Here is a 225415-nt window from a genome sequence, read left to right as displayed (position 1 = left end):
TCGATGCATTGATGATCGAGTCGAACCATTGTCGCGACATGCTGGCCCGTGGTCACTACCCGTACTTTCTCAAGCAGCGGGTAGGCGGCGAACGCGGACATCTGAACAACCATCAGGCGGCATTCCTGGTGGCCGAGTTGGGCTGGCAGGGTTTGCAACACCTGGTGCTGGCCCATCTGAGCAGCAAGAACAACCTGCCGCAGCTGGCCCGGCAATGTTTTGTCGACACCCTCGGGTGCGACCCGGACTGGCTGCAACTGGCCGATCAAGATTCAGGGCTCGACTGGCGCCACATCGCCTAGCCCACCTACTTAGCAAGCGGAGCCCATCATGGAAAAACGTGAAGAACTCTACCGCGGCAAAGCCAAATCGGTTTACAAGACCGACGACGCTGACCGCTTGATCCTGCTGTTTCGCAACGACACTTCGGCGTTCGACGGCAAGCGCATCGAACAGCTCGATCGCAAAGGTATGGTGAACAACAAGTTCAACGCTTTCATCATGCAGAAGCTCGAAGCGGCCGGCGTGCCGACCCAGTTCGACAAACTGCTGGGCGACAACGAATGCCTGGTGAAGAAGCTCGACATGATCCCGGTCGAATGCGTCGTGCGTAACTATGCCGCCGGCAGCCTGGTCAAGCGTCTGGGCGTCGAGGAGGGCATGAAGCTCAACCCGTACACCTTCGAACTGTTCTTGAAGGACGACGCCAAGGGCGACCCGTTCATCAACGAATCCCACGTTGTGGCGTTCGGTTGGGGCACCGCTGAGCAACTGGCGCGCATGAAGGAACTGTCGCTCAAGGTCAACGAAGTCCTGAGCAAACTGTTCGACGACGCCGGCCTGCTGCTGGTCGACTTCAAGCTTGAATTCGGCGTGTTCAGCGACGGCTCGATCGTCCTCGGCGACGAGTTCAGCCCGGACGGCTGCCGTCTGTGGGACAAGGACACCAAGAAGAAGATGGACAAGGACCGCTTCCGGCAAGGCCTCGGTGACGTCATCGAAGCCTACGAAGAAGTCGCCGCTCGTCTGGGCGTACCGCTTTAATCGACGCAAGCATCTGATAGCACGGAAAAAATTTCGTTTGGGGGGTTCGCAACCAACGAAAGTGTTGTTATGATGCGCGCCGTTGGAGAGATGCCAGAGTGGCCGAATGGGACGGATTCGAAATCCGTTGTACCTTCACCGGTACCTAGGGTTCGAATCCCTATCTCTCCGCCATTATTGAACAAGACGAAGCCCCCGTAATCATTGATGATTACGGGGGCTTTTTCGTTTCCGTTGTTCTGATTAGGGCATTTTTAGGGCAAAGTGCATGCCTCTGAGGCTCTAATTCATCGCTCTGAGCCGTTTAATACCCACACAGTGCTCTTGTGTGTCTCATCACCGATCGCCACCTAAAGGCGCGCCGCCTTTCCTTCAGGCACGGACGGTGAGCATTCCAGCAGATGATTGAGTATCCGATCTGAACCTTGTCAAAAGACGTCCGGGCTGAATAGGAGGTGTCTACTGGACAGAATGATGGCGAATCAGTAGCTTTCAGTAATCTGAATGCTATGGTCTCAAAGCCATTTCTTAATCGGGTCCTGGCATGCTCGAAGGTGTCGTCATAGCGCCACGCTTGCTAGAGGTCGACCATTTCTATATTGATGGAGCTCCACACTTGTCAGATCAGCTTAGGAGAGCAAATGTTACTGACACAGTTAAGATGAGCTTGCTTTGCGAAGTCCAAGGACTTTGCCCGCTCTGCAGGCGAGCGCTAATGGTTAAGAAAGGCTCAAAACGTGTGCGGGTTTTCGACATAGCACATATCTATCCGCTAAATGCGACAGAACATGAAAAACATATACTAATCGCTGAAGAAGTGCTTTCAGCTGATATCGATTGTGAAGAGAACTTTATCGCACTGTGTAAAGAATGTCATAAAATTTATGATACTAAGAAAACAGTGCAGGAATACAGACAACTGGTTGAGATAAAAAAGACAATCAACAAAATTAAAGCACTTTCCCAAACTTGGGACAGGCAAACTCTTCATAAGGATATAGCGGTTGTAGCTAGGGATTTGGAAACTCTTAGTGAGTTGGATATTAAAAATACAACTCTGTCATTTGCTGCCTTAAAGCTTTCGCAGAAGAAAGATGAAACCCTAGGCATCATGAATGAAATGAAGATTGGGCAGTACATTCTGAGTTTTTTTGCTCCTATTAGGGAGTCCTTGAGAAAGCTAGAGTTAGAGGAAAAGGCCAAGTCTTTATTTATCTGTTCTCAAGTTAAAAGCTATTACACGCTGTTGTTAATGCAGGGTTTTGATCAGAGTCAAATATTTGAAGAGATGTGCGTATGGTTTATGACTAACACTGGGATCAAGGAGCGATCTAAATCTGAAGTGTTGGTTTCTTATTTTATTCAGAATTGTGAGATTTTTTCTGATGATACTGCCTAATAAAATAATATCACTAGAGGATAGTTGTCTCCCTACGGCAGCTAAGTTGTTAGAAGTCTTGAAGGGTAATGATACTGTTCAAGCGGTGTACCTGAATCATAAGGATTTATTTTCCGATGTGTCGGAGTTCATAGATGCTCTCGACTTGCTGTTTGTTTTAAAAAAAATAAACGTAAACTTTACCTCTGGGGTCATTCAGCTTGCTTAAATCTATTACATGCGAGAAATTGATCCAGTCCTCTATTCATTTCAAGTTGGGGCTGAATGCAGTTGTGGGTGCGGATGATGCGCATAACTCAATCGGTAAGTCATCAGTTTTGATGTTGATTGACTTTGCATTTGGTGGGAGCGACTTTCCGACAAAATGCGATGATGTAATTAAAAATGTTGGCCATCTAGAAGTAGTGATGGAATTTCAATTCAATAAAAGCTATCTCTTTATTCGAAATACCGAAACACCTGAGTCAGTTTATTGCTTTGAACAAGGGCGGATGCTCACACTTCGAGAGTTTACTAGCTTTCTTAAAGATAACTACCTCACCAGTGAAAGCGAAATTTCATTTCGTGATTGTGTTAGCGGTTTCTTTAGGATTTATCAAAGAAATAACTACAACCACAAACGTCCTTTGGACCTAACCATGCGGGAAAAATGGGAGGTTGTCAGAAAGCGTGTTCTCAAAATGTTTAATATGTACTGGCTGATTTCTCAGCTGGAGCAGGAACGTGCCGGAGCTCAGAAAGCGCTAAAGGATATTAATGGTACTTTTAACTCTGGTGCAGTAAAGAAAATCACAAAAGCGCAGGTATCTAAAAACGATTCAGTAATCAGTGAGCTTTTTTCTGAGGTTGAGAAGATAAAGCAGGCACTGAAGAAAAATGTTACGGATATACGCTCTATTATCAATGAGCAAAGTCTTGAGTTGAAGCTTCAAAAAGACGCCTTGGTAGAGTATAAGCTTGATATCCAGACGCAGTTGAGCAGAGTGGAGTCAAACTTAGGTAATGCGAAAATAGTAAGTAGTAAGGATTTTCAATCGGTACTCACTTTTTTTCCTGAAGTCGATTCGAAGAAACTGTTAGAGGTAGAATCCTTTCATTCAGGTATTACAAATATCCTGAAGGATCAGCTGAAAGCAGAAAAAATTGTTCTAATAGAAGCTTTAGGCGCTGCCCAAGCCGATATAGCCGAAGTTGATAACTCGCTCTTAAATCTCGTGGATTCCCGTGAGGATTCGGTTCATTTGTTAGAGCGCTTGATAGATCTCGATCGTCAGCAAAATGCTCTGATTCAGCAGAATCAATACTGGACGATGAGCGCAGAGGCAAAAAATGAAATCAAGAGATTGAAGGCTGATATTGACTCGGCGCTGGAGAGTTCGGTTGCAGTGATAGAAGTCGGACTTAATGCAGGAATCGAAGAAGAAATAACGAAAATTTATAGCAATAAAGCTATTTCACCGGTTCTTACGCTAGGTGAGAAAGATTATAAATTTGATCATGGCGATGATCGGGGAACCGGGAAAGGTTTTGCAAACATGATCGCCCTAGATCTGACGTTCCTCAGGCTAACTGTGCTTCCGGTAATTATTCATGATAGTTTGTTATTCAAAAATATGGATACACCTGCAATAGAGCATTTGGTGGAGATCTACAGCTCTTTTAGTAAGCAGGTTTTTATTTCGATTGACGAAGTTAGCAAGTATCAGGCGGGTGTACGGAAAATAATCTCTGAAGCAATGTTTCTTAAGCTGGATAAAGATCGTATGGCATTCAATGTTAAATGGAAGAACGCGAAGTGAAAGCCGTTCTTCATAATGCTTAATTGTCGATTTTTTGAGCTTAATCTTGGCGAAAACCCAACATTTTCGAGACTATACCCGCCATGCTTTTAGTGTCCTTCGGTATCCATCTACCGTAGTGTTTTCTCACCATTGTTGTGTCGGCGTGCCCAAGTTGCCTGGCCACCCATTCGACTGGCACATAGCTCGACAGCATTTGGCTGGCAAACGTGTGGCGACACTGATTGGCACCTCTGTGGCGGACTTCGGCCTTTTTCAGGTGGGCGGTAAACCAGTTGCTCAATGTTTTACCACTCCAGAGTAAGCCGCTGGTGGAGCTGCGAAAAAGGAATGTCACTCTCATTTTTTTGGAAGTTATGTTGTCGCGTTGGATAACGGTGATCTCTTCGGCTGGTGCGTCCTTGGCGGCGGCGACAATCTCCCTCATGAGTTTGAGGGCAGGGTCTATCAACTCAACGACTCGTACCCTTGAGCGTTCCTTAGGGACTTTGAATTCTCCTACGACCAATGCCCGCCGGACGTGTACCAGGCCGGCTTGAAGGTCGACGTCTTCGGCAGCAAGTCCGATAAGCTCGGACAGAGACAGCCCTGTCCAGCAGTTGAACTCGATCATTCGGGCATCAGCTCGCCGGCTAGGGTCCGCTCTACCAATCATCTCGATCTCGGTGCGGCTGAAGGGGTCAGCATGCTCGAGGTCGACGTCCGCCCCGACGTTGCTTATCCGGTCGAGCGGGTTCGCTTTCAGTATTCCGTCACCGAATGCGTCGGCCCAGACTCCGCGAACGACAGTGAAAATGTCGTTCACTGTTTTCGGGGCCAGGCCTTGCTTCAGCAACTGAGCTTGAAACAGCTCGATGTCGCTCTTGCTGATGTCTACAATTCGACGCTTACCGAATTTCTTTTCAACGTGTACTGCTTTGCTCACGTAATTGACGACGGTGCTTGAAGCTTTGAGCGCGCGCTGAACCTCTAGCCAGCGATCAATACCTTCCTTCACTGTACGCTTCAGCGAAGGGCCGCCAGTGCCTGTGAACATTGCAGCCCTGGGTGATTTCGGAAAGTGTGCCGCGTAGTCGAAGCGACCTTCTTTGATTTCGGTGAGGATGGTCCGACGCTTGTTATCCGCATACGCAATAGCGGCCTTGTTTACTTTCGAGATCCCTTCCAGTGGCTCCCGGCACCGTTGGCCATTGAAGATGAACCAGATACGCAACTGCTTGCCATTCATCTCAACGCCGGTCGGCATCTTTTCGATCATGGCTTTCCTTCCATCCAACGCTCAATGGCTGCGCGGTTGTAGACGATTACGTTAGCCGGGTCATACCGCCAGTGTTTGCCCTCAAGCCACAGGCCGCGGGTGCGGTACTTGCGGACTGCTTCGGTGCTCAGGCCGAAAACCGGGTACAGCAAATCTTGGCGAAACCAGGCGCCCGGTGTGATATGGAAGTCGATTTTCTCTGCTGCACTCATTGTGATTTCTCCGCTGCTCGCCGGGCGATGCCTTCGGCTTGGCGCTGCTTGCTGCATTGTTGATGGTTGCCATGTGCTCGCGAGGTGCCGCACTTGTCGCAGATGGTCTGTAAATCGAGAGGTGGCATTTGCCCTCGGCGAATTCGAACCGTTCGGCGTAGCGCTGTCATGGGGTCACCGGAGCAAGAAGGGCTGCCATAGCAAGCGCCTTATCACGCAGCTCAATCGTGTCTCTTTCTAGTTTTTTACCAGTGCGGAAGGCGGCGAACGTCTCGGCGGCAATCCGAAGCTTCTCGGCGATATTGAGTAGCGTCTGGCGTTCGGTTTCGCCGAGTGACAGTCCTTCTTGAAGACGCTTGCTGAATCGCGCCAGTCGGGCATGGTCAGCCTTAACGAAGTCGAGGGAAGCCTTCAATTCGCGAATGGTTTTTGCGCTTTCGGCGCGTTGGATCGCATCGCTTTCTTTCATGCCTGCGGACATACCGTCGTTATGCCCTATGAAATAACCGGCCCAGACAAGTAGTCCGGCCAAGACGATCAGGGCGATGAGTGCGCAGATTTGAATTGCAGTCATGTGCTGTGTACCTCAGTAGATCCCTCCGCAGGGATACTGAGAGGCCGGCGGAGGTGTGTTGGATGGGTGGGTTAGCCCAAGTTGAAATTGCCGATAGTCAATTGCGCGCCGCCCGCGACTTCGAGCTGCACGACTTCCTTGAATTCTTGTGCCAAGTCTTCGCGAAGCTGTTCTTCTCCAATCCAGCGCAGGCGCAGCAGGGGTTTGTCCCCGCCGGTGAGAACGGCTACACGCAGGCGGATGATCTGGACTTTCAGCCCTTCATATGGCTCGACGGTGAACAGGAATTCAGCAGGCAACCCTTCTGAGGACTTGGCCTCAATCTGGTCCATCGCTGACCGAGAGGCGCTTAGGTCACCGACGATATGTTCGCTCTTGCGTGCTTGCTCGATGCTGATGGAGCGGATGGCGCTCGCGGCTTTACGCAAATCGATGGGGCTGTCATCGGCCGCGAGGGCTTGGAGATTCGATGCCCAATCCTCGATCCAGTCGCTGAGTTCTTTCTGCGCGAACTGAATGGAGGCTGCACGTTCCAGCGCCCGGAAGGCAGCGGTTTTTCTCAAGTTCAGGGTGGCGGTGAAGTCGCCGTGCCCTGGCGACTTGGTGTCGCCCAAGTTGAAAATGACTGTGCACGACATTGCTTCGGCGTCCACAAAACCAGACGCTACAACCTCGGCACTTTGCGTCATTACGTAATTGCCGAAGTCCAGCAGCGAGTGAGTAGTGAGCGCGCCGCGGAACCGGCTACGAACGGCTTGAAATTTCTCGATGCTGTGGATCTTCTGGTCAGACGGCAATACCAACGTTGGGGTGAAAGTATCCAGCGGCTTGGCATAGGCCAGAACGGCGGTGTCCTGAATCAATTGAATTGCTTTAGCTTCCATTGAATCGACTTCCTTTGGTGAGAGGTTTGGAATCGAAGGTTTAGGACTTCGCGTGAATCGGTGCGTCGTCGCGGTTGAATAGCTGACCGGCGCGGGGGGCTTCGGCGAACAAAGTCAGGCGACCTCCCTCATTGACGTGCATCGGGGTATCGAGGGTGGTGTCCTCGGTACGGCTGCCGCGTTTGGTAGGCACCTTGTAGGCGAGCTTGTGATTGACGGTGACTTGATGACTGTTGGCGATCTGCTTCAAGGTGAAGGTCAGGGTGACCGAGCCGACCTTGCCGTTGTCAACAACTCCCGATGCCACTTCAGAAAGGGCGTGACCGATCTGATTGGCGAAGACGCCTGCGTTGAGTTCGCCGATGAATTCGGCCGTATCCGTAGGTTTCATGTGCTGTGCCTATTGATGTGCGATTTGTTTGCCTCTGGACGGCAGAGGCGACCGTTGAAATCAAGCGGCTTGCATCGCCGCTTGGGCGTCGAGGAACTCGGCTAAGTCGTGCAGGTAAACCACTCGTTGAGCGCGAGCCGACCCGTGCAGACGCTTCACGACCAGCGCGATACGACCTGCCTTGATCTCGGCCAGTAGGTAGCGGTCGGTGCGAATGTGCGCGAAATACTGCTCCCGAACAGCGGCCAGGGTCGGGCATGGAGTAGCGAACTGACGTCGCAATTGTTCAAGTGTGTTGCTCACGCTGCGTCCTCCCCGAACCCCTCCGACGGGGGCAGCAACTTGAGGCGAATCAGCTCGGCGAGGCCTTCCTTACTTTTGCCCATTGCAGCCGCACAAATGTTGCCCTTGGCGTCAGCCACTACCGCGCCGAATGGGTACTCAGGCGAGTTGGTCGGCGTAACGTAGGCGACTTGCCCGTCAAGGATCACGTTGTTGACGCAGCGGAATACCTCGGCCAGCTCGGTGCTTAGTACGGGCATGTTTTCCAGTAATTGGATGGCTTCCGTCGAGGCACCAACGAGCGTTGCGCGGCTGATTACCCCCGGGCAGTTCAAGTAGATCGGGATCAGCTTCAGGGCGCCGAGGGCTTGCGTGTAGGCATTCAGGTTGTTGGTTTTCATGCCGCGGCGTCCTTTTTAGTAATGATGATTCCTAGCTTCTTGGCCAGCCATTCGATCCCTTCTTCCCTCACCATCACCACGGAGTAATGACGGCACTTGTTGAGGGACGGAATCACGGTGCTGCGTGGATCCGAATACAGATAGCCGCGATCACGGTGCTGGCTGGCTAGATCGCCACTGCTGTTGAGAATGCCCAGCTCGCGCAACCTGGTGCGGAAGGCGCGGGGCTTGAGTCCGAGCAATGCGGCGGATTCGTCCAGGGTGCGGTTTGTCATAACGCTGCCTCAGGCCGCCGCAGCACGGGTGTGCAGGGTGTCCACAATATGGTTTAGGTTGGTGAACAACTCTTCGAATGGCCCATCATTCGGTAGCCAGATATCTCCCGGCGCGCGCACGACACCGTTTTCACTGCTGTGCTGGTTGACGGTGAGAGCAGCTATCCGCTCCATGTGAATCACCACGCCGCCACGTTTACGGATGAAGTCCGCTTCGTTTTCGAACCGCACGTCGCTAACGACAAAGCCGCGTGTTTCGTCGTGGGTGCGAGCGAGTAAGTCGAGATTCTGTTCCGCAAGCAGCAGCCAGAGTTCGGGATGCACGATGTTGCGGCCCCACTCGGTGCCAAGTGATTGCATTAACTGGCGAGGGGATCGGCCGAGCCATGGAAGCGGCAGTTCCTTCTGGGCACCGTCGAAGTCGCAAGGGCTCAAGTTGAGGATGTGCATCAGACCGTCACGCAGTGGGTCAGCGAACGCGTAAGCCTGGAATCCATAGTGGCTTACCAGATGCTGCGCGGCGGTGTCTTTACCGGAGCGGGCGACGCCAGCGATGCCAATTAATAGAGGCTTCATGCTGCATCACCCCCGAACGGTCCGCATCCGTGGGTGATGACATTTACTTTTGCCGGTGCTAAGCGAGTGCCAGGCGCGACGATAACCAGTAGGCCGGTGCGTTTTTGAATCTCTTTTACGGCTTCTGGGTTGGTACAAGCTGATGGGTGTAGGTACACCGGGCAACGAGTGTTGCTGTGCTGTGTTGTTTGCATGTTCGTACTCTTTGGTGAGAGATTTACGATGCAAACGATACAAATACGTATTGATTCAGTCAATACGTATTTGAATTGATTTTTTCACGGTGCAAAAAAAGCCCACATCGCTGTGGGCTTGTTTTGGGTTATGTATTAGAAAATTTCTAGTTTCGAAAATACTACGCCACAAATGATTGCGTCGGCCCCTAACTCAATGATCGGCTCTGGCCATGCTGGATTCAGCGGTTTCAGAAACCGGCGGCTGCCCTCCATCACCAATTGCTTGAAAGTTGCTTCTTGGCTATCCACGAGCTTGGCAATTACAAGAGAACCATTCTCCGCATCTTTCGCGGGATCAACAAATATGATGTCTCCGTCTCGAAAGGATCTACGTTCATGTTGATTGAACATGGATAGTCCGCGTACTCGCAAGGCATAGCTTTGGCTGCTATGGGATGCGGCGCATGGCAGCCATATCTCCGCATCATCAAGGGTCCTAACGTCTTCAATCTCACACCATGCGCCGGCCTGAACCCAAGAGATGAGGGGGACATATCCTTTAATAGCTGGCCCAGGTTCAACGTTGGTCTCATTCGCAGATGGCGCGCCCTGATCAATCATCGGGTCTTTGTGCTCGCCTCCCTTCCAAAGCCAGTTGCTGCTGACCTTCAAAGCTTTGCTGATCTTTTCGATATTTTCATGGCGTGGGCTGGTTACCGCGTTCGTCACAATTCTATGAATCGTCGGTTGCGGAACGCCGGAGCGTCGGCCGAGTTCGCCTTCTGACAGCCCCAATTCCTGCATGCGTTGGGCGATGCGGTCTCCGATCACTTTTTCTCTGCCTTGATTCAAAAACGTATCGCCGAGTGTATTGAATCGTTCAATACGTTTGTGTATTGTGGCGACCAATGCGAAAGCGCATCGGTGAACGATATGACTATCCAAGAAATGCTTGCGGAGCTGCTTCGGTCTGGTTTGTCCCAGAGAGTTATTGCAGATCGTGTAGGAACAACACAGCCGACAATCAATCGCGCCGCGAAAGGTGCAGATGTTCGGTACGTAACGGGTAAGGCAATCGAATGCCTATACACCCAAGAGAAAGAAACGGCCGATTTTAAGTCGGCAGCTTAAAAGGTGCTGAGCTGGGGCCTCTCACCAAAGAATCCCCCAGCCCAGCTACGACGATACACAGCACATGCACATCGGTCGTGGTCGTAGGATAGGGTTTACCCTGGGCTATGGCTACACCGTAAATAGGGGATTTACGGTTATGAGTCGCACAGATCTTTTGCCGGACGCTGGTCCGGTCCTGCCACTACGCCAAGCGATTTATCGCGCTGGTCGTGACTACAAGGGCGGAATCACTGCCCTTGCCTTTGAAATGGTGTTGGACAACGACACCCTCCAGAAGAAACTCAAGCTCGATGAAGAACGCCGCTGGCTGAATCCAGATGAGCTTGAGGAAGTGATCAGGCTGACCGCTGATCCACGCTTGCTGGATGCATTGATGCGTCCAGCAGGTGCGGTTTGGTACCGGCCCGTGGCCGTACCGGCAACCCGTGATGCCTTGAAAGCGGTTGGTAAGCTACTCGGGGAAACCGGTGAATTCGTGGCCAAGATGCACGACGGCGCGGCGGACAACGTCTGGGAGCTTCATGAGGTCGTGGATCTCGAAAAGCACGGAATGGATGTGATCCGCGAAGTCCTTGGAATCATGGCGGGCGCTCGTCAGGCGATGGAGGATCGCATCAATGGCTGATGATATCGACCGCGCAAACGAGCAGGCGCAATACCTGCTTGATGTTGCTATTCATCGCAGTCGCCGCGTGCCATCGAGCCGCGTTAGCGCGCAGTTCTGTGACGACTGCGACGAACCAATCCCGTTGCTTCGACAGCAGAAGGTTGAAGGTTGCGAGACCTGCGTCTCTTGTCAGGAGTTGCGAGAGGCCCGGCGATGAGTGAATCGGGCAAAGGAACAGCCATCGCTACATGGGCAAAGCGTTACATCAGTACTTTTGACTTGGCACTCGTACCGATTGATCCAGGTGAAAAGGCTCCGAAAGGCCTAGGGTGGAATAAGCCCGGAGGCTATATCACTGACGCCGACACGGCCGAGGCGTTCTGGCAACGAAACCCAAATCACAACCTTGGCGTCGTGCTGGGGCCGAGCCGCGTTTGTTCATTGGATGTTGATGACGTTCAATGGACGCGACATGTTCTGTATGAACTGTTGGGCCTTGACCTTGATGCGATGGCAGTAGTGTTCCCGACTATCGTCGGGAATCCGCTGCGATTCCGGGTGGTGTTCAAGGTGCCGGAAGGCATCGAACTCACGCGTCATTCACTTTCATGGCCGAATGAAAAAGACCCGGACGGTTCGATTTTCAAAGGGTTTATGGACAAGGCCAAGGCTGCGAAAGAGCAGGGTGATCTTGCCGCAGAAGCTGCTGCACGAACCGAAGCCGAGCCGTTCAAACGCTTCACGGTCTTTGAACTACGTGCGGGATTGGTGCAAGACGTTTTTCCACCATCAATTCATCCCGGTACCGGCAAACCTTACATCTGGAAAACCGCTCCAAGTGCTACTGACGGGCTGCCGACGCTGACCAACGAGCTGCTTACCATTTGGCAGAATTGGGAGTTTTTTAAGCGAGATGCTGAAGCCGCGTGTCCATGGGCGGTTGCGCCACCGGAGGCACCGGTCAAAGCCAAAAAGCGTCCTGCACTCGGTGGCGGCAAACGGCCCTCAGTAATTGATGAATTCAACCGTTGTCACGATGTTGCGGAGCTTCTTCGTGCCCATGGATACATCAAGCGAGGCAATAAGTGGCTGTACCCTCAAAGCAGCACCGGTCTGCCAGGGGTGACGATCAGTGAGGACAAGGTTTATTCGCACCACGGTGCTGACCCTCTCGCGAACGGGCATCAGAACGACGCCTTTGAAGTGTTCTGCTTACTCGAGCACGGTGGCGACCAGTCGAAGGCTGTGAAGGATGCTGCGCGAATGTTGGGCATGCAACACGCCGCCCGTCCAGATCCGAATGATCTTCCCCCCACCCCATCCGGTGAATTGAGCGGGCCGATCTCCGACGAAACATGCCCGTCCAGCGAGGCCGCTCCTGCTGCTGACGGGGGGGCGGGGGAGGTCATAACGTTGGACCACATTCTGCGTCGTTTCGCGTTGGTCGAGGGCACCACGCACGTGTGGGATTGCGACCAATCGAAGGTAATGAAGAAGTCCGCCTTCGAAGCTCGTGTGGGCAAGCCACTGGCCAAAGCCTGGTTGGACGACACCGGAAAGAGGCTGATTTCTGACGATCATGTTCGCGAGATCGAGCAGGCGCGCCGTATGGCTGGGAAGAAAGGCGGTGCATTCGGGATGTCTCCAACCGATCGCTACGTTTATATCGATGGCACCAAAGACGTTTGGGATCGCGAAAAGAAGCGGCGCATAGCCGAGGGCGCGGTGAAGATGGCGCTGGGTGACACTTACCCGCTGTGGCTGAACAGCAGCGAGCGCCGCACCGTCGATGTTGAACACATCGTGTTTGATCCGACCATGACGAAGGATCCTGCGGTGTACATCAACACCTTTGACGGGTTGCCGCTTGAGCCAGTCAGGGATGATGCAGCGTGTGCCAACCTGCGTTGGCTGATCTCATTTCTTTGTAACCATGATGAAGCTGCAACCGATTGGCTAACTCGCTGGCTGGCGTATCCGCTGCAGCACTTGGGCGCCAAGATGGACACCGCTGTGTTGATGCATTCGATTATGGAAGGTTCGGGCAAGAGCCTGTTGTTTGCTGACGCGCTCGGCATGCTTTATGGCCAATACGCGGCGACTGTTGGTCAGACGCAGTTGGAAAGCAGTTTCAACGCGTGGCAAAGCCGCAAATTGTGGTCGGTCTTTGAAGAGGTCGTCAGTCGCGATCAACGTTACAACCAGGTGGGCAAGATCAAGCACTTGATCACTGGTAAAACGGTGCGGATGGAGTCGAAATTCATTAATGGCTGGGAAGAAGCCAACCATATGAATGCGGTGTTTCTCAGCAACGAGATTCTTCCCTGGCCAATCAGCGACAGTGATCGTCGAATGCTAGTCATGTGGCCTATGGAGACTCTGCCAGTCGCACGGCAAAAGGCGATTGGTCGTGAACTGGAGCAGGGTGGGGTGGCGGCGCTCTACGGTTGGTTACTGTCGGTCGATCTAGGGGACTTCAACCAGCGCACGCGGCCGCCATCGACAGAGGCGCGTGAGCGTTTGGTGGCCTTGAGTCGGGCCGGCTGGCAAACATTCTTGCATCTGTGGAAGTACAGCGAGCTGGGGCATGGGCTTTGGGGACCGTGTCTATCGACCGACCTCTATTCGTTGTTTCTCGAATGGTGCCAGCGTAACAAAGAGCACGTGATGAGTCAGACCAAGTTCTCTCTATTTATCAGTTCCGAGGTGGATAAAACGCGGGCGATACCCTGGACAGACGGCAATAACCGTCGCTTCGGCGCGTTTTTCTTTCCTGTGGATCTGGAGGCTTCCCCGCCCCCATCACTCAAGGCGGCAGAGCTGGGCAAGCAGGTGGAGAACTGGCGGGCGAAGGCCAAGCTGGCGGGCTGGCACGTGGACAGCTGGGATCACATCAAGGCGCTTGCAGCATGACTATTTTCAAAAGTGTGTTGGGTGTGTTGAGTGCGTGTCGGGTTGATTTTGAATACCCCACACAATTTGAGTGCCCGAATTACATGCCTTCGCGGGTGTTGTGTGGGGTGTGTTGGGTTTTGTGTCGCGCACGCGCATGCGTGACGTTCTTTGCAACGAATTCAACGGAACGAATTTTTTCTTATGCGAAGACTGATAATCCCAACAAACCCAACACACTCAACTCAAGTTTGATTGAAGCATTGAATTTAAAGGGATTTATCTGTGTTGGGTTTGTGTCGGGTTGCGGTTTTTCTGTGTTGGGTTGGGTTTTACGGGGGCAGGGCAATGATTGAGGCGATGGAGTTGTTGCTGAAACATTGGGGCGAGCAATGCCGACACGCCGGTGAAGCGGGAGGCATGGGTAGCCCGATGGCGACGATCATGGAGTGGGGCGGTTGTGCGCCGCGGGGCACCCCCGGTTCTCGGATCCTTCTCGGCGGTGGTGCGGGTCCAGATGCAATTGCGCAGGAAATTGGTGCCGCCCTTTCCGAGATTGCCCGGCAAGATGGTCGGGGTGAAAGGCTGCAACAGTTGGCAGTTATGCGTTACGGCTTTGACCCTGCACCGACATGGGCGGCGCAGATGCACGAACTGGGCTACGTCTCAAAGGCGAAGCAAACCTACTACGATCTTGTGCACCGTCTTCATGTCCGACTCTTTGAGGTGCTGGCCGAGCGCAGGGACGCACGTAAGTGGCTTACCGTTGGTCGGGGCGCTTTACCTCAAAGTCTCCTCAAAGTTGCGTCAAAGTTGCGTCAAGTTGGATAACCGAAAATGCCCCCTTTTCGGTTCCGTACTCAGGGGGTAAAAAGTCCCCACGATATGGATTCTGCGCCTTGGCGCTTCCCCGAGCACGTGCTGTGCACTTCGTCCTGGCGTATGCCGCGACATTGAAAACCCTGCCCTCCGGCGGGGTTTTCTTTTTTGTGTTCGGCATGCTCCTTCACTTGAGGCACAACATGACAAATGAGCAGCAAGCGCTGGCAGAAATGCCGATCTGGTTGGTGATCGTCCTGGCTCTGGTCGGCGGCGTATCCGGTGAGATGTGGCGAGCAGACAAGGATGGTGCCCGTGGCTGGGCGCTGATGCGTCGGCTTGCGCTTCGATCCGGTGCCTGCATTGTCTGCGGAGTCTCGGCAATGATGCTGATGATCGCGGCGGGCATGTCGCTCTGGACGGCGGGCGCCTTGGGTTGTCTCACGGCAATGGCCGGTGCAGATGTTGCCATCGGCTTGTACGAACGCTGGGCCGCCAAGCGGCTTGGGGTGTGCGATGTCCCGCCGAATGGCGGCGGACCAGCCTGAAACCGCCGGGGACCCTGGGGTTATTCGGAGGGTACGGGGTCGGAAACCCGCGGGATCTTGCGACTGGCCGGTTTTTTCACGTTGGTTGACAGAGGTTGACAGAGGTTGACGGCCCTAGGTTGACAGGAGGTTTACATGACCGTTTTGAGCCGAACGGAATACGCGGCCAGCAAAGGTTGGTCCCGCCAGTACGTCGGCAAACTGGCCAAGCAAGGCCGATTGATTTACGCCTCGGATGGCAAGATCGATGTCGAAGCCACCGATCAGTATTTAGAAATGACGGGCGATCCAGCACGCAGCAATTCGGGTACCCGAATCGCACCGGTCGCCACTACATCGGTCCAGCAGCCATGGATCGCTCCCGCGCTTCCCACTTCTGCCCCTCAAGCTGCGCCGGACTATCACCAGGCTAAAACACGATTGGCTCTTGCGCAGGCTGAGAGGGCCGAAGCTGATCTTCAAAAGATCACCGGTGAGTTGGTTGATAGAGAAGTCGTCGACGAAGCTGCTTTTGCTACTGGGCGCATGACTCGTGATTTGCTTTTGAGCTTGCCACCCAAACTCGCCCCCGTGTTGTCGGCTATGACCAGCGCCTGGGACATTGAAAAGCACTTGCTTGGTGAGATTCGACAAGCACTTGAAGAGGCTGAGCGCCTGTCTGCCGAAGACTTCAGCCACGCCTTGACCCTCGGGAACTGATCCTATGGATGCCAAACTTGCAGACGGTGCCGAGGTTTACCGGGCGGCTTACTTCCGTGGCCTGCGCCCAGAGCCTGAGCTGTGGGTCGATCAATGGGCTGACGAATACATGCGTATTCCGCGCGACACAGGTGCTGCTGAACCTGGACGTTATCGCACCTCCCGGACCCCATATGCTCGGGAGCCAATGCGTTGCCTATCACCGGCACATCGCAGCAAACGTGTAGTCACTATGGTGGCTTCGCAGTTAATGAAGACCCAGATTGCGCTTAATTGGATCGGTGGGCTGATCCACATGGCGCCGTCAAATATCCTGACCTTGCTGCCAAGCTTAGGTCTGGCCAAGCGGGTATCGTCTCGGATCGGAAAGACCATCAAAGCCACACCTGTTTTACGTGAGCGAATCGCGACCGGTCGTGATGCAGTCAACACGATGGACACCAAGGAGTTTGAGGGCGGATCGCTGTATGTCACCACAGCCGGCTCTGCCGCAAACTTGTCAGAGTTGTCGGCGCGCTACATTTACGGCGATGAAATTGACCGCTGGGAAGTCGACATCGGTGAAGAGGGGGACCCCATCGAATTGGCGGAGACGCGAGCGAGTACTTTCGGTCGCAACGCTAAGTTTTATTTCTCCAGTTCGCCAACGATCAAAGGCGCTTCGCGGATTGCGGATCTCTTTGAAGGTAGCGACCAACGTCACTACTACGTGCCATGCCCAGACTGCGGTCATATGCAGATACTCGAGTGGGAACGTCTGCACTACAGCGACGATTTCAGCACCGTGCATTACGAGTGCGCTGGAGCCGAATGTGATGTGCTGATTGAGGAACACCATAAAGGTGAAATGCTCGCCAAAGGTGAATGGCGTGCGCACGCTGAGGGCGATGGCGAGACGGTAGGGTTCCACCTTAACGCACTCTATTCACCGCCCGGCTGGATGGACTGGCGCACCTTGGCCATGCAGTTTGAGAAGGCAAAAATCGCTCAAAATAAAGGCGATCTCGAACCCATGCAGGTGTTCTACAACACTAGATTGGCCAAGGTTTGGGACAGTGCGCAAGAGCAAACCAAGGCCGAAGTGCTGATCGCGCGGGCGCGTCTCGAAACCTACACTCTCGGTACGATGCCGGTCGGTGTGCTAATGCTGACCGGCGCTGTTGACGTTCAGGCTAACCGTCTGGAACTGATGGTGATGGGCTTCGGCGTCGGCATGGAACGCTGGGTTGTGGATCACCAGATCATCTGGGGCGACCCGGCCGACGAGCGCACCTGGGCCGTGTTGGACGAGAAACTCAAGGCCCGATATCGGCATCCCTGCGGCGTCGGTTTGGCGATTCTCGCCACTGGCGTTGACTCCGGCGGTCACCACACCGACGAGGTTTACCAGTTCTGCCGCGTCCGTCGCTGGCGCAATATCTTCGCTATCAAGGGCGCGAGCAAGCCGGGCAGACCGGTGATCGCTCAGCGACCGTCCATGGTTGATGTGACCTGGAAGGGGCAAACCGAACGCAACGGCGCAGAGCTTTGGTTTGTGGGCACAGATACAGCCAAAGACTGGATCTACAATCGCTATCCGTTCCCGGATGGGCCTGGATCGTTGCACTTTGCCAACGACTTACCCGATGAGTTTTTCGCCCAGTGCGTTGCGGAGCGCAAGGTCGCTCGTTACGTGCGCGGCCATAAACGCATCGAGTGGATCAAGGGTAAAGCAGAGCGTAACGAAGCCCTCGATCTTATGGTGTATTGCTTGGCGATGGCGCATTACATGGGCATCAACCGTTATCAAGAAAATGACTGGCAACGCGTGCGACATTCCTTGGCGCAATCCGGTTTGTTTGATGACACACCGGTTCCCAAGCCTGTTCAAGACGGACGTGTTACCACGGCAGCTTCACCAGCGACAGTTGTCGCTTCCGCGAGATCCGCACCTCAACCGGCTGCACCGGTCGCGACACCGCGACCAGTAGCGGCATCCCCTCAACGCCGCAGCTCTACCAGCGGCTACCTGAAGAGACGCTGATATGTCCTTTACGAAAAAGCACCTCGACGCGGTTGAGGCAGCCATTGCTCGCGGTGAAAAAACTGTGCGCTACACCGACCGTACCGTGGAATACCGCACGGTCGATGAACTGCTCAAGGCGCGCGAAGAAATACGCACGTCACTTGCCAGTGCCGCCGGACCACGCTCACGTGTGGTCCGGCTGTACCACGCAGGGAAGGGGGTCTGATGGCCCGGCACTTCCCCACGCTGACCCGTAACGGATTTGTCCTGCCATCCAACATCAAGGCCAGTTACGAAGGCGCTGGAGAAGGGCGTCGCGCCACTGGCTGGGACGCTCCCGACAACGGGATCAACAGCATCAACACTCCGGCCCTGCGCAATCTCCGGTCGCGCTCGCGGGCGGCGGTTCGCAACGACCCTTACGCCTTTAACGTCATCGACAAGCGCGTCAGCAACCTGATCGGCACGGGCATCACACCTCGGCCGACAACCGACGATGATGCTTTGCGCAAGCTGCTGCAGGAACTCTGGTGCGATTGGGTCGATGAGTCTGATGCGGATGATCGCACCGACTTTTACGGCCAGCAGGCGCTGGTGGCGCGCACGGTGGAAACATCGGGCGAATGCTTCGTTCGGTTGCGTCCACGCGGTCTGGATGAAGGCTTGGCCGTTCCGCTGCAGCTGCAGATCCTCGCACCGGAATTTGTGCCGCACGACAAATTCGAGACCACCAAAAACGGCAACGTCATCCGCGCTGGCATCGAGTTCACTCCCGGCGGCAAGCGGGTGGCGTACTGGATGTACCTGTCGCATCCGCGCGATGCAGCCTCGCTGAACGCCGGCTACAACCAGTTGGTCCGCGTGCCGGCGACTCAGGTGCTGCACATCTTCGAACCGGTCGAGCCGGGCCAGTTGCGCGGAGTGCCGCGATTGTCGCCGGTGCTCAAGCGCCTGCGCAGTCTGGACAACTACGACGACGCGGTGCTGTTTCGTCAGGAAGTGGCCAACCTGTTCGCCGGTTTCATCAAACGTCCGGCGCCGGACTCAGGACCGCTTCCCAGAGATCCTGTGACCGGTCAGCCGCTCGATCTGGATCGCGATGGCTTTACGCCGATGGTCGCGCTCGAACCCGGCACCATGCAGGAACTGGGGGCGGGTGAGGAGGTTGAGTTCTCCAAACCGCCAGACGCCGGCAACAACTACCCGGACTTCATGCGGCAACAACTGATGGCTGCTGCAGCAGGGTCGGGCACGCCTTACGAGATCCTCACGGGCGACATGCGCGGCATCAACGACCGAGCGTTGCGGGTGGTACTCAACGAGTTTCGGCGCCGGCTGGAACAACTGCAATTTAGTGTCTACGTGCATCAGCTCTGCCGTCCCGTGCGAGCGGCGTGGATGGACATGGCGGTGCTGTCTGGCGTCCTGGTGCTGGACGATTACGCACAGAAACGCCGCCAGTACCTGCGCACTCGCTGGGTGCCTCAAGGTTGGGCCTACATCCAGCCAGTACAGGACGTGCAGGCACGCCGGATGGAAGTACAGGCCGGCTTTTCTTCTCGCAGTGAGATGGTGCTGCGCACCGGCTACGACGCTGAAACGGTCGATCTTGAAAACGCCGCCGATCTGGCACGGGCCACAAAACTGGGCCTCAACTACAACACCCTTGATGCCGTCGAAGACACCGACGACAAGGAGCAACCATGAGCAAGAAAGCGCGACCGCGCATTTACAACCGCGCAGGCAAGCGTATCGAAGTTCAGGACAAGACCTGGTACGCCCTGCAGTCCAGCGGAGAGGCCACCGAGCGAGTGATCGAGGTTTTCGTTTATGGCGAGATCGGCGCGTGGGGCATCACTGCCAACCAGTTCGTGCAGGATCTGCGCGCCATGGATGATGGTGTGTCTCCGGTAATCGCAGCGTTCAACAGTATCGGCGGCGACCTGTTCGACGGACTGGCCATGCACAATGCGCTGTCGCGTCTGGGCGAGCGCTGCACCGGACGTATCGATGCGCTCGCCGCCAGTGCCGCCAGTGTCGCTGTGTGCGGTGCGCACCGGGTGGTGATCGCTTCCAACGCGATGTTGATGATTCACAACCCGTGGACCTACGCCGCCGGTGATGCGGAAGACTTCCGCAAGGTCGCCGACGTCCTCGACCAGACCATGGAAGCGATCATCGCCGCGTACAAGGCCAAGGCGCCCGACATTGATGAGGTGGAGCTGCGGCGTTTGGTGGCGGCTGAAACCTGGCTGACCGCCAACGAAGCGGTGGCTTTGGGTTTGGCTGACGAAGTGGGTGACGGGGTGAAGGTCAAAGCCTGTCTTGGTCAAGGCGCGGTACTGCAACGATTTCAGAACGCGCCGCCTGAATTGCTGGCCCAGCTCGACGAGCCACCTGAACCGGATCCCGAACTCGAACCTGTCGATCCGCCGCAGGTGCCGCCTGTAGTGGACTCGGCCAAGTTGGCATTGATGATTACTCAGCGCTGCACGGCGGCGGGTATCAGCAACCTGATCGAGCCGCTGCTCAATTCAACCCAGCTCGAAAGCGAGGAAATCGTTCTCGCCGGCCTGGCACGCGCCAAAGCGGTGAACGACCTCTGCGTGGCCGCGCGTCTGCCGGAATTCAGCGCCGAGTATGTCGCGGCCGGTCTGAATGCAGCGGCGGTGCGTGCGCGTCTGTTCGACAAGATTGTCACCAGCGGCAAAGGCTTTGAAATCGACAATAGTCTGCCGCTGGCGGACGACCCGGCGCCCAAGGTGCTGGCCAAACAACCTGACCCCAACTCGATTTGGGCTGCTCGCCAAGCGGCTCAAATTGGAACCGCGCGCGGCGCGAAAGGAGCACGAGCATGACCATCAAACAGGAACCGATGCACGCAGGTGAATTCCTGCTGTCCGAGGGCGCCGGCACGATCTCGCGCGAAGCGATCAATGTCGCGGCGGGTCCAGCATTGTGGCCCGGACAAATTCTCGGGCTGGTGACTGCCAGCGGCGAATTCGCACCGTACAACCCAACGGCAGAGGACGGCACAGAAAACGCTGTCGCCATTCTGTACGGCCCGCTCGGCGAATCCGACGTGGTGCGTCGCGGTCGCGCCGTGGTGCGGCTGGCCGAGGTCAGCGAAGCGCACTTGACCGGACTCGATCTGGCCGCTGAGAAAGCCTTGGCCGCACATTCGCTGATCGTCCGCTAAAACATTTTCCTCTTTATTTTGCATCCCGCCGCGTGCGGGATTTTTCGTTTCTGGAGAGTACCCATGGCCGATATCGCCATTTTTGACGACGAAGCGTTTACCGTTACCTCGCTGACCGCTGCACTCAATGATCAACCCTACCTGCCAGGGCGCATCAGCGCACTGGGTCTGTTTCGCGAGGAAGGCATTACCACCCTGACCGTGCAGATTGAAAAGGACGGCGACACCCTGGCACTCGTGCCCGCTGGTGAACGTGGTGGTTCAAGCCTGGTAGTTGCGGCCAGCAAGCGCAACCTGATCCCGTTCAACACCGTGCACCTGCCTGAGCGCTTCACGATCAAAGCGGATGAGATCCAAGGCATTCGCGCCTTCGGTACTCGTACCGAACTTCAAGCGGTGCAGGATGTGGTCAATGCGCGTCTGGCCAAGGCGCGGCGCCAGTTGGACGCCACGCACGAATTCCAGCGTATGGGCGCACTGAATGGCCAGATCCTCGACGCCGATGGCAAAACCGTACTGCTGGATCTCTATGAACGCTTCGGTGTGCAGCGCCAAAAGCTGTCCATGGGGCTGGCGGATGCGGGCACGGAGCTGCGGGTCAAATGCGGTGAAGCGCTGGACATGCAGGAAGACGCGCTCGGCAGTGTGACCAGCACCGGTTCCCGCGCCTTCTGCGGTAAGAACTTCTGGAACAAGCTGATCGTTCACAAGTCGGTCAAAGAGACCTACCTCAACAGTCAGCAAGCGGCCGCGCTGCGCGGTGATGCCCGGGAAAGTTTCGAATTCGGCGGCATCACCTGGGAGCGCTACCGTGGCAAGGTGGCGGGCGTGTCTTTCGTCCACGACGATCAGGCGCTACTGGTTCCGGAAGGTGTGCCCGATCTGTACATCTCGGTGTTCGCGCCGGCTGACTACATGGAAACGGTCAACACCCAAGGCATCCCGTACTACAGCATGATCGAGCCGCTGCCCTTCAACAAAGGCATGGCCGGTGAAGCCCAGTCCAACCCGCTGCACCTGTGCACCCGACCGCGCGCCCAGATCCTGCTGGAGCTCTGACCGTGGGGTTTCGCGATCTGATCGCCGAGGTCGACGCGGTGGTGTTCGAAACGCTGGGCGATACCGCGCGGATCGAGGGTCGCAAAGAGCCGGTGTTCGGCATGTTCGCCGCGCCCTGGCTGCAACCTAAGTTCGGCAAGCTCAACACCGGGTTGCGGGAGCCGCGTTTGGAGATCCGTGTCAGCGATTCGCAAGGTCTGCAGCAGGGCATGCTGGTCAGCGTTGACCTGCCTGCCCTGGATGGCGGCGGTGACTACGACCTGATCCAGCTTGAACCGAGCGGTGACGGCCTAGTCGCCCTGATTCTGAGGTTGCGGCCATGAGTGTCGGCAGCTATTTCAAACCCTCGGCCGGGGGCGGGATGATCTCCATCCAGTCCTCGGCCGCAGACTTTCAGGCGTTCCAGGACTTTGCCAAGGTGGTACCGAAAGCGGCCGCTGCGGCGCATCGGCGCGCGATCAACAAGACGTTGGGCTGGTTGCGCACGCACATCGCCCGAGCGGTCAGTCGGTCAGAGCGCATCGCTGTTGCGGCGGTGCGTCAGCGGTTGCGCAGCTACCCGGTTTCCGGCGGTGCCGCGAGCGGCAAACTGTGGTTCGGTTTGAACGCCATCGAATCCAGCCGGATCGGCCGGGCGCGGCAGACCGGCACCGGCGTGTCAGTAGCGGGGCGGCGTTACCAAGGGGCTTTCCTCAAGAAGGTCTACGGCAACAAGCCCGACATCTGGATCCGAACGGCCAGCAAGCATTTCAACGCGGACGACTACCCCGACAGCACGGTGTCACCTGGTCGCGGGCCGAGCTCGGGTTGGGTCGCCGAAAACGGCAGTCGTTTCCCGCTGGCCAAGGCCAAGGTGTCGCTGGAACAAGCCCGACCGCACTTCGAAAGCTGGGTAAAAAAAGCGGACGAGCGCCTGCTGGAGATCCTAAAGCAGGAGTTCAACTTTGAGCTGCAAAAATACCTCAAGAGGATCGGCAATGTCTGACGAACCCTTCAGCCTGGACCAGCTTTATCGGGCGGTAGAACAGCATCTGCGCATCCACTTGCCTGGCGTGCAGGACGTCACAGCTTGGCCAGACATTAAGGATCGCGTATTGCTGCCAGCGGTGTTTTTGGAGGTGTCCGAGATCGAACCGGGCACCGATATCGGTACCGGCGAAACCTCGCTGGTCTGCAAGTTCGAGGCTCGGATCATTGTTGACCCGATCAAGCCGCACCATCATCAACAGGCCGTGCAATTGGCGACTCAGTTGGCGGTGCTGCTGCGCGCGCAGACGTGGGGGTTGGCAGTTGAACCCGCCGAGTTTGTGCAATCGCTGCAGGACTGGACCCAGCCGCACTTGGATGGATACACGGTGTGGCTGGTGGAGTGGACTCAGCAGGTTTATCTCGGCGTTGAGGAATGGCCGTGGTTGGACGAACCGCCGGGTACGTTGGTGCTGGACGTTGATCCGGGTGATGGTCCATTTCAGCCCGAGGATCTGCCATGAGTTATGCCAGCGCCCAGCATGACCGCATGATCGCGGGGGCGGTAAAGGCTTGCTACGTGGTCGCGGTGGATCTGTCCGCTTCACCGCCGGTCTGTCGCGTGTCGGATGGCAGTGAATGGGTCAGCGCTTGGGTGCGCTGGCACAGCATTGCCGCCGGCAAGGCCAGGCACTGGCGGGCTCCGTCGTTGGGGGAGCAGGGCAGTTTGATCAGTCCCAGCGGTGACGTGTCGCAAGGCACGTTTGTCCCGGGCCTGTATGGCAATGCTGGACCGCCGCCAGATAACCGCGACCATGTCGAGGTCTGGCGCTTTGATGACGGCGGCTCGCTGATCTACGACTGGCAGGCCAAGAGCTACAGCATCACGCTCCCGAGCGGTACGGTCACCATCAAAGTGGCCAGCACCGAAGCGGTCGTGACCGATGCTGCCGTGAGCGTGAACACCGGCAACATCAATTTGAAAGCGGCGGTGATGATCGACGGTGCGCTACACGTTACCAAGGGCATCACCAGCGCCGGCGCGATCATTGACGCCACTGGCAACAGTAATCACCACACGCATTAATTCATTCACGACAGCCCGCCAAGTGCGGGCTTTTTCATGCCTGGAGAAACACATGGCCAAGATCGATACGACCTCAACCGAGGTGCAAACGTCCTCGGAACCGGCATTGTCATCCCCGACTTACTCATCGCCTGAGTCCTTGAAATTCCGCGACAAGCTCTACACGTCGCGACTGTTGATCGTACCGGGCACAGACCGTTCCTATCCGGTCGACAAGGCGACGGTCGTGGTGCCGCCTTCCGACGTCGAAGCGGTCAAGTTCCTGAAGGCCAGCGAAGAGTACGAGCCGTTCAAGGAGTGATATCGATGATCGGAATGGATCGCCACACCGGCCTACCCATATCCGGCATCGAGCACCTGCGCCAATCCATTGCCGACATCTTGAGCACGCCGCTGGGCAGTCGCCGGCACCGCATGGAGTACGGCAGCAAGCTGCGGCGGTTTGTCGATTTGCCCATTAACGAGGGCTGGAAAAGCGCCGTACAGGCTGAGGTTGCCCGTTCTCTGGGGCGCTGGGAGCCGCGTTTGAAGTTGGATCAGGTGCGCGTCATTTCCGTCATTGGCGGGCAAATCAATTTGCAAATCGTCGGGAAGTACCTGGGCGACAGCGTCACGTTGGAGGTGGCCGCATGAGTACCGTAGATCTGTCGTCGCTGCCGGCGCCGACTGTGCTGGAGCCTCTGGACTTTGAAGAGGTTTACCAGGACGGGCTGAGCGTGTTTCGCGGGTACATGGGCGGCAACTGGTCGGCTGCGCTGGAAAGCGATCCCGTGGTCAAAGTGCTTGAGGTCGGGGCTTACAACAAGGTCGGCAATCGCGCCCGAGTTAACGACGCCGGCAAGGCGCTGTTACTGGCGCACGCCATTCGTGGCGACCTCGATCACTTGGGGGCCAATGTCAATCTGACGCGCCTGGTCATTCAGGTCGAGGATCTGCTGGCGGTGCCACCGGTGCCCAAGGTCATGGAAGACGACGACCCGTTTCGCGAACGCATCCAGTTGGCCTATGAAGGTTTGACCACGGCCGGCCCGCGTAACAGCTACATCCTGCATGCACGCAATGCCTCAGGGTTGGTCGCAGATGCTACGGCCGAGAGCCCGGCGCCTTGTTACGTCACGGTCACGGTGCTGGGTCTGGACGGGGAAGGTGAAGCGCCGCCGGAGCTGCTGGCGACTGTGGCCGCTGCGCTGAATGACGATGACGTACGGCCGGTGGGTGATCGGGTGACTGTGCAAGGCGCAGAGGTTATCCGTTACGGGATTGACGCCATCTTGCACATGGCCAGCGCCGGCCCGGAAGCGGATGCCAGTTTGGCTGAGGCGAAAAGTCGCTTGGCAGCCTGGGTCAACCCACGCAAGCGGCTGGGCGTCGAGGTCGCACGGTCGGCTGTTGACGCCCAGCTGCACGTTGCCGGCGTTGCCCGGGTTGAGTTGGTCGGATGGCAGGACCTGGCCCCGACCAAGGCGCAAGCGGCGTTCTGTACACGCTACAACGTGAGGCTGGCGGGCTGATATGAAAAGTCTACTGCCGCTCAACAGCACGCAACTGGAACGGGCCATGGAGGCCGCGTTTTTCGATAAGACGATTGTCCCTCTGCGCGACCTCTACAACGCTGATACCTGCCCGGTGCATCTACTGCCGCACCTGGCATGGGCGTGGTCGGTGGATCGCTGGGATTACCGGTGGAGCGAAGCGACCAAGCGCGCGGCCATCAAGGCGTCGTACTACATCCATAAGCACAAGGGCACCATCGGCGCGTTGCGCCGCGTGGTCGAGCCGCTGGGCTACCTGATCGAAATTGTCGAGTGGTTCCAGACCATGCCCGAGGGGGTGCCGGGCACCTTCGCGCTCAAGGTCGGGGTGCTGGATACCGGCATTACCGAAGAAATGTATCAGGAGCTTGAACGCCTGATCGACGATGCCAAACCCGTTACCCGGCAACTGACCGGGCTGGCCATCAGCCTGGAAACTCAAGGCAATTTGAACATCGGCGTGTCCCTCTACGAAGGCGACGAAATCGACGTTTACCCGCCCGTCATGCGTGACATCGAGGTCACTGGCAGCTTCGGCGTAGTCGGCCGCGAACACACCATAGACACCTTGGACATTTATTATGATTGATGCGAATTCGCAGTTTTTCGCGATCCTTACGAATGTGGGGATGGCCAAGCAGGCGAACGCCGACGCGCTCGGCATTCCCTGGCTGCTTACCCAAATGGGCGTGGGGGACGCCAACCCGAACGGGCTGGCGGATCCGCCCAACCCGGTGCCGTCTGCCGGGCAAACCAAACTGCTCAACGAGTGGCGCCGTCAGCCGCTGAATCAACTGCTGGTCGACCCTAAAAACCCGGCAGTGATCATCGCCGAGCAGATCATCCCGGCCGACGAGGGCGGTAAGTGGATCCGCGAAATCGGCCTCTACGATGCCGACGGCGATCTGGTAGCGGTTGCCAACTGCGCGCCAAGCTTCAAGCCGCTGCTGTCACAAGGCTCGGGTCGTACACAAATCGTGCGGATGAACTTCATCGTCACCAGCACCGGCAACATTCAGCTCAAGATTGACCCAGCCGTGGTGCTGGCCACGCGGTCCTACGTCGACACGGCGATCCTGGAAGTGCTGCTGAAGAACAAAACGCCGGGCCAGTGGACGCGGGTCAAGACTAACGACCGTGGGATCGTGGTGTCGGGAGACAACCCCGAAACGCTTGCCGGCATGGGCATCACCGACAGCTATACGTCGGCACAGGTCGACGCGCTGATTGCCAAGGCCACGGCAATGCCGGTCGGCGCCATCGTGTCGTTCCCGGTCAACAAGCAGCCGGCCGGGTTTCTGGAGCTGGACGGCAGCGTCAAGAGTGTCGCCGCTTACCCGGATCTGTCGGCCTTCCTCGGGACGGCCTTCAACAAGGGCAACGAGGGCGCCGGCAACTTCCGTCTGCCGGATATGCGCGCCGAATTTCTGCGCGGCTGGGATCATGGCCGGGGAATTGATACGGGGCGAGCCATTGGCAGCGCGCAGCTCGGCACGCTTGTGGTGTTTGACAGCAACTATGGCGGCGGCGCATCGGTTGATATCGCACGCGCTACGGCGGTCGAGGCTCAGGCGGATACCTACAAAGATTCGGATTATCCCGGTGTCGGAATCTCTTACACGACCTCGGGCGTGACCGCCGGTGCGTACCCTTCGGGCGGCGGCGTCACCCGGCCGCGTAACGTGGCGGTGATGTGGTGTATCAAGGCTTGGAGTGCGCCGGTTAATCAGGGCGTGATTGACGTCGGTATTTTGGCCGATGAAGTGCGCAAGGCGACCGGGCGTTTTCTCGGCCTGCGTCGAATTAGGGCGACTCAGATTTACTGGTCGACGCCTGGAACCAACAAAATTCGGGTGAAGGGACAGGGGGCAGGCGCTGCTGGCGGCGGTGCAGCATCCACCGCGACTGGGCAGGTTTCCGCCGGCTGCGGCGGCGGTGCAGGGGCGCCATTCGATACGTGGATTTATAGCGGCTTTGACGGTGTGATGGCCACGATCGGCAAGGGCGGCACCGGTGTGCTGGTGGGTCCGGGTAATAACGGCGGGGCCACTTCGTTCGGGTCGCATGTCACCGCGCCGGGCGGTATCGGTGGCGGGTTGTCGGCGAACGTGGTACCGCCGCTATACCTCGGCCAGACCCCGAACTCACAGCCGGCGGTGGGCGCGACCGTGAATAATGGATCGGGCAAAGGGGGCGGTGGCGTCATTGGGTCAAAAGCGGACTTTGTCGTATCTGGTGAGGGCGGCGCGAGCGAAATGGGGCCGGGTGGTAACTCCATCTCAACCAGCGCGCCGGGTGCTGATGCGGTCAACCCAGGTTCAGGTGGCGGCGGTGCCGTTGCGCTTCCTTCCTACCCTGCGCATTTGCGCGGCGGTCACGGTGCTGATGGTTGGATCGATGTTGAGGAGTGGACATGAGTATTTATGCGCGGGTCTACGGCGAGCAGGTGTTTGAGCTGATCGAAACTGACGGCGATATCACGGCGCTGTATCACCCTTCCATGGTGTGGGTGTGTGTTGACGGCATCGAGCCGATGCCAGCGGCGGGTTGGAAGGCGGTAGAGGTCGACGGCGCTTGGCAGTTCTCGCCGCCGGGCTTGCCGGTAGTAACCCCTGTGTCGCTCGCCGAAGTGATTGCCGCCGAACGCTTCCGCCGAGAGGGCGCGGGCGTGGTGGTCGAGGGGTTGGCCATCGAGACGACACGCGACAGCCAGGCGCTGATTGCCAGTACCGGGTTAGCGGCCATCTATGATCCTGACTATCGCTGCAATTTCAAAACGGTGACGGGGTTTGTCGAAATCGGCGCCGAGCAAATCGCGGTTATCGCCAAGGCTGTGCGGGCGCATGTGCAGGCCTGTTTCGACCGTGAGCTGGCTTTGCTGCGAGCTGTGGAGACAGGTGATTACACCGAGCAAATGCTGACCGAGGGTTGGCCTGACTCCCCATCACCCGAGGTCACTGACCTGCAATAGACGCCTCGCACTGTCGGGGCGTTTTCTTATCCGTTACGCGTAACACCAACACCTTCACAGCCTCGCTTATGCGGGGCTTTTTCGTTTCTGGAGACTGACCCCTATGAGTTTTTTCCACGGCGTCACGACCACGTCGGTCGACACTGGCGCGCGCACGATCTCGTTGCCGTCGTCCTCGATCATCGGTCTGTGCGATACCTTCACACCTGGCGTTCTGGGCGGTGGTACGGCCAAGGCGGGCGAGTTGAAATTGATCACCACCGAGCGCGAAGCCATCGCCGCTTTCGGTCCTGACTCGGCGATCACGAAGGCCTGTCAGGCCATTTACGTCAAGGCCAAAGCGGTGATCGTCGCCATCGGCGTGGCCAAGCTGGAAGACGCCGCGCTGCAGACGTCGGCGATCATCGGTGGCGTTCTGGCCTCGGGTCAGCGCACTGGTTTGCAGGCGCTGCTCGACGGTAAAAGTCTGTTCAATGCGCAACCGCGGCTGTTGATTGCGCCGGGTCACACCGCGACTCAATCGGTGGCCACGGCGCTGGATAGCTTGGCGCAAAAACTGCGTGCAGTCGGCATCATCGACGGCCCTGGCACCACCGACGAGGCCGCCATGGCCTATGCCGATAACTTCGGCAGTCGCAACCTGTTCATGGTCGACCCGGGCGTCAAGTATTGGGACACCATCACCAGCAAGACTGTCGACGCACCCGGATCGGCTTGGGCGGCGGGCCTGTTTGCCTGGACGGATGCTGAATACGGCTTCTGGGCTTCGCCATCGAACAAGGAGTTGACCGGCATCACCGGTACCGGCCGCGCGGTCGAGTACCTGGACGGCGACGAAACCTGTCGGGCCAACCTGCTCAACAACGCCAATATCACCACGATCATTCGCGATGACGGTTACCGCCTGTGGGGCAACCGCACGTTGTCGAGCGATCCGAAGTGGGCGTTTGTTACCCGCGTTCGCACGCTGTTCATCCTCATGGACGCGGTGCAGGCCGGGCACAAATGGGCGGTCGACCGCTCGATCACCAAAACCTACGTGACCGATGTCACCAACGGTCTCAACGCGTTCATGGCCGACCTGAAAGCTCAGGGCGCGATCATCAATTTTGAAGTGTTCCCCGACACCGAACTGAACACGGCCAGCCAGATCGCCCAAGGCAAGGTGTATTGGCGCATCCGTTTCACCGACGTGCCGCCGGCAGAAAACCCGAATTTCCTTTTCGAAGTCACCGATCAGTGGATGACCGAAGTGATTGAAGCAGCCTAAGGGGGCGTAACCAATGATTCCTCAGACTTTGTACAACACAAACCTGTTCGTCGACGGCGTGAACTTCTCCGGCGACGTGCCGAGCCTGACGCTGCCCAAGCTGACCACCAAGACCGACGAATATCGTGGGGGCGGCATGGCCGGTCCCATCGAGATGGATCAGGGACTGGAAAAAATGGAAGCCTCATTTGTCACCAAGGGCGTGCGCCGCGAGTCGCTGAAGTACTTCGGCCTGGCTGACGGCACGGCGTTCAACGCCACGTTCCGTGGTGCCTTCAAGGGCCAGAAGGGCGCGGTAACGGCAGTCGTTGCCACCCTGCGCGGTCGGCTCAAAGAGGTCGATCTGGGTGATTGGAAAGCCGGTGATGCGGCCGAGATCAAACACGCCGTTGCGGTCACGTATTACAAGCTCGAAATCGACGGGCGCCTGATGTACGAGATCGACATGGTCGCCGGCATCCAGGTGATCGACGGCAAAGACCAACTGCTCGAAGTGCGCAACGCGCTCGGCTTGTAAGGAATAGATCCAGATGACTCAAGCAATCGCTCAAAACCTGCCCGCCTGGCTGTCGCTCAGCGCGCACGGCGCGGTCGTGACGCTGACCCGCCCGACCAAAGCCAACAGCATCGACGTCGAGACGCTGAACCTGCGCAATCCGACCGTGCGTGAAGTGCGCGCGGCTGATCGTGCTGCCAACGGCGATGATGAACAGCGCGAACTGATGCTGTTCGCCGGTCTCGCCGAAGTCGGACTGAAGGATCTGGAAGGCCTCAAGCTGACGGATTATCGCCGTGTGCAAACGGCGTATTCGCACCTGGTACCGAAAACCGATTATTCGGACTCGATGCCGGCATGGCTGTCGCTGACCACCGATCAGGTGCTGGTAACGCTGTCGTGCCCGAGCGAAATCAACGGCGTGACCGTCGACAAGCTGGCCTTGCGTTCACCGACCGTGGGCGACGTGCGAGCGGCCAATCGTGAGGTGGGTGGCGATGATGAGCAGCGCGAGCTGGTGTTGTTTGCTGCGTTGTCCGGTGCGCCTGTCGCGGATCTGGAGGGGCTGAAGCTGGTGGATTTTAACCGCTTGCAGGCCGGCTATTTTCGCATGGACAACGACGACGGGCTTTAACCCTAGCGTGATCAAGGCGGCGGCGAAACGTCTGGCGGCGGAAACCGGATTTTCCGCCGCCGAGATCCAGTCGATGCCGTTCGCGGATATGGTCTGGTGGCTCACGGATTGAGCCGCCATCGGTAGTGCTGGGCACATGGGGGCCATGACATGGCAAACAAACTCGCCCTCGGGCTAGTGATCGGCGGCGCCGTCAGTTCCACGGTCGGCGCTGCGTTCAAGGACGTGACCGGGCGCATCAAGCGCCTCGAGGCAGAAGGCAACAAAGCGCGGGTTCTGCAGCGCACGATTGGCGACACCATCCGCCTGCGCGAAGAATGGAAAAAGGCTCACGATACCGGCGCTGCCGGTGCGTCCAAATTACTCAACCGTCTGAACTCGAACCTCGACAGCCTGAAAAAGCAGGGGGTCGAGGTCGGTCGACTGGAAAAAGCCTATCGCTCGATGGGGCAGACGGCCAACAAGGCCGAGCTGAAAGCCAAAGGTCATCAGCAGATTGATTCTGGTGTAAAGGGCATGAAGGGCGCTGTCGGTGCGGCGGTGATCGGTGTCGGCGCCATGGCGGTACCGACCAAGGTCAGCGCGGATTTTGGCGCGATTGTGCGGGATATCGCGATCAAGGCCGGCATTGCCAACAAGCCGCAAGAGCAGGAGATGTCGCGCAAGATCATCGACACCTCACGCGACACCGGCATGGCGCGCAACGATGTGGCCGACGTGGTCAATCAGTTGGTCGGTGCCGGTATGGAACTGAGCAAGGCGCTGGAGTATGCGCCTGTCGCGGCCAAGTTTGTCGTGGGGCAGGGATCCAGCGGCGTCGACACGGCGAAAATGATCAACGCCCTGGGACAGAACGCCAAGATCACCGACCCCAAGCAGATGCAGCAGGCGCTGGAAGCGATCGCTTACCAAGGGCAGGCGGGCAGCTTTGAAGCGGCCGATATGGCCAAGTGGTTCCCGGAGCTGTTGGCCAACATGGCCAGCAACGGCATCACCGGCTTGGATGCGGTGACGCAATTGGGCGCCATGTTGCAGGTCCAGATGAAGCAGGCCGGCAGTTCGGACGAAGCGGCCAACAACCTGAAAAACTGGATGGGCAAAATCGGTTCCACCGATACGGTCAAGGCTTACGAAAAAGCTGGGATCGATTACAAGGGATCGATGCAGACCGGTTTGCAGAACGGTATGTCGACGCTTGAGACCAGCATGGCGCTGGCTCAGAAATACATTCAGGCGACCGATCCGGCGCGTGCGGCGAAAATGGCCGAGGCCACGGCAAAAATCAGCGAGCAAGCCGATCCTGAAAAGGCCAAGGCCATGATGGCCTCGCTGGAAGAATCCCTGCGCACCGGCGACCTGTTCGCCGACATGCAGGTCAAGGCCGCACTGTCGGCCTACATGCAGAACAAGGCGCTGTACAGCCAGCTCAAAAACGATTCGCGTGACGCGACCGGAATCCTCGACAAGAACCTCGCCGAGCGGCGTGAGTCGTCATCGCAGAAATGGGCGGAAATGGCCCAGTCGATGGACGACGCCATGCGCAGCATCGGCGATGCGCTGCGCCCGGTGACGGACACCGTGGCCGAGTCGTTGACCAAGGTCACTAAAGGTATTACGTCACTGACGGATAGCGCGCCCGGGGTAGTAGCCGGTATGGCCACGGTCGGGGCGGGGCTGATCGCCTTAAAAGGTATCTTCAGCACGATCAAGATCAGCAAGGGGCTGCTAAACCTTGCGCGTGGGTCGCACGGTGGTCGGGGTGGGAGCGAAACCCGCAATAAAAATCCCGGTGAGCTTGATCTGGTAGCGACTGGCCTGGATGTTGTTTCGCGGGTCAAGGATGCGGCTACAGTCGGTGGCCTTGGTGCTGCAAATGATGCAGGTAACGACGGCGTCCAAAAGGTTTTCGTCATCAATGCCGGCGCTATGGGTGGCGGGGTGGATGCGCCGGGCGAATCGCGTCGACGCGGACGTGGATCAAGGCGCAGCGTTCGGCGCCGGTCGTTGCCGAGTTCGAGAGGTCCTCGCCCGTCTGTGTCTCGTCCACCTGTTCCGGTTTCACGTCCATCTGTTCCGCCTCCGCGTCCCCCTGTTTCGATCCCATCGCCATCGGTCCCTTCCGTTCCAAGTGGGGCATTGTCCAAGCTCGGCGTCGTCGCAGGAGCCGTCGGTAAGGTGGGCAAGGTGGCCAAGGTTATTCCTGGCGGCACGCTGCTGGAGTCCGGCGCGATGGCTTTTGAAACCTTTCAAAACGCCAAGACCAAGGACGAAAAAGCCGAAGGTTACGGTTCGGCCGCTGGCAACTTGGCCGGCACCATGGCCGGTGCAGCAGCAGGCGCCGCCATCGGTTCGGTTGTGCCGATCATCGGCACCGCTATCGGCGGGATGATCGGTGCCTATCTGGGCAGTCAGGGCGGTGCGGTCCTGGGCGGGTCGTTGGGTAAGTCGTTGTTCGGCGGTGAGGATGAAAAGCCCGAACAAGCGGCAAAGGCGCCGGTGCCGACCACGCCGCTCATGATGGCGTCAGCGGCCCAGCAAGGCCCGGTGCTGGGGGATGTTGCGCGCTCGATGGCAGTGACGGCGCCGCTCAAGTCGGCGGCGCTGGCCATTCAGCCCAAGGAGGCGGCGAAGGCGGAGCCGGCCAAGGTGGATCAAAAGTTTGAGTATTCGCTGAGTATGCCGGTGACCGTACAGGGCGATGTCAAAGACCCGCAAACCTTGGCGCAGGATCTGATGCCGCACATGCAGCGAATGATGGCGGACGCGGCGAGGAGTAATGCCGCCAAGCTGTACGACGAACCCCATGTTTAAGGAGGTTTCATGGCTTACATGGAGCAGATGCAATCAAGTCTGAAGTATCTGGTGGATGCGGCGGAAACCGGGCGGCGTAGCGCGGATGGCATGCTGTCCCCGGTCAATGGCGCGATCCGCGAACTGACCGGTGCCGCGTCCGAGCTGGAAAACATCCCGTTTGTAGGTCCGGCCATCGGCGCCAAACTTCAGCGAGTGATGCGCGGCGTCGACGCGGCTCAGGCCAAGGTCGGTCAGGTGGCGGCGGTGTACGGCCGCGCCACTCGGGCGGCGGCCGAAGTGCAGGAGAGGCTGGGCACATTGAAGGAACAGGCGGGCAAGGCGGCCACGGCGATCAACAACGTCGCCGGCAAGGTCAGTCCGTCGCTCGCTAACATCGTGCCCACCAGTTCCTTTGCTGGGGAAGCCACGCCGGCGCCGGAGGCGGTGAAGCCGTTCCCGCACCTGATGATCATTCAGCCGCGCGATCCGAAAATTGAGCCGTACTACTTCAACCTGGACACGGCAGCCTTTGATGAGCTGAGCCGTTCAACCGAATTCCGCTGGGCTTCGCAGGAGCGGCTGACGCGCCGGCCGGCGAAGCAAGCCATCGGCATGGGTGATGAAAAACTGACGCTCAAGGGCACGATCTACCCGGGCTTCAAGGGTGGATTGAAGCAACTCGACACCCTGCGCTCCATTGGGGCCAGGCTACAACCGCTGACGTTGACCACGGGCTATGGCGAGGTGATCGGGACGTGGTGCCTGAAAAACATCAACGAGGAACAGTCCGCGCTGCTGCATGGTGGGATTGCTCGCAAACAGGGTTTTACTTTGGAGTTTGAGCGTTATGGCGACGACATGCAGGACGTCTGAGGGGGACATGCTCGATGTCATTTGCAACAACGTTTACGGCCATCTTAATGGCAGCGTCGAGGCCGTGCTCGATGCCAATCAAGGGCTTGCCGATGAGCCTCAGCCGTTCCGGTCGGGCGTGATTATCGTCCTGCCGGATCTGCCCGGCCCGACAAGTGAAGGCGTCAGCTTGTGGGATTGACCCGGGGCGATGCCTTCGCCGGCGCCGCGCCGCGTCGCGTTACGCGTAACGACACCTTGTTTTTCTGGCCCGCCTTGTGCGGGTTTTTTATTGGAAAAAACCATGACTCCGATGTTTCGAATTGTCGCCGATGGGGCCGACGTCACGGCCAAGATCAATGATCGGCTGTTATTGCTGCGCACTTCTGACAAGCCGGGCATGGAGTCCGACGAGTTTGAGTTGCGCATCGACGACCGTGGCGGACAAGTGCAATTGCCACGGCGTGGCAGCTCAATCGAGATCTACCTGGGCTATGCCGAAACGACGTTAGCACGCATGGGCAGTTACACCGTCGACACGGTCGAGGTGTCAGGGCCGCCGGATACCATCGTGATCAAGGGCAAGGCCAGCGACATGCGTGGCAGCGGCAAAACCATCCGTAGCGGAAGCTGGGAAGACGTGCCTCTGTCGAAGATCGTGGCTGACGTCGCCGCGCGCAATGGCTGGACGCCGGTGTGTCCGGTGTCGACCAAGGTCGCTCGGGTCGACCAGCTCAATGAGTCCGATTTCAATTTCATCACGCGTCTGGCCAAGCAGTACGACTGCACGGCCAAGGTCGCTGACGGCAAGCTTTTGGTGATGCCGCGCCAAGGTGGTCAGACTGCCAGCGGCAAAGCATTTGGCGCTATCGCGCTGACCCGCAGTGACCTTAGCCGCTGGCAATTCAGTCTCGGTGATCGCAACTCACACAAGGCGGTGGCGACTAAGCATCAGGACAAAAAGAACGGCAAATTGGCGGTGGTCACCATCGAAAACGACGATGCTCCGGACGGGCTGCCGGCAGTGCATACCGACCGCCATATCTATCCAAACAAGACGGCTGCTGAAGCGGCCGCCAAGGCCCGTCTCTCAGCGTTCAACCGCTCGACCGCCGATGTGCGGCTTGAGATGCCCGGTCGCACGGACATCTTCGCCGAGCGTCCCATCATCGCTCAGGGGTTCAAGGTAGGGCTTGATGGTGAATACTTGGCGGCTTCGGTCGAGCAGGTGTTCACCCAGTCCGGCTGGTCGACCACGGTCGAATGCAATGCCGGCAAAGCCGGCAAATCCAAGGGCAAGAAAAAGAAAGGGCCGAAACCACCGCTCAAGGTGGTGAACATCAAGAAGCAATAACCGCATCCCATCGCCGCCTGAGTGCGGTTTTTTTACGTCTGGAGTTTGTATGTCCATCACTGAGCAACAGCTGCAAAGCATCATGCCCAACGCCCGCCGCCAAGCGGGCGTTTTTGTATCCGCCCTCAACGCAGCCATGGTCCACCGGCAGATCAATACGTCGAAACGCCAAGCCGCTTTTCTGGCGCAAGTCGGTCACGAGTCGGGTCAGCTGCAGTACGTCCGGGAACTGGGCGGCGATCAGTACCTGAGCAAATACGACACAGGCGACCTGGCTGCGAAACTGGGCAATACGCCGGAAGCGGATGGTGATGGTCAGCGCTATCGCGGTCGCGGCCTGATTCAGGTCACTGGCCACGACAATTACCTGCGCTGCAGCTTGGCGTTGTTCGGTGACGAGCGATTACTACGCATGCCTCAACTGCTGGAGCTGCCGCAGTGGGCCGCCGAGTCGGCTGCATGGTTCTGGTCCGTGAATGGGCTGAACGCGCTGGCCGATCAAAACGAGTTCAACACGATCACCCGCAGGATCAACGGCGGCCTCAACGGCCTGCAGGATCGGCTGGAGTTGTGGGGGCGGGCGAGGGCGGTGCTATGCGTTTCGGCGAACTGATCCCGGCGCCGTATCGGCTGCTGGCAAAAGGCGTGCTGCTGGTCGCCTTGGTCGGTGGTTCTGCGGCCATCACCTGGCAAGTCCAAGATTGGCGCTACGGCAAACAGCTCGCAGAGCAAGCCCGACTCCACACCGAAACCATTAACCAGTTGGCCCTGGCCACGGTTGCGCAGCAGCGTGCCGAACAGGACAAACGCCTTGCGCTCGAGCAGCGCTTGGCTACCAGCGAACAAACCCATTACCGAGCCTTGAGTGATGCCCAACGTGATCAAGGTCGCCTGCGCGACCGCCTTGCCACTGCTGATCTGCGCTTGTCAGTCCTACTCGACGCCACCACCGGCGCCGGCACCGGATCGGTGCCAGCCTCCACCGCCACCGGCGGCGTGGTTCATGGCCCCACAAGAGCCGAACTTGACCCAGCGCATGCTCAACGAATTATCGGCGTCACCGATGACGGCGACCGGGGGCTGATTGCCCTCGAGGCCTGTCAGGCATACGCCAAAGAAGTCTCATCACCGAAGTGAAAAAGAGCGGTCGATCCGGATGCGTCAACATCCGGATCGACCGCCGTCCCTGCAGATGGTCCCTGCAAGTCCAGCCAAGGCTCTTGCTCCGTGCACAAAGCGCGGCGAGCCTAGCACCTGTTTATCCATACAGTAAAGGTCTTGCTTTTTATGTCTACACCCATCATTCCTTGGATGGGCGGCAAACGCCGCCTGGCCGACCGCCTCATTCCGCTTTTTCCGCCACACGAATGCTACGTTGAAGTCTTTGCCGGCGGTGCCGCGCTCTACTTCATGAAGCCCCAGCCATCGCCGGTCGAAGTCCTGAACGACATCAACGGCGACCTGGTCACGCTTTACCGCGTCGTGCAGAACCACCTTGAAGAGTTCGTGCGCCAGTTCAAATGGGCGCTCAGCTCGCGACAGGTGTTCGAGTGGCAGAAGATGACCCGCCCTGAAACTCTCACCGACATCCAGCGCGCCGCCCGGTTCTTCTACCTGCAGCACCATGCCTTTGCCGGCAAGGTTTCGGGGCAGACGTTCGGCACGGCGACGACTGCCCCGGCTATCAATCTGCTACGCATCGAGGAAAACCTCTCGGCCGCGTGGCAGCGCCTGTCCGGCACCTACGTCGAAAACCTTCCCTGGCTTGAATGCGCTGAACGCTATGACCGCGCTCACACCTTCCACTACATGGATCCGCCTTACTGGCAGACCGCGGGCTATGGCGTGGACTTTCCGTTTGAGAACTACGAACGGATGGCCGACTTCATGCGCCGCTGCAAAGGCAAAGTCATGGTCAGCATCAACGACCATCCGGATATCCGCCGTGTGTTCGACGGTTTCCACTTCGAAACCTTAGACATCCGCTACACCACAACCAACCAGCGGCAAGGCAAAGCCGAGGTCAGCGGTGAGCTGGTAATCATGAACTGGGCGCCAGAATCGTTGGGCGGCTTGTTTTGAGGCGTCTCGGGCTTACTTACTCCGTCCGGAGCGGGGTGGCGCACTCCGCTCCGATAGCGAAGCGCCACGATAGTGCTGCTGGCTCAATTGCGTTAAAACTCGAAGGCATTGATCAGTGGCAAAGGGTTCGACAGATGTCCCATGGCTTAGACGTTCCCATCACGCATGAATATCGCGGCCATAAGCTGGTCGTAAAATTTGATTGGAACAGGCCAAACGATCCATCGCCGACAGCGGCGCATGTGCTGGCGGAGAGCGGGGTACATGGTCTCGCCGACACGGTCGCCGAGCTGCCAGGACCATGGCCGGATTATCCCTGTGCGCTTGCTGACGCGATGGCGGCCGCAGAACGCTGGATTGACAGTCAGTTACCCTAGCAACCGGTTGTCGGTCCGAGCAGTCGTATATTTTGAATAGTGTCATAATGATGTCATGTGGGAGCAGAGATGTGTGCTTCCTCCATCCATACAGTGTGACTCCATGCTCTCGACTGATGATTTTCGATTCAATGCCCATCACTTGTTGCTCGACCTCGATGCAACCACCAATCACCTCATGATGCTGGTCGTATCGCACGAAGTCAGTGGCAGTCGATGGGAAGAAGCGTTGGTTCGACAGCAGCGAGCCTATGCCGCGTGGGTCTCCATCCTTCCAGGCATTCAGATCGACCCGATGCCTGTGCTCGACGGCCGAGCGGTTGACGGGATCACCACCGTAGCTGAGTGACAAACTCAACTTCGATCATTTACGCATGATCTTCCTCCCAGACGACTGTGACCGACGCCCGCCATTTCACGTCGGTCACGCCGAAACGCTCCGCCATCGGTTTAGAAAAACGCTTCAGTGGTGGACGCCCCGGCTTGGGTATCGGAGCAAGGCCCGCATCACAGCTCGCCCACTGCCAGGCCTCCGCGTTGTTCATCAGCTTCGTTCTGATGACGAAGCTTTTTGGCTCACCGTGGAGTTGATAATCGATGACGTACAAATCAGCTGGCTTCACGAGACCTCCTATTGCTCATGAATAAGTGATTTTGCGCGCTGAAGAAAATTCAGAGAAATTGTCCGACGATCATTAACGCCATCGGTAGGTCAGTTGTGTTCGCGGTGAGCAAGATAGCGACCAGTCAGCGGTCGACAGACGAAGTTCTATCACCCGCGGCCGTTCGCTCCAGTTCGAGAGGCGTGACGCAATGGATCAGTGCTTCCCGTAGCGCGTCGGTGCGAACCAAGCTGTTCGGATGATCTTTCTCAATTGCCCTGATCGGCATGCTGGACACCAGCGCATCGCCGGGGTCTTGCACCAGGCTGACCCCACCGGCCGCCCGCACAGCGGCCGCCCCGGCGGCGCCGTCTCCGTCATTACCGGAAAGGATCATGCTGATGACTCTTCTTCCAAACACCGCCGCGGCAGTGCCAAACAACCGATCCACGGCAGGCTTGGAGAAATGCAGTTTCGGTCCATCGCTGAGATGCATAAGCCCCGGTTCAACCACTTCAAGATGTCGTCCTGGCGGGGCCACGTAGACACGACCCGCTTCGACGCGGACGCCTTCGTCTGCATAGGCAACGGGCAAGGTTGACCAAGAATCGAATATCGATGCAAGCAGTCTGGGGCTCGAGGAGCCTGTGTGCACAACGATCAATACGGCGGCAGGGAAGTCTGCAGGCAATCCTGAAAGGATTTGACGAAGAGGGCCGAAGCTGCCCTCCGATCCACCGATCACTACGATATCTCTCACGGTATCCATGTCACTCGTACGCTCTGTCTTTATAAGTGGATCAAAAGCGTCGGCCAAATGTTCCAGACTGCGGCGAGAATTTGCGGATGAAAGAATTGCAAGACAGCAGGGTGACGATGCCTCAGATCATAGGGGAGTGATTCTCGGTGTCCGCTTTGCCGCCACCGATGGGCCGATTACACAGCCAAAAACCGCTCATAACTCCACGGTGAAACCCTTGAGACCGATGCTGTCGGCGAAACGGCCCACCGCCGTCAGGCTGGCCCAGGTGCGCAGCCGCTCACGCCGCGAGCGCACCGGCACCCAGCGTGCGCCGCTGCCGCCCAGGCGCATCGACAGCCCCCAGTCGGAGCCGCCATCGATCCTGGTCACAAGGCATTCGCGCACCGCATGTTGTTCAACCAAGGCGCGCAGCACCTCTTCATGAATGCCGTCACCGATCATTCGTTCAGTTCCTGTTGACGCGCTTGTGAGGCGTGATCAAACGCCACGTAGAGGCTTTCGATCACCCCAGGGTTAAGTGCCTTCACGGTTTCGATGCCCAAGGTGAAACCCTCGGCACGGTCGGCCGCGTGCAGTGTGTCAGCCACGGTGCTGGCGTTGGCGATGGCCGTGAGCAGTTTCAGTGCCTGCGCATGAACCGAGCGTGGCAGGTTGAGTGCGGCCAGCACCTCATGCTTGATCATTGCCATTGCCATCCCTTCGAAGCGCCCGGTGGCTCAAATGCCAAGTCGTACTGCTCGACATTGATCAGCAGCCAGCCGCCGGTAGGTTCGTTGCTGCCGTCGACGATTGGCCCTTGCACCATCATCCCGTGCGGCAGCATGACCCGCACTGTGTTGGCCCGCGCGGGGCCTTGCAGATAATGTTGCAGTTCAACGCGCACGCGGCCCGGGCCAGCGTTGAGCAGGCGCACCGCACACTCAAGGGTGGTCAGCTCGGCGGGTTCCAGGCCGAGATAGCGGGCCATCACGGTGACGGTGGCCGAACCTTCGTAGACGTACGGCATAAGCATCCTTTCCTGGAGGAGGGTGACGGTAACAAACCAGACGGTGGGACTATGGTAGTCCAGCCTAGGGAGAAGTGGTTTTCATTGCCCCACGAAAAGGTCCCCGAACCTGGCAAGAGTGTGGGGGCCTGTTGAACATAAACGGCGTTCTATCCACTAGTGGCCAATAGCCGCAATAGGTCATAATTAGTGTCTCGCGCATTTGCGCACTTCAACCCGACCGACGGTCATTCCAGTCGCCCCTCTGAATTGAACCAGCCTTTTTCTGGCGCAATCCATTGGTCACGGAGGGCAATTTATGAAATGTATGTGCTGGATTTGTTGGGAAAACGCGGAGCGTCGATCTCTGGTAGGCGACTGGGTGAATATTGAATGTGATGCCTGTGGCCGCTATTTCATTAGCCGCGAGTTCATGCGCGAGAACAAAGGAAAGACGCTCGACGTGAAGGCTACCCGACAGCTCATCGTTGACGCAGTGTTCGCTGGGGTCATCCCGGCGATCAGCGATGGAACGGCTTATTTCACGTCGTCACGTAAGCACGTAGTGTGACTCTAAGGCCAGAGAAAGCTGGCCAGCCGGATTCATGTCTAGATTGCGACGGTGTACGCTGAGCTGCGCTACTGAAGCTCGTGGGACTGAACTTGCATTTAGCCCGCGTGCCGCCAGCCAAGACCTCCCCTTAAGACTTCCGTAGCCGCATGATCGCGTCTGTGATCGCTGCTGCGTTAGTGTCCAGCGTTGCCAAGGCCACGATTGCGTTATCGGCAACATCATCTGCACCAGCTCCCGATATCCACTGGGTAATCTCTTCTATCGCCGCACCCAGCGCATGCTGGTTGTGCAACAACAGTGTCAGCGCATCGGCAGTGGTGATATTGGAATCTGCATTACTTGGCATGCTGATCGTCCTTGGATCAAAGATTCGGAAAGACTGATTTGCGCCCCTAATACAGCGTAGCTCAGCCACTCAATCCTAGAGGCTCATTTCCGCACCGAAATGGCGCATCTGTCCCAGATCTGTCCCATATGCCCATTTTTTGGACACCAAAAACCACAAACTCCCGACTTTCTCTAGGAAAATCAGGGGCTTGCGTTTACTGAATATGGCGGTGAAGGAGAGTTTCGAACTCACAACACTATGAGCCTAAACCAACCCCTTCTAACAACCTCAAATGCCTTACGCCAATGGCCGCTTTCGGCCAAAAGCGGACGTTTGGGTGAGGCTGCGCGTGTTCAATAGATGCTTCTAGTAGCGCAACAATACGCATTGAAGGGTGTAGACGTGTGCAGCACGTTTCGCCAGATTATTATCAGAACCGGTGAAGGTCCTAAGGAGCGCCGTACTGCAGCGTGTTGCGCTACATTGATTTCTTAAGGAGACGTCTAGAAACGTGTCAAGGGATCTTCAATAAGCTTGCCGAGGATCAGATGAAACAATTTCTCACGATGGCTATGATGCTCCAGCGGAGAATACCAAAGCTTAGGATCAGACTAAGACGATCTACAGCGAAAGGGTTCTTCCGACCGAAACTATAGCGTAAGGAAACCAATGCAAAAGCTAAAAGACATACTTATAAGAATAATGGAAATAGAACCGTCAAAGTTAAGCAACACAGATTTGCTAAACTTATTGGTATCCATTTCATCACTTGCTATTGCAGTTCTTTCCTTTGTAGTAGCTATGATCGCACTGATATATACCGGATACCAATTTTTTCTGAAAAAAGGTACGAAATTCTATGGCGTATATTCAACGTCCAGCAGTGTATGGAGCAAGCAGAGATATGTTTCTGAAATAATTATTGAAAATAAAAAAGATAAAGCTGCCGCTATTAGCTATATATACCTTAGAGTTGGTAGCAACATTTACCTTGAGCTCGTTGATTACTACAGCTCCCCAAGAATAATTGCTCCTTTTGAAACTATTAAAATAGAATTAAGGGAGGGCGTTTCTGGCTATATTTCGTCAACCTTTAAAGTCGACTTGGATTCTCTGTTGGGTGATAGAAGAATTTGTAAAACACTTGTAATAGCTACACCCCAGGGACTTTCAAAGGTCAGAAATTACAAGAAGTTCTGGAATGTCTATATTGAGTCGCTGAGAAACAATTTTATCATTCCTGTACGGCCAGTACGTAAATACTACAAGGGTAAAGAATACAGCGACGCGCTACAATTTGTAGTAATTGATGGAAATAATAAGGAAAGCCCCGGGGAGCATTTCCTTTATCGTGGAAATACCTACTCAATAAACGACAAGTCGGTGAAGGTCGATAATTTTCTTTCTGTAGACGAACTAGAAAAATTTCTTGGGTGCGTAACGGACTCCACTGACAACACCTTGATAGTAGAGCGCGTCGGCTACACATATGGAGATTACGAGAATTATAAAAATGTCGATATATTTCACAGCGGGATTATTGGAACTCATGTGGTCGGAAAGGCTTACACAAAATTACATAATTGGACCTTCAGGTTAAAGAACAAGCTAAAGACTTTCAGGAAAGGGTGATTTACAAGATTTCACCTATGCTAAAGCCCCCAAGTCGAGTTATGGTCCCAGCTAAACCAGATTTCCCAAGCGGCCCTTAGATCGCCAGTAGACACGTTAGCTACTAAACAGTAGCCTGAGGTGAAATTTCAGTGTTTTTTGACAGCATCCGGTTTCAAAATATTCTCACTTCAGAAAAGGCGAGTTTCAGTGTTTGCAAAATCAGAATTGAAAGACATCGCTTTAGAATATGGCAAGAAATTCCTGTTTCCCGACTTCACGAATAAGCTCACGTGGTTTGTGGCTGGGATAGGTGGAGCGGTCATACTGACCCCGACCCCATTGAAACTTATAATTTATAATTGGTTGATTGACTCGGCAAACCTAAACTCAGGAAGCCGATTTACTCTAGCTGAGCTGAAACCAGACGCCGCCGACTATTGGGTTGGAGTAGCACTTATAATAGGTGCATTGTTGCACAATATCGCTAATCGTTATCTAGTCTACAAAGAGCAACGATCTTCTTTGCCCCGTGCCAACGGACAATCAAACCAGATTGATAAAGAATTATTTAAAAAATTTCTTGAAGATTTTCCCAGTAATTCTGGTTCAATAGATATGCTGCGACAGCAAGATTTTTCAAATTCTTTCAATATAACCAGGCTGGCAAACCTTGAAAAATTTGTCGACGAGTGGGATACGGTCGAGCGTGAGTTCTTGAATACTGACCTGGAGCGTATGAGAAGAGAGCTATGGGAGGTTTGTTATACTTTTAACTACAAGCTATCTATGGGTGCATACGATTTAAATGGTGGTCCGGTTTTTAGTTGTATTCCAGATGCGTATCGAGGAACAGACAACTGGCCTAAGCATGTGGACGAAAAAATTGATGAATTGAATGGGCTTTCAACGACCTGTTTCAAATTGTATGAAGAATTTGTACGTTTCGGAAGGAAATCTCTCGCAGAGAATATTTGAAAGCCGACCGACGTACTGCCTATATGCGGCATCCAGACCGAATGGTGTATACCTTTTGTGCATGTGGTCGGTCAGGCCGATTGCTTTAGCGATCGACTGCTTTGGAGCGAGAGTCCGACCAGGCTGAAAGTCCGCTTTTGGCCGAAAGCCGTCATACCTGTTTAGGGCAAAATTAGGGCATATGGGAGGCCGCTTAGGCCCGCCCCACGCCTGCGGTAAAGAACGAAAGCGCCGTTTTTGGTGGGCTGCAGCGGCCTATAGAGAGTCCAGAGGGGGTTCGAATCCCTATCTCTCCGCCATTATTGAACAAGACGAAGCCCCCGTAATCATTGATGATTACGGGGGCTTTTTCGTTTCTGGCGTTTTGTTCGTTACGCTTTTCGGGTACAACCTGCCGACTGCATAAAAGGAACAGCTCGATGAGTGAAGTTCAGCCGTTGGCGGGGGATGACGATGTGAAGCCGCAGGCCGTGAGTCTGCGCGTGGCGTTCTGGTTCTGGTTGAAGCTGGGCTTTATCAGTTTCGGCGGGCCGGCCGGGCAGATTTCGATCATGCACCAGGAGTTGGTCGAGCGGCGACGCTGGATTTCCGAGCGGCGTTTTCTGCATGCCTTGAACTATTGCATGTTGCTGCCCGGGCCTGAGGCGCAGCAGTTGGCGACTTACATTGGCTGGCTGATGCATCGGAGCTGGGGCGGGATTGTGGCCGGGGCGTTGTTCGTGTTGCCTTCGCTGTTCATCCTGATTTTCCTGTCGTGGCTCTATATCGCCTTCGGTGAAGTGCCGGTGGTCGCCGGGCTGTTTTACGGGATCAAGCCTGCGGTGACGGCCATTGTCGTGCAGGCGGCGCATCGCATCGGTTCGCGGGCGCTGAAGAACAATTGGCTGTGGGCGATTGCGGCGGCGTCGTTTACCGCAATTTTTGCGTTCAATGTGCCGTTCCCGTTGATCGTGCTGGGCGCGGCGGTGATTGGCTATTTCGGCGGTCGCCTGGCGCCGGAGAAATTCAGGGCCGGCGGGCATAGCGCAGCGAAGAAGTCTTTCGGCACGGCGTTGATCGACGACGACACGCCAACCCCAGCCCATGCCCGTTTCAGCTGGACGAAACTGGCCACGCTCGCCGTGATTGGCGCCGCGCTGTGGGCGTTGCCGATGGGGGTATTGACCGCGCTATTCGGCTGGCAGGGCACGTTGACGCAAATGAGCTGGTTCTTCACCAAGGCAGCGCTGCTCACCTTCGGTGGAGCTTATGCGGTGCTGCCCTATGTCTATCAAGGTGCGGTCGGTCACTACGGCTGGCTGACCCCGACGCAGATGATCGACGGCTTGGCGCTGGGCGAAACCACGCCCGGGCCGCTGATCATGGTGGTGGCGTTTGTCGGTTTTGTCGGCGCTTATGTGACGCAGGTGTTCGGCGCCGATCAGGTGTTTCTCGCCGGAGCGGTCGCTGCCGCACTGGTGACGTGGTTCACCTTTCTGCCTTCCTTCCTGTTCATCCTCGCCGGCGGCCCGCTGGTGGAGTCAACGCACGACGAACTCAAATTCACCGCCCCACTGACCGCGATTACCGCTGCGGTGGTCGGGGTGATTCTCAATCTGGCGTGTTTCTTCGGCTACCACGTGCTCTGGCCGCAAGGCTTCAGCGGCAGCCTGGACTGGCCCTCGGCGTTGATCGCCATTGCGGCGGCCATTGCGCTGTTTCGCTTCAAACGCGGAGTGATTCAGGTGTTGCTGGGCTGTGCGTTGGTTGGGTTGGTGGTGCATTTGCTGCGTTAGTGATCGCGGCGCTGGAAATCGAATCGCGCGCTGGAGACTCGATTCCGGCCATAAGTTCCGGTCATTCCAGTGCGAATATCCCCAGCGGTATAGCCCCGTTTCGCTTGTTCGCGCGGTTCAAACCATTTGTCCTGTCACCGCAAATTTTTTGAAATTTCCGCAACGACAATGCTTCACAAAAGGGTAGGCAAACTTTTACCCAGAACTTGCCACGCTTACCCGACTGAGGAGATTTGTCATGTTTCTACATAACAAGCGACTTCAATACACCGTTCGTGTCGCCGAGCCCAATCCGGGGCTGGCCAATCTGTTGCTCGAGCAGTTTGGCGGCGCACAAGGTGAACTGGCGGCGGCTTCGCGCTATTTCACTCAAGCCTTGGCCGAGGACGATCCGGGACGCAAAGACCTGCTGATGGATATCGCCACTGAAGAACTCAGCCACCTGGAAATCATTGGCTCGATCATCGTCATGCTCAACAAGGGCGCGAAAGGCCGGATGGCCGAAGGCGTCGAGCAGGAGGGCGAGTTGTATCGTTCGCTCAATGGCAACGGCAATGACTCGCACATCACCAGCCTGCTCTACGGTGCCGGTTCGCCGCTGACCAACTCTGCCGGTGTGCCATGGACGGCGGCGTACGTCGATACCATCGGTGAGCCGACCGCCGACATGCGTTCCAACATCGCTGCTGAGGCACGGGCGAAGATTGTTTATGAGCGCTTGATGAACGTGACCGATGACCCCGGCGTGAAAGAGGCACTGGGCTTTCTGATGACCCGTGAGATCGCCCACCAGTTGTCGTTCGAAAAAGCCCTGCATTCGATTCAGCCAAACTTCCCGCAAGGCAAGCTGCCCGGCATGCCTGAGTTCACCAACGTCTACTTCAACATGTCACAAGGCACTGAAAGCATGCGCGGCCCGTGGAATCAGGGCGACGATTGGGAGTTCGTCGAAAGCCCAACGCCGGCGGTCGACGGCGGCGATGGCCTGGCCACCGTGCAACTGGACAGCGCCGACGAAACGCTGCTGGAAAACATGAAAATGCGCACCATGTCCGACCCCAACAGCGAGCCGGTCACCGGTGCGGATCTGGGCTCCGGCGTGCAGGCCAAGCCTGGTTTGTAAGGCACGCGGGGCGCGCCGGACATCAGGCGGCGCGCCCCGGTTGATCACTGTGAAATCATCCAGAAGAGGACTCGACAATGGCTACTCCACAGGAAAACCTGCTCGACTGGCTGCGTGACGCCCATGCCATGGAGCAACAGGCCGAGCAAATGCTCAAGGCACAATCCAAGCGTCTGGAACATTACCCGCAGCTCAAGGCGCGCATCGATCAGCACATCGAAGAAACCCTTGGCCAGCAGAAACTCATCGACGAATGCCTGCAACGTCTGGGCGGTGAATCCTCGACGATGAAAGACCTGGGCGGCAAATTGATGGCGTTCGGTCAGGCTGTTGGCGGCTCCTTGATGAGCGATGAAGTGATCAAGGGCGCCATGGCCGGCTACGTTTTCGAAAACATGGAGGTCGCCAGCTATACCGTGCTGATCGCAGCGGCGAAAGCGGCGGGGGACACGCAGACGCAGAAGGCCTGCGAACAGATTCTGCCGCAGGAAGTGGCCATGGCTGAATGGCTGCTCAAGCATTTGCCGCAACTGACCGACGCGTTTCTCGAACGCTCGGCGGATCCGGACAAAGAAGCCAAGAAGTAACCATGCCCTCCGGCGTCCGCCTGCCAGACGGGCGGACGCGCTATCAAATTACGGTGCGACCTGCAGCGGCTTGCGCTCGATCTCCACCGGTTGCAAATGACCCAGCCGGTCCAAGTGATAGCGCTGCAGATCCCGCGCCAGAATCAGTTGGCCGTTATACAGCGCCGCCGCTTCACTGCGCACATCTTCGATCGACGGACTCACCGCCGGGTTGGCCTGATAGCGTGCGCTGAAGTGCGTCAGCACCAGGTTGCGCACCCCAGCGGATTCGGCGAAACCGGCGACAGCGGCGGCGCTACTGTGGCCGTAACTGGCTCGAGCGCGGTCGATTGCTGCCTGCACGAATGTCGCTTCATGCACCAGCACGTCCGCCGATTGCGCCACTTCTGCCAGCAGTGCCGGCCGATCGTTGTCGCCGCAGACGATGATGCGCCGATCAGGTCGCGCGCTCAGCAGATAATCGCGAGCGTGCAGCATCCGCCCGTCAACCTCCACGTCCTGACCATGGGCCAACTGACCCCAGAGCGGGCCGCGTTCGATGCCTTCAGCGTCGAGTCGCTGCACGTCGAGACGTGGTTCCGGGTCGGACTCGGTGAAGACATAACCATGACACGGCACACGGTGGGACAACTCGACGGTCTGCACCTGAACGTTGAGGTTGCGCCATTCGGTAAGCGTTTCCACAGCGTGCAGGTTGATCTCGAAAGGCAGATGCGATTGCGTCACCTCCAGGCTCATTCTCAGCCACGGCTGCAGCGCCGCCGGCAGAATTATGTCCAGCGGCCGCGTGCGTCCGGACATGCCGGTGCTCGCCAGCAGACCCGGCAAGCCCAGGCAGTGATCGGCGTGCACATGAGTGATGAAAATCGCCCGCAATTCACTCAGTGACAGCGGCGTGCGCAGCACCTGATGCTGAGTGCCTTCACCGCAATCGATCAGGTACCAGCCCTTGCCGGCAGAGGCGATCAATGCTGTTGCGCTGACGTTGCGCTGGCGGGTCGGCACGCCGGCAGACGTGCCCAGAAACAACAAATCCACGGTGGTTCTCCCTGGCGGATCGGATTTCAGATATTGCGTGCAGTTCTCGGTGAGCTTTCGACAATCAGCGAGGCGATTCGGATCCATCGAAGTACCGGGACAATTCATCGGACACCCGCCGTTGCGGTGTGCGGCCTTGGCACTTCGCTCGCTGATGATGGTCACAGCGAAACGGAGTCACTTAGCGGAGGCCAACTTGCCCAGAAAATCCAGGCCGATCGTCGACCGCGCCGATGCGGCGACCCTTTCGCAAGAACGCAAAGATGTGTTTTTCGCGGCGGTGCAGGTCAGCCGTATGGCCATGATTGTCACCGATCCAGCGCAGCCCGACGATCCCATCATTTTTGCCAACAATGCGTTTCTTGAACTCAGCGGCTACGAGCTGGAAGAAGTGCTCGGGCGCAACTGCAGGTTTCTGCAAGGCGAGCAGACTGATCGTTCCGTCTTGCAACAGGTCAAGCAAGCGCTCAAACATCAACACGAAACCTGCGTGGAGGTACTCAACTATCGCAAGGATGGCTCGTCGTTCTGGAACGAGCTGTTTATCGCGCCACTATTCAACGAGCGCGGGCAACTGGTGTATTTCTTCGCCTCGCAAATGGACGTCAGCCGCCGACGCGACGCCGAGGACGGTTTGCGCTACAGCGAGAACATGGAAGCGCTGGGCCAGTTGACCGGTGGCATCGCTCACGATTTCAACAATCTGTTGCAAGTGATGATCGGCTACATCGAGCTGATCCAGCACACCGCCAAGCGGCCGAGCATTGATCCGCAACGCATCGTGGTCGGCGCCGGCCACGCTCGCGCGGCGGCGGAAAAAGCACGTTTGCTGACCCAGCATCTGCTGGCATTCTCCCGCCGACAACGGCTCGAAGGCCGGGTGATCAATCTCAATGCCTTGCTTGAGCGCTCTACGCTGCCGACGCATGAATCCGCCGATCTGGAACCGCGATTCGAACTGGCCGAGGACTTGTGGAACTGCCGGCTCGACCCGGCGCAGGCCGAGATGGCGCTGAATCATCTGCTGTCCAATGCCCGCGATGCGTTGGGGCAGCAGCAACAGCCGGTGATCACCGTGCAGACCCGCAACGTCGTTGCCCCGGACGCGACCGATCCACATCAGGGCGGACTGGCGGCGGGGCGTTACGTCTGCATCGCGATCGCCGATAACGGCGTGGGCATTGCCGCCGACGATCTCGACAAGGTCATGGAGCCGTTCTACACCACGAAAGAGGAAGGTAGCGGCGCTGGCCTCGGGCTATCGATGGTCTATGGCTTCGTCAAGCAATCCGGCGGCGTGGTCAAAATCGAATCGACGCCGGGGCTCGGTACCACGGTGCGCCTGTTCTTCCCGGCGGATGACAGTCAGCTATCGACACCTGGCTCCGCTGAAACCGCAGAAAACCTCAAGGGCACGGAGCGCATCCTGATCGTCGAGGATCGCGCCGAAGTCGCTGAACTGGCGCGCTTCGTACTGTCCGAACAGGGTTACCGGACCACCATCGCTGCAGACGCGAACGAGGCACTGGCGATGTTGCAGACTAGCGATTATGAGCTGGTCTTCACCGATCTGGTCATGCCCGGTGAGATGAACGGGCTGGCACTGGCGCGGGAAATCAGCCAGCGCTATCCGGCCATGCAGATCCTGCTGACGACCGGCTACTGCGCGGACGAGTCGACGCCCAATGAGCTGGCTGACAATGAGTTCGAATTGATCGCCAAGCCCTACGCGCCGGTGGATCTGTTGCGCAAGCTGCGCTCGATGCTCGGCTGAAAAAACGAACTGTCAGTGAACGTTCGGCGTCCATCCTTAAGACCACATTGAGCAACCAGTGAGGGGACGATCCCCGAGGAGATGTTTGCTATGAGTGATTATCCGATGGACGAAACCGATTCCGATCACCGCAACCGCCAGTTCGGCCAGGCGCTGGGACTGGACGCTGACGAGGTGGAGTCGTGGGTCAGTGCAATCGAAGAGGACGGCAGCGGCATGGGCTATGTTGTGCATTTTTCCAGCGAAACGCCGGTGGACGTACTGGCCAAGGTGCAAGGACTGGGCGATGACCTGATGATCAACATCGGGCCGATCGACTGAGCATCAGGGAGAACGGTTCATGCAGGAGCAACCTTTGGTGGTGATAAGCGGCGCCAGTGCTGGCGTGGGTCGCGCGGTGGCTCATCGATTTGCCGCTGGGGGCTACCGCATCGGCCTGTTGGCGCGTGATCCGGCGGGACTGGCCACCACGCAAGCAGAGCTGCAAGCGTATGGCGTTCAGGTCGAAACGGTTAGCGTCGATGTCGCCGATGCGCTCGCCGTGCAAGAGGCCGCGCAGCAACTGGAAGCCACGCTTGGGCCGCTGGCGGTGTGGGTCAACGCGGCGATGGTCACGGTGCTCTCGCCGATAGAACAATTGTCCGCCGCCGAGATCGAGCGCGTCACTCAGGTGACCTATCTCGGTACGGTTCATGGCACCTTGGCGGCGCTGTCGTTGATGCGTCCGCGCAACAAGGGCCTGATCATCCAGGTCGGCTCGGCACTGGCCTATCGCGCCATTCCGTTGCAGGCCGCCTATTGCGGGGCGAAGTTCGCTGTGCGCGGTTTTACTGATTCATTGCGCTGTGAGTTGCTGCATGAACGCAGCCATATTCGCGTGTGCATGGTGCAATTACCGGCGATCAATACCCCGCAGTTCGATTGGGCACGCAACAAATTGCCCAAGCGTCCACAACCGGTGCCACCGATTCACGACCCCGATGTGGCAGCACGGGCAATTTTCAGTGTGGCAAAGCATCCGCCGCGAGAGTTGTGGCTGGGGTGGTCGACGATCAAAGCGATTGTCGGCCAGTCGGTTATGCCCGGCCTGCTCGACCGTTTGATGGCGCGAAGTGCATGGTCCGGTCAGCAGACCAATGAGCCTGAAGACAACGAGCACCCGGACAACCTGTTCGAAGCGCAGCCGGATCGGCATCAGACCCGTGGCCGCTTTATCGGCCGCTCAAAGGACGCGGCGCTGGCCTTGACTTCGACCCAAGTGCTGGCGGTATCGGCAGTAATTGCCGTACTGGTGGCCGTGGTTCTATTACAGCTTTGATTGTTCCCCCGGTTGGTCAGGGGTTGACGGATTTCAGTGCGCCAGCGGAGGGCTTGAGTTTTTCCTGCAGGTCGCGGGCAGCTTTTGCCTGTTTCTCGATGTCCGGCAACGCGGATTGGGCGAAAGCCTTGAGCTGCGGATTTTGTGATGACAGCGCTTCTTTCTTGAACAGCATCAGCTTTTGCTCAAGGGTTTCGGCTTGGCTGTCGATGTAAATGCGGTCGAAGGAGTCATCCCTTGATTCAAGGCGTAGCTGCTTGGCTTTGGATGCCACGGAGGGTTCGGCGGGAACCGCCATCTGCTGGCTTTGCCCCAGCTGCCTGATTTGTTTATCGAAACGCTCATGGTCGGCGATCATTTGTCTGGCGAACGCTTTGACTTCGGGCAAGGCTGCCTTTTCCAAGGCGATGCGCGAACTGTTGTGCTGGAACAGGCTTTGCTGTGCCGCCTCTTCGATGAAGGCGTCGATGGTGTCTGCATGGCCTGGCTGGACGCTCATAGCCAAAACCGCAAGGCAGATCGCGGCGAGTGATTTCATGGCGCGTAACCTCCGCAGCATCGATGGATGGTGGCGGCCCGGGATCGGCTCATGGCTGCTGATAGTGGCCGGGGACGTTGTCGCCTTCGTCGGGCCTGGTGCGTTTCTGCACCTGGACGTCGCTCAGTGAAGCGGTCTTCAATTCGGCGAAAGCGGTCTTGACCAGGGTTTCAGCGAGACCCGGATCAAGGGTCTCGCCATCGTGGATCAGCGTGCGGCTTTGCGGCTGGTTGTCGACGATGAAACTGACGAGGTAGCGGTGCTCATGGGACATGGCTGAAATCCTTGGGTGCATGGCAGCAAAAATTGCAGTACATGCACCTTTGATGAACACCGCTGACAAGCATTCAAATAAACCCTTTGAAGGGCGACAGACGGTGCCGCTTTGCAGATGAAAAGGGCGTCGCTCAAATTTCCTTGATCGGCGTCTCGCCCTGTACGGCTTTGATCAGATTGATCACATGCAGGCAATCAGCCTTGTTCACATACGATTCGCCACTGGCCACGGTCTCGTGGTTGCGCGCGCGTAGACGCCAGCGCCATTGGCCTTTGCCAGTGCTCGAGGTGCCTCGGGTTTGTCGGTAGATTTCGAAATACATGGGGTTCGCTCCCTGCGATGGATGTGCGCGCCAACCTGTGTGGCGCATCGACGCAAGCCTAGCGCAGCGGGTTTTTTTGGCTATCGGGGATTTGTTTCCAATCGTTCGCGAATGTTTCTGCAAAAGCCGCTGCATAAACGTTTATGGACGGCATCCCCAACGCCTTTCTACACTGCCGCTATTCCAGGAGCAGGGGCAATGGATGAACCGCAATGAACTACGCAAGGCCGACATCAATCTGATGGTGGTGTTCGAGACCCTGATGCTCGAACGCAACGTGACCCGCGCGGCGGAGAAGCTGTTTCTTGGCCAGCCGACCATCAGTTCGGCACTCAACCGTTTGCGCACGATGCTCAATGATCCGCTGTTCATCCGCGTCGGCCATCGCATGGAACCGACGGCCCGCGCCGAAGACATTTACCGCCATCTCAAACCGGCACTGGATTCACTGTCGGCGGCGCTGAGCCTGACCCGCGATTTCGATCCCGCCACCAGCACCATGACCTTTCGCATCGGCCTGTCCGACGACGTCGAATTCGGCCTGCTGCCGCCGCTGTTGCGCGCGCTGCGCCAGGAAGCACCGAGCGTGGTGTTCGTGGTGCAGCATGTCGATTACTGGCGCATTCCCGACCTGTTGGCGGCCGGCGATATCACCGTCGGCATCAGCCAGACCCGCGGCCTGCCGGCCAACGCCAAACGCAAACTGCTGCGGCACATCCAGCCGAGCATCCTGCGTGCCGATGCTTCTGCTACACCGCTGACCCTCGACGAATATTGCGCTCGCCCGCATGTGCTGGTGTCGCACACGGCCAATGTCAGTGGCTACGCCGATGAGTGGCTGGCGGAACTGGGCCGCACGCGGCAGGTGGTGTTGTCGGTGCCGCAGTACAGCGCACTGCCGGCGTTGCTGGCCGGCACCGACCTGATCGCCAGCCTGCCGGATTACACCGCAGCGGCGATGGCGGCGTCCGGGGCGCTGTTCCAGGAACCGTTTCCGTTCAAGACGCCGACACTGGACCTGTCGATGGTCTGGCTCAGCCACGTCGACAGCGACCCGGCCGAACGCTGGCTGCGCTCGCGGCTCGAAGCATTCATGAGTGAACGGCCAGCTGAGCACTACGGTCCCTTGTAGGAGCTGCCGCAGGCTGCGATCTTTTGATCTTGATTGTGAAAAACACAAAATCAAAAGCTCGCAGCCTCGTTTCACTCGACAGCTCCTACAGGGAATGCGTTGAGCCGACTGTGGTATATGTACGCCCCCCGCACCCACCGACTGGAGATCCGCAATGCCACACCTGCACATGGAATACACCGCCAACCTGACGCAGTTGAACGCTGACATCGCCCTGATCCGGCTCAACAACACGCTGGTCGGTTCCGGTCAGTTCGGCGCGGAGTTCGACATCAAGAGCCGCGCGATCAAGATCGACAACTTCAAGGTCGGCACGGCGCAGGGTGAGCGCGCCTTCGTCCATGTGAAACTGGCCTTGCTCAGCGGGCGCTCGGCGGAGATCAAGAAGCAGCTCTCGCAAAGCCTGCTGGCGGTGTTGCAGGAGCTCTGCGAATGGCCGGCCGGGCTCGAAGTGCAACTGTGTGTCGAACTGCTCGACATCGATCGCGAGTCCTACAGCAAAGCCGCGATCGGCGTCTGACGCTCAGGCGTTTTCCAGCTCGCTGCACACCTGAATCACCTGCTCGCGCAGCCAGACGTTGGCGCTGTCCTGATCGGCGTTCTGGCTCCACTGCATGTCGAGGGTGAAACCCGGCAAGCCATTGGGCGCCTCGCAGTGGTTGAACACCGCGTCGTTGGTCAGCAAACGCTGGATACGCCGGGGCAGGGTGAGGATGAAGTCGGTGCCGGTGATCATCTTCAACGCGGCGCTGTAGCTGTTCGATCGCGCGACAATCTGACGTTTTTGCGCTTGCCGCGCCAGCCAGCCGTCGACCATGTTGGTGCTCGAGGTCCACGGCGTCGGGAACACATGCCGACGTTCGGTGAATGCTTGCAGGCTCAGGCGCGGCTCCAGTGGCGTGGCGCGTTTGTCGAAGACGCAGACCAGGTCATCTTCAAGCAACATCCGTGATTTCAGATCCGCATGCTGGCGGTGAAAGTGCGGGCCGAAACTGATCACCAGATCGAGGCTGCCGTCGCGCAACTCTTCGGCCGGCACATCGGTTTCAAACTTGTGCATGTTGACCATCACCGGCAAGTCATCGAAGTCGAAGCGCTTCAACAGTCGCGGCAGAATCAGTTGTTCGAAGTATTCCGGTGCGCAAATGTTGAAAGTCACCGCCTGCCGGCTCGGGTCGAAGGCCGGGGCACCGGCGTGGCAGAGGTTGATGCTTTCGAGGATTTTCTGCACATGGCCATACATGCTGCAGGCCTTGTAGGTCGGGCGCATGCCGGTGCGGGTGTTGATGAACAGTTCGTCTTCGAAACTGGTGCGCAGTTTCTTCAGGCAATAACTGACGGTGGACTGGCTGACGAACAGGGTTTCCGAGACATCGGTGACACTGCTTTGCTCGTACACGGCGACGAATACCATCAAGTCCTGCATGTCGAGCTTGCGAAGCAAATTACTGTTCAGCATGAGTTCCGTCTCGCTGTGCCCCCTTGCGCAGAATTCGCGCAAACGTGTGCGTACGATCCTAACGGAACGATGGTGCCAGGAGAAACCCTTGTAGGACATTTCACGGACACATGTGGGACAGAAACTTCTAGCAACACGACGTTGCCAATCTCGTGCGCAAAAGATGGCCAGAGGCCTCTAGCTCGGGCGAGGCAAGTAGCGCGCATAGTGGCGAGGGTCGAAGCGCGTCACCATCAGCAGCATGATCAACATCACCGCCGTCAACGCCCACCACGCGCCTTCGAAATTGCCCAGCCGATCGCGAATCATCCCTGCCAACAGCGGCGACAGTCCTGCGATCAGATAACCGATCCCCTGCACAAACGCAGTGAGGCCACCGGCACGCTGCGGCTCGTCGCAGTGATCCAGCGCGACGATCAGGCTCATCGGAAACAGACCGCCAATCCCCAGCCCCAACAGACAGGGCCACAGCAGGGCCAAATACTGCGGGACGAGTATCAGCCCGCAGAAACCGCCGATGATCAGCAACAGCAGAACCGCCACTATCCCGCGTCGATCACGGCTGCGATTGGCGATCGCAGGCACTGCCAGGCCGGAAATGACCTCCATCGCTGTAAGAAAACCCAACAGCAGCCCGGCGTTCTGTTCACTCCAGCCCTTTTCCATGTAGTACGGGGCGAGCCAGGCGAGGACGCAGGTGTAGGACGCCGTACCGAGGCCAAAGAACATCGCCAGCAACCAGGCGCGCGGGCGGGTGATGAAAGACTCCCGCCGGGTCCCCCTTGATATGGCTTGCGCTGGCTGCAAGCACCAGACCAGCAACGCGACCAATGCCAACGCCGCCCAGATGGCCAGCCCGACGCGCCAACTGCCGGTCTGCACCATCACCAGCGGCGCGAAAGATGCGGCAATCGCGGCGCCGCCCATGATCGAAGTCACGTAGATGCCCATGCACAACGCCACGTTGTCAGCAAAGCGCGATTTGATCAGCGCCGGCATCAATGCCTGAATCAGGGCTATGCCAACGCCGGCCAGTATCGCGCTGACGATCAGCTCGGCCGCCGAATCGATAAACAGCCGTGACAGGCTCGCCAGTCCGATGACCAACAGCGACAGCAGCACCGTGCGTTGTTCGCCCAGGCGCCGGCTGATGCCCAGGCCGAAGAACATAGCCAGCCCCATGGCCATCACCGGCAGCACCGTCAGCAGAGAGGCAAGCGTGAAGCTCAACGGTATATCGCCATGGATCGCCGACAGCAGCGGCCCGATGGCTGCCATTGATGGGCGCAGATTAAGTGCGACAAGGATGATCGCGAGCATCAGCCAAGCGGCGGGGCGGGTGTGATTCATCAGCGGGCCTTCGAATGCAGGGGCTGATGATTAGGCGTCGCGATGCGCGCATCGGCAAATCAGAAAACCCCGGGCCAGACCTAAAAACTCGATAACACCCTGTCCCGATCTGGGAGCGAGCCTGCTCGCGAATGCGTCACTCCAGACAAACAGTTATTGACACTGCGCTTTCGCGAGCAGGCTCGCTCCCACAGAGGACATTGCGAAGTGCCTGAAACTGAATAAACCCTGAACCATTCTCAAATACTCGCAAAGTTTCACGTTCGTACTCCAAGGCAACTAATCATTAGCATCTTTTTCACGAAAAATTGATCCATGGCTGCCTAAAGTTTGGCATGCCTCGGTGAATGAAATTTTCACACTTGACGAGGCTCTTCTTTCAGGAACAGTCACTCATCATGTTGAAGTTAAAAGCCGTGCGCCCGGAATGGGTGACGTTGTTTGCCAGCGCCTTTTTGTTGCTCGGTTTCAATCTGGTGCTTTGGCAACATCTGTTCGAGATCACCGCCGCCGATGGCAAGGGCATCGCCATGCGCGTGGCGTTCGGCATGATGATCTTTGCCGCGTTCAACATAGTCCTGACGTTATTCGCGTTCCGGCCGCTGCTTAAACCACTGTTGACCCTGTTGTTTTTAGTCAGCGCCGGCGTGGCTTATTTCATGAGCCAATATGGCGTGATGATTGATGCGGGCATGTTGCGCAACTTTGCCGAAACCAACGTCACGGAAGTGCGCGATCTGCTCTCGTTGAAGTTGTTTGCTTATATTCTCTTGCTGGGTATTTTGCCGTGTTTGGTGTTGTGGAAAGTACCGGTCAATTATCGCCGCTGGCATCGTGAGTTGTTCAGCAAAGTTATTGTCAGTGTTGCCTCGGCGGCGGTGATCGGTGTTGTCGCACTGGCCAACTACCAAGGCTTGTCGTCACTGTTTCGCAATCACCACGAAATTCGCCTGATGTTGGTGCCGAGCAATTACATCGGCGCATCCATTGGCTATCTGCAAGAGCAAGTGGTCTCGGCGCAGCAGCCGTTCATCAAGATCGGCGAAGATGCCCAGCGCAATCCCGACCTGCAGCTACAGCCACGCAAATCCCTCACGGTGCTGGTGGTGGGGGAGAGTGCGCGGGCGCAGAACTTCGGCATTCTCGGTTATGACCGCGACACCACCCCGCAACTGGACAAGGAGGCTGGCCTGATCGCTTTTACTGACGTGCATTCCTGCGGCACGGAAACCGCAGTCTCGGTACCGTGCATGTTCTCCAACATGGGCCGCAAGGATTACAACGCCAGCAAGGCCAAGAATGAAGAAGGCTTGCTCGATGTGCTCAAGCGTGCCGGCATCGATGTGATCTGGCGCGATAACCAGTCCGGCTGCAAAGGCACTTGCGACCGCGTCACGGTGCAGGATGTCAGCAAGTTGCAGGACCCGGCGCTGTGCGCCAACAGCGAATGTCGCGATGAAATTCTCCTGCAAGGCCTGCAAAGTTTCATCGATCATCTGGACAAGGACACCGTGCTGGTTCTGCATCAGATGGGCAGTCATGGCCCGGACTACTTCAAGCGTTATCCCAAGGAGTACGAACACTTCACTCCGGTCTGTGAAAGTAACGCGCTGAACAATTGCAGCCGCGAAAGTATCGTCAACGGTTACGACAACACCTTGGTCTACACCGACCATGTGCTGGCGAGCCTGATTGATGTGCTGCGCAGCAATCAGGACAAAGTCGACACCGCCATGCTCTATCTGTCGGACCACGGCGAGTCGTTGGGCGAGTACAACCTGTTTCTGCACGGCACGCCGTACATGCTGGCGCCCGAGCAACAGAAGCATGTAGCGATGCTGGCGTGGTTCTCCGACAGCTATCAGAAGGCCTATTCGGTCGACACCCATTGCCTGCAACTGAGCCGGGACAAACCGCTGAGCCAGGACAATCTGTTCCACTCGATGCTCGGCCTGCTGGAAGTGCGCAGCAGCGTGTATCAGCCGGCGCTGGACATGTTTGCCGGTTGTCGCGGCGCGGTGATCGACGGCGTGCTGGCCAAGCAGTGAAGCGTTTCCTGCCCGTCGGGCCAATGCGACGGGCCTTTCTGTTTCTGCTGTCAGACTATTCTTGCTGACAGGCAAGACATTTCCTTACAGCTCTTGCCCTTCAAAGGCGCGTAAATCGTCGGTGGCGATATATACTGCGCGCCATTCTTCAAGGGAGAGCCGTGTGGCTATCGATATTCACTGGATTCGCGACAACGAAAGCCTCGCGCAGTTTTGCGCCGAGTGGCAGCAGCTGCCGTTCGTTGCCCTCGACACCGAATTCATGCGGGTCGACACCTTCTACCCGATTGCCGGCCTGTTGCAGATCGGCGACGGCAAACGCGCCTACCTGATCGATCCGCTGACCATCAACGCCTGGCAACCGCTGGCTGCGTTGCTGGAAAACCCGGCGGTGCTGAAAGTCCTGCACGCCTGCAGCGAAGACCTCGAAGTGCTGTTGCGCCTGACCGGCAGCCTGCCGGCGCCGCTGTTCGACACGCAACTGGCCGCCGCTTACCTGAACCTCGGCTTCTCGATGGGCTATTCGCGTCTGGTGCAGGAAGTGCTCGGCATCGACCTGCCCAAGGGCGAAACCCGCTCCGACTGGTTGCAGCGCCCGCTGTCGGAAACCCAGATCAGCTACGCCGCCGAAGACGCGGTACATCTGGCCGAGGTGTTCGTCGAGTTGCGGCCAAGGCTGTCCGACGACAAATTCGCCTGGGTGCTGGAGGATGGCGCCGAACTGGTCGCCAACCTGCGCCGCGAGACCGATCCGTACGAGGTCTATCGCGAGGCGAAACTGGCTTGGAAGCTGTCCCGTGCGCAACTCGCCGTGCTGCGTGAGCTGTGCGCCTGGCGCGAAAAAGAAGCCCGCGCCCGCGACCTGCCGCGCAACCGCATCGTCCGGGAACACTCGCTCTGGCCCCTGGCCCGCACGCAGCCGGATAACCTCGCGGCGCTGGGCAAGATCGAAGACATGCACCCGCGTACCGTACGTCAGGACGGCCAGTTTCTGCTTGATCTGATCAAGCGCTCTGGCAGTGTGGGGCCGGATCAATGGCCGCCGGCAGTGCCCGAGCCGTTGCCCATCGAAGCCGCTGCGTTGATCAAACAACTGCGCGCGCTGGGTCAGGCCGAGGCCGAACGCCTGGGTATTGCCCCGGAACTGATGCTGCGCAAGAAAACCCTCGAAGCCCTGGTCAAAAGCGGCTTCCCCGAGGGTCCTTACCAATTGCCCGATTCGCTGCGTGGCTGGCGCCGCGAATTGCTCGGCCAGAAGCTGCTCGACAGCCTGGCCACCGCCGGAGAACAGCCTTGAAACGTATTTGCTCCATCTACCAAAGCTCCAAGCGCAGTGGCATGTATCTCTACGTGCTCAAGAGCGATGCGCTCGAGCGCGTGCCGGATGCGCTGATGACGGCTTTCGGCAAAGCGAAGCATTCCTTCGATCTGGTGCTGTCGCCCGAGCGCAAGCTGGCCAGCGAAGACATCACCGTGGTTCTGGAAAACCTCGACAAGCAGGGCTATCACCTGCAGATGCCACCGGCCGAGGACGAGTACATCGAGCACTTGCCCGAAGAGTTGCTGCGACGCAACGACCCGGTCTGACCCGCGAGGCCCTGTCCTGGGCCTCGGTTAACCCTGGAACTGTTTTTACCGCGATGGCCGGCCCAAACCCGGCGGCTGTCTGCACGGTTTGCGAAAGGTTTGAAGATGCGCGTTCTGATTGCTGAACACGACCACGCGATATACGCCCGCCTGCTGCGTCAGGCACTGCCCGAACTCGAAGTCCTGACCAGCGGCGACTCCGCCGAACTGGCGCGGCAGGCCGCCGATTGCCCGGTGTGGCTGGGCCAGCCGGATCTGCTCGCGACCCTGCTGCGCCAGGGCCATCAACCGCAATGGCTGCAATCGACCTGGGCCGGCATTACGCCGCTGCTGGCCGACGGCTTGCGCCGCGATTATCGCCTGACCCGCGCCGTGGGGATTTTCGGTCAGGTCATGGCCGAATACGTGCTGACCTACATCCTCGGCCACGAACGCGAAGTGCTGGCGCGGCTGGTCAGCCAGGTCGAGCGCAAGTGGGACAACCGCAGCGGCCAGAGTCTGGTCGGGCGCAAGGTGCTGATCGTCGGCACCGGTGACATCGGCCAGAGCGTTGCGCAGTTTCTCCTGCCGTTCGGCGTCGAGCTTTATGGCATCGCCAGCAGCGCCCGCGAACAGGCGCCGTTTGTCGAAGTCGCCGCGCTGGCCGATCTTCCGCGATTGGTGGGGGAGGTGGATTACGTGGTCAATCTGCTGCCGAACACCGAACACACCCACGATATCTACGACGCGGCGCTGTTCAAGCAATTCAAACCGACCGGACTGTTCATCAACGCTGGACGCGGTGTCGCGGTGGTCGATGCCGATCTGGTTGAAGCTTTGAAGGAAGGGCATCTGGCCGGCGCGGTGATCGACGTCTGCCGTCAGGAACCATTGCCGCAACGCCATCCATTCTGGACCGCGTGGGGCTTGCTCCTGACCGGGCACAGCTCGGCACCGACCTCGCCGGCGCTGATGGTGGATTTGTTTGTGCAGAACCTGAAGGCGTACGAGGCGGGTGAGGCGTTGCGTGGGGAAGTGGATTTCACCCGCGGTTATTGATCCAGCGCCGATCATCGTGGGAGCGAGCCCGCTCGCGAAGAGGGCGTGTCAGTCGACAACAGCGTGCCTGACACAGCGCTTTCGCGAGCAGGCTCGCTCCCACATTGGTTTCAAAGGGTAGTCACCAGGTTGCTCAGTGGGCGGCGCTGGCGCTGACAAGCGGATTTACCGACAGTCGCCAGCGCTTGGCCCTTGCGCTCGCTGGCACTAGACTGGCGGCCTTTTCACCACCTTGATGTTGATGCTTGAGCCATGGCCGCCATAGTCGAACCGTTCTGGAAACGCAAAACCCTCGATCAGCTCGATCACGAGGAGTGGGAATCGCTGTGCGACGGCTGCGGCCTGTGCTGCCTGCAAAAGCTCGAGGACGAAGAAGACAACAGCGTCTATTACACGCGCATCGCCTGCAAACTGCTGGATCTTAAAACCTGCCAGTGCAGCGATTATCCGAACCGGATCAAGTTTGTCCCTGACTGCATCCAGCTCACGCCGGGTCAGGCGGAAGAATTCAAATGGCTGCCGCCGACCTGCGGTTATCGGCTGGTCAGCGAGGGCAAGGATCTGCCGTTATGGCATCACCTGGTGTGTGGCGACCGCGATGCGGTGCACCATGAGCGGATTTCCCAGTCCGGGCGCATGCTCGCCGAAGGCAGCGTGCCGGAAGATGACTGGGAAGATCATCTGATTTTTCGCGCGGGCTGATGAGGTGGTGGTGGGTTTTTGAACCCGTAAAGATCAAAAGATCGCAGCCTTCGTCAGTTCCTACAATGGAAAACGTGATTCCGTGTAGGAGCTGCCGGAGGCTGCGATCTTTTGCTTTAAAGCCTCAGACGCCGGCTTTCGGCGAGGTCAGCGAATCATTGCCGGTCACAGTGGCTGTTTCAGTAGCCACTTCGGCATTGGTCTTCAGCTTGCTCAGCTCTTCCCCAGCGCGTTCGATCTTCGCCCGCACATTGCTCATGTCCTGACGGCCTTTTTCCAGCAGACTTTTCGCCGAGCAGTGCCCGGTAATGCCACGGGCCACGGCCATGCCGCCGAGCGCCACTTGAATCAGGCCGAACACGCCGCCACGGCGCAGGCCCTTGCCGACCATCAGCACGCCGCCGGTCAACGAGCCGACGCGCTCCCAGCCATGCACATTCTTGTGCGAAGGCGACTGGAACGGGGTGGATTCGATGCGTTCTACGCGTTTGAGCTCGCTCATGGTCTATCTCCAGGCAGGGTGCGATTGATAGATAAGCTGACTGCCAGGGCGGTCAGCTTGTTCCATCGAATGTGCGACGCTTCAGCGGAATTTCGGCCCGGAGCGGGTGTTCAGGCCTTTGGCCATGCGGTCGTAGAGCACGACGTTGACCGTGGCGGCGAGGTTCATGCAGCCGGTGGTCGGGATGTACACGACGTCTTCGCACCAGTCGCGAATCTCTTTATCCAGCGAGCCGTCTTCGGGGCCGAAGATGTACAGGGCGCGGTCGGGGTGGGTGTATTCCGGCAGCGGCCGGGCGCCTTCGACCAGCTCCACGGCGACCGGCACGCAGTTGAGCGGGAGGATCTTTTTCAGATCATCGATGCCGATCAGCGGGATGTCGTAGTGCACGCGTTTGGTGTCGGTGACGAAATCGGCGGCGCGTTCATAACGCTTGCCGGTGTAGAACACCGACGCTACGCCGTAACAGCCTGCGGCGCGCATCACCGAACCGACGTTCTCCGGAGATTTTGGGTTATACAAACCAATGCAGCTGTACCTTTTGTCTGCCACGAGCGGGGTGCCTTCGGGAAAAAGAGGGCGATTATACGGGGATAAGATCAAAAGATCGCAGCCTTCGGCAGCTCCTACAATTGCATGGCGTACACCCTGTAGGAGCTGCCGAAGGCTGCGATCTTTTGCTTTTAATCTTCTTTTTTCATCAGGCCAGCGAGGGCCGCAAACGGGTTATGCGTGGCCTTGGCGATCTTCGGTGTGCTCAGCGAGCCGTCGCCGAAATACTGCTGATCGGTATAACGCGAGTGTTCGTTGTCGTGGCAATACAGGCACAACAGCTCCCAGTTCGAGCCGTCCTGCGGGTTGTTGTCGTGGTTGTGGTCGCGGTGGTGCACGGTCAATTCGCTCAGGCGCTTGCCGGAAAATTCACGGGCGCAGCGGCCGCAGACGTGCGGGTACATCTTCAGGGCCTTGTCGCGGTAGCCCATTTCCTTGTCGCGCTGGTTGTCGGCGAGGATGCGGTCCAGCTTCGACGTGTTGGTGGGGGTGGACGAACTCATGGGTTCACCTTTGCAGAAAGACTGATGACGGTTATGCGCAGAGTTTAGCTCAGCCCTTGAGCTTCTCGGCAATCCAGATCGTGTGACGGGTGCCCTTGTTGCCGTGGGCGAAGACCTGGACTTCTTCGGCCTTGAAGCCGGCCTTCTTCAATTTGTCGGAAAACTGCCGGTCGGCGCTGGCCGACCACACCGCGAGCACGCCTTTGGGGCGCAGGGCCTTGGCGCAGGCATTCAGACCAGCGGCGGAGTACAGCCAGCTGTTGGCCTTCTGGGTCAGGCCTTCGGGGCCGTTGTCGACGTCGAGCATGATCGCGTCGAAACCGTTCGGCTCGCTTTGCAGCACATTGGCCACATCTTCCTGACGGATCACCGTGCGCGGGTCGAGCAATGGCCGACCGGATTTCTCCCCGAGCGGGCCGCGATTCCACTCGACCACGCCGGGCACCAGCTCAGCCACTACCACTTCGGCGGACTTGCCCAGGTTCTTGAGTGCCGAGGCGAGGGTGAAACCCATGCCCAGGCCGCCGATCAACACCCGCGAATTCGGCCGGCCGGCGACCTTGCGGCAGGGAATCTCGGCCAGCGCATCTTCAGAACCGTGCATGCGCGTGTTCATCAACTGCCCGCCGTCGCCGCCCTGGATCTTGATGACGAAATCCTCGCCATACTCGAACAGGCACAGGGCACCGCCGTTTTCAGGGATCGGGGTGGTGTCGAGCAGAACGAAACGTTTCATGGAAATCTCTACAAGGGGGAAGGCAAGCAGGCGCGTTGGGAGTAGCCTGAGCACAGACTAGAGGCCAAACGGAGCCCTTGATGAAGCGCACCATTCTAACGGTCATTACCCTGGCCGCGCTCGCGATTACTGCAGTGCAGGCCCAGCAGAGCGTTCCGGTCAGCCCGACGCCGCAACCCGGTTCGCCCGGCACCGCGACGCCGACGCCGTATCCGCAGATCACCCCGATCACCCTGCCCAAGTCGGGCGCCGGCAGCGGCAGCCCACCGCTGGTACCGATCGAAATGCCCAGCCCGCCGAGCAAGGATCAACCGGTGCCGGGCATCGAGCCGAACGGCAACAAGGTCAAATCCCCCGGCGGTTAAACCTGTTGCGCGGCGAGTTGGCCGTCGGCCATGCGCAGGCGTTTGGACAGCGAGACGGCGAGGGCGCGGATGATCTTTGCGGCGATTTTTGGTGCGTCGTTGAGCATTTTTTCCAGCGAATCCTTGCCCAGGTTGAGCAACTGACAGTTGCTCGCCGCGATGCAGGTAGCCGAACGGCGCTCGCCATCAAGCACGGCCATTTCACCGAAGGCACGGCCGCTGCGCAGGGTGGCCATGGTGATGACCTGGCCGTCGGCGCCGGTTTTCTGCACGGCGACCTGGCCGGTATGGATGATGCACATGAAACTGCCGGCATCGCCCTCGCGAAAAATCGCCTCGCCCTCAGCAACGGTGCTGATGCTGAAGTAACCGGAAGCGGCCGCAAAGTCGGCCAGCTGTAATTGATCGAACAGGCCACAGTCCATCAGCCAGTCGCGGATTTCGTTGTTCAGGAAGGTCGGTTCTGACATGTCGGTGCGGTCTTTATTGTTTTCACATTTCAAGGCTATACACGGATCCCGTAGGAACGGGCTTTTGTGGCGAGGGGATTTATCCCCGCTCGGCTGCGCAGCAGTCGCAAGTCCTGCCAACTCGGTGCTTCAGAAATACTGAGTTTGCAGGTTTTGGGGCCGCTTCGCAGCCCAACGGGGATAAATCCCCTCGCCACAATGGGTCTGGAATTAAGACCCAAGTGACCGACGGAGTTCCTCAGGCCAGGCCCAAAACCTTGAACACAAATGCATATTCGAGCGCTACGTCACGTAATCCCTGATAGCGCCCGCTCATGCCGCCATGCCCGGCGCCCAGTTCGGTCTTGAGCAGCAGCACGTTGTCATCGGTCTTGGTCGCGCGCAATTTCGCCACCCACTTGGCCGCTTCCCAATACTGCACGCGGCTGTCGTTGTAACCGGCGATCACCAGCAGTGGCGGATATGCCTGCGCGGTGACGTTTTCGTACGGCGCGTACGCCTTGATCCGATCATAGACGTCCGGTTCTTCCGGGTTGCCCCATTCGTCGTATTCGGTGACGGTCAGCGGTAGCTCGGGGTCGAGCATGGTGTTGAGCACGTCGACGAACGGCACTTCGGCAATCGCTACGCCGAACAGATCCGGGCGTTGATTGAGCACCGCGCCGATCAGCAAACCACCGGCGCTGCCGCCGCTGATCGCCAGTTTCTCCGCCGAGGTGATGCCGTTGAGGATCAGAAACTCGGCGCAGGCGATAAAGTCGCTGAAGGTGTTGTGTTTGTGTTCCTGCTTGCCGGCGCGATACCAGGCTTCGCCCAGCTCACCACCACCGCGTACGTGAGCGATGGCGAAGGCCATGCCGCGATCGAGCAGGCTCAGGCGCGCGTGGGAAAACCACGGATCGAGGCTGGAACCGTAAGCGCCGTAACCATACAGGTACAGCGGCACCGGTTTACCGACCATCTCGCGCTTCATCACCAGACTGATCGGCACCTGCGTGCCGTCCGGGGCGGTGGCCCATAGACGTTGGCTGACATAGGCGTCGGCATCAAATTGGCCGAGTACCGGAGTTTCCTTGAGCACCGTTTGCTCGCCGCTGGCGAGGATCAACTGGCGCACCTGGGCCGGGCGATTCAACGCTTCGTAGCGCAAGCGAATGCGATCGCTCTCGAACTCCAGGCTGTTTTGCACATGCAGACTGTAGGCCGCATCGGGCAACTCCACGCGATAGGACGCCTGGTCCTGCGGGTGAACCTCAATGATCGGCAGGCCACCTTCGCGCAGGCTCAAGGTCATCGCCTCTGCGTTGAGGCTGACGCCGTCGAGCATCACATCATCGTTGTGCGGGATCAGGTTCTGCCAGTCGGCCTCGCTTGGCGGCACGCCAGTGTCCGGGGCCTGATACAGAGCGAAGTTGATGCCGTCGCGGTTGGTGCGGATAAACCAGGTCCAGACGCCATCTAGCAGGCCGTGGTCGACGTCGTATTCGTGATCTTCGACCCGTGGCGCCAGGCAGCTGAATGGCAGATGTGGCTGATTGGCGTCCAGCGCCCAGACTTCACTGGTGGTCTTGCTGCCCAGCGACAGCAGCAATTGCTGTTCGGAGCTGGCGCGGTAGCAATGCAGGAAGAACCGCCCGTCCGGCTCGTGAAAAACCTCTTCGGCGGCAGTGCCGTCGAGGCGATAGCGGAACAGTTTATGCGGGCGATGGGTGTCGTCGAGCACACCGAAAAACAGGGTCAGGCTGTCGTTGGCCCAGGTCATGCTGCCGTCGCAGTCCTCGAATTCCAGTTCGCTGACCCTGTCGTTGGACAGCTCTTTGACGAACAGCGTGTAGACCTCATCGCCCGAAGCATCGACGCTGTAGGCCAGGCGCTGGTGATCGGGGCTGATGCTGAAAGCACCGAGCGAGAAGAAGCCGCCATTGGCCAGCGCATTCGGGTCGAGCAGCAATTGTTCGCGGCTTTCATCGAGGGTCAGGCTGTCGTCGGCAGGACGCGGGCAGCGGTAGTGCCGGGCGTATTCGTCACCGGCGGTGGTGCGCGTGTAATACAGATACGGGCCCCAAGGCGAGGGCAGGGACAGATCAGTCTCGAGAATCCGGCCCTTGATCTCATTGAACAGGCTTTCGCGCAGTTCGGCCTGATCGGCGGTTTGCGCTTCCTGATAAGCGTTTTCAGCCTTGAGGTAGTCGAGCACCGCTTCGGTGTCGCGCTCCTGCAGCCAGGCATACGGGTCGGCGCCGGGCGCCCGGTGGGCAATCGGGGCAGTCATGACATTGGCGGATTCGGGCATGGAAGGCTCTCGGACAAATATACAAATAGGGGTTTCGCAGCACTTGAGACTGCCGCAATCCCTGTAGGAGTGAGCCTGCTCGCGAAAGCGGTGTGTCAGGCAACGCTGTTGCAACTGACAGTCCGTATTCGCGAGCAGGCTCGCTCCCACAGGGGCGGCTGCTGGCCGTCTGGTATTGGGACAAGCCGCATGGGCGAAAAGTCGTTACTATAAGCGCCTATTTGCCTGCCTTGCCATGGACACCATGACCGAGAACGACTATCTGATCGCCTGGGGCCTTTACGCCTTTGCCGCCGTGGGCTGCCTGCTGGTATGGATGCGCCTGACCACCTGGATGTGGCGCTGGCTGCGCGAGCCGCTGCGTGTGCTGATGGCGGTGTTGCTGTTCAGCCCGACCATCGTCGATCCGGTGAAGGCCAAAGTAGCACCGGCCATCGCCATCACCGCCCTGGACATGCTGTTCAAGGTCGGCAACAACGCCTGGCGCGCGGTTTCCGATCTGTTCATGTACGGCATGATCGCCTTCGGGGTGTATCTGGTTTTTGTCTTGATCCGCCTGCCGATCGAGCGTGCCTCGACAGCCCGGCGTGAACGCGCCGAGGCCGCCAAGGCCGCGGCCCGTGCCGAAGAGCGCGACGATGATCAACCGTTCGGCGGCGCCGGTGATGACCGCTACGGTCGCCCGCCAGTGCCGAACAATCCGCAGCGCATGCGGGTCGAGCCGCGTCTGTAACCCGAGAGTCCGCACATGTGTGAATTACTGGGCATGAGTGCCAACGTGCCGACCGACATCGTGTTCAGCTTCACCGGCCTGATGCAGCGAGGCGGTCGTACCGGCCCGCACCTCGACGGCTGGGGCATCGCTTTCTATGAAGGGCGCGGCTTGCGTCTGTTTCAGGATCCGGCAGCGAGCAGCGAGTCGGAAGTCGCCAACCTGGTGCAGCGCTATCCGATCAAGAGCGAAGTGGTCATCGGCCACATCCGCCAGGCCAATGTTGGCAAGGTCTGCCTGTCCAACACCCACCCGTTCGTCCGCGAATTGTGGGGGCGCAACTGGTGTTTCGCGCACAACGGCCAGCTCGCCGACTTCATTCCAATCAAAAGCTTCTACCGCCCGGTCGGCGATACCGACAGCGAAGCGGCATTCTGCGACCTGCTCAACCGTGTGCGTGCTGCGTTTCCGGAACCGGTCGATATCAAAGTGCTGCTGCCGGATCTGGTCGCTGCGTGCGCCGAATATCGCAGCAAAGGCGTGTTCAATTGCCTGCTCAGCGACGGCGACTGGCTGTTCTGTTATTGCTCGACCAAACTCGCCCAGATCACCCGACGCGCCCCGTTCGGCCCGGCGCGGCTCAAGGATGTCGATGTGATTGTCGACTTCCAGGCCGAAACCACGCCCAACGACGTGGTCACGGTGATTGCCACCGAGCCTCTGACCGAAAACGAAACCTGGACCCGCTACGAACCGGGCCAATGGAGCCTGTGGCGACGCGGCGAATGCGTCAGCCAGGGCAAGACCGAATAAGGATTTGCACCCATGTTGCTCAGTTATCTACGGCTGGTGTTGTTTGCGGCGGGCCTGTTGATCGGTGTTCAGGTGCCGGGGTTCATCAACGATTACGCCCAGCGGGTCGAAGCGCACCTGATCGAAGCGCAGACCGGCCTGCGTGGTTTCCAGGGCACGGCCGATCAGTTTTTCAAAGGCGACATGCAGGCGCTGGTCGCGCATTACCGGGCCAGCGAGGACCCGATCTTCCGCAGCGATGCCGACAGTCTGAACACCTTGCTCACTCGACAGGTGGCGCTGGATAAACAATTTCAGGCGATGCAAGGGCCGTGGTATGTGCGCTTCCTGCAAGTGGTGCTCGCCGCCGATCCGGATATTCGCAAGGAAACCTGGAACGGCTACAGCTACCAGATCCTGCTGACGCCAGAGGCGATGATCTGGGGCATGAGCGGCGCGTTGCTGCTGTCGTTCGGCATCGAATGCCTGTTCCGCCTGATCGACTGGGTCGTCCTCGGCGGCCGCCGCCTGCGCCAGAGCCGACCGATCGAAGATCGCGACGTGCGCGGTTTGTAAGACCTGCTCAATCCGCTGGCAAGAGAGGCTTTATGGCAGGGGATTCTGTGGCGAGTGGGTACTGAGGTGAGTGGGTTCTGTGGTGAATGAGTTCCGTGGCGAGGGGATTTATCCCCGTTGGGCTGCGCAGCAGCCCCAAAACCTGCACTGAAAGACCGCGTTGGCCGCAATCACGACTACTGCGCAGCCGAGCGGGGATAAATCCCCTCGCCACTGATCATTCAGTGAGGGTGATGCAGTCCTTGCCCACCTTTTGCGCATATCCCGCCAAGACCTGCTGACACAACGTCACAATCTCCTCGACCCACTCAACCCCGACCCGCCACGACACCACCACCGGCAAATCCCCTGGTCGCTGCTCGATGTCGAGCAAGATCAATTCGCCACGTGCCAGCTCCTCGGTCACCAGCACCGGCGGCAGCGCGCCGATACCAAAGCCGTCACGCAATAACCGGGTGATCGCCGACACCGAATTTACACAATTCAAGCGGGGCGCCAGCACGCCGTTGGCTTGCATCAGCGCGACGATATCCTGATGCGGCCGTGAGTTTTTCGAGTAGGTGATGATCCGCTCCTGCGCCAGTTCGGCGAGGTCGGCGTAGTCGCGGTTGTAGATCGAATTGCTCGCGACGATCCAGCCCAGCGGATGGCTGGCCAACTCCAGGCTGCGCACGCTTTCGTGGCGGATCAGATCGGTTTGCAACACCAGATCGAGAAAACCTTTTTGCAGCTGATCGCAGAGGTTCAGCGCGGTATCTGCGACCAACTCGATCTCCACCCGTGGATACAGATCGGTCATCTGCGCCACCAGTGGGCTCAGCCAGGTATGAATCACCGTGTCCATCACGCCGATACGCACCCGCCCGACCTTGCTCGAACGGGTCTCGATCGATTGTTTCAGCGCTGCCATGGTGTCGAGCATCTGCTCGGCATAGTCGAGCACTTTCAGGCCTTCCGGGGTCAGGCTGACGCCGCGTGAATCGCGCAGAAACAGCTTCACGCCCAGCTCGCCTTCGAGCACTGCAATGCGGCTGGAAATCGATGCCTGGGTGGTGAACAGCTTGTCAGCGGTCAGGCGAAAACTCTTCAGGCGCGCGACCCAGACAAAGGTCTCGAGAAACTTCAGATTCATGGACAAGGCTCGGCTGACAAATTTTTCTTATGCCTAAGGCGGGTTTTTATTCGTTGGACGGCGCAGGGCAGGGCGACGAAAAATCGGCGCATCCGGTTCCCACGATAGGCGTCGTCGGAGCTTCGAACAAGACCAATAAAAGCCCTGCGGAGATTTGCCATGAGTGCTCCCGACACCCTCCCGTTATGCAAACCTGTGACGCGCCCCGGGCCGTTCGACTGGTACCGCAACATCAACCAGCAGGAGCGCCGCACGTTCTGGAGCTGCAAGATCGGCTACGGTCTGGACGGCATGGACACGCAGATGCTCAGCTTCGTTGTGCCGACGCTGATCGCGATGTGGGGCATCACCACTGGCGAAGCGGGGCTGATTCACACCAGCACCCTGATCGCCTCGGCCATCGGCGGCTGGGTCGCCGGGATTCTCTCCGACCGCATCGGCCGCGTGCGCACCCTGCAACTGACGGTGCTGTGGTTCGCCTTCTTCACCTTCCTCTGCGGTTTCGCGCAAAACTACGAACAATTACTGATCGCGCGCACCCTGATGGGCTTCGGTTTCGGCGGTGAATGGACCGCCGGCGCGGTGCTGATCGGTGAAGTGATCCGCGCGAAGGACCGCGGCAAAGCGGTGGGCATGGTGCAATCCGGCTGGGCGCTGGGCTGGGGCCTGACGGCGATTCTGTACGCGTTGCTGTTCTCCGTGTTGCCAGCGGAAGATGCCTGGCGCGCGCTGTTCATCCTTGGCATCGTGCCGGCGATATTCGTGATTTTCGTCCGTCGCCTCGTGAAAGATCCTGAGATCTATCGCGAAGCCAAAGCCGCGCAAACCCCGCAGAACCCGGCGAAGTTCTACGAGATCTTTGCCCCTGGCATGCTCTTCACCACGTTTCGCGCGTCGTTGCTGACCACCGGTGCGCTGGGCTGTTATTACGCGATCACCTCCTGGCTGCCGACCTTCCTCAAGAATGAACGCGGGTTGAGCGTGCTCGGCACCGGTGGTTATCTGGCGATGGTAATCGTCGGTTCCTACGTCGGCTATGTGATCAGCGCGTATCTGACCGACCTGCTCGGACGGAAAAAGAATTTCATCTTGTTCGCGGTCGGCTCATTCACCATCGTTCTGCTCTACACGCAGATGCCGGTCAGTAACGGCGTGATGCTGTGGCTGGGCTTTCCGCTGGGCTTCTTCGCCTCGGGGATTTTCAGCGGCATGGGCGCGTTTCTCACCGAATTGTTCCCCACACGGATTCGCGGCTCGGGCCAGGGTTTCTGCTACAACATCGGCCGCGCACTGGCGGCGTTGTTCCCGCTGTTGATCGGCCTGCTCAGCCAGAAAGTGCCGCTGAGCATGGGCATCGGCGCCTTCGCGGCGGTTTCTTACGGCGTGGTGATTCTGGCGGCGCTGAGCCTGCCGGAAACCCGTGGCAAGCAACTCGACGCGCAGTAACTGATACCCTGCGCAGAAGTCTCCTACAGATAAAAAGACCAGCAGCTACAGGAGTGTTCACCGTGAGCCGCCTGCTATTGAATTGCGACATTGGCGAGAGCTTCGGCAGCTGGACCATGGGTCTGGATGCCGAGGTCATGCCCTTCATCGATTGCGCCAACATCGCTTGCGGTTTCCATGCCGGCGACCCGAGCATCATGCGCAAAACCGTGGCGCTGGCCCTCGAACACGGCGTGCAGATTGGCGCGCACCCGGCCTATCAGGATCTGGTCGGATTCGGCCGACGCTCCATGGCGTATTCCGCGCAAGAGCTGCAAGACATCCTGCATTACCAGATCGGCGCCCTCGACGGCATCTGCAAGGCGCAGGGCGGACGCGTGAGCTACGTCAAACCCCACGGCGCGATGTACAACGACATGATGGCCAACCCGGCGCAGTTGCGCGCGGTGGTGCAGGCCGTGGCCGCGTATGACCGCAGCCTGCCGCTGATGTTGATGGCGACCCGGGACAACGCTGCGGCGCAGCAAATTGGCGATGAATACGGCGTAACCCTGTGGTTTGAAGCTTTTGCCGACCGTGCCTACGACAGCGCCGGCCGGCTGGTCTTACGGCAATTGCCGGGCGCCGTGCATCACGATGCCGAAAAAATCATCGAGCAAGCGTTGACCATCGCCCGTGGCGGCGAACTCAGCGCCAGCGATGGCAGCGCCTTGATCCTGCGCGCCAACACCTTGTGCGTCCACGGCGACAACGCCAGTTCCGTGGCCGCCGTGCGGCGTATTCGTCAGGCCTTGCAGCAGTCGAGTGCGTCATGAATCCACGGGTTGAAGTGGTGGCGCTCGATTGCCTGATGCTGCGTCTGTTCGATGACATCGCCGAAGCCAACATGCCGTGGATGCTCGCCGCCAGCGAGCGCTTGCGCACGGCGTTTGGTGCACAACTGATCGATCTGGTGCCGTCCTACACGACGTTGATGGTGCATTACGATCTGACGCTGTTGAGTCCGGCGCAGGCGCGTGACTTGATCGCCGAAGCGCTGGTCGATCTGACGCCGAATGCGCGAAGCGCTGGGCAGTGTCACGTCTTGCCGGTCTGGTACGACTTGAGTGTCGGCCCGGAACTGAGCCTGTTGGCCGAACGCAGCGGGCTGGCGGTGAAGGAGGTGATTCGTCGCCACAGCGCACGGGAATATCAGGTGTTCGCTCTTGGCTTTGCGCCGGGTTTTGCCTTCATGGGCCTGGTCGAAGAAATGCTCGCCGCGCCACGCTTGAGCACACCGCGCAAGAAAGTCGCCGCCGGCAGCGTCGGTATCGCCGAGCGGCAGACCGCAGCGTATCCGGTGGTCTCACCCGGTGGCTGGAACCTGATCGGGCGCACCCCGGCAAAACTCTTCGATCGCCATCGCGACGGCTATAGCCTGATGCAACCCGGCGACACGGTGCGCTTCGAAGCGGTCGACCACGCCGAATTCATACGCTTGGGCGGCGACGACTCCCCACTGGAGGCGTTGGCATGAGTCGATTGACGATCGAAGCCAGCACGCCACTGTGCCTGTTGCAGGATGCCGGGCGGTTTGGCGTGCGACATCTGGGCGTGACCCAGGGCGGGGCGGCGGATTGGTGCTCGATGAGCTGGGCCAATTGGCTGTTGGGTAATGAACTGGATGCGGCGGTGGTTGAAATCACCCTCGGCGGGTTTGCCGTGGTGGCTGAGGAGGATTGCCTGCTGGCGCTGGCAGGAGCGGATCTCGGCGCGCAGATCGACGGCCAGCCGCTGGCGCCGTGGCGCAGTTTCCGGTTGGCGAAAGGGCAGACATTGCGCTTCACCCAGCCGTTGCTCGGCGCCAGGGTTTATCTGGCGGCCCCCGGCGGCTTTGCCGCGCCGAAGGTACTGGGCAGCAGTGCCACGGTGCTGCGAGAAGAATTGGGCGGACTTGATGGCATGGGCCTTCCGCTCGCCAAAGTGGCGGCGCTCGGTTACAGCGGCGAAGCGTCAGCGGTGCGCGAAATGCCTTCGACGCTGCGGCCGGATTTCAAAATGCACGCGCCTTTGGACTTGGTGCTCGGCGCACAGATCGGCCAGTTCAGCGGGCAGAGCCTGTTCGATATCTTCAACAGCGCTTGGACCATCGACAGTCGCGCCGACCGCATGGGCATCCGCCTCCTCGGCGCGGCGTTGCAGTATCAGGGCGCGCCGATGATTTCCGAGGGCATTCCCTTGGGCGCTGTGCAGGTACCGCCGGACGGGCAGCCGATTGTGTTGCTCAATGATCGACAGACCATCGGTGGCTATCCGCGCCTGGGTGCGTTGACACCGCTGGCGCTGGCGCGATTGGCGCAGTGCCTGCCGGGAGCGAAGGTGAGGTTAAGGCCGGTGGTGCAGGACGTCGCGCACCGCGAGCATGTCGAGTATTTGCAGCGCTTTAAAGATCGCTAAAAGCTTCGCGAGCAGGCTCGCTCCCACAGGTAAAAGCATTCCAATGTGGGAGCGAGCCTGCTCGCGAAGGCGTTCGTCGAGTTAACGATTATTTGGAAAGAAACCGCATCCCTTCTTCAAGCCCGCGCAGCGTCAGCGGATACATCTGATCCTCGATCAGATCGCGGACGATGTTGGTCGACGAGGTATAGCCCCACGTGTCCTTCGGATACGGATTGATCCAGATGAGCTTCTTGTATTTCTCCATGAAGCGCTGCATCCACACGTAACCCGGCTCTTCGTTCCAGTGCTCGACGCTGCCGCCAGCCTGGGTAATTTCGTAGGGCGCCATGGCGGCGTCACCGATGAAAATTACTTTGTAGTCGGCGCCGTACTTGTGCAGCAGATCCTGGGTCGAAGTGCGTTCGGAAGTGCGGCGCATGTTGTTCTTCCACACCGATTCATAAATGAAGTTGTGGAAGTAGAAGTACTCCAGGTGCTTGAACTCGGTCTTGCAGGCCGAGAACAATTCCTCACAGATCTTCACGTGCGCATCCATCGAGCCGCCGATGTCGAACAATAGCAACAGCTTCACTGTGTTGCGCCGTTCCGGACGCATCTGGATATTCAGCAGGCCGGCGTCCTTGGCGGTGTGGTCGATGGTGCCGTCAATGTCGAGCTCTTCCGCCGCACCCTGGCGAGCAAACTTGCGCAGACGACGCAGGGCGACCTTGATGTTGCGCGTGCCCAGTTCCACCGAATCGTCGAGGTTCTTGTACTCGCGCTGATCCCAGACCTTGACCGCTTTGCCCTGACGCTTGCCGGCGTCGCCAACGCGGATGCCTTCAGGGTTGAAACCGCCGGAGCCGAACGGGCTGGTGCCGCCGGTGCCAATCCACTTGTTGCCGCCGGCGTGGCGTTCCTTCTGTTCTTCCAGACGCTTCTTGAACTCTTCGATGAGCTTGTCCAGCCCGCCAAGGGACTGGATCTGCGCGCGTTCTTCGTCGCTCAGCGAGCGCTCGAATTCCTTGCGCAACCAGTCTTCGGGAATCAGCGCCTGCAAGTGATCGTCGAGTTTCTCCAGGCCATTGAAATAGGCGCCGAACGCCCGGTCGAACTTGTCGAAATGGCGCTCGTCCTTCACCAGAATCGCCCGCGACAAGTAATAGAACTCGTCCATGTCGGCGAAGGTCACGCGCTGTTTCAGCGCGTTGATCAGGTCGAGCAGCTCGCGCACCGACACCGGTACCTTGGCTGCACGCATTTCGTTGAACAGGTTGAGCAACATGGCAGCAGCCTCTTAGCGGGTGCCGCGCCGGCTCATGAACGCCAGGCGCTCAAGCAGATGCACGTCCTGTTCGTTTTTCACCAGTGCGCCAGCCAGTGGCGGAATGGCTTTGGTCGGATCGCGCTCGCGCAGCACCGCTTCGCCGATGTTGTCGGCCATCAGCAGTTTCAGCCAGTCGACCAGCTCGGACGTGGATGGTTTTTTCTTCAGGCCCGGTACCTTGCGCACGTCGAAGAACACATCGAGCGCTTCGCTGACCAGGTCCTTCTTGATGTCCGGGTAATGCACATCGACGATTTTCTGCAGGGTAGTGCGGTCGGGGAAAGCGATGTAGTGGAAGAAGCAGCGGCGCAGAAAGGCGTCCGGCAGTTCTTTTTCGTTGTTGGAAGTAATGATGATGATCGGGCGCTTTTTCGCCTTGATGGTCTCGTCGATCTCGTAAACGTAGAACTCCATCTTGTCGAGTTCTTGCAACAGGTCGTTGGGGAACTCGATGTCGGCCTTGTCGATTTCGTCGATCAGCAGAATCACCCGCTCCTCGGACTCGAAGGCTTCCCAAAGCTTGCCTTTCTTCAGGTAATTGCGCACATCGTGGACTTTTTCATTGCCCAGCTGCGAATCACGCAGGCGGCTGACAGCATCGTATTCATACAGACCCTGATGGGCCTTGGTGGTGGACTTGATGTGCCAGGTGATCAATTTGGCGCCGAACGATTCGGCCAGTTGCTCGGCGAGCATGGTCTTGCCGGTGCCCGGTTCGCCCTTGACCAGCAGAGGCCGCTCCAGGGTGATAGCGGCGTTGACCGCCAGCTTCAGGTCATCGGTGGCGACGTAGGCCTGGGTGCCTTCGAACTTCATCTGCTAATCCTCGAACGGTAACGCCGACCTGACGGGCAGGGCGGGGGCGAAATAATCGGATGCCCGACTATAACGCGCACGCCGGTCGACTGTGAACGCAGACGGCTTATTCAGTCTCTGAATGGAGCGTCACATGTTGACTCAGTCTCGGCGGATGGCCAGTATTTTGGTATCGCCGATTTGGCGATAGCCTTTCTTACTCGGTTAGTAAAAAGGCAGAAAATCGATGTTACCCATGAAACGGCCGCGTCTGCGATCTGCGCACGTCCTGTCGGATTTCAGGTTGGCGCTGACATTTATCAATGGTCAGGAACTGACAGTTGATTTGGGGATGGATATTCATACTTATCCAGGTCTGCGGCCACTGCTTGATCGCGAAGTCTTTGCGAATGCCGCAATCGGGGACGAGGGTTGGATCGTTGAATGGATTGAACCCGACGTACAGATCGGTGCAGACACCTTGTATATGGATGCGCTAGCGCAGAATGCCCAGGATGAGAACACGCGCATTTTTATCGATTGGCGCGCCCGTACCGGACTTTCTCTCAATGATGCGGCCGAAGCGCTCGGTGTGAGCGCTCGCAGCATCAGCCGTTACAGCAATGGGCGTGAAGCAGTGCCACGTTCTTTGGCCTTGGCCTGTCTGGGCTGGGATTCGCTGCAACAGCGTTCATCGATAGCGGCCGAAGACACAGGTCGATATGTCGTCAACCGCAAAACTTAACCCTCATCCGGCTTCGGCCGTTCGTACCGCGCATTGAATGCCTGGATGAAGCCATTGCGCAAAATCTGCAAAAACGCTTCGAAGGCGTTGACGTTCTGCTGGTGAACATTGCCGCTGAGTTCGACGCGGGTGGCGAACTGGTTTTTGTTCTGGTTCTTCAGCACGGTCTCGGTGCCGCCGACCAGCGCTTCCCAGATTGAGCGGAACAGGCCTTTGTTCTTGTTTTCGACGTCTTGCTGCCAGTTGAATACGTCGACGTCGCGCAGCAGGGGTTTGATATAGCCGGTGAGTCGGGCTTTCTCTGCCTTGGCTTCGATAACCACATCGCCGTGGCCGGCGTTGAAATCGAATTTGCCGTAGGCGGCGGCGAAGTCGTTCATGCGTTTGAGCTCGATGTCACGGGCGCGCAGGCGGAATTCGAAGTCTTCGAAGTTGCTCAGTGGATCGAAGGTGGCGGTGGTTTCCAATGGCGCGTGGCCCAGCAGCAACGCCTTGCCTTCAAAGCGCGCGTCGCGTTTGCCTTCCTTGTCGACCACATTGGTCAGGTTATAGATGCTGGCGTTGACGTTGCTGGCGTTCATGTTAACCGGCGGCTTGGAATTGAAGTTGCGGAAGGTGATACGGCCGTCGTTGATCTGCACTTCATCGAGGGTGATCGGCAGCAGCTTGCCCAACTGCTCACGCCAGTCGGTGCCCTGACCGGTCTGCGAGTTCTGTTTGTTGGGGCCGCCGTCGACAAAGTTGATTTCGGGATTGAGGAATTGCACCTGCGCGACCACTGCATGGTCGTACCACAACGAATGCCAGCTCACCGACAGATCGATCAACGGCGCATCGACGAACGGCACCGGTACCTTGCCATCGACTTTGACGATCTTCAGGCCGTTGATTTTGTAGGCGCCGCGCCACAGCGCGAGGTCGACATCGGTGATCTGGCCACGGTAATCGCCCATGTCCGCGAGCTTGTCATTGAGGTAGTCGCGTACCAGATAGGGCAGGGCGAAATGCAGGGCGACCAGCAGCACCACGACACCCACCAGGGTCCAGAGCGGCCAGCTGTAACGACGTTTCATGCCATTGTTCCTTCAAGAGTGTGGCTTGACGATTCAATGCGATTGACTCCGCGCGTTTGCAGACGTTCGACCCGACTGGACTGTGATCGGCAACGGGCTTACCTTGGAAGGCTGAATTCAATGCTGCATAAGGACCCAGCCATGAGCCGTATTTACGCTGACAACGCCCATTCCATCGGTAATACGCCGCTGGTCCAGATCAACCGCATCGCGCCGCGCGGGGTCACCATCCTCGCCAAGATCGAGGGGCGCAATCCCGGTTACTCGGTCAAATGCCGGATCGGCGCCAACATGATCTGGGACGCCGAAAGCAGCGGCAAACTCAAGCCAGGCATGACCATTGTCGAGCCGACTTCAGGTAATACCGGTATCGGTCTGGCCTTCGTTGCCGCTGCGCGTGGCTATAAATTGATGCTGACCATGCCGGCGTCGATGAGCATCGAGCGCCGCAAGGTTCTGAAAGCCTTGGGCGCGGAACTGGTGTTGACCGAGCCGGCCAAGGGCATGAAGGGCGCCATCGAGAAAGCTGCGGAAATCGTCGCCAGCGATGCCGACAAATACTTCATGCCGGCGCAGTTCGATAACCCGGCCAACCCGGCGATTCATGAGAAGACCACCGGCCCGGAAATCTGGAACGACACCGACGGTGCCGTGGATGTGCTGGTGGCTGGCGTAGGTACCGGCGGAACCATTACTGGTGTCTCGCGGTATATCAAGAACACCGCCGGGAAACCGATTCTGTCGGTGGCCGTCGAGCCAGCGTCTTCGCCCGTCATCACCCAGGCTCTGGCCGGTGCCGAGATCAAGCCGAGCCCGCACAAGATTCAAGGCATCGGTGCCGGTTTTGTGCCGAAGAATCTTGATCTGTCGATGGTCGATCGCGTCGAGCAGGTGACCGATGAAGAATCCAAGGCCATGGCTTTGCGCCTGATGCAGGAAGAGGGGATTTTGTGCGGGATTTCCTGCGGTGCTGCCATGGCGGTGGCGGTGCGTCTGGCGGAGAAACCAGAGATGCAGGGCAAAACCATCGTCGTGGTGCTGCCGGATTCGGGCGAGCGTTATCTGTCGAGCATGCTGTTCAGTGACCTGTTCACCGAGCAGGAGAACCAGCAGTAAGCCTGTTGATTCAGGTCAGCCAGGGTTCAGGCGCTGCATGTTAATAAAGGCTTTGTTGCGTAATGCTTAACACTGAATCTTGTGTCAGGCGGGTTTTTCCCGGAGCCGGTAGTGTTTATCATGGCCGGCTGCCATGCCGGGAAAAGGGCATTGCGCAGCGTTGTCTTTATTCAAGGAGTCGTTGATGACCGTTTCGTTTGCCGCCAAGGCGTTTGTGCTGTTGCTGTTTCTGGGCAGCACGCTCTATGTGCATTTGCGCGGCAAGGCGCGTTTGCCGGTATTGCGCCAGTTCGTCAACCACTCCGCACTGTTCGCTCCGTACAACGCGTTGATGTACCTGTTTTCCGCAGTGCCATCCAGACCGTATCTGGATCGCAGCAAGTTTCCGGAGCTGGATGTACTGCGCGACAACTGGGAAACCATTCGCGACGAAGCCATGCACTTGTTCGACGAAGGTTACATTCGCGCCGCCGAGAAAAACAACGATGCCGGTTTCGGTTCGTTCTTCAAGAAGGGCTGGAAGCGTTTTTATCTGAAGTGGTACGACAAACCGCTGCCATCGGCCGAAGCCCTTTGCCCGAAAACGGTGGCGCTGGTCAGTGCCATACCCAACGTCAAGGGCGCGATGTTCGCGCTGCTGCCGGGCGGCAGTCACCTCAATCCGCACCGTGACCCGTTCGCCGGCTCCCTGCGCTATCACCTCGGTTTGTCGACGCCCAACTCCGATGATTGCCGGATCTTCGTCGACGGTCAGGTCTATGCCTGGCGCGACGGCGATGACGTGATGTTCGACGAGACCTACGTGCACTGGGTCAAGAATGAAACAGATCAGACTCGAGTGATTCTGTTCTGTGACATCGAGCGTCCGCTGAGCAACCGCGTGATGACCCGCATCAATCGCTTCATTAGTGGCTGGCTCGGCCGCGCCACCGCGCCGCAGAATCTCGACGACGAACGCGTTGGCGGCATCAACCAGGCTTATGCCTGGAGCAAGAACTTCAGCGACCGTTTCAGCGGCGTGGTCAAGCAGTGGAAGCGCCGGCATCCCAAGGCCTACCGCGTAATGCGCCCGGTGCTGGCGGTGCTGGTGCTGACCTTGCTGGGGTATTGGTTGTTTGGTTGAGGCTGGCTCAGAAATAAAAAACCGCTCCTCAGGAGCGGTTTTTTCACAATCGGCCAGCGGCCAGCACCGAGGGCTCATCTTCGATACCGGTGATCAGCAGTTGCAACAGACGCCGTTGATTAGCGGTCAATTCATGATCAGCCAGTCTTTTGGTTTTCAGCGATCTGACCAATGCTTCGGGAGGTCTATGCTTCGCTTTTTTCATGTTGCCTCCCGGTTTGATCAGTAATTGATTGGCTTTCACAGTACTGGATTCTCCAAGGTTTTGACAAGGCGGCCTTCGATGTCGTAGCTGAAACCCAGCTTCTGATAAACGGGTATCGCACCGTCCAGCGGCTCTTGTATTTCGATAACATCGCAGCCAACGAAGTGCGCGTATTGCTCAATTACCATGATCGCTAGTAGTCCTATCCGATTTTTCAAAGGATGTGTTCCGCCAGGGCGCCCTTCCAATCTCACAACTCGTAATCTGCGTCGACTATTGTTCGGGTTTGCAAAACACAGGCCGCAGAGCTGCCCGTCGAACCAGATAGAGATGTCCAATGCGCGTGGTTCACGTGATTTCCAGGCGATGACTTCATGCCAGAAAAAGCAGGGTTCTTCCCATGTTTCAAAAGCATTCAGCGCATGCCTGTTTATCGGTTCGAACCGAATCAGAGATAAATCCATAATCGAAGCGTCGGCCGCCTTAAGTTGGCCCTGTAAGCCGGCAATCTGCGAAGCGGCCCGCTTCCTCGCCTCTGACCGATAAACCTGATACCGCAAATACGTCCGTTCCCTTGGCATATGATCTCTTGCATTCCATGTCTCCTGACAATCCATTGCCGCCGCCAATCACCCTAATCATCCCGCCCCAAGCTGTCGCTACCGGCCCTTTGCCCAAGTCATTGCAATCTGTGTCCCGGGCTGGTTATAGTCAGCCCGCCCGAGCCGCTGTGCTCGCGCTTTCATTTCTCCAATAAAGATCAGCATCCATGCCTGCATCCCTCATCAACGCGGTAGTCGATTCAGCGGTCAACGCTGGCGTCGTGCCGTGCGGGAATCAGCAGCCTGTGCAGATCAGTCATTACCCTCCACCTGTCAGTAGCACGCCGGTGTGCGCAGTCGTATCGCCGCCGGGCGTTGGTGTGCGGGGTTGATCGGCAGCTTCTGCTGACCCCTGCGCCCGCCAGAACAACCTACTGAATTTCAGCTTCGGCTGAGTTGGCTTCTTGCCTGACTACAGGTGGTATTCATGTTTGTCCTTTCGAAACAATCCGCGCTCGCGGCGACGTCCACGAGCCTGTTCGTTCTGCTGTGGAGCAGCGGGGCGATTTTCTCCAAGTGGGGCCTCGCCCATGCTTCGCCCTTTGCCTTTCTGCTGATTCGCTTCGCCATCGCCCTGTGCGGGCTGGTCTTGCTGGCGCCGCTGCTGAGATTGAAGCTGCCCAAGGGTGGCAAGCCGATGCTGTTCGCGATCGCCACGGGATTGGTGTTGCTCGGGGCCTATCAGATCTTTTATCTGCTGGCGCTGGATTGCAAAGTCACGCCGGGGGTGATGGCCACTCTGATGGGCGTTCAGCCGATCCTTACCGTGGTCTTGATGGAACGGCAGCGTTCGGCGAGCCGCCTGTTCGGCCTGGCGCTGGGCCTGGCCGGGCTGGTCATGGTGGTTTACCAGGGCATCGGTCTGGCTGGAATGTCCTGGGCCGGCATGCTGTTCGGTTTGCTGGCGCTGGCGAGCATGACGCTCGGCTCGATCATGCAAAAACGCATCACCGACAATCCGCTCGGCACGCTGCCAGTGCAGTACCTGGCCGGCCTGTTGCTGTGCGCGATTTTCGTACCGTTCCAGCCGTTTCACTTCGAACACAGCGCAGGGTTCATTGTCCCGGTGTTATGGATGGGCCTGGTGGTTTCAGTGCTGGCGACGCTGTTGCTGTATCGACTGATTGCGCGGGGCAATCTGGTGAATGTCACCAGCCTGTTCTATCTGGTGCCGGCGGTGACGGCGGTGATGGATTACCTGATTTTCGGTAACCGGCTGGCGGCGTTGAGCGTGTTGGGAATGCTGCTGATTATTGTTGGATTGGTATTTGTGTTCCGTAAAACCGGATAGCCGATAGGCAGGTGGCGCTTGTTGCGCCGCCTTTCGCGAGCAGGCTCGCTCCCACATTGGAATGTATTTTTCTGTGGGAGCGAGCCTGCTCGCGAATATCTGCGGCAGAAAACCTAACGGACTGACGCGTTTGCAGGCTTCACCACCGCCGGCTTCAACACCAGCCACAACGCCGCCGCAATCAGCACCCCGCCATAAATGTGCGCCATCGACAACGGCTCATCCAGCAACAACGCCCCCCACAGCACGCCGAACGGCGGGATCATGAAGGTCACGGTCATCGATTTTACCGGGCCGATCGAGCTGAGCAGGCGGAAATAGATGATATAGGCAAACGCCGTGCAGCCCAGGCCCAGGCCGAGCAGCGACAGCCAGACCTGCCAGCCGCCCCAGCTGACCGGCGGCGCAGTGATGGTGCTGTAGGCGAACAACGGCAGCAAAAACAACGTCGCCCCGAGCATGCTGCCCAGTGCCGACAAACGGCTGTCCAGCCCACCGGCCTGATCCAGCCAGCGCCGTGCGAGGAATCCGGCAAAGCCGTAGCAAGTGGTCGCCAGCAGGCAGGCGACCGCGCCCATCAGCAGTTGCAGATCGAAGGCTACGGGACCGGCGCGCGTCAGTACACCGACGCCGAACAGACCGAGGAACACGCCGCTGAGCTTGGCCGCCGTGAGTTTTTCACTGAAGAACAGGCCGCCAATCAGTACGCCCATCAGTGGCGTCGTGGCGTTGAAGATCGCCGAATAGCCGGCAGGCAATACTTGCGCCGCCACCGAATACAGCGTCGCCGGAATCCCCGAGTTGATTACGCCCAGCAGCATCACGGTTTTCAGCTTGCCCTTGAAGTCCCAGCTGATGCGCATCAGCCCAAGGATCACCAGCAGCCCGGCAGCCGCGATCGACACGCGAAAGAACCCGGTCGGGATCGTGCCGATCACCGGGGCAATGATGCGCATGAACAGAAAACTCGCGCCCCAGATAGCGGCCAGCGACAACATACGGAAAATATCGACAGGGCTCACGGCGGGCTCCTTCCTTGATCGGGACGAGAGTGTTGCCGAGCGTCCGGATCATGGCAACCGCTATCCGGGCTTTTAATTCTGCTTGCCGATGCATCGGCACGAGAAACCTTGTCAGCGGTCGCCCCGGTATCGGTTTTGGCAGAAATTGCGCTTTTCCTGCGGACGGTTCCGTGACTAAGCTCAAACGAATCGATTTCCCGCCGAGGTTTCATTTATGTCGCAGCAATGGCCAGCCACCGAGATCGCCCGGATGATCCTCGCCGGCTTCGACGATTACCGCGAGCATTTCCGCCGCATCACCGACGGCGCGCGGGAGCGTTTCGAACAGGCGCGCTGGCAAGAAGCCCAGGCCGCCTCGGCGGCGCGGATCAGTCTGTACGAAGAAAAGGTTGGCGAAACCGTCGCTCGCCTGCGCGAGTATTTCGATGACGAAACCCTGATGGACGTCAGCTGCTGGCCGCTGGTGAAAAGCGCCTACATCAGTGTGATCGACCTGCGCTTCGACGATGAGCTGTCCGAAACCTGGTACAACTCGATTTTCTGCGGGCTGTTCAGCCACGACCTGATCAGCGACGGCTGCATGTTCATCCACACCACGCGCCCGAGCCTGCGCCGCGCCCGCGCTGCGCAAACCCGCACGTACAAGCCGCAGGGCCAGTTGTCCGGGATGCTCGCCAGTATCTTCGCCGATTACCGTTTCAGCGAAGATTACGCCGATCTACCCGGCGACCTGCTGCGACTCGAAGCGCAATTGCGCGAGAACCTGCCGGACTGGGTGTGCAAGGACCCGGAGCTAAGCGTCGAGCTGTTTTCCTCGGTGCTCTACCGCAACAAAGGCGCGTATCTGGTCGGGCGCATCTACACCCGTGACGAGCAATGGCCGTTGGTGATTCCGCTGTTGCACCGCGAAGGTCGGGGCATTCAGATCGATGCGTTGATCACCGACGAAGCCGATGTGTCGATCATCTTCTCTTTCACCCGTTCGTATTTCATGGTCGATGTACCGGTGCCGGCGGAGTTCATCGGTTTTCTGCGACGCATTCTGCCGGGCAAGCACATCGCCGAGTTGTACACCTCGATCGGCTTCTACAAGCACGGCAAGTCGGAGTTCTACCGCGCGCTGATCAATCACCTGGCCAACACTGACGATCAGTTCATCATGGCCCCGGGCGTGCGCGGCATGGTCATGAGCGTGTTTACCCTGCCGGGTTTCAATACTGTGTTCAAAATCATCAAGGACCGCTTTTCGCCGTCGAAAAACGTCGACCGGGCCACGGTGATCGAAAAGTATCGCCTGGTGAAAAGCGTCGATCGGGTCGGGCGTATGGCCGATACCCAGGAATTTGCCGACTTTCGTTTTCCGCTGAGCAAGTTCGATCCGGCGTGCCTCGAAGAACTGCTTGAGGTGGCGCCGTCGACGGTTTCGGTCGAAGGCGAGACCGTGCTGATCCGCCACTGCTGGACCGAGCGCCGGATGACCCCGCTCAATCTGTATCTGGAAAATGCCAACGACGCGCAAGTACGTGAAGCGCTGGAAGATTACGGTCTGGCGATCAAGCAATTGGCGGCGGCGAATATCTTTCCCGGCGACATGCTGCTGAAAAACTTCGGCGTCACCCGTCACGGGCGCGTGGTGTTTTACGATTACGACGAAATCTGCTTCCTGACCGAAGCCAACTTCCGCCACATCCCGCAACCGCGCACGCCGGAGGATGAAATGGCCTCCGAGCCGTGGTACTCGATCGGACCGCTGGACGTGTTTCCCGAGGAGTTTCCGCCGTTCCTGTTTGCCGATGCCGGGCAGCGGAAATTGTTCGATCAATTGCATGGCGAGCTGTACAACGCCGATTACTGGAAGGCCTTGCAGGAGGCGATTCGGGCGGGGAAGGTCATCGACGTCTTCCCATACCGGCGCAAGGGCCGCGATAACGAATAACAAGACGCAGCTGCAAGTGGCAAGCTTCAAGCTGCAAGTTGAAAGCCGCAGTGACTTGCGGCTTGTAGCTTGGCGCTTGCAGCTGCTTTTCTGCGACAATCCGCCCCCTGCATAAATAGACGACCGAATTGCCTACCCGATGACCGACGAATCGCCCTCCATCGACAAACTGCTGAAAAACCTCGATCACGCCATGCTCGCCGACCGTCACCGGCTGCGGCGGCAGTTGCTTGAGCTGCGCAAGAAACCCGACGAAGCCAAACTGGCACAGTGGGTGGTGCGGATGCAGGCGTCCTGTGATCAGGTGCTGGCGCGCCGCGCGAGCCTGCCGGTGATTCGTTACGACGACAGTTTGCCGATCGCGGCCAAGCGCGACGAGATCAAGAAGGCCCTGGAGCAACATCAGGTGCTGATCATCGCCGGCGAAACCGGTTCGGGCAAAACCACCCAGTTGCCGAAGATCTGCCTGGAAATCGGGCGCGGCCAGCACGGTCTGATCGGCCATACCCAGCCGCGTCGGATCGCTGCGCGCAGTGTCGCCAGCCGTGTCGCCGAAGAACTCGGCACGCCGCTCGGAGCGCTGGTCGGCTATCAGGTGCGCTTCGAGGATCAGAGCGATGCCAACACCCTGATCAAGCTGATGACCGACGGCATTCTGCTGGCGGAAACCCAGAACGACCGTTATCTGGAACGCTACGACACGATCATCGTCGACGAAGCCCACGAACGCAGCCTCAACATCGATTTCCTCCTCGGTTACCTGAAAACCCTGCTGCCACGCCGTCCCGACCTGAAGGTCATCATCACGTCGGCGACCATCGATCTGGAGCGCTTCTCCAAGCACTTCGATGACGCGCCGATCGTCGAAGTATCGGGCCGTACCTTCCCGGTGGAAACCTGGTATCGGCCGCTGACGCTGGAGCAGGACGAAGAGGGCAACCGGGTCGAGGATGACCTGACCGTCGATCAGGCGATTCTCGCCACCCTCGACGAAATCGCCGCCTACGAGCGCAGCGAACGACGCAGCCCCGGCGATGTGCTGGTGTTCCTGCCCGGCGAGCGCGAGATTCGCGACGCCGCCGATATGCTGCGCAAGGCCCAGCTCAAGCACACCGAAATCCTGCCGCTGTACGCGCGCCTGTCGCCGGCTGAACAGCAGCGGATTTTCCAGTCGCACCCGGGCCGCCGCGTGGTGCTGGCGACCAACGTCGCCGAAACCTCGCTGACCGTGCCGGGCATTCGCTATGTGATTGACAGCGGCACCGCGCGCATCAGCCGCTACAGCTACCGCGCCAAGGTCCAGCGTTTGCCGATCGAAGCGATTTCCCAGGCCAGCGCCAATCAGCGCAAGGGTCGTTGCGGCCGGGTCGAGCCGGGTATCTGCGTGCGTTTGTACAGCGAAGAGGACTTCCTTGGGCGCCCGGAATTTACCGATCCGGAAATTCTGCGCACCAACCTCGCCGCCGTTATTTTGCAGATGCTCCATCTGCGCCTCGGTGAAATCACCGCGTTCCCGTTTATCGAGCCGCCGGACGGCAAGGCGATCAGCGACGGTTTCAACCTGCTGCAAGAACTGTCGGCGGTGGATCGAAATAGTCAGCTGACCCCACTCGGTCGCCAATTGGCGCGCTTGCCGGTCGACCCGCGCATGGGCCGCATGCTGCTGGAAGCGGCCAAGCTCGGCAGCTTGCAGGAAGTGCTGATCGTTGCCAGTGCGATGTCGATTCAGGACCCGCGCGAGCGTCCACCGGAGCGTCAGCAAGCGGCGGATCAGGCCCATGCGCAATGGAAGGATCCGGATTCCGACTTCGCCGGGCTCGTCAATCTGTGGCGCGGTTTCGAAGAGCAGCGCCAGGCGCTCACTGCCAACCCGCTGCGCAATTGGTGCCGGAAGAATTTCCTCAATTACCTGCGCCTGCGCGAGTGGCGTGATTCTCATCGTCAGTTGAGCCTGATCTGCCGCGACATGCAGTTGAGCCTGAACAAGGAGCCGGCGGATTATCCGAAGCTGCACAAAGCGGTGCTGGTCGGCTTGCTCAGCCAGATTGGCCAGAAAACCGAAGACGGCGATTACCTCGGCGCGCGGCAGCGGCGCTTCTGGATTCATCCGTCGTCGGGCATCGGCAAGAAGCGCCCGCAGTGGCTGATGACCGCTGAGCTGGTGGAAACCACCAAGCTTTACGCGCGGATGGTCGCCAAGATCGACGCCGACTGGATCGAACCGCTGGCCGGGCACCTGATCAAGAAAAACCATTTCGAGCCGCACTGGGAAAAGAAGCGCGGCCAGGTCGTCGCCTACGAGCAGATCACCCTGTTCGGCCTGATCGTCGTCGGTCGTCGTCCGGTGCATTACGGCCCGGTCGATCCGGTGGTATCCCGTGAGCTGTTTATCCGCGAAGGTCTGGTGCGCGGCGAGATTCAGTCGCGGGCCAAATGCCTGAGCGCCAATCAGAAACTGCTCGAGCAGCTCGACGAACTCGAGGCCAAGGCGCGCCGGCGCGACATTCTCGCCGACGAAGAAACCCTCTACGCCTTCTACGATGCACGTCTGCCGCCGGAGATCCACCAGACCGCGACCTTCGACAGTTGGTACAAGGTCAACAGCCAGAAAGATCCGCAGCTGTTGATCATGCGCGAAGAAGACGTGTTGGCCCGCGAGGCCAGCGAAGTCACCGCCCGTGATTACCCGGATACGTTGCACATTGGCGATCTGGAACTGGCGCTGACTTATCATTTCGAGCCCAATCACCCGCGCGACGGCGTGACCTTGCGCGTGCCGGCGCCGTTGCTGCCGATGTTGCCGCCGGAGCGTCTGGAATGGCTGGTGCCGGGCTTGATTGAGGCCAAATGCATAGCCCTGGTGCGCAACCTGCCGAAAGCCCTGCGCAAGAACTTCGTGCCAGTGCCGGACTTCATCAGGGCCGCGTTGCAGCGCATGACTTTCGCCGAAGGTTCGCTGCCGCAAGCGCTCGGTCGCGAGCTGCTGCGCATGACCGGCGCGCGGGTCAGCGATGAAGCGTGGGCGGAAGCGGCGCAGCAGGTTGAAAGCCATCTGCGCATGAACCTGGAAATCGTCGATGGCCAGGGCAAGTTCCTTGGCGAAGGCCGCGATCTGGCTGAGTTGACTGCACGCTTCGCCGAAGCCAGCCAGGCCGCGCTGGCGGTGCCGCAGAGTGCGCAAAGTCAGCAACCGGTCGAGGCTAAGGTTTTTGCGCCGGTGGCGGAAAAGACCCAGCAGAAGATCGCCGGGCTGTCGATGACGGTTTACCCGGCGTTGGTGGAAGAGGGCGGCACGGTCAAAGAGGGACGCTTCTCGACTCCGGCAGAGGCCGAGTTCCAGCATCGTCGGGCCTTGCAGCGTTTGTTGATGCAGCAACTGGCCGAACCGGCCAAATTCCTGCGTGGCAAGTTGCCGGGGCAGACTGAACTGGGCTTGCTGTATCGCGAACTGGGCCGGGTCGATGCGCTGGTCGAAGACATTCTGCTGGCCAGCCTCGACAGCTGCATTCTCGAAGGTGAAGACCCGTTGCCCCGCGATGGCGCCGGATTGGCGGCATTGGCCGAACGCAAACGCGGCAACTGGACCGAGCACGCCGAGCGGGTTGCGCGGCTGACGCTGGAAATCCTCAAGATCTGGCACGGTCTGCAAAAACGCTTCAAGGGCAAGATCGATCTTGCCCAGGCAGTGGCACTCAACGACATCAAGCAGCAGATCGCCAATCTGGTCTATCCGGGGTTCGTCCGCGAAACGCCGATGCAGTGGCTCAAGGAGTTGCCGCGTTACCTGAAAGCGGTCGAGCAACGTTTCGAGAAACTCGGTGCGCAGGTGCAGAAGGATCGGGTCTGGAGCGGCGAACTCGCTGGCCTGTGGGCGCAATACCAGACCCGCGCGGCCAAGCATGCGCAGGAAGGCAAGCGCGATCCGCAGCTGGAGTTGTACCGCTGGTGGCTGGAGGAATACCGCGTGTCGTTGTTCGCGCAACAGTTGGGCACCAAAGTGCCGATCTCCGACAAGCGCCTGAACAAACAGTGGAGCCAGGTCGAGCCCTGATCTGCAGCCATACACAATCCCCCTGTGGAAGCGGGCTTTGTGGCGAGGGGATTTATCCCCGTTGGGTGGCGAAGCCGCCCCAAAACCTGCGACCTCGGTTCATCGATCGTTCCCACGCTCTGCGTGGGAACGCCTCTGGGGACGCTCCGCGTCCAGTGACGCGGAGCGTCACGGGCTGCATTCCCACGCGGAGCGTGGGAACGATCATCAAAAGATCGCAGCCTTCGGCAGCTCCTGCAGGGATCGAGTTGAGCAGGAGAAAGGCGCCAAAATTCTGGGTTTATGGCAAACTTCGCCACCATAACCCGCCGTTTCGCGACCCAGAGCCTTCGGCCGTGTCGCGCTGCGGAATAAAACGATGCCAGGTTTGCGTCCCCCGGATGGGAATAGACCCTTTGCGTGTTGGTACGACGGTTCCAGCACTTTCTGCCTGAACAGATTAGAGAAACGACCATGCATAACGTCGTCATCAGCGGCACCGGCCTGTACACACCGGCCAACAGCATCTCCAACGAAGAGCTGGTGCAGTCTTTCAATACCTACGTCGCCCAGTTCAACGCCGATAACGCCGAGGCGATTGCCAGCGGTGAAGTCCAGGCCCTGACCGAATCCAGCGCCGCGTTCATCGAAAAGGCCTCGGGCATCAAGAGCCGCTTTGTCATGGACAAGGACGGCATCCTCGATCCGCAACGCATGGCCCCGCGCCTGCCCGAGCGTTCCAACGATGAATGGTCGGTGCTCTGCCAGATGGCCGTTGGCGCTGCCGAACAAGCCCTGCAACGAGCCGGCAAAACCGCCGCCGACATCGACGGCGTGATCGTCGCCTGTTCGAACCTGCAACGCGCTTACCCGGCCATCGCCATCGAAGTCCAGGAAGCGCTGGGCATTGAAGGTTTCGGTTTCGACATGAACGTGGCGTGTTCTTCGGCCACCTTTGGCATCCAGGCCGCCGCCAACAGCGTGCAACTGGGCCAGGCGCGGGCGATCCTGATGGTCAACCCGGAAGTCTGCACCGGGCACCTGAACTTCCGTGATCGCGACAGCCACTTCATCTTCGGTGATGCCGCGACTGCGGTGATCATCGAACGCGCGGATCTGGCGACCTCCGAGTACCAGTTCGACGTGGTCAGCACCAAATTGCTGACCAAGTTCTCCAACAACATCCGCAACAACTTCGGCTTCCTCAACCGAGCGGCGGAAGAGGGCATCGGTGCCCGCGACAAGCTGTTCGTGCAGGAAGGCCGCAAGGTGTTCAAGGATGTCTGCCCGATGGTCGCCGAACTGATTGGCGAGCACCTGGAAGAGAACCAGCTCAACGTCGGCGACGTGAAGCGATTCTGGCTGCACCAGGCCAACCTGAGCATGAACCACCTGATCGTGCGCAAGCTGCTCGGTCGCGAAGCCACCGAAGAAGAAGCCCCGGTGATTCTCGACAGCTACGCCAACACCAGCTCGGCCGGTTCGGTCATTGCCTTCCACAAATACCAGGATGATCTGGCCTCGGGTTCGCTGGCGGTGCTCAGCTCCTTCGGTGCCGGTTACTCGATTGGTAGCGTGTTGCTGCGCAAGCGCTGAAACAGGTTAATTTCCCCTTAATCGCGTCGATCTTTCCTACATCCGAAGCGATTGAAACGCTGTAATTTTTCGGACGTCGCGGCAGGTCAACACCTGCCGCGTTCATTTTCGAAGTCCGGACAAGGGGATTGATGGATGGCGGCTGACGACACCCAACTGCTCACGCGCTTGCTGGCGGGGGAGCAAAAGGCTTTCAAGGAACTGGTCACCACCTATCAGAGCGCCATGCGCGCGGTGGCTTACGCGATTGTCGGCCAGCGTCATGTCGAGGAAGTGGTGCAGGATGCCTGGCTGTCGGTGGTGCGTCATCTGGCCAGCTTCGAAGGCCGTTCCAGCCTCAAGACCTGGTTGCTGACCATCACCGCCAATTCGGCCAAGAGTCGCTACAAGCTCAATCGCCGGGAAGTCCTGCTCGACGACCTGCCATCGCCCCACGGCACCATCGGTGACGATCGATTTTCCTCGAGCGACGGTCATTGGCTGGTCGCGCCATTTGCCTGGCATCAGGACACCCCAGAGGCGCTGCTCACCGAAAACGAACTGCGCGAATGCCTCGAACACACGTTGCTGAGTCTGTCCGAGTTGCAGAGCAGTGTCCTGCTGTTGCGCGAACGCCAGGGCCTGGAGCTGGAAGAAATCTGTAATCTTCTGGAGATCTCGCTCTCCAATGTCCGCGTGCTGCTGCACCGGGCACGCTTGAAGGTCTTCGCGACCGTGGAACATTTTGAGGAGACAGGAGAATGTTGACCTGCAAGGAGCAAGTGGCACGATCCAGCGATTATCTCGATGGCCAACTGAGCTTTCGCGAGACGCTGATGGTGCGTCATCACCTGTTGTTCTGCCCCAATTGCCGGCGCTTCATGCGGCAGATGCGCGTGATGCAGGCAACCCTGAAGGCGCTGCCGGAAAAACCGGACGAGAACGTCGATGCCTTGGCTGAACGCCTGGCCGAGCAACGACGAAAAGACAACCCCCTGTAGGAGCTGTCGAGTGAAACGAGGCTGCGATCTTTTGATCTTGTTTTCAGGATCAAGATCAAAAGATCGCAGCCTTCAGCAGCTCCTACAGGGTTTTTTGCATCCTGCAGAGATAACTCGGTGCGGGTGAAACGAACGGATGATGGGGATCGCCCCGCCCGCACCGGAGTGGGGCAGCTTCAAGCTTCAAGCTGCAAGCAAAGGTATTCACACGCAGCTCTTGGCTTGTAGCTTGTAGCTTGTAGCTTGCAGCTTGCAGCTTGTAGCTGTTTTCTTAGAACTTCGCTTCAGCATCCAACTGCAGGGTGTTGGCATCTGCATCGCGCTGGCTGCGGCTGGCGAAGTCGGCCTTGGTCAGGAAGTACGTGGCGCCGACGGCGAAGTTCTTGTCGATGTCGTAACCGACCTTGAACTTGTGCCCGCGCGAACCGGTGGTGCCGTTGGCAAAGTCGGAGTCGGTGAAGGCGCCGACCACGGCGTTGCGCTGCACGTCGCGATAGTTGTAGTCGAGGTTGAAGCCGAAGACTTTCGACTTGGCGCCGAGCAACCATGCGGTGTCCTGATCGGTCACGGCATCGTTGTTCTTCACGTACTGGCCGTAGAACGACAGTGGCATTGGCAGGCCGCCGATCTCGATCTGGCTGAACCCTTCATACAGACGGAATTCGTTGTTCGCCGAGTTGCCGTTGACTGCCAGCGCGCACGGCGTCGAGGTGCCGGTGCAGCGGCTGTCATCGTCATTCTGGTAAGCGTAAACGCTGCCGCCGACGGTCATCTTCAGGTTGTCAGTGATGTTGAAACGGCTGCCCAATTGGCCAGCGGTCAGGCGCAGGTCGTGGCGGAATTGCACGCCGTCGCCGTCAACGTTGTCCTTGAGGTTGTAGTTACCCAGGCTGCCGAACAGTTCGGCGCTGCCGCCCAGTGGGTATTTGTAAGTAACGGCCAGACCTTCCGGGTTGATGTCGCTGTCCCAGATCACGTCGCCCATGCTTACCCATGGTTGCAGCATCTTGCCGCCGATCACGTGCAGGTTCTTGATCTGATCCGGGTGATAGTCGATGTAGCCGAGGTCGAGCCAGATCTGCTTCTTGTCGAAGTAGTTGTCCTGATCCTGGTTGGTCGAGCGCGCGTCGTCACCGCCGCCGGTGGCGATACGGATACCGGTGTCGACTTGCGGGTTGATCTCGGTATAGGCACCCAGACGCGCACGGATGCGCTGGCGGTCCTTGTCGCGGCCGCCGTTGTTCGGCTCGCCGTCGATCTTGATGGTTTCCTGGCGGATACGTACGTCGCCCTTGAACTGGGTCTTGGCCGCCCAGGCCAGTTTCTGATCGAACAGGCTCTGTTCGTTGGTCTTCTTCGCGACCGCCGCTACTTGTTCGTTGGTTTCCTGCTGCGCCTGTTGGGCGATTTGCTGAGCCTTCTGATCCTTGGCCAGTTCTGTTTGCAGCTCGATGTACTGCGCCTGGGAAATCGACCCGTTGGCCTTGAGCATGTCGAGCAGTTTGGCGTCGACTGCAGCACTGGCCGGAACGCTCATGGCCAGCAACAAGCCGCCGCACAGGGCCGCTGCAGTTTTCGTGGAAGCAAGACGCATAGCAATCTCCGAAGATGAAGGGGATGGCTGAACCATCCTGGGCACAACCGGCCTGAAGGCCGGAAAACTGTGTCCGGGTTAGAACCCGGCGCTCTAAAAACAGGCGCCAGTATCGCGATGGTTTATGACAGAGCGGTGGCACAGTGATGGCAGGTTGATGACGATGCGGATCAGGCGTGAACTATCGACCTAGAGCGCTGTCGGCCGATTGAGCGTGTGCAACGGGGTCGCGATCAGCGATACTCGCCGGGCTTTGTCGCCAAGCTGTGGAGTGCCAGTGAATGCCGTTGCAACGCCTGCAAGACCTGTCAGAAATCGCCCCGGCAAGCTGGGATGCGCTGGTGCCGGACAACCAGCCGTTCCTGCGCCACGCCTTCCTCAGCGCGCTGGAAGACAGCGGCAGTGTCGGCCCGCATACAGGCTGGCAGCCCGAACATTTACTGCACATCGAAGATGATCGACTGATCGCCGCACTGCCCAGTTATCGCAAGTGGCATTCCTACGGCGAGTACGTCTTCGATCACGGCTGGGCCGATGCCTGCGCCCGCGCCGGCATTGATTACTACCCCAAACTCCTGACTGCCGTGCCCTTCAGTCCGGTCAGCGGCCCGCGCTTGCTTGCGGCAACAGTGGAGGACGGTTTCGAACTGCTGAAAAGTCTGCCCGGCTATTTGCAGATCGAAGAGCTCTCCAGCGCGCACATCAATTTCACTGATCCGTTTACCGATGCGGCGATGGCCGAGCAACCGGGCTGGCTGCAGCGCATCGGCTGTCAATATCACTGGCAGAACCGTGAGTACCGCGATTTTCAGGACTTCCTCGACGCCCTCAGCTCTCGCAAGCGCAAGCAGATGCGCAAGGAACGCGAGCAGGTGGCGGGGCAGGGCTTTGAGTTCGAGTGGTTGGAGGGGCGTGAGCTGGGCGAGGCGCAGTGGGATTTCGTGTACGCCTGCTATGCCAACACTTATGCGGTGCGGCGTCAGGCGCCATATCTGACGCGCGAGTTCTTCAGTCTGCTGGCTGAACGCATGCCCGAAGCGATTCGCGTGGTCTTGGCCAAACAGGGCTCACGGCCGGTGGCGATGGCGTTCAGCCTGGTCGGTGGCGACAGTTTCTACGGGCGTTATTGGGGCTGCCTGGCCGAGTTTGATCGGCTGCATTTCGAGACGTGTTTCTACCAGGGCATGGATTACGCGATTGCCCAAGGCATTCAGCGTTTCGATGCCGGGGCACAGGGCGAGCATAAGTTGATTCGCGGCTTCGAACCGGTGATCACCCATTCCTGGCATTACCTGCGCCATCCGGGGCTGAAAGCGGCGGTGAAGGATTTCCTCCAGCAGGAGCGCGCCGGGGTTCTGGCCTATGCCGAAGAGGCCCGGACAGCGTTGCCCTATCGCCAAACCTAGTTCCAGATCCCCTGTGGGAGCGAGCCTGCTCGCGAAAGCGTCGGGTCAGTTGACGAATTTGTCGCTGATCCATCGCATTCGCGAGCAGGCTCGCTCCCACAGTTTTTTCACCGCACCGCCAGGCATCAATCGATACCGACAAAGCCTCCGGTCTGGTGCGCCCACAACCGTGCATACAAACTACGATGGGCGAGCAGTTCGGCGTGGGTGCCGCTCTCGGCGATCTTGCCGTTTTCCAGCACCACGAGGCGATCCATGCGCGCGATGGTCGAGAGACGGTGGGCGATGGCGATCACGGTTTTGCCCTGCATCAAGGTCTCGAGGCTTTCCTGAATCGCCGCTTCGACTTCCGAATCCAGTGCCGAGGTGGCTTCGTCCATGATCAGGATCGGCGCGTCCTTGAGCAGCACCCGCGCAATCGCGATGCGCTGGCGCTGACCGCCCGACAATTTCACCCCGCGCTCGCCGACATGCGCATCGAAACCGCTGCGGCCTTCAGCGTCGGACAGCAGTGGAATGAACTCATCGGCGCGAGCCTTGTGCACCGCCTCCCACAGTTCGGCGTCGGTGGCGTCGGGTTTGCCGTAGAGCAAGTTGTCACGGATCGAACGGTGCAGCAGCGAGGTGTCCTGCGTGATCATGCCGATCCGCGCGCGCAGGCTTTCCTGGCCGACTTCGGCAATGTTCTGCCCATCGATCAGGATGCGCCCGCCCTCGACGTCGTACAGGCGCAGCAACAGGTTGACCAGGGTCGATTTGCCGGCGCCGGACGGGCCGATCAAGCCGATTTTCTCCCCTGGTTTTATCGTCAGATTGAGGTCGCCGATGATGCCTCTCTTCTTGCCGTAGTGAAAATCCACGTGCTCGAAACGCACTTCGCCCGAGGCCACGGCCAGCGGTTTGGCCTGCTCGCGGTCGGTGACGCTGACCGGTTGCGAGATGGTGCGCAGACCGTCCTGGACCATGCCGATGTTTTCGAAAATGCCGGTGACCACCCACATGATCCAGCCGGACATGTTGACGATACGAATCACCAGGCCGGTGGCCAGGGCAATCGCGCCGACGGTGATCAGCGACTGCGTCCACAGCCACAACGCCAGCGCCGTGGTGCCGACGATCAGCAGGCCGTTCATGGTAGTGATCGCCACGTCCATGCTGGTCACCACGCGACCGGCCATTTGCGCTTTGACGGTCTGTTCTTCGATGGCTTCCTTGGCGTAGTGCTGTTCGAAGTTGGTATGGGCGAACAGTTTCAGCGTGGCGATGTTGGTGTAGCCATCGACGATACGGCCCATCAGTTTCGAGCGCGCGTCAGAGGCTTCCACCGAACGCTCTTTCACGCGCGGCACGAAGTAATACAGCGCGCCGATGTAAGCGACGATCCAGGTCAGCAACGGGATCATCAGGCGCCAGTCGGCCTCGGCGAACAGCACCAGCGAACTGATCGCATAGATCACCACGTGCCACAGCGCGTCGACCGCTTGCACGGCAGAATCGCGCAGCGAGTTGCCGGTCTGCATGATGCGCTGGGCGATGCGCCCGGCGAAGTCGTTCTGGAAGAAATTCAGGCTCTGCTTGAGCACGTAGCTGTGGTTCTGCCAGCGGATCATGCTGGTCATGCCCGGGCTCAGGGTCTGATGCACCAGCAGGTCGTGCAGGGCAAAGAAGATCGGTCGCAGCACCAGAGCGACCACCAGCATCCAGGTCAATTCGAGGGCGTGGTCGCTGAAGAAATTCGGGTTGGGCGTGCCTTGGGCCAGATCGATGATGCGGCTCAGGTAGCTGAACAACGCTACTTCGATCAACGAGGCAAACAGGCCGATAACAAGCAGGGCAGCGAAACTCGGCCAGACCTGCTTCAGGTAATAGACGTAGAAGGGCCAGACGCGGTCCGGCGGGGACGCCGTCGGGGCGTCGCGGAAGATATCGATCAGTTGTTCGAAACGGCGATAGAGCATCAGATAACCGCCCGGAGCACGGGCTCTCCTTTTATCGGTGTGAGCGGCGCGGGATCAGGCCAGCGCCGCTCGATACGCCCTGTACAGCTTAGTCGATGACTTTGGCCGACTTGATGAATACAGGGTCGGCAGGTACGTCTTTCATGCCGCTTTTGATGGTGGTCGGCGAGTTGACGATGATGTCGACAACGTCCATGCCTTTGACCACTTTGCCGAATACTGCGTAGCCGTCGCCCTGGTCGAGAAAGTCGTTGTCCTTGACGTTGATGAAGAACTGGCTGGTCGCCGAATCAGGTACAGAGGTGCGGGCCATGGACAGTGTGCCACGGACGTTATGCAGGCCGTTTTTGGACTCGTTCTTGATCGGGGCCTTGGTTTCCTTTTGCTGCATCTGTTGAGTGAAACCGCCGCCCTGGACCATAAAGCCCGGGATCACACGGTGGAAAATCGTGTTGTTGTAGAAGCCGCTGTTCACGTAATCCAGAAAGTTCTTGGTGCTGATCGGCGCCTTGACCGGATCCAGTTCGATTTCGATCTGGCCGTTGGTGGTGTCCAGCAGAACGTGCGGTGCCTTGGCCGGCGTGGCAGCCATCAGGTTGGCAGCAAACAGCACGGTACCAGCGGCGAGGGCGAGTTTTTTCAGCATGGGTCAGTGATCCTGAGAGTGAAGGTCGGCTGTGGCGAGAAAATCCAGCAGCGTGTGATTGAAGCGTTCGGGTTGATCGAGCGGGGTGGCATGGCGCGAATCGGCGATGACCACCAGCCGCGCATCCGGCAGCAGTTTTACATAGGTTTCTTTCAGCGCAACCGGTGTGTAGTCACGGTCGGCCGTGACGATGAGCGTTGGACAGGACACCCGGGAAAGTCGTTCCTGAACGCCCCAGCCCACGATCGCATCGAAGCTGGCGAGATAAGCACGTTTGTCGTTTTTTGCCCAGCGTTCGGCCATTTTCCGTCGCAGATCGGCCTGTTCCGGCTTGGGGAAAAGTTTGCTGCCGAGGGCTTTTCCGATGGTTTCCAGGTTGAGCAGGCGCATCAGGCTCCAGCGTTTGAACCACTGCCAATAATCATCGCGGCTGCGCAATTTGACCTGTGGTGCGCTGTTGACGATGGTCAGGCTCTTGAGCACCTGCGGCTGATCGACGGCCAGTTGAAAACCGATCATCCCGCCCATCGACAGCCCGACATAGTGCACCGGGCCGAGGCGCAGGTGTTCGATCAACGCGAGCAGATCCGCGCTGAACCCGGCGATGCTGTAGCGCTCGCGGGGTTTGTCCGAGCGCCCGTGGCCGCGAATGTCCGGGACGATCACCCGGTAGTGCGCGGCCAGCGCGGGGATCTGCATTTCCCAGTCCAGGGTGCTCGAGCCGAGCCCGTGAACCAGTAGCAACGGCGCGCCGTGGCCATATTCCTCGTAGTGCAGGTTGCAACCTTCGTGCTCGAAATACGCCATCGGTGAACTCCGTGTCAGGCTTGTTCAGGTGCGGCAAACGGTGCGTCCAGCGGCAAGGTGTCGAAGGTGCGCAACAATTCAATAAGGATTTGCGTGGCCGGGCCCAGGGGTTTGTCCTTGTTCGAATACAGATAGAAACTCGAATTGCGGCTGCCGCCTCGGTCCAACGGTAGCAGCTTGAGCGAACCATCCTTGAGTTCGCGGTCGATCATGTGCCGCGGTAGCCAGGCAAAGCCCAGGCCGCTGCTGACAAAGGTCGCGGCGGTGGCGAGGCTGCCGACGGTCCAGCGCTGTTCGGCGCCGAGCCAGCCGACATCGCGCGGCTGCTGGCGGCCGGAGTCGCGGATCACCACTTGCATCTGGGTTTCCAGGTCCTGAAAGCTCAACTCGCGGTTGAGCCGATGCAGCGGGTGATCAGGGTGGGCAACGGCGACAAACTCGACATCGCTCAACTCCGCACCCAGGTAGCCCGGAATGCTCAGGCCGGTGATGGCCAGATCCGCCACGCCTTCGAGCAGCACTTCCTCGACCCCCGACAACACTTCCTCGCGCAGACGCACGCGGCAGCCGCGACTCTGCGGCATGAACGCGGTCAGGGCGCGGACGATCCGCGCGCTCGGGTAGGCCGCATCCACCACCAGCCGCACTTCCGCTTCCCAGCCTTGCTCCATGTGATGGGCGAGGTCTTCGAGTTGGCTGGCCTGTTTGACCAATTGCCGCGAACGGCGCAGCAACACGCCGCCGGCCTCGGTGAGCACGGCTTTGCGCCCGTCGATGCGCAGCAACGGCACACCGAGCTGATCCTGCATGCGGGCGACGGTGTAGCTCACCGACGATTGCGAACGGTGCAGGGCCTCGGCGGCCTGGGCGAATCCGCCGTGGTCGACCACGGCCTGCAACGTTCGCCATTGATCAAGGGTCACGCGGGGCGCTTTCATCAATAGCTCCTCTTGTCCTAAGCTGGCCGTCCCTCATGGAGACTGCCGAATGAAAAAATTCTGTTGTGTGGTGCTGGCGCTACTGCCGTTGACCGCGTTTGCCTATCCGATCGATGTGCAAAAGGATCTCAACGGCATGAAGATCGACTACGAGACTTACGACACGGACAACGACATCGGCTCGATCCGCGTGGCCAACTACGGTGATGTCGACGCGACCTGCCGTGCGGTGTTCAGCAACGGCCCGGAAGCACCACGCACGCGCAGCATCGATGTCCCGGCCGGCAAGCATAAAAACGCCACGGCCAAGTTCATCCGCGAGATCATCAAGCTGCGCATCAAACTGACCTGCACCCCGAAATAACGCTATTACCCTGTGGGAGCGAGCCTGCTCGCTAAGACGGAGTGTCATCCAGAGATGCTGTGACTGACATTCCGCTTTCGCGAGCAGGCTCGCTCCCACAGGGGATATGGGTCTAGCTTATAAACGAATTTATCGATGGGTTACAGCGGATATTTGCGCTTTTTCATCGATTCAGCTCTGTTTAACCTTCACTCCATCGACTTACAACATATTCGGATGGAGGCTACACACCATGTCCCGCGTTCTGATCATCGAAAGCAGTGCCCGCCAGCAAGACTCGGTTTCCCGTCAATTGACCCAGACCTTCATCGCTCAGTGGAAAGCCGCGCACCCTGCCGATCAGATCACCGTGCGTGACCTCGCCGCGAACCCGGTGCCGCATCTGGACGCCAACTTGCTCGGTGGCTGGATGAAACCCGCCGAGCAGCGCAACGACAGCGAACAGGCGTCGCTGGACCGCTCCAACCAATTGACTGATGAGCTGCTTGCCGCCGACGTGCTGGTGCTGGCGGCACCGATGTACAACTTTGCCATCCCCAGCACGCTAAAGGCCTGGCTGGATCATGTGCTGCGCGCCGGGGTGACCTTCAAGTACACCGAAACCGGTCCGCAAGGTCTGCTCAACGGCAAGCGCGCCTTTGTCCTGACTGCTCGCGGTGGTGTGTATGCCGGTGGCCCGGCGGATCATCAGGAACCGTACCTGCGTCAGGTGATGGGTTTCATCGGGATTAACGACGTGACCTTTATCCATGCTGAGGGCATGAACCTGGGCGGTGACTTCCAGGAGAAGGGCCTGAATCAGGCCAACGCCAAACTGTCTCAGGTCGCTTGATCGGTTAATCGCCAGATAATCGCTGGATGGTCTAGTGACCTGGCGCAACCCCTTCAAGGTTCCACGCGCATCGAACCTCCCTTTGCACTTTTGCTCCTGAGTGCTGTAGCCCGATTGAACGCTTTAGCGAGATCGGGCTTTTTTTTGCCTGCGATATTTTCTGCTTCAAACAATCCCTCTGTAGGAGCTGCCGCAGGCTGCGATCTTTTGATTTAAAAAAACAAGATCAAAAGATCGCAGCCTGCGGCAGCTCCTACATGGGGATTTGTGTTGGTTCCAGAAAGTAAAAACCGCTATCGTCGCCGCCATTCGATTTTCGAGGCGAGCATGGGCTATCTACTTTTTGTCACGCTGATCCAGGCGTTTTCCTTCAGTCTGATCGGCGAATACCTGGCTGGGCATGTCGACAGTTACTTCGCGGTGCTGGTGCGCGTTGTGCTGGCGGGGCTGGTGTTTATACCGTTGACACGCTGGCGTTCGGTGGAGCCGGCGTTCATGCGTGGCATGTTGCTGATCGGCGCGTTGCAGTTCGGGGTGACTTACGTCTGCCTGTACCTGAGCTTTCGTGTGCTGACGGTGCCGGAGGTGTTGCTGTTCACCATTCTTACGCCGCTGCATGTGACGTTGATCGAAGACGCGCTGAACCGTCGCTTTAATCCGTGGGCATTGGTTGCTGCGCTGGTGGCAGTCGGCGGTGCGGCGGTGATTCGCTTCGACAGCATCAGTCCCGACTTTTTCATGGGCTTTCTGCTGCTGCAACTGGCCAACTTCACCTACGCCGCCGGGCAAGTGCTGTACAAGCATCTGGTGGCGAAGCATCCGAGCGATCTGCCGCATTACCGCCGCTTCGGTTATTTCTACCTCGGTGCATTGGCGGTTGTGCTGCCAGCGTTCCTGTTGTTCGGCAAGTCGAACTTCCTGCCGGAAGCGCCGCTGCAATGGGCGGTGTTGCTATTCCTCGGTCTGGTGTCGACGGCGCTGGGCCTGTACTGGTGGAACAAGGGCGCGTGCATGGTCAACGGCGGTACCCTGGCGGTGATGAACAACCTGCATGTGCCGGTGGGGCTGCTGTTGAATCTGCTGATCTGGAATCAGCATGAGGAACTGGGGCGGTTGTTCCTTGGCGGGGGTGTGATTCTGGCCGCTGTGTGGATCAGCCGGTTGGGCATCCGCAGATCCCCCGCCGCCGCATAACCCCTGTGGGAGCGAGCCTGCTCGCGAAGGCGCTGGGTCAGATAAGTATGGGTCGACTGACACATTGCATTCGCGAGCAGGCTCGCTCCCACATTGGATTTTTGGGTTACATCAGGTGTTTTTCCGGCTCCGGAATACTCGCCGAGCCCAACACCGCTGGCAGCAACCCGGCGCGCAAATCACCACCACTCGGCTGCTGATACAGGCTCAGCCCGAACTCCGGCAGCACCGCCAGCAGGTAATCGAAAATATCCCCCTGAATCCGCTCGTAATCGGCCCACACCGTGGTGCGGGTGAAGCAGTAGATTTCCAGCGGAATGCCCTGCGCGGTGGTTTGCATCTGCCGGACCATGCAGGTCATGTTCGGCTGAATCTCCGGATGGCTCTTCAGATACGCCAGTGCGTAGGCGCGGAAGGTGCCGATGTTGGTCATGCGGCGGCGGTTGGCCGACATGGCTGCGACATTGCCCTGCGCTTCGTTCCAGGCTTTGAGCTCGGCTTTCTTGCGGCCCATGTAGTCGGTCAGCAGGTGCACCTGAGAGAGCTTTTCTTCCTCGTCGTCGCGGATGAAGCGCACGCCGCTGGCATCGATGAACAGGCTGCGTTTGATCCGCCGACCGCCGGACTGCTGCATGCCGCGCCAGTTCTTGAACGACTCGGACATCAGCCGCCAGGTCGGGATCGAGACGATCGTCTTGTCGAAGTTCTGCACTTTGACCGTGTGCAGCGTGATGTCGACCACGTCGCCATCGGCGCCGACTTGTGGCATTTCGATCCAGTCGCCGACGCGCAGCATGTCGTTGCTGGTCAGCTGCACGCTGGCGACGAACGACAGCAGCGTGTCCTTGTAAACCAACAGGATCACCGCCGACATCGCACCCAGACCCGACAGCAGCAGCAGCGGCGAGCGGTCGATCAGGGTGGCGACGATGATGATCGCGCCGAACACGTACAAGACCATCTTCGCCAGTTGCACGTAGCCTTTGATCGAGCGTGTACGCGCATGCTCGGTGCGCGCGTAGATGTCGAGCAGGGCGTTGAGCAGGGCGCTGACCGCCAGCAGCAGGAACAGAATGGTGAAGGCCAGCGCGACGTTGCCGAGGAAATTCATCGCGTTTTTGCTCAGCTCCGGCACCAGGTGCAGGCCGAACTGGATCACCAGCGACGGCGTCATCTGCGCCAGTCGTTGAAACACCTTGTTGTGGCGAAAATCGTTGATCCAGTGCAGCGCCGGCTGGCGGCCGAGCATGCGGCTGGCGTGCAGGATCAGGTATCGCGCCACTCGTCCGAGCACCAGCGCAATGACCAGCAGCACCAGCAGCGCCAGTCCCGATTGCAGAAGTGGGTGCTCTTCGAGCGTGCCCCAGAGGCCTTGGGCTTTGAGCCAGAGCTGTTTGATATCCATAAGCGAAACGTTTCTTCTGTAAGACGCGAGGGCCGATTAGAGCATTTAAGACGCTGTGTATTGCTGCGAGTGACAAATCGGGCAACAAAAAAACCACTGATTGTCGGCGTTTGCACAAAGAAACTCGGCCTGAGCGCTCGAAACCGGTAACCTATGCAGCTGTTTTTTTGCATATCTTCGAGGTAGCACCCGTGTTTTCCCAATTCGCCCTGCACGAACGCCTGCTTAAAGCTGTGGCCGAGCTGAAATTTGTCGAGCCAACGCCTGTGCAAGCCGCGGCCATTCCGCTGGCGCTCCAGGGGCGTGATCTGCGGGTGACGGCGCAAACCGGTAGCGGCAAAACCGCCGCTTTCGTCTTGCCGATCCTCAATCGCCTGATCGGCCCGGCGAAGATCCGCGTCAGCATCAAGACGCTGATCCTGCTGCCGACCCGTGAACTGGCCCAGCAGACTTTGAAGGAAGTCGAACGCTTCTCGCAGTTCACCTTCATCAAGTCCGGCCTGATCACTGGCGGCGAAGACTTCAAGGTGCAGGCCGCCATGTTGCGCAAAGTGCCGGACATCCTCATTGGCACCCCGGGGCGGATGATCGAGCAACTCAATGCCGGCAACCTCGACCTGAAAGAAGTCGAAGTGCTGGTGCTCGACGAAGCCGACCGCATGCTCGACATGGGTTTCGCCGAAGACGTGCAGCGTCTGGTCGATGAGTGCCCGAACCGTCAGCAGACCATGCTGTTCTCCGCCACCACCGGCGGTTCCGGTTTGCGCGAAATGATCGCCAAGGTCCTGAACAACCCGGAGCACTTGCAACTCAACGCGGTCAGCCAGCTCAACTCGACGACTCGTCAGCAAATCATCACCGCCGACCACAATCAGCACAAAGAGCAGATTGTGAACTGGCTGCTGGCCAACGAGACCTACCAGAAGGCCATCGTCTTCACCAACACCCGCGCCATGGCCGACCGCATCTACGGCCGCCTCGTGGCTCAGGAATACAAAGCGTTCGTGCTGCACGGCGAGAAAGACCAGAAGGATCGCAAACTGGCGATCGATCGCCTGAAGCAGGGCGGCGTGAAGATCCTCGTCGCTACCGACGTTGCAGCCCGTGGTCTGGACGTCGACGGTCTGGATCTGGTGATCAACTTCGACATGCCACGCAGCGGCGACGAATACGTGCACCGCATCGGTCGTACCGGCCGCGCCGGCAACGATGGTCTGGCGATCTCGCTGATCTGCCACGGCGACTGGAACCTGATGTCGAGCATCGAGCGCTACCTCAAGCAGAGCTTCGAGCGCCGCACGATCAAGGAAGTCAAAGGCACCTACGGCGGCCCTAAAAAGGTCAAGGCTTCGGGTAAAGCGGTTGGTGTGAAGAAGAAAAAGACCGACGCCAAGGGCGACAAGAAAAAAACCGCCGCCAAGACACCAACCAAGCGCAAGAGCGTCAACCGTCCGAAGCCGGATTCTCTGGTGAGCAGCGACGGCATGGCCCCGCTCAAGCGTCGCAAGCCAGCTGAACCTGCGGCTGAGTAAGCTTTAGACCGCGCATAAAAAAACCGGACATTGTCCGGTTTTTTTTCGCCTCAACTGTCGGCCTTTTTCTCCGCCGAACCCAGTTCCTTCAAACGCTGATCGATCAACTGGCACTTGTCCGGCAGATCCGCACTGGCCGTGCCCAGATCCATTTTCTGCAGCTCGGCGTTAATCTCCTTGGCTTTTTCCGGATTCTGCTCGGTGAGCTTGGAGACTTCCTTGGCCAGTTGTTCGCGTTTGATCGTCGCCTCTTCCGGCGTGCAAGCCCAGACGGGCAGGGCGCAGGCAAGGGTGGCGGCGAGGGAGAGCTTGATCAGGGTTTTCATGGGCAGGCCTCAGTTCCGGTTAAGGCGGGTTGAACGGTTGAGGGCTGAAGCGTGATGAAAGTTCAGTAAGCTTCGCAGCAGGAGTGCGGATCAAAGTCCACAGCTACGTTTCAGCTAATTGCAAGATAGCTTTCAACGCGGCCTCTCGCGTCGGCAGCTTGATCTCGCCTTCACAAGCAGACGGAACGAAACCTTCAAGACGCAAACTCGCTGCGAAGTTGGCTTTGCGATGCTTGGCAAACCAGATTTTTTTGGTTTCTAAACTGAGCTTTTGCATTGGCGCCTGTCCATGTCAGATCCTCGTATTATAGCGGACGCACATCCGCAGAGCCCTGTTGGCTTAATACGGCACAAACGATACAGCGTTGAACAACATTTCGACGTGCGTGCCAAATTCCCAACCAGACATTGTTCTCCTTGGGAGCGAGCCTGCTCGCGAAACAGGCGACACGTTAGCACCGCCTTGTCGTGTAATCGTTTTTCGCGAGCAGGCTCGCTCCCACAGGTCCTCGTGTGTTTTCTCCACAGTGAACTCAAGACCGCTGCTCACCCTGACAGCAACCCGACTTCGGCGCACCGTCATAGCGATCATGATGCCGAACCCATTCCATGATCTCGTCTTCATTCCTGCCCTTGGGCGTGAGATCCAGATAGTGGTAAGCACCAACCAGCATGTCCAGACCGCGCGCGTATGTGGAATAGGTGTGGAAAATCTCGCCTTCGTCATTGCGATAAAACACGCTCAGCCCCGGCATTTCTTCCTCGGCGCTGTCGGTTTTTTCGTAGTTGTAGGTAGCCTTTCCCGCCGCGACGTCCTCAGCCCGGGCGCAGACGCCGAAGTCGTAATTGAAATCGCAACCTTCTGACGAGACCCAAGCGAATTTCCAGCCCATGCGCTGTTTGAATGCCTGAAATTCGTCGAACGGCGCGTGGGAAACGGCTACGACCGCAACATCGTGATGGGCCAGGTGCTGGTTGGCGCCATCAATGTGGTCACTGAGGAACGAGCAGCCCTGGCAGCCCTGCTCCCAGCCTTTGGCGAACATGAAATGGTAGATGATCAACTGGCTGTTGTTGCCAAACAGGTCGTTGAGCTTGAGCTCGCCGTTCGGCCCTTGAAAATGATAGTCCTTGTCGACTTTCACCCAAGGCAGGGCGCGGCGCTCGGCGCTGAGGCGATCGCGTTCCCGGGTGAAGGCTTTTTCGCGGGCCAGATGCTGCTGGCGGGCGGCGAGCCATTCTTCGCGTGATACCACCGGATGGTTTGTAATGTTCATGACGATGTCTCCTGCGGGTTGAACCGGCTGTTTCAGCCTAGTCGTTCATCGTGCGGGTTAATCGACAGCCGCCGGTCGGTCGGGTCCGGAAATACTGCTGAACGGCTGCGCAGCGCTTCGGTCACAACCTTGAAAGCGGCACAAAATCACCCGCACCGGAGGTTGGATCAGGATGACGAAATATAACTGGGATTTGATTGAACGTTTGCTGCATGAAGTGCAGAACAGCGCTGGCCACAGCTTCGCTCCCCGCGCTTATGCCGAAGACCATGCGGCCGAGAAAGCCAGCGCCGGCGAGCCGATCGACAATCTCGATCACTTGAAAACCCTGGCCTGTGATTATGAAAAGCTCTTGCTGGAGCGCGGATTCATCGAGCCGCGGCCGGATCACGAGGGTAGTACTGGCAACAACTTCATTCTTACCCCCCGCGGCTCCAGCCTGCTGAGCCTGATCGACAGCAGCATCCCCGGCAACGACCATCCGCGTCAGGTGCTGGATGAGCAAGAGGATGCGCTGGATGAGGTGACGTTTGATGAAGTCGCCTCAAAGGCTCAAATCGCCTGAGCCAGTGAAATCCGCCCTGTGGGAGCGAGCCTGCTCGCGAATACGGTCTGTCAGTGACATTTGATCTGTCTGATTTTCCGCCTTCGCGAGCAAGCTCGCTCCCACATTGGATTCCAGTGATTTCAAGGTTTGTGCGCGGCCTTCAGGCACTTCAGGTCATTGAAGTCCTTGCGCACTCCCTCGATTTTCTTCAACAACCGCTCACGCTGTTGCGGCGTGCTCTCGGCCATCAAGTCGACAAACAGCGAGCGCGCCTGGGCTTCGGTGTTGGCGTAGGCCTTGCGGTAATCCGCTGTCCATAAGCGCTCGCGGTTGACCAGAAGTGTCTCGATGCGTTGTGGGAATTCCGCGCTTTGGCGTTGCGCAACGGCGGCGCTGAACTGTTGCTGCCAGTGCGCGCGGTTGGCGATCCATTGGGTGTTCTGGTCGCCCAAGGCGTTGGTCCAGGCCACGACGCGTTGTTTCTGCGTGTCACTCAGCGGGCCTAGCCAATCGTTCAAGCGTTTTTCCATGCGCTCGCCGCGTTCCTTGATCTGCTGGGCCAGCGGCGGTTTGACGTATTCCTGCTGGCGTTTGCGCAAATCCTTGGCAAACGCGTCGTTCATTTCCGCGACCTGTTTATCGTCCAGGCCTTGCAGCAGCTCGATGGCCGAAGGGGTGATTTCCCGGGCGGTGTCGGCGATGGCCTGCTTGGCTTCGGCGGTGCGTTCCTGCAGGGCGTCGTCGGTGACCTGATTGCTTTCGACCATGGCCTGTAAACGGTCCAGCCAATCGAGGTAGCCCGGTAATTGCGTGGTGCAGTGCCAGCTCAGGTGTTCCTTGAGACGTTCGTTGAACCAGTCTTTCTGCTCGCCGTTCATGTCCACGTAATCGCTCAGCGACCACGGGATAATCACGTCGAGGTTGCGGTAGGCCAGGCCAACGCGGCTGCAAGCGCCGAGGGCGAGGGTGAAGATCAGCAGGGCGGCAATCTGTTTGAACCAGCGAGACATGGGCAAATCCTTGCGAGAGCCTGGCGTCGGAAATCTGATTCTTATGTGATGCAGGATGCGCGCGGCAGTTCAGCCGATCAATAGAACGTGCGTACAGCCTTGAGGGTGACGAGGCCGTCGCACTCGCTGTTGTGCCCGGAATAGGCCGAGCAATCACTGCCGCTGAGGCTGGAATCGCTGTAGATCAGGTCAAGATCGACGCCCATGAAAGGCCGCGACAGTTTCACCGACCAATCAGTGAAACTGCTGATGTAACCGCCGTCCACCGCCGCCGGTGTATTCAACTGGTGCGTGGTGTATTTCATGCTCACGCCAATGCCGAACGGCTGATTGCCAGTGAGGTCGGCAAACAAGGTGTTGTTCTGTTTATCCGGGTCGTTGCTCAGGGCAATGCCAAAGCGACTACCGAGCAGAGTCAGGCCACCAAACAGCTCCTGGCTGTCGAGGGTGTCCACGCGGGGATAGCTGTAATGGATCATCCCGACTTCATAGCCGAGCACCTGATCGAACGGCTGCTTGAAGCCGACGTAGGAATCGATCTCGAGGTTCTTGCCCGGGCTGATGCCCATGCTCGGCGCGTACTGGCCGAAATACACGCCGCTGTCGTGGCTCAGATCAAGGCCGCCGTGGAACGAGCCGACCGCCGCCGGTTTGACCAGACCCTGGGCCATGCTGCGGCTGGGCGTAGTGCCGAGCTTGAGATCGAAGTCGCCCAGTTCACCCTGAAAAACCTGCGCGTGCGCGGTCGTGCCTGACAGCAGGCTGACGAACAATAAACAGGAAAATGAGCGCATGCGTCACTCCATGAACCGCGAGCGCAGGGCGAAGGCCTGCTGAAACGCTTGATCTAGACGCGTGCAAGGATACCGGCGAATACCCTGCATTGATGGCCGTTCGTCGATTTTCGGGAATTTTTGTTTAAAGCTAAGGGGTGTTGCGCGGTGCCAGTCCAGGCGCTTCGAAGCTCAAAGCGCCTCTGGACGGGGTGAAACCGGTGTTACTTCTTGCCCAGGCTGATCTGCTTGGACGGGCCGAATGTCTGGCCACTGACGCCTTTGGCAATTTGCTGGATCTCGCCGCCTGACTTGAGGAATGCTGCGATCTGATCGTTGATCGATTCGCTGGTTTCAACGGCTGGAGCTGGCTTTGCTTTGCTGGTGGATGCTTTTACACGCATGGCGGCCATTAACCTTTAGAAAAGTAACTCGGCCAGGCATCGTACAGGAATAACTTGACAATAGCTTGGTAAATATCCCCCGGATTAACCAACCGTAACGCTGCATTATTACCGGCCGCCCACTCGTAATAAGCCGCTAACCTGCTGTTTTAAATAAGAACATTTAATTGAAATGAGGCCAATCAGCCCAGCAGTGAAGCGTCGGGCCGGACTGACGAGCGGCACCCCGCAGGGTAGTGATCAAGCAAAATCAACAGGTTGACGCAGATTTTCCGCTGCGAGGATCTGTCGCCCGACGTCTGCGGCAAAAACGGGTAGAATGCCGCCCACGTATTGAGGGTTTCGGAAATGGCTTTAGTCGGGCGTTACAACAGTTTGCAAGTGGTTAAACACACTAACTTCGGTTTATATCTGGACGGCGGTGCCGACGGCGAAATTCTTTTGCCCAACCGTTATATCCCCAAAGATATTCCCAGCGAAGATGAAGACTGGCTCAACGTATTCATCTATCTGGACAGCGAAGACAAACTTCTCGCCACCACGGAAAAGCCCAAAGTTCAGGTCGGCGAGTTTGCCAGCCTGAAAGTGGTTGAAGTCAACAGCATCGGCGTGTTCCTCGACTGGGGCCTGCCGAAAGATCTGTTGCTGCCGTACTCGGAAGAAAAGCGCCAGATGACCGCTGGCGAGTACTGCGTAGTGCACGTCTACCTCGACAAACACACGCGCCGCATCACCGCCACCGCGCGCCTCGATCGTTACCTGGACAAGACCCCGGCCACCTACAGCCCGGGCCAGGAAGTTGATCTGCTGGTAGCCGAAGCCACCGACATGGGCTTCAAGGCGATCATCAACAACAAGCACTGGGGCCTGATCCACAAGAACGAGATCTTCAAGTTCATGCGTTCGGGCATGCGCGAGAAAGGCTTCATCAAGGAAGTGCGCGCCGACGGCAAGATCAGCCTGAGCCTGCAACCGGTGGGTCAGGAAGCGGCGAGCAGCCTGAGTTCGAAGATCCTCGGCAAGTTGCGCGAAAACGACGGCACCCTGGCGGTCAGTGACAAGAGTGATCCGGCACTGATCAGCAGCCTGTTCGGCGTCAGCAAGGGCAACTTCAAGAAAGCCATCGGTTCGCTGTACAAGGAAGGCAAGATCGTCATTCACGCCGATCGCATTGAACTAACCTGAGCCTTGAGTGGCCCATGTTGCAGGCCACACAAGAGGTTGGATCGATGAAGAAGGCGCTGATCGCTTACGTCGCAACGCTGCTGACGTTTCTGCTGCTCGATGGCATCTGGCTCGGGCTGCTGATGGCGCCGACCTATCGCGAACTGCTCGGTTCGCTGATGCTGGATAAACCGCTGCTGTTGCCCGCAGCGGTTTTTTATTGCCTGTACGTTATTGGCTGCGTGGTGTTCGTGGTGTTGCCGGCGCTGAGCTGGCAGAGGGCGGCGAAGCTGGGTGCGCTGTTGGGGCTGGTGGCCTACGGCACTTATGACCTGACCAACTGGGCAACCTTGCGCGACTGGTCGGTGCAGGTGAGTTTGATGGATTGGGCGTGGGGGACAGTGGCGACTGCAGTTGCTTGCACGGTGGGCTATTTGATGGCGAAGCGATTCACGTGAGCTGATTCGGCAGTTGTGTTGGCAATGCTGGCCTCTTCGCGAGCAGGCTCGCTCCCACGTGTTCACCGAACCCTCTGTGGGAGCGAGCCTGCTCGCGAATGACGGCGCAGCCGTCAACCATTCAGCGCTGACGCCACTGACCAACTTAATGTCTTTTCCAGACGGCTTTTTCTGCGCATCTGATCGATAATCCCCGACACTGTTTTCTGACCATTGGATGGCCTGCCATGTTGTGTGTGTTCGAGGTGTTGCGGTGAGTGCCGAGCGGCGCAATGCCGACGGTTTTGCCCTGCAAGTGATGATCGGCCTGTGCCTGATCTGGGGTGTGCAGCAAGTTCTGATCAAGTGGGCGGCAACGGACATCGCGCCGGTGATGCAAGCGGCGGGGCGCTCAGGAATTTCTGCGTTACTGGTCGGTTTGCTGATCTGCTGGAAGGGCGGTTGGGATCAGGTCGGCAGCACCTGGCGCGGCGGCTTGCTGGCCGGTGCGCTGTTTGGTCTGGAGTTCCTGTTCATCGCCGAAGGCCTGCAACTGACCACCGCCGCGCATATGTCGGTGTTCCTGTATACAGCGCCGATCTTCACCGCGCTCGGCGTGCATTTCCTGCTGGCCAGCGAGCGTTTGCGCCCGTTGCAATGGCTGGGGATTCTGCTGGCGTTCATCGGCATCGCGATTGCCTTCGCCGGTGGTGTGTCGTGGGACAACCTTGATCGGCGCATGCTGCTGGGCGATGCCTTCGGCGTATTGGCCGGCGCCTGTTGGGGCGCGACCACCGTGGTGGTGCGCGCCTCGCGACTGTCGGAAGCGCCGGTGACATTGACCCTGTTCTATCAGTTGCTGGTCGGTTTCCTCGGTCTGCTGTTGATCGCGTTGTTCAGCGGCCAGATCACCCACGTCAGCCTGACTACCGTGGCGGTGGCCAGTGTGCTGTTCCAAGGGCTGGTGGTGTCGTTCTTCAGCTACCTGGTGTGGTTCTGGCTGCTGCGCCGTTATCTGGCGGCCAACCTTGCGGTGTTCTCGTTCATGACGCCGTTGTTCGGCGTGACCTTCGGCGTGCTGCTGCTCGGCGAACAGTTGAGCCTGAACTTCGTCATCGGCGCCGTGCTGGTGCTGCTCGGCATCACTTTCGTCAGCGCCGAACAGTGGCTGCGTCGGCGTTTGCGCAAGGCGCTGGGCCAGTAGCCCTGGCCTGCATCGCCAGCGCGCCGGCCAGTAACAGGCCGGCGCCGGCGATCAGCAGCGCTGGCTGCAATCCGCCGCTGGAATGGCTGCTCAGCGCCGCCAGCAGCGGGCCGCTCAGCTGGCCGACGGCGAAGCACGCCGTGAGCATCCCGGCGTTGCGCTGAGTGGCGTCGGGCGCCAGCTCTCGCGAACGCTGCATGACCAGTTGCATGCAGGCCAGAAACGGCGTGCCGCAGAGGATCACCCCCAACGCCAGGCCAACGCCGCTGCCCAGCAGGCAGGCGAACACTCCGGCCGCTTGCAGCCACAACGTCGCCATCAGCCAGTGCCGAGTGGTTTCGGGATCATGCCGGCGCAGGCTCACCAGCCACACACCGAGCGCCGCGCCGAGGCCGAAGCACGGCCAGAACAGATCCGCCTGCCACTGGCCGTGAAACTGCGCATTGGCCATCTGCGACAGGAACGTTGCCGGAATGATGTAGCCGATGCCGTACAGTGCATACACCAGTGCCAGTCGGCCAATGCCTCGATTCGCTGAAGTCGCCGGGGTGATCGCCGTCTTCGTTGCCGCCGTGGGCTGCGGCAATAATTGCCAGACGCCGAGCATCATCAGCAGCGCGGCGGCCGCGTAAATCAGCCACAGGGTTGCCGATGTCTGCTGCAAGCGGTGTGAGACCAGCGCCAGCAAGCCTGTGAGAAAAATCCCCAGACCCGGCCCGGCAAAAACCAGAGCACCCCAGCGCGGGCGACCCGCTGCCGCCGCCAGCGGTTGACTGAGCGAAGTAATCATCACCAGCACCCAGGCACTCGCCACTCCGGTACCAAAGCGCAACAGCAAGTGCGACCAGAAACCGTTGGCCCAGAACGACGCCAGGGTCAGCAGCACGCACAGCCATAGCCCGCCATGCAGGCGACGCTGCACCTGCTGCGGCCGTTGGGCGAACATCGCATCCACGGCACCGAGCAGATAGCCGAAGTAGTTGGCCGCCGCGATCAGCCCGGCGGCGGTGAGGTCGATCTGCCCTTCGCTGAGCAGGTTCGGCATCTGTGGCGTCAGGGCGAAACGGCCAATGCCCATGGCCATCATCAGGGCAACGAAACAGGCGGATAAACGTATCAGCGGCGACATGGTCGGGCTTCCTTCAAAGCAGCAATGACCGTCAGGCTAGGTTCGATTGACTTTCTTTAAAATTGAATAATAGTGAGTAACTTGTTCTGTTCAGGAGAAAGCAGGTGGAATTCAGCCAACTGCGGATATTCCAGGCGGTCGCCGAGGAAGGCTCGATCACCCGCGCCGCCGAGCGCCTGCATCGGGTGCCATCAAATCTGTCGACGCGCCTGAAACAGCTTGAGGAGCAACTGGGCGTTGAGCTGTTCGTCCGCGAACGGCAGCGCTTGCAGTTGTCGCCGGCGGGCAAGGTTTTGCTCGACTACACCGGCAAACTTTTCGCTCTGCGCGATCAGGCCAGTGCGGCGGTGATGGGCGGGCAACCGGCCGGGGATTTCGTGCTGGGCACCATGTACAGCACGGCGGCGATCCATCTGCCGGCGTTGCTGGCGCGTTATCACAAGCAATACCCGATGGTGAATTTGCAGGTGCAATCGGCGCCGACCGGCGAACTGCTTGAAGGGTTGCTCACCGGTCGCCTCGACGCGGCATTGGTCGACGGACCGCTGGAATTGGCCGGGCTCGATGGCGTGCCGCTGTGCGAAGAACGCCTGGTGCTGATCACCGAAATCGACCATCCACCGGTGCACAGTGCGCGGGACGTGGAAGGGCGCTCGGTATTCACCTTCCGTCAGGGCTGTTCATATCGCATGCGTCTGGAAGCGTGGTTCTCTCACTACCACGCGGCGATGGGCCGGCCGATGGAGATCGAGTCGTATCAGGGCATGCTCGCCTGTGTGATTGCCGGCAGTGGTGTGGCGTTGATGGCCGAGTCGATGTTGGCCAGCTTGCCAGGTCGCGAAAGCGTCGCCGTGCATCCGTTGGCCGAGCCGTTCGCGGGTGCGACAACGTGGCTCATGTGGCGCAAGGGTATGGCCGGGGCCAACCTGAATGCCTGGATCGACGTGCAGCAAGCGGTCTATCCCGTGGCTTTGCATGAAGTCCGTGAAACAGCGTGAACCAATCGCAACAGATTCTGTTCAATTCAGTAACAGATCATTGCGGATTTGGCTGAGCATTGCGTAGGACTTCGGACTATTATCAGTGCGAAGCGGCCTCAGAATTCCGGCTGCTCAGCACCACCCTGAAGGGGGCATGACGATGAAAGAGAAAATCCAGAACTGGCTGCACGATTTGGGAGTTGCCCTCGGTTTGATCGAACCGCCTCTGCAACCGGTACCGATTCGCACGGACGACGAACAGCGCCGACGCCAGCCACGTCGCCGTTAGTACCTGCGATCAGAGATTTCAAGATCGCAGCCGTCGGCAGTTTCTACAAAGTGTAGGAGCTGCCGAAGGCTGCGATCTTTTGTTTTTTATCAGGCAAAAAAAAACGGGTGCGGCTACCGACGCCACACCCGCTGAAGAAAACATCAAGTCGTTACAGTCGATTCACACCGCCGTTGCCACGGTCGCCGGGCGCGGCGAGAACAGGCTGACCAGTACAAAGCTCACCAGGCTGACACCCAGGCTGTAATAGATCGGCGAGTTCGCGTCCATGCCGTCCTTGACCATGAATACCAGCGCCGTGACAAAGCCCAGCGTCATCGCGCTGATCGCCCCGGCAGTAGTCGCACGCTTCCAGAAAATCGCCCCCATCAGCGGAATCAGCATGCCGCCGACCAAGAGGTTGTAAGCCAGAGTCAGGGCGCTGATCACGTCGTTGACGACCAGAGCAATGCCCAACACCGCGATCCCGGTCAGCAGCGTAAACAGACGGCTGACCGCGACGTTGGACTGTTTGCCGCCGCGCAGTTTCGGCAGCAGGTCTTCGGTCAGGGTGGTGGACGCGGCGAGCAGGCCGGCGCTGGCGGTGGACATCATCGCCGCCAGTGCGGCGGCGATCACCAGGCCACGGATGCCGTCAGGCAGCGAGACTTTGACGATGGCGGCAAAGGCGTTGTTGACGTTGTCCAGATCCGGAATCAGTACATGCGCAGCCATGCCGATCAAGGCGCAGACCAGACCGTAAATGATGTAGTAGATCCCGGCCGAGGTGCCGGCGTATTTGGCGACTTTTTCGCTTTTTGCCGTGAACACACGCTGCCAGATGTCCTGGCCGATCAGGATGCCGAAGAAGTAGATCATGAAGTAGGTAATGATCGTGTCCCAGCCGATGCTGGTGAAGTTGAAGCTGGCCGCCGGCAGTTGCGCGACCAGTTGATCCCAGCCGCCTACGCGATAAAGGCAGATCGGCAACAACACGAACATCAGGCCCACTGTCTGGATGCCGAACTGGACGATGTCCGTCAGGGTCAGCGACCACATGCCGCCGATCGTTGAGTAAATCACCACGATACCGCCGCCCAGCAGTACGGAGATCCAGAAGGGCAGACCGAACAACACTTGCAGCACGGTGCCGATCGCCAGAATCGAGGTCACGCCGATCATCAGCGCGTAAGCGAGCATGATGGTCGCACTGGCGGTGCGCGCCATCGGGTTGTAGCGCTTCTCCAGGACCTGGGTGACGGTGAATACCTTGAGTTTCAGCAAGGGCTTGGCGAGGAACAGGTTCAGCGCGACGATGCCGCAGCCCAGTGCCGCGCACAGCCAGAATCCGGAGATGCCATGCACGTAACCCAGACGCACGGTGCCGACGGTGGAGGCACCACCGAGGACGGTTGCTGCCATGGTGCCCATGTACAGCGACGGTCCAAGATTACGCCCGGCAACCAGATAGTCTTCGTGGGTCTTGGCCTTGCGCATGCCGTAGTAGCCGAGAATCAGCATCGCAGCGGCATAAATGAGTACGACGAATAAATCCAAAGCCATGATGGCGTGTCTCCGATTGTCTTTTTTATGGTCAAGCAAATGGGGTCTGCAAGGCTTCCTGTGGGAGCGAGCCTGCTCGCGAAGTCGCACGCACATTCAATAAAGATGTGATTGACAGATCGCTTTCGCGAGCAGGCTCGCTCCCACAGGGTTTTGCGTTTATTCAGGCGGCTTGGCGCATGGCGGGTTTAGCCGGGGCATCGTTGCTTTGGCTGCGCACATCCGTTGGTCCGAACACCTCCCGAGGTTCGGGGAACAAACGCAGCAGCGTCAGATACACCACCGACGCCAGGCCCAATGTCACCGGCAAACTGATGTCGATGCCACCGGCCAGTTCGCCCAGCGGGCCGACGAACTGCCCCGGCAGGTTGACGAAGCACAGGCCGACCAGCGCACTCGGAATCCATGCACCGAGACCGCGCCAGTTCCAGCCGTGGTTGAACCAGTAGCGTCCGCCCTGTTCGCCGCGGGTGAACACTTGCAGGTCATCCGGGCAGTAGAAGCCGCGCCGCACCAGCAGGCCGATGATCATGATCACCATCCACGGGGTGGTGCAGGTGATGATCAGCACGGCGAAGGTCGACACGCTCTGCACCAGGTTCGCCGCAAACCGGCCGATGAAGATGAAGGCGATCGACAGCACGCCAATCAGCAAGGTCGCCTTGACCCGGGAGAGCACGCGCGGGAACACGCTGGACATGTCCAGCCCGGTGCCATACAGCGACGTGGTGCCGGTGGACATGCCGCCGATCACCGCAATCAGGCACACCGGCAGGAAGAACCAGCTCGGCGACACGGCCAGCAAGCCGCCGACATAGTTGTTCGCGGCGATGTAGTCCGGCGCCTTGATCGCGACGATGGTGGCGGTGGCAAGGCCGAACAGGAATGGGATCAACGTCGCCAGTTGCGCGGCGATCACCGCCAGCATGATCCGGCCCTTCGGCGTCTCACGCGGGATGTAGCGCGACCAGTCGCCGAGGAACGCACCGAAGGAAATCGGGTTGCTCATCGCCACCAGTGCCGCGCCGATGAATGCCGCCCAGAACCCGGCCTGACCCAGCGCCACGCTGCCGGCGTACTGGCTGTCAAATGCAGGGGCGAAGGCGAAGATGCCGAGCAGGAACAACAGGCTCGCGGCCCACACCGCGATGCGGTTGACCCACAGCATGATGCGGAAACCGTAGATGCACACGGTCAGCACCAGCAGCGCGAACAGACCGTAGGCCAGGCCCAGGGTCAGGTCGGTTTCCGGCAGATCAACGAGGCGTTTGGCACCGCCGACCAGCGCATCACCCGAGCTCCACACTGACAGCGAGAAGAACGCAATCGCCGTCAGCAACGACAGGAACGACCCGACAATCCGCCCGTGCACGCCGAAGTGCGCACCGGAAGACACGGCGTTGTTGGTGCCGTTGAGCGGGCCGAACAGGCCCATTGGCGCGAGGATCAGCGCACCGACCACCACACCCAGCACAATCGCCCAGACACCGGCCTGAAACGACAGGCCGAACAGCACCGGGAAGCTGCCGAGCACCGCGGTGGCAAACGTATTGGCGCCGCCGAAGATCAAGCGAAACAGGTCGCTGGGTCGGGCGTCGCGCTCATGATCCGGGATCTGTTCGACCCCGTTTGTTTCGATGCTGCTAAGGCTTTTTTCGTTGTTGTTGTTATTCATGATCTGCTCCGATCATCAGGCGCGCTCATCGTGCGTGAGCGTCACCATTGGCTAAGGGGGTGGCAGCCCTTCCGGCATTGCGGACAAATGTTCGTGACAGGCCAGCCATAGGCCTTGTTGTTCTAGGCTTGACGCTTGTCTTCTGAAAACAATCGTCTCGCGCTCCTGGCTGAAGTGTTGCTCCCCTTGCATGCGCAGCTCGGTGGCCACGTCATGGATGAAAATCGCCACGTCACCGTGCAGGCTGACGAAGGCGTTGCTCGAGGTGCACGACAGCACCTCGAATCCATCCTCGGCACGCCAGCGGTCCCACAACGCCTGATAGGCGTCGCGCGACAGCAATGGCTGGTCGAGGGTGTAGAAAACGAAGCTGGCATCGGCGCTGAATGCGCCGAAGTAAGCTTCGCGATCATTACGGGCAAACGCGGCGACCAACTCGGCGGCCGCGTGCAAAACCTGATCACGTGCGTGCATGACCCGACCCTCAGCGATGAACCACGCCAGGCAGTACGCAGAGCATTTCGTACAGCAGGTTGGCGGCCAGCAGCGAGGTGTTGCCGGTGGTGTCGTAAGCGGGCGAGACTTCTACCAGATCGCAACCGATCAGGTCGAGGCCCTGGCAGCCACGGATGATTTCAATCGCCTGAATGGTGGTCAGGCCGCCGATTTCCGGGGTGCCGGTGCCGGGCGCCCAAGCCGGGTCGATACCGTCGATGTCGAAACTCAGGTACACCGGACCGCCACCGACTTTCTCGCGTACTTCCGCCATCAGCGGCGCCAGCGACTTGTGCCAGCACTCTTCGGCCTGCACCACGCGAAAGCCCTGATCGCGGCTCCAGTTGAAGTCGTCGGCGGTGTAACCCTGGGCACGCAAACCGATCTGCACCACGCGGTCGCAATCGAGCAGACCTTCTTCGACGGCACGACGGAACGTGGTGCCGTGGGCGATCTTCTCGCCGAACATGTGATCGTTGACGTCAGCGTGGGCATCGATGTGCACCAGGCCTACCTTGCCGTGCTTTTTATGGATTGCGCGCAGGATCGGCAGGGTGATGGTGTGGTCGCCACCCAGGGTCATCGGGATGACGTTGTGCTCGAGGATATTGTCGTAGGCTTCTTCGATGATGCGCACGGCGTCGAGCAGGTTGAAGGTGTTGATCGCCACGTCACCGATGTCGGCCACCGACAGCGAGTCGAACGGCGCGGCGCCGGTGGCCATGTTGTACGGGCGGATCATCACCGATTCGGTGCGGATATCGCGCGGCCCGAAGCGGGTGCCGGGGCGCAGCGAAGTGCCGATGTCCAGCGGCACGCCAACGAAGGCAGCGTCTAGGCCGGCAGCGGTCGGTACATGGGGAAGTCGGAGCATGGTGGCGATGCCGCCGAAGCGCGGCATTTCATTGCCGCCCAGTGGTTGGTGAAGAATCTTGTCCACGGGTAGGGCCTCATCGTCTTTGTTTTATTTATGCCGGCGCGCCGTTGAGCACAGGTTCGGACGCCGCTGTGGGGCCGATCATGCGAAATGTAGTGGCGGGGAAGAATCGCTACGGGCAAAAACTTAGTTCAGATTTTTCTAAACTAATGCCAAGGCCCGGGATAGACTCCGCCTCAGGTGTTGACCCCATGTGGCGAGGGGATTTATCCCCGAAGGGTGGCGAAGCCGCCCCAATTCCTGCGGCTCGGTTCATCAGGCACCCCGCGTGCATCGAATTACGACTGCTTCGCAGCCGGTCGGGGATGAATCCCCTCACCACAAAGTCATCAGTGTTCGACAGATGTTTGGAGAGCCGCATGGCCAACGCTTTACCCGACCTGAAACTCCTGCGCATCTTCGTCAGCGTCGTGCGTCATCAGGGTTTTGCCAATGCGCAGCAGGAACTCAACCTGTCGACCTCGGCGATCAGCACCTACATGAGCCAGCTCGAAGCCGCGCTCGGTCTGGTGCTGTGCCATCGCGGGCGCGGTGGCTTCAGCCTGACCAGCAAGGGCGAGCTGTTCCATCAGGAAACCCTGCGCCTGCTCGCCGAGCTGGAAGGCTTCGAGCAATACGCCGCCGCGCTCAAGGGCGAACTGCGCGGCACGCTCAATCTCGGGGTGATCGATTCCACGGTCAGCGACAAGGCCCTGCCGTTTGCCGAAGCCATCGGCGCCTACAGCCAGGAACACCCGGCGGTGCATCTGCACCTGTCGGTGATGAGTCCTTATGAATTGCAACTCGGCGTGCAGGACAATCGCCTCGATCTGGCCATCGGTGCGTTTTCCACGCGCATGAGCGGTCTGGTCTACATGCCGCTGTACCGCGAGCAGCACTGGCTGTATTGCAGCAGTCGCCATCCACTGTTCAACGAACGGCGCATCCCCGAGCAGGTCATCACCCAGCAACGGATGGTCGGGCGCGGTTACTGGAGTCAGGCGGAACTGGCCCGGCACGGTTTCAAACACAGTGCCGCGACTGTGGAAAGTATGGAAGCGCAGCTGATTCTGGTGCTCTCCGGCGCCTACATTGGTTATCTGCCCGAGCACTACGCGCAGGCCTGGGCCGACAAGGGTGATCTGCGTGTTCTGCTGCCGGCAACCTTCGGTTATCAGGCGCCGTTTTCGATGATCATGCGCAGGGGCCGCAGCCGCGAGCCGCTGATCCAGACCTTCCGCGATTTGCTCAAAGCGCAATTGAATCAGGCGTAACCCATCATGTCCCGAGCCCAATGCCCGCGCTGCCTGCGCCCCCAGACCCACTGCCTGTGCCCGTTGATTCCGCACCTCGACAGCCGCACGCGCGTGTTAGTGCTGCAGCATCCGAGCGAGGTCAGTCACGCCCTGAATACCGCGCGGCTGGCGGCGCTGGGGCTGAGCAATGCCGAGCTGATTGTTGGCGAGGTATTCGAGGATTTGCCGAAACTGTTGAACCGGCCGGGCTATCAGGCGCGCTTGCTGTTCCCGGCTGAGGATGCGCAGCCGTTGCAGGTTTACGTGCCAAATGATCAGCCAATGTTGCTGGTCGTCCCGGACGGCACCTGGCGCAAAGCGCGCAAGATGCTGCACCTCAATCCGCTGCTGGCGGCGCTGCCACGGGTGACTCTGACCGAGGGCGGCGTGTCGCGCTATCGCTTGCGCAAGGCACCGGGGCCGGGGGCGCTATCGACGATCGAGGCGATCGTCCAGGCGCTGGACACCCTCGAAGCGCCGACGACGTTTGCGCCGTTGCTCAAGCCGTTTGAAGCGCTGATCGAAGGGCAGATTGCGGCGATGGGGGAGGAGACCTTTCAGCGTAACCATGGCGACAGATGATCATTGTCTGTGCGGGCCTCTTCGCGAGCAGGCTCGCTCCCACAGGGAAACGCATTCCAATTGTGGGAGCGAGCCTGCTCGCGAAGCGCCAGATCAATCACCGCAATTCAAAGATCACTAGCGCTCGCGCATCGCCTCAGTCCGCGCTTTCAGCACCGGTTTGAGCAAGTAATCCAAAACGCTTTTCTCACCGGTAATAATGTCCACCGTCGCCACCATCCCCGGGATGATCAGCAGCGGTTTCACGTCGCCGCCCAGGTGATTCTTGTCGGTGCGCACTTGAATCAGATAGAAGCTGTTGCCCTTGTCATCGGTAATCGTATCGGCGCCGATCAGTTCGAGCTTGGCGCTCAGCCCGCCGTAAATCGTGTAGTCGTAGGCACTGAACTTGACCATGGCTTTCTGGCCCGGATGCAGGAACGCGACATCTTGCGGGCGGACCTTGGCTTCGATCAGCAGGTTGTCTTCCAGCGGCACGATTTCGACCATGTCGCTGCCCGGCTGAACCACGCCGCCGATGGTGTTGACCTTCATCTGCTTGATCACCCCGCGCACCGGCGAAGTCACCGTGGTACGGCTGACGCGGTCGTCGATGGCGATGCTCGAAGCGGTGATTTTCGACAGGTCAGTGCGTTTCTCATTCAGCTCTTTGGCGGCCTCGGAACGGAAGGTCTGCTCGGATTCGTCGATCTTGCTGCGGATCTCGGCAATCGCTGATTCGGCGCGGGGAATCGCCAGCGTGGTGGCGTTCAGCGAACCACGGATTTCCACGGCGCTGCGCCTGAGCCTGAGGATTTCCACTGGTGACACGGCGCCGGTTTTCACCAGCGGTTCCGACATGTTCATCTCTTGTTGCAGCAGCGCCAGGCTCGAGCTGAACTGGCCCTGCTTGGAGCGAAATTCGGCCAGCTCCTGGGTTTTCTGCCGCAATTGTTCGCTGAGGGTGCGCTGTTCGCTGGCCAGGCGCCGTTGGCGTTGCTCGTAAAGTGAGCGTTCGTCCTCGGCGACTTGCGGCGCTTTGGCGATGACTTCAGCGGAGAGTTTGAAGGGGCGCCCCTCGGCCTCCGCTGACAGCCGTTCGACTTGCGCGGTCAGCGCATACCGGTCGGCCTCGCTTTCGCCCTTGTTCGAGCGAAAGCGCGTGTCATCCAGACGCAACAGGGTGTCACCCTTGCCGACCATCTGGCCTTCGCGAACGAAAATCTCGGTGACGATGCCGCCCTCAAGGTTCTGGATCACCTGAACCTTGCTCGACGGAATCGCCTTGCCTTCGCCCATGGTGACTTCTTCGAGCACCGCAAATTTGGCCCAGACCAGAGCGGCGATCAGCAGCGCTGCCGCCAGCCACACGGTGATCCGCGATTTGCGCGGCGAATCCTGCAACGCCGCGCCAGCGGTTTCCGGCATGAACTCGGCTTCGGCGCTTTTGCCGAAGCTGTCGAAGTAACCGCGCTTGTTGCTATCGGAGGAAGCAGGCATGGCGTAACTCCTAGACCGCCGCCGAGCCGACACGGCCCTTGCGCAGTGCATCGATGACCGCTTCTTTCGGGCCGTCAGCGACGACCCGGCCGTTATCCAGTACCAGCAACCGGTCCACCAGGCTCAGCATCGAGGTACGGTGGGTGACCAGCAGCAGGGTTTTGCCTTGCACCCAGCCATGCAGTTTCTGCCGCAGCGCGTCTTCGCTGCTGTTGTCCATGGCGCTGGTGGGTTCGTCGAGCAGCATGATCGGCGGATCGAGCAGTAGCGCGCGCGCCAGCAATACTGCCTGGCGTTGGCCGCCGGATAGCAGTTGTCCGCGTTCGCCCACCGGTCGGTCGAAGCCTTGCGGGTGTTGCCGGGCCAGTTCGGTGACACCAGTCAGTTCGGCAACTTCGAGCATGCGAGAGTCGCTGATGTAACGCGCGCCCAGGGTCAGGTTGTCACGCAAGCTGCCGGCCAGCAGCGGCAAGTCGTGGGCGACATAACCGATCTGCTGGCGCAGGTCAGCCACGTCCAGTTGGCGCAGGTCGAGGCCGTCGAGCAGTAACTGGCCTTGTTCCGCTTCGTAGAAGCCCATGACCAGCCGCGCCAACGTGCTTTTGCCGGAGCCGCTGCGGCCGATGATGCCGACCCGCTCGCCGGGTTTCAGGCTGAAGCTGACCTCGCTCAGCGCCGGTGCGTTCTGGCCGGTGTAGTGGAACGTCACGCCGCTGACGTCGAGGGCGCCTTGCAGCTGCGTGCGTTCCAGTGGCCGTTGTTTGCCGTCGCGTTCCTGCGGCAGGGCCATCAGCGCGTCGGTGCTTTTCATGGTCAGTTGCGCTTGCTGGTAGCGGGTGATCAGCCCGGCGATCTGGCCGAGCGGGGCGAGTACGCGGCTGCCGAGCATGTAAGTGGCAACCAGCGCGCCGACGCTGAGGTTGCCGGCAATGATGCTGTAGACCCCGGCAACAATCGTCGCCATCCCGGAAAACTGCTGGATGAACAAAGTGCCGTTGGTGGCCAGGGCCGACAGGTTGCGTGCGTGGCTGTCGAGGCGGGTGAGGGCGCCGTGGGTGCTTTCCCATTTGTGCTGGCGCTCGCTTTCGGCGCCGCAGGCCTTGAGGGTTTCCAGACCGCCGAGGGTTTCGATCAGCACTGCCTGACGCTCGGCGCCGAGGCTCAGGCTTTTCTGCACGGTGTCACGCAGGCGCACCTGAATCGCCATGGCGAAGATGATGGTGATCGGAAACGCCAGCAGCGGAATCACCACCAGCCAGCCACCGAGCAGGCCGATCACTACGAGCATCAACACCACGAAGGGCAAGTCGATCAGACTCGTTAGGGTCACGGCAGTGAGAAATTCACGCAGGCCCTGGAAGTCGTGAATGCTCTGGGCAAAGCCGCCGATGGTCGCCGGCCGCGCTTTCATCGACATGCCGGTGATGCGCTCGAACAACGTTGCCGAGAGGATCACATCGGTTTTCTTGCCGGCGGTGTCGAGCAGATGCGCACGCACCACGCGCAGCACCAGTTCAAAACCGGTGCCGATCAGCAAACCGATCGACAGCACCCACAGCGTCGAGGTCGCCTGATTGGGCACCACGCGATCGTAGGTCTGCATAACGAACAGCGGCACCATCAGGCCGAGCAGGTTGATCAGGAAACTGGCGAGGATCGCATCGCTGTACAGCCATTTCGACAGTTTGAGGGTGTCGCGAAACCACGCATTTACCCGTGGCACCAGCGGCGCGCGCAGGTCTTCGAGTTCGTGGCGCGGACGGGCGAACAAGGCCTGGCCGCTGTAGTGTTCGCTGAGTTCTTCGCGGCTGACCCATTGCTCGCCGCCGTCGGCTTCGCTGGGCAGCAGCAGGGCTTTGCCATCCTCGCCGAAGCGCCGCAGCACGGCAGTGCGCCCGTCGTTGAGCAGCAGCAGGATCGGCAGGTTCAGCGGCGAAATGTCTTTCAGGTCACGGCGCAACAGCCGCGCCTGCAATCCGGCCCGCGCGGCTGCACGGGGCAGCAGATCGAGGCTCAGGCGTTGCTTGTTCAGAGGCAGCCCGGCGCTCAGGCTGGCACGACTGACCGTGGCGCCATGCAGTTTGCAGAGGATCAGCAGGCCGTCGAGTAACGGGTCGTCGAAGCTCAGGCGCGGATCGACCCCGGTGGCGCCGGGTTCCATGCTGGTCATAGTGATTGCCTCTGTTGAACGGGCTCGGTTATCGGATCGTTCCCACGCTCTGCGTGGGAATGCAGCCCGTGACGCTCCGCGTCACTGGACGCGGAGCGTCCCTTGAGGCATTCCTTTGCTGCGCGTGGGAACGATCAGGGCAAAGTCAGTTCCTGCACCGTTTATTTCAGTTCCGGCAGGCGCGCCTGGTTTTTCACTTCGGTCGTGGCAATCGCATCAGCCGGCAGCACCACGCGTTGCTTGCTCAGCAATTGGCCCATGTTCGCCAGCACGCGGTACATCGAGTATTCCTCGGTGTAGCGGATTTCGGTGTAGCGACGGTTGGCGTTGTACAGCTCGTTTTCGCTGTCGAGCAGGTCGAGCAGGGTGCGTTGGCCGAGGCCGAACTGGTCCTGATAAGCGGCGCGCACGCGTTTGGTGGTTTCTGCGTATTCGCGAGCGGTTGGCGTCTGCTTCTTGGCATTTTCCATGGCGTTCCAGGCCAGACGAATGTTCTCGTTGAGCTGACGCAGGGCGTTGTTGCGGATGTCCATCGCCTGGTTGATGTCGTGGGCATTCGCGGCCAGACGTGCCTTGTCGCTGCCGCCACGGAACAGGTTGTAGTTCATCACCACACCGACACGCCATTCGTTGTCGTGGCCTTCATCACCCTGCACGTTGTTGTTTGCGCCCACTGCCGCTTCCGCGTCGAAGCGCGGGTAGAACGGCGACTTGGCCACTTCGTACTGGCTCTCGGCGGACTGCACGTCAGCCTGGGCCGATTTCAGGTACGGGTTGTTGTCGACCATGCTCTGCTGCGCTTCACGCAGGTCCGGTGGCATCTCACCGCGAGTCGAGGCCGGGGTTTCCAGCTCATCGGGCATGCGTCCGACCACGCTGTAGAAATTCGATTCGGCGTCGGCCAGATCGACTTCGGCGGTGTCGAGGTTGTTCTGCGCCAGTGCACGACGGGCAACCGATTGATCGGAGTCGGCGGTGCTGCCGATGCCGCGCTCGGTGCGCAGGCCGATCTGGTCGTTGACGCGCAAGTGCGCCTGCAGGTTGTTCTTCGCCAGCGTCACCAGTTCCCGCCGCTTGAGCACTTCGAGGTAGACCTCGATGGTGCGCAGGGCCAGATCCTGTGCGGTGCCTTGCGCGTAGTAGGCGCGCGAATTGGACACGCCCTTGGTGCGCTCGACCTCGTTGGCGGTGTTGAAGCCGTCGAAGATCATCTGCCGCAAGCGCAGCTCGGACTGGGTGTAATTGAGAATTTCGGTGTTGTGATTACCGAAGGCACGGGTGTTGGTGTTGTCGCTGTAGCCGCGCCCGTAGGCAGCGTTCAGATCGACCGACGGATAAAACCCGCCCTTGGCCACTTTCACCTGCTCATCCGCAGACAGGCGGGCGTCCACGCGCGAAGCCAGTTCCGGGTGGGTAGCGATGGTGCTCTGAATCGCCTCGGTGAGGTTCATCGCCTGGGCTTGGGAAGTGCAAGCCATGGCCAGCAAAACCGCGCTGCAGAGGGGGGTTAAAACGCGCATGGGTGCATCTCCCTGGATCTCAATGTTGTGTTACCGTCGCCAAATATTTGACGTAAATTTAGGGTGTAAGCGTTTCACTCTTGTAACAACAGAGCTAAGAACATCCTAGAGCGTAGCTAAGAAAAAATTTTCATAAGGTTTATTCCAAAAAAAACTTATGCGGTTTTTCAAAAGCAGCACATTGTTCAGCTCGAAAGCCTTTGTTTTATGCGCTTTAGGGAGCTCGAAAAGGCTTGAGGAAAGTTCCATTCACTTTGCGAGACACTGCGAAGTACTGCTGAAGGGGAGGGACGCGTAGCGGGGAATGAGCGACAGATTTTTGTCACTCGGGTGATTCACCACCGTTACGTAGCGCTAGTGGGTCGATGGATTGAACAGGGTTGGCAAGTGCTTGATAGCGCTGACAATTCACCTCAAACCGGGCCTGCGAAACGAACTGTCGAGGGTGCGAGCGTCGCCCCCGGCAACCCGATTGAGCCATGGGCTGCTTCGCGAACCAGTGCCGACGGTGGTCGGCAGCGGAGGATTTCACATGGCAACGCTCATCGGTACGGTCACAAAAGTCATTGGTCAGGTGTTCGCTCAAGCGAGCGACGGCATCAAGCGTCCGCTGTTCGAAGGCGATCGTTTGTACGCTGGCGATCAACTGATCACCGGCGCGGAAGGCGCGGTGGCAGTGAAACTGCAAAACGGCGAGGAATTGACCCTCGGCCGGGGCAGCAGCATCACCATGACCGGGCAATTGCTGGCCGACCAGGCTGTGCCGGTGAACGTCGACGAAGCGCAGACCCCGAGCCAGGCGCAACTGACCGATGTCGAGCAGATCCAGCAAGCCATCGCCGCCGGTGAAGACCCGAGCAAAACCGCCGAAGCCACCGCAGCCGGCCCCAACGCGCCCACCGGTAATACCGGTGAACTGGGCGGCGGGCACAGTTTCGTTCTGCTCACCGAAGTCGGCGGCCGAGTCGATCCGATCATTGGTTTCCCCACCGCTGGCTTCAACGGCATTCCCGAATTTCCCGAGTATCGTCGCGACGCGGACATCGACAATGGCGACGACACGCCAGCGCCGGTCGTGGTGCCACCGCCACCAGTGAACAACCCGGTCATCCTCAACGGCCTCAATGGGGCAGATGGCGAACTCAACCTCAATGAAGCCAATCTGCCTGACGGTACAGCGGCCAATCCAGGCGCGCTGACGCAAAGTGGCAGCTTCACGGTCTCGGCAGCGGATGGTTTGAACAGCCTGAGCATCGGCGGCATCAACGTGATTGTTGGCGGCGTGCCGATCGGCTTTCCCCAGTCGATCACCACGCAACTGGGCAACACCCTGACCATCACCGGTTACAACGCGGCCACTGGCACGGTCAGCTACAGCTACACCCTCAACGGCAACGAAACCCACGCGGCCGGCGACGGCGTGAACAATCTCAGCGAACAGTTCACCGTGATCGCCACCGACAGCAATGGCGACAGCGCCACTGGCACGCTGGACGTGAATATCACCGACGACGTGCCCAAAGCGTTTGACGACGCCAACGGCATTGCCTCGGAAACCTTGCTGATCCTGACCGGCAACGTCCTTACCAACGACATCCAAGGCGCCGACCGCGTACCGACAGGCCCGGTTACGCCCGGCACGTTCACCGGTACTTACGGCACCTTGGTTCTGAACGCCGACGGCACTTACACCTACACCCTGAATACCAGTGACGCCGATTTCAAAGCCTTGACCGGCGGTGGCAACGGCACAGAGACCTTCGCCTACACCATCACCGATGCCGACGGCGATAGCAGCAGCGCCAACCTCGTTCTGCAAATCCACAACAACGACGATCCAGTCACCATCGATGGCCTGAACGTCGCCGGCGGCGAGCTCACGGTTTACGAAAAAAACCTCAGCGACGGCAGCGCCCCGGACACTGGCGCGCTCACCCAAAACGGCACGTTCACCATCACTGCACTGGACGGCGTCACCACGCTGACCGTCGGCGGCATCGCCGTGGTGACCAACGGCATCGCCGCAGGCTTCCCGCAATCGATCACCACGCCACTGGGCAGCACGCTGACGATTACTGGTTTCAACGCTGCAACCGGCGTGGTCAGCTACAGCTACACCCTGGCCGGCATAGAGGCGCATCCGAACGCCGATGGCGCGAACAATCTGCCTGAGCAGTTCGCAGTCACGGTCGTTGATGACAACGGCACGACGGCAACCGGCACCCTCGACGTCAACATCGTCGACGACCTGCCGAACGCCAACGATGACAGCAACGGTACCGCATCAGAAAGCCAACTGACCCTGACCGGCAACGTCCTGACCAACGACGTGCAAGGTGCCGACCGCGTACCTACCGGCCCGGTTACTCCGGGCACTTTCACCGGCACGTTCGGGACGTTGGTTTTGAACGCCGACGGCACTTATACCTACACGCTCAATACCAGCGATGCCGATTTCAAAGCCTTGACCGGCGGTGGCAACGGAACCGAAACCTTCGCCTACACGATCACCGATGCCGACGGCGATAGTAGCACCGCCAACCTCATTCTGCAGATCCACAACAACGACGATCCAGTCATCATCGACGGCCTGAACGTCGCTGGCGGCGAGCTGACGATCTACGAGAAAAATCTCAGCGACGGCAGCGCACCGGACGCCACCGCACTGACACAAAACGGCACGTTCACCATCACCGCGCTGGACGGCGTCACCACGCTGACTGTCGGCGGCATCGCCGTGGTGACCAGCGGCGTCGCCGCAGGCTTCCCGCAATCGATCACCACGCCACTGGGCAGCACGCTGACGATTACTGGTTTCAACGCTGCAACCGGTGTGGTCAGTTACAGCTACACCTTGGCTGACAACGAAGCGCATCCGAACGCCAACGGTGCGAACAATCTGCCTGAGCAGTTCGCGGTCACGGTGGTCGATGACAACGGCACCACCGCCACCGGCACGCTGGACGTGAACATCGTCGACGACCTGCCGAAAGCCAACGATGACAGCAACGGCACTGCCTCAGAAAGCCAACTGACCCTGACCGGCAATGTCCTCACCAATGACATACAAGGCGCCGACCGCGTGCCCACTGGTCCAGTCACGCCCGGTACATTCACTGGTACTTACGGCACCTTGGTTCTGAACGCCAACGGCACTTACACCTACACGCTGAATACCAGCGATGCCGATTTCAAAGCCTTGACCGGCGGCGGTAACGGCACCGAAACGTTCGCCTACACCATCACCGATGCCGACGGCGATACCAGCACTGCCAATCTCGTATTGAACATCCACAACAACGACGATCCGGTGCTGCTCAATGGCCTCGACGTCAACGGCGGCGAACTTACCGTCTACGAAAAAAACCTCAGCGACGGCACCAGCCCCAACACCCCGGCGCTGACCCAGAACGGCACTTTCACCGTCAGCGCTCTCGATGGTCTGCAGACCCTCACAGTCGGCGGCATCGCGGTGATCACCAATGGCGTGGCCGCAGGGTTTCCGCAATCAGTGATCACGCCGCTTGGCAGCACCTTGACCATCAGCGGTTATGACCCGGCGACCGGCGTGGTCAGCTACAGCTACACCCTGGCCGACAACGAAGCTCATCCAACCGCCAACGGCGCCAACAGCCTCACCGAGAACTTCGACGTGGTGGCGACGGACACCGATGGCAGCACCGCCAGCGGCCAGATCAACGTCAACATCGTTGATGATTTGCCGACCGCGCATGCGGACGCGGCTTCGGTGGCGGAGGGTGGCACCGTCAGCGGCAACGTACTCAACAACGATGTCGGCGGCGCGGATGGCCCGGCGATTACCGGCGCAGTGGTCGGCGTGCGTGCCGGTGCCGACACCTCGACTTCGGCCATCGGCGGACTCAATTCGCAGATCAACGGCACCTACGGCTACCTCACGCTTGATGCCAACGGCAACGCCGTTTATCACAGCAATCCGAACACGGTGAACGGCCCGGGCGCGGTGGACGTATTCACCTACACCGTGCGCGACGCCGACGGTGACGAAAGCACCACGACCATTACCATCGACGTCTACAACAGCTGCCTGAAAGCGGTCAGCGACACTGACGTCACCGTCTACGAAAAAGCCCTCGACCTGAACCAGGATGGCCAGGATCTGGCGGCGGGCAGTGTGGTCGGCAGCGATCCGAACAGCACTGGCGAAACCGCGTCCGGCACCCTGGTCGGTTCAGTCACTGGTGCGGTCGGCGCGATCAGCTATGCACTGATCGGCAGCGCCACCGGCAATTATGGGCAGATCGTCCTCAATGCCAATGGCACTTACAGCTACACCCTGACTTCGCCAGCGACCACCACGCCGCACGCCGACGACGGCGCCAACAGCCTGAGCGAAACCTTCACCTATCAGGCCACCGATTCCCTCGGCAACGTCGTCACCAGCACAATCGTTTTGAGCATCGTCGATGACGTGCCGAAAGCGCTGAACGACAGCAACGCGACCAACGCGACCGAAGCCCAGCTGACCCTGACCGGCAACGTTCTCGACAACGATGTGCAAGGCGCCGACCGCGTCGCTAGCGGCCCGGTGACTGCCGGTACTTTCACTGGCACTTACGGCACGCTGGTGCTCAACGCCAACGGCACTTACACCTACTCGCTGGACGCCAATGACGCCGACTTCAAAAACCTCCACGGCGGCGGCAACGGCACTGAAACCTTCACCTACACCATCACCGATGCCGACGGCGACACCAGCACCGCCAACCTGGTGCTGAACATCCATAACAACGACGATCCGGTGTGCCTCGACGGCCTCGATGTGAAGGGCGGCGAAATCACCGTCTACGAGAAAAACCTCAGCGACGGCAGCAGCCCCGACACCTCGGCGCTGACCCAGAGCGGCAGCTTCACCGTCACTGCGCTTGATGGCCTGCAAACCCTCACGGTCGGCGGCATTGCGGTGATCAGCAATGGCGTCGCCGCCGGTTTGCCGCAATCGGTGGTCTCGCCACTGGGCAGCACCTTCACCATCACCGGTTACGATCCGGCCTCCGGCGTGGTCAGCTACAGCTACACCCTGGTCGACAATGAAGCTCATCCGAACGCCAACGGTGCCAACAGCCTCAGCGAGAGCTTCGACGTGGTCGCCACTGATACCGATGGCAGTACCGCCAGCGGTCAGATCAACGTCAATATCGTCGATGACCTGCCGAGCGCCAATCCGGATGCGGCTTCGGTCGCGGAAGGCGGCACCGTCAGTGGCAACGTCTTCGCTAACGATAGTGGCGGCGCTGACGGTCCGGCGGTTTCCGGTGCCGTGATCGGCGTGCGTGCCGGTGCCGATACCTCCACTTCAGCCGTCGGCGGTTTGAATTCGCAGATCAATGGTACCTACGGCTACCTCACCCTCGATGCCAACGGCAACGCCGTCTATCACAGCAATCCGAACGTGGTGAACGGCCCGGGCGCGGTGGATGTATTCACCTACACCGTGCGCGATTCCGACGGCGATGAAAGCACCACCACCATCACCATCGATGTGCATGACAGCTGCCTGGTCGCCGTCAGCGACACCGACATCACCGTCTATGAAAAAGCCCTCGACCTGAGCAAGGATGGCACTGACCTGGCCCCCGGCACAGTCACCGGCAGCGATCCGGGCAATACCGGCGAAACCGCCAGCGGCACGCTGGTCGGTTCGGTCAGTGGCGGCAGCGGCGCGATCACTTACACCCTGGTCGGCAACGCCACCGGCAGCTACGGACAACTGCAGCTCAACGCCGACGGCACCTACACCTACACGCTGACGTCGGCAGCGAAAACCGCGCCGAGCGCCAACGACGGGCCGAACACCCTGAGCGAAACGTTCACCTACAAAGCCACCGATGCACTGGGCAACAGCACCACCAGCACCCTCGTGGTGAACATCGTCGACGACGTGCCGAAAGCCGTTGCCTCGGATCGCTCGGTTACCGCAGTGGAGATCGATTCGAACATCCTCATCGTCCTCGACATCTCCGGCAGCATGGCCGATCCCTCTGGGGTGCCGGGCCTGTCGCGGCTGGCACTGGCCAAGCAGGCCATTGGCGCCTTGCTCGACAAGTACGATGATCTGGGCGATGTGAAAGTGCAGTTGGTGACGTTCAGCAGCAATGCCGCCGACCGCACCACGGTGTGGGTCGATGTCGCCACCGCCAAGACGCTGCTTGCCGGTCTGAATGCCGGCGGCGGTACCAACTACGATGCCGCCGTGGCGGTAATGCAGACCGCGTTCAACACCTCGGGCAAGCTCACCGGGGCGCAGAACGTCGGCTACTTCTTCTCCGACGGCAAGCCCAACGAGGGCGACATCGGCACGGCTGACGAAGCCGCGCTGAAAAACTTCCTCGACGCCAACAACATCAAGAACTATGCAATCGGTCTGGGCAGTGGCGTGAGTAACGCCAACCTCGATCCGCTGGCCTACGACGGCATCAACCACACCAACACCAATGCGGTGGTGGTCACCGATCTCAATCAGCTCAACTCGGTATTGTCCGGCACCGTGCAGGGCGCGCCGGTTACCGGTTCGCTGCTGGGCGAGGGCGGTTCGTTCGGCGCCGATGGCGGTTTCATCAAGTCCATCGTGGTCGACGGCACCACCTACACCTACGATCCGAAAGCCCTCAGTAGCCAGGGTTCGTTGACCGCGAGCGGCGGCGCCAACCACGGCACTTTCAATACCGCCAACAACAGCGTCAGCATCGCCACCAACAACAGCGGCACGCTGGTGGTCAACCTCGACACCGGCGAATACAGCTACACCTCGCAGAAAACCACCGCCGTGGTGATCACCGAAAACATCGGCTTCACCGTCAGCGACAACGACGGCGATCTGGCCAGCTCCACCCTGACGGTGAAAGTGATTCCCAACGCGCCACCGGTGGCGATGGACGATCACGTCATCACCAACGTGCTGTCAGGCAACATCGTTGTGCCGGGCGAGCTGTTGCTGGCCAATGACAGCGATCCGAACGGCGACACCCTCAACGCCACCCCCACCAGTTTCAATACTGGCTGGGTTTCGAAAGCGGCGGACTTCACCGGTACCGGCCTGATCGGTTTCACTGGGCAGAACAATAATGCGGCCAACCAGAACCTGGCCAATGTGCGCAGTGCCTTCAGCGCCAATGCCGCGACCATGACCGCCGTGCTGGTGGTCAGCGGTTATCTGGGCATGGTGAGCAACAGCAATGCCAACGATGAAGACCGCATTACCGTCAATCTGCGCCAGGGCGAAACCCTCAATCTGGATCACAATCTGGGTGCCGGTAAGATCAGCATGGAGTATTCGCTCAACGGCGGTGCCTGGATGGCGCTGGCGGACGGCCAGACTCTCAGCGCCTCGGCGGACGGCGTCTACCAGATCCACATCACCAACATTGGTAATGGTGGCGGCAACCCGAACGCGGCGGAAAACTACCAACTGACCATGACCCTCAACTACGCCGGGGCCCACGACATCACGCCGGACTACCACGGCATCTACACCGCTAACGACACCCACGGCGGCAGCGACTCGGCCAACGTCAGCATCAGCTATCAGGACGGCCACACCCTGACCGGCACTGCTGGCGACGATGTGTTGGTGGCAGGCAGCGGCAACAACGTGATCAATGCCGGCGAAGGCAACGACGTGCTCACCGCAGGCTCTGGCAACAACGAAATGCACGGCGACGGCGGTAACGATTTGCTCTACAGCGGTGCCGGCAATGACCTGCTCGACGGCGGCACTGGCAGCGACACCGCCAGCTACGCCCACGCCACGGCCGCCGTCACCGTCAACCTCGGCCTGCTCGGTGCGCAAAACACCCTCGGCGCCGGCACCGACACGTTGACCGGTATCGAAAACCTGATCGGCTCGAACTTCAACGACAGCCTCACCGGCGACGGCAACAACAACGTGATCAACGGTGGCCTCGGCAACGACTTCCTCAATGGCGGCGCTGGCGATGACTTGCTGATCGGTGGCATGGGCAACAATACGCTGACAGGCGGGGCAGGGGCCGACACCTTCCAGTGGCTCAAGGGCAACAGCGGTCACGACCTGATCACCGACTTCACCCCCGGCACCGACAAACTCGACCTGTCGCAATTGCTGCAAGGCGAAAACGCCAGCACCGCGTCGCTGGACGACTATCTGCACTTCACCGTCAGCGGCAGCGGCGCCTCGGTGATGACCAGCATCGACGTCAGCGCCATGGCCGGCGGCACGCCGAACCAGACCATCGACCTGGCCGGCGTCAACCTCGCCAGCCACTACGGCGTGACACCGGGGGCGGGCGGCATGGTGGCTGGAGGGCATGACACGGCGACGATCATCAGCGGGATGCTTAATGATCATTCGTTGAAGGTGGATACGGTGTAAGCGCCGTCTGAAACAAAAAAACCGCCGTCCAGCTCATAGGGACGGCGGTTTTTTTCTGCCTGATGGTACTGCGTTACTCACACGTCAGTCTTCGCGAGCAGGCTCGCTCCCACAGTGGAAGGAGTTGCAATGTGGGAGATCATCGACAGGTGAATACCTGCTCACTGCTATCGGCATGTGTCAGGATTTGCGCAACGTCTTCTGCCGCAAAATATAAACCGTCACCAGCACCGCACTGGTCAGCATGAACCCACGCGCCCAAACCAGCGGCACCAGATAACACGAGAATAGGATGCTCACCCACATCAGCCCGATCGCGTAGACCTTGCCTTTGAGCGGGATGCCGTTGCCTTCGAGGTAGTCGCGGATCCATGGCCCGAGGCGTGGGTGTTCGACCAGCCAGCGATAGAAGCGTGGAGAGCTGCGCGCGAAGCAGGCCGCGGCGAGCAGGAGGAAGGGGGTGGTGGGCAGGACCGGCAGGAAGATGCCGATCACCCCCAATGCCACGCTGAGCCAGCCGATGGCCAGCAGGACGTAGCGCAACATCAGGGGGCGGTTGCCTATGGGATTGTCCATAGGCCGGTTCTTAGTGATGACGAGGCTTGAGGATCGCCGGTTTTTCGTCGGGGGCCTGGCACAGCAGGTACAGCGCGGTCAGGGCTTCCGGGATCTGAACGATCATGTCGTCCATCAGGTTGGCGTCCTTGGCGATGTCTTCGAACTCAGGCTGCTCGTCGAACAGGCCGGAACCGACCATGATCGGCAGGAGCATTTCGCTGACTTCTTCTTCGGCGGTTTCGAACCAGGCCGCTTCGCGCAGGAACACGCCCTCCATGAAGCCGATGCACCAGCCGCGCAGTTCGGAGTCGTCCGGCTCTTCGCCCAGATCCAGTTCGCACGGCAGTTCGAATTCTTCATCCGAGGCCAGTTGGCGAGCGATGTGCGCCTTGAGGCCGATCAGCGTGGCTTCGATTTCGGCACGCTGGGCTTCGTCGGTGTAATGCGGCTCTTCGGCGAACAGCGCGTCGATCCACTCGCGCTCCGGAACGTCTTCGGAGCAGATCGACAGCGCGGTCAGGTAACCGTGGGCGGCGACGTAATCCAGCGCCTCGTCGTGCAGCTCGTCGGCGTCGAGGAAGACTTGCAGGCGGGTCAGTTGCTCAGCGAAGGACATTACGGGGCTACCTTGGGGAATAAACAATGCGGGAATTCTAGGCCTTCTTGCGCGCTCTAGCCAGCCGCTTGGCAGATTTGCCCGAATTACCGGCCTTACTGGAAAGATGAATAACCCTGTGGGAGCGAGCCTGCTCGCGAAGGCGGTCTATCAGGCACTTTTGCATCGACTGACAGGTCGCTTTCGCGAGCAGGCTCGCTCCCACAGGGTTTTGTATGTGGCAGGTTTATCAGGTGTCTTCTCAGCGGCACCCTCTGCGGCGAAGGCCTCGGGTATACTGCCGCGTTTTGCGATCCCTGCCGGCGCTGCGCTGGTCATGCAATGTGTTCTTACGTTTTGTTTAAGCAGCCGAAGCTGCTCTGAACCAGCCTGAGCAGGGATGTATCGGTAGATTTTTGGAGTTTTTATGCTCGAACAGGCTCAACGCGTCCTCAAGGACATCTTCGGCTACGACAGTTTCCGTGGCCGTCAGGGTGCGATCATTGAGCGCGTGGCCAGCGGCGGTGATGCGCTGGTGCTGATGCCTACCGGTGGCGGCAAGTCGTTGTGCTTCCAGGTGCCAGCGCTGTTGCGTGAAGGTCTGGCGGTGGTCGTGTCGCCGTTGATCGCGCTGATGGACGATCAGGTCGCCACCCTCGAAGAACTGGGCGTCGCCGCCGCTGCGCTGAACTCCACACTGAGTGCCGAGCAGCAGCGCGATCTCGCTCTGCGGATCAAACGCGGCGAAGTGAAAATGCTCTATCTGGCGCCCGAGCGCTTGGTGCAGCCGCGCATGCTGGCATTCCTGCAAAGCCTGGAAATCGCTTTGTTCGCCATCGACGAAGCGCATTGCGTATCGCAATGGGGGCACGATTTCCGCCGCGAATACCTGCAACTTGGCCAATTGGCAGAGCTGTTCCCCAACGTTCCGCGCATCGCTCTCACCGCGACCGCCGACAAGCGCACCCGCGAAGAAATTGTCGATCGCCTGCACCTGCAGAACGCCGAGCGCTTCCTGTCGAGTTTCGACCGCCCGAACATCTTCTATCGCATCGTGCCCAAGGAACAGCCGCGCAAACAGTTGCTGGCGTTCCTCGCCGAGCGGCGCAGCGATGCCGGCATCGTTTATTGCCTGTCGCGCAAGAAGGTCGAAGAAGTTGCGGCGTTTCTCAGCGAGCAGGGGTTCCCGGCGCTGCCGTATCACGCCGGTCTGCCCAACGATCTGCGCGCCTATCACCAGAAGCGCTTCCTCAATGAGGAAGGCCTGATCATGGTCGCTACCGTGGCGTTCGGCATGGGCATCGACAAGCCCAACGTACGCTTTGTCGCTCACCTCGATCTGCCGAAATCCCTTGAGGCGTATTACCAGGAAACCGGTCGCGGCGGCCGTGACGGTCTGCCGGCGGATGCGTGGATGGCCTACGGTCTGCAAGACGTGGTGATGCTCAAGCAGATGCTGCAGAACTCCGAAGGCGACGAGCGGCACAAGCGTCTGGAGCAGCACAAGCTCGACGCGATGCTGTCGCTGTGCGAAGAGACCCGCTGTCGCCGGCAGGCGTTGCTGGCCTATTTCGACGAAGACATGCCCGAACCGTGCGGGCATTGCGACAACTGTGTCGACGGCGTGCAGACCTGGGACGCCACCGAGCCTGCACGTCAGGCCTTGTCGGCGATTTTCCGCACCGGCCAGCGCTATGGCGTCGGTCATCTGGTCGACGTGTTGCTGGGCAAGGACAACGAAAAGGTGCGCAGCTTTGGCCATCAGCACCTGTCGGTGTTCGGCGTTGGCAAGGCGTTGAGCGAGAGCGAGTGGCGCTCGCTGTTCCGCCAATTGGTGGCGCGTGGGTTGGCCGATGTCGACCACGAGGGTTATGGCGGTCTGCGCTTGAATGACAGTTGCCGGCCTTTGCTCAAAGGCGAAGTGAAGCTGGAACTGCGCCGTGACCTGAAACCGCAAGTCACCGCCAAAACCGGCAGCAAGAGCCAGGCCAGCCAACTGGTGCGCGGCGAGGAGCGCGAACAGTGGGAAGCCTTGCGCGCACTACGGCGCAAATTGGCCGAAGAACACGGCGTGCCGCCGTACGTCATCTTCCCCGACTCGACGTTGCTGGAAATGCTCCGCAGCCAGCCGACGTCTCTGGCGGAAATGGCCCGGGTCAGCGGCGTCGGCGCACGCAAGCTGGAACGCTATGGCGAAGCCTTCCTCGAAGTGCTCGGCGGCGAGGCGGAGGCGCCGAAGGTGGTTGCCGATGTCCGACACGAGCTGATCACCCTGGCCCGCGCCGGCATGACCCCGCTGCAGATCGCCGGGCAGTTGCAGTGCTCGGAGAAGAACGTCTACGCCATGCTCGCCGAAGCCATCGGCAAGCAGCAATTGTCGCTGGAGCAGGCGCTGGATTTGCCAGAAGAACTGATGGGCGAAGTGCAGGACGCGTTCCTCGACGGTGAGGGCGAGTTGCCGTCCGTCGCTGAAGTGGCGGAATTGTTCGCCGGGCGTGTGCCTGAAGGCGTGCTGTATTGCGTTCGGGCGGCTTTGCAGTCTGAATTCGAGATGTGAAACGACGTATGCGCCAAGCCCCGTGCAGTTGTAACGATTCAGTACAGAGCGACTCTTGCCTATAACTGCCGCCCATGCTTAGCTGACTAATAATTAGATTTTCCGTGTTTTCAGTCTAACCGTGAGTGTTTTATGCCGTTAACCGATCAACATCGCTTTGGTATGCAACTGGCCCAGATGTCCCGTGGCTGGCGTGCCGAACTGGATCGTCGTCTCGCCGGGCTGGGCCTTTCACAGGCGCGCTGGCTGGTGCTGCTGCATCTGGCGCGTTTTGAAGAGGCACCGACGCAGCGCGAACTGGCGCAGAGTGTCGGCGTCGAAGGCCCGACCCTGGCGCGCTTGCTTGATAGTCTGGAAAACCAGGGACTGGTGCAACGCCAGTCAGTGATGGAAGACCGTCGGGCGAAAAAAATCGTGCTCTGCGCACCTGCGCTGCCCCTGATCGAACAGATCGAGACCATTGCCACGCAGCTGCGCCACGAATTGTTCGAGGGCGTCGATGAGGCGGATTTGAAGGTGTGCATGCGTGTGCACGGGCACATTCTGGCCAACCTGGAAAAATCTTGAGGCACATCCCGGTGGCGATTTTTTGAGAGATCGCGCTGAGCCGACTATAAGAACTACTGGGCAATATCGTGTTCGTACCGGATGTGCGAACGCATAGAAACCGGTTTTGCTTATTTAAGGGATGCTCATGCTCGCAAGTCGGCACGTGCTGCGCGGGGGCGCCAAATGGCTGCTGCTCGCTGGCGTATTCAGCTATTCGACCTGGTCGATGGCGTTGGGGTTGGGCGAAATCACTGTTCACTCAGCCCTCAATCAGCCGTTCAAGGCCGACATCGCGCTGGTCGATGTCGGCACGTTGACGCAAAACGATCTCTCGGCCAGCCTGGCTTCGGCGGATGAATTCGGCCGGGCCGGCGTCGAGCGGGTGTTCTTTCTCAATGACCTCAAATTCACTCCGATCCTGCGCGGCAGCCGCCAAGTGATCCGGGTGACGTCCGGCAAACCGGTCAACGAACCTTTCCTGAATTTCCTCGTGCAGCTCGATCAACCCAACGGCCGTCTGCTGCGCGAGTACACGGTGCTGATCGACCCGCCGGGTTCGCCGGGCATCGTGCCCGCCACCGACGAGCCGGATCCGCGCCCGCAATCTTCTGAATTTCCAACCGTCGCACCGGCTACCGCGCCGCCCCAGGCTGCCCAGGGCAAACGCGCTGCGGCGCCTGTGCCGCCAACGCCGGCGGTACCTGCCAACGATGCGCAGGCCGAGCAACTGGCCGCCAGCGTGCTGCTCACCCAGCAACTGCAAAAGACCCTCGACGAACAGAACCTCAGGCTGCAAGAGCAACAAGTGCAAATAGCCGACGGCAGGAAGCAGATCGAAGATTTGCAAACCCGTTTGGCCGAAGTGCAGAAAGCGCCGCCACCACCCGTGGTCGCGCCCGCTCCGGCTGCTGTCTCGGCACCGGTGGAAACGACAGACGATGGCTTGAACTGGCCTCTACTTGGCGGACTGATATTGCTGCTGGGCGTGCTGGCAGCGTTGCTCATACGCCGCCGTCAGCAACGTTCGACGGCAGATGGCACGCCGACGCCGCTATTGCCTGTGAGCGCCGAAGAAGACGTCGACGAGCCCGAGCTTCAACAATCTGTCGGTGCGCACGCGGCCGCCGATCATCGCGACGAACCCGGTGCCGGCGATGTGCTGGAGGCGGTGGGCATCTATCTGGCCTACGGCCGCCTCAGCGAAGCCGCCGGCATGTTGCGCGATGCCTTGCACAAGGAACCCGAGCGCACCGATCTTGGTCTGCAGTTGCTGGAGGTTCTTGGGCGCCAGGGTGACAGCGGCGCTTTTGAACAGCAGGAAAACCGCCTGCGTGCGCTTGGCGTCGATGAGCGTGAACTGATTGAAACCCGCGCTCGCCATCCCAAACTGGCAGGCGCCGCACCGGCGGCATTTGCAGCAACGCCAATCGCGCCCGAACTGCCCGTGGCCTTGGCAGCGACCGCAGCCGCGCCGCTTGCAGCGTCGCCCGGCGCTCTCGAGGATGATTTCGAATTGAATCTTGGCGAGCTGTCGATGGATTCAAATTGGGATCTGAACGATAGCCGCACTGATGCCGCGTCACCGCCGGTCGATGATCCGGCACTGGGCACCAGCCTGTCAGTGCTCCCCGTCGATTTCGAACTGCCACAGGCTGCATCTGCCGAAGAAGCCGAACTTGAATGGATCCCCGAACCCGACGCCCAGCCGCTCGACGATGACTTTCTCAACGAGTTCGGCGATCCCGAGCCGTCGCTGGTGCTGGAACCTCTGGATCTGCAATTACCCGAGTCCACCGAGACCGACACCGAGGCCGCCGGCAAGCTCGAACAGGCACAGACCTGCATCGACGACGGCGACATCGACAGTGCGATCGCCTTGCTCAATGAATTGCTCAGGGAAGGGGATGAGCCGTTGAAGCAAACCGCGAGGACATTGTTGGCGGGGATTCGCTGAGCGCCGACGGATTTCGTGTTCATCCGAGACCGCTTTCGCGAGCAGGCTCGCTCCCACAATGGAATGTGCTTTCCCTGTGGGAGCGAGCCTGCTCGCGAAGGCGTCAGAACGTCTGCCCCAGATTCAGATAAACCGCCTGCTCGTCCGCATCATTCAACCCATACGTGAAGTTCAACGGCCCCAGCGGCGTGTCGAAGCCGATAAACACACTCGCGGCATTGATGTAGCCGCTGTCGAATTCATTGTCGTTGTTCCACGCCCGACCGCGCTCCAGCGAGGCCCCGGCGTACAGCGGGAAGTCCAGCGGCAGGTACGAGCGCGGCGTCAGGCGGCGGTAGTACACGGCGCGCATCAGGCTGACGTTCTGCCCGGACAGCGCATCCTCACGGAACCCCGACAACTGCCGCGCGCCGCCGAGCAGGAAGCTCGAGGTCACCACATTGGCATCGTCCAGCGTGCGACCGTAGCGCCCGCCGAGTATCAGCGTATCCGGCCCGTGACTCATCGCCTTGTCGAACTTCGCTTCCCACTGGCGATAGCGATTGTCTGAACCCAGGCCCGGTTCGAACTGGGCGAACGTAAGGCTGACATCCTTGCCCTCGTGCGGAAAGTAGACGTTGTCCAGCGAGTCGTAGGAATACTTCACGGTATAGAAACCTTCGTTGAAACTCTCGCTCGGCAGATCCTGATCGCCGATGCGTACGTCAGCCTTGCCCCAGGCCTGCCCGACGCCGAGTCGCACTTCACCGTTGTTGCCGATTTGCCGGCCGAGGTTGAGGCCGAAGCCGTAACGCTCGACGCGATACTGGGCGATCGGATCGTTATCCAGCACCGAGTCAACGTTCTGCGCCTCGAACGATCCGTAGGGCGCGACGAAGTAACGCGAGCCGACGTCCAGCGGCTGATAGAACTCGCTGTACAGCTCCTGCTTGTCGCCGATCTGCGCGCGGGTCAGCCATTCCGCACCGAGGCGGTTGATGCCGTTGACGCGATAACTGGCACCAAGGTTGAAAGCACTGTCGCCGCGCATGTCGTCCGACAGATTCAGGCCGACCCGCAAGTAATCGGTGCCGCTGCGCTTGCCGCTGGCACTGATGACCAAGGTGTGATCCTGGCCTTTGTGCACCACGCGGTAACGCACTTGATCGAAGTAATCGAGGCCGTACAGCGTGCCCATGTCCGAATGCAGGCGGCCCAGGTCGAGCGGCGCGCCGATCGGTTGGCGGATGTAATAGCGAATCACGTCATCGTCGACTTTCGAGTCATTTTCGATGCGGATCGCGGTGATGATCGGCGTGCGCTGGCCCGGCTGACGGGCGGCGTTCAATTCCGCGTCCTGGGTTTGAGTCGGCTTGAGTTGCGCCAGCCGCGCATCGAGGATCCGCGTGGCGCGGTAACCGGCGTCGATCATCTCCTGAGCCTTGCCGAAATCGGTCACGCCGAACGCGGCCAGCGCAGGCTGGATCAACACGTCATTGGCATGCAGAGTCGCCAGTTGTTCTTCGGAGTTGCGCCGGGTCATCAGGGTGATCGACTGATTGAGCACATCGACCACCGTGGTCAGTTGCTTGCGATTGCGCAGAGGTGTGCCGATATCGACGACGATGGCGATGTCGACACCCATTTCCCGTGCGACATCCAGCGGGATGTTGTCGGTCATGCCGCCGTCCACCAGCAGGCGCCCATCGAGTTCGACCGGGGCGAACACTGCCGGGATGGACATGCTCGCGCGGATCACCTGCGGCAGGTGGCCTTTGCGAAACACCACTTTTTCGCCATTGGCGATGTCAGTGGTCACGGCGCGAAACGGGATCGGCAGTTTGTCGAAGTCGCGGGTGTCGCTGGTGTGGGCCAACAGGCTTTCCAGCAACAGTGCGAGGTTCTGGCCCTGAATCACCCCCAATGGCAGGCCGAGGCTGCCGTCGTCGCGGAAGCTGAGTTTCTGCTTCACCAGAAAATCGCGGTCGTCCTGCTTGCGTCGAAATGGCACGTCCTCGCGCGGCGGCGCGTCGGACAGCGCCGCTTGCCAGTCGATGCTCAGGGCGAGTTTTTCCAATTCGTCAATCTTGTAGCCCGAAGCGTACAACCCACCGACCACCGCGCCCATGCTGGTGCCGGCAATCGCGTCGATCCTGATGCCTTGTTCTTCCAGCGCCTTGAGCACGCCGATGTGCGCCAGCCCGCGCGCAGCGCCGCCGGACAGCACCAGGCCGACTTTCGGTCGTGGCGCCTCACTGGCGTGAACCAGCAGGGGAAGGAAACCAAGCAGCAGGCAAAACAGCAAACGGCGCATTGTGAGTCTCGGGGCAAGCGGTAAAGCCGGCTATTATAGCGGCGCCCTCTGTCTCAGGAGTTTCAGCGATCATGACCGTCGCCAAAGCCGAAGTTGTCATCACTTATTGCACTCAATGCCAGTGGCTGCTGCGCGCGGCGTGGCTGGCTCAGGAACTGCTCAGCACCTTCGCTGACGACCTGGGCAAAGTGTCGTTGGTGCCGGGCACCGGTGGGGTGTTTCACATCAGCTGTGCGGGTGTGCAGATCTGGGAGCGCAAGGCCGACGGTGGTTTCCCTGAGGCCAAGGTATTGAAGCAGCGAGTGCGCGATCAGATCGATCCTGACCGCGACCTCGGCCACAACGACCGCACTCAGTGAGAGGCGGCCTCGGCGGCGACGGTTGTCTTGTCGCTGCCGCCTGACATCCGCGCCGACACCACAATCGCGACGATGATCAACGCGCCACCGATGAGCATCCGCAGGGTCGGGGTTTCACTGAACAGCAGCCAGGCGAGGGTGATGCCGTAGACCGGCTCCATGGCGAACACCACTGCCGCCGTGCGTGCCTTGATCACCGCCAGACTGGCGACGAACAGGCTGTGCGCCACGCCCGTGCAGAACACTCCGAGCAGGGCGATCCACAACCAGTCCAGCGCTCGGACCTGACTCAACTGCGGCGCTGCGACCGGCAACAGACACAACGCCACGACGACGTTCTGGCACAACGCCGCCTGCACCGCCGGGATGCGCCCGGAGCTCGCACGGTTGGTCAGCGACAGCAGGGAAAACAGCAGGCCGGACAGTACGGCCCAAAGCAAGCCGACGGTGGCGCCGCTGCCCAGATCAAATGCGGGCGTCACCAGCACCAGACCGATGCTGACCAATACCACCAGGACGATTTCATTGGCACGGATGCGTTCGCGGAAGATCAATCCTTCGAGAATCACCGTGAACGCCGGGAAACTGGCAAAGCCCAAGGTGGCGATGGCCACCCCGGCGATCTTCACCGATACGAAAAAACTCACCCAGTGCCCGGCCAGCAACACGCCGCTGAGGGCAAGGCGCCGCCAGTCCACGGCCTGAAGTTTCTGCCAACCATGCTGGCTGAAGAAACGGGCGAAAAATGCCAGTGCGAGCACGGCAAAAGCCGCACGTCCAAAGACGATCACAACAGGGGATGCGGCAGCGAGTTTGCCGAACACACCGGTCAGGCCAAACATCAAAGCGCCAATATGCAGAGCGCCGAGGGCGGTACGCGGAGTCATTGCATTCCTTTTTTCAGGTTCAACTTCATGGGGCCATTGAACCGTGTCTCGGCCTGCAAGTCTGTCGGCAGGCTATCGTCTTTTGTCGCAGGAATCGCGCCGAAGATGTCCGGGCGACGAGCCGAACTCACGCAGGACTGCGGCCGAGAACGCACTCTGCGAGCTGTAACCGACGCGACTGGCTACTTCACCAATCGGCAATGCAGTGTCGCGCAGCAGTTGCACCGCGAGATGCAGGCGTCGACTGCGGATGTAATCCATCGGCGTCTGTCCACATTCGGCCATGAACCGTGCGTGCAGGCGCGCACTGGATAACCCGGCCACGCGCGCCAGGTCAGCGACTTGCAGCGGATAGCCGGCGTATTGCTCGATGTGCGCATCCAGCGCGGCGTAGGGCAGGCGACGCGCGCGGAGTTCGGCAGGTTGCGCGTGATTGAGACTGGCCAGCAGCAACACCGCGCCTTGCTGCGCGATCAACGGATCGCTGACCGGACTGTTCGCCAGCCAGTTGACCAATTGGCTCTGCCCCGAGTCCAGCGACAGCCGCCCCGGATGATCGAGCAAGCGGCGACTGGCCTCGGCATGCGCGCCCAGCGAGTCCTGCACCCATTGCCCTTCAGGGATGTCGAGCACCAGGCAGCTGCTGCCTTGGGGACTGTCGCAGGCATGATGAGCGCCGGACGGAACCACCACGACACTCTGCTGACGCACTTGGCTGCCACAGCCCTCGACCTCGAAATCCAGCGCACCGGACAGCCCGAACACCAACTGCGGGTGCTCGTGGCTGTGCACAATCAAGTCGTGGGTGTACTGGCGCAGGGTGAGGATCGGTCGCATGGCAGGTTGTCTCCGAAGTGGCCGTCAGTCTACACCGCCGTAGGCCGGATGCGCTGTCACACGACTGACGCACACTTGTCACGGTCGATTAACCGGGCGCGCGCAAGCTGGCGAAAACACCGCAGAGGGTTGCCCATGACCAGCGCCGAGCTCGCCCGACCCAGCCGCAAACAACGGGTGCGAACCCTATGGATCTCCGATGTGCACCTGGGCACCCGGGATTGCCAGGCCGAGCACTTGTCGCAATTTCTCAAGGGCTACCACGCCGACAAGGTCTATCTGGTCGGTGACATCATCGATGGCTGGAAACTGCGCAGCGGCATGTACTGGCCGCAAGCCCACACCAACGTCATCCGCCGATTGCTGACCATGAGCAAGCGCGGCACCGAGGTGATCTACGTCACCGGCAACCATGACGAATTCCTGCGGCGCTATTCGAAACTGATTCTGGGCAATATCCAGTTGGTCGACGAGGCGGTACACGTTACGGCGGACGGCCGGCATTTGCTGGTGATTCACGGCGATCAGTTCGATGTGATTACTCGCTATCACCGCTGGCTGGCGTTTCTCGGCGACTCCGCCTACGAATTCACCCTGACCCTCAACCGCTGGCTCAATCACTGGCGCGCCCGCTATGGCTACGGTTACTGGTCGCTGTCGGCCTACCTGAAACACAAGGTCAAGACCGCCGTCAGTTTCATCAGCGACTTTGAAGAAGCCATCGCCCACGAGTGTGTGAAGCGCGAACTGCATGGCGTGGTTTGCGGGCATATCCACCATGCCGAAATTCGCAAGGTCGGCGGGGTGGACTACCTCAATTGCGGCGATTGGGTCGAGTCGTGCACCGCGTTGATCGAGCATTGGGACGGCACGATCGAGTTGTATCGATTGGCGGATGCCCAGGCGCGGGAGGCGCAATTGAAAGCTGCCAAAGTTGCCGAAATCGCCTGAGCGAAAAAGCACCCTGTGGGAGCGAGCCTGCTCGCGAAGGCGTAGTGTCAGACAAAACTTATGTACCTGATACAGCGCTTTCGCGAGCAGGCTCGCTCCCACATGTGTTCTCAGGCCGGGCTGTGTTCTTGCATCGCAGCCTTGTAAATCGAGTTCTTCGGCTGCGCAAACAGCCTTTCCATCATCGGCTCGAAGAAACTCAGCGGCAGCGTGTCATACGCCGGATCAAACGCCGCCGCGTCGTACTTGGCGCAAAATTCGGCAGTGGCCTGGAACTGCGGATGATCCTTGAATTGCTCGCGCAAGTGCCGGTCCATGCCCAGGTGATGAAAGAAGTAATAGCCCTGAAAGATGCCGTGCTTCTCCACCATCCACAGATTTTCCGCACTCACGAACGGCTTGAGAATCGCTGCGGCGATGTCCGGATGGTTGTAGGAACCGAGGGTGTCGCCAATGTCGTGCAACAGCGCGCAGACCACGTATTCCTCGTCACGCCCGTCGCGAAAGGCGCGGGTCGCGGTTTGCAACGAGTGGGTCAGGCGGTCCACGGGGAAACCGCCGAAGTCGCCCTCAAGCAGCTTCAAATGCGCGAGGATCCGCGATGGCAGCTGTCTGGCATAGGCACTGAAATCGGCGGCGATAATCGCCCAGTCTTCCTCGGTGCCGTCCTTCATATGGGTGAAACGAGCATGGGCATTCATGGGCAGACCCTCATTCAGAACGCCACGCGACCGAGAATCATGTCGCGGTACATGACGAAATCGCCGAGCAGGCTGTACAGCGGATGCTGAAACGTCGCCGGGCGGTTTTTTTCAAAAAAGAAGTGGCCGATCCAGGCAAAGCTGTAACCGGCCAGAGGCAGGGCCAGCAACAGCAGCCAGGCGCTTTTGGCGATGCTGAGCGCGAGAATGAAGATGACCAGAGACGTGCCGATGAAATGCAGACGACGGCAGGTGCTGTTGCTGTGCTCGGCGAGGTAATAGGGGTAAAACTCGGCGAAGCTGTTGAACCGCTTGATGTTTTCCACGACCGCGCTCTCTGTGGTGATTGTTCTGGCGACAAGTTGTTCGGCGGGTAGCTTATTTGAGTCTAGAGTGATCATTGGCGTGGGCCAGTGACAATCGGCGCCACTTTAGTATCCTTCGCAAATAGGGCGGTTATCTGCAGCCCGTCATGTAAAAGAATAACAACCATGAGCGAACGAACGACTTCTGCAAGCTGGGCGATGGGGATTGTCAAAGCACTGGAGATGGACGGCCTGGATTGCCGGGTTCTGTTCAGGCAACTGGGGCTGGATTTCAGCGCCCTTGAAGATCCGGATGCACGCTTCCCGCAGGATTCCATGACCCGGCTCTGGCAGCGCGCGGTCGAGGTTTCCGGCAACCCGGCGATCGGCCTGAACATGGGCAAAGTGGTGCGTCCGGCTTCGTTTCACGTTGCCGGCTATGCGCTGATGTCGAGCAATACCCTGGCTGAAGGTTTCCAGCGTCTGGTGCGCTATCAACGCATCATTGCCGAAAGCGCTGACCTGAGCTTTCGCCTGCTCGACGAAGGTTACGCGCTGATTCTCACCGTGCACGGCGATCATCTGCCGCCGACCCGGCAGAGCGCCGAAGCGTCACTGGCCTGCGCTTTGGCGCTGTGCGGCTGGCTGACGGGGCGCCCGCTGCACCCGGTCAAAGTGTTGGTTCAGGGCGATCAGCCGACAAATCTGCAACCTTATAAAGAAGCCTTCCACGCACCGCTGGTGTTCAACGCGCCTTACGATGCGTTGATCTTCGAACGTGCCGATATGGAGGCGCCGCTGCCGACCGCCAACGAAGCCATGGCGCTGTTGCATGATCGCTTTGCCGGGGAATATCTGGCGCGGTTTTCCGAAAGTCGCGTGACGCACCGGGCACGTCAGGTGTTGTGTCGTTTGTTGCCCCAGGGCGAGCCCAAGCGCGACACCGTGGCGCAGACGCTACACCTGTCGCAGCGCACTTTGCAGCGGCGCTTACAGGAGGAGGGCACCAGTTTCCAGCAGTTGCTCGACGACACCCGGCGCGAGCTGGCCGAGCAATATCTGGCGCAACCGAGCATGACCTTGCTGGAAATCGCTTACCTGTTGGGCTTTGCCGACCCGAGCAACTTCTTTCGCGCGTTTCGCCGCTGGTTCGACACCACGCCCGGCGAGTACCGCTTGCGCCTGACGCAGGTGCCGGACGCGGTCAATGACGCCAGAACGCCGGAATACACAGCACAAACACCGTAATGATCTCCAGTCGGCCGAGCAGCATGCCGAACGACAGAATCCACTTCGCCGCATCCGGCAGGGTGGCGAAGTTGCCGGCCGGGCCGATGGTTTCGCCCAAGCCCGGGCCGACGCCGGACACGGTGCTGGCGGCGCCGGTCAGCGCGGTCATCCAGTCGACCCCGAGCAGCGACAGCAGCAGGGCGATCACGCAGATGGTGATGGCGAAGAAGAACGAGAAGGTCAGGATCGAACGGACAATTTCTTCGTCGAGGCGGTGACCGTTGTACTTCTGCTTGATCACCGCGCGCGGGTGGATCAGCTGATTGAGGTTGGCCTTGAGCAGGATGTAGGCGACCTGGAAACGGAAAATCTTGATGCCGCCCGCCGTCGAACCTGAGCAACCGCCGACAAAGCCCAGATAGAAAAACAGCATCAGCGAGAAGTTGCCCCACAGGCTGTAGTCCCCGAGGGCGAAGCCGGTGGTAGTGACCACCGAGGTCACGTTCAGCGCCACATGCCGCAGCGCTTCCAGCCAATGCAGCTTGGTGGTCCACCAGTACCAGGTGCCGAGCACCAGCCAGGTCACCAGCAGCATCGCCAGCAAACCCTGCACCTGTTGATCCTTGATCAATGCTCGGCGGTTGCCGCGTAGCGTCGCCACGTACAGGGTGAACGGCAGGCTGCCGAGAATCATGATGACGATCGCCACCCAGTGCACCGCCGGTTGCGTCCACTTGGCCAGCGACTGGTCAGAGGTCGAGAAGCCACCGGTGGAAATCGCCGACATCGCGTGGTTGATCGCATCGAACGGGCTCATTCCCGCCCACCAGAACGCCAGGCTGCCGAGAATGGTGATGCCGACGTAGGCCGCCACAATCAACCGCGCCACCATGTGCGAACGCGGCATGACCTTTTCCGAGCGGTCCGAGGATTCGGTCTGGAACAGGCGCATGCCACCGATGCGCAGCAGCGGCAGAATCGCCACGGCCATGCCGATGAAGCCGATGCCGCCGATCCAGTGCAGCAGCGACCGCCACATCAGAATCCCCGGCGACATGTTGTCCAGGCCGTTGAGCACGGTGGAGCCGGTGGCGGTGATGCCGGACATGCTTTCGAAGAACGAGTCGGTGTAGCTGATGTGCTGGGTCAGCAGAAACGGCAGCGCGGCGAAAATGCACACCACCAGCCAGCTGCTGACCGTCAGCAGGTACATGTCGCGCGGGCGCAGGTGAATGTGTTCCGGTCTGCCGGGTATCACCAGGGCGAGGCCGGCGACAAAGGTGATCATGCTCGCCCAGAGGAACGACGGCAGGTCGCTGGTGCGCTCGAAAATCACCAGCGTGGCCATCGGCACGACCATGGCCACAGCCAGCGTGATCAGGAAGATGCCGATGATAAAACCAATGATCCGTAAGGTCGGCAACGCCATGAAATCCGCTCGGGCTGGTGGGAGAAGGGCGCCATTCTACCTGTGGGGCAAGGCATGTAAACCGGCAGGCGCTGCGCAGATGAAGCTAGAATAGCCGCACATTTTTCAAAGGAGGTGGCCGATGCAGGCTCTCGACGCGTTGCTCAACCGTGTTTCCGTTCCCCGACTGGTCGAACCGGCCCCCACTGCCGAGCAGCGCGAAGCCCTGTTCGGCGCGGCCTTGCGTGCCCCGGATCACGGGCACTTGCAGCCGTACCGCTTTTTGACCGTCGAAGGCGCGGCGCGTGAGCAAATGGGCGAGTTGCTGGCCGAGGCGGCCCGCCAGCAGGGCGGCGAAGTCACCGAAGCGATGATCGACAAGGCCCGCAACGGCCCACTGCGCGCGCCGCTGGTGGTTGTGGTCATCGCGAAATTGCAGGAGCACGTGAAATACCCGAAGGCTGAGCAATTGCTCACGGCCGGCTGTGCGGCCCACGGGATTTTGCTCGCGGCGTATGCGCAGGGGATTGGCGCGGTGTGGCGCACCGGGGATCTGGCGTATTCAAAGCATGTGGCCGAAGGCTTGGGGCTGGTGGAAGGCGAGGAGGTGATCGCGTTTCTCTATCTCGGCACGCCGCAGAAAGAGCCGCGCGTGGCGGAGAAGGTTGATCTGGCTGAGTTCGTCAGCGCCTGGCCCGGTAAAGCCTGAAGATCAAAAGCCCCTCACCCTAACCCTCTCCCAGAGGGAGAGGGGACTGATTGGGGGATGCTTTGGAGTTACACCGACCTGAGCGACCTTCGCTGAATCCTGAGTCGGGATACCGGACGTGTTGTTTCTGCGAGTTCATAATCGACTCGGTCTTTCAGGTCGATGCACAACGGCAGACAACTCGGTCGGCCCCCTCTCCCTCCGGGAGAGGGTTGGGGTGAGGGGCTTTTTCAGGGCTGGACCACGACTCCCGGTACCAACGGCAATTCCAGACTCGCCACAAAGCCGCCCTGCGGATGATTGGCCAGCGTCAGCGTGCCGCCATGCCGTTCTGCCGCCCGTTTGGCAATCGCCAGCCCAAGGCCATGCCCGGCAGCGGTCTGCCCCGGCGCCCGGTAGAACGGCTCGCCCAACTGACTCAGATGTTCGGTCTGCACCCCCGGCCCGTGGTCGCGCACGCTGATGACAATCCGCTCAGCCTGCCGCGCAGCGTGCAATTCGATCGGCCGATCGCTCGGGTTGAAGCGCTGGGCGTTGCGCAGCAGATTGTCCACGGCGCGCTCGATCATCGTCGGCCAGCCTTTGAGATTCAGCTGCGGCTCGGCTTGCAGGCGCACGGTCTGCTCGGGTGAGCTGAGCTGCGCATCCTTTTGCAGCGTGGCGAGCAACGCATTCAGGTCCACTTCTTCAGCGCTGGCATTGTCGGCATCGACTCGCGCCAGCACCAGAATTTCACTGATCAACGCCTCCAACCGGTCGCATTCGCGGGTCAGCCGTGGCCACAGTTTCTCACGCTCTTCAGGGTTGGCGCGCTCGGCCAAAGCCAGCGCGATGCGCAGACGCGCCAGTGGTGAGCGCAGTTCATGGGAGACATCGCGCAGCAATTGGCGCTGACTGCCGATCAGGCTTTGCAGGCGCGCGCCCATGCGGTTGAAATCGGTGGCCAGCACGCCGAATTCGTCCCGGCGGTTGGCCAGTTTCGCCAGACTGTTCTGCTGATAAGTCGTCTGCCCCAGATCATGCACCGCGCCGCGCAAGCGACTCAGTGGGCGGGTGATGGAGAAAGTCACGAGCAAACTGAACAGCGTCAACACCACCAGCGCGATGCCCAGCGCACTCAGCGGCCAGAGCAGGCTTTCGCGGTGCCAGGCGTCGAGCTCGGGGTGCGGGATGCGGTAGATGAACAGGTAGGTATCACCGGTTTTTTCACTGGTGATCTCGTCGGTCAGACGCCGCCATGGCAGACGGCGATCGTCGTTGTTCTGCCGCGCCTCGAATGCTGCGGCGCGGCGCGGGAAGGTGCCACGCACCACCGGATCGCCGGTTTCGTTGAGCACCTGAACGTCGATGTGATACTGGCGTTTGCGTTGTTCGAGGATATCCTGCGCGGCTTCTTCGCCTTGGGTTTCGTAAGTCTGCGTCCATTCCGCCGCCAGCGTGTTGAGGCCGGGATGGCGGCTGAGAATCCACGCGTCCTGATTGAGCATGTGCCCGAGCAGAATCGACAGCCCGGCTACCAGAGCGATGGCCAGCCAGAAGCTCGCAAGAATCCGCCAGAACAGTGAACGCACAGAAACTCCTCGAAAATCACACCGTTCAAATGTGGGAGCGAGCCTGCTCGCGAAGGCGTAGTGTCAGTCAATCCATCTCTGGCTGAGGCAGCGCTTTCGCGAGCAGGCTCGCTCCCACATTCGATTTGAATGGAACAGGCCCGACGAGGTGAGTCGTCGGGCCCATGGTCAAGCCATTATTGCGCCTTTTGTGCCTGCTGCGCTTTCCAGGCCTTGAACTCGGCCCATTCGGCGCGGCGTTCGGCGCGTTTCTTCTGGATCTCGTCGAATTGCTTCTGTTGCTCAGGTTTCAGCAATGCACGGACATCGGACTCGGCTTTCTTGTGGTTGGCCGCGATCTCGTCCTTCATGGCTTTCTGGTCGGCCGGCGAGAGTTTCTCCAGGTACTTGTCGACCACCTGCTTACGCTCGTGCATCTGCTCGCCCATGATCTTGCGAATCTGCTCGCGCTGTTCGCGGGTCAGATCGAGCTGGCTGTACGGGCCTTTGCCGTGCATGCCGCCGTGCATCTGACCGCCGTGGCGCGGGCCATCCAGCGGACCACCGAGCGGACCGCCATCCTGCGGCATGGCCATGGCCACGGTTGGCAGAGCGGCAGCGAACATCAGAGCGATAAGAGTCTTGCGCATGGTGTATCTCCTTGTCTCGTTCCCGGTACGTTCCGGATGAGTGCAGATTACGCAGATCAAGGTCAGCGGCGGTCAGCGCAGCGTAAAGCTTCGGTAAAGACGTTTCGTGCCCGGCCTTACACATATGCTGTGCAGGAGGTGCTGAAGGCTGCGATCTGATCGTTCCCATGCTCTGCGTGGGAATGCAGCCGAGGACGCTCTGCGTCCTGCAGCCTGAAGATCGCCGCCTTGGGCAGCTCGTACACGAAACTGGATGGTTTTACAGGCTGTAGTAGTAACCACGGCTACGCAGCGCAACGATGCGCGGGCGGCCGTCGGGGTGGGGGCCGATTTTTTTGCGCAGGTTGCTGACGTGCATGTCGAGGCTGCGGTCGTACAGGGTCAGCTTGCGGCCGAGGGCCAGTTGCGCCAGTTCCTGTTTGTCCAGCGGCTCGCCGGGCTGCTTGAGCAGGGCTTCGAGCAGGCGGCTTTCGGAGACGGTCAGGGTCAGTTCTTTTTCGTCGATGCTGACCACGCCGCGCACCGGGCTGAAACTCAGGTCACCCAGCTCGAGCTGCGTCGAAACGGCTGCCGGGTGGCTGCGGCGCAACACGGCGCGCAGGCGCGCGGTCAGTTCGCGGGGGTCGCAGGGTTTGGCCAGGTAATCGTCGGCGCCCAGTTCGAGGCCGAGGATGCGGTCCAGCGGTTCGCCACGCGCTGACAGCATCAGCACCGGCAGGTCGGCGTGGTCGTTGCGCAATTGCTTGAGCAGTTCCAGACCGCTGCCGTCGGGCAGCATCACGTCCAGCACCACCGCCGCCGGGGCGGTTTCGGCCAACGCCTTGCGGGCGCTCTGGCCGTCGTGGCAGGCGCGCACCTGGAAGCCTTCCTGGCTCAACCAGCTACTCAGGAGTTCGCACAACTCCTGGTCATCATCAATCAGTAACAGCTCGCTCATGACTCACTCAATTTAGCCATTGCCGACGTTTTCGGCTTGCACCACTGGCAAAGATACCGCAGAGCAGCGCCAATAGCGCTACCCCGGCGCCAGTGACGAACCACTGCTGTTGATCGGTCAGCAAACGCGGCAGCGGGCTGGCCTGGGCTTCCTTGAGTTGCAGCTTCAGACGCTGGTTCTCCTGGCGCAGCCGGGCGAGCTGGGCGCTTTCGCGAGTGTTGTCGGCATTTTGCAGTTGTTTGTTCAGTTCTTCGCGCTGCTGCTCACTGGCCTTGAGCCGCTGTTGCAACTCGGTGATCTGGCTGCCGGCGCTCAATGACAATGGTGTGGAGCTGCCGCTTTCGGTGGTTTCCTCACCATGGGCGGGCGCCATGATCGACAACGTGAGCAACATCAGACACAACGGACCCTTGCGCATCGCGACACCTGTTTCCAAATGGATATTGGGCAGGTTGTCGGCAGGCAAACGAGAATAATGAGCGATTGAGAGCAGCGGAAGCCGAGAAGGTTCAGTGTCAGAGAGGTGATGTTGGTGGCTGATGCGTTTTTTGTGGCGAGGGGATTTATCCCCGTTGGGCTGCGCAGCAGTCCTGAGATGTAAGCAGGCGGTGTGACAGGCACACCGCATTGAATGGCTTTGGGGCGGCTTCGCCACCCAACGGGGATAAATCCCCTCGCCACTGGGACTTTTGTCTTTTAAGGGAGGACTTGCTTGAACGGTTTGACGATCACGTTGGCGTAAACGCCGGCGGCGATGTACGGATCGGCATCGGCCCAGGCCTGAGCGGCGCTGAGGGAGTCGAACTCGGCGACGATCAGGCTGCCGGTGAAACCCGCTGCGCCCGGATCATTGCTGTCGACGGCCGGGTGCGGGCCGGCCAGCACGATGCGGCCTTCGCCCTTGAGCGCTTGCAGGCGTTCCAGATGCGCCGGGCGTGCGGCCAGGCGCGCTTCCAGCGAGTTGGCAACGTCGGTGGCAATGATGGCGTAGAGCATGTCAGTCCTCGGTTTTTGGCGTTGTGGTATCGGTGTCATGCAGGTGGCGCGACAGGTAAACGCCCTGTGCGACCAGGAACAGCACGGTCATGCCCAGGCTGCCGAACACCTTGAAGTCGACCCAGATGCTCTGGAAGGTGAAGGCGACGAACAGGTTGGCCGCGCCGCAAAACAGGAAGAAGCCGATCCAGGCGATGTTCAGGCGCGTCCAGACCGGGTCTGGCAGGGTCAGCGCGTGGCTCATGATGCGTTTGATCAGCAGGCGATCGCCGATGAAATGGCTACCGATGAACGCCGCAGCGAACAGCCAGTTGACCACCGGCGCTTTCCATTTCAGGAAGGTTTCGCTGTGGAAGGCCAGCGTCAGGCTGCCGAATACCAGGCAGGCGATCAGCGTCAGCCACTGGCTCTTTTCCAGCTTGCGCTGCTTGATGAACAGCGCGCCGTACACCACCAGGGAGCTGATGATCAGCATCGCCGTGGCGCTGTAGATACCGCCTACGGTCACTTGCTGGCCGGCAATGTCGACGACCCGTGGATCAAGTTTGTAAACGATGAAGAACAGCAGAAGCGGGATGAAATCGATGAATTGTTTCACAGTGAGAGCCAGAAGCTGGATGTGGCGGCATAATAACAAACATATGGGCGCGCGATAGCGCCAGCTGATTTGAGGTTACAACTCCCCGTGAATGTTGATTTGCACTGCCACAGCACGGCCTCCGACGGCGCCCTGGCGCCTGCGGTTCTGGTTGCGCGAGCGTTCGAAAACGGCGTGCGAGTCCTGGCGTTGACCGACCACGACACCCTTGAGGGGCTCGCCGAGGCGCGTACTGCCGCCACCGAGTTGGGCATGCAACTGGTCAACGGCGTCGAATTGTCCTGCACTTGGGGCGGGGCGACTATTCACGTGCTGGGTTACGGCTTCGACGTCAACGCCGCGCCGTTGGTCGAAGCAATCTCCAAATTGCACGATGGCCGCTGGCTGCGGTCGGAAGAAATAAGCCGCAAGCTCGCACTGAAGGGCATGTCCGGTGCCCTCGACGGCGCCCGGCAGATCCAGCAGGAACTGGGCGACAGCGGCAACGCGCCGGCCCGGCCGCATTTCGCTGACTGGATGGTGCGTGAAGGTTATGTAAAGGATCGCGCCGAGGCGTTTCGCAAATGGCTCGGCGCCGGCAAGCTCGGCGACGTCAAGCTGCACTGGCCGACCCTGGAAGACACCGTCGCCACCCTGCGCGCCGCCGGTGCCTGGGTCAGTCTGGCGCATCCATGGCACTACGATTTCACCCGTAGCAAGCGCCGAAAGCTGATTGCCGACTATATTCAAGCAGGCGGGCATGCTATCGAGGTGGTCAATGGCCACCAGCCCGCAGAACAGGTGGGCAGCCTGGCGATCCTTGCCCGTGAGTTCGGTCTGCTGGTCAGCGCCGGCAGTGACTTTCATGGCCCTGGCGGCTGGTCCGAGATCGGCCAGTACCGGCCGGTTCCCGAGGACCTTCCACCCCTGTGGTGTCGGTTCAAACATGACACAGATATTGCCGCCGTCTGAACAGGTAGAGAATGTGAGTCAATTTTTCCAGATACATCCGGAAAACCCGCAAGCGCGCCTGATCAAACAGGCGGTCGAGATCATCCGCAAGGGCGGGGTAGTGATTTATCCCACGGACTCGTCCTACGCCATCGGTTGCCAGATCGGCGACAAGACCGCCATCGAGCGTGTGCGACGGCTGCGTCAGCTTGATGAGAAGCACAACTTCGCGCTGATCTGCAGCGACCTGTCGCAACTGGGCAATTACGCCAAGATCGACACCGGCACCTTCCGCATTCTCAAGGCGCATCTACCCGGCCCTTACACTTTTATTCTCAACGCCACCCGCGAAGTGCCGCGCCTGTTGCTGCATCCGAAGAAACGCACCATCGGCCTGCGCGTGCCAAGCCATCCGATCGCGTTGGCGCTGCTGGCCGAACTCGGCGAGCCGCTGATGAGCGTGACGCTGATCATGCCCGGCGACGAAGACCCCCTCAGCGATCCCTACGAAATGCGCCAGTTGCTTGAGCATCAGGTCGATCTGATCATCGACGGCGGTTTTGGCGGTATCAAGGCCTCAACGGTGATTGACCTGACCGGCGATGACCCGGAAGTGGTCCGCGTTGGTTGCGGCGATCCGACGCCGTTCATGGTCGAGGCCTGAATGTCCGCAGTGGAAACCGTGGTCGATCCCCAGGCCGGCGCCCAGCAGGAACTGCCGTTCGCGATGGTCTATGGCCAGGCGGTCATGGAAATGCCGCTGGACCTGTACATCCCGCCGGATGCGCTGGAAGTCTTTCTTGAGGCCTTCGAAGGCCCGCTCGACCTGCTGCTGTACCTGATTCGCAAACAGAACATCAATATCCTCGACATCCCGGTGGCGGAAATCACCCGCCAGTACATGGGCTACGTCGAGTTGATGCAATCGGTGCGTCTGGAGCTGGCCGCCGAATATCTGGTGATGGCGGCGATGCTTGCCGAGATCAAATCGCGCATGCTTCTGCCGCGCGCCGAAACCGTTGAAGATGAAGAAGACGACCCGCGCGCTGAACTGATCCGCCGCTTGCAGGAATACGAGCGCTTCAAGGCAGCTGCCGAAGGTATTGATGGTCTGAGCCGGGTCGGTCGCGATGTGATCGTGCCCAAGCTCGACGCCCCGGAAGCGCGGGCGCGCAAGCTGTTGCCCGACGTCGCGCTGGAAGAGATTCTGATGTGTATGGCCGAAGTCCTGCGCCGTGGCGACATGTTTGAAAGCCACCAGGTCAGCCGTGAAGCGCTGTCCACCCGCGAGCGCATGAGTGATGTGCTGGAGCGGCTCAAGGGCGGCGGCTTCGTGCCGTTTGTCGAGCTGTTCACCGCCGAAGAGGGCCGCCTGGGTGTGGTGGTGACTTTTATGGCGATCCTTGAACTGGTCAAGGAATCCTTGGTCGAGCTGGTGCAGAATGAGCCGTTCGCCGCGATCCACGTGCGAGCCCGAGCCGAATAACGAGTCCCTGTATGAACCTGACTGAACCCCGCGAGCTGGCGCCCCTGCTTGAAGCCTTTCTGTTGGCCTCGGGAAAGCCGCAATCCCTTGAGCGCCTGTTTGAACTGTTCGAAGAAGGCGAGCGGCCGGAGCCGGCGGTCTTCAAGAAAGCCCTGACCCTGCTTGGCAAGTCCTGCGAGGGCCGTGCCTTTGAGCTAAAAGAAGTCTCGTCGGGCTATCGCTTGCAGATCCGCGAGAAGTTCTCGCCGTGGGTCGGCCGTCTCTGGGAAGAGCGCCCGCAGCGCTATTCCCGCGCCTTGCTGGAAACCATCGCGTTGATCGCCTATCGCCAGCCGATCACTCGTGGCGAAATCGAAGATGTGCGTGGTGTGGCGGTGAACAGCAACATCGTCAAGACCTTGCTTGAGCGTGAGTGGATTCGCGTCGTCGGCTATCGCGACGTGCCGGGCAAACCGGCGATGTTCGCCACGACCAAGGCGTTTCTCGACCACTTCAACCTGAAAAACCTCGAAGACCTGCCGCCGCTGGCCGAACTGCGCGAAATGGAAGCCGAACCGGTGCTCGACTTCGACGACGTGCCGGTGCCGCAGAGTCTGCAAGAGCTGGCCGACGCCAGCGCCGAGCCGGAGGAGGAAAAGGAAGAAACCAGTTTCCATTCCCTGTTGCTGGAGCTGGACAGCATGGAAGAGGGCATCAAGACCGACTTCGACGACTTGCTGCGCGATGCGGCGGATGGCGAAGCGCCGGTGCCCGAGCCTGAGATCACCGCGCCGGTTGTTGAAGTTGAAGTGGAACTTGAAGCCGCGCCCGACGCCGAACCGGAAGAAGATATTCTCGGTGTCGCCGAAGCCCGCGAGAAACTCCTGGCCGCTGTCGCCGCCCTCGAACAGCCGGAACCGGAACTCAGCGAAGAAGAAGCCGAAGCCCGCGCGCTGGCTGAGGCAATCGAAGCCGAACGGCGCGAGTTCGAAGAATGACGCCTATTGAGAAACCAATGTAGACCCTTGTGGGAGCGAGCCTGCTCGCGAAGGCGGTGTGTCAGATACATCGATACTGAATGACACTGCGCCTTCGCGAGCAGGCTCGCTCCCACAGGGTGAAATGTCGTTCTGGAGATTGCGATGAGCTCAACCAAAGACCCCTGCATCAGCCTTTGCAAATTCTCCGACGACATCTGCCTGGGTTGCGGTCGCAGCAAGCGCGAGATCAAGGCCTGGAAGAAGCTTGACAAGGACGACAAACGCACGGTGCTGGCCGAAGCCGCGCTGCGTCTGATCAAACTCGGTGGTGCCGGTCGGCGGAAAAAGAAATAACCGGCAATCGATCAGCTAGTCTCTGATGCGCGATGGCGCACATCCGCGTATGATTCGCGACCCTTCGCCGATCCCTTCGGCCTGGACCCAGTTTTCAATGCTTCAGGCGCCGCCTGAACAGACCACACCGGGAGGTGCCCAGATGAGTGACATCAATCAGAAAGACGACCAGGAAATCGGCCCAGCAGGCGAAAAACTGCAGAAGGTCCTCGCCCGTATCGGCGTCGGCTCGCGCCGTGACGTGGAATCCTGGATCAGCCAGGGCCGGATCAAGGTCAATGGCAAAGACGCCACCCTCGGCCTGCGCGTCGACATGCATGACGCCATTACCATCGATGGCAAGGTGATCAAACGCGAAGAGGCCGCCGAATCGGTGCGCCGCGTGATCATGTACAACAAGCCTGACGGCGAAATCTGCACCCGTGACGACCCGGAAGGCCGTCCGACCGTGTTCGACAAGCTGCCGCGTCCGAAAGAGGGCCGCTGGATCAACATCGGCCGTCTCGACATCAACACCACCGGTCTGCTGATGTTCACCACTGACGGTGAGCTGGCCAACCGCTTGATGCACCCGTCCTACGAGATGGACCGCGAGTACGCCGTGCGTGTACGCGGTGAAGTCGACGACGAGATGATCGAACGGCTCAAGGCTGGCGTGGTGCTGGAAGACGGTCCGGCGCGTTTCACCGACATTCAACAGGCGCCGGGCGGTGAAGGCTTCAACCACTGGTACCACTGCGTGGTCATGGAAGGGCGCAACCGTGAAGTGCGTCGTCTGTGGGAATCGCAGGGCCTGGTGGTCAGCCGTCTGAAGCGCGTGCGTTTCGGTCCGGTGTTCCTCAACTCCGACCTGCCGATGGGCCGCTGGCGCGAAATGAGCCAGTACGAAGTCGACGTGCTCAGCGCCGAAGTCGGCCTGACCCCGGTGGCAATGCCGCAGCTGAACGCCAAGAGCAAGGACAAGCTCGAACGCATGCAGCGCAAATCGTCGCGGCCGATGGCCAAGACCGAGCGCGTGCGTACCCTGCGTCCAGCCGCTGGCGCACCCACCGGGCCACGCCCGGGCCGCGAGCCGCAGATCGAAGGCGAGCGCCCAGGTCGCAAGCCGGTTGCCCGTGACGGCGAGCGCGCACCGCGTCCGGCTAATGGCCGTACCGAGCGTGGCGAAGGTCGTGCACCGGCCGGTCGCGGTACGCCAGTGGCGGATCGTCCAGCCGACACCAGCAACAAGCGCCCGGCCAAACCGGCGCCGAAGCGTCCGGGGATCAAACTGGTCGACGGCGACAAGCCCTCCGGCAAGCGTCGCGGCGCACCGGCCGGTTCGGGCCAGCGCCCGGGTTTCGGTCGCAAAAAGCCGGAATAAGGCAGCTGTGAGTTACTAGCTACAAGCTACAAGCTACAAGCTACAAGCTGAAGCAAAAACGCCAACCTCAGGGTTGGCGTTTTTTTGTCTGGACGAAAGTCTGTGCTGACACCGATCGTTCCCACGCTCTGCGTGGGAACGATCATCTGCGGCTTACATAATTTCCCTGTGGGAGCGAGCCTGCTCGCGAAGGGGCCAGTCGCTTAAAACACGAATCGTCCGTCGAAGACTGGTTTGTCATCCAGCGCCAACACCCCGCCAGAAAAGATCAGATCCAGGTGATGACTGCCCTTGGCGCCACCGCCCAGTCCGAGATGCAGCCCACAATGCCGCTCCTCAAACCCGGCATTACGCGCATACAGATCCTTGACGCCTTCATTGGTGCCAATCCCCAACTCCTCAATCCGCCGGTTCGACGGGTTGGCATCCAGGTATTTGTTGAAATCATGCTCCAGCCCCGGCACGTCGGTGGCGATGCGGCTGATGGTCGAATTCTCGATCCATAGCTCCAGCGGCGATTCCAGCACGCCGTACTTGCGCGCGAACGGGATGGTGCTGAGGAAGGTGCCCTTGAACTTCACGTGGCCATTGATGGCTTCGCTGTGGGTGGCGATTTCGCCGGGGGCGAGGTCGAAGTTGCCGACGCCGTTGATGTCGGTCCACTTCTTGATGCTGCTCATCGGTGTTTCGAACCATGAGCCGTGATCGTCCTTGAAACTCAGCGTGGTCGCCTGGGACATGCGCTGGATCAGGTGACTGTTGAGCCCGGCGATGCGTTGCGGTGTGATGCTGAAAGTGTCGTAGAAGTAGTCGCCGTAATCCTTGAACAGCAGCGACTTCTTCCAGTTTTCCGCCATCACCGCTTGCAGCGCGCGGACGAACTCCGGGCCATCGGGGCGTGGGTTGGGCAGGGTGGAAGAGTCGTAGAAGAAAATGTACAGATCGCTGTCGGCAATTGCCTCGGACAGCGCTGTGGTGCTTTCCAGGTCCAGGCGCCGGGCGCTGAACTGGAAGCGCGGATGTTCGCCGGCCTGTTCGGCAATGGCGCCGGTCAGGGCTTCGTAGTCGGCGGTATGGCCGAGCATGACCTTCGCCGAGTCGAGGCCGGCAATGGCTGGGTGATGTTCGAGGTAGTAAAGGAAATGCGAGATGGCGCGGGGCTTGTCCATGAATCCTCCCTGACTGACCGGGGAATGAAGCGGCAGGCACGACCGGCCGGACCGTGCCTGCCCGGGATGTCTTACAGAGGCCACATCGCCGTGCCGAACGGAACCACCGCGTCGGCTTGCATCATTTCCACAGCGGCCTCATGGGTTGGCGCTTCAAACCATTCGTCCAGTTGCAGTTCGGTATCCAAGTCTTTTTCCAGTGCTTGCATGGTCGATCTCCTAGAGAATTTCACGGTTTATGACTGACCGGTCGAGGTGGCCGGTGAGACGTGAAGAACCTAGTTGAGCGTTTTTGTGAATGCAAAAATTTATCCATTTAATTTTTAAATAGACTTTTTGTTCTGTTTTTCGGGATGAATTTTCTTATTTGAAAACAAAAAACTAGGTCGGTGAAATTGATAGCAAGCTAGCTACCGTCAATATGCAGACGTCCTTCGGAAATTTCTGATTCGGAAAATATTCGTTACGCCTTGTAAAGAAAACCTGACGATATTGGCCCGCCAACCCGGTGATTTCCCGTCTCGCCCTCCGTTGTAAGGAAAAGCTTCCGTAACCCGACGCAGCGTGCCCCACGAGGGGCTCTGCCGCGCTTGTTTCCAGCCTTCAGGCAGGGTGTGATGCGCCCCATGCCTGTCGTGCAGGCGAATAACAAGAAGGAGGCGCAATGTACGCCGCGACTGATTTCCACTTCTCCCCGTGGGACGGTTTTCTCCTCGTCCCCGTCGATGGCCTGCAAAGGCCTGACTCACATTTTGCAGCCGCTCGGCACTGTCGAGGCGGACACGTGCAATCCCGGCAACCGACACGCTGATCAGGCGGGTCTGGCAGCAGGGGGTTGGCGGTGTACAATGCGCCGCGTTTTAACTGTGACCCTCTGCGTAATCGCAAAAATCTCGAGGCTATCCGCCTTGTTCACTCCGCCGCGCCACAAGCGTGCCGGGTTCGATTTCGTCACAGATAAAAACAAACAGGTGACGCATGACCGTTGTAAATGAGCTGAACTCCTGGTGCCTGCGCTGGGGTTTGATCGGGGCTGCCTGAAATCGCAACCTTGCAGCAACGTCTACTGAACATCATCAAACCTTGCGTGAGACCTTTTCATGAGTGGACAACCCTCGCAATCAGGCGAGCTTAAACGCGGCCTGAAAAATCGCCATATTCAACTGATCGCCCTCGGTGGCGCGATCGGTACCGGATTGTTCCTCGGTTCTGCCGGGGTACTGAAATCCGCCGGGCCGTCGATGATCCTCGGCTACGCCATCTGCGGCTTCATCGCCTTCATGATCATGCGCCAGCTCGGCGAAATGATCGTCGAAGAGCCGGTGGCCGGTTCCTTCAGTCATTTCGCGCACAAATACTGGGGCGGTTTCGCCGGTTTCCTCTCGGGCTGGAACTGCTGGATTCTGTACATTCTGGTGGGCATGTCCGAGCTGACAGCGGTCGGCAAGTACATCCATTACTGGGCGCCGGATATCCCGACCTGGGTCTCCGCTGCCGCATTCTTTGTGCTGATCAACGCGATCAACCTGGCCAACGTCAAAGTCTTCGGTGAAGCCGAATTCTGGTTTGCGATCATCAAGGTCGTGGCGATTGTCGGTATGATCGCGCTGGGCAGCTACCTGTTGGTCAGCGGCCATGGCGGCCCGCAAGCCTCGGTGAGCAACCTGTGGTCCCACGGCGGTTTCTTTCCCAACGGGGTGAGCGGTCTGGTGATGGCCATGGCGATCATCATGTTCTCCTTCGGCGGTCTGGAAATGCTCGGTTTCACCGCCGCTGAAGCCGACAAGCCGAAAACCGTGATCCCGAAAGCGATCAACCAGGTGATCTACCGCATCCTGATTTTCTACATTGGCGCACTGGTGATCCTGCTGTCGCTGACCCCGTGGGACAGCCTGCTGGAAACCCTCAACGCGTCCGGCGATTCCTACAGCGGCAGCCCGTTCGTACAAGTGTTCTCGATGCTCGGCAGCAACACCGCCGCGCACATCCTCAACTTCGTCGTGCTGACCGCTGCGCTGTCGGTATACAACAGCGGTACCTACTGCAACAGCCGCATGCTGCTGGGCATGGCCGAGCAGGGCGATGCGCCGAAAGGTCTGGCGAAGATCGACAAGCGCGGCGTGCCGGTGCGTTCTATTCTGGCGTCGGCGGCAGTGACGCTGGTTGCCGTGCTGCTCAACTACCTGATCCCGCAGCACGCGCTGGAACTGCTGATGTCGCTGGTGGTTGCGACGCTGGTGATCAACTGGGCAATGATCAGCTACTCGCACTTCAAGTTCCGCCAGCACATGAACCAGACCAAACAGACGCCATTGTTCAAGGCGCTGTGGTACCCGTACGGCAACTTCGTCTGCCTGGCGTTCGTGGTGTTCATCCTCGGCGTGATGCTGCTGATCCCGGGGATTCAGATCTCGGTGTACGCGATTCCGGTGTGGGTGGTGTTCATGTGGGTCTGCTACCTGATCAAGAACAAGCGCAGTGCCCAGCAGGCGCTGCCAGTGATCGCCAAGTAACCGCTCAAGCAGAAACAGCAAACCCGGCCAAGTCAGACTGTGTGAAAACGCACTGATGGTGGTTCCAGCAAACGCCCCGACTTGTTCGGGGCGTTTGCTTTTGTGCTCACAGCAGACGAAAAAAGGCGTTTCAGCCCATCAGCGCCATCATCTGGCGCACGCCCAACACGTTAATTGCTCTTTTCAGGTTGTAGGCGTTCACCGCCAAGGCCATTTCAGCTCTCGCGCCTTCAAGCTGTCGCAGCAAGAAGCGAGCGTTACCAAATAACCACTGTTTAAGGTTGCCGAAGGGATGTTCGACGATGGATCGTCGGCTGACCATCATTTCGGGATGCGCCTGCATTCGCTGCTCCATTCGCTCGAAAGCCTGTTCGTGCAGATGGCGCGAGATGTATCGGCGTTTGGCGTCGGTGCACTTCGCTTTAATCGTGCAGCTTGCGCAGTCGCTGACCTTCGCTTGGTAGATCCGGCCTTTATTGCTGATCTGCTTAAAGATCAGCCATTTTCCGGCAGGGCATTGATATCGATCTTGCGACGCATCGTAGGCAAATGCTGTTCGATCGAAAAATATCTGTTCCTTGCCGCAGGAGTTGAGTGATCGCGCCACAGGCACATAAGCCGTGATGTTCTCATCCTCACATGCCTGGAACTGCTTGCCATTGGAATAGCCCGCATCCGCGGTGACCGTCAGTTCATCCTGCGAAAGTTGTTCCTTGGCGGCCTTGGCCATCGGTTCAAGTTGCTTGCGATCATCGCTGTCCTGAGTCACTTCATGATGCACGATCATGCAGTTTTCAGCGTCCACGGCTGTCTGCACGTTGTACCCGACCCGAGGCCCTTTGTGCGTTCGCAGCATTCGCGCGTCGCTTTCGTGGGTATTGAATTGCTCAAGCTCCATGGATTTCATCAGCGCCTGGCACGTCAAGTTATTGGAATGCCTGACTTCAAGTTGCGCCAAGTCGCCTTGATTGCATTGCGGTCAATCTTCTCGCCGGCTTCGGTTTTATCTGCCTCGTCCAGCTCTGCCAAATAGTGGGCGATGCGCTTCTCCAGCTTCTGCTCTTGATGTTGGAGCCGCTTCAAATTCATATGACGCCGTGAAGAGGCGACCGCCTGAAATTTGCTGCCATCAATGGCCACCAGCTCGCCGGTTATCAGCCCCGCTGTGCGGCAAAACTGCACGAAGGCCCGGCACGTCGCGATAAAAGCGGCTTTGTTGTCTTTACGGAAATCGGCGATGGTCTTGAAATCAGGCTTGAGTCGATTGATCAGCCACATCACTTCGACGTTGCGCTGGCACTCGGCTTCGAGCCGTCGTGATGAGCGAATCCGCTGGAAATAGCCGTAGAGGTAGAGTTTGAGCTGATCCGCTGGATCGTAAGAGGGACGGCCGGTGCTTTTGGGAAGTGCTTTATCAAAGCCCAGTCGAACCAGATCCAGCTTGGCGACGTAAAGATCGATAACGCGAACGAGGTGATCCTCGGGGATCAACTCTTCCAGCGAGACCGGAAACAGGCTGGTCTGGCTGCGGGACTGTCCCTGGATGTAGGCCATAACGAAAAATGCTCCGTATCTTTCGATACGGAGCATATTCTTTGAGCGCTGCGCAGATTGCTAGGTTTTCACACAGTCTGAAGTGCCGGGTTTGCTGTTTTGAAATGGAAAAATCTGGCATCACACCGAACGCTGTGGGGGCGAGCCTGCTTGCGAAAGCGGTCCATCAGAAACATCTGCATCGACTGACACACCGCCTTCGCGAGCAGGCTCGCTCCCACAGAGGTTGAGTGAATCAGGTTATCCTGCACGCTCTGATTACGGACGCTTTTCCATGCTGGTGATTTCCAACAACGTGCATCTGCCCGATGCCGAGATCGAATTGACCGCCATCCGCGCGCAAGGCGCCGGTGGGCAGAATGTCAACAAGGTCTCCAGCGCCATGCACTTGCGCTTCGACATTCCCAACTCTTCGTTGCCGGAGTTCTACAAGGAGCGCCTGCTGGCGCTGCGTGACAGCCGTATCACCAGCGACGGCGTGCTGATCATCAAGGCGCAGCAATATCGCACCCAGGAAGCCAACCGCGCCGATGCGCTGGAGCGGCTGGTCGAGCTGATTCTCAGCGCCACCAAAGTGGAAAAGAAACGTCGTCCGACCAAACCGACCCTGGGTTCGAAGAAGCGTCGGCTGGAGTCGAAAACCAAGCGCGGCAGCATCAAGGCCGGGCGCGGCAAGGTGGACTTCTAAACCTCGCGATACTTCGCCGTGTGCTTGTACAGATAGACACTCAAGCCAAGGCCGCTCAACGCTGCAAATGCGGCGAACAAGAAGATCGAAGCAAAACCGAATCCTGCTGCGATCGCCCCGGCCAGCGGCCCGGTGATCCCCAGCGACAAATCAATGAACAGTGAATAGGCACCGACCGCCGCGCCACGGCTCGAGGCCGGCACCAGATTCACTGCTTCCACGCCCAGCGCCGGGAACACCAGCGAGAAGCCGAAACCGCTCAGCGCCGCACCGGCCAGTGCCCAATGCGCATCCGGAGCAATCCACAACAGCAACAAACCCAACGTTTCCACCGACAGGCAGGCAATCGCTACGCGGAAGCCGCCGAGGCGGTTGATCAGATTGCCGAACAGCAGCCGCGCGCCGATGAAACTGGCGCCGAACAGGCTCAGGCACAGCACGGCGTTGTCCCAGTGCTGGGTCGCGTAATACAGGGTGATGAAAGTGGCGATGGTGCCGAAGCCGATCGAGCCCAGCGCGAGCCCGCAGCCGTGGGGGAAGACTTTGCCCAGCACATGCATGAACGGCAGGCGTTCACCGGCGACGATCGGCGCGGCGGTCTTCGGCCATGCCAGCGCCAGACCGAGCAGGGCGAGAAGGATGATGCTCACGCCCATGCTCCAAAGCCCCAGCCTGCTTACCAGCCAGACACCGAACGGCGCGCCGATCGCCAGGGCGCCGTAACTGGCGATGCCGTTCCAGGAAATCACTTTCGCTGTATTCGCCGCGCCAACCCTGCCGATGCCCCAGCCAATCGAGCCGGAACCGACCAGACTCTCGGCGCTGCCCAACACCAGGCGGCCGATCAGCAGGCTGATCAGGCTCAGCAGCGGCAGGTTCGGCGTCCACGCGGAAATCAGCATGAACACACCGCTCAAGCCGCAACCAGCGAGGCCGATCATCACTGCGCGTTTGCTGCCCTGGTTGTCGATGATCTTGCCCGCGTACGGGCGGCTGAGCAGGGTGGCGAGATATTGCACGCTGATCACCAGCCCGGCGATCACCGCACCGAAACCCAGGTCACTGTGGACGTAGCCCGGCAGCACGGCCAGCGGGATGCCGATGTTCAGGTAACCGATGAAGGTGAAAAGGACGATGGAGACTACTTGCAGCGTAACCGTCAGCGGACGCTGGGGCTCGGGTATAGACGACATGGGTAACGATCCACGGGAGCAGCAGATTAGATAGGCTGCTCATGATACCGGCGTGAACCGTTCAGGGGCGGGGAAAAGTAAAACTATTTGCCGGGCGGCGCTTTCAGGATTTCGCCGGGGCGACCAGTTGCGTGGTGACGAGGGCGGCGAGGGCGTTTTCTTCGCTGCCGAAACGTTCGAGCAGGGCAGCTTGCTTCTCGGGCGAGAGGCGATTCCAGATCTCGATCATTTTCTCGGTGGCGCCGATCAGCACGGCAGCTTGGCTTTCGGAGAATTCATCGGTCATGGCGGGCTCGGGTTTCAGGCAGTGTGGAAAGCGCATGTTAGCGCTTTCCACACGGTCTGTACGGCGGGTCTTACTCTTCGCTGTCGGCTTTGCGGCTGTCAGCGGCTTCTTGCGGCTCGGGCTTTTCAGCACCGGCGTGTTGCGGGGTCGTCTGCTCAGGTACGTGCAGGCTTGGGAAGGGGAGATTGGGAATCTCGTGCATGGGTGCGCTCCTCGCTAAGTCTGTTGATAGATCAGGTGCTCCGCGCTTTACAAAGCCTGCGCAGGATACAGCAGGAAAAATGACAATCAGACTTTTAATTCAAATTAATGCGACAGATGGCCGCAGGGGAGGCAAGAGCTGGGTTTGCTGATCGTTCCCACGCTCTGCGTGGGAATGCCTCAATGGACGCTCTGCGTCCGCTGTTGGGACGCGGAGCGTCCCGGGCTGCATTCCCACGCAGAGCGTGGGAACGATCAGTCGGGCGGGGGATTATTTGCAGGCGTCGGCGATGGCGTCAGCGAGCAAGGCGAGGCGGGTGGCGTCAATGCCGGCGACGTTGGCCCGGCCCGAGCTGACCATGTACACGCTGTGCTGCTCGCGCAGGTTCTTCACCTGTTCCGGCGACAGGCCGGTGTAGGAGAACATCCCGCGTTGCACGCCGATGTGCGCGAAACGCTCGCGTAGACCATGCGGTTCCAGCGCCTCGACCAGACCGCTGCGCAGCTGGGCGATCCGCAGACGCATGGCTTCCACTTCATCGGCCCAGCGCGCTTTCAGCTCTGGATCGGCGAGGATGGTCGCGACCACCGCCGCGCCGTGATCCGGCGGCGTCGACCACAGATTGCGGGCGATGTTGGCCAGTTGGCTGCGGATGTCGATGAGCTTGTCGGCGCTGGTCGCGCAGACGATCAGCGCACCGGTACGGTCTCGATACAGACCGAAGTTCTTCGAGCAGGAACTGGTGATCAGCAGCTCTGGCAGTTGCGCCGCGAACAACCGGGTCGACCAGGCGTCCTGCTCCAGACCATCACCAAAACCCTGGTAAGCGAAGTCGATCAGCGGCAGCAGATCGCGGCTGCGCACTACTTCAAGCACGCGCTTCCAGTCGTCATGGCTCAGGTCGAAACCGGTCGGGTTGTGGCAGCACGCATGCAGCAACACCACGTCGCCCTTCGGCACTTCCTTGAGCACGGCGAGCATTGCTTCGACGTCGAGGCGATTGTCATTGCCCACATAGGGGTAGTGGCTGACCTTGACCTTGGCGGCGGCGAAAATGGTTTCGTGGATCGGCCAGGTCGGGTTGCTCAACCACACGCCTTTGCCCGGCAGGCATTGCGCGATGAAGTCGGCCGCCAGACGCAGGGCACCGGTGCCTCCCGGGGTCTGGGTGGCGCCGGCGCGTTGTTCGGTGATCAGTTGCGAGTCGGCACCGAGTACCAGCTCATTGATGACCTTGCCGAACAGCGGATTGCCGTGGCCACCGATGTAGGTCTTGGTGTCCTGGCTTTCGACCAGTCGCGCTTCAGCGATTTTCACCGCTTCCGGGATCGGCGTCAGGCCCTGGGCATCCTTGTAGACGCCAACGCCGAGGTCGAACTTGCGCGGATTGGCATCCTGCGCATAGGCCTCCATCAAACCGAGAATCGGGTCGCCGGGGACCCGGCCGATGGCGTCGAAGTGCATTACTTGCGTCCTTCTGCAGTCTTGGCCACTTCGTCAGTGCGCGCGGCCATGATGAAGTCGTTGCGGTGCAGGCCTTTGATCGAGTGGCTCCACCAGGTCACGGTGACTTTGCCCCACTCGGTCAGCAGGCCCGGGTGGTGACCTTCGGCCTCGGAGATTTCGCCCACGGCGTTGGTGAACGCCAGCGCGTGCTTGAAGTTCTTGAACAGGAAAACTTTTTCCAGCTGCATGATGCCGTCGCGTACTTCGATGTTCCAGTCAGGGATCTGCTTGATCAGGATCGGCAGTTCTTCGTCGCTGACTTGTGGCGCATCGGCGCGGCAGGCTTCGCAGTGGGCTTGGTTCAAAGTCGACATGGTGTATTCCTGAAAACGAGTATGTTTTTTATTAAAGCGCGTGGGCCGTCAATGCCGTCACGCTAAAGCAAAGTGGCGGCGACGGACAGACGCAATTGTCAGCAAAAGTCGCGGTTCAGGCGGCTTTGGGTTTCGGCGGAAATTTCGGCGCGTGCAAGCCCAGCTGCATGCCTTGGCGAACCATGGCCATGATGTCTTCATGGGCCACGTCGAACAGGCGCTTGAGATTGGGCAGGACGAAGTACAGCGGCTGCAGGATGTCGATGCGATACGGCGTGCGCATGGCTTCCAGCGGATCGAAAATCTGATGCTCAGGCTCGTCCGACAGGCAGTAAACGGTTTCTTTGGGCGAGGACAGAATCCCGCCACCGTAGATGCGCTTGCCGTGCGGGGTGTCGACCAGACCGAATTCGATGGTCATCCAGTACAGCCGCGCCAGGTACACGCGCTCTTCCTTGGTCGCTTGCAGACCGAGCTTGCCGTAGGTGTGGGTGAATTCAGCGAAATACGGATTGGTCAGCAGTGGGCAATGGCCAAAGATCTCGTGAAAGATATCCGGCTCTTGCAGGTAGTCGAGTTCTTCGCGGGTGCGAATGAAAGTGGCGACAGGAAATTGCTTGCTGGCGAGCAATTCAAAGAACGTCTGAAAAGGAATCAGCGCTGGCACCCGGGCGACCTGCCAGCCAGTGGTCTCGCCGAGAACTTTGTTGATTTCGGCCAGTTGCGGGATGCGGTCGTGGGGCAGACCGAGTTTTTCGATACCGTCCAGGTATTCCTGGCACGCGCGACCTTCAATCACCTTCAACTGGCGAGTGATCAGCGTGTTCCACACCGCATGTTCTTCGGCGGGGTAGTCGATAAAACCTTGCGCATCGGGCTCGCGAGCCACGTATTGCGTCTGCTTCATGCTGCTCTCCTGCTAGGAAATTCGTTTTTGTTATGTCCAGCGATGGCTAAAGGAATACCCCAGAGTGACAGGGCGTGCAGCATGTTGACCGGTGTGTGCGTAGGAAAATTCTGCGTATTTCGTAAAGTTATCGTTACGCTTTGTCGGGTAATGCGCATTTACGGTGATTGGCGGGTTTGAAAAGGGCAGAGGCTGTCACATAATCTTGACAACTATCTGCGTGCCTCGACAGAAAACTCTGCCTCGGGCGCGCCACAAAACCCTGTGGGAGCGAGCCTGCTCGCGAAAGCGGTCTGTATGACACATCGATTCTGGATGTGCTGGCGCCTTCGCGAGCAGGCTCGCTCCCACAAGGACATGTGTTTACTTCTCAAACCTGTCGGGCCTTTTTCTATGCGCATCAAAGTCCACTGCCAGAACCGCATCGGCATCCTGCGCGACATTCTCAATCTGCTGGTGGCGTACGGTATCAACGTTGCCCGCGGTGAAGTTGGCGGTGAGCATGGCAACGCGATCTACCTGCACTGCCCGAACCTGATCAACATCCAGTTCCAGGCGTTGCGCCCCAAGTTCGAGGCGATCGGCGGGGTGTTCGGGGTCAAGCGCGTCGGGCTGATGCCCAGTGAACGCCGGCACATGGAATTGAACGCACTGCTCGGCGCACTGGAGTTTCCGGTGCTGTCGATCGACATGGGCGGCTCGATCGTTGCGGCCAACCGCGCGGCGGCGCAGTTGCTCGGCGTGCGCGTCGATGAGGTGCCGGGGATTCCGCTGTCGCGCTACGCCGAGGATTTCGATTTGCCGGAATTGGTGCGCGCCAACAAATCGCGGATCAACGGCATGCGGGTCAAGGTCAAGGGCGACATCTTTCTCGCCGACATCGCGCCGCTGCAATCGGAACACGACGACAGCGAGGCCATGGCCGGCGCCGTACTGACGCTGCACCGCGCCGATCGGGTCGGCGAGCGAATCTACAATGTGCGCAAGCAAGAGCTGCGCGGGTTCGACAGCATCTTTCAAAGCTCGAAAGTCATGGCCGCTGTGGTCCGCGAAGCGCGGCGCATGGCGCCGCTGGATGCGCCGCTATTAATAGAAGGCGAAACCGGCACTGGCAAGGAACTGCTGGCGCGCGCCTGTCACCTCGCCAGCCCGCGCGGACAGTCACCGTTGATGGCGCTCAACTGCGCCGGACTGCCGGAGTCGATGGCCGAGACCGAACTGTTCGGCTACGGCCCCGGCGCTTTCGAAGGCGCTCGCGCTGAGGGCAAGCTTGGCCTGTTGGAGTTGACCGCTGGCGGCACGCTGTTTCTCGATGGCGTCGGCGAGATGAGCCCGCGTTTGCAGGTCAAGCTGCTGCGCTTTCTTCAGGACGGTTGCTTCCGTCGCGTCGGCAGTGATGAAGAGGTGTATCTGGACGTGCGGGTGATCTGCGCGACCCAGGTGGATTTGTCCGAATTGTGCGCGCGCGGCGAGTTTCGCCAGGATCTCTATCACCGCTTGAACGTGCTGTCGCTGCACATCCCGCCACTGCGCGAATGCCTCGACGGTCTGACGCCGCTGGTTGAACACTTTCTCGATCAGGCCAGTCGGCAGATCGGCTGTCCGCTGCCGAAACTGGCCCCGGCGGCGATGGATCGCCTCAGCCATTACCACTGGCCGGGCAACGTGCGGCAGTTGGAGAACGTATTGTTCCAGGCGGTTTCCCTGTGCGACGGCGGCACGGTCAAGGCCGAACATATTCGCCTGCCGGATTACGGCGTGCGTCAGCCGCTTGGCGATTTCTCCCTCGACGGAAGTCTGGACGAGATCGTCGGGCGTTTCGAGAAAGCGGTGCTGGAGCGGTTGTATTCCGAGCATCCCAGCAGTCGGCAGTTGGGCAAGCGGCTCGGTGTTTCGCACACGACGATTGCCAACAAGTTGCGTGAGTATGAGGTTGGCAAAACCTCCGAAAGCTAAGTAGAGCCTTTGTGGCGAGGGGATTTATCCCCGTTGGGCTGCGCAGCGGCCCCGCTTTTCCTTCACTGCGACCTCATTTGCAGGCTTGGCGACTGCTGCGCAGCCGAACGGGGATAAATCCCCTCGCCACAGGATCGCCATCCCCGCCGAACTCAGGATTGCCACTAACCGGCATGACACCGCCGGTTTTTCGTCTTCGACCCATTTCAGATTCCCCCTCCGATCCCCTCAAGTCCCCTGTTTACCGGGCCTTCGCCCGCCAATAAAAAGTTGGTCTGCAAATTGCTTATGGCTGAGCAGTACAGCGGTGGGCGGCAAACGTCCGGCATGCAGAGGAAACACAGTGGACAAGTACCTTTATGTGGCAATGACCGGCGCCAGCCAGAACGCACTGGCGCAGCGGGCGCATGCCAACAACCTGGCGAACATCTCCACCAACGGCTTCCAGCGCGACCTCGAGCAGGCGCGTTCGATGCCGGTGTTCGGTGACAGCTTTCCGGCGCGCGCGTTTGCCATGAGCGAACGTCCCGCCACCGACTTCACGCCGGGCTCGCTGGTGCAGACCGGGCGTGAACTCGACGTCGCGGTATCCGGCAACGGTTTCATCGCCGTGCAAAACCCCGGCGGCGGCGAAAGCTACGTGCGCACCGGCAGCCTCAACATCGACGCCCTCGGCGTATTGCGCGCCGGCAACGGCATGCCGGTGATCGGTAACGGCGGCCCGATCGCCGTGCCGCCCGAGCAGCAGGTCGAAGTCGGCGAAGACGGCACCATCAGCATTCGCGCAATGGGCGAAGGCCCCCGCGTCATGGCCGAAGTCGACCGGATCAAACTGGTCAACCCGGACATCAAGAACATGAACAAAGGCCTCGACGGTTCGATTTACACCAAGGACGGCCAGCCGGCGCAAGCCGACGCCAACGTCAAACTGGTCTCGGGTTTCCTCGAGTCGAGCAACGTCAATGCCGTGGAAGAAATGACTTCGGTGCTGGCCCTGGCCAAGCAGTTCGAGTTGCACGTCAAGATGATGAACACCGCCAAAGACGACGACCAGGCCATGGCTCGGGTCTTGCAGATCAGCTAATTATCAGAACGTCGCGCCGTAAAACAGGCGCACGAGGAGAATCGAATGCTTCCGGCTCTATGGGTTGCCAAAACCGGTCTGTCCGCCCAGGACACCAACCTGACCACCATTTCCAACAACCTGGCGAACGTTTCGACCACGGGTTTCAAACGTGACCGTGCCGAGTTCCAGGACCTGCTGTATCAGATCAAGCGTCAGCCAGGCGCCCAGTCGACCCAGGACAGCGAACTGCCGTCGGGTCTGCAAGTGGGTACCGGTGTGCGCATTGTCGGCACCCAGAAAAACTTCACCGCCGGCAGCCTGCAAACCACCGAGCAGCCGCTGGACATGGCCATCGACGGTCGCGGTTTCTTCCAGATCCTGCAGCCGGACGGCACCACGTCCTACACCCGTGACGGTACTTTCCACCTCGACTCCAATGGCCAGATCGTCAACGCCAGCGGTTTCGCCCTGGAGCCGGCGATCATCATTCCGAACGATGCGCAGACCTTCACTGTCGGCCGTGACGGCACCGTGTCGATCACCATCGCCGGCAACCCGGCTTCGCAAGTGATCGGCAACCTGCAGACCGCCGACTTCATCAACCCGGCCGGCCTGCAAGCCGTGGGCAACAACCTGTTCCTGGAAACCGCGGCTTCCGGCGCGCCGCAGATCGGCACCCCGGGCCTGAACGGTTTCGGTACCACGCTGCAGAACACCCTGGAAACCTCCAACGTCAGCACCGTTGAAGAGATGGTCAACATGATCACCACTCAACGCGCCTACGAGATGAACTCCAAGGTGATCTCCACCGCCGACCAGATGCTCTCGTTCGTAACGCAGAATCTGTAATCCAGTCTTTGGGGCGGCCTGAGGTCGCCAGCAACACCGTGAGGTAGGGTCATGAAGCGCTTTGTATCTGTTCTGGCATTGAGTGGGGTCGTCTCGCTCGCGGGCTGCGTCGCCCCGACGCCCAAGCCCAATGACCCTTACTACGCCCCGGTGTTGCCGCGCACACCGTTGCCGGCGGCGGCCAACAACGGCTCGATCTATCAGGCCGGCTTCGAGCAGAACCTGTACAGCGACCGCAAGGCGTTCCGGGTCGGTGACATCATCACCATCACCCTGAACGAGCGCACCCAGGCAAGCAAGAACGCCAACTCGCAGATGGACAAGAACAGCGATAACTCGATCGGCCTGACCTCGTTGTTCGGCTCCAGCCTGACCACCAACAACCCGATTGGTGGCGGTGACCTGAGCCTCAACGCCGGCTACAGCGCCGACCGTTCGACCAAGGGCGACGCCAAGTCCGGGCAGAGCAACAGCCTGACCGGCTCCATCACCGTGACCGTCGCCGACGTGCTGCCCAACGGCATCATCGCCGTGCGTGGCGAGAAGTGGCTGACGCTCAACACCGGTGACGAATTGGTACGCATCGCCGGCATGGTCCGCGCCGATGACATCGCGACCGACAACACCGTGTCGTCGACCCGCGTCGCCGATGCGCGCATCACCTACTCGGGTACCGGCGCGTTTGCCGATACGAGTCAGCCAGGCTGGTTCGACCGTTTCTTCCTCAGCCCGCTGTTCCCTTTCTAGGTGGCTACGTTGAATCTGAAAAGCCTTATGGTGGCCGCGTTGTTGATGTCTGCGGCGTTCACCGCACACGCCGAGCGGCTGAAAGACATCGCCAGCATTTCCGGCGTACGCTCCAACCAGTTGATCGGTTACGGCCTGGTGGTCGGGCTTAACGGCACCGGTGACCAGACGACGCAGACCCCGTTCACCCTGCAGACCTTCAACAACATGCTCTCGCAGTTCGGCATCAAGGTGCCGCCGGGATCGGGCAACGTGCAGTTGAAGAACGTCGCGGCGGTGTCGGTGAGCGCCGATCTGCCAGCGTTTGCCAAACCGGGTCAGCAGGTCGACATCACCGTGTCCTCGATCGGTAACTCCAAGAGCCTGCGTGGCGGCACCTTGCTGCTGACGCCGCTCAAGGGTATCGACGGCAACGTCTATGCGATCGCTCAGGGCAACCTCGTGGTTGGCGGTTTCGACGCTGAAGGCCGCGATGGTTCGAAGATTACCGTCAACGTTCCGTCGGCCGGTCGCATTCCGGGCGGTGCGTCGGTGGAACGTGCGGTGCCGAGCGGTTTCAACCAGGGCAACAGCCTGACGCTGAACCTCAACCGCTCCGACTTCACCACCGCCAAGCGTATCGTCGACAAGGTCAACGACATGCTCGGCCCTGGCGTCGCCCAAGCCATCGACGGCGGATCGGTGCGGGTCACTGCGCCACTGGATCCGAGCCAGCGCGTCGACTACCTGTCGATTCTGGAAAACCTCGAAATCGATCCGGGTCAGGCGGTGGCAAAAGTCATCATCAACTCGCGTACCGGCACCATCGTCATCGGCCAGAACGTGAAAGTGTCGCCAGCCGCCGTGACCCACGGCAGCCTGACCGTGACCATCACCGAAGACCCGATCGTCAGCCAGCCGGGCCCGCTGTCCAACGGCCAGACCGCTGTCGTACCGCGCTCGCGAGTGAATGCCGAACAGGAAGCCAAACCGATGTTCAAGTTCGGCCCGGGCACCACCCTCGACGAGATCGTCCGTGCGGTGAACCAGGTCGGCGCGGCACCGGGTGACCTGATGGCGATTCTCGAAGCTCTGAAGCAGGCCGGCGCATTGCAAGCCGACCTGATCGTGATCTGAGGCCGGCCACCATGGATATGCGCAAAAGCGGTCTGGTCAGCAGCAGCGATTCGGGTTCCTACTCCGACCTCAATCGTCTGAACCAGCTCAAGGTCGGCGACAAGAACAGCGACGAAAACATGCGCAAGGTTGCGCAGGAATTCGAGTCGCTGTTCCTCGGCGAAATGCTCAAGTCGATGCGCTCGGCCACCGAAGCGCTTGGTCAGGACAACCCGCTGAACACGCCGGCGGCCAAGCAGTATCAGGAAATGTACGACCAGCAGCTGGCGGTTTCCATGTCGCGGGAGGGCGGTGGTATCGGCCTGGCCGACGTGCTGATCCGCCAGATGTCGAAGAACAAACCGATGGCGCCGGGCGAGGCTGCGGCCGCGTCCGCCGCCAAGCAGCAGGAAGCGCTGGCCAAGGCCGCCGCCGTGCCGACGCCGATTGCCGCCGGCACCGTCGCCACCGGTCCGCTGTCCCGCGTCAACGGCGAGCGTCCGTTGTGGGCATCGCGCTCGGTGCATGCGCCGAACAACACCGATATTTCCCATCGCAACGACATGGCGCTGATCAACCAGCGGCGTCTGGCATTGCCGCCGAAACTGGCCGATCGCTTGCTCGCTGGTCTGGTGCCGTCGGCGCCGAGCGTGGCCACTGCCAGCACTGCGGCGGCAGCGACCAACGCCTTGCCGCAACGGGCCACGACTACCGCCGTCACAGGCTCCGGCGCGTTGTACAACGGCGACTGGCTGGCCCGTGCCGAAGAGCAGAAAGCTGCTGGCGGGCAGATGCAGGTCTATGGCCGCGCCATGGCGCAGATTCCGCTGGCACCGGCGAAGAAGGCCTTCAGTTCCGCCGACGAATTCGTCAACACCATGCTGCCGATGGCCAAGGAAGCCGCCGACCGCATCGGCGTCGATCCGCGTTATCTGGTGGCGCAAGCGGCACTGGAAACCGGTTGGGGCAAATCGGTCATGCGCGCTCAGGATGGCAGCAGCAGCCACAACCTGTTCGGCATCAAGGCGAGCAGCAACTGGAAGGGCGATTCGGCCCGCGCGATCACCAGCGAGTTCCGCAATGGCGCGATGGTCAAGGAGACGGCCGAGTTCCGTTCCTACGCCTCGTACAAGGACAGCTTCCACGATCTGGTGACGTTGCTGCAGAGCAACAATCGCTATCAAGAAGTGCTGAAGTCGGCCGATAACCCAGAACAGTTTGTACGCGAGTTGCAGAAGGCCGGTTACGCCACCGACCCGAACTACGCGACGAAGATTTCGCAAATTGCCAAGCAGATGAACAGTTTTGAAAACTACGCTGCGGCGGGTGTCTCCACCACGCCTTTATAAGGCACCAGGTAATAAGGTCTGAACCATGAGTTTGCTCAATATCGGGATGTCGGGACTGTCGGCCAGCCAGTCCTCTCTGGCTACGACAGGCAACAACATTGCCAACGTCGACACCGCCGGTTATTCACGTCAGCAAACCGTGCAGGGCACCAAGTCCTCGCAGCAGTACGGCAGCGTTTTCATCGGCACGGGCACGACCCTGGCCGACGTGCGCCGGGTGTACAACTCGTACCTGGAATCGCAGCTGCACACCGCGACTTCGCTGGACAGCGAATCGGCCGCGTTCCTCAAGCAGGCGACGCCGCTGGACGCCATGCTGTCGGACACCAACACCGGCCTGACCGGTGTGCTGCAGAAATTCTTCACCTCGATGCAGGGCGTATCGACGTCGGCCACCGATGACACTTCGCGTCAGTCGGTGCTGACCGGTGCGCAGGCGCTGACCAGCCGTTTCAATACCCTGGCCAAGCAGCTCAACGATCAGAACACCACGATCAACGGCAGCCTCGGCGACATGACCGCCCAGGTGAACAAGCTCGCCACGGCGATCGCCAATCTCAACCAGAAGATCGGCGAAATCTCCACCAGTGGCGGGGCGCCGAATGACCTGCTCGACAGCCGTAACGAAGCCGTGCGTCAGCTCTCCGAACTGACCGGTGCCCAGGTCGTCGAGCGCGGCACCAGCTTCGACATTTATGTCGGCAGCGGCCAGCCGCTGGTCATCGGCAACACCACCAACAGCCTGAGCATGGTCGCGAGCAAGACCGACCCGTCGCGCATGTCGATCCAGATGGATCGCGGTTCGAGCACCATCGACATCACTTCGGTGATCAGTGGCGGCGAAATCGGCGGTCTGCTGACCTATCGCAAGGAAGTCCTCGACCCGTCGCTCAACGAGCTCGGTCGCGTCGCTCTGGTGATTGCCGATCAGATCAACAGCCAGCAAGCCCAGGGCATCGACAAGAACGGTGACTTCGGCGCGGCGATATTCAACAACATCAACAGTGCCGCGCTGATCAGTCAGCGCAGCATTGCGAAGGACGGCAACAGCGCCGGTTCGGGCAACCTCGATGTGACCATCAAGGACACCGGCAAGCTGACCACCAGCGACTATCAGGTGACCTTCACCAGCGCCACCGATTACACCGTCAAGCGTTCCGACGGCACCGATCTGGGCGCATTCAGCACCACGACCAATCCGCCGCCAGTGATCGACGGTTTCACCCTGGCCTTGAATGGCGGCGCGCTGAGCGCGGGTGACTCGTTCAAGATCACGCCGACCCGCAACGCGGCGGCGAGCATTCAGACCGTGCTCAGCGATCCGAAGAAAATCGCTGCGGCAGGTCCGCTGACCGGTGTCGCCAGCGCCAACGGTCTGGGCACTTACACCCAGCCGACGCTCAGCGACAAGATCGACATCTACAACCCGACCGCCCAGGCTGACATGCAGGCAGCGTTGAAGAATTCGACGCCGGTCAAACTGGTGTTCGGCGCAGCCAGCGGCGGCAGCCAGTCGTACAATCTGGTCGACGCCAAGGGCGCGACCATCGGCACCGGCACCATCGTGCCTGGCCAATCGAACACGCTGAATTTGAAAGTCGGCATCGTCGATGCCAGCGGCAACCCGGTGATGGACACTACGGTCACGCCGAACGTGCAGAAGACCTTCACCGTGCAGACCACCGTGGGCGGCACGCCGAAATCCGGCGAGACCTTCACCATGAACCTGACCGGCGCGGCGTCTTCGGACAACCGCAACGCCCAGGCACTGGTCGCATTGCAAACCAAACAGACCGTGGACACCGGTTCGGCGAGCAAGGGCATCAGCCTGACCGACGCCTACAACACCCTGGTGACCAACGTCGGTACCAAGACCGCCCAAGGCAAGTCCGACAGCGCCGCAACCACGGCGATTCTGGAGAACGCCAAGGGTGCCCGCGATTCGCTTTCCGGGGTCAACCTGGACGAAGAAACCGGCAACCTGGTCAAGTACCAGCAGTACTACACAGCGTCTTCGCAGATCATCAAAGCTGCGCAGGAAACTTTCGCCACGCTGATCAACAGCCTTTAAGGAGTCGTAATTCATGCGCATTTCCACCGCCCAGTATTACGGAACGCAAGCTTCGGATTATCAGCGTAACTTCAACAAGGCTGTCGCCACCGCGAGCGAGGCGAGCAGCCTGCAACGCATCAACACCGCCGCCGATGATCCGATCGGTGCCGGGCGCTTGCTGCAATTGGGCCAGCAGGCAGCGATGCTCGATCAGTACAAGACCAACGTCAACACCACCAAAAGTGCGTTGAACGTGCAGGAGTCCACGCTGGATTCGATCACCACGGCGTTGGCCCGTGCCAAGGAACTTGCGCTGGCCGCGAACAACGGCACGATCACCGACAAGGACCGCCAGGCGTACGCCTCGGAGATGGGCGAGATCCAGCAACAAGTGCTGGGCCTGATGAACGCCAAGGATGCCAACGGCAACTACCTGTTCTCCGGTTCGAAAACCGATACCGCGCCGTACTCGAAGAATTCTGACGGCACGTTCAGCTACAACGGCGACCAGACCACCATCGATCTGGGCATCGGCGACGGCATGACCGTGGGCACCAACACCACCGGTTGGGACGCGTTCCAGCAGACCATCAACACCGGTCGCACCAACACCAAGATGACTGCTCCAGCCGTGGATGACGGCCGTGTCGTGCTGTCCAACGGCACCGTCGGCACTGCCGCCACTTACGACGCCAAGTTCACTGCCGGGCAGCCGTATACCATCGATTTCGTCAGCAGCACCCAGCTGAAGATCACCGATGCGCTGGGCAACGATGTGACCGCCGAGGCCAGCCAGAATGGCTTGATCAGCAATAGCAGCGGCGCCAACCAGACTGTCAGCTTCCGTGGCGTCGACCTCAAGCTGAACGTCAACCTGAAGGCTGGCGATACCAATCCCGACGCCGTTATCGCAGGGCACAGCTTCCAGCTGTCGGCCTCGCCTGATTCGTTCACGACCACGCGCAGCCCGGGCAACACATCGACGGCTGTCATCACCGGTTCGACCATCACCGATCAGGCAGCCTACACCGCAGCGTTTCCGCAGGGCGGCGCGGTGCTCAAGTTCACCAGCGCCACCGATTTCGATCTGTATGCCGCGCCAGTGACCGCCGACAGCAAGCCGGTTTCCTCGGGCACGGTTGCTGGCGGTAACGCGACTGCTGCCGGTGTGACATTCGCGCTGGGCAACACGCCGGCCGCTGGCGATCAGTTCTCGATCCTGCCGAACAATCATCAGACCCAGAACGTGCTCGACACCCTGGGCCAGATGATCACCGCGCTGAATACGCCAGTCGATGGCGATCCGGTTGCCAAACAGAAATTGCAGGGCGCGATGGAGGCGGGCCTCGGCAACATCGACGCTGCCGCCAATCAGATCGGCACCGCAGTCACCACCATTGGTGCGCGCGGCCAGGCCCTGGACATGCAGGCCATCACTAACGACAGCCTGACCACGGCGAACAGCACGACCCAAGGTTCGATCCGTGATTCCGATCCGGCTGAAGTCATGACCCGTCTGACCCTGCAACAGACCATGCTGCAAGCCGCGCAACTGGCGTTCAGCAAGATCAGTCAGTTGGGTCTGTTCAACAAGATCTGATGATTGGCGGGCGCGAGCGCGCCCGCCAACGTTGTGCCTCTGTTAATGATTTTTTGCGGTATCAAGGGCTCGTTTTTGCGAGCGGGCTCGTACCGCCTGTGAGCCCGCCGTGAATTCACTTCCTCTCGTCAGCATTGCCATCCCTGCGTTCAATCCGCGCTTTTTCGAGCGCACGCTGAACAGTGCCGTCAGCCAGACTTACAGCAATCTCGACATCGTCGTGTGCGATGACAGTCGTGGTGACGAGATCAAGGACATCGTCAGCCTGGTCATGGAGCAGACCGGGGCCCAGGTGCGCTACGTTCGCAATCCACAGACGCTGGGGCTGGTGGGCAACCTGAAAGCCTGCCTCGAACAGGCGCGCGGCGAGTTCATCAAATTCCTTTGTGACGATGACCTGCTGTATTCGGCCTGCATCGAACAGCAAGCCCATGAGTTACAGCGCGAAGAAGTCAGTCTGGTGATCGCTCAGCGGCTGCTGTGGGACGCCAACGACATCATTCTGCCGGCCCGTTTGGAAAACAGCTCGCTATCACCCGTGAGCGCCTTGCTCAAAGGCGACGATGTGCTGAGCATTTTCGAAAAATTCCCGGTCAACGTCCTCGGTGGCTTCAGCAGTGCGTTGTTCCGGCGTGCCGATGTCGCCGAACTGTTGCCCGCTCTGACTGAAGCAGGTGCATGCTTCGTCGCGACCCTGGATTTTGCCTTGTACGTGTGTTTGTTGCGGCGCGGCAACATGGTGACGTCGAACAATGTCCTGAGCGCCGAGCGACTTTACCCTGAGCGCCTGAGCGCGCAGCAACCGATGAAGGATGCTGCCGAGGTTGAGCGCGAGTGGCTTTCGCAAATGCTCAAAGTGCGCAGCGGCGAGTCGGCGCCCGCAAAGGGCTGGGTTCGCTACGTGCGACTGACGAGCGCCGACGAGTCGCCTCGCGTTTGGGAAGAACTGCCGCTGAGCCGTACCCTTGGTACCAAGCAAAGCCGCCAGGAACTGGGTGTGGGTGTCGATAGCTTCAGTTTCGGCGAGCTCTATGCGCAGTGGCTGGCGTGTCGGGTGCTGACCGAGGCGCAGCGCCAATGGTTGCCGGAAACGCTTGCTGGCTGGCCGCAGCAGCCGAGGATCGTGCCGATCGTCATCGATGCGCAGGGTAGCCGCGACGGTCTCGAGCGCACCCTGCAAGCGCTCGCTGCACAGGACTATCCACCGGAGCTGGTGCTGGTACTGTCCGTAGCCTGTACCGAAGCAGTGTTGCAGGATCGCGTGTTCCACATGCCGTTGCAGGATGACGGTCTGGAGCAGATCAATACGCTGTTGCCGCAACTCGAAGGCGCCGACTGGTTCTATCTGCTGCAACCGGGAGATCGCCCGGTGGCACCGGCATTGCTGGTGATGGCCGATCGCATCGCGCATTCGCGGTCGCTGACGTGTCTGTACAGTGATGAAGGCAGCGTGCGCGACGGCGAATCGGCGGAACCGGCGTTCAAACCGGACTTCAACCTCGACCTCATGCGCAGTTATCCGTACGTCGGCCGAGCGCTGGCATTCCAGCGCGAACGCTTCCTCGCGCTCGGTGGATTTGCGCCAACGTTCGCCGAACTGGCGCCACACGACATGCTCTGGCGGATGGTCGAAAGCGATGGCCTGCAGGTTGTCGGACATATCGCCGAGGTATTGCTGGAGTCGAAATTCGACCTGTCGCAATGGCTCACCGAGCCTGGCGTGGTAGAGCAAAGTCGGCGAATTCTCGAGGCGCATCTGCAGCGCCTCGGCATTGCTCATGAAATCCGCCAGAACGGACTGCTCAATCGTGTCGACTACCGTCACGCGCAGCGCCCTCTGGTGTCGGTAATCATCGTCACTCAGGACCAGACTGCCGCCTTGCAGCGCTGTGTCGAAACGCTGCTGGAGAAAACCGCCTACACCGAGTACGAATTGCTCCTGGTCGATAACGGCAGCGAAAGCGCCGAAGCGCGGGCGTGGCTGGACGGCATGGCGCAGCTGGGCAGCGACCGGATTCGCGTGCTGCGGTATGCGCAAAAGGACAATGCCGCTGCTGTGCACAACTTCGCCGCGCGCCAGGCGCGCGGTGAGTACATGCTGATGCTCAATGCCTTTGCGGTGATTACTCAGGCCGACTGGCTCGACGAACTGCTCAATCACGCGCAACGTCCTGAAGTCGGGGTGGTTGGCGCCAAGCTGTTCAACCCGGACGGTGGCGTGCTGCACGCCGGTCTCATCCTGGGGCTGAATGGGCCGGCGGGACTGCCGTTCTACGGCCAGCCGATGCAGTCGGACGGGTATATGCACCGACTGCAAGCTGTGCATGATCTGAGCGCGGTCGGTGGCGACTGCCTGATGATTCGCAAATCGGTATTCGAAGCGGCCGGCGGTCTTGATGAGCAGGATTTCAAGCAAACGCTCAGTGTCGTGGATCTGTGCCTGCGCATTGGCCGCGACGGTTACCTGGTGGTGATGAACCCGCACGCCGTGCTGGCGGTGGGTACGCAGCCAGTTATCGCGGCGACGGAGCAAGAGCAAGCGCAGCACGCCGAGGAGAAGGACACCTTCTATCAACGCTGGCTGCCACTGGTTGCGCGCGACCCGGCCTATAACGTCAACCTGACGTTGCAGGGCGTTGGCGCCAGCAACTTCAGCCTTGAACCGGGCCTGCGTACTGGCTGGAGCGCGTTCTCCAAGGCGCAACTGCCGAACGTGCTCGCGGTTCCGATCAATGCTTCTGCCATCGGTCACTACCGCATGAGTCAGCCAATGATCGAGCTGGAAGCGGCCAACCGGGTGGAGGGACGGGTCTGCTACGGCTTACCGTCGATCATCGATATCGAGCGTCAGTCCCCCGATGTGATCGTCCTGCAAGGGCGCTATTCGGAGCATGCCATTGATGAAATTCCGCCGCTGAAGAAGTTCTTCAATGCCCGACGGATTTTCGAACTCGACGACTATGTCATCGACGTTCCCCATCGCAATGCACATATCCGTAACATGCCGGGCAAGTCGGACATGGAGCGTATGGTGCGCCGAGCGATCGGCCTGTGCGATCGCGTGGTCGTTTCAACCGCGCCACTGGCCAACGCGCTGTCGGACATGCACCACGACATACGCGTGGTGCCGAACATGTTGGCTCAGGATTTGTGGGGACACCTGCGCAGCCAGCGTCGCACCTCGAAAAAGCCCCGGGTCGGCTGGGGGGGCGGCACCAGTCACCATGGCGATCTGGCAGTGATCGCCGACGTGGTGCGCGAACTGGCCAACGAAGTCGACTGGGTTTTCTTCGGCATGTGCCCGGATGATTTGCTGCCGTACATGCATGAGTTTCACGGAGTGATCCCGCTGGATGTCTATCCGGCAAAACTGGCCAGCCTGAACCTCGATCTGGCGCTGGCACCGCTGGAGTTCCACATCTTCAACGACTGCAAGAGCAATCTGCGGCTGCTCGAGTATGGCGCCTGCGGTTTTCCGGTGGTCTGCACCGATACCGAGGCCTATCGCGGCTACTTGCCGTGCACGCGGGTCAAGACCAACACGACCGATGAGTGGCTGCAAGCGATCCGCATGCATCTGGCTGACCCGGATGCCAGTTATCGCATGGGCGATGAATTGCGTGAGGTGGTGCTGCGAGACTATGTTCTGCGCGGCGATAACTTGCGCCATTGGGAGTATGGCTGGCTGGCGGATTGAATTGCCCGCAAGGCTTCATTGAAAGGCGATCTCTCGGGTCGCCTTTTTTACAGGTTCATTGATTTGTTTGAGTCGATCAGCGAGGGAATGCGCTCCGGACAGGCAACGCCCGCACTGACAGATCCGGTTTCAACAACCACGCAAGGAAGATGTAATGACAATTGTGAATGGAACGAGTGAAGCGGATGTCCTGCTGGGCACCGACAGCAATGACCAACTCTATGGACTGGAGGCGGATGATGTCCTGCTGGCAAGTACAGGATCGGATGAGCTTGATGGCGGGGACGGCTTCGACACCGCGAATTACTACGCAATAACCTCTGGAATCAACGTCGAACTGGCCGACGGTACAAGTACCGTCGCCGGCCCCGACGGCAAGCTCGATACGCTGGTGTCCGTTGAGAAGATCGTCGGGACGTTTTCCAACGATACGTTCACCAGTTCGGTAGCCGGCGTGACGCTGGAAGGCAGCAGCGGTGACGATGTCTACATCGTCAGCGCCGAAGACGTGACCATCGTCGAGGAAGACTGGGGTGGCTATGACGAACTGCGCACCAGCCTCAACAGCATCAAGATGGCTGGCTTCGTCGAGAAGCTGACCTTCACGGGTACCGGTGATTTCAAGGCTTACGGCAGCGACACCGACAACGAGATCATCGCGGGTGCCGGTAACGACTGGCTGTGGGGTGGTGATGGTGCCGATCATTTCTTCGGGGGAGACGGTTACGACACCGTCAGCTACAGCGACAGCCTTGAAGGGGTGCGAGTCGAAGACTTCGCCAACTACGACGGCCTGACCATCGCCTATGGCGATATGTTCACCGGCATCGAGGCGCTTCAGGGCTCGGGCTTCGATGATGTGATTTATCGTCACAAGGACTCGATGAGTATCGATGGTGCGCAGGGCTACGACACTGTGAATTACCGCTACGCCTTCGACGTAGCCAATGTCGTGATCGGCAATGGCAGCAACCTCGCTGGTGACACACTGCTCAACGTGGAAGAGGTTATCGGTACCTCAGGCGCCGATCGTTTTGTCGTCAATGCCAGTGGTGTGAAGGTGGCTGGCGGTATCGGTGATGACGTTTATACGATCAACAGCACCGGTGTGACTGTCGAAGAAGACGACAGCTTCATGGGTGGTACCGATCATGTGTACACCAGCCTGTCCGAGTTGAGGCTGAGTGCGTTCGTTGAGCGGTTGACCTATACCGGCAGCAGCGATTTCACCGGTTACGGCAATGACGGCGACAACACGATCGTTTCCGGGGCCGGGAATGATGTGCTGCTGGGCGGGGCGGGGGCCGATAACTTTGAAGGTGGTGCGGGCCTCGACATCGTCAGCTATGACGACAGCGCTGAAGGCTTGAGCGCCTCGCTGAAATGGGGCGCGCAGAGCGGTATCGCCTTCCATGACGTCTACATCGACATCGAAGGCCTGCGCGGCAGCCAGTTCAATGATGTTCTGGAAGGTGAGTGGGGCGACAACGTCCTTGAAGGCGGTGGTGGTGACGACCAGATTCAGGGTGGCGATGGCAACGATCACATCTACGGCGGTCTGGCGTCCGGTCTCGATGCAGCCGGGCAGTCCGACACCTTGTTCGGTGGCTCGGGCGATGACGTCATCATAGCTGCGCGCGATGGTCTGTTTACCTGGGTCAGTGGCGATGAAGGCAATGACAACATTACCCTCGGGCGAGGCGTGGCCTATGGTGGGCAGGGCAACGACGTGTTGATCTTCAGCGGCGCCGGCCTGTCGGGCCTGGGCGGCAGCGGGTTTGGCGAGCAGGGCGATGATACCTATGTGGTGGACACGTCGGCCTTGGTGACCATCAAGGATGAAGGGCTGGATGCCAACGACACGCTGATTCTGAACACGATCGCTGACGCCAGTCAGTTGAGCGTGACCCGTGTTGGCGATGACGTTTATCTGCACAGTGCCAATGATGGTAGCAGTGGCGTGCCGGACAACGGTGTGCGGCTGGTGGACTGGTATGCGGGGTTTGCGACCATCGAGCATGTTCAGACGGCCGATGGTCAGATGTATGAGCTGCCGGTGGGTGCTGACGGGTTTGCGCTGTTCGGGTAGTTTTTGCGCATCGTTGAAGTAAGGGATGGGTCTTTGGATTCATCCCTTTTTTGTTTTTGGCCTTGGCGGCCCTTGGGCTGACCAGGCTCTCGGGGGTTGGGTGAATATCCGTTTCTGCGGGTGTTGCTGTTGCTGTAAGAGTGAAACCGCCAGCGGCAGCACCCGCAATAACGGATAGGCCCCCAATCAAAATCCTCAGCCCGTTCCCCACCGCCTCGACTCTGAGCTGGCGCGTTTCCTGCAAGTCCCCCTCAAATCGCCATAAAACGAGCGCTTGCGGTCATTGCACTTGCGCCCGGAACGGCAAAAGGTGTCGCCGCAAGGCCCGCAACGCTCAACAAAGCCATGCGCAGCCCGGTGAAGAACAAGAGGGGAGACGATGAAGGCAGTAATTTTGGCGGGTGGCCTCGGCACGCGGATCAGTGAAGAGTCGCACCTCAAGCCCAAGCCGATGATCGAGATCGGCGGCAAGCCAATTCTCTGGCACATCATGAAGCAGTATTCCGCCCATGGAATCCACGACTTCGTCATCTGCCTGGGCTACAAGGGCTATGCGATCAAGGACTTCTTCGCCAACTATTTCCTGCACACCTCCGACGTCACCTTCAACATGCGCGAGAACCGCATGGAGGTGCACCAGAATTACAGCGAGCCGTGGAGCGTCACGCTGGTCGACACCGGCGAAGAAACCATGACCGGTGGCCGGCTCTTGCGCACTGCGCCTTATCTCAAGGACGAGAAAGCCTTTTGTTTTACCTACGGCGACGGCGTCTCGGATATCGATATCGGCGCTCTGATCCGTTTTCATGAAGCGCACGGCAAGCTCGCGACCGTTACGGCCGTGCAGCCTCCTGGCCGTTACGGTGCGTTGCAACGCACAGGTCACCAAGTCATGGGTTTCACCGAGAAACCGCGAGGTGACGGCGGCTGGATCAATGGCGGTTTTTTCGTCCTGTCACCGCAGGTGCTGCCTTACATCGCCGGCGATGCGACCAGCTGGGAAGCCGAGCCGTTGATGCAACTGGCTGAGTTGGAACAGCTGCATGCCTACGAACATTCGGGCTTCTGGCAGCCGATGGACACCCTGCGTGACAAGAACCATCTCGAAGCGCTGTGGCAGAGCGGGGAGGCCCCATGGAAGCAATGGGCCTGAGTGCGGATTTCTGGCGTGGCAAACGCGTCCTGGTCACCGGACACACTGGATTCAAAGGCAGTTGGCTGACCCTGTGGCTGCAAAGCCTTGGCGCGCAAGTCAGCGGTTTTTCTCTGGATCCGTCGACCGAGCCGAGCCTGTTCGAACTGGCGCGCGTGCACGAAGGCATCAATGATCAACGCGGCGATCTGCGTGACCTCGGCGCCTTGCTGGAAATCATCGCCGAGACCGAGCCGGAAATAGTCCTGCATCTGGCGGCCCAGCCTCTGGTGCGCGAGGGCTATCGCGATCCGCTCGGCACCTATTCAAGCAATGTCATGGGTACGCTGAACCTGCTCGAAGCGATTCGTCAGGTCGGCGGCGTGCGCGCCTGTGTGCTGGTCACCACCGACAAGGTCTACGCCAACAAGGAGTGGCTGTGGCCGTACCGCGAAGACGAAGCCCTCGGTGGCCACGATCCTTACAGCAGCAGCAAGGCCTGCTGCGAATTGCTCGCGCAGTCCTATGCAGCGTCGTTCTTCCCGGCGGACAAACATGCCGAACACGGTCTGGCCCTGGCGACCGCACGCGCCGGCAACGTGCTGGGCGGTGGTGATTTTGCGCCGGAGCGACTGATTCCCGACGTACTGAAAGCCTGGACCGCCGACAAGCCAGTGACCCTGCGTTACCCGCAAGCGGTGCGCCCGTGGCAGCACGCGCTGGAGCCGCTGGCCGGATATCTGCAACTGGCTGCCGCGCTGTACGAATACGGCCCGGAATACGCCGGTGCGTGGAACTTCGGTCCCGGGGAGGCCGACATGTGCAGCGTCGGTGAAGTGGTTGAACTGCTCGCCAACCGTTGGCCGCAGGCCCGCGGTCTGCGTATCGAACCGAGTGAGCTGCACGAAGCCGGTCTGCTGCGTCTGGACAGCAGCCGCGCGCGGCAGGTGCTTGGATGGAAGCCGCGTTGGACGCTGGAACAATGCCTGACGCACACCCTTGGCTGGCATCTGGCGTGGCAACACGGCGAGGACATGCGCGCCGTTACCTTGAACCAATTGAATCTGTACAGAGAGCGTTCATGAGCGATTACACCTTGCAGAAAACGCCATTGGAGGGCCTGTACCTCATTCAGCAGAAAGTCTTCTGCGATGAGCGCGGGCGGTTCGCCCGGCTGTTCTGCCAGAGTCGTCTGACCGTCCAGGGGCGTCCTTTTGCGATCCGCCAGATCAATCATTCGCGCACGGTCGGCCAAGGTAGCGTACGCGGTCTGCATTTTCAGAAAGCCGGCTATGCCGAATCCAAGCTGATCACTTGTGTGCGCGGCGCGGTCTGGGATGTGGCGGTCGACCTGCGGCCGCAATCGCCAACGTATTTGCAGTGGCATGCGCAAGAACTGCGCGCCGATGATGGCCTCAGTTTTTTGATTCCTGCCGGTTTTGCCCACGGCTTCCAGTCACTGACCGATGAATCGGAAGTGCTGTACCTCACCGATGCCGATTACGCACCGGAGCATGAAGCGGGGTTGTCGGCCCTTGATCCGGCACTCGCGATCTCATGGCCGCTGCCCGTCAAGAATTTGTCAGCCAAGGATTCCAGGCATCCGCTGCTCGACAAACAGTTTCAGGGAGTCGAGCTTTGACGGCGACCACCTCCACTGTGCTGGTCACTGGCGCCACCGGCTTCGTCGGTCGCCACTTGGTCAGCGCTTTGCTTTCCAAAGGCTTCAAAGTGCGTGCGGTTGCGCGCACCCTCGACTCGGCTCGCAGTTTGCCGTGGTTCGCGCAGGTGGAATTTGTCGCCGCCGATCTGCATGCGCCAGACCTTGATGTCGAGCGCTTGGTTGATGGCATGGATGTCGTCGCGCATCTGGCCTGGAGCGGCTTGCCTAACTATCAGGCGCTGTTTCATTTTGAACGCAACCTGCCGGCGGATTACGCGTTTCTCAAGCGTGCGGTCGTGGCAGGGGTGAGCCATGTGCTGATCACCGGGACTTGCTTTGAATACGGCTTGCAAAGCGGCCGGTTGGCCGAGTCGGTCTTGCCCCAGCCTTGCACGCCTTACGGTCTGGCCAAGCACACCTTGCGCCTGTTCCTTGAAGCATTGCAGCGCGAGCAGTCGTTCACCCTGCAATGGGCGCGGTTGTTTTACCTTTATGGCGAAGGGCAGAACAGCAACAGCCTGCTGGCCAGCCTCGACCGCGCCATCGATGGTGGTGAGGCGCAGTTCAATATGTCGATGGGCGACCAGCTGCGTGATTATCTGCAGATTACCGAGGCGGCCACGCAATTGGCTTCGCTGATCGGCCGGCCTGATGTCGACGGCGTCACCAACTGCTGCAGCGGCCAGCCGATTTCCGTACGCGCGCTGGTTGAACAGCGTGTCCGCGAACGCCAGTCGACGATCAAGTTGAATCTGGGCCATTACGGTTATTCCGCCCATGAGCCCATGGCGTTCTGGGGTGATGCTCAGCGAATCTCGCAACTGAAGGGGCAAGAACATGCTGCATGAGCTTTATCGCGCGACCGGACTGCCGGTATTGCAGAACCGCACGTTTGCCAGCGCCGAAGAGGCGCGGGCCTCAGGGGCGGCAGACATTGTTCTGGTACAGGACAGCCAAAGCGGATTGATCTTCAACCAGGCCTTCGATGCCGACAAGCTGAGCTATGACGCCGACTATCAGAACGAACAGGCGCACTCGGTGCAGTTTCAGGCGCACCTCAATGCCGTCGAAGCGATCCTCGCCCGGCACTTCAAGGGCCAGACCCTGATTGAGGTCGGCTGCGGCAAGGGTTATTTCCTTGAGATGCTGCGGGGGAAGGGTTACGCCGTTACCGGGATCGATCCTTCTTATGAAGGTGGCAATCCTGACGTGATCAAGGCACCGTTCACCCGCGAGCTGGGGTTGGCGGCGGATGCGATTGTGTTGCGTCATGTGCTGGAACACATCAGCGATCCGTTGGCATTTCTCGCGCAAATGGCTGCAGCCAATCAGGGCGGGCAGATTTATATCGAAGTGCCGTGCTTTGACTGGATCGTCGAGCACAATGCCTGGTTCGACGTGTTCTATGAGCACGTCAATTACTTCCGTCTCGCCGACTTGCGCGCAATGTTCGGCACCGTGCTCGAGGCCGGGCATCTGTTCGGTGGCCAATATCTGTACATCGTTGCCGATCTCTCGACGCTGCAACGGGCGCCGGTCGAGACGCCGTCGTTGCTGACGCTGTCGACCACCTTCACCGCCAGTCTTGATCGCGCCGTGCAGATCATTCAATCCGCGCCGGCACAGGGCTCGGCCATTTGGGGCGCTTCGTCCAAGGGCGTGATTTATTCATTGGCCTTGCAGCGCGCCGGTGTGGCGGTAGATCGCGTCGTCGACATCAACCCGGCCAAGCAGGGCCGTTACCTGCCCCTCAGTGGCGTGCGGGTGTCCTCGCCGCAAGAGGCCATGGATGCGCTGCCTGCAGGCGCCCACCTGTTTGTGATGAATTCCAACTACCTCGAAGAAATCAAGCGGATGACTGGCGCACGCTACGTCTATCACGCCGTCGACAGCGCTTCGTTTCAGTGACCCTTGAGATTATTAAGATGACCGAAAACAACATCCACAAAGCCTTCGAAGCCGAATGCCAACAAGAGATCGCGCGCCAGGGTGATGACCAGAAAGTGGTAGCACTGGCCCGGGATTTCTTCAACGAATCGGCCCGCCATAAATACAGCTACCACTTCTCGTGGATGGGCCGTCCGATCATCCAGTTGCCGCAAGACATGATGGCCATGCAAGAGATCATCTGGCAGGTCAAACCGGACCTGGTGATCGAATGCGGCATCGCTCACGGCGGTTCGATCATCTATTACGCCTCGCTGTTGGAGCTGCAAGGCCACGGCGAAGTGCTGGGTATCGACCTCGATATTCGCCCGCACAACCGTGAGGCCATCGAAAGCCACCCGATGGCCAAGCGCATCCAGATGATCGAAGGTTCGAGTATCGATGAGGCGACCGCGCAGAAAGTCCGCGCGATTGCCGAGGGCAAGAAAGTGATTCTGGTCCTCGATTCCAACCATACCCACGACCACGTACTCGAGGAGCTGCGCTTGTACGCGCCGCTGGTTTCGGTGGGCAGCTACTGCGTGGTGATGGACACCGTGGTTGAAGACATGCCGGCGGACTTTTTTCCGGATCGCCCGTGGGGTCATGGCGATAACCCGAAAACCGCCGTGTGGAAATACCTGGAAGAGAACAAGGATTTCGAGATCGATCGGCAGATGCAGAACAAACTGCTGATCACCGTGGCGCCGGACGGTTATCTGCGCCGCGTTCGTTAATTCGCAACATTACCCAGCGTTGTTTCGGCGAGTCGCCGGTTGTGGAGAGAAGTTATGCAAGGCAAGTACAGTTCTGAACTGACGCTACCGCTCAACGAGTTGTTGACGGTGGTGCTGATTACTCACAACCGGCCGGCGTTCCTGCGCCGTGCGGTGAAGTATTACAGCAGCTTGCCCTGCCGAATCATGGTGCTGGATTCCACGCCGGAACGTCCGGAAGGCGATTTCTCCGCCGTCGATTATCATCATGTACCGCAATTTGCCTACTGGGGGATGCAGGCCAAACTGGCCTATGGCGTCGAGCAACTGAGCACGCCATACATGGTGCTGGCGGCGGATGACGATTTCATCGTGTTCGATTCGCTCTGCGAGTCTGTCGGCTTTCTTCAGGCCAATCGTGACTATGGCATGTGCCACGGCTATTGCCTGATGTACTTGGCGAAGGCCGATGGCGTGAACTACTACCGCCGCGACAAGAAGGTTCAGGAAGACTATTCGTCCGAGCGGGCGCAGGATCGCGTCATTGACTACATGAGTCAGTACATCCCGCCGTTCTACGCGGTGACCCGTACCGACCTGATGAAAATCTGGCACTCGTCATTGCCGCCGGGGACCAATTTCCAATGGCAGGAAATCGGGCACGTGTATTTCCTGCTGGCGAGCGCCAAGGCACGGATCCTGCCGATTCCCTATGTGGTACGCGAGATCAACTACGGCGTTTCCGAACACAATACCGACGTGTATCACTCGCTGACCTATGTTGATGGCAAGTCGGTCGCCGAACGAGAGGCGTTTGCCGAATTCCTCGTCTCGCTGCCGACCGGTATCCAGAACCTCGATGCAGGGCAGGCCAAGGCATTTGTTCTGGAGAGCTTTGCGGCGATGGCCGAGAGCCTGGCGGTCCGCCGGGCGCTGACTGCCGAGTTGATTTTCGAGTCGACCTGGAATCAGCAATTGCGGCGGCCTGATCGGCGCTTCGGCCCACTGCAGTACGTTGAGATGCCGTTCTACAACCAGGCGTTTTTCGATCTTCTGGAACAGTTTGAATTCATGATGCACACCCTGCCGGCGGGTCGCCTCCAGTTGGAGGGGCTGGAAGGCACATGGACGCGTCAGGCGCATCTGCTCCAGGCGCGCAATAACGATACGCCGGAGAGCGTGGTCGACCGGTTGTGGCAGGCGCATGATCTGAATGCGTTCAACCAGGTGGTTACCAAGCGTCTGGCCGCGCAGCTGCAAGTGCTCGGTGACGAGACGGCGGCGCAAACCATGCATGAATGGGTCGCCCGCCTCGAGGCGCTGACGGTCGACGATCATCAGGTCACGTTCGACAAGATGCAATCGGGACGTTTGTTGAATTGGCTGGCTGCACGTGCGCCTGCCATCGAGCAGCTCGAGTCGATCAGCCAACACGTGGCTGCCGAAGGTGGTGGTCAGCAGTTCGGTATCTTCCTGCTTGATCTGGACAACGACATCGACAAGTTGCAGGTGTCGCTCGACAGCCTGGTCGAGGGGCACTGCAAAGCGTTCAGGATTGTCGTGTTCACCACTGGTGAAGCGCCGGCAGCGACCACTGCGCAGAACACCCTGCACTTTGTCCGTGTCACGCCCGGCAATCTCGTCGACAAACTTAACCAGAGCGCTCAGCAGTCGCCAAGCGACTGGTTGATGTTGGCTCAGGCCGGTGATGAGTTCACCGCTAGCGGCCTGTTGCGCGCCAGCCTTGAACTGATGGGTGCCGAGAGTGTGCGTGCGGTCGCCACCGATGAGATCCAGCGCAAGGAAAACGGCGCACTGGTCGCCGTATTCCGCCCCGGTTTCAACCTGGATCTGCTGCAAAGCGTGCCGTCGCTGATGGCGCGGCATTGGTTGATCCGTCGCCAGGTGCTGCTTGACGCCGGCGGTTATCAGGCCGACTTCAGCAAGGCGCTGGAATTCGACCTGTTGCTGCGCATCATCGAACAGGGCGGACTCGACGGTCTCGCGCATCTCGACGAGCCGCTGCTGATCACCGAGCAGGCGCCTCTGGAAGAAAACGCCCACGAGCGTCAGGCGTTGCTGCGTCACTTGGGCAATCGCGGCTACAAGGCCAAAGTCACTTCGGCGGCGCCGGGCACTTGGCAGATCGATTATCGCCACACTGAGCAGCCACTGGTTTCGATCATTGTGCCGGTCATCGATGATTTGCCGGCACTGCGCCGCTGCCTGGAGGGCGTGCTGCTCAAAACCCGTTACAGCCGCTACGAAGTGCTGCTGGCAGCCAACGGCAAGCAGTCGGCAGCGGTCAACGATTGGCTGGGAACGCTGCGCCACGCCAAGGTCAACGTGTTGCGTGCCGACCAGCCGCTGAGCGAAGTCGCCTTGTTCAACGCCGCCAGTGAGCAGGCGCAAGGTGAATACCTGGTGCTGCTGGCCGCGGACAGCGAAGTGGTCAACCCGAACTGGATCGATTCGCTGCTCAACCATGCCCAGCGTCCTGAAGTCGGCATTGTCGGCGTCAAACTCGTCGATCGCGATGGCAAAGTCGCCAATGCCGGTCTGATTCTTGGTCTGAACGAAGGCGTGGGTTCGCCTTTCATCGGCGAGAAACACAAGGCCGAGGGCTACATGCAGCGGCTGGTTGTCGAGCAGAATTATTCGGCCGTCTCCAGGGTATGCCTGATGGTTGGCAAAGAGCTGTTCAATGCCCTTGGCGGCCTCGACGAAGCGACCTTCGCTGACGGCTATGCCGATGTCGATCTGTGCCTGAAGGCCGGTCAGGCCGGTTACCTCACCGTCTGGACGCCACTGGTGCAGGTGCTGCACACCGGCGAGCTGCCACAGGCGCCAGCGGCATTGGCGGCATTGCGTGAAAAATGGCCCGACGCCTTTGCCCAGGATCCGGCGTACAACGCCAACCTGGCCTTGAGTGGTAAAGGTTTCACTCTGGGCGAAAACGCCTCGATCAATTGGGCGCAATTGCTCGCCTGAGCAGGCCGGACAGGAACCACAACATGTTCAACGGACAATCGATTTTCATCTCTGGCGGCACCGGCTCGTTCGGTCGCAACTTCATTCGCCGCTTGCTGGAGCAATACCAGCCCAAGCGCGTGGTGGTGTTCTCCCGCGACGAGCTCAAGCAATACGAAATGCAGCAGACGTTCAATGCACCGTGCATGCGTTATTTCATCGGTGACGTGCGTGACGCCGAGCGCTTGCGTCAGGCGATGCGCGGCATCGATTACGTCGTGCATGCCGCCGCGCTCAAACAGGTACCGGCGGCGGAATACAACCCGACCGAATGCATCCGCACCAACGTCAACGGCGCGGAAAACATCATCGCCGCTGCGATCGATAACGGCGTGAAAAAAGTCGTCGCGCTGTCCACCGACAAGGCGGCCAGCCCGATCAATCTGTACGGCGCGACCAAGTTGCTCTCGGACAAATTGTTCGTCGCCGCCAACAACATTGCCGGCGAGCAGCAGACCCGTTTCGCCGTGGTGCGCTACGGCAACGTCGCCGGTTCGCGCGGCTCTGTAGTGCCGTTTTTCAGCAAGCTGATTGCTGACGGCGCGCAAGAATTGCCGATCACCGACGAGCGCATGACGCGGTTCTGGATCACCCTCGACCACGGCGTGCAGTTCGTCCTCGACAGCTTCGCGCGCATGCACGGCGGTGAAGTGTTCGTGCCGAAGATCCCGTCGATCCGCATCGTCGATCTGGCGCGCGGCATGGCTGAACATCTGCCGCACAAGAACGTCGGCATTCGTCCCGGCGAGAAGCTGCATGAGCTGATGGTGCCGCTGGACGATGCGCGCATGACTCTGGAGTTCGAGGATCACTACACGATTCAGCCGTCGATTCGTTTTACCAGCGTCGACGTCGATTTCGCCGTCGATAAACTCGGTGAACGTGGCCGTGCCGTGGACGAGGATTTCGAGTATCGCTCGGACACCAACCCGCATTTCCTTTCGGTTGGGCAGATCGCCGATCTGCACGCGAAGCTGTCGGTATGATTCCCTACGGTCGGCAGAGCCTTGATCAGGCGGACATCGACGCGGTAGTCGAAGTCCTGCAATCGGACTGGCTGACCCAGGGGCCGACCATTGAACGCTTCGAGCAGGCCATGGCCGAGCGCTGTCAGGCCGATTTCGGCGTGGCGGTGTGCAATGCCACGGCGGCGCTGCACATTGCTTGTCTGGCCGCTGACCTGGGGCCGGGCGATCGCTTGTGGACCTCGCCGAATACGTTTCTGGCTTCGGCCAATTGCGGGCGCTACTGCGGCGCAGAGGTTGATTTCGTCGACATCGATCCGCTGACCTGGAACCTCGATGCCTTTGCCCTTGAAGCCAAGCTGGAACAGGCCGAGCGCGACGGCACGCTGCCGAAAGTCCTCGTCGCCGTCGCGTTCTCCGGGCAGAGCTGCGATATGCGGCGCATCGCCGAACTGGCGGAGCGCTACCATTTCACCGTGATCGAAGACGCCTCCCACGCAGTGGGCGCGAGCTACGCCGGCCGCCCGGTCGGTTGCGGCGAATTTGCGGCAATGACGGTGTTCAGTTTTCACCCGGTGAAAATCATCACCAGCGCCGAAGGCGGCATGGTCCTGACCAATCGCCCGGTGCTGGCCGAACGTCTGCGACGCCTGCGCAGCCATGGCATGACCCGCGAAGCCGAGCACATGACCGAGCCCAGCCACGGACCGTGGTATTACCAGCAGATCGAGCTGGGTTTCAACTACCGGATCACCGATCTGCAGGCAGCGCTGGGTCTGTCGCAATTGCGCAAGCTGGATGAGTTTGTCGCGCGTCGCCGGGAATTGGCGGCGCGCTATGATCGCTTGCTGGCGTATTTGCCGGTGACGTTGCCGAGCCCGCAGGAAGAGGCGGAGTCGGCCTGGCACTTGTATGTGATTCGCTTGCAGACCGAGCGCATCAGCCTCAGTCATCGTCAGGTGTTTGAAGGTTTGCGCGCAGCCGGTATCGGCGTGAATCTGCACTACATTCCCGTGCATTTGCAGCCTTACTATCGGGATCTGGGGTTTGCCGAGGGTGATTTCCCCGAGGCCGAGCGCTATTACGCCGAGGCGATCAGCCTGCCGCTGTTCCCCTTGCTGACTGATGAGCAGCAGGATCATGTAGTCGAGCAACTGCGCCGACTGACCGAACGATGACCGCTGCGGCGGTAGACGAGACTGTGTATGCGCGATCTGAGCGAGCAGGAAAGATTCTGGCAGGGTGAGTTCGGCAACCATTACGTTGAGCGCAATGTCGGCCAAGCGCTGGTGGCGGGCAATCTAGGTTTTTTCGCCAAAGCGCTGAGCCGCGCGGGTCGCGTCGACAGTCTGCTGGAGCTGGGTACCAACGCCGGCAACAATTTGCAGGCATTGCGTCAGTTATTGCCGCGTTGCGAACTGTTCGGTGTCGAGATCAACGAAAGCGCGTGCGCGCAGGCGCAGGCGCTGGACATCGCGCAAATCTGGCACGGCTCGTTGTTCGATTTTCCTGTCGAGCGCCGCTACGATCTGACACTGAGCAAAGGCGTGCTGATCCATCTGGCTCCCGAGCTGTTGCCGCGCGCCTATGCGCAGATGTACGAGCTGAGCCAGCGCTACATCCTGATCGCCGAGTACTACAATCCGGCACCGATGGAAATCGCTTACCGCGGTAACAGCGGCAAGCTGTTCAAGCGCGATTTTGCCGGGGAAATGCTTGATCGCTATGCCGATTTGCAACTGCTCGACTATGGCTTCGTCTATCACCGTGATCGGCAATTTCCGGCCGATGACATCACCTGGTTCCTGTTGGAAAAACGCCCTTGAGCAACGTCGCAATCATCCCTGCCCGTGGCGGCAGCAAGCGTATCCCGCGCAAGAATCTCTTGCCGTTCGTGGGCGTGCCGATGATTGTCCGCTCGATCCGCACAGCGCTGGAATCAGGTTTGTTCGAGCAGGTCGTGGTCAGCACCGACGATGCCGAAATTGCCGACATCGCGAGGGCGCACGGTGCGCAGGTACCGTTCATGCGCCCGGCGGAACTTGCCGATGATTTCACCGGCACTGCGGCGGTCATCGTGCACGCACTGCAGCAGTTGCCGTCCTTCGATTTCGCTTGCTGCATTTACGCCACTGCGCCGCTGTTGCAGGCACGTTATCTGCGTCAGGGTTTGGAGTTGCTGGAGCAGCATCCGCATCGATCATTTGCATTCTCGGTTTGCGATTTCGCGTTTCCGGTACAGCGTGCACTGACAGTCGACGGGGACGGCGCCTTGACGGCGTTGTATCCCGAGTTTCGCAATACTCGTTCGCAGGACTTGCCCGAGGCGTTTCAGGATGCCGGGCAGTTTTACTGGGGCCGCAGCGCGGCGTGGTTGCGCGGTGATGTGCTGTATTCGCCAGCCAGCCTGCCGGTGATTCTGCCGCGATATCTGGTCCAGGATATCGACACCCCCGAAGACTGGCAGCGCGCCGAATACCTTTACGCGGCGCTCAAGGCCGGCGGAGAGCTGCGATGAGGGTGCTGATCCGCGCCGACGCTTCGCCGACCATTGGCAGCGGCCACATTGCCCGCTGCCTGACCCTGGCGCGGATGCTGCGCGGGCAGGGCAGTCATGTCGCATTTGCCTGTCGGCGTTTGCCCGGGCATCGACTGGATGCCCTGAATGCCGACGGCTTCGAGACCTTCGCGCTGCCCGAGCGCTATCGTGATGAAGACCCGCTGCAGGCCATCGAATCGCTGTTGCCGTGGCAGTTCGACATTGATGCACTGGGCCTGCTGCTGGACGGGAAGGCACCGTTCGACTGGATCATCGTCGACCATTACGGACTCGATCATCACTGGCAAACCGCTGCCCGGCGCTGGTCGCACCGAATCGCCGCCGTGGATGATCTGGCCACGCGGCGCTACAGCGTCGATCTGCTGCTCAATCAGAACCTGTCCGGTCTTAGCGAAAACTACGCGCCGCTGCTGCCGCCAGGCTGTCGCACCTTGCTCGGCCCGCGCTACGCCATGCTGCGCGAAGAATTCAACTGCGATGCCATCGAGATCAAACCGCAGGCGCGCCGGGTGCTGGTGAATTTCGGCGGTTTCGACGCGGCGAGGCAGACTCACCACGCGATGCTGGCGCTGGCTGATTTCACTGAGTTGCAGGTGGATTTCGTCGCTGGTGCCGACAACCCGGCGTGGACGCAGATGCAAGCGTTGGCCGAGAAGCGACCAAACTGGCGCCTGCACAGTTTCGTCAGCGATTTCCATCAGCGCATGACTGAAGCGGATCTGTTTATTGGCGCCGGCGGTGGCACCAGTTGGGAGCGTGCGGCGCTGGGTTTGCCGACCATCTGCATCGCCGTGGCGAATAATCAGCAGGCCAACGGCGAAGTCATGGCCGCTGCCGGTGCGCATGTGTTCATGGGCGCCCGCGAGCAGGTCAGCGTCGAGCAGTTGCGTGATGCGGTCGGCTTCGTCGTGAACAATCATTTTCTACGCCGCAGCCTTGCCGAGCGCTCGCGGCAACTGGTCGACGGGCGCGGTGCCGCACGCGTCGCGGCGGCGCTGGCCGGTGCGGTGCTGAAACTGCGCCCGGCGACGCTGGACGATGCGCAGTTGCTGTTCGATGGACGCAATGCCGAAGCGGTACGGCGCTGGTCGCTGGAAATCGGCGTCATCGATTGGGCGCAACATCTCAACTGGCTGACGGCGAGTCTGCGCAATCCGCAGCGGCTGCTGCTGATTGCCGAGGCGGATGACGGCCCGGTCGGGGTGCTGCGCTACGACTTGCGCGGGTTCGATGCCGAAGTGTCGATCTATCTGCTGGAAGGGCGTTTCGGCCTCGGTTGGGGCAGGGCAGTGCTCAGCCGTGGCGAAGCATTTGTCGCTGCGCACTGGCCGCAATTGACACGCATCACTGCCCGGGTCATGCCCGCCAATCAGTCTTCATTGAAAGTCTTTCGCGACGCCGGGTTCACTCAAGAGACCTGCGCGTTCAGCCGTGTTTTGAAGGATCACCCGCATGTCTAGTTTCAAGATTGGCCAGCACACCATCGGTGCCGATGCGCCGCCGTTCATCATTGCCGAAATGAGCGGCAACCATAACCAGTCTCTCGACGTCGCTCTGCAAATCGTCGAGGCGGCGGCGAAGGCTGGAGCGCATGCCTTGAAGTTGCAAACCTACACCGCCGAAACCATGACCCTGGATTTGGCTGAAGGCGAGTTCTTCATCAAGGATCCGGGCAGTCTGTGGGCCGGCACGTCGCTCTACGATCTCTACGAAAAAGCTCACACACCGTGGGAGTGGCACGCGCCAATTTTTGCTCGGGCCAAGGAGTTGGGAATGCTCGCGTTCTCGACGCCGTTCGATGACAGCGCGGTGGATTTTCTCGAAAGCCTTGAAGTGCCGGCGTACAAGATTGCCAGTTTTGAAAACACCGGTCTGCCGTTGATCCGGCGAGTGGCAGCGACCGGCAAACCACTGATCATCTCCACCGGCATGGCGAGTATTGCTGAGCTGGATGAAACCGTGCGTGCCGCACGCGAGGCCGGGTGCAAGCATCTGGTGTTGCTCAAGTGCACCAGCACCTATCCGGCCACGCCCCTCAACAGCAACGTGCGCACGATCCCGCATCTGCGTGAGTTGTTTGGATGCGAGGTCGGACTGTCGGACCACTCGATGGGCGTTGGCGTGTCGGTGGCGGCGGTGGCGCTGGGAGCGACGGTGGTGGAGAAACACTTCACCCTTGATCGTTCCGCCGGTGGCGTGGACGCGAGTTTCTCTCTGCAGCCTGCGGAGCTGGCCAGTCTGGTCGTCGAAACCGAGCGTGCATGGCAGGCGATGGGGCGTGTTCAGTACGGTCCGACCGCGGCCGAGTGCAAGTCACTGGTCTATCGCCGCTCGCTGTATGTCACCGCTGACATGGCCGCCGGTGAAGCCTTTACCGGGGACAATCTGCGCGCCATTCGCCCCGGTCTCGGTCTGCCGCCCAAGCACACCGAAGCCGTCCTCGGACGCCGTGCGCGCACCGCGATCAAGCGCGGTACGCCGCTGGACTGGTCGCTGGTCGAATAGGCCAATCTGCCATCGATTCGGCAAAATAGCGTGACCTGCGAGTCATAACGCGCATCTTCACTGTATTGTATTGACCGGGGAGATGGCGCCTGGCCCGTTTTGCGGTTCCAGTGATAGCCCTTTGCGCTTCCCGTGGCTGCCCATTGTGGCGGCCGTTTTCTGTTTGTCGGCGCCCCTCGAATCCTTGCGAGCGGTGGTTTTGGGCTGTTTTTTATTGGGAAGCCGTAATGATTGGCATAAAAAGCATTGCGAGCTACGTTCCTGTAGCCGGCGTGGACAATTACGCACAAGGTGCAAAATTCGAAAAGGATGAAGAGTTCATCCTTGGCAAGATCGGTTCGGCGTTCCTGCCGCGCAAAGACGCTGAGCAGGAAACTTCCGACCTGTGCGTGGAAGCGGCCAATGCGCTGTTTGCCAGCAATCCTGAACTGAAGCGTGAATCGATCGACGCCTTGATTGTCGTCACTCAGAACGGTGACGAAGAAGGCCTGCCGCACACAGCAGCAATCGTCCAGGACAAACTCGGCCTGCCGACCAATGTCGCAGCGTTCGATATCTCTTTGGGCTGCTCCGGTTACGTCTACGGCATCTACGCGATCAAGGGCTTCATGGAAGCCGCCGGCCTGAAGAACGGCCTGCTGATCACCGCTGACCCGTATTCGAAAATCGTTGACCCGGAAGACCGCAACACCACCATGCTGTTTGGCGATGCCGCCACCGCTACGTGGATGGGCGAAAACCCGACCTGGGCGCTGGGCAAGGCCAAGTTCGGCACCGACGGTTCCGGCGCACCGCACTTGAAAGTCAGCAACGGCGTGTTCTTCATGAACGGTCGTCAGGTCTTCAACTTCGCTCTGCTGAAAGTCCCGGCGCACTTGCACGAGTTGCTCGACGATTCCAATCTCAAGGCCGATGACATCGACGCATTCTGCATTCACCAGGGCAGCGCGGCGATTGTCGACGCCGTGGCGCGACGCTTCGAAGGCGAGCCGGAGAAGTTCATCAAGGACATGGTCGAGACCGGTAACACCGTGTCGTCGAGCATTCCGCTGCTGCTGGAAAAACACGTGCTTGATTCCGACTGGCAGCGCGTTGCGCTGAGCGGTTTTGGTGTCGGTCTGTCGTGGGGCTCGGCGATCATCTATCGTCCATAAACTGCAGAAAAACAACTGATACAAAAATAGCGTTCAAGGTTAACCTTGAACGCTATTTTTTTGCCCGAGAAGGAGCGCGAGGCGCCATGAGCGAGTTTTTCCAAGCCAATGCCGAGGTGTTGCAGCGGCGCTGGCCGGCGCTGTTCGAGCGATTCATGGCGGAAGACAGCGCGTCCGTACAGGCCGAACTCGTGCAAGGGCTGGGCTCGACGCTGAGCGTTGACGGCATTCAGCTCACCAGTCGCCATGATCGCCTGCATGAGGCGCAGATCCAGGCGGCGAGCCTGCCGGAAAAACCGCAACTTCACGTTTATGGCACTGGCCTCGGCGATTTGCCCGGCGTGCTTCTTGAACGTACGGGGCTCGAGCGTCTGTACGTGCACATCCTCAACGGCGCGCTGTTCGCGCTGGTACTGCAACTGCTCGATCAGCGCCAATGGATGGAGGATCCTCGGGTCGAACTGTTTTACGCCGGTGATCACCCGGACTTCTTCACGCCATTCTTTGCCTTGCCCGCCGAGATGATATTGGCCGATGACTTCAACGCGAAGATCCGCGACCGGCTGACCAATGAAGTGCACCTGACATTCAACAATCGCGATTTCGATCCGCAGTCGCCAGAAATCCAGCAACGCTTGCAGGAATGTCTGCCGGTGCTGCTTGGCGATGACGATGTCGCGCAGCTGTTCAGCAGTTGCGCTGGACATGAAATCTACGTGATCGCCACCGGGCCGACACTGGAGCAGCATTTCGAACGTCTGGCGGCGATTCGTCAGCGTGCCGAGCGGCCGTTGTTCATCTGTGTTGATACCGCTTATCGGCCGCTACGTGAGCACGGCATCGTGCCTGATCTGGTGGTGAGCATCGATCAGCGCATCGGCTTTCGGCATCTGCCCTTCGAGACGTCTGACGGCATTACCCTGGTGTACCTGCCGATGAGCGACCCGCAGGTATTGAAGGCATGGAAGGGCAAGCGCTATGGCGGCTATTCGGCCAGCCCGATCTATGCCGAGCTGAAAGAACAGTATCCACGCGGCGAGCTGCACGTCGGCGGCAGCGTGATCCATCCGGCGGTGGATCTCGCGGTGAAGATGGGCTCCGAGCGAATCACCCTGTTTGGCGCTGACTTCGCTTTCCCGATGAACAAGACTCACGCCGGTTGGAATGACGGCGATCTCGGACCACCGGTGAATCAGGCGCGGCACTGGGTGCGCGATGGCCACGGTCAGCGCGTCAGCACTCAGCTGAATTTTCGCGGTTATCTGTGTGTGCTTGAGCGGTATATCGCCGCGCATCCGCAGGTCGAATTTCTCAACAGCAGCCGCGCCGGTGCATTGATTGCCGGGACCGCTTTCAATCCGGAGCTCGTGCAATGAGTGCGCTGAGTCAGTGTCAGGATCAGTGTCGTCAGTGTGCCGCGTTGTTTCGCCTTGGGCGTGACGTTGAGGCGGCACTGACGATGGTCGATATATTCGAACAGGCCCAGCAATGTCTGGCGTCTGCCTCAGTGGATATCCAGCAGGCGTGGGCACAGGTGCTCACGCAAATGCTCGACTGTCAGGAGCGCCAGGACTGGTTGGGCCTGGCTGACTATATGGAATACGAACTGGTCGAATTGCTGGAAAGTGCCAGGCGCTGAACCGCTGCGCAGCGCTGGCCCGCGGCTTTGGGTTACAGGCGGTTTTATGACGTCATTTTTTCGCGCTGGATGTGCTGCTAAGTCTTTGTTTTCTCGGGGGTGGCGTGGTGATGGCAAAATTTTTTCAAAAAGCCCTCAAGCAACCTGCAATCCCGACGATAACTATTACGAAGGTTCTCTAGGCCATACCCGGCGGTTGCCAGGGCCGGAAGCCGCAGTACCCAACCAACGAGGAATTCGTCATGGCTTTAACAGTAAACACCAACACCACATCGTTGAACGTTCAGAAAAACCTGAACCGCGCTTCCGACGCTCTGTCCACTTCGATGCAGCGCCTGTCTTCCGGCCTGAAAATCAACAGCGCCAAAGACGACGCCGCTGGCCTGCAGATCTCCAACCGTATGTCTTCGCAGATCCGCGGTAACACCCAGGCCATCCAGAACGCCAACGACGGTATCTCCGTTGCCCAGACCGCTGAAGGCGCTCTGCAAGCTACTACCGACATCCTGCAGCGTATGCGTGAACTGGCTGTTAAAGCCCGTAACGGTACCAACGGCACTGCTGACCAGACCGCTACCAACGCTGAATTCGCTCAGATGTCCGACGAGATCACCCGTATCTCGGCTTCGACCAACCTGAACGGCAAAAACCTGCTGGACGGTTCGGCTGGTACTGTGACCCTGCAAGTGGGCGCAAACACCGGTTCGGCTAACCACATCGACCTGGTACTGAGCTCCAAGTTCGACGCCGTCAGCCTGTCGGTTGGCAGCGGCACTGTTGTACTGACTGGCGCCAGCCCTTCTGACGCTGCCGTCGCTATCGACAGCGCGATCACTGCAATCGACGCAGCTATCGCTAACATCGGTGCAACCCGCGCCAGCCTGGGTGCTTCGCAAAACCGTTTGACCAGCACCATCCAGAACCTGCAGAACATCACTGAAAACACCACCGCTGCTCAGGGTCGTGTACAGGACACCGACTTCGCCGCTGAAACTGCTAACCTGACCAAGCAGCAGACTCTGCAGCAAGCTTCGACCTCCGTACTGGCTCAAGCCAACCAACTGCCTTCCGCTGTACTGAAGCTGCTTCAGTAATTTCGGAATGAGTTTAAGCGGGGGAGTGCGCTTGTCGTGCTCTCTCGCTTTTTTACGTTAAGAGGTGATGGGCATGGACATGAGCGTAAAGCTTAACGTGTCTTATCCGGCTCCCAAGCCAGTGCCACCGGTTGCTGACAAACCGTCAGAGCTGCCTAAAGTCCAAAAGACTGAAGCGCCGGTCGCTGCCAAGGATCAGGATGCGGACGGCGCCAAGTTGAAACTGGCGGTGCAAGAGATAGAAAAGTTCGTCCAGTCGATCAAGCGTAATCTGGAGTTCTCGATCGACGAGCATTCCGGCAAGGTCATCGTCAAGGTGATTGCGAGCGAGACGGGTGAAGTCGTTCGACAGATTCCTTCCGCCGAAGCCCTCAAACTGGCCGACAGCCTCGCCAATGCAAGTCATGTATTGTTCGACGCCAAAGTCTGATAAATGGCATGAATAGTGTTTGTTCGTTCTCAGGACGCGTGTAACGGTCAAAAGAATGGCAACAATCTGAAGGGAGATGCACATGGCAAGTCCAATTCTACCGGGTTCCGGACTGGGTTCCGGCCTGGACATCGGCGCGATCGTGACCGCGCTGGTCAACGCCGACAAGTCTGCCAAGCAGACGCAGATCGATACTGCGACCAAAACCAACAGCCTGAAGATTTCCGGTGTCGGTTCGCTGAAAAGTGCACTGGCTGCGTATCAGAAAGCGATGGGCGATCTGAACAAAGCTTCGAGTCCGGCGTTTGCCGGTTTTACCGCAACATCTGACACGCCATCGGTTGTCGGTGCTACCTCGGATAAAACCGCCGTACCGGGTACTTACAGCGTCGTCGTGAAAAACCTGGCCACCGGCTCGAAAGTAGCCAGTGCCGCCTTCGCCGGCGGGGCCGCCAGTGCCATTCCGAGTGGTACTCTGAAAATCAGTCAGAATGGCATTGATTACAATGTCGCGATTCCGGCCAATGCCACCTTGCAGTCCACGCGCGATGCGATCAACACCGCGCAGTCCAGCAATGGCATTTCCGCGAACATCGTGACTGACAGTACGGGCGCCTCGCGTCTGGTACTGAGCTCCAACAAGACGGGCGCCGGCATGGACCTGCAGGTCAGCGGTATCGCCGGCCTCGAAATCGATGGCACCCAGAAGATGGGTGACAGTCCTGCGGCAGGGGCATCCGGTGCGGTCGGTGATGTGGCCAAGGACGCTAGCCTGACCATTGACGGTCTGGCCGTTACCAGCAAGACCAACACCGTGACCGGTGCGATCAGCGGCATGACGCTTAACCTGACTGCCGCCAGTCCCTTGGTCAATGGCGTCGCAACGCCAGCGACCGTTTCGGTTGCGACCAATACCGCCGGCATCCAGACATCGCTGCAATCGTTCATCGATTCCTATAACACCCTGAAGAAAACCATCGACACCTTGTCCAAGGCAACGCCGGATGCCGACGGCAATCTGACCGTTTCCGCAGCCTTCACTGGTGACGCTCTGCCGCGTTCGTTGATGGCGGATGTGCGCGCTCAGTTGACAGATCCAGGGGCGGGCGGAGCGGGGCAATTGTCCGTGCTCTCGCAGATGGGCGTATTGACCGATAGCAAAACCGGTTTGCTGACGCTCGACACTGCAGTGTTCAACAAGCGGATGGAAACTCCCGGCATGGCTGGCCAGGTTCAGCAGCTCTTCAGCGGCACCGATTCCAAGAATGGTCTGTTGGCGCGTATGACTGCGGCGGTTGATCCGTACGTCAAGACTGGTGGGCTGCTCGATCAGCGCAGTTCCAACCTGACTAATCTGACATCGAGCCTGCAAAAGCAGCAGGCGGCGCTGGATCTGCGCGTGGCCAACCTGACGACGACGTTGACCGCCAAGTACAACGCCATGGACTTGCTGGTAGGGCAGATGAAGGCAACGGCGAGCAACATCACGTCGTTCTTCAGCTCGCTGAACGCTCAGCAGTCCGCGAAGTAACAGTCAGTAACGACAAAAACCCGGCTACGCTTTATCGGCGTGCGCCGGGTTTTTGTCTTTTGATCTAAAGTTTTCGGACCGGTTGGCGATACACTGGTTATACGAGTCAACGTGGCAATGAGGTAGAACATGAACCCGATGTTAGCCCTTCGGCAGTACCAGAAAGTCGGCGCCCATGCGCAGACGTCCGAAGCGAGCCCGCACCGTTTGGTGCAAATGTTGATGGAAGGTGGACTGGCCCGGATTGCGCAGGCCAAAGGCGCCATTGAGCGCAAGGACATCCCCGCCAAATGCACGGCGATCAGCAAGGCCATCGGCATTGTCAGTGGCCTGCGTGAAGGCCTCGATCTTGAGAACAACGCCGAGGCGCTGGCCGATCTGGATGGCCTGTACATCTACATGATGAAGCGCCTCGCCGAGGCCAACATCAGCAGTGATCCGCGTGTCCTCGATGAAGTGGCCGGTCTGCTGACAACGGTAAAAGAAGGCTGGGACGCCATCGCGCCTGTGCCGGCTCCGCAGTTCTGAAGGAGGTCACCATGAGTCTTGTATTGCAGCGAATAGCCGATACCCGTGAAGCGTTGGTCGGAGCATTGGCCGAGCGAAACTGGGAAGCCATTGGCGAGTTGGATCTGGCTTGCCGTTCCTGCATGGAAGACGTCATGGCGGAAGCTTCGCTGGACGAAGTTGCGCTGCGCGATAACCTTGAAGAGTTGCTATTCGTCTACAAAGAGCTTCTCGAGGTGGCAATGGGCGAGCGGCAGGCGATAGCCAACGAGATGTCGCAGATCACCCAAGCGCAAAAGGCTGCAAAGGTTTACCATCTGTTTGGTTGATTAACCGTCAGTTGAACCAGAGATGTGCGCCATAAATTTGACTGTGCACGGTTTTTTGACTTAACTAGTGGCTATTATCAGGTTTAGGGCGTCTACAGGCACATGGTGTCCTGCAAGCGTCTCGCTTGCCTTATTTTTCGGGCATTGAGTTGACTAGGGAAGTTGCTATTGCATGTGGCGTGAAACCAAAATTCTGCTGATCGATGACGATAGCGTCCGCCGCCGCGACCTGGCGGTGATTCTGAATTTTCTTGGCGAAGAAAATTTACCCTGCGGCAGCCATGACTGGCAGCAGGCTGTCGGCTCTTTGTCGTCTAGTCGTGAAGTCATTTGCGTACTGATCGGGACCGTCAATGCTCCTGGCGCGCTTTTGGGCTTGCTAAAGACACTCGCAACCTGGGATGAGTTCCTTCCGGTTTTGTTAATGGGCGATAATTCTTCCGTTGACCTGCCTGAAGACCAGCGTCGCCGCGTCCTGTCGACCCTGGAAATGCCGCCCAGCTACAGCAAATTGCTCGATTCGCTGCATCGCGCCCAGGTCTATCGTGAAATGTACGACCAGGCCCGCGAACGCGGCCGTCATCGCGAACCCAATCTGTTCCGCAGTCTTGTCGGCACCAGCCGTGCGATTCAGCACGTCCGGCAGATGATGCAGCAAGTGGCCGACACCGACGCCAGCGTGCTGATCCTCGGCGAGTCCGGCACCGGCAAGGAAGTGGTCGCGCGCAACCTGCACTACCACTCCAAACGCCGCGACGCGCCGTTCGTGCCGGTCAACTGCGGGGCGATCCCTGCAGAGTTGCTGGAAAGCGAACTGTTCGGCCACGAGAAGGGCGCTTTCACTGGCGCGATCACCAGCCGTGCCGGGCGCTTTGAGCTGGCCAACGGCGGCACGTTGTTCCTTGACGAAATCGGCGACATGCCGCTGCCGATGCAGGTCAAGCTGCTGCGCGTATTGCAAGAGCGCACCTTCGAACGCGTGGGCAGCAACAAGACCCAGAGCGTCGACGTGCGCATCATTGCCGCGACACACAAGAATCTCGAAAGCATGATCGAGATCGGCTCGTTCCGCGAAGACCTCTACTATCGCCTGAACGTGTTCCCGATCGAGATGGCGCCACTGCGTGAGCGCGTCGAAGACATCCCGCTGCTGATGAACGAACTGATCTCGCGCATGGAGCATGAGAAGCGCGGTTCGATCCGTTTCAACTCGGCGGCGATCATGTCGCTGTGCCGTCATGGCTGGCCGGGCAACGTCCGCGAGCTGGCCAACCTGGTCGAGCGCATGGCGATCATGCACCCGTACGGCGTGATCGGCGTGGTCGAGTTGCCGAAGAAATTCCGCTACGTCGACGACGAAGACGAGCAGATGGTCGACAGCCTGCGCAGCGATCTGGAAGAGCGCGTGGCGATCAACGGCCATACGCCTGACTTCAGCGCCAGTGCACTGCTGCCGCCGGAAGGCCTCGACCTCAAGGACTACCTCGGTGGCCTGGAGCAGGGCCTGATTCAGCAAGCGCTGGACGATGCCAATGGCATTGTTGCCCGCGCCGCTGAACGTCTGCGCATCCGTCGCACCACCCTGGTCGAGAAGATGCGCAAGTACGGCATGAGCCGGGCTGGAGGAGATGAACAGGCGGATGATTGACGCCTGTTTTTCAAGCGCTTAATTTATAAGCGGTTTTTTTTAGGCACGGGTATTGCTATAGCCCTCGCAACGTTCCGTTTCACTGACGGTCAGCCAAGCGAGAGAGCCCAATGCCCCAAGCCGCCCAGATCTCTTCTGCCTCCAATATCGTGGGGCAACCCTCGTCCGTAGAGCAGGCAAGTCGTCAGGGGCTTGAGCAGGCCTTCCAGCTGTTCAACCAGATGTCGAGCCAGCTGACCGACTCCTACAGCCTGCTCGAAGCGCGGGTCACCGAACTCAAGGGTGAGCTGGCCGTGGTCAGCGCCCAGCGCATGCAGGAACTGGCGGAAAAAGAACGCCTGGCCAATCGCCTGCAAAACCTTCTCGCCCTGTTGCCCGGCGGCGTCATCGTCATTGACGGCCACGGTCTGGTACGCGAAGCCAACCCGGCCGCCATCGATCTGCTCGGCTCGCCACTCGAAGGCGAACTCTGGCGCCATGTGATCGCACGCTGCTTCGCTCCCCGTGAAGACGACGGTCACGAAATCTCCTTGAAAAACGGTCGACGTCTGTCGATCTCCACCCGCTCGCTGGATGCCGAGCCGGGGCAGTTGGTGCTGCTCAACGACTTGACCGAAACCCGGCATCTTCAGGATCAACTGGCACGGCATGAGCGTTTGTCGTCGCTGGGGCGCATGGTTGCGTCGCTGGCCCACCAGATTCGCACACCGCTGTCCGCCGCTTTGCTCTACGCCAGTCATTTGACTGAACAGCAATTGCCGGTGGAAACCCAGCAACGCTTTGCCGGGCGCCTGAAAGAGCGTCTGCACGAACTCGAACATCAAGTGCGCGACATGCTGGTGTTCGCTCGCGGTGAATTGCCGCTGACCGACCGCATTACCCCCAATGCCTTGATGCAATCGCTGCAGGCAGCGGCGCTGACCCATGTGCAGGATCTGCCGATCCGCTGGCAGTGCGACAGCCATGCCGGTGAGCTGCTGTGCAACCGCGACACACTGGTCGGGGCATTACTGAATCTGATTGAAAACGCCATTCAGGCCAGCGCCGGCGAAGCGCGCCTGAAAGTGCATTGCTACACCAGAGGCAACACCCTGCGTCTGTGTGTCAGCGACAGCGGCAGCGGCATTGAGCCGACAGTTTTGGCGCGCCTCGGCGAGCCTTTTTTTACTACCAAAGTCACCGGCACCGGCCTCGGCCTGACTGTGGTCAAAGCGGTGGCCCGTGCGCATCAGGGAGAATTGACCTTGCGTTCGCGAGTCGGGCGCGGCACCTGCGCGCAGGTCAGCCTGCCACTGTTTTCCGCTGCACAGGGAGTTGAATAAACGTCATGGGCATCAAGGTGTTGCTGGTCGAGGATGACCGTTCGTTGCGCGAAGCGCTGGCCGATACGCTGCTGCTCGCCGGCCACGACTATCACGCCGTCGGCAGCGCCGAAGAAGCGCTGACGGCCGTCGCGCAGCAAGCCTTCAGCCTGGTGGTCAGCGACGTCAACATGCCGGGCATGGACGGTCATCAATTGCTTGCGTTGCTGCGCGCACGCCAGCCGCAATTGCCGGTACTGCTGATGACCGCCCATGGCGCGGTCGAGCGTGCGGTCGATGCGATGCGCCAAGGCGCGGCGGATTATCTGGTCAAGCCGTTCGAGCCCAAGGCATTGCTCGATCTGGTGGCGCGGCATGCGCTGGGCTGCATTGATGCTGGCGAAGCGGAAGGCCCCGTCGCCGTTGAACCGGCCAGTGCGCAGTTGCTTGAGTTGGCGGCGCGGGTTGCGCGCAGTGATTCGACTGTGTTGATCTCCGGCGAGTCCGGCACCGGTAAAGAAGTGCTGGCGCGTTACATTCACCAACAATCGCCGCGGGCCAGTCAGCCGTTCATCGCGATCAACTGCGCGGCGATCCCCGACAACATGCTCGAAGCGACATTGTTCGGTCATGAGAAGGGTTCGTTCACCGGCGCCATCGCTTCGCAGGCCGGCAAGTTCGAGCAGGCGGACGGCGGCACCATTCTGCTCGACGAAATTTCCGAAATGCCACTGGGCCTGCAAGCCAAGCTGCTGCGCGTTCTGCAAGAGCGTGAAGTGGAGCGAGTGGGCGCGCGCAAGCCGATCAGTCTGGATATTCGCGTGGTCGCCACGACCAACCGTGATCTGGCCGGCGAAGTGGCAGCGGGGCGTTTTCGCGAAGATCTGTTTTACCGCTTGTCGGTTTTCCCTCTGGCCTGGCGTCCACTTCGCGAACGCACTGCCGATATCCTGCCGCTGGCGGAAAAGTTGTTGGCCAAACACGTCAATAAAATGAAGCACGCAGCAGCGAAGCTGTCCCCCGAAGCTCAAGCATGTCTGACCGCGTACCCGTGGCCGGGCAATGTGCGTGAACTGGACAACGCCATTCAGCGCGCGCTGATCCTGCAGCAGGGCGGTTTGATTCAGCCGCAGGATTTTTGCCTGAGCGGTGCGGTGACATTTGCGCCGTTGGCGGTTCCGGCACCGGTGATTCGCGAGGTGGAAATCGAGGCGGACTCCTCCGGCGCCCTGGGCGATGACCTGCGCCGCCGGGAGTTTCAGATGATCATCGACACCCTGCGCGCCGAGCGTGGCCGCCGCAAGGAAGCTGCCGAAAAGCTCGGCATCAGCCCGCGCACTTTGCGCTACAAACTGGCGCAAATGCGCGACGCCGGGATGGACGTCGAAGGCTATCTGTTCGCCACCTGATCGATGCTGCAAAACATTCCAGATGCTTTTCTCAGAAGGGTGCCCACTAGCTGGCACCCTTGTTGCTAATACCTGTGTACCCGCCGAGTGAGTGTCAAAAAATTGCGGGCCGCCCAAGAGAGTAGACCATGAGCCAAGGTATTGAATTTAATCGGTTGATGATGGACATGCAGGCCATGAAAGTGGATGCCATGTCTGCGCGTAAATCGACTGCCGCTGTCCCTGAAATCGCGGGCAGCAGCTTTTCCGACATGCTCGGTCAGGCGATCAATAAAGTCAGCGATACCCAGCAGGCGTCGACTCAACTGGCCAACGCGTTCGAGATCGGCAAGAGCGGTGTCGACCTGACCGACGTCATGATTGCGTCGCAAAAAGCCAGCGTGTCGTTCCAGGCTCTGACCCAGGTGCGCAACAAGCTGGTCCAGGCTTACCAAGACATCATGCAGATGCCGGTTTAAGGGCGAAATAAGTCATGGCAGAAGCAGTCGCTGATAACGTTCCGGCCAAGGCCACCCCGATCGACGGCAAACCGCCGCTGTTCGGCCTGTCCTTTCTGGAAAACCTTTCCCAGATGACCGTGCTGCGTCAGGTTGGCCTGTTGGTCGGTCTGGCTGCGAGCGTGGCGATTGGCTTTGCCGTGGTGCTGTGGTCGCAGCAGCCGGATTACCGTCCACTGTACGGCAGCCTTGCCGGCATGGATGCCAAGCAGGTCATGGAAACCCTGGCCGCCGCTGACATCCCTTACAACGTAGAACCCAATTCCGGCGCCTTGCTGGTCAAGGCCGACGACCTTTCACGTGCGCGGATGAAACTCGCTGCTGCTGGTGTCACTCCCAGCGACGGCAACATCGGTTTCGAAATCCTCGACAAGGAACAGGGGCTGGGCACCAGCCAGTTCATGGAAGCGACCCGTTATCGTCGCGGCCTCGAAGGCGAACTGGCGCGGACCATCTCCAGCCTGAACAACGTCAAGGGTGCCCGCGTGCACCTGGCCATTCCGAAGAGTTCGGTGTTCGTCCGTGACGAGCGCAAGCCAAGCGCTTCGGTACTGGTCGAGCTGTACAGCGGGCGTTCGCTGGAGCCGGGTCAGGTGGTGGCGATCATCAACCTGGTGGCGACTTCCGTGCCCGAGTTGAGCAAATCGCAGATCACCGTCGTCGATCAGAAGGGCAACCTGCTCTCCGATCAGGCGGAGAACTCGGAAATGACCATGGCCGGCAAGCAGTTCGATTACAGCCGCCGCATGGAAAGCATGCTCACCCAGCGCGTGCACAACATTCTGCAACCGGTACTGGGCAACGATCGCTACAAGGCTGAAGTTTCGGCCGACGTCGATTTCAGTGCCGTCGAATCGACTGCCGAGCAATTCAACCCGGACCAACCGGCGTTGCGCAGCGAGCAGTCGGTCAACGAACAACGCACCGCCAGCAATGGTCCGCAAGGTGTGCCGGGTGCCCTGAGCAACCAGCCACCGGCGCCTGCCTCGGCGCCGCAGACCACCGGTGGCACCGCCGCACCGGCCGGGATGATCCAGCCGGGTCAGCCACTGGTTGACGCCAACGGTCAGCAGATCATGGACCCGGCCACCGGCCAGCCGATGCTCGCACCGTACCCGGCGGACAAGCGTCAACAATCGACCAAGAATTTCGAGCTCGACCGTTCGATCAGCCACACCAAGCAGCAGCAGGGCCGTCTCAATCGCCTGTCGGTGTCGGTGGTGGTCGACGATCAGGTCAAGGTCAACCCGGCCAACGGTGAAACCAGCCGTGCGCCGTGGAGCGCCGACGAATTGGCGCGCTTCACTCGTCTGGTGCAGGACGCCGTCGGTTTCGACGCCAGCCGTGGCGACAGCGTCAGCGTGATCAACATGCCGTTCTCCGCCGAGCGTGGCGAAGTGATTGCCGATATTCCGTTCTACTCCCAGCCATGGTTCTGGGACATCGTCAAACAAGTGCTGGGTGTGCTGTTCATCCTTGTGCTGGTGTTTGGTGTGCTGCGTCCGGTGCTCAACAACATCACCGGCGGTGGCAAAGGCAAGGAGCTGGCCGGTCTGGGCAGCGACGTGGAACTCGGTGGCATGGGCGGCCTGGACGGCGAACTGGCCAACGACCGCGTGAGCCTCGGTGGTCCGCAGAGCATTCTGTTGCCGAGCCCGAGCGAGGGTTATGACGCGCAACTGAATGCAATCAAGAGTCTGGTAGCTGAAGACCCGGGTCGCGTGGCTCAGGTCGTGAAAGAGTGGATTAACGCAGATGAGTGATAACCGAGCCGCCACCGTCAAACTGACCAAGGTCGACAAAGCCGCGATTCTGCTGCTGTCCCTGGGTTCGACCGATGCTGCGCAAGTGCTGCGCCACATGGGCCCCAAAGAGGTTCAGCGCGTCGGCGTGGCCATGGCGCAGATGGGCAACGTTCATCGCGAACAGGTTGAGCAGGTGATGAGCGAATTCGTCGACATCGTCGGCGATCAGACCAGCCTCGGCGTCGGTTCCGACGACTACGTGCGCAAGATGCTCACCCAGGCCCTCGGTGAAGACAAGGCCAACGGCCTGATCGACCGCATCCTGCTCGGTGGCAACACCAGTGGTCTCGACAGCCTGAAATGGATGGAGCCGCGCGCAGTCGCCGACGTCATCCGCTACGAACACCCGCAGATCCAGGCAATCGTGGTTGCGTACCTCGACCCGGATCAGGCCGGTGAAGTGCTCGGTAACTTCGACCATAAAGTGCGTCTGGACATCATCCTGCGCGTTTCGTCGTTGAACACCGTGCAACCGGCAGCTTTGAAAGAACTCAACCAGATTCTCGAGAAACAGTTCTCCGGCAACTCGAACGCCTCGCGCACCACCTTGGGTGGCATCAAGCGTGCGGCCGACATCATGAACTTCCTCGACAGCTCGATCGAAGGCCAGCTCATGGACTCGATCCGCGAAGTCGACGAAGACCTGTCCGGTCAGATCGAAGACCTCATGTTCGTCTTCAACAACCTTGCCGACGTCGACGACCGTGGCATCCAGGCGCTGTTGCGCGAAGTGTCTTCCGATGTGCTGGTACTGGCCCTCAAGGGTTCGGACGAAGGCGTCAAGGAAAAGATCTTCAAGAACATGTCCAAGCGTGCTGCCGAACTGTTGCGCGACGACCTCGAGGCGAAAGGCCCGGTGCGCGTCAGCGACGTCGAAACCGCACAGAAGGAAATCCTCACCATTGCCCGTCGTATGGCCGAAGCCGGCGAGATCGTGCTCGGTGGCAAGGGCGGCGAGGAAATGATCTAAGCCCATGGATAAGCCTGACGAGTCTGTGACGGATCTGATCCGCGCCCGCGATGTTCGTGGTTTCGAATCCTGGGCGCTGCCCAGCTTCGACCCGCCGAAACCGGAACCCGAGCCGGAACCCGAGCCCGAGCCGCCGGAAATGGAGGAAGTGCCGCTGGAAGAAGTCCAGCCACTGACCCTGGAGGAACTCGAAAGCATCCGCCAGGAGGCTTACAACGAGGGCTTCGCCATCGGCGAAAAAGAAGGTTTTCACAGCACCACGCTGAAGGTGCGTCAGGAAGCAGAAACGGCGCTGGCGGCGAAAATCGCCAGCCTTGAGCTGCTGATGGCCAACCTGTTCGAACCGATCGCCGAGCAAGACACCCAGATTGAAAAGTCGCTGGTCGACCTCGTGCAGCACATCACCAAACAGGTGATAAAGCGCGAACTGGCCATCGACTCGACACAGATCGAACACGTCATGCGCGATGCTCTCAAGCTGTTGCCGCTGGGCGTGGAAAACGTGCGCCTGTACGTCAATCCGCAGGATTTCGCCCAGGTCAAAGCCCTGCGCGAACGCCACGAAGAAAGCTGGCGCATCGTCGAGGACGAGTCGCTGTTGCCGGGCGGTTGCCGGGTTGAAACCGAGCACAGCCGCATCGACGCCAGCGTCGAATCGCGGGTGACCCAGGTCATGGCCAAGCTGTTCGACCAATTGCATGAGCAGGCTCTGCATCCGGCAGCGGCAGACCTGACGCTCGATATTCCTGAAGACACCCCAGCGGCTGTCGACTCTGACGAGCCGCGCGCGGACGCCAGCGATGCGCCTTGAACGCACCAGCTTCGCCAAGCGCCTGAGCACCTATGCCGAGGCCACCGAGATTGCCGGCGCGCCGATCCTTGAAGGTCGGCTGCTGCGCATGGTTGGCCTGACCCTCGAAGCCGAAGGCCTGCGCGCCGCCATGGGCACCCGCTGCATGGTGATCAATGACGACAGCTACCATCCGTCCCAGGTGGAAGCGGAAGTCATGGGTTTTTCCGGCAGCAAAGTCTTTCTGATGCCGGTCGGCAGCGTCGCCGGCATTGCCCCGGGCGCCCGCGTGGTGCCCCTGGCCGATACCGGTCGTTTGCCGATGGGCATGAGCATGCTCGGCCGTGTCCTCGACGGCGCCGGTCGCGCGTTGGACGGCAAGGGCGGCATGAAGGCCGAAGACTGGGTGCCGATGGATGGCCCAACAATCAACCCGCTCAACCGTGATCCGATCAGCGTACCGCTGGACGTCGGCATCCGTTGCATCAACGGTTTGCTGACGGTCGGCCGTGGCCAGCGTCTGGGTCTGTTCGCCGGTACCGGTGTCGGTAAATCGGTGCTGTTGGGCATGATGACCCGCTTCACCGAGGCCGACATCATCGTCGTCGGCCTGATCGGTGAGCGTGGTCGCGAAGTTAAAGAATTCATCGAACACATTCTCGGTGAAGAAGGCCTCAAACGTTCGGTAGTGGTCGCCTCGCCAGCGGACGACGCACCGCTGATGCGTATGCGCGCGGCAATGTATTGCACGCGCATCGCCGAGTATTTCCGCGACAAGGGCAAGAACGTTCTGCTGCTGATGGACTCGCTGACCCGTTTCGCCCAGGCCCAGCGGGAAATCGCTCTGGCCATCGGCGAACCGCCAGCAACCAAGGGCTATCCGCCCTCGGTGTTCGCCAAACTGCCGAAACTGGTGGAGCGTGCCGGTAACGCGGAGAAGGGCGGCGGTTCGATCACGGCGTTCTACACCGTACTGTCCGAAGGCGACGACCAGCAGGACCCGATTGCCGACTCGGCGCGGGGTGTGCTCGACGGCCATATCGTGCTGTCACGACGCCTGGCCGAGGAAGGTCACTATCCGGCGATCGACATCGAAGCCTCGATCAGCCGGGTGATGCCGGCGGTGGTTTCGCCGGATCACATGCAGCGCGCGCAGTATTTCAAACAGCTCTGGTCACGCTATCAGCAGAGCCGCGATCTGATCAGCGTCGGTGCCTATGTGGCCGGTGGCGATCGCGAGACCGATCTGGCGATTTCCCTGCAACCGCAGTTGGTCAGGTATCAGCGCCAGGGCCTCAACGACAAAATCAATCTGGGTGAAAGCCAGGCCTATCTGGAAACCCTGTTCGCCCCTGCGGCGGGCGGGTAACCGGCCATGGCCGTCAGCCGCGCCGCGCGCCTGGCACCGGTGGTGGATATGGCCGAAAAGGCCGAGAAAGCCGCCGTGCAGCGCCTCGCCTACTTCCAGGGTCAGGTCAAGGTCGCCGAAAGCAAGCTGGCCGACCTCAATGCCTTTCGTCTGGATTACTCGCAGCAGTGGATCGTGCGCGGCAGCACCGGCGTGACCGGGCAATGGCTGCTGGGTTTTCAGGGGTTTCTGGCGCAACTCGACACCGCCGTCGACCAGCAACGGCAGAGCCTGGTCTGGCACCAGAACAAACTCGACAAGGCGCGTGAGGAATGGCAGCAGGCGTTTGCCCGCGTCGAGGGTTTGCGCAAACTGGTGCAGCGCTATCGCGACGAGGCGCAACGCCTGGAAGATAAGCGCGAGCAGAAGCTGCTGGATGAACTGTCGCAGCGCTTGCCACGGCGTGATGCCTTTTAAAGATCAAAAGATCGCAGCCTTCGGCAGCTCCTACAGGGGACTGCATTTTCAAATGTAGGAGCTGCCGAAGGCCGCGATCTTTTGATCTGCTTTTCCAGCCTTGCCCCAAGCCTATCCAGGTGCTACACCTTGTACAGGTTCGTCAATGACAAGGAAGCCAGTCAATGTCAGTCGTTACAGAAGTTTCACCGGATGGCCACAAACTGACCATCGCGATCAAAGGCCGATTCGATTTCGGTCGCCATCAGGAATTTCGCGAGTCGTATGAGCGGCTCGACAAAAAGCCCGAATCCATCGTGGTCGACCTCAAAGAGGCCACTTATCTCGACAGCTCAGCGCTGGGCATGCTGCTTCTGCTGCGTGATCACGCCGGTGGCGACGAGTCGGATATCCGTGTCGTCAACAGCAGCTCCGATGTGAAGAAAATCCTCGCGATTTCCAACTTCGACAAACTCTTCGACATCAGTTGACGCCCATGCAGGCGCAAGAGCCGCTGACCATTCTCATCGCCGAAGACAGCGCCGCCGACCGGCTGCTGCTGTCGACCATTGTCCGCCGTCAGGGCCATCAGGTGCTCACAGCGGCCAATGGTGCCGAGGCGGTGGAAACGTTCAAAGAGCAGCAGCCCGATCTGGTGTTGATGGACGCGCTGATGCCGGTGATGGACGGCTTCGAAGCGGCGCGGCAGATCAAGGCGCTGGCGGGTGAAGCGCTGGTGCCGATCATCTTCCTCACCTCGCTGACCGAGAGTGAAGCGCTGGCTCGGTGTCTGGAGGCTGGCGGCGACGATTTTCTGGCGAAGCCGTACAACCAGGTGATACTCGCCGCCAAAATCAAGGCGATGGATCGCTTGCGTCGCCTTCAGGCGACTGTCCTGCAGCAGCGCGATCTGATCGCCAGACATCACGACTATCTACTCAACGAACAACGCGTGGCCAAAGCGGTGTTCGACAAGGTCGCGCATTCCGGTTGCCTGAGCGCGCCGAACATCCGATACCTGCAATCGCCTTACGCGCTGTTCAACGGTGACTTGTTGCTCGCGGCGTACACGCCGGCCGGTGACATGCACGTCATGCTCGGCGATTTCACTGGGCATGGCTTGCCGGCAGCGGTGGGGGCAATGCCGCTGGCCGAAGTGTTTTATGGAATGACCGCCAAGGGCTATGGCCTGGCCGAAACCCTGCGCGAGATGAACGCCAAGCTCAAACGCATCCTGCCGGTGGACATGTTCTGCTGCGCTACGTTGCTCAGTCTGAGTTTCCAGAGCCGTTCGGTGGAGGTGTGGAACGGCGGCATGCCCGACGGTTACTTGCACCGCATGGCCAGCGGCGAGCGCGTGCCCTTGCCAGCGCGGCATTTGCCCTTGGGGATTCTCAGCGCGCAAGCCTTCGATGACCGTACGGATGTGTATCCGATGGCCGTTGATGACCGAGTGTTTTTGCTGTCGGACGGGGTCATCGATACCTGCGATGCCAATGACCAGTTGTTCGGCGTCGAACGCTTGCAGCAGGTGTTTGCGGCGAACCGCGAGCCGGATCGGCTGTTCGAGGATATCGAACAGGCCCTGCGCGATTTTCGCGGACAGGCCCGTGATGATGTGAGCATGGTCGAGGTCAGTCTGCTTGAGTCGGCGCAGACCCACGGCGCGGCACCGGTGTATTCCGACAGCGGCCAGTCGTGCCCGCTGAACTGGTCGGCCAGTTTCGAGTTTCGCGGCGCCACGCTCAGGCGTTTCAATCCGTTGCCGTTCCTCTTGCAGTTGCTGCTTGAGGTGCATGGCTTGCGCGCGCAAAGCGGGGCGCTGTACAGCGTGCTCGCCGAGTTGTATTCCAATGGCCTGGAGCATGGCGTGCTCGGGCTGGACTCCAGCCTCAAACGCGATGCGGCAGGTTTCGCCCGCTACTATGAAGTGCGCGCGGCGCGGCTGGAGGCGCTGCAAGACGGTTTCGTGCGCGTGCATCTGCAGGTCCAGCCGCAAGGCGAGGGCGGGCGGCTGGTCATCCGCGTCGAGGACAGCGGCAAGGGCTTTGATGTGGCGCGGGTCATGGAGCGCCCCGTGGATAACGTCCGCTTGTCGGGACGCGGCATCGGTCTGGTCCGGCAACTGGGGCGCAACGCCAGTTGGTCGGACCAGGGTCGTAGTGCCAGCGTGGAGTTTTTCTGGGAGATTGAGGCATAATCCGCCCATTCTTGATCAAGGAGTGAGCAAGTGACAGAAACACATATTGATCGCGAGGCGCTGAGCGTATTGCGCGAAGTCATGGAGGAGGGTTATCCGGAGCTTCTGGATACCTTTCTGGCGGATTCCGAAAGTCGCTTGGGCGAGTTGCAAAAAACCTCTGATGCCAAGGTGTTATCGGCGGTTGCCCATAGTTTCAAGGGCAGCGCCAGCAACATGGGAGCTGTCCGCTTGGCTGCGCTCTGCCAAGAGCTGGAATCGGAAGCCAAGGATAAAAGCCCCTCGGAAATCGCCAGGCTGGTGGCTGACATCACTGGCGAGTTCGCAGATGTCCGCCCGGTATACGAAGACGAGCGGCAGCACGCGTTGACTCATTGATCTCGCCGTCCGGCGCTTTTCGCAAGTGTGTGGCCAAACTGGCCCGGCACTTGCAGTCATCTTGCTCAACTGTACCTACGATCCCAGTGCAGCGGAGACCGTGTCATGCCTGCGACCCCCAACATTCTTCTTCAGACCGCCGCTCAGGCCAAGGCGCAAGCCGCCTCTGCCAAATCGTCGGCAATGGCCGCAGACGCCGGGGACAAGGCTTCCAGCTTCGCCAGAGTGTTTGCCGATCAGGCGCCGGCCAAGCCTGCCGCAAGCGCCGATAATTCAGTCAAGCCGGCACGCGACAAGGTCGCGGACAGCAGTGGCAAAAAGGATATCGGCAAAGATCAGTCTGCCGCGCCCGAGCCAGCAGTTGCCGATAGCGGCAAAGCGTTGCCTGCCGAAAAAGCGGCGGCGAGCGACGACGCGACTGCCACTGCCGATGACACCACTGAAACCGTACAAACCCCTGTGGCCGATGCCGCGCCTGTAGACCCGGCGCTTGATCCGGCCCTGGCGCAAGTCGTTCAGCCGTTGGTGGCAGCGCCTGTGCTGCAAGCACCAACAGTCACCACGCCAGCCCAGCCGGAAACCGAAACGCCTGCATTGGCGGTCGTGTCGGGCATGGTCAAAGATCCGGCGGCCACCGACAGCGAATTTGATCCGACAGCCGACCCGCTCGACTCGATGCCGGCCGTGCGCATGGCGATGGAGCAGGGCGGGCATATTTCTGCCGCCAGCCAGGCGCAACCGAAAGCCACGCCTGCTCAAGCTCAGGCTGACGGCGAATTGACCGCCGCGCAGAACTTTGCCGCCGGCATGGCCAGCATGCTCGACGTGCAGGCCGACAAGGACAGCACCAGCCAGGGCGGCGAACAAGCTTTCAGCGGGTTGATCGACGATGGTCTGAAGGATCTGAAGTCCGCCACCAGCGACACCCGCGTCGACGACTTCGCCAACCGTCTGGCGGCACTGACCCAGGCCGCTACGCCGAAAACCGCCAATGCGCTGCCGGTGAATCAGCCGATCGCCATGCACCAGAGCGGCTGGACCGAAGAAGTGGTCAACCGCGTCATGTACCTGTCCAGCGTCAACCTGAAGGCCGCCGACATTCAGTTGCAGCCGGCAGAGCTTGGGCGTCTGGATATCCGCGTGAACATGGTTCCCGATCAGCAGACCCAGGTCACCTTCATGAGCGCGCACCCGAGCGTGCGTGAAGCGCTCGACAGCCAGATGCACCGCCTGCGCGACATGTTCAACCAGCAGGGCATGGGCCAGGTCGACGTCAACGTCGCCGACCAGAACCGTGGCTGGCAGGGGCAGCAAGGCCAGGAGCAGGCGCAGCAGGGCCAGAGTGGCCGGACCAGCGCTGCCGGCGGACGCCTGGATTCGGCGGATGAGGAATTGGCACCAGCTACTGTCGCTGAAGTGGCGGCGCAGACTACCAGCGTGATTGGCAGCAGCGCGGTCGACTATTACGCCTGACGCAACGCAATACCCAATGTGGGAGCGAGCCTGCTCGCGAATACGATGTGACATTCAACCTATATGTTGACTGACACATTGCTTTCGCGAGCAGGCTCGCTCCCACATTTGTTTATGGCGCCGTTCAGATGACGCGTTGACACTTCTGGCATAACACTTGCTCTTGCCTTGCCGTGCGACTGTGAAACCCCCGATTAGTGACGGATTATTGGCATGGCGAAGAGCGAAGCTGCAGCAGTAAAAGACCCCGCAACCAAAGGCAAACTCAAGCTGATCATCGTGATCGTGCTGGCGTTGCTGGTGGCCATTGGTGCATCCGTCGGGGCGACCTGGTTCTTCATGCACGGCGCGCAGAGCAAGCCTGCCGAGGCCGCTGAAGCAGCGCCAGTCGGCAAGCAGGCGGCGATTTTCGAGCCGATGGCGCCGGCCTTCGTTGCCAACTACAACCAGAACGGCCGTCAGCGCTACATGCAGGTGAGCATCACCATGCTGGCGCGCAATCAGGCCGATCTGGACGCGCTCAAAGTGCACATGCCGGTTATCCGCAACAACCTGGTGATGCTCTTCTCCGGTCAGGATTTCGCCACACTGGCGACCCCGGTCGGCCAGGAGATGTTGCGCCAGAAGGCCACCGCCAGCGTCCAGGAAGTGGCGCAGAAAGAACTGGGCAAAGTGGTCATCGAACAGTTGCTTTTTACTAATTTCGTACTGCAGTAGGAACACGACATGGCCGTGCAGGATCTGCTGTCCCAGGATGAAATCGATGCGCTGCTGCATGGCGTCGATGATGGTCTGGTACAGACCGATAATGCTGCCGAACCCGGCAGTGTCAAAAGCTACGACCTGACCAGCCAGGATCGCATCGTCCGTGGACGCATGCCGACGCTGGAAATGATCAACGAGCGCTTTGCCCGCTACACCCGCATCAGCATGTTCAACATGCTGCGCCGCTCGGCGGACGTGGCCGTAGGTGGCGTGCAGGTGATGAAGTTCGGCGAATACGTGCACTCGCTGTACGTGCCGACCAGCCTCAACCTGGTCAAGATCAAACCGCTGCGCGGCACCGCGCTGTTCATCCTCGACGCCAAACTGGTGTTCAAGCTGGTGGACAACTTTTTCGGTGGCGACGGCCGTCACGCCAAGATCGAAGGGCGGGAATTCACCCCGACCGAACTGCGCGTAGTGCGCATGGTGCTCGAGCAGGCTTTCGTCGATCTGAAGGAAGCCTGGCAGGCGATCATGGAAGTCAATTTCGAGTACATCAACTCGGAAGTGAACCCGGCCATGGCCAACATCGTCGGCCCGAGCGAAGCGATTGTGGTCTCCACCTTCCACATCGAACTCGATGGCGGTGGCGGCGATCTGCACGTGACCATGCCGTACTCGATGATCGAGCCGGTGCGCGAGATGCTCGACGCCGGTTTCCAGTCCGACCTCGACGATCAGGACGAGCGCTGGGTCAACGCCCTGCGCCAAGACGTGCTCGATGTCGACGTGCCGATCGGTGCCACCGTAGCCCGCCGCCAGTTGAAGCTGCGCGACATCCTGCACATGCAACCGGGGGATGTGATCCCGGTCGAGATGCCGGAAGACATGATCATGCGCGCCAACGGCGTGCCGGCCTTCAAGGTCAAGATGGGCTCGCACAAAGGCAACCTCGCGTTGCAGGTGATCGAGCCGATCGAGCGTCGCTGAGACGGCGCTTTTCACCCCCGTATTTAACCGAATTGTTGCCCGCCGAGGACACATGATGAACGACGATATGAACGCGCAGGACGACCAGGCACTGGCCGATGAATGGGCTGCGGCCCTGGAAGAAACCGGTGATGCCGGCCAGGCTGACATCGATGCACTGCTGGCCGCCGACGCCGGCACTTCCAGCTCCAACCGTCTGCCGATGGAAGAGTTCGGCAGCGTGCCGAAGAACAATGATCCGGTGACCCTCGACGGCCCGAACCTGGACGTGATCCTCGACATTCCAGTGTCGATCTCGATGGAAGTCGGCAGTACCGACATCAACATCCGCAACCTGCTGCAACTCAACCAGGGTTCGGTGATCGAGCTCGATCGTCTGGCCGGTGAGCCGCTCGACGTGCTGGTCAACGGCACCTTGATCGCCCACGGCGAAGTAGTGGTGGTCAACGAGAAGTTCGGCATCCGCCTGACTGACGTGATCAGCCCAAGCGAACGCATCAAGAAGCTGCGCTGAGTGAAAAGGTTTCTCTGGGTGCTGCTGG

At 59.7% G+C, this 225415-nt stretch carries 226 protein-coding genes, 1 tRNA gene and 1 pseudogene (2 of these 228 running past the window's edge); 150 read left to right on the top strand and 78 right to left on the bottom strand.

Annotation, left to right across the window (positions count from 1 at the left end):
- From AC0IXA_RS07740 to AC0IXA_RS07715, 6 genes are all read left to right on the top strand, one after another.
- On the top strand, window positions 1-302 hold the end of the coding sequence (locus AC0IXA_RS07740; protein WP_024012002.1) for an MBL fold metallo-hydrolase. The gene continues 460 nt to the left of window position 1, outside the view; 302 of the gene's 762 nt are visible here — the last part of the coding sequence; its start codon lies off the left edge, out of view; its stop codon occupies window positions 300-302.
- 28 nt (window positions 303-330) lie between these two features.
- On the top strand, window positions 331-1044 hold the full coding sequence (gene purC, locus AC0IXA_RS07735; RefSeq protein WP_016771262.1) for a phosphoribosylaminoimidazolesuccinocarboxamide synthase: 714 nt from the start codon (window positions 331-333) through the stop codon (window positions 1042-1044).
- Between the two features lie 84 nt (window positions 1045-1128).
- Window positions 1129-1218 (top strand) — tRNA-Ser (locus tag AC0IXA_RS07730).
- Between the two features lie 370 nt (window positions 1219-1588).
- Window positions 1589-2443 carry an ABC-three component system protein gene (locus AC0IXA_RS07725; RefSeq protein WP_471812472.1) on the top strand — a complete coding sequence of 285 codons (855 nt, stop codon included), beginning with the start codon at window positions 1589-1591 and terminating at the stop codon, window positions 2441-2443.
- Window positions 2430-2651: an ABC-three component system middle component 7 gene (locus AC0IXA_RS07720; RefSeq protein WP_471812470.1), complete on the top strand. Its 222-nt coding sequence runs from the start codon at window positions 2430-2432 to the stop codon at window positions 2649-2651. Before AC0IXA_RS07725 ends, AC0IXA_RS07720 begins: the two co-directional genes overlap by 14 nt.
- Before the next feature lie 19 nt (window positions 2652-2670).
- Window positions 2671-4242 carry a DUF2326 domain-containing protein gene (locus AC0IXA_RS07715; protein WP_471812468.1) on the top strand — a complete coding sequence of 524 codons (1572 nt, stop codon included), beginning with the start codon at window positions 2671-2673 and terminating at the stop codon, window positions 4240-4242.
- A gap of 40 nt (window positions 4243-4282) precedes the next feature.
- On the opposite strand, the gene AC0IXA_RS07710 is transcribed toward AC0IXA_RS07715, so the two are convergent.
- The 10 genes from AC0IXA_RS07710 to AC0IXA_RS07665 all read right to left on the bottom strand — a co-directional run bounded on the left by AC0IXA_RS07710 (window position 4283) and on the right by AC0IXA_RS07665 (window position 10216).
- Window positions 4283-5500, bottom strand: coding sequence for an Arm DNA-binding domain-containing protein (locus AC0IXA_RS07710; protein WP_471812466.1), 1218 nt, complete (start codon window positions 5498-5500; stop codon window positions 4283-4285).
- Window positions 5497-5712 carry an excisionase family protein gene (gene xisR, locus AC0IXA_RS07705; protein ID WP_073473060.1) on the bottom strand — a complete coding sequence of 72 codons (216 nt, stop codon included), beginning with the start codon at window positions 5710-5712 and terminating at the stop codon, window positions 5497-5499. Before xisR ends, AC0IXA_RS07710 begins: the two co-directional genes overlap by 4 nt.
- A gap of 166 nt (window positions 5713-5878) precedes the next feature.
- Window positions 5879-6286, bottom strand: coding sequence for a hypothetical protein (locus AC0IXA_RS07700; protein ID WP_471812464.1), 408 nt, complete (start codon window positions 6284-6286; stop codon window positions 5879-5881).
- 71 nt (window positions 6287-6357) lie between these two features.
- Window positions 6358-7170 (bottom strand): DUF2303 family protein, encoded by an 813-nt coding sequence (locus AC0IXA_RS07695; RefSeq protein WP_471812462.1) that lies wholly within the window; start codon window positions 7168-7170, stop codon window positions 6358-6360.
- Window positions 7171-7210: 40 nt separating this feature from the next.
- On the bottom strand, window positions 7211-7561 hold the full coding sequence (locus tag AC0IXA_RS07690) for a hypothetical protein (RefSeq protein ID WP_073473053.1): 351 nt from the start codon (window positions 7559-7561) through the stop codon (window positions 7211-7213).
- A 60-nt stretch (window positions 7562-7621) separates the two neighbouring features.
- Complete coding sequence (locus AC0IXA_RS07685) at window positions 7622-7864, bottom strand: pyocin activator PrtN family protein (protein ID WP_034156307.1); 243 nt, start codon at window positions 7862-7864, stop codon at window positions 7622-7624.
- Window positions 7861-8244: a hypothetical protein gene (locus AC0IXA_RS07680; RefSeq protein ID WP_471812460.1), complete on the bottom strand. Its 384-nt coding sequence runs from the start codon at window positions 8242-8244 to the stop codon at window positions 7861-7863. The genes AC0IXA_RS07685 and AC0IXA_RS07680 overlap by 4 nt, the downstream gene beginning before the upstream one ends.
- Complete coding sequence (locus AC0IXA_RS07675) at window positions 8241-8519, bottom strand: hypothetical protein (RefSeq protein WP_471812458.1); 279 nt, start codon at window positions 8517-8519, stop codon at window positions 8241-8243. Before AC0IXA_RS07675 ends, AC0IXA_RS07680 begins: the two co-directional genes overlap by 4 nt.
- 9 nt (window positions 8520-8528) lie before the next feature.
- Complete coding sequence (locus AC0IXA_RS07670) at window positions 8529-9095, bottom strand: deoxynucleotide monophosphate kinase family protein (protein WP_471812456.1); 567 nt, start codon at window positions 9093-9095, stop codon at window positions 8529-8531.
- Window positions 9096-9424: 329 nt separating this feature from the next.
- Window positions 9425-10216: a LexA family protein gene (locus AC0IXA_RS07665; RefSeq protein WP_471812454.1), complete on the bottom strand. Its 792-nt coding sequence runs from the start codon at window positions 10214-10216 to the stop codon at window positions 9425-9427.
- 325 nt (window positions 10217-10541) lie between these two features.
- On the opposite strand from AC0IXA_RS07665, the gene AC0IXA_RS07660 reads away from it, so the two are divergent.
- The 34 genes from AC0IXA_RS07660 to AC0IXA_RS07495 all read left to right on the top strand — a co-directional run bounded on the left by AC0IXA_RS07660 (window position 10542) and on the right by AC0IXA_RS07495 (window position 38996).
- A complete protein-coding gene (locus AC0IXA_RS07660) occupies window positions 10542-11030 on the top strand; it encodes a phage regulatory CII family protein (protein WP_034156300.1) in 489 nt (162 codons plus the stop codon).
- Entirely contained in the window at window positions 11023-11229 is a 207-nt protein-coding gene (locus AC0IXA_RS07655; RefSeq protein ID WP_101158491.1) for a TraR/DksA C4-type zinc finger protein, read from the top strand. The genes AC0IXA_RS07660 and AC0IXA_RS07655 overlap by 8 nt, the downstream gene beginning before the upstream one ends.
- On the top strand, window positions 11226-13925 hold the full coding sequence (locus AC0IXA_RS07650) for a bifunctional DNA primase/polymerase (protein ID WP_471812452.1): 2700 nt from the start codon (window positions 11226-11228) through the stop codon (window positions 13923-13925). The genes AC0IXA_RS07655 and AC0IXA_RS07650 overlap by 4 nt, the downstream gene beginning before the upstream one ends.
- The gene (locus AC0IXA_RS07645; protein WP_471812450.1) at window positions 13922-14260 is read left to right on the top strand and encodes a hypothetical protein; all 339 of its coding nucleotides are present in this window, start codon (window positions 13922-13924) and stop codon (window positions 14258-14260) included. The genes AC0IXA_RS07650 and AC0IXA_RS07645 overlap by 4 nt, the downstream gene beginning before the upstream one ends.
- Window positions 14253-14735 (top strand): hypothetical protein, encoded by a 483-nt coding sequence (locus tag AC0IXA_RS07640; RefSeq protein WP_471812448.1) that lies wholly within the window; start codon window positions 14253-14255, stop codon window positions 14733-14735. Before AC0IXA_RS07645 ends, AC0IXA_RS07640 begins: the two co-directional genes overlap by 8 nt.
- Before the next feature lie 191 nt (window positions 14736-14926).
- Window positions 14927-15271: a phage holin family protein gene (locus AC0IXA_RS07635; protein WP_034156347.1), complete on the top strand. Its 345-nt coding sequence runs from the start codon at window positions 14927-14929 to the stop codon at window positions 15269-15271.
- A gap of 135 nt (window positions 15272-15406) precedes the next feature.
- Window positions 15407-15970 (top strand): hypothetical protein, encoded by a 564-nt coding sequence (locus tag AC0IXA_RS07630; protein WP_159245136.1) that lies wholly within the window; start codon window positions 15407-15409, stop codon window positions 15968-15970.
- A 4-nt stretch (window positions 15971-15974) separates the two neighbouring features.
- Entirely contained in the window at window positions 15975-17993 is a 2019-nt protein-coding gene (locus AC0IXA_RS07625; RefSeq protein ID WP_341638693.1) for a phage terminase large subunit family protein, read from the top strand.
- A gap of 1 nt (window position 17994) precedes the next feature.
- A complete protein-coding gene (locus tag AC0IXA_RS07620) occupies window positions 17995-18201 on the top strand; it encodes a phage head-tail joining protein (RefSeq protein ID WP_341638694.1) in 207 nt (68 codons plus the stop codon).
- Window positions 18201-19682 (top strand): phage portal protein, encoded by a 1482-nt coding sequence (locus tag AC0IXA_RS07615; RefSeq protein ID WP_471812446.1) that lies wholly within the window; start codon window positions 18201-18203, stop codon window positions 19680-19682. The genes AC0IXA_RS07620 and AC0IXA_RS07615 overlap by 1 nt, the downstream gene beginning before the upstream one ends.
- Window positions 19679-20833, top strand: coding sequence for a head maturation protease, ClpP-related (locus tag AC0IXA_RS07610; protein ID WP_341638696.1), 1155 nt, complete (start codon window positions 19679-19681; stop codon window positions 20831-20833). Before AC0IXA_RS07615 ends, AC0IXA_RS07610 begins: the two co-directional genes overlap by 4 nt.
- Window positions 20830-21174, top strand: coding sequence for a head decoration protein (locus AC0IXA_RS07605; protein ID WP_102902291.1), 345 nt, complete (start codon window positions 20830-20832; stop codon window positions 21172-21174). The genes AC0IXA_RS07610 and AC0IXA_RS07605 overlap by 4 nt, the downstream gene beginning before the upstream one ends.
- Before the next feature lie 63 nt (window positions 21175-21237).
- Window positions 21238-22233, top strand: a complete 996-nt coding sequence (locus tag AC0IXA_RS07600) for a major capsid protein (protein ID WP_471812444.1) — start codon at window positions 21238-21240, stop codon at window positions 22231-22233.
- A gap of 2 nt (window positions 22234-22235) precedes the next feature.
- Window positions 22236-22556, top strand: a complete 321-nt coding sequence (locus AC0IXA_RS07595) for a head-tail joining protein (protein ID WP_471812442.1) — start codon at window positions 22236-22238, stop codon at window positions 22554-22556.
- Entirely contained in the window at window positions 22553-23218 is a 666-nt protein-coding gene (locus tag AC0IXA_RS07590) for a hypothetical protein (RefSeq protein ID WP_471812440.1), read from the top strand. Before AC0IXA_RS07595 ends, AC0IXA_RS07590 begins: the two co-directional genes overlap by 4 nt.
- A complete protein-coding gene (locus tag AC0IXA_RS07585; protein ID WP_471812439.1) occupies window positions 23211-23723 on the top strand; it encodes a hypothetical protein in 513 nt (170 codons plus the stop codon). The genes AC0IXA_RS07590 and AC0IXA_RS07585 overlap by 8 nt, the downstream gene beginning before the upstream one ends.
- Window positions 23720-24286 (top strand): phage baseplate assembly protein V, encoded by a 567-nt coding sequence (locus tag AC0IXA_RS07580; RefSeq protein ID WP_471812437.1) that lies wholly within the window; start codon window positions 23720-23722, stop codon window positions 24284-24286. The genes AC0IXA_RS07585 and AC0IXA_RS07580 overlap by 4 nt, the downstream gene beginning before the upstream one ends.
- 52 nt (window positions 24287-24338) lie before the next feature.
- Entirely contained in the window at window positions 24339-24587 is a 249-nt protein-coding gene (locus AC0IXA_RS07575; protein ID WP_471812435.1) for a hypothetical protein, read from the top strand.
- Window positions 24588-24592: 5 nt separating this feature from the next.
- A complete protein-coding gene (locus AC0IXA_RS07570; protein ID WP_471812433.1) occupies window positions 24593-24919 on the top strand; it encodes a GPW/gp25 family protein in 327 nt (108 codons plus the stop codon).
- Window positions 24916-25797 (top strand): baseplate assembly protein, encoded by an 882-nt coding sequence (locus AC0IXA_RS07565; protein ID WP_471812431.1) that lies wholly within the window; start codon window positions 24916-24918, stop codon window positions 25795-25797. Before AC0IXA_RS07570 ends, AC0IXA_RS07565 begins: the two co-directional genes overlap by 4 nt.
- 1 nt (window position 25798) lies before the next feature.
- On the top strand, window positions 25799-26407 hold the full coding sequence (locus AC0IXA_RS07560) for a phage tail protein I (protein ID WP_471812429.1): 609 nt from the start codon (window positions 25799-25801) through the stop codon (window positions 26405-26407).
- Window positions 26400-28235 carry a phage tail protein gene (locus AC0IXA_RS07555; RefSeq protein ID WP_471812427.1) on the top strand — a complete coding sequence of 612 codons (1836 nt, stop codon included), beginning with the start codon at window positions 26400-26402 and terminating at the stop codon, window positions 28233-28235. The genes AC0IXA_RS07560 and AC0IXA_RS07555 overlap by 8 nt, the downstream gene beginning before the upstream one ends.
- A complete protein-coding gene (locus tag AC0IXA_RS07550) occupies window positions 28232-28789 on the top strand; it encodes a DUF4376 domain-containing protein (RefSeq protein ID WP_471812425.1) in 558 nt (185 codons plus the stop codon). The genes AC0IXA_RS07555 and AC0IXA_RS07550 overlap by 4 nt, the downstream gene beginning before the upstream one ends.
- Window positions 28790-28892: 103 nt before the next feature.
- Entirely contained in the window at window positions 28893-30059 is a 1167-nt protein-coding gene (locus AC0IXA_RS07545; protein ID WP_471812423.1) for a phage tail sheath subtilisin-like domain-containing protein, read from the top strand.
- Between the two features lie 13 nt (window positions 30060-30072).
- Window positions 30073-30576 carry a phage major tail tube protein gene (locus tag AC0IXA_RS07540; RefSeq protein WP_064364595.1) on the top strand — a complete coding sequence of 168 codons (504 nt, stop codon included), beginning with the start codon at window positions 30073-30075 and terminating at the stop codon, window positions 30574-30576.
- A gap of 13 nt (window positions 30577-30589) precedes the next feature.
- The gene (locus AC0IXA_RS07535) at window positions 30590-31189 is read left to right on the top strand and encodes a phage tail assembly protein (protein ID WP_136494152.1); all 600 of its coding nucleotides are present in this window, start codon (window positions 30590-30592) and stop codon (window positions 31187-31189) included.
- 150 nt (window positions 31190-31339) lie between these two features.
- Window positions 31340-34000, top strand: coding sequence for a phage tail tape measure protein (locus tag AC0IXA_RS07530; protein WP_471812420.1), 2661 nt, complete (start codon window positions 31340-31342; stop codon window positions 33998-34000).
- Window positions 34001-34009: 9 nt separating this feature from the next.
- On the top strand, window positions 34010-34855 hold the full coding sequence (locus tag AC0IXA_RS07525; RefSeq protein WP_471812418.1) for a phage tail protein: 846 nt from the start codon (window positions 34010-34012) through the stop codon (window positions 34853-34855).
- On the top strand, window positions 34830-35036 hold the full coding sequence (locus AC0IXA_RS07520; protein WP_471812416.1) for a tail protein X: 207 nt from the start codon (window positions 34830-34832) through the stop codon (window positions 35034-35036). The genes AC0IXA_RS07525 and AC0IXA_RS07520 overlap by 26 nt, the downstream gene beginning before the upstream one ends.
- Before the next feature lie 102 nt (window positions 35037-35138).
- Window positions 35139-36188: a phage late control D family protein gene (locus AC0IXA_RS07515; RefSeq protein WP_471812414.1), complete on the top strand. Its 1050-nt coding sequence runs from the start codon at window positions 35139-35141 to the stop codon at window positions 36186-36188.
- Between the two features lie 49 nt (window positions 36189-36237).
- Window positions 36238-36801 (top strand): glycoside hydrolase family 19 protein, encoded by a 564-nt coding sequence (locus AC0IXA_RS07510; protein WP_471812412.1) that lies wholly within the window; start codon window positions 36238-36240, stop codon window positions 36799-36801.
- The gene (locus tag AC0IXA_RS07505) at window positions 36783-37325 is read left to right on the top strand and encodes a lysis system spanin subunit (RefSeq protein ID WP_471812410.1); all 543 of its coding nucleotides are present in this window, start codon (window positions 36783-36785) and stop codon (window positions 37323-37325) included. The genes AC0IXA_RS07510 and AC0IXA_RS07505 overlap by 19 nt, the downstream gene beginning before the upstream one ends.
- Window positions 37326-37475: 150 nt before the next feature.
- Complete coding sequence (locus tag AC0IXA_RS07500) at window positions 37476-38270, top strand: DNA adenine methylase (RefSeq protein ID WP_197892242.1); 795 nt, start codon at window positions 37476-37478, stop codon at window positions 38268-38270.
- A gap of 480 nt (window positions 38271-38750) precedes the next feature.
- The gene (locus AC0IXA_RS07495; protein ID WP_083613239.1) at window positions 38751-38996 is read left to right on the top strand and encodes a hypothetical protein; all 246 of its coding nucleotides are present in this window, start codon (window positions 38751-38753) and stop codon (window positions 38994-38996) included.
- A 19-nt stretch (window positions 38997-39015) separates the two neighbouring features.
- On the opposite strand, the gene AC0IXA_RS07490 is transcribed toward AC0IXA_RS07495, so the two are convergent.
- The 5 genes from AC0IXA_RS07490 to AC0IXA_RS07470 form a co-directional block, all read right to left on the bottom strand.
- On the bottom strand, window positions 39016-39270 hold the full coding sequence (locus AC0IXA_RS07490) for a DUF6555 family protein (RefSeq protein WP_073472985.1): 255 nt from the start codon (window positions 39268-39270) through the stop codon (window positions 39016-39018).
- Window positions 39271-39394: 124 nt separating this feature from the next.
- Window positions 39395-40018 (bottom strand): chemotaxis protein CheB, encoded by a 624-nt coding sequence (locus AC0IXA_RS07485; RefSeq protein WP_471812407.1) that lies wholly within the window; start codon window positions 40016-40018, stop codon window positions 39395-39397.
- A gap of 186 nt (window positions 40019-40204) precedes the next feature.
- The gene (locus AC0IXA_RS07480) at window positions 40205-40453 is read right to left on the bottom strand and encodes a hypothetical protein (protein WP_471812405.1); all 249 of its coding nucleotides are present in this window, start codon (window positions 40451-40453) and stop codon (window positions 40205-40207) included.
- Window positions 40450-40701, bottom strand: a complete 252-nt coding sequence (locus tag AC0IXA_RS07475) for a hypothetical protein (protein ID WP_256674760.1) — start codon at window positions 40699-40701, stop codon at window positions 40450-40452. Before AC0IXA_RS07475 ends, AC0IXA_RS07480 begins: the two co-directional genes overlap by 4 nt.
- A complete protein-coding gene (locus AC0IXA_RS07470) occupies window positions 40692-41018 on the bottom strand; it encodes a hypothetical protein (RefSeq protein WP_073472976.1) in 327 nt (108 codons plus the stop codon). The genes AC0IXA_RS07475 and AC0IXA_RS07470 overlap by 10 nt, the downstream gene beginning before the upstream one ends.
- 298 nt (window positions 41019-41316) lie before the next feature.
- On the opposite strand from AC0IXA_RS07470, the gene AC0IXA_RS07465 reads away from it, so the two are divergent.
- Window positions 41317-41568, top strand: a complete 252-nt coding sequence (locus AC0IXA_RS07465; RefSeq protein ID WP_471812402.1) for a hypothetical protein — start codon at window positions 41317-41319, stop codon at window positions 41566-41568.
- Between the two features lie 130 nt (window positions 41569-41698).
- Here AC0IXA_RS07465 and AC0IXA_RS07460 read toward each other — a convergent pair whose 3' ends face one another.
- The gene (locus AC0IXA_RS07460) at window positions 41699-41917 is read right to left on the bottom strand and encodes a hypothetical protein (protein WP_471812400.1); all 219 of its coding nucleotides are present in this window, start codon (window positions 41915-41917) and stop codon (window positions 41699-41701) included.
- Between the two features lie 651 nt (window positions 41918-42568).
- Between AC0IXA_RS07460 and AC0IXA_RS07455 the strand changes: the two genes are divergently transcribed.
- The 5 genes from AC0IXA_RS07455 (at window position 42569) to AC0IXA_RS07435 (ending at window position 47973) form a co-directional block, all read left to right on the top strand.
- Entirely contained in the window at window positions 42569-43531 is a 963-nt protein-coding gene (locus AC0IXA_RS07455) for a hypothetical protein (protein ID WP_471812398.1), read from the top strand.
- A gap of 189 nt (window positions 43532-43720) precedes the next feature.
- Complete coding sequence (locus tag AC0IXA_RS07450; protein WP_471812396.1) at window positions 43721-44488, top strand: hypothetical protein; 768 nt, start codon at window positions 43721-43723, stop codon at window positions 44486-44488.
- A 419-nt stretch (window positions 44489-44907) separates the two neighbouring features.
- Entirely contained in the window at window positions 44908-46263 is a 1356-nt protein-coding gene (gene chrA / locus AC0IXA_RS07445; protein WP_341638719.1) for a chromate efflux transporter, read from the top strand.
- 238 nt (window positions 46264-46501) lie between these two features.
- A complete protein-coding gene (locus AC0IXA_RS07440) occupies window positions 46502-47386 on the top strand; it encodes a manganese catalase family protein (protein ID WP_341638720.1) in 885 nt (294 codons plus the stop codon).
- Between the two features lie 77 nt (window positions 47387-47463).
- Window positions 47464-47973, top strand: coding sequence for a ferritin-like domain-containing protein (locus AC0IXA_RS07435; RefSeq protein ID WP_024012005.1), 510 nt, complete (start codon window positions 47464-47466; stop codon window positions 47971-47973).
- Window positions 47974-48021: 48 nt separating this feature from the next.
- Here AC0IXA_RS07435 and AC0IXA_RS07430 read toward each other — a convergent pair whose 3' ends face one another.
- Entirely contained in the window at window positions 48022-49011 is a 990-nt protein-coding gene (locus AC0IXA_RS07430; RefSeq protein ID WP_460154280.1) for a ribonuclease Z, read from the bottom strand.
- A 196-nt stretch (window positions 49012-49207) separates the two neighbouring features.
- Here AC0IXA_RS07430 and AC0IXA_RS07425 point away from each other — a divergent pair, with 196 nt between their 5' ends.
- The 3 genes from AC0IXA_RS07425 (at window position 49208) to AC0IXA_RS07415 (ending at window position 52103) form a co-directional block, all read left to right on the top strand.
- Window positions 49208-50785, top strand: coding sequence for a histidine kinase famiy protein (locus AC0IXA_RS07425; protein WP_341638722.1), 1578 nt, complete (start codon window positions 49208-49210; stop codon window positions 50783-50785).
- Between the two features lie 90 nt (window positions 50786-50875).
- Window positions 50876-51106 (top strand): hypothetical protein, encoded by a 231-nt coding sequence (locus tag AC0IXA_RS07420; RefSeq protein ID WP_071174678.1) that lies wholly within the window; start codon window positions 50876-50878, stop codon window positions 51104-51106.
- Window positions 51107-51125: 19 nt separating this feature from the next.
- The gene (locus AC0IXA_RS07415; protein WP_341638723.1) at window positions 51126-52103 is read left to right on the top strand and encodes an SDR family oxidoreductase; all 978 of its coding nucleotides are present in this window, start codon (window positions 51126-51128) and stop codon (window positions 52101-52103) included.
- 16 nt (window positions 52104-52119) lie between these two features.
- On the opposite strand, the gene AC0IXA_RS07410 is transcribed toward AC0IXA_RS07415, so the two are convergent.
- The 3 genes from AC0IXA_RS07410 to AC0IXA_RS07400 form a co-directional block, all read right to left on the bottom strand.
- Window positions 52120-52641 (bottom strand): DUF4142 domain-containing protein, encoded by a 522-nt coding sequence (locus AC0IXA_RS07410; protein WP_341638724.1) that lies wholly within the window; start codon window positions 52639-52641, stop codon window positions 52120-52122.
- 49 nt (window positions 52642-52690) lie between these two features.
- Window positions 52691-52915 carry a hypothetical protein gene (locus tag AC0IXA_RS07405; protein ID WP_071174681.1) on the bottom strand — a complete coding sequence of 75 codons (225 nt, stop codon included), beginning with the start codon at window positions 52913-52915 and terminating at the stop codon, window positions 52691-52693.
- Window positions 52916-53048: 133 nt separating this feature from the next.
- Window positions 53049-53240, bottom strand: coding sequence for a YegP family protein (locus AC0IXA_RS07400; protein ID WP_341638725.1), 192 nt, complete (start codon window positions 53238-53240; stop codon window positions 53049-53051).
- 202 nt (window positions 53241-53442) lie between these two features.
- Between AC0IXA_RS07400 and AC0IXA_RS07395 the strand changes: the two genes are divergently transcribed.
- Together AC0IXA_RS07395 and AC0IXA_RS07390 are read left to right on the top strand one after the other, a co-directional pair.
- A complete protein-coding gene (locus tag AC0IXA_RS07395) occupies window positions 53443-54372 on the top strand; it encodes a LysR substrate-binding domain-containing protein (protein ID WP_471812391.1) in 930 nt (309 codons plus the stop codon).
- Between the two features lie 154 nt (window positions 54373-54526).
- Window positions 54527-54892, top strand: coding sequence for a 5-carboxymethyl-2-hydroxymuconate Delta-isomerase (locus tag AC0IXA_RS07390; RefSeq protein WP_016771238.1), 366 nt, complete (start codon window positions 54527-54529; stop codon window positions 54890-54892).
- A gap of 3 nt (window positions 54893-54895) precedes the next feature.
- On the opposite strand, the gene AC0IXA_RS07385 is transcribed toward AC0IXA_RS07390, so the two are convergent.
- Both AC0IXA_RS07385 and AC0IXA_RS07380 read right to left on the bottom strand, forming a co-directional pair.
- Window positions 54896-55831, bottom strand: a complete 936-nt coding sequence (locus tag AC0IXA_RS07385; RefSeq protein ID WP_024012014.1) for a LysR family transcriptional regulator — start codon at window positions 55829-55831, stop codon at window positions 54896-54898.
- A gap of 177 nt (window positions 55832-56008) precedes the next feature.
- Entirely contained in the window at window positions 56009-57181 is a 1173-nt protein-coding gene (locus AC0IXA_RS07380; protein WP_471812388.1) for a cyanate transporter, read from the bottom strand.
- Window positions 57182-57579: 398 nt separating this feature from the next.
- Here AC0IXA_RS07380 and AC0IXA_RS07375 point away from each other — a divergent pair, with 398 nt between their 5' ends.
- From AC0IXA_RS07375 to AC0IXA_RS07355, 5 genes are all read left to right on the top strand, one after another.
- Window positions 57580-59229: a phosphoethanolamine transferase gene (locus tag AC0IXA_RS07375; RefSeq protein WP_471812386.1), complete on the top strand. Its 1650-nt coding sequence runs from the start codon at window positions 57580-57582 to the stop codon at window positions 59227-59229.
- Between the two features lie 163 nt (window positions 59230-59392).
- The gene (gene rnd, locus AC0IXA_RS07370; RefSeq protein WP_125925306.1) at window positions 59393-60526 is read left to right on the top strand and encodes a ribonuclease D; all 1134 of its coding nucleotides are present in this window, start codon (window positions 59393-59395) and stop codon (window positions 60524-60526) included.
- Window positions 60523-60816, top strand: coding sequence for a YcgL domain-containing protein (locus AC0IXA_RS07365; protein WP_016771234.1), 294 nt, complete (start codon window positions 60523-60525; stop codon window positions 60814-60816). Before rnd ends, AC0IXA_RS07365 begins: the two co-directional genes overlap by 4 nt.
- Window positions 60817-60921: 105 nt before the next feature.
- Window positions 60922-61854 (top strand): D-2-hydroxyacid dehydrogenase, encoded by a 933-nt coding sequence (locus tag AC0IXA_RS07360; RefSeq protein WP_341638729.1) that lies wholly within the window; start codon window positions 60922-60924, stop codon window positions 61852-61854.
- A gap of 252 nt (window positions 61855-62106) precedes the next feature.
- Window positions 62107-62556: a YcgN family cysteine cluster protein gene (locus tag AC0IXA_RS07355; protein ID WP_016771232.1), complete on the top strand. Its 450-nt coding sequence runs from the start codon at window positions 62107-62109 to the stop codon at window positions 62554-62556.
- Window positions 62557-62680: 124 nt separating this feature from the next.
- Here the strand turns inward: AC0IXA_RS07355 and AC0IXA_RS07350 are convergent, their stop codons facing one another.
- The 4 genes from AC0IXA_RS07350 to AC0IXA_RS07335 all read right to left on the bottom strand — a co-directional run bounded on the left by AC0IXA_RS07350 (window position 62681) and on the right by AC0IXA_RS07335 (window position 64849).
- A complete protein-coding gene (locus AC0IXA_RS07350) occupies window positions 62681-63058 on the bottom strand; it encodes a YgaP family membrane protein (RefSeq protein WP_110645006.1) in 378 nt (125 codons plus the stop codon).
- 81 nt (window positions 63059-63139) lie between these two features.
- Window positions 63140-63610 (bottom strand): RNA methyltransferase, encoded by a 471-nt coding sequence (locus AC0IXA_RS07345; protein ID WP_007911337.1) that lies wholly within the window; start codon window positions 63608-63610, stop codon window positions 63140-63142.
- A 131-nt stretch (window positions 63611-63741) separates the two neighbouring features.
- Window positions 63742-64113 carry a YajD family HNH nuclease gene (locus AC0IXA_RS07340; RefSeq protein WP_003222612.1) on the bottom strand — a complete coding sequence of 124 codons (372 nt, stop codon included), beginning with the start codon at window positions 64111-64113 and terminating at the stop codon, window positions 63742-63744.
- A 49-nt stretch (window positions 64114-64162) separates the two neighbouring features.
- Window positions 64163-64849, bottom strand: a complete 687-nt coding sequence (locus AC0IXA_RS07335) for a spermidine synthase (RefSeq protein ID WP_471812381.1) — start codon at window positions 64847-64849, stop codon at window positions 64163-64165.
- Between the two features lie 80 nt (window positions 64850-64929).
- On the opposite strand from AC0IXA_RS07335, the gene AC0IXA_RS07330 reads away from it, so the two are divergent.
- Window positions 64930-65214: a hypothetical protein gene (locus tag AC0IXA_RS07330; protein WP_016771228.1), complete on the top strand. Its 285-nt coding sequence runs from the start codon at window positions 64930-64932 to the stop codon at window positions 65212-65214.
- Here AC0IXA_RS07330 and AC0IXA_RS07325 read toward each other — a convergent pair.
- Both AC0IXA_RS07325 and AC0IXA_RS07320 read right to left on the bottom strand, forming a co-directional pair.
- Window positions 65211-65684 carry a cyclic nucleotide-binding domain-containing protein gene (locus AC0IXA_RS07325; protein WP_016771227.1) on the bottom strand — a complete coding sequence of 158 codons (474 nt, stop codon included), beginning with the start codon at window positions 65682-65684 and terminating at the stop codon, window positions 65211-65213. The two genes, AC0IXA_RS07330 and AC0IXA_RS07325, sit on opposite strands and share 4 nt — an antisense overlap.
- A gap of 238 nt (window positions 65685-65922) precedes the next feature.
- Entirely contained in the window at window positions 65923-67977 is a 2055-nt protein-coding gene (locus AC0IXA_RS07320) for a S9 family peptidase (protein WP_471812378.1), read from the bottom strand.
- Between the two features lie 235 nt (window positions 67978-68212).
- On the opposite strand from AC0IXA_RS07320, the gene AC0IXA_RS07315 reads away from it, so the two are divergent.
- The 3 genes from AC0IXA_RS07315 to AC0IXA_RS07305 are packed head-to-tail and all read left to right on the top strand — an operon-like array spanning window position 68213 to window position 70057.
- A complete protein-coding gene (locus AC0IXA_RS07315; protein ID WP_016771225.1) occupies window positions 68213-68710 on the top strand; it encodes a hypothetical protein in 498 nt (165 codons plus the stop codon).
- 15 nt (window positions 68711-68725) lie between these two features.
- Window positions 68726-69502: a class II glutamine amidotransferase gene (locus AC0IXA_RS07310; RefSeq protein ID WP_471812376.1), complete on the top strand. Its 777-nt coding sequence runs from the start codon at window positions 68726-68728 to the stop codon at window positions 69500-69502.
- A 12-nt stretch (window positions 69503-69514) separates the two neighbouring features.
- Window positions 69515-70057 carry a DUF2937 family protein gene (locus tag AC0IXA_RS07305; RefSeq protein ID WP_016771223.1) on the top strand — a complete coding sequence of 181 codons (543 nt, stop codon included), beginning with the start codon at window positions 69515-69517 and terminating at the stop codon, window positions 70055-70057.
- Window positions 70058-70274: 217 nt separating this feature from the next.
- Here AC0IXA_RS07305 and AC0IXA_RS07300 read toward each other — a convergent pair whose 3' ends face one another.
- Window positions 70275-71189 carry a LysR family transcriptional regulator gene (locus AC0IXA_RS07300; protein ID WP_471812374.1) on the bottom strand — a complete coding sequence of 305 codons (915 nt, stop codon included), beginning with the start codon at window positions 71187-71189 and terminating at the stop codon, window positions 70275-70277.
- Window positions 71190-71348: 159 nt separating this feature from the next.
- Here AC0IXA_RS07300 and AC0IXA_RS07295 point away from each other — a divergent pair, with 159 nt between their 5' ends.
- The 4 genes from AC0IXA_RS07295 (at window position 71349) to AC0IXA_RS07280 (ending at window position 75071) form a co-directional block, all read left to right on the top strand.
- Complete coding sequence (locus tag AC0IXA_RS07295) at window positions 71349-72635, top strand: MFS transporter (RefSeq protein WP_471812372.1); 1287 nt, start codon at window positions 71349-71351, stop codon at window positions 72633-72635.
- 62 nt (window positions 72636-72697) lie between these two features.
- Complete coding sequence (locus tag AC0IXA_RS07290) at window positions 72698-73450, top strand: 5-oxoprolinase subunit PxpA (protein WP_471812370.1); 753 nt, start codon at window positions 72698-72700, stop codon at window positions 73448-73450.
- Window positions 73447-74151, top strand: a complete 705-nt coding sequence (pxpB, locus tag AC0IXA_RS07285; protein ID WP_471812368.1) for a 5-oxoprolinase subunit PxpB — start codon at window positions 73447-73449, stop codon at window positions 74149-74151. The genes AC0IXA_RS07290 and pxpB overlap by 4 nt, the downstream gene beginning before the upstream one ends.
- On the top strand, window positions 74148-75071 hold the full coding sequence (locus tag AC0IXA_RS07280; RefSeq protein WP_471812366.1) for a 5-oxoprolinase subunit C family protein: 924 nt from the start codon (window positions 74148-74150) through the stop codon (window positions 75069-75071). Before pxpB ends, AC0IXA_RS07280 begins: the two co-directional genes overlap by 4 nt.
- A gap of 88 nt (window positions 75072-75159) precedes the next feature.
- Here AC0IXA_RS07280 and AC0IXA_RS07275 read toward each other — a convergent pair whose 3' ends face one another.
- The gene (locus AC0IXA_RS07275; protein ID WP_016771218.1) at window positions 75160-76338 is read right to left on the bottom strand and encodes a vWA domain-containing protein; all 1179 of its coding nucleotides are present in this window, start codon (window positions 76336-76338) and stop codon (window positions 75160-75162) included.
- 12 nt (window positions 76339-76350) lie between these two features.
- Window positions 76351-77196, bottom strand: a complete 846-nt coding sequence (locus AC0IXA_RS07270; RefSeq protein ID WP_471812364.1) for an AAA family ATPase — start codon at window positions 77194-77196, stop codon at window positions 76351-76353.
- A gap of 226 nt (window positions 77197-77422) precedes the next feature.
- Between AC0IXA_RS07270 and AC0IXA_RS07265 the strand changes: the two genes are divergently transcribed.
- On the top strand, window positions 77423-77920 hold the full coding sequence (locus AC0IXA_RS07265) for a helix-turn-helix domain-containing protein (RefSeq protein WP_471812362.1): 498 nt from the start codon (window positions 77423-77425) through the stop codon (window positions 77918-77920).
- On the opposite strand, the gene AC0IXA_RS07260 is transcribed toward AC0IXA_RS07265, so the two are convergent.
- Window positions 77917-78993: a DUF748 domain-containing protein gene (locus AC0IXA_RS07260; RefSeq protein ID WP_341638737.1), complete on the bottom strand. Its 1077-nt coding sequence runs from the start codon at window positions 78991-78993 to the stop codon at window positions 77917-77919. The genes AC0IXA_RS07265 and AC0IXA_RS07260 overlap by 4 nt on opposite strands.
- Window positions 78994-79134: 141 nt before the next feature.
- Here AC0IXA_RS07260 and cysK point away from each other — a divergent pair, with 141 nt between their 5' ends.
- Window positions 79135-80109, top strand: a complete 975-nt coding sequence (gene cysK / locus AC0IXA_RS07255; RefSeq protein ID WP_122505872.1) for a cysteine synthase A — start codon at window positions 79135-79137, stop codon at window positions 80107-80109.
- Between the two features lie 184 nt (window positions 80110-80293).
- Window positions 80294-81232 (top strand): aspartyl/asparaginyl beta-hydroxylase domain-containing protein, encoded by a 939-nt coding sequence (locus AC0IXA_RS07250; RefSeq protein WP_252881483.1) that lies wholly within the window; start codon window positions 80294-80296, stop codon window positions 81230-81232.
- 43 nt (window positions 81233-81275) lie between these two features.
- Here the strand turns inward: AC0IXA_RS07250 and AC0IXA_RS07245 are convergent, their stop codons facing one another.
- Both AC0IXA_RS07245 and AC0IXA_RS07240 read right to left on the bottom strand, forming a co-directional pair.
- Window positions 81276-81476 carry a hypothetical protein gene (locus AC0IXA_RS07245; RefSeq protein WP_076566462.1) on the bottom strand — a complete coding sequence of 67 codons (201 nt, stop codon included), beginning with the start codon at window positions 81474-81476 and terminating at the stop codon, window positions 81276-81278.
- On the bottom strand, window positions 81473-82018 hold the full coding sequence (locus tag AC0IXA_RS07240) for a hypothetical protein (protein ID WP_341638739.1): 546 nt from the start codon (window positions 82016-82018) through the stop codon (window positions 81473-81475). The genes AC0IXA_RS07245 and AC0IXA_RS07240 overlap by 4 nt, the downstream gene beginning before the upstream one ends.
- A 448-nt stretch (window positions 82019-82466) precedes the next feature.
- On the opposite strand from AC0IXA_RS07240, the gene AC0IXA_RS07235 reads away from it, so the two are divergent.
- Window positions 82467-83330: a DMT family transporter gene (locus AC0IXA_RS07235; RefSeq protein ID WP_471812359.1), complete on the top strand. Its 864-nt coding sequence runs from the start codon at window positions 82467-82469 to the stop codon at window positions 83328-83330.
- Window positions 83331-83443: 113 nt separating this feature from the next.
- On the opposite strand, the gene AC0IXA_RS07230 is transcribed toward AC0IXA_RS07235, so the two are convergent.
- Complete coding sequence (locus tag AC0IXA_RS07230; RefSeq protein WP_122505875.1) at window positions 83444-84352, bottom strand: DMT family transporter; 909 nt, start codon at window positions 84350-84352, stop codon at window positions 83444-83446.
- Window positions 84353-84566: 214 nt separating this feature from the next.
- On the opposite strand from AC0IXA_RS07230, the gene aceK reads away from it, so the two are divergent.
- From aceK to AC0IXA_RS07205, 5 genes are all read left to right on the top strand, one after another.
- Window positions 84567-86288, top strand: a complete 1722-nt coding sequence (gene aceK / locus AC0IXA_RS07225; protein ID WP_471812357.1) for a bifunctional isocitrate dehydrogenase kinase/phosphatase — start codon at window positions 84567-84569, stop codon at window positions 86286-86288.
- A gap of 139 nt (window positions 86289-86427) precedes the next feature.
- The gene (hrpA, locus tag AC0IXA_RS07220) at window positions 86428-90339 is read left to right on the top strand and encodes an ATP-dependent RNA helicase HrpA (RefSeq protein WP_471812355.1); all 3912 of its coding nucleotides are present in this window, start codon (window positions 86428-86430) and stop codon (window positions 90337-90339) included.
- A 453-nt stretch (window positions 90340-90792) separates the two neighbouring features.
- Window positions 90793-91914 (top strand): beta-ketoacyl-ACP synthase III, encoded by a 1122-nt coding sequence (locus AC0IXA_RS07215; RefSeq protein WP_076566474.1) that lies wholly within the window; start codon window positions 90793-90795, stop codon window positions 91912-91914.
- A 135-nt stretch (window positions 91915-92049) separates the two neighbouring features.
- Entirely contained in the window at window positions 92050-92661 is a 612-nt protein-coding gene (locus AC0IXA_RS07210; protein ID WP_041478829.1) for an RNA polymerase sigma factor, read from the top strand.
- Entirely contained in the window at window positions 92655-92894 is a 240-nt protein-coding gene (locus AC0IXA_RS07205) for an anti-sigma factor family protein (protein WP_341638742.1), read from the top strand. The genes AC0IXA_RS07210 and AC0IXA_RS07205 overlap by 7 nt, the downstream gene beginning before the upstream one ends.
- 271 nt (window positions 92895-93165) lie before the next feature.
- On the opposite strand, the gene AC0IXA_RS07200 is transcribed toward AC0IXA_RS07205, so the two are convergent.
- On the bottom strand, window positions 93166-94488 hold the full coding sequence (locus AC0IXA_RS07200) for a putative porin (protein ID WP_471812352.1): 1323 nt from the start codon (window positions 94486-94488) through the stop codon (window positions 93166-93168).
- 281 nt (window positions 94489-94769) lie between these two features.
- On the opposite strand from AC0IXA_RS07200, the gene AC0IXA_RS07195 reads away from it, so the two are divergent.
- On the top strand, window positions 94770-95894 hold the full coding sequence (locus AC0IXA_RS07195; RefSeq protein ID WP_130900120.1) for a GNAT family N-acetyltransferase: 1125 nt from the start codon (window positions 94770-94772) through the stop codon (window positions 95892-95894).
- A gap of 125 nt (window positions 95895-96019) precedes the next feature.
- Here AC0IXA_RS07195 and AC0IXA_RS07190 read toward each other — a convergent pair whose 3' ends face one another.
- The 4 genes from AC0IXA_RS07190 to AC0IXA_RS07175 all read right to left on the bottom strand — a co-directional run bounded on the left by AC0IXA_RS07190 (window position 96020) and on the right by AC0IXA_RS07175 (window position 100243).
- Window positions 96020-97852, bottom strand: coding sequence for an ABC transporter ATP-binding protein (locus AC0IXA_RS07190; RefSeq protein WP_471812350.1), 1833 nt, complete (start codon window positions 97850-97852; stop codon window positions 96020-96022).
- Between the two features lie 88 nt (window positions 97853-97940).
- The gene (locus AC0IXA_RS07185) at window positions 97941-98498 is read right to left on the bottom strand and encodes a peptidylprolyl isomerase (RefSeq protein WP_341638744.1); all 558 of its coding nucleotides are present in this window, start codon (window positions 98496-98498) and stop codon (window positions 97941-97943) included.
- 3 nt (window positions 98499-98501) lie between these two features.
- Window positions 98502-99305, bottom strand: a complete 804-nt coding sequence (locus tag AC0IXA_RS07180; RefSeq protein ID WP_471812348.1) for an alpha/beta fold hydrolase — start codon at window positions 99303-99305, stop codon at window positions 98502-98504.
- A 14-nt stretch (window positions 99306-99319) separates the two neighbouring features.
- On the bottom strand, window positions 99320-100243 hold the full coding sequence (locus AC0IXA_RS07175; protein ID WP_016771199.1) for a LysR family transcriptional regulator: 924 nt from the start codon (window positions 100241-100243) through the stop codon (window positions 99320-99322).
- A gap of 49 nt (window positions 100244-100292) precedes the next feature.
- Here AC0IXA_RS07175 and AC0IXA_RS07170 point away from each other — a divergent pair, with 49 nt between their 5' ends.
- The 3 genes from AC0IXA_RS07170 to AC0IXA_RS07160 all read left to right on the top strand — a co-directional run bounded on the left by AC0IXA_RS07170 (window position 100293) and on the right by AC0IXA_RS07160 (window position 102633).
- Window positions 100293-100607, top strand: coding sequence for a 3-phosphoglycerate kinase (locus AC0IXA_RS07170; RefSeq protein ID WP_471812346.1), 315 nt, complete (start codon window positions 100293-100295; stop codon window positions 100605-100607).
- Window positions 100608-100839: 232 nt separating this feature from the next.
- Complete coding sequence (locus AC0IXA_RS07165) at window positions 100840-101439, top strand: FMN-dependent NADH-azoreductase (RefSeq protein WP_125917799.1); 600 nt, start codon at window positions 100840-100842, stop codon at window positions 101437-101439.
- Between the two features lie 327 nt (window positions 101440-101766).
- Window positions 101767-102633: a carboxylate/amino acid/amine transporter gene (locus tag AC0IXA_RS07160; RefSeq protein ID WP_160768214.1), complete on the top strand. Its 867-nt coding sequence runs from the start codon at window positions 101767-101769 to the stop codon at window positions 102631-102633.
- A gap of 106 nt (window positions 102634-102739) precedes the next feature.
- On the opposite strand, the gene AC0IXA_RS07155 is transcribed toward AC0IXA_RS07160, so the two are convergent.
- Window positions 102740-104038, bottom strand: coding sequence for a mechanosensitive ion channel family protein (locus AC0IXA_RS07155; protein ID WP_341638745.1), 1299 nt, complete (start codon window positions 104036-104038; stop codon window positions 102740-102742).
- 191 nt (window positions 104039-104229) lie between these two features.
- On the opposite strand from AC0IXA_RS07155, the gene AC0IXA_RS07150 reads away from it, so the two are divergent.
- A complete protein-coding gene (locus AC0IXA_RS07150; protein WP_024012040.1) occupies window positions 104230-105570 on the top strand; it encodes a DEAD/DEAH box helicase in 1341 nt (446 codons plus the stop codon).
- A gap of 50 nt (window positions 105571-105620) precedes the next feature.
- Here AC0IXA_RS07150 and AC0IXA_RS07145 read toward each other — a convergent pair whose 3' ends face one another.
- From AC0IXA_RS07145 to AC0IXA_RS07135, 3 genes are all read right to left on the bottom strand, one after another.
- Window positions 105621-105896: a hypothetical protein gene (locus AC0IXA_RS07145; RefSeq protein WP_039761007.1), complete on the bottom strand. Its 276-nt coding sequence runs from the start codon at window positions 105894-105896 to the stop codon at window positions 105621-105623.
- Window positions 105897-105999: 103 nt separating this feature from the next.
- Complete coding sequence (locus tag AC0IXA_RS07140) at window positions 106000-106173, bottom strand: YhfG family protein (protein ID WP_110645024.1); 174 nt, start codon at window positions 106171-106173, stop codon at window positions 106000-106002.
- A 256-nt stretch (window positions 106174-106429) separates the two neighbouring features.
- Window positions 106430-107173, bottom strand: a complete 744-nt coding sequence (locus tag AC0IXA_RS07135) for a DUF899 domain-containing protein (RefSeq protein ID WP_471812343.1) — start codon at window positions 107171-107173, stop codon at window positions 106430-106432.
- Window positions 107174-107345: 172 nt separating this feature from the next.
- Here AC0IXA_RS07135 and AC0IXA_RS07130 point away from each other — a divergent pair, with 172 nt between their 5' ends.
- Window positions 107346-107738: a transcriptional regulator gene (locus AC0IXA_RS07130; protein WP_471812341.1), complete on the top strand. Its 393-nt coding sequence runs from the start codon at window positions 107346-107348 to the stop codon at window positions 107736-107738.
- Between the two features lie 122 nt (window positions 107739-107860).
- Here AC0IXA_RS07130 and AC0IXA_RS07125 read toward each other — a convergent pair whose 3' ends face one another.
- The 3 genes from AC0IXA_RS07125 to AC0IXA_RS07115 form a co-directional block, all read right to left on the bottom strand.
- Window positions 107861-108730, bottom strand: a complete 870-nt coding sequence (locus AC0IXA_RS07125) for a DUF6279 family lipoprotein (RefSeq protein ID WP_471812339.1) — start codon at window positions 108728-108730, stop codon at window positions 107861-107863.
- A gap of 77 nt (window positions 108731-108807) precedes the next feature.
- Complete coding sequence (locus tag AC0IXA_RS07120; RefSeq protein ID WP_471812337.1) at window positions 108808-109524, bottom strand: TorF family putative porin; 717 nt, start codon at window positions 109522-109524, stop codon at window positions 108808-108810.
- A gap of 203 nt (window positions 109525-109727) precedes the next feature.
- Window positions 109728-109916, bottom strand: a complete 189-nt coding sequence (locus AC0IXA_RS07115; RefSeq protein WP_016985943.1) for a hypothetical protein — start codon at window positions 109914-109916, stop codon at window positions 109728-109730.
- 339 nt (window positions 109917-110255) lie between these two features.
- Here AC0IXA_RS07115 and AC0IXA_RS07110 point away from each other — a divergent pair, with 339 nt between their 5' ends.
- The 3 genes from AC0IXA_RS07110 to AC0IXA_RS07100 all read left to right on the top strand — a co-directional run bounded on the left by AC0IXA_RS07110 (window position 110256) and on the right by AC0IXA_RS07100 (window position 112712).
- Window positions 110256-111092, top strand: coding sequence for a CvfB family protein (locus AC0IXA_RS07110; protein ID WP_016771157.1), 837 nt, complete (start codon window positions 110256-110258; stop codon window positions 111090-111092).
- 44 nt (window positions 111093-111136) lie between these two features.
- Window positions 111137-111529 (top strand): DUF2177 family protein, encoded by a 393-nt coding sequence (locus AC0IXA_RS07105; RefSeq protein WP_263470620.1) that lies wholly within the window; start codon window positions 111137-111139, stop codon window positions 111527-111529.
- Window positions 111530-111782: 253 nt separating this feature from the next.
- Window positions 111783-112712, top strand: a complete 930-nt coding sequence (locus AC0IXA_RS07100; RefSeq protein ID WP_024012047.1) for a DMT family transporter — start codon at window positions 111783-111785, stop codon at window positions 112710-112712.
- On the opposite strand, the gene AC0IXA_RS07095 is transcribed toward AC0IXA_RS07100, so the two are convergent.
- Window positions 112660-113841 carry an MFS transporter gene (locus tag AC0IXA_RS07095; protein WP_471812334.1) on the bottom strand — a complete coding sequence of 394 codons (1182 nt, stop codon included), beginning with the start codon at window positions 113839-113841 and terminating at the stop codon, window positions 112660-112662. The genes AC0IXA_RS07100 and AC0IXA_RS07095 overlap by 53 nt on opposite strands.
- Before the next feature lie 104 nt (window positions 113842-113945).
- Between AC0IXA_RS07095 and ptrR the strand changes: the two genes are divergently transcribed.
- Window positions 113946-114839, top strand: a complete 894-nt coding sequence (gene ptrR, locus AC0IXA_RS07090) for a putrescine utilization regulator PtrR (protein ID WP_076566500.1) — start codon at window positions 113946-113948, stop codon at window positions 114837-114839.
- A 142-nt stretch (window positions 114840-114981) separates the two neighbouring features.
- Entirely contained in the window at window positions 114982-115110 is a 129-nt protein-coding gene (locus AC0IXA_RS07085; protein ID WP_003184145.1) for a PA1414 family protein, read from the top strand.
- 162 nt (window positions 115111-115272) lie between these two features.
- On the opposite strand, the gene AC0IXA_RS07080 is transcribed toward AC0IXA_RS07085, so the two are convergent.
- From AC0IXA_RS07080 to speB, 4 genes are all read right to left on the bottom strand, one after another.
- Window positions 115273-116652, bottom strand: coding sequence for a sodium:solute symporter family protein (locus AC0IXA_RS07080; protein ID WP_471812331.1), 1380 nt, complete (start codon window positions 116650-116652; stop codon window positions 115273-115275).
- A gap of 163 nt (window positions 116653-116815) precedes the next feature.
- Window positions 116816-118327, bottom strand: coding sequence for a purine-cytosine permease family protein (locus AC0IXA_RS07075; RefSeq protein ID WP_460094045.1), 1512 nt, complete (start codon window positions 118325-118327; stop codon window positions 116816-116818).
- Window positions 118328-118378: 51 nt separating this feature from the next.
- Window positions 118379-118801 carry a YybH family protein gene (locus tag AC0IXA_RS07070; protein WP_471812329.1) on the bottom strand — a complete coding sequence of 141 codons (423 nt, stop codon included), beginning with the start codon at window positions 118799-118801 and terminating at the stop codon, window positions 118379-118381.
- A 10-nt stretch (window positions 118802-118811) separates the two neighbouring features.
- Window positions 118812-119762: an agmatinase gene (gene speB, locus AC0IXA_RS07065; protein WP_039761035.1), complete on the bottom strand. Its 951-nt coding sequence runs from the start codon at window positions 119760-119762 to the stop codon at window positions 118812-118814.
- A gap of 356 nt (window positions 119763-120118) precedes the next feature.
- Here speB and AC0IXA_RS07060 point away from each other — a divergent pair, with 356 nt between their 5' ends.
- Together AC0IXA_RS07060 and AC0IXA_RS07055 are read left to right on the top strand one after the other, a co-directional pair.
- Entirely contained in the window at window positions 120119-121012 is an 894-nt protein-coding gene (locus AC0IXA_RS07060; protein ID WP_007956593.1) for a LysR family transcriptional regulator, read from the top strand.
- 6 nt (window positions 121013-121018) lie between these two features.
- Entirely contained in the window at window positions 121019-121615 is a 597-nt protein-coding gene (locus tag AC0IXA_RS07055; RefSeq protein ID WP_471812326.1) for a tRNA-uridine aminocarboxypropyltransferase, read from the top strand.
- A gap of 117 nt (window positions 121616-121732) precedes the next feature.
- Here AC0IXA_RS07055 and AC0IXA_RS07050 read toward each other — a convergent pair whose 3' ends face one another.
- From AC0IXA_RS07050 to AC0IXA_RS07040, 3 genes are all read right to left on the bottom strand, one after another.
- On the bottom strand, window positions 121733-123094 hold the full coding sequence (locus AC0IXA_RS07050) for an HlyD family type I secretion periplasmic adaptor subunit (protein ID WP_039761043.1): 1362 nt from the start codon (window positions 123092-123094) through the stop codon (window positions 121733-121735).
- 10 nt (window positions 123095-123104) lie between these two features.
- Window positions 123105-125264: a type I secretion system permease/ATPase gene (locus tag AC0IXA_RS07045; RefSeq protein WP_217879519.1), complete on the bottom strand. Its 2160-nt coding sequence runs from the start codon at window positions 125262-125264 to the stop codon at window positions 123105-123107.
- Between the two features lie 161 nt (window positions 125265-125425).
- Window positions 125426-126784: a TolC family outer membrane protein gene (locus AC0IXA_RS07040; protein WP_016771146.1), complete on the bottom strand. Its 1359-nt coding sequence runs from the start codon at window positions 126782-126784 to the stop codon at window positions 125426-125428.
- 532 nt (window positions 126785-127316) lie between these two features.
- Between AC0IXA_RS07040 and AC0IXA_RS07035 the strand changes: the two genes are divergently transcribed.
- Window positions 127317-135173, top strand: a complete 7857-nt coding sequence (locus tag AC0IXA_RS07035) for a retention module-containing protein (RefSeq protein ID WP_471812323.1) — start codon at window positions 127317-127319, stop codon at window positions 135171-135173.
- A gap of 180 nt (window positions 135174-135353) precedes the next feature.
- On the opposite strand, the gene AC0IXA_RS07030 is transcribed toward AC0IXA_RS07035, so the two are convergent.
- Both AC0IXA_RS07030 and AC0IXA_RS07025 read right to left on the bottom strand, forming a co-directional pair.
- Window positions 135354-135749: a YbaN family protein gene (locus AC0IXA_RS07030; protein ID WP_110645038.1), complete on the bottom strand. Its 396-nt coding sequence runs from the start codon at window positions 135747-135749 to the stop codon at window positions 135354-135356.
- A 10-nt stretch (window positions 135750-135759) separates the two neighbouring features.
- On the bottom strand, window positions 135760-136347 hold the full coding sequence (locus AC0IXA_RS07025; RefSeq protein WP_016771143.1) for a UPF0149 family protein: 588 nt from the start codon (window positions 136345-136347) through the stop codon (window positions 135760-135762).
- A gap of 406 nt (window positions 136348-136753) precedes the next feature.
- Between AC0IXA_RS07025 and recQ the strand changes: the two genes are divergently transcribed.
- From recQ to AC0IXA_RS07010, 3 genes are all read left to right on the top strand, one after another.
- Entirely contained in the window at window positions 136754-138883 is a 2130-nt protein-coding gene (gene recQ, locus AC0IXA_RS07020) for a DNA helicase RecQ (protein WP_024012058.1), read from the top strand.
- A gap of 132 nt (window positions 138884-139015) precedes the next feature.
- A complete protein-coding gene (locus tag AC0IXA_RS07015; protein ID WP_016771142.1) occupies window positions 139016-139450 on the top strand; it encodes a MarR family transcriptional regulator in 435 nt (144 codons plus the stop codon).
- Between the two features lie 127 nt (window positions 139451-139577).
- On the top strand, window positions 139578-141386 hold the full coding sequence (locus AC0IXA_RS07010) for a motility hub landmark protein FimV (RefSeq protein ID WP_471812320.1): 1809 nt from the start codon (window positions 139578-139580) through the stop codon (window positions 141384-141386).
- Between the two features lie 103 nt (window positions 141387-141489).
- On the opposite strand, the gene AC0IXA_RS07005 is transcribed toward AC0IXA_RS07010, so the two are convergent.
- On the bottom strand, window positions 141490-143679 hold the full coding sequence (locus tag AC0IXA_RS07005) for a patatin-like phospholipase family protein (RefSeq protein ID WP_471812318.1): 2190 nt from the start codon (window positions 143677-143679) through the stop codon (window positions 141490-141492).
- 71 nt (window positions 143680-143750) lie between these two features.
- Between AC0IXA_RS07005 and AC0IXA_RS07000 the strand changes: the two genes are divergently transcribed.
- Window positions 143751-144038: an Rdx family protein gene (locus AC0IXA_RS07000; RefSeq protein WP_460125127.1), complete on the top strand. Its 288-nt coding sequence runs from the start codon at window positions 143751-143753 to the stop codon at window positions 144036-144038.
- Here AC0IXA_RS07000 and AC0IXA_RS06995 read toward each other — a convergent pair.
- Together AC0IXA_RS06995 and AC0IXA_RS06990 are read right to left on the bottom strand one after the other, a co-directional pair.
- A complete protein-coding gene (locus AC0IXA_RS06995; protein WP_471812316.1) occupies window positions 144032-144925 on the bottom strand; it encodes a DMT family transporter in 894 nt (297 codons plus the stop codon). The two genes, AC0IXA_RS07000 and AC0IXA_RS06995, sit on opposite strands and share 7 nt — an antisense overlap.
- Before the next feature lie 72 nt (window positions 144926-144997).
- The gene (locus AC0IXA_RS06990) at window positions 144998-145762 is read right to left on the bottom strand and encodes an AraC family transcriptional regulator (protein WP_122704748.1); all 765 of its coding nucleotides are present in this window, start codon (window positions 145760-145762) and stop codon (window positions 144998-145000) included.
- Window positions 145763-145897: 135 nt separating this feature from the next.
- Here AC0IXA_RS06990 and AC0IXA_RS06985 point away from each other — a divergent pair, with 135 nt between their 5' ends.
- The gene (locus AC0IXA_RS06985) at window positions 145898-146713 is read left to right on the top strand and encodes a UDP-2,3-diacylglucosamine diphosphatase (RefSeq protein WP_197891284.1); all 816 of its coding nucleotides are present in this window, start codon (window positions 145898-145900) and stop codon (window positions 146711-146713) included.
- Window positions 146714-146823: 110 nt separating this feature from the next.
- Here the strand turns inward: AC0IXA_RS06985 and AC0IXA_RS06980 are convergent, their stop codons facing one another.
- Both AC0IXA_RS06980 and AC0IXA_RS06975 read right to left on the bottom strand, forming a co-directional pair.
- Window positions 146824-147414, bottom strand: coding sequence for an HD domain-containing protein (locus AC0IXA_RS06980; RefSeq protein ID WP_016771136.1), 591 nt, complete (start codon window positions 147412-147414; stop codon window positions 146824-146826).
- A 14-nt stretch (window positions 147415-147428) separates the two neighbouring features.
- Window positions 147429-147740, bottom strand: a complete 312-nt coding sequence (locus AC0IXA_RS06975; RefSeq protein WP_375123270.1) for an Mpo1-like protein — start codon at window positions 147738-147740, stop codon at window positions 147429-147431.
- A 165-nt stretch (window positions 147741-147905) separates the two neighbouring features.
- Between AC0IXA_RS06975 and AC0IXA_RS06970 the strand changes: the two genes are divergently transcribed.
- Window positions 147906-148967, top strand: coding sequence for an AraC family transcriptional regulator (locus tag AC0IXA_RS06970; RefSeq protein WP_202947690.1), 1062 nt, complete (start codon window positions 147906-147908; stop codon window positions 148965-148967).
- Here AC0IXA_RS06970 and AC0IXA_RS06965 read toward each other — a convergent pair.
- Window positions 148924-150378: a TrkH family potassium uptake protein gene (locus AC0IXA_RS06965; protein WP_038363735.1), complete on the bottom strand. Its 1455-nt coding sequence runs from the start codon at window positions 150376-150378 to the stop codon at window positions 148924-148926. The genes AC0IXA_RS06970 and AC0IXA_RS06965 overlap by 44 nt on opposite strands.
- A 121-nt stretch (window positions 150379-150499) precedes the next feature.
- On the opposite strand from AC0IXA_RS06965, the gene AC0IXA_RS06960 reads away from it, so the two are divergent.
- Entirely contained in the window at window positions 150500-151066 is a 567-nt protein-coding gene (locus AC0IXA_RS06960) for a nitroreductase family protein (protein WP_064362083.1), read from the top strand.
- Between the two features lie 230 nt (window positions 151067-151296).
- Here AC0IXA_RS06960 and AC0IXA_RS06955 read toward each other — a convergent pair whose 3' ends face one another.
- The 6 genes from AC0IXA_RS06955 to AC0IXA_RS06930 all read right to left on the bottom strand — a co-directional run bounded on the left by AC0IXA_RS06955 (window position 151297) and on the right by AC0IXA_RS06930 (window position 155797).
- Window positions 151297-152637 (bottom strand): sensor histidine kinase, encoded by a 1341-nt coding sequence (locus AC0IXA_RS06955; RefSeq protein ID WP_341638761.1) that lies wholly within the window; start codon window positions 152635-152637, stop codon window positions 151297-151299.
- Window positions 152638-152813: 176 nt separating this feature from the next.
- Window positions 152814-153266 (bottom strand): Spy/CpxP family protein refolding chaperone, encoded by a 453-nt coding sequence (locus tag AC0IXA_RS06950; RefSeq protein WP_042607494.1) that lies wholly within the window; start codon window positions 153264-153266, stop codon window positions 152814-152816.
- Between the two features lie 259 nt (window positions 153267-153525).
- A complete protein-coding gene (locus AC0IXA_RS06945; RefSeq protein WP_016771129.1) occupies window positions 153526-154203 on the bottom strand; it encodes a response regulator transcription factor in 678 nt (225 codons plus the stop codon).
- Between the two features lie 7 nt (window positions 154204-154210).
- Window positions 154211-154621 (bottom strand): SH3 domain-containing protein, encoded by a 411-nt coding sequence (locus AC0IXA_RS06940; RefSeq protein ID WP_016771128.1) that lies wholly within the window; start codon window positions 154619-154621, stop codon window positions 154211-154213.
- 278 nt (window positions 154622-154899) lie between these two features.
- Complete coding sequence (locus AC0IXA_RS06935) at window positions 154900-155199, bottom strand: YciI family protein (RefSeq protein WP_016987935.1); 300 nt, start codon at window positions 155197-155199, stop codon at window positions 154900-154902.
- 1 nt (window position 155200) lies between these two features.
- A complete protein-coding gene (locus tag AC0IXA_RS06930; protein WP_471812311.1) occupies window positions 155201-155797 on the bottom strand; it encodes a septation protein A in 597 nt (198 codons plus the stop codon).
- An 87-nt stretch (window positions 155798-155884) separates the two neighbouring features.
- Between AC0IXA_RS06930 and AC0IXA_RS06925 the strand changes: the two genes are divergently transcribed.
- The 6 genes from AC0IXA_RS06925 (at window position 155885) to rluB (ending at window position 160889) form a co-directional block, all read left to right on the top strand.
- Window positions 155885-156748, top strand: a complete 864-nt coding sequence (locus AC0IXA_RS06925; RefSeq protein WP_471812309.1) for a PHP domain-containing protein — start codon at window positions 155885-155887, stop codon at window positions 156746-156748.
- A 13-nt stretch (window positions 156749-156761) separates the two neighbouring features.
- Entirely contained in the window at window positions 156762-157391 is a 630-nt protein-coding gene (locus AC0IXA_RS06920) for an L-threonylcarbamoyladenylate synthase (RefSeq protein WP_016771124.1), read from the top strand.
- Window positions 157392-157514: 123 nt separating this feature from the next.
- Window positions 157515-158213: a segregation and condensation protein A gene (locus tag AC0IXA_RS06915; protein WP_172828192.1), complete on the top strand. Its 699-nt coding sequence runs from the start codon at window positions 157515-157517 to the stop codon at window positions 158211-158213.
- Window positions 158214-158224: 11 nt separating this feature from the next.
- A complete protein-coding gene (gene scpB, locus AC0IXA_RS06910) occupies window positions 158225-159190 on the top strand; it encodes an SMC-Scp complex subunit ScpB (protein WP_341638763.1) in 966 nt (321 codons plus the stop codon).
- Window positions 159191-159334: 144 nt separating this feature from the next.
- Window positions 159335-159526 carry a DUF1289 domain-containing protein gene (locus tag AC0IXA_RS06905; RefSeq protein ID WP_016771121.1) on the top strand — a complete coding sequence of 64 codons (192 nt, stop codon included), beginning with the start codon at window positions 159335-159337 and terminating at the stop codon, window positions 159524-159526.
- Between the two features lie 142 nt (window positions 159527-159668).
- Window positions 159669-160889: a 23S rRNA pseudouridine(2605) synthase RluB gene (gene rluB / locus AC0IXA_RS06900; RefSeq protein WP_341638764.1), complete on the top strand. Its 1221-nt coding sequence runs from the start codon at window positions 159669-159671 to the stop codon at window positions 160887-160889.
- A 203-nt stretch (window positions 160890-161092) separates the two neighbouring features.
- Here the strand turns inward: rluB and AC0IXA_RS06895 are convergent, their stop codons facing one another.
- A complete protein-coding gene (locus AC0IXA_RS06895) occupies window positions 161093-162058 on the bottom strand; it encodes a leucyl aminopeptidase (RefSeq protein WP_471812306.1) in 966 nt (321 codons plus the stop codon).
- Window positions 162059-162129: 71 nt separating this feature from the next.
- Window positions 162130-162267 (bottom strand): hypothetical protein, encoded by a 138-nt coding sequence (locus AC0IXA_RS06890; RefSeq protein ID WP_003222780.1) that lies wholly within the window; start codon window positions 162265-162267, stop codon window positions 162130-162132.
- 891 nt (window positions 162268-163158) lie between these two features.
- On the opposite strand from AC0IXA_RS06890, the gene AC0IXA_RS06885 reads away from it, so the two are divergent.
- The gene (locus AC0IXA_RS06885) at window positions 163159-164571 is read left to right on the top strand and encodes an amino acid permease (RefSeq protein ID WP_056783743.1); all 1413 of its coding nucleotides are present in this window, start codon (window positions 163159-163161) and stop codon (window positions 164569-164571) included.
- 130 nt (window positions 164572-164701) lie between these two features.
- Here AC0IXA_RS06885 and AC0IXA_RS06880 read toward each other — a convergent pair.
- Window positions 164702-166125, bottom strand: a pseudogene (locus tag AC0IXA_RS06880) (IS1182 family transposase).
- A 274-nt stretch (window positions 166126-166399) separates the two neighbouring features.
- Here AC0IXA_RS06880 and arfB point away from each other — a divergent pair.
- Window positions 166400-166813 (top strand): alternative ribosome rescue aminoacyl-tRNA hydrolase ArfB, encoded by a 414-nt coding sequence (gene arfB, locus AC0IXA_RS06875; protein WP_016771119.1) that lies wholly within the window; start codon window positions 166400-166402, stop codon window positions 166811-166813.
- On the opposite strand, the gene AC0IXA_RS06870 is transcribed toward arfB, so the two are convergent.
- The 6 genes from AC0IXA_RS06870 to phhA all read right to left on the bottom strand — a co-directional run bounded on the left by AC0IXA_RS06870 (window position 166810) and on the right by phhA (window position 171221).
- A complete protein-coding gene (locus AC0IXA_RS06870; protein WP_038861083.1) occupies window positions 166810-167997 on the bottom strand; it encodes an MFS transporter in 1188 nt (395 codons plus the stop codon). The genes arfB and AC0IXA_RS06870 overlap by 4 nt on opposite strands.
- A 112-nt stretch (window positions 167998-168109) precedes the next feature.
- Window positions 168110-168292, bottom strand: coding sequence for a hypothetical protein (locus AC0IXA_RS06865; RefSeq protein ID WP_039761215.1), 183 nt, complete (start codon window positions 168290-168292; stop codon window positions 168110-168112).
- A gap of 70 nt (window positions 168293-168362) precedes the next feature.
- Entirely contained in the window at window positions 168363-168494 is a 132-nt protein-coding gene (locus AC0IXA_RS06860; protein WP_016771117.1) for a hypothetical protein, read from the bottom strand.
- 270 nt (window positions 168495-168764) lie between these two features.
- The gene (locus tag AC0IXA_RS06855) at window positions 168765-169958 is read right to left on the bottom strand and encodes an amino acid aminotransferase (protein WP_471812302.1); all 1194 of its coding nucleotides are present in this window, start codon (window positions 169956-169958) and stop codon (window positions 168765-168767) included.
- Window positions 169958-170314: a 4a-hydroxytetrahydrobiopterin dehydratase gene (locus tag AC0IXA_RS06850; protein ID WP_016771115.1), complete on the bottom strand. Its 357-nt coding sequence runs from the start codon at window positions 170312-170314 to the stop codon at window positions 169958-169960. Before AC0IXA_RS06850 ends, AC0IXA_RS06855 begins: the two co-directional genes overlap by 1 nt.
- A gap of 115 nt (window positions 170315-170429) precedes the next feature.
- Window positions 170430-171221 (bottom strand): phenylalanine 4-monooxygenase, encoded by a 792-nt coding sequence (gene phhA / locus AC0IXA_RS06845; protein ID WP_252887493.1) that lies wholly within the window; start codon window positions 171219-171221, stop codon window positions 170430-170432.
- Between the two features lie 393 nt (window positions 171222-171614).
- Between phhA and AC0IXA_RS06840 the strand changes: the two genes are divergently transcribed.
- The 48 genes from AC0IXA_RS06840 to fliO all read left to right on the top strand — a co-directional run.
- Complete coding sequence (locus AC0IXA_RS06840; protein WP_016771113.1) at window positions 171615-173177, top strand: sigma-54-dependent phenylalanine hydroxylase transcriptional regulator PhhR; 1563 nt, start codon at window positions 171615-171617, stop codon at window positions 173175-173177.
- 343 nt (window positions 173178-173520) lie between these two features.
- On the top strand, window positions 173521-174261 hold the full coding sequence (locus AC0IXA_RS06835; RefSeq protein WP_042607504.1) for a flagellar basal body rod protein FlgF: 741 nt from the start codon (window positions 173521-173523) through the stop codon (window positions 174259-174261).
- A gap of 45 nt (window positions 174262-174306) precedes the next feature.
- Window positions 174307-175092 (top strand): flagellar basal-body rod protein FlgG, encoded by a 786-nt coding sequence (gene flgG / locus AC0IXA_RS06830; RefSeq protein WP_016771111.1) that lies wholly within the window; start codon window positions 174307-174309, stop codon window positions 175090-175092.
- 51 nt (window positions 175093-175143) lie between these two features.
- A complete protein-coding gene (gene flgH, locus AC0IXA_RS06825; RefSeq protein WP_016771110.1) occupies window positions 175144-175839 on the top strand; it encodes a flagellar basal body L-ring protein FlgH in 696 nt (231 codons plus the stop codon).
- A 27-nt stretch (window positions 175840-175866) separates the two neighbouring features.
- On the top strand, window positions 175867-176955 hold the full coding sequence (locus AC0IXA_RS06820; RefSeq protein ID WP_024012083.1) for a flagellar basal body P-ring protein FlgI: 1089 nt from the start codon (window positions 175867-175869) through the stop codon (window positions 176953-176955).
- A gap of 11 nt (window positions 176956-176966) precedes the next feature.
- Window positions 176967-178283: a flagellar assembly peptidoglycan hydrolase FlgJ gene (gene flgJ / locus AC0IXA_RS06815; protein ID WP_341638766.1), complete on the top strand. Its 1317-nt coding sequence runs from the start codon at window positions 176967-176969 to the stop codon at window positions 178281-178283.
- A gap of 25 nt (window positions 178284-178308) precedes the next feature.
- Complete coding sequence (gene flgK, locus AC0IXA_RS06810; protein ID WP_133340596.1) at window positions 178309-180354, top strand: flagellar hook-associated protein FlgK; 2046 nt, start codon at window positions 178309-178311, stop codon at window positions 180352-180354.
- 13 nt (window positions 180355-180367) lie between these two features.
- On the top strand, window positions 180368-181936 hold the full coding sequence (locus AC0IXA_RS06805) for a flagellar hook-associated protein 3 (RefSeq protein WP_471812297.1): 1569 nt from the start codon (window positions 180368-180370) through the stop codon (window positions 181934-181936).
- A 109-nt stretch (window positions 181937-182045) separates the two neighbouring features.
- A complete protein-coding gene (locus tag AC0IXA_RS06800; protein ID WP_471812295.1) occupies window positions 182046-185633 on the top strand; it encodes a glycosyltransferase in 3588 nt (1195 codons plus the stop codon).
- 154 nt (window positions 185634-185787) lie between these two features.
- Window positions 185788-187722 (top strand): calcium-binding protein, encoded by a 1935-nt coding sequence (locus tag AC0IXA_RS06795; RefSeq protein WP_471812293.1) that lies wholly within the window; start codon window positions 185788-185790, stop codon window positions 187720-187722.
- Between the two features lie 379 nt (window positions 187723-188101).
- Window positions 188102-188875, top strand: coding sequence for a glucose-1-phosphate cytidylyltransferase (gene rfbF / locus AC0IXA_RS06790; protein WP_039761130.1), 774 nt, complete (start codon window positions 188102-188104; stop codon window positions 188873-188875).
- Window positions 188857-189939, top strand: a complete 1083-nt coding sequence (rfbG, locus tag AC0IXA_RS06785) for a CDP-glucose 4,6-dehydratase (RefSeq protein WP_471812291.1) — start codon at window positions 188857-188859, stop codon at window positions 189937-189939. Before rfbF ends, rfbG begins: the two co-directional genes overlap by 19 nt.
- Window positions 189936-190496, top strand: coding sequence for a dTDP-4-dehydrorhamnose 3,5-epimerase (gene rfbC / locus AC0IXA_RS06780; protein ID WP_125917829.1), 561 nt, complete (start codon window positions 189936-189938; stop codon window positions 190494-190496). The genes rfbG and rfbC overlap by 4 nt, the downstream gene beginning before the upstream one ends.
- A complete protein-coding gene (locus AC0IXA_RS06775; protein ID WP_341638772.1) occupies window positions 190493-191365 on the top strand; it encodes an NAD-dependent epimerase/dehydratase family protein in 873 nt (290 codons plus the stop codon). The genes rfbC and AC0IXA_RS06775 overlap by 4 nt, the downstream gene beginning before the upstream one ends.
- Window positions 191355-192425 (top strand): class I SAM-dependent methyltransferase, encoded by a 1071-nt coding sequence (locus tag AC0IXA_RS06770; protein WP_471812288.1) that lies wholly within the window; start codon window positions 191355-191357, stop codon window positions 192423-192425. The genes AC0IXA_RS06775 and AC0IXA_RS06770 overlap by 11 nt, the downstream gene beginning before the upstream one ends.
- 17 nt (window positions 192426-192442) lie before the next feature.
- Window positions 192443-193180: a cephalosporin hydroxylase family protein gene (locus AC0IXA_RS06765; RefSeq protein WP_039761138.1), complete on the top strand. Its 738-nt coding sequence runs from the start codon at window positions 192443-192445 to the stop codon at window positions 193178-193180.
- A gap of 54 nt (window positions 193181-193234) precedes the next feature.
- On the top strand, window positions 193235-196150 hold the full coding sequence (locus AC0IXA_RS06760) for a glycosyltransferase family 2 protein (protein WP_471812286.1): 2916 nt from the start codon (window positions 193235-193237) through the stop codon (window positions 196148-196150).
- A gap of 23 nt (window positions 196151-196173) precedes the next feature.
- On the top strand, window positions 196174-197175 hold the full coding sequence (gene pseB, locus AC0IXA_RS06755; RefSeq protein ID WP_122880884.1) for a UDP-N-acetylglucosamine 4,6-dehydratase (inverting): 1002 nt from the start codon (window positions 196174-196176) through the stop codon (window positions 197173-197175).
- A complete protein-coding gene (gene pseC / locus AC0IXA_RS06750; RefSeq protein WP_471812283.1) occupies window positions 197172-198332 on the top strand; it encodes a UDP-4-amino-4,6-dideoxy-N-acetyl-beta-L-altrosamine transaminase in 1161 nt (386 codons plus the stop codon). Before pseB ends, pseC begins: the two co-directional genes overlap by 4 nt.
- A gap of 27 nt (window positions 198333-198359) precedes the next feature.
- Window positions 198360-198980, top strand: a complete 621-nt coding sequence (locus tag AC0IXA_RS06745; protein WP_122611588.1) for a pseudaminic acid biosynthesis-associated methylase — start codon at window positions 198360-198362, stop codon at window positions 198978-198980.
- Complete coding sequence (gene pseF, locus AC0IXA_RS06740) at window positions 198977-199672, top strand: pseudaminic acid cytidylyltransferase (RefSeq protein ID WP_122611587.1); 696 nt, start codon at window positions 198977-198979, stop codon at window positions 199670-199672. Before AC0IXA_RS06745 ends, pseF begins: the two co-directional genes overlap by 4 nt.
- Entirely contained in the window at window positions 199669-201174 is a 1506-nt protein-coding gene (pseG, locus tag AC0IXA_RS06735) for a UDP-2,4-diacetamido-2,4,6-trideoxy-beta-L-altropyranose hydrolase (protein ID WP_471812280.1), read from the top strand. The genes pseF and pseG overlap by 4 nt, the downstream gene beginning before the upstream one ends.
- Entirely contained in the window at window positions 201167-202219 is a 1053-nt protein-coding gene (gene pseI, locus AC0IXA_RS06730; RefSeq protein ID WP_471812278.1) for a pseudaminic acid synthase, read from the top strand. The genes pseG and pseI overlap by 8 nt, the downstream gene beginning before the upstream one ends.
- Before the next feature lie 227 nt (window positions 202220-202446).
- Window positions 202447-203373, top strand: a complete 927-nt coding sequence (locus AC0IXA_RS06725) for a ketoacyl-ACP synthase III (RefSeq protein ID WP_016771093.1) — start codon at window positions 202447-202449, stop codon at window positions 203371-203373.
- 86 nt (window positions 203374-203459) lie between these two features.
- Window positions 203460-204749: a motility associated factor glycosyltransferase family protein gene (locus tag AC0IXA_RS06720; RefSeq protein ID WP_471812276.1), complete on the top strand. Its 1290-nt coding sequence runs from the start codon at window positions 203460-203462 to the stop codon at window positions 204747-204749.
- Window positions 204746-205012, top strand: a complete 267-nt coding sequence (locus tag AC0IXA_RS06715; RefSeq protein WP_341638780.1) for a hypothetical protein — start codon at window positions 204746-204748, stop codon at window positions 205010-205012. The genes AC0IXA_RS06720 and AC0IXA_RS06715 overlap by 4 nt, the downstream gene beginning before the upstream one ends.
- A 242-nt stretch (window positions 205013-205254) precedes the next feature.
- The gene (locus tag AC0IXA_RS06710; RefSeq protein WP_073472782.1) at window positions 205255-206106 is read left to right on the top strand and encodes a flagellin domain-containing protein; all 852 of its coding nucleotides are present in this window, start codon (window positions 205255-205257) and stop codon (window positions 206104-206106) included.
- Between the two features lie 73 nt (window positions 206107-206179).
- On the top strand, window positions 206180-206536 hold the full coding sequence (locus AC0IXA_RS06705; RefSeq protein ID WP_024012099.1) for a flagellar protein FlaG: 357 nt from the start codon (window positions 206180-206182) through the stop codon (window positions 206534-206536).
- Between the two features lie 82 nt (window positions 206537-206618).
- The gene (fliD, locus tag AC0IXA_RS06700) at window positions 206619-208067 is read left to right on the top strand and encodes a flagellar filament capping protein FliD (protein ID WP_471812273.1); all 1449 of its coding nucleotides are present in this window, start codon (window positions 206619-206621) and stop codon (window positions 208065-208067) included.
- A 129-nt stretch (window positions 208068-208196) separates the two neighbouring features.
- On the top strand, window positions 208197-208595 hold the full coding sequence (gene fliS / locus AC0IXA_RS06695) for a flagellar export chaperone FliS (RefSeq protein WP_024012101.1): 399 nt from the start codon (window positions 208197-208199) through the stop codon (window positions 208593-208595).
- An 11-nt stretch (window positions 208596-208606) separates the two neighbouring features.
- Window positions 208607-208903, top strand: a complete 297-nt coding sequence (gene fliT, locus AC0IXA_RS06690) for a flagellar protein FliT (protein ID WP_016771085.1) — start codon at window positions 208607-208609, stop codon at window positions 208901-208903.
- Between the two features lie 172 nt (window positions 208904-209075).
- Complete coding sequence (locus AC0IXA_RS06685) at window positions 209076-210551, top strand: sigma-54 dependent transcriptional regulator (protein ID WP_016771084.1); 1476 nt, start codon at window positions 209076-209078, stop codon at window positions 210549-210551.
- 110 nt (window positions 210552-210661) lie between these two features.
- A complete protein-coding gene (locus AC0IXA_RS06680) occupies window positions 210662-211873 on the top strand; it encodes a sensor histidine kinase (protein WP_341638781.1) in 1212 nt (403 codons plus the stop codon).
- A 5-nt stretch (window positions 211874-211878) separates the two neighbouring features.
- Window positions 211879-213261: a sigma-54-dependent transcriptional regulator gene (locus AC0IXA_RS06675; RefSeq protein WP_471812270.1), complete on the top strand. Its 1383-nt coding sequence runs from the start codon at window positions 211879-211881 to the stop codon at window positions 213259-213261.
- Between the two features lie 128 nt (window positions 213262-213389).
- Window positions 213390-213719: a flagellar hook-basal body complex protein FliE gene (gene fliE / locus AC0IXA_RS06670; protein WP_016771081.1), complete on the top strand. Its 330-nt coding sequence runs from the start codon at window positions 213390-213392 to the stop codon at window positions 213717-213719.
- Window positions 213720-213733: 14 nt separating this feature from the next.
- On the top strand, window positions 213734-215521 hold the full coding sequence (gene fliF, locus AC0IXA_RS06665) for a flagellar basal-body MS-ring/collar protein FliF (RefSeq protein WP_016771080.1): 1788 nt from the start codon (window positions 213734-213736) through the stop codon (window positions 215519-215521).
- Window positions 215514-216533, top strand: a complete 1020-nt coding sequence (gene fliG, locus AC0IXA_RS06660) for a flagellar motor switch protein FliG (protein WP_016771079.1) — start codon at window positions 215514-215516, stop codon at window positions 216531-216533. Before fliF ends, fliG begins: the two co-directional genes overlap by 8 nt.
- Before the next feature lie 4 nt (window positions 216534-216537).
- Window positions 216538-217344, top strand: coding sequence for a flagellar assembly protein FliH (gene fliH / locus AC0IXA_RS06655; RefSeq protein ID WP_130901141.1), 807 nt, complete (start codon window positions 216538-216540; stop codon window positions 217342-217344).
- On the top strand, window positions 217334-218692 hold the full coding sequence (gene fliI, locus AC0IXA_RS06650; RefSeq protein WP_016771077.1) for a flagellar protein export ATPase FliI: 1359 nt from the start codon (window positions 217334-217336) through the stop codon (window positions 218690-218692). The genes fliH and fliI overlap by 11 nt, the downstream gene beginning before the upstream one ends.
- Before the next feature lie 6 nt (window positions 218693-218698).
- The gene (gene fliJ / locus AC0IXA_RS06645) at window positions 218699-219148 is read left to right on the top strand and encodes a flagellar export protein FliJ (RefSeq protein ID WP_016771076.1); all 450 of its coding nucleotides are present in this window, start codon (window positions 218699-218701) and stop codon (window positions 219146-219148) included.
- Between the two features lie 164 nt (window positions 219149-219312).
- Window positions 219313-219618, top strand: a complete 306-nt coding sequence (locus AC0IXA_RS06640; RefSeq protein ID WP_341638783.1) for an STAS domain-containing protein — start codon at window positions 219313-219315, stop codon at window positions 219616-219618.
- A gap of 5 nt (window positions 219619-219623) precedes the next feature.
- Complete coding sequence (locus AC0IXA_RS06635) at window positions 219624-221327, top strand: ATP-binding SpoIIE family protein phosphatase (RefSeq protein WP_471812265.1); 1704 nt, start codon at window positions 219624-219626, stop codon at window positions 221325-221327.
- 30 nt (window positions 221328-221357) lie between these two features.
- The gene (locus tag AC0IXA_RS06630; protein ID WP_341638785.1) at window positions 221358-221705 is read left to right on the top strand and encodes an Hpt domain-containing protein; all 348 of its coding nucleotides are present in this window, start codon (window positions 221358-221360) and stop codon (window positions 221703-221705) included.
- Window positions 221706-221810: 105 nt separating this feature from the next.
- On the top strand, window positions 221811-223178 hold the full coding sequence (locus AC0IXA_RS06625) for a flagellar hook-length control protein FliK (RefSeq protein WP_471812263.1): 1368 nt from the start codon (window positions 221811-221813) through the stop codon (window positions 223176-223178).
- A gap of 213 nt (window positions 223179-223391) precedes the next feature.
- On the top strand, window positions 223392-223895 hold the full coding sequence (gene fliL / locus AC0IXA_RS06620; RefSeq protein WP_016771071.1) for a flagellar basal body-associated protein FliL: 504 nt from the start codon (window positions 223392-223394) through the stop codon (window positions 223893-223895).
- Window positions 223896-223904: 9 nt separating this feature from the next.
- Window positions 223905-224873, top strand: coding sequence for a flagellar motor switch protein FliM (gene fliM, locus AC0IXA_RS06615; RefSeq protein WP_003222890.1), 969 nt, complete (start codon window positions 223905-223907; stop codon window positions 224871-224873).
- 55 nt (window positions 224874-224928) lie between these two features.
- Entirely contained in the window at window positions 224929-225387 is a 459-nt protein-coding gene (gene fliN, locus AC0IXA_RS06610) for a flagellar motor switch protein FliN (RefSeq protein WP_016771070.1), read from the top strand.
- On the top strand, window positions 225388-225415 hold the 5' end (the start) of the coding sequence (gene fliO, locus AC0IXA_RS06605) for a flagellar biosynthetic protein FliO (RefSeq protein ID WP_024012109.1). It continues 425 nt past the right edge of the window; only the first 28 of its 453 coding nucleotides appear in the window; the start codon lies at window positions 225388-225390; its stop codon lies off the right edge, out of view.

It is taken from the genome of Pseudomonas sp. AC083, from assembly GCF_979253165.1.
The sequence above is the reverse complement of the archived record's forward strand: the minus strand, read 5'-3'. Positions and strand labels throughout refer to the sequence as shown.

Excerpts from the sequence above, each read along its gene's own strand:
- purC (WP_016771262.1), top strand. The coding sequence starts at position 331 with ATGGAAAAACGTGAAGAACTCTACCGCGGCAAAGCCAAATCGGTTTAC.
- AC0IXA_RS07725 (WP_471812472.1), top strand. The coding sequence starts at position 1,589 with ATGCTCGAAGGTGTCGTCATAGCGCCACGCTTGCTAGAGGTCGACCAT.
- AC0IXA_RS07720 (WP_471812470.1), top strand. The coding sequence starts at position 2,430 with ATGATACTGCCTAATAAAATAATATCACTAGAGGATAGTTGTCTCCCT.
- AC0IXA_RS07710 (WP_471812466.1), bottom strand. The coding sequence starts at position 5,500 with ATGATCGAAAAGATGCCGACCGGCGTTGAGATGAATGGCAAGCAGTTG.
- xisR (WP_073473060.1), bottom strand. The coding sequence starts at position 5,712 with ATGAGTGCAGCAGAGAAAATCGACTTCCATATCACACCGGGCGCCTGG.
- AC0IXA_RS07700 (WP_471812464.1), bottom strand. The coding sequence starts at position 6,286 with ATGACTGCAATTCAAATCTGCGCACTCATCGCCCTGATCGTCTTGGCC.
- AC0IXA_RS07695 (WP_471812462.1), bottom strand. The coding sequence starts at position 7,170 with ATGGAAGCTAAAGCAATTCAATTGATTCAGGACACCGCCGTTCTGGCC.
- AC0IXA_RS07690 (WP_073473053.1), bottom strand. The coding sequence starts at position 7,561 with ATGAAACCTACGGATACGGCCGAATTCATCGGCGAACTCAACGCAGGC.
- AC0IXA_RS07680 (WP_471812460.1), bottom strand. The coding sequence starts at position 8,244 with ATGAAAACCAACAACCTGAATGCCTACACGCAAGCCCTCGGCGCCCTG.
- AC0IXA_RS07675 (WP_471812458.1), bottom strand. The coding sequence starts at position 8,519 with ATGACAAACCGCACCCTGGACGAATCCGCCGCATTGCTCGGACTCAAG.
- AC0IXA_RS07670 (WP_471812456.1), bottom strand. The coding sequence starts at position 9,095 with ATGAAGCCTCTATTAATTGGCATCGCTGGCGTCGCCCGCTCCGGTAAA.
- AC0IXA_RS07660 (WP_034156300.1), top strand. The coding sequence starts at position 10,542 with ATGAGTCGCACAGATCTTTTGCCGGACGCTGGTCCGGTCCTGCCACTA.
- AC0IXA_RS07655 (WP_101158491.1), top strand. The coding sequence starts at position 11,023 with ATGGCTGATGATATCGACCGCGCAAACGAGCAGGCGCAATACCTGCTT.
- AC0IXA_RS07650 (WP_471812452.1), top strand. The coding sequence starts at position 11,226 with ATGAGTGAATCGGGCAAAGGAACAGCCATCGCTACATGGGCAAAGCGT.
- AC0IXA_RS07645 (WP_471812450.1), top strand. The coding sequence starts at position 13,922 with ATGACTATTTTCAAAAGTGTGTTGGGTGTGTTGAGTGCGTGTCGGGTT.
- AC0IXA_RS07640 (WP_471812448.1), top strand. The coding sequence starts at position 14,253 with ATGATTGAGGCGATGGAGTTGTTGCTGAAACATTGGGGCGAGCAATGC.
- AC0IXA_RS07635 (WP_034156347.1), top strand. The coding sequence starts at position 14,927 with ATGACAAATGAGCAGCAAGCGCTGGCAGAAATGCCGATCTGGTTGGTG.
- AC0IXA_RS07630 (WP_159245136.1), top strand. The coding sequence starts at position 15,407 with ATGACCGTTTTGAGCCGAACGGAATACGCGGCCAGCAAAGGTTGGTCC.
- AC0IXA_RS07625 (WP_341638693.1), top strand. The coding sequence starts at position 15,975 with ATGGATGCCAAACTTGCAGACGGTGCCGAGGTTTACCGGGCGGCTTAC.
- AC0IXA_RS07620 (WP_341638694.1), top strand. The coding sequence starts at position 17,995 with ATGTCCTTTACGAAAAAGCACCTCGACGCGGTTGAGGCAGCCATTGCT.
- AC0IXA_RS07615 (WP_471812446.1), top strand. The coding sequence starts at position 18,201 with ATGGCCCGGCACTTCCCCACGCTGACCCGTAACGGATTTGTCCTGCCA.
- AC0IXA_RS07610 (WP_341638696.1), top strand. The coding sequence starts at position 19,679 with ATGAGCAAGAAAGCGCGACCGCGCATTTACAACCGCGCAGGCAAGCGT.
- AC0IXA_RS07605 (WP_102902291.1), top strand. The coding sequence starts at position 20,830 with ATGACCATCAAACAGGAACCGATGCACGCAGGTGAATTCCTGCTGTCC.
- AC0IXA_RS07600 (WP_471812444.1), top strand. The coding sequence starts at position 21,238 with ATGGCCGATATCGCCATTTTTGACGACGAAGCGTTTACCGTTACCTCG.
- AC0IXA_RS07590 (WP_471812440.1), top strand. The coding sequence starts at position 22,553 with ATGAGTGTCGGCAGCTATTTCAAACCCTCGGCCGGGGGCGGGATGATC.
- AC0IXA_RS07585 (WP_471812439.1), top strand. The coding sequence starts at position 23,211 with ATGTCTGACGAACCCTTCAGCCTGGACCAGCTTTATCGGGCGGTAGAA.
- AC0IXA_RS07580 (WP_471812437.1), top strand. The coding sequence starts at position 23,720 with ATGAGTTATGCCAGCGCCCAGCATGACCGCATGATCGCGGGGGCGGTA.
- AC0IXA_RS07575 (WP_471812435.1), top strand. The coding sequence starts at position 24,339 with ATGGCCAAGATCGATACGACCTCAACCGAGGTGCAAACGTCCTCGGAA.
- AC0IXA_RS07570 (WP_471812433.1), top strand. The coding sequence starts at position 24,593 with ATGATCGGAATGGATCGCCACACCGGCCTACCCATATCCGGCATCGAG.
- AC0IXA_RS07565 (WP_471812431.1), top strand. The coding sequence starts at position 24,916 with ATGAGTACCGTAGATCTGTCGTCGCTGCCGGCGCCGACTGTGCTGGAG.
- AC0IXA_RS07560 (WP_471812429.1), top strand. The coding sequence starts at position 25,799 with ATGAAAAGTCTACTGCCGCTCAACAGCACGCAACTGGAACGGGCCATG.
- AC0IXA_RS07555 (WP_471812427.1), top strand. The coding sequence starts at position 26,400 with ATGATTGATGCGAATTCGCAGTTTTTCGCGATCCTTACGAATGTGGGG.
- AC0IXA_RS07550 (WP_471812425.1), top strand. The coding sequence starts at position 28,232 with ATGAGTATTTATGCGCGGGTCTACGGCGAGCAGGTGTTTGAGCTGATC.
- AC0IXA_RS07545 (WP_471812423.1), top strand. The coding sequence starts at position 28,893 with ATGAGTTTTTTCCACGGCGTCACGACCACGTCGGTCGACACTGGCGCG.
- AC0IXA_RS07540 (WP_064364595.1), top strand. The coding sequence starts at position 30,073 with ATGATTCCTCAGACTTTGTACAACACAAACCTGTTCGTCGACGGCGTG.
- AC0IXA_RS07535 (WP_136494152.1), top strand. The coding sequence starts at position 30,590 with ATGACTCAAGCAATCGCTCAAAACCTGCCCGCCTGGCTGTCGCTCAGC.
- AC0IXA_RS07530 (WP_471812420.1), top strand. The coding sequence starts at position 31,340 with ATGGCAAACAAACTCGCCCTCGGGCTAGTGATCGGCGGCGCCGTCAGT.
- AC0IXA_RS07525 (WP_471812418.1), top strand. The coding sequence starts at position 34,010 with ATGGCTTACATGGAGCAGATGCAATCAAGTCTGAAGTATCTGGTGGAT.
- AC0IXA_RS07520 (WP_471812416.1), top strand. The coding sequence starts at position 34,830 with ATGGCGACGACATGCAGGACGTCTGAGGGGGACATGCTCGATGTCATT.
- AC0IXA_RS07515 (WP_471812414.1), top strand. The coding sequence starts at position 35,139 with ATGACTCCGATGTTTCGAATTGTCGCCGATGGGGCCGACGTCACGGCC.
- AC0IXA_RS07510 (WP_471812412.1), top strand. The coding sequence starts at position 36,238 with ATGTCCATCACTGAGCAACAGCTGCAAAGCATCATGCCCAACGCCCGC.
- AC0IXA_RS07505 (WP_471812410.1), top strand. The coding sequence starts at position 36,783 with ATGCGTTTCGGCGAACTGATCCCGGCGCCGTATCGGCTGCTGGCAAAA.
- AC0IXA_RS07500 (WP_197892242.1), top strand. The coding sequence starts at position 37,476 with ATGTCTACACCCATCATTCCTTGGATGGGCGGCAAACGCCGCCTGGCC.
- AC0IXA_RS07495 (WP_083613239.1), top strand. The coding sequence starts at position 38,751 with ATGCTCTCGACTGATGATTTTCGATTCAATGCCCATCACTTGTTGCTC.
- AC0IXA_RS07485 (WP_471812407.1), bottom strand. The coding sequence starts at position 40,018 with ATGGATACCGTGAGAGATATCGTAGTGATCGGTGGATCGGAGGGCAGC.
- AC0IXA_RS07480 (WP_471812405.1), bottom strand. The coding sequence starts at position 40,453 with ATGATCGGTGACGGCATTCATGAAGAGGTGCTGCGCGCCTTGGTTGAA.
- AC0IXA_RS07475 (WP_256674760.1), bottom strand. The coding sequence starts at position 40,701 with ATGGCAATGATCAAGCATGAGGTGCTGGCCGCACTCAACCTGCCACGC.
- AC0IXA_RS07470 (WP_073472976.1), bottom strand. The coding sequence starts at position 41,018 with ATGCCGTACGTCTACGAAGGTTCGGCCACCGTCACCGTGATGGCCCGC.
- AC0IXA_RS07465 (WP_471812402.1), top strand. The coding sequence starts at position 41,317 with ATGAAATGTATGTGCTGGATTTGTTGGGAAAACGCGGAGCGTCGATCT.
- AC0IXA_RS07460 (WP_471812400.1), bottom strand. The coding sequence starts at position 41,917 with ATGCCAAGTAATGCAGATTCCAATATCACCACTGCCGATGCGCTGACA.
- AC0IXA_RS07455 (WP_471812398.1), top strand. The coding sequence starts at position 42,569 with ATGCAAAAGCTAAAAGACATACTTATAAGAATAATGGAAATAGAACCG.
- chrA (WP_341638719.1), top strand. The coding sequence starts at position 44,908 with ATGAGTGAAGTTCAGCCGTTGGCGGGGGATGACGATGTGAAGCCGCAG.
- AC0IXA_RS07440 (WP_341638720.1), top strand. The coding sequence starts at position 46,502 with ATGTTTCTACATAACAAGCGACTTCAATACACCGTTCGTGTCGCCGAG.
- AC0IXA_RS07435 (WP_024012005.1), top strand. The coding sequence starts at position 47,464 with ATGGCTACTCCACAGGAAAACCTGCTCGACTGGCTGCGTGACGCCCAT.
- AC0IXA_RS07420 (WP_071174678.1), top strand. The coding sequence starts at position 50,876 with ATGAGTGATTATCCGATGGACGAAACCGATTCCGATCACCGCAACCGC.
- AC0IXA_RS07415 (WP_341638723.1), top strand. The coding sequence starts at position 51,126 with ATGCAGGAGCAACCTTTGGTGGTGATAAGCGGCGCCAGTGCTGGCGTG.
- AC0IXA_RS07410 (WP_341638724.1), bottom strand. The coding sequence starts at position 52,641 with ATGAAATCACTCGCCGCGATCTGCCTTGCGGTTTTGGCTATGAGCGTC.
- AC0IXA_RS07405 (WP_071174681.1), bottom strand. The coding sequence starts at position 52,915 with ATGTCCCATGAGCACCGCTACCTCGTCAGTTTCATCGTCGACAACCAG.
- AC0IXA_RS07400 (WP_341638725.1), bottom strand. The coding sequence starts at position 53,240 with ATGTATTTCGAAATCTACCGACAAACCCGAGGCACCTCGAGCACTGGC.
- AC0IXA_RS07395 (WP_471812391.1), top strand. The coding sequence starts at position 53,443 with ATGAACCGCAATGAACTACGCAAGGCCGACATCAATCTGATGGTGGTG.
- AC0IXA_RS07390 (WP_016771238.1), top strand. The coding sequence starts at position 54,527 with ATGCCACACCTGCACATGGAATACACCGCCAACCTGACGCAGTTGAAC.
- AC0IXA_RS07385 (WP_024012014.1), bottom strand. The coding sequence starts at position 55,831 with ATGCTGAACAGTAATTTGCTTCGCAAGCTCGACATGCAGGACTTGATG.
- AC0IXA_RS07380 (WP_471812388.1), bottom strand. The coding sequence starts at position 57,181 with ATGAATCACACCCGCCCCGCCGCTTGGCTGATGCTCGCGATCATCCTT.
- AC0IXA_RS07375 (WP_471812386.1), top strand. The coding sequence starts at position 57,580 with ATGTTGAAGTTAAAAGCCGTGCGCCCGGAATGGGTGACGTTGTTTGCC.
- AC0IXA_RS07360 (WP_341638729.1), top strand. The coding sequence starts at position 60,922 with ATGCGCGTTCTGATTGCTGAACACGACCACGCGATATACGCCCGCCTG.
- AC0IXA_RS07355 (WP_016771232.1), top strand. The coding sequence starts at position 62,107 with ATGGCCGCCATAGTCGAACCGTTCTGGAAACGCAAAACCCTCGATCAG.
- AC0IXA_RS07350 (WP_110645006.1), bottom strand. The coding sequence starts at position 63,058 with ATGAGCGAGCTCAAACGCGTAGAACGCATCGAATCCACCCCGTTCCAG.
- AC0IXA_RS07340 (WP_003222612.1), bottom strand. The coding sequence starts at position 64,113 with ATGAGTTCGTCCACCCCCACCAACACGTCGAAGCTGGACCGCATCCTC.
- AC0IXA_RS07335 (WP_471812381.1), bottom strand. The coding sequence starts at position 64,849 with ATGAAACGTTTCGTTCTGCTCGACACCACCCCGATCCCTGAAAACGGC.
- AC0IXA_RS07330 (WP_016771228.1), top strand. The coding sequence starts at position 64,930 with ATGAAGCGCACCATTCTAACGGTCATTACCCTGGCCGCGCTCGCGATT.
- AC0IXA_RS07325 (WP_016771227.1), bottom strand. The coding sequence starts at position 65,684 with ATGTCAGAACCGACCTTCCTGAACAACGAAATCCGCGACTGGCTGATG.
- AC0IXA_RS07320 (WP_471812378.1), bottom strand. The coding sequence starts at position 67,977 with ATGCCCGAATCCGCCAATGTCATGACTGCCCCGATTGCCCACCGGGCG.
- AC0IXA_RS07315 (WP_016771225.1), top strand. The coding sequence starts at position 68,213 with ATGGACACCATGACCGAGAACGACTATCTGATCGCCTGGGGCCTTTAC.
- AC0IXA_RS07310 (WP_471812376.1), top strand. The coding sequence starts at position 68,726 with ATGTGTGAATTACTGGGCATGAGTGCCAACGTGCCGACCGACATCGTG.
- AC0IXA_RS07305 (WP_016771223.1), top strand. The coding sequence starts at position 69,515 with ATGTTGCTCAGTTATCTACGGCTGGTGTTGTTTGCGGCGGGCCTGTTG.
- AC0IXA_RS07300 (WP_471812374.1), bottom strand. The coding sequence starts at position 71,189 with ATGAATCTGAAGTTTCTCGAGACCTTTGTCTGGGTCGCGCGCCTGAAG.
- AC0IXA_RS07295 (WP_471812372.1), top strand. The coding sequence starts at position 71,349 with ATGAGTGCTCCCGACACCCTCCCGTTATGCAAACCTGTGACGCGCCCC.
- pxpB (WP_471812368.1), top strand. The coding sequence starts at position 73,447 with ATGAATCCACGGGTTGAAGTGGTGGCGCTCGATTGCCTGATGCTGCGT.
- AC0IXA_RS07280 (WP_471812366.1), top strand. The coding sequence starts at position 74,148 with ATGAGTCGATTGACGATCGAAGCCAGCACGCCACTGTGCCTGTTGCAG.
- AC0IXA_RS07275 (WP_016771218.1), bottom strand. The coding sequence starts at position 76,338 with ATGTTGCTCAACCTGTTCAACGAAATGCGTGCAGCCAAGGTACCGGTG.
- AC0IXA_RS07270 (WP_471812364.1), bottom strand. The coding sequence starts at position 77,196 with ATGAAGTTCGAAGGCACCCAGGCCTACGTCGCCACCGATGACCTGAAG.
- AC0IXA_RS07265 (WP_471812362.1), top strand. The coding sequence starts at position 77,423 with ATGTTACCCATGAAACGGCCGCGTCTGCGATCTGCGCACGTCCTGTCG.
- AC0IXA_RS07260 (WP_341638737.1), bottom strand. The coding sequence starts at position 78,993 with ATGAAACGTCGTTACAGCTGGCCGCTCTGGACCCTGGTGGGTGTCGTG.
- cysK (WP_122505872.1), top strand. The coding sequence starts at position 79,135 with ATGAGCCGTATTTACGCTGACAACGCCCATTCCATCGGTAATACGCCG.
- AC0IXA_RS07250 (WP_252881483.1), top strand. The coding sequence starts at position 80,294 with ATGACCGTTTCGTTTGCCGCCAAGGCGTTTGTGCTGTTGCTGTTTCTG.
- AC0IXA_RS07240 (WP_341638739.1), bottom strand. The coding sequence starts at position 82,018 with ATGCCAAGGGAACGGACGTATTTGCGGTATCAGGTTTATCGGTCAGAG.
- AC0IXA_RS07235 (WP_471812359.1), top strand. The coding sequence starts at position 82,467 with ATGTTTGTCCTTTCGAAACAATCCGCGCTCGCGGCGACGTCCACGAGC.
- aceK (WP_471812357.1), top strand. The coding sequence starts at position 84,567 with ATGTCGCAGCAATGGCCAGCCACCGAGATCGCCCGGATGATCCTCGCC.
- hrpA (WP_471812355.1), top strand. The coding sequence starts at position 86,428 with ATGACCGACGAATCGCCCTCCATCGACAAACTGCTGAAAAACCTCGAT.
- AC0IXA_RS07215 (WP_076566474.1), top strand. The coding sequence starts at position 90,793 with ATGCATAACGTCGTCATCAGCGGCACCGGCCTGTACACACCGGCCAAC.
- AC0IXA_RS07210 (WP_041478829.1), top strand. The coding sequence starts at position 92,050 with ATGGCGGCTGACGACACCCAACTGCTCACGCGCTTGCTGGCGGGGGAG.
- AC0IXA_RS07205 (WP_341638742.1), top strand. The coding sequence starts at position 92,655 with ATGTTGACCTGCAAGGAGCAAGTGGCACGATCCAGCGATTATCTCGAT.
- AC0IXA_RS07200 (WP_471812352.1), bottom strand. The coding sequence starts at position 94,488 with ATGCGTCTTGCTTCCACGAAAACTGCAGCGGCCCTGTGCGGCGGCTTG.
- AC0IXA_RS07195 (WP_130900120.1), top strand. The coding sequence starts at position 94,770 with ATGCCGTTGCAACGCCTGCAAGACCTGTCAGAAATCGCCCCGGCAAGC.
- AC0IXA_RS07190 (WP_471812350.1), bottom strand. The coding sequence starts at position 97,852 with ATGCTCTATCGCCGTTTCGAACAACTGATCGATATCTTCCGCGACGCC.
- AC0IXA_RS07185 (WP_341638744.1), bottom strand. The coding sequence starts at position 98,498 with ATGCTGAAAAAACTCGCCCTCGCCGCTGGTACCGTGCTGTTTGCTGCC.
- AC0IXA_RS07180 (WP_471812348.1), bottom strand. The coding sequence starts at position 99,305 with ATGGCGTATTTCGAGCACGAAGGTTGCAACCTGCACTACGAGGAATAT.
- AC0IXA_RS07175 (WP_016771199.1), bottom strand. The coding sequence starts at position 100,243 with ATGAAAGCGCCCCGCGTGACCCTTGATCAATGGCGAACGTTGCAGGCC.
- AC0IXA_RS07170 (WP_471812346.1), top strand. The coding sequence starts at position 100,293 with ATGAAAAAATTCTGTTGTGTGGTGCTGGCGCTACTGCCGTTGACCGCG.
- AC0IXA_RS07165 (WP_125917799.1), top strand. The coding sequence starts at position 100,840 with ATGTCCCGCGTTCTGATCATCGAAAGCAGTGCCCGCCAGCAAGACTCG.
- AC0IXA_RS07160 (WP_160768214.1), top strand. The coding sequence starts at position 101,767 with ATGGGCTATCTACTTTTTGTCACGCTGATCCAGGCGTTTTCCTTCAGT.
- AC0IXA_RS07155 (WP_341638745.1), bottom strand. The coding sequence starts at position 104,038 with ATGGATATCAAACAGCTCTGGCTCAAAGCCCAAGGCCTCTGGGGCACG.
- AC0IXA_RS07145 (WP_039761007.1), bottom strand. The coding sequence starts at position 105,896 with ATGAAAACCCTGATCAAGCTCTCCCTCGCCGCCACCCTTGCCTGCGCC.
- AC0IXA_RS07140 (WP_110645024.1), bottom strand. The coding sequence starts at position 106,173 with ATGCAAAAGCTCAGTTTAGAAACCAAAAAAATCTGGTTTGCCAAGCAT.
- AC0IXA_RS07135 (WP_471812343.1), bottom strand. The coding sequence starts at position 107,173 with ATGAACATTACAAACCATCCGGTGGTATCACGCGAAGAATGGCTCGCC.
- AC0IXA_RS07130 (WP_471812341.1), top strand. The coding sequence starts at position 107,346 with ATGACGAAATATAACTGGGATTTGATTGAACGTTTGCTGCATGAAGTG.
- AC0IXA_RS07125 (WP_471812339.1), bottom strand. The coding sequence starts at position 108,730 with ATGTCTCGCTGGTTCAAACAGATTGCCGCCCTGCTGATCTTCACCCTC.
- AC0IXA_RS07120 (WP_471812337.1), bottom strand. The coding sequence starts at position 109,524 with ATGCGCTCATTTTCCTGTTTATTGTTCGTCAGCCTGCTGTCAGGCACG.
- AC0IXA_RS07115 (WP_016985943.1), bottom strand. The coding sequence starts at position 109,916 with ATGGCCGCCATGCGTGTAAAAGCATCCACCAGCAAAGCAAAGCCAGCT.
- AC0IXA_RS07110 (WP_016771157.1), top strand. The coding sequence starts at position 110,256 with ATGGCTTTAGTCGGGCGTTACAACAGTTTGCAAGTGGTTAAACACACT.
- AC0IXA_RS07105 (WP_263470620.1), top strand. The coding sequence starts at position 111,137 with ATGAAGAAGGCGCTGATCGCTTACGTCGCAACGCTGCTGACGTTTCTG.
- AC0IXA_RS07095 (WP_471812334.1), bottom strand. The coding sequence starts at position 113,841 with ATGTCGCCGCTGATACGTTTATCCGCCTGTTTCGTTGCCCTGATGATG.
- AC0IXA_RS07085 (WP_003184145.1), top strand. The coding sequence starts at position 114,982 with ATGAAAGAGAAAATCCAGAACTGGCTGCACGATTTGGGAGTTGCCCTC.
- AC0IXA_RS07080 (WP_471812331.1), bottom strand. The coding sequence starts at position 116,652 with ATGGCTTTGGATTTATTCGTCGTACTCATTTATGCCGCTGCGATGCTG.
- AC0IXA_RS07075 (WP_460094045.1), bottom strand. The coding sequence starts at position 118,327 with ATGAATAACAACAACAACGAAAAAAGCCTTAGCAGCATCGAAACAAAC.
- AC0IXA_RS07070 (WP_471812329.1), bottom strand. The coding sequence starts at position 118,801 with ATGCACGCACGTGATCAGGTTTTGCACGCGGCCGCCGAGTTGGTCGCC.
- AC0IXA_RS07060 (WP_007956593.1), top strand. The coding sequence starts at position 120,119 with ATGGCCAACGCTTTACCCGACCTGAAACTCCTGCGCATCTTCGTCAGC.
- AC0IXA_RS07055 (WP_471812326.1), top strand. The coding sequence starts at position 121,019 with ATGTCCCGAGCCCAATGCCCGCGCTGCCTGCGCCCCCAGACCCACTGC.
- AC0IXA_RS07050 (WP_039761043.1), bottom strand. The coding sequence starts at position 123,094 with ATGCCTGCTTCCTCCGATAGCAACAAGCGCGGTTACTTCGACAGCTTC.
- AC0IXA_RS07045 (WP_217879519.1), bottom strand. The coding sequence starts at position 125,264 with ATGACCAGCATGGAACCCGGCGCCACCGGGGTCGATCCGCGCCTGAGC.
- AC0IXA_RS07040 (WP_016771146.1), bottom strand. The coding sequence starts at position 126,784 with ATGCGCGTTTTAACCCCCCTCTGCAGCGCGGTTTTGCTGGCCATGGCT.
- AC0IXA_RS07035 (WP_471812323.1), top strand. The coding sequence starts at position 127,317 with ATGGCAACGCTCATCGGTACGGTCACAAAAGTCATTGGTCAGGTGTTC.
- AC0IXA_RS07030 (WP_110645038.1), bottom strand. The coding sequence starts at position 135,749 with ATGGACAATCCCATAGGCAACCGCCCCCTGATGTTGCGCTACGTCCTG.
- AC0IXA_RS07025 (WP_016771143.1), bottom strand. The coding sequence starts at position 136,347 with ATGTCCTTCGCTGAGCAACTGACCCGCCTGCAAGTCTTCCTCGACGCC.
- recQ (WP_024012058.1), top strand. The coding sequence starts at position 136,754 with ATGCTCGAACAGGCTCAACGCGTCCTCAAGGACATCTTCGGCTACGAC.
- AC0IXA_RS07015 (WP_016771142.1), top strand. The coding sequence starts at position 139,016 with ATGCCGTTAACCGATCAACATCGCTTTGGTATGCAACTGGCCCAGATG.
- AC0IXA_RS07010 (WP_471812320.1), top strand. The coding sequence starts at position 139,578 with ATGCTCGCAAGTCGGCACGTGCTGCGCGGGGGCGCCAAATGGCTGCTG.
- AC0IXA_RS07005 (WP_471812318.1), bottom strand. The coding sequence starts at position 143,679 with ATGCGCCGTTTGCTGTTTTGCCTGCTGCTTGGTTTCCTTCCCCTGCTG.
- AC0IXA_RS07000 (WP_460125127.1), top strand. The coding sequence starts at position 143,751 with ATGACCGTCGCCAAAGCCGAAGTTGTCATCACTTATTGCACTCAATGC.
- AC0IXA_RS06995 (WP_471812316.1), bottom strand. The coding sequence starts at position 144,925 with ATGACTCCGCGTACCGCCCTCGGCGCTCTGCATATTGGCGCTTTGATG.
- AC0IXA_RS06990 (WP_122704748.1), bottom strand. The coding sequence starts at position 145,762 with ATGCGACCGATCCTCACCCTGCGCCAGTACACCCACGACTTGATTGTG.
- AC0IXA_RS06985 (WP_197891284.1), top strand. The coding sequence starts at position 145,898 with ATGACCAGCGCCGAGCTCGCCCGACCCAGCCGCAAACAACGGGTGCGA.
- AC0IXA_RS06980 (WP_016771136.1), bottom strand. The coding sequence starts at position 147,414 with ATGAATGCCCATGCTCGTTTCACCCATATGAAGGACGGCACCGAGGAA.
- AC0IXA_RS06970 (WP_202947690.1), top strand. The coding sequence starts at position 147,906 with ATGAGCGAACGAACGACTTCTGCAAGCTGGGCGATGGGGATTGTCAAA.
- AC0IXA_RS06965 (WP_038363735.1), bottom strand. The coding sequence starts at position 150,378 with ATGGCGTTGCCGACCTTACGGATCATTGGTTTTATCATCGGCATCTTC.
- AC0IXA_RS06960 (WP_064362083.1), top strand. The coding sequence starts at position 150,500 with ATGCAGGCTCTCGACGCGTTGCTCAACCGTGTTTCCGTTCCCCGACTG.
- AC0IXA_RS06950 (WP_042607494.1), bottom strand. The coding sequence starts at position 153,266 with ATGCGCAAGACTCTTATCGCTCTGATGTTCGCTGCCGCTCTGCCAACC.
- AC0IXA_RS06945 (WP_016771129.1), bottom strand. The coding sequence starts at position 154,203 with ATGAGCGAGCTGTTACTGATTGATGATGACCAGGAGTTGTGCGAACTC.
- AC0IXA_RS06940 (WP_016771128.1), bottom strand. The coding sequence starts at position 154,621 with ATGCGCAAGGGTCCGTTGTGTCTGATGTTGCTCACGTTGTCGATCATG.
- AC0IXA_RS06935 (WP_016987935.1), bottom strand. The coding sequence starts at position 155,199 with ATGCTCTACGCCATCATTGCCACCGACGTTGCCAACTCGCTGGAAGCG.
- scpB (WP_341638763.1), top strand. The coding sequence starts at position 158,225 with ATGAACCTGACTGAACCCCGCGAGCTGGCGCCCCTGCTTGAAGCCTTT.
- AC0IXA_RS06905 (WP_016771121.1), top strand. The coding sequence starts at position 159,335 with ATGAGCTCAACCAAAGACCCCTGCATCAGCCTTTGCAAATTCTCCGAC.
- rluB (WP_341638764.1), top strand. The coding sequence starts at position 159,669 with ATGAGTGACATCAATCAGAAAGACGACCAGGAAATCGGCCCAGCAGGC.
- AC0IXA_RS06895 (WP_471812306.1), bottom strand. The coding sequence starts at position 162,058 with ATGGACAAGCCCCGCGCCATCTCGCATTTCCTTTACTACCTCGAACAT.
- AC0IXA_RS06890 (WP_003222780.1), bottom strand. The coding sequence starts at position 162,267 with ATGCAAGCACTGGAAAAAGACTTGGATACCGAACTGCAACTGGACGAA.
- AC0IXA_RS06885 (WP_056783743.1), top strand. The coding sequence starts at position 163,159 with ATGAGTGGACAACCCTCGCAATCAGGCGAGCTTAAACGCGGCCTGAAA.
- arfB (WP_016771119.1), top strand. The coding sequence starts at position 166,400 with ATGCTGGTGATTTCCAACAACGTGCATCTGCCCGATGCCGAGATCGAA.
- AC0IXA_RS06865 (WP_039761215.1), bottom strand. The coding sequence starts at position 168,292 with ATGACCGATGAATTCTCCGAAAGCCAAGCTGCCGTGCTGATCGGCGCC.
- AC0IXA_RS06860 (WP_016771117.1), bottom strand. The coding sequence starts at position 168,494 with ATGCACGAGATTCCCAATCTCCCCTTCCCAAGCCTGCACGTACCTGAG.
- AC0IXA_RS06855 (WP_471812302.1), bottom strand. The coding sequence starts at position 169,958 with ATGCACTTCGACGCCATCGGCCGGGTCCCCGGCGACCCGATTCTCGGT.
- AC0IXA_RS06850 (WP_016771115.1), bottom strand. The coding sequence starts at position 170,314 with ATGTCGACTTTGAACCAAGCCCACTGCGAAGCCTGCCGCGCCGATGCG.
- phhA (WP_252887493.1), bottom strand. The coding sequence starts at position 171,221 with ATGAAGCAGACGCAATACGTGGCTCGCGAGCCCGATGCGCAAGGTTTT.
- AC0IXA_RS06840 (WP_016771113.1), top strand. The coding sequence starts at position 171,615 with ATGCGCATCAAAGTCCACTGCCAGAACCGCATCGGCATCCTGCGCGAC.
- flgG (WP_016771111.1), top strand. The coding sequence starts at position 174,307 with ATGCTTCCGGCTCTATGGGTTGCCAAAACCGGTCTGTCCGCCCAGGAC.
- flgH (WP_016771110.1), top strand. The coding sequence starts at position 175,144 with ATGAAGCGCTTTGTATCTGTTCTGGCATTGAGTGGGGTCGTCTCGCTC.
- AC0IXA_RS06820 (WP_024012083.1), top strand. The coding sequence starts at position 175,867 with ATGGTGGCCGCGTTGTTGATGTCTGCGGCGTTCACCGCACACGCCGAG.
- flgJ (WP_341638766.1), top strand. The coding sequence starts at position 176,967 with ATGGATATGCGCAAAAGCGGTCTGGTCAGCAGCAGCGATTCGGGTTCC.
- flgK (WP_133340596.1), top strand. The coding sequence starts at position 178,309 with ATGAGTTTGCTCAATATCGGGATGTCGGGACTGTCGGCCAGCCAGTCC.
- AC0IXA_RS06805 (WP_471812297.1), top strand. The coding sequence starts at position 180,368 with ATGCGCATTTCCACCGCCCAGTATTACGGAACGCAAGCTTCGGATTAT.
- AC0IXA_RS06795 (WP_471812293.1), top strand. The coding sequence starts at position 185,788 with ATGACAATTGTGAATGGAACGAGTGAAGCGGATGTCCTGCTGGGCACC.
- rfbF (WP_039761130.1), top strand. The coding sequence starts at position 188,102 with ATGAAGGCAGTAATTTTGGCGGGTGGCCTCGGCACGCGGATCAGTGAA.
- rfbG (WP_471812291.1), top strand. The coding sequence starts at position 188,857 with ATGGAAGCAATGGGCCTGAGTGCGGATTTCTGGCGTGGCAAACGCGTC.
- rfbC (WP_125917829.1), top strand. The coding sequence starts at position 189,936 with ATGAGCGATTACACCTTGCAGAAAACGCCATTGGAGGGCCTGTACCTC.
- AC0IXA_RS06770 (WP_471812288.1), top strand. The coding sequence starts at position 191,355 with ATGCTGCATGAGCTTTATCGCGCGACCGGACTGCCGGTATTGCAGAAC.
- AC0IXA_RS06765 (WP_039761138.1), top strand. The coding sequence starts at position 192,443 with ATGACCGAAAACAACATCCACAAAGCCTTCGAAGCCGAATGCCAACAA.
- AC0IXA_RS06760 (WP_471812286.1), top strand. The coding sequence starts at position 193,235 with ATGCAAGGCAAGTACAGTTCTGAACTGACGCTACCGCTCAACGAGTTG.
- pseB (WP_122880884.1), top strand. The coding sequence starts at position 196,174 with ATGTTCAACGGACAATCGATTTTCATCTCTGGCGGCACCGGCTCGTTC.
- pseC (WP_471812283.1), top strand. The coding sequence starts at position 197,172 with ATGATTCCCTACGGTCGGCAGAGCCTTGATCAGGCGGACATCGACGCG.
- AC0IXA_RS06745 (WP_122611588.1), top strand. The coding sequence starts at position 198,360 with ATGCGCGATCTGAGCGAGCAGGAAAGATTCTGGCAGGGTGAGTTCGGC.
- pseG (WP_471812280.1), top strand. The coding sequence starts at position 199,669 with ATGAGGGTGCTGATCCGCGCCGACGCTTCGCCGACCATTGGCAGCGGC.
- pseI (WP_471812278.1), top strand. The coding sequence starts at position 201,167 with ATGTCTAGTTTCAAGATTGGCCAGCACACCATCGGTGCCGATGCGCCG.
- AC0IXA_RS06725 (WP_016771093.1), top strand. The coding sequence starts at position 202,447 with ATGATTGGCATAAAAAGCATTGCGAGCTACGTTCCTGTAGCCGGCGTG.
- AC0IXA_RS06720 (WP_471812276.1), top strand. The coding sequence starts at position 203,460 with ATGAGCGAGTTTTTCCAAGCCAATGCCGAGGTGTTGCAGCGGCGCTGG.
- AC0IXA_RS06715 (WP_341638780.1), top strand. The coding sequence starts at position 204,746 with ATGAGTGCGCTGAGTCAGTGTCAGGATCAGTGTCGTCAGTGTGCCGCG.
- AC0IXA_RS06710 (WP_073472782.1), top strand. The coding sequence starts at position 205,255 with ATGGCTTTAACAGTAAACACCAACACCACATCGTTGAACGTTCAGAAA.
- AC0IXA_RS06705 (WP_024012099.1), top strand. The coding sequence starts at position 206,180 with ATGGACATGAGCGTAAAGCTTAACGTGTCTTATCCGGCTCCCAAGCCA.
- fliD (WP_471812273.1), top strand. The coding sequence starts at position 206,619 with ATGGCAAGTCCAATTCTACCGGGTTCCGGACTGGGTTCCGGCCTGGAC.
- fliS (WP_024012101.1), top strand. The coding sequence starts at position 208,197 with ATGAACCCGATGTTAGCCCTTCGGCAGTACCAGAAAGTCGGCGCCCAT.
- fliT (WP_016771085.1), top strand. The coding sequence starts at position 208,607 with ATGAGTCTTGTATTGCAGCGAATAGCCGATACCCGTGAAGCGTTGGTC.
- AC0IXA_RS06685 (WP_016771084.1), top strand. The coding sequence starts at position 209,076 with ATGTGGCGTGAAACCAAAATTCTGCTGATCGATGACGATAGCGTCCGC.
- AC0IXA_RS06680 (WP_341638781.1), top strand. The coding sequence starts at position 210,662 with ATGCCCCAAGCCGCCCAGATCTCTTCTGCCTCCAATATCGTGGGGCAA.
- AC0IXA_RS06675 (WP_471812270.1), top strand. The coding sequence starts at position 211,879 with ATGGGCATCAAGGTGTTGCTGGTCGAGGATGACCGTTCGTTGCGCGAA.
- fliE (WP_016771081.1), top strand. The coding sequence starts at position 213,390 with ATGAGCCAAGGTATTGAATTTAATCGGTTGATGATGGACATGCAGGCC.
- fliF (WP_016771080.1), top strand. The coding sequence starts at position 213,734 with ATGGCAGAAGCAGTCGCTGATAACGTTCCGGCCAAGGCCACCCCGATC.
- fliG (WP_016771079.1), top strand. The coding sequence starts at position 215,514 with ATGAGTGATAACCGAGCCGCCACCGTCAAACTGACCAAGGTCGACAAA.
- fliH (WP_130901141.1), top strand. The coding sequence starts at position 216,538 with ATGGATAAGCCTGACGAGTCTGTGACGGATCTGATCCGCGCCCGCGAT.
- fliI (WP_016771077.1), top strand. The coding sequence starts at position 217,334 with ATGCGCCTTGAACGCACCAGCTTCGCCAAGCGCCTGAGCACCTATGCC.
- fliJ (WP_016771076.1), top strand. The coding sequence starts at position 218,699 with ATGGCCGTCAGCCGCGCCGCGCGCCTGGCACCGGTGGTGGATATGGCC.
- AC0IXA_RS06640 (WP_341638783.1), top strand. The coding sequence starts at position 219,313 with ATGTCAGTCGTTACAGAAGTTTCACCGGATGGCCACAAACTGACCATC.
- AC0IXA_RS06635 (WP_471812265.1), top strand. The coding sequence starts at position 219,624 with ATGCAGGCGCAAGAGCCGCTGACCATTCTCATCGCCGAAGACAGCGCC.
- AC0IXA_RS06625 (WP_471812263.1), top strand. The coding sequence starts at position 221,811 with ATGCCTGCGACCCCCAACATTCTTCTTCAGACCGCCGCTCAGGCCAAG.
- fliL (WP_016771071.1), top strand. The coding sequence starts at position 223,392 with ATGGCGAAGAGCGAAGCTGCAGCAGTAAAAGACCCCGCAACCAAAGGC.
- fliM (WP_003222890.1), top strand. The coding sequence starts at position 223,905 with ATGGCCGTGCAGGATCTGCTGTCCCAGGATGAAATCGATGCGCTGCTG.
- fliN (WP_016771070.1), top strand. The coding sequence starts at position 224,929 with ATGAACGACGATATGAACGCGCAGGACGACCAGGCACTGGCCGATGAA.